A 228,731-nucleotide genomic window follows, 5' to 3' on the forward strand; every position below is an offset into this window, starting at 1 on the left:
CTACGTGGATTCAAACCGTTGAAAACAGAGCCAATCACACATCAAAAACACGACATCTGTATTTAGCCGGTGGTACGACATTTCAATTTTGCTTTGACAATTGATGCCGAGGCTCAATTGAAATGTCGTACTTGGAATTGCGACAGCTAGCGAATCGTCTATCCGTACGTGCCGCGGGGCGCCCGGTCGAACCCGACCGTGCGCGCTTCGGACGGCATTGGCAACGGCCGCGTTCAATGTTCGCTCTTGGCCGACTCCTTGCTGCGTTCCGCCGACTTTGCCCCGTTCTTCTTGCTCGCTGGACCGGACTTGTTTTGTTTCGGCTTCGCTTCGCCCTCGACCTTGGCGAACGTGATCGCGTCCTTGTCCTTGTCGTAGCTCACGTCTACCGTGTCGCCCGGAGCGAGCTTGCCGCCGAGAATCTCCTTCGCGAGCCGGGTCTCCAGTTGCTGGCGGATCTGGCGTTTCAGTTCGCGTGCGCCGAATTCGGGCCGATAACCCACATCGGCAAGATGATCGATGACCGAGTCCTGCACCCTGAGCGTGATGTCCTGAGCCGCCGCCGTGCGCGCGACGCGGTCCAGCTGTATCTGCACGATCGAGCGGATGTTCTCGCGCGAAAGCCCGTGGAACACGATGATTTCGTCGATGCGATTCAGGAACTCGGGGCGAAAGTGGCCTTTCAGCACGTCCATGAGCTTCTCGCGCATGGCTGCCTCGGTGTCGCGGTCCTTCTCGGTTCTCTCGAGGTTGTCCATGATGATGGACGCGCCAAGATTGCTGGTCGAGATGATGACGGTGTTGCTGAAGTCGACGACGCGGCCCTTGCCATCGGTGAGGCGGCCATCGTCGAATACTTGCAGCAGCACATTGTTCACATCGGGATGCGCCTTCTCGATTTCGTCGAGCAAGATCACGCAGTAGGGACGGCGGCGCACGCGTTCGGTCAGCTGTCCCCCTTCGTCATAGCCGACGTATCCCGGCGGCGCGCCGATCAGCCGCGCGACTGCGTGGCGCTCCATGTACTCGGACATGTCGATGCGGATCACCGCCTGCTCGTCACCGAACACGGTCTCCGCTAGCGCCTTCGCAAGCTCGGTCTTGCCGACGCCCGTCGGTCCGAGGAACAGGAACGTCGCGATGGGCCGGTGCGCTTGCCCCATGCCCGCGCGTGACAGCCGCACCGCATCGCTCACCGCGACCACGGCTTCGTCCTGACCGATCACGCGTTCGCGCAGCTTGCTCTCCATCTCGAGCAGTCTTTCGCGTTCTTCCTGCGTGAGTTCGGTGACGGGAATGCCGGTGAGACGCGAGACCACTTCCGCGACCGCTGCAACCGTCACTTCGAGCGTCTCCGATCCGGTCTTGCGCTGCCATGCCTCGGTCAGGTCGTCGAGCTTCGTCTGCTTCTCGTTGATGCGTTCCTCGAAGTTCTTCGCTTCATCGAAACGCTTGCGCGACGAGGCATAGGCCTGCTCGCGCTTCGACTGGGCGATTTCCGCTTCCAGCTCCTGCATTTCGGGCGGGCGCGACTTCGAGCCGATTCGCACGCGCGCCGCAGCCTGATCGATGAGATCGATAGCCTTGTCGGGCAAATAACGCGATGTGATGTAGCGGTCCGACAACTCCGCTGCCGCGACGAACGCTTCATCGGCGAAAGTGACCTGATGGTGCGCTTCGAGTTTGTCGCGCAAGCCGCGCAAAATGACGATGGTTTGCTCGACCGTCGGCTCCGGCACGAGTACCGGCTGAAAGCGCCGCTCGAGCGCCGCATCCTTCTCGATGTGCTTCTGGTATTCGTTGAGTGTCGTCGCGCCGATCAAACTCAGCTCGCCGCGCGCGAGCGCCGGCTTCAGCACGTTCGCGATGTCGAGTCCGCCCTCGCCGCCGCCCTGACCCGCGCCGACTATCGTGTGCAACTCGTCGATGAACACGATGAGTTCATCCTGCTTCGAAGTGATCTCGTCGATCACCTGCTTTGCGCGCTCTTCGAATTCGCCGCGATACTTCGCGCCCGCGACCATCGAATTGATGTTGATCTCGATGAGCCGCTTGTTGCGCAAGTCTTCGGGCACGTCGTCGTTCACGATGCGCTGTGCCAGCCCTTCGACGATCGCAGTCTTGCCCACACCCGGCTCGCCGATCAACACAGGATTATTCTTCTTGCGCCTCGCGAGCACCTCGATGGTACTTTCGATTTCCTGTGCGCGTCCGAGCACCGGGTCGAGTTTGCCTGCGCGCGCCATCGCGGTGAGATCGCGGCCGAACTTGTCGAGCGTCGGCGTGCCGGTCGGCGTATCGACGCGGCCGTCTTCCGCACCCTTGCCCACGACCTTCACCACTTTCTGGCGAAGCGCCTCGGGCGTGACGCCGTACTTTCTGAGGAGCCCCCCGGCGATGCTGTCGGTCACGGACGCAAGCCCTATCAGCACATGCTCGGGACCGACATAGGAATGGCCGAGTTCTCGCGAGGCCTGGAACGCGTACTGAAAAGCCTTCTTCAAGCGCGGCGAGATCGTCATCTTTTCGACCGGCGTATCGGGCGCGGCTTTGCCCTTTTGCGCGTGCTCGTCGATATAGCGGCGGATGTCGTCGGCAGAAAGCTTCAACTCCTTGAAGAGCGCCTGCACGACGTCCATGTCGGCCAGCACGTAAAGCACCTGCTCGGTGTCGAGTTCCGTCTTCTGCAATTCGTGCGCCTTTTCGGCGGCGCGTTGCAGAAGTTCCATCGTCTGCTCGCTGAAGGCATCGGTCACGTCGACGGACTCGCGCGGCACCGAAGCGACGATATCGTCCTCGTCTTCCTCGCCAGTGCCGTCCGTGTCACCCATCAGACGCGACAGCCCTCCGCCGCCCAGTAAGGAATCGAAAGGATTCAGCATGGTTTGATGCCGCATCAACTGGCGATAGTCGTACTCGCAAATCGACATCGATTTGCGGCGGCCGTTCTGCACGACGGTTACCTGCGCAACCGCCGGACGGGCATGACAAATCTCGCAAAGGGCTGGCATATCAATCGTCTCCGGTTGGGGCGATTCGATACCTATGGCGCACAGCGCTGAGTTCTTTCGAACCGCCGGGTGTCGAGGGGCATCTCCTGACAAGTCTCTTTCGAACGTGTTCCTCCGTGCGGCGTGTCGGCTAATTCGCCGGCCGCGATGAAACGGATGCCTGACTCATCGCTAACGTTCATCGTGAGTGAGCGGTGGTATCGGACAGCATTCGACGTTCCGTTAAATGCCTGCTCTCTTGCACCGATCTTCTTTTCGCGTTGAATCATCGCGGCCACGGGCAACGGGTGGCCGGTGGCTCTGCATCGGTGTCCACGCCAGGGGAAGCATCTCCGTGTGCTACGCGATGTGAGCGGTTCGCGAAACGGCCCGTCTCTGTGTCTGATCCGCGGCCCGTCACCAGATCGGTGCGCTTCGTCGTCCTGGACACGTGCTCATGACAAGGCATCACCGATGCAGACTATGCGTGCGCGTCAACTGACCGAATGGCGACCCTTCCGGTTCGCGAGCCGAGCCGCTGTTGCAACATCTGCAGCCAAGTGCAAGTTCTCCGCGATTACGCGATTACACGTCGCGCGCCACGCATCGATTAGATAGCCATACCAATCGCACCGAATCTCGATGCTCATCCGCGAGCCGACTCTGTCGACATGAATCGGGCACGCCGATAGCTGCCGGTTTCATCGCGCACCGTCACGAATAATGCGCGGCGTTGTCACTCACTTTTAGGATGGCGATAGATTGTCCGGATTCAACCAGCAATGGCAGAAGCTGTCTGCAAGGTGCCGGTCTGCATGAGAGGGGACGTCCCGCAGGGATGGGTGCGAGCGTCGCGAGCATGTCTGAGCACTCGCATTGCACGAAACCGCAGGCGGGCCGCACTGGAGAACCAACCTATGCGAATCGCACAAATCGCACCGTTGCACGAAGCGGTTCCCCCGAAGTTATACGGCGGCACTGAGCGCGTGGTGTCGTATCTGACAGATGCACTCGTCGACCTCGGCCACGATGTGACCTTGTTCGCAAGCGGCGATTCGCAGACCCGCGCGAGGCTCGAACCAGCCTGGCCGCGCGCGCTGCGGCTCGATCCGGGCATCCGCGATTCGCTTGCCCCGCACATGCTGCTGCTCGAAACCGTTCGCCGCCGCGCGCATGAGTTCGACGTCTTGCACTTCCATCTCGAGTACCTGCCGTTCCCGCTGTTCTCTCAAAGCGATACGCCGTTCGTCACGACGCTGCACGGCCGTCTCGATCTGCCCGAGCTGCGCGCGATCTTCGCGACGTTCACGCACGCGAACATCATCTCGATCTCGGACGACCAGCGTAGCCCCTTGCCGCGCGCAAACTGGCTGAAGACGGTGTATCACGGCTTGCCGGACGGCCTGCTCACGCCGCAGCCGCACAAGAAGCCGGAATATCTGGCGTTCCTCGGCCGCATCAGCCCGCAAAAGCGTGCCGATCTCGCCATCGAAATCGCGGCGCGAAGCGGCTTGCCGCTGAAGATTGCGGCGAAGGTCGACAAGGCTGATGAGAAGTATTTCGCGTCGACGATTGAGCCGCTGCTTTCGCAGGCGCACGTCGAATTCATCGGTGAAATCAGCGAAACGCGGAAGCCGGATTTTCTGTCGGGTGCGAAGGCGCTACTGTTTCCGATCGACTGGAACGAGCCGTTCGGCCTGGTGATGATCGAATCGATGGCGTGCGGGACGCCGGTGATTGCGTTCAAGCGCGGAGCGGTGCCCGAGGTGATCGATCATGGCGTGACCGGTTTCATCTGCGAAGACGTGCAAGACGCGGTCGGCGCACTGCATCGGATCGACGAGCTGTCGCGCCCCCGCGTCCGCGCGCAATTCGAGCGCCGCTTCAGCGCCAGCAGGATGGCGCAGAATTATGTCGATGCCTATACGTCGATGCTGCACGCCGCCAAGCGCCCCGTGCCGCGTTGGGAATCGCCGAGGTGCGCGATGGACGGAAGACGGAACCATTGGAATGCCGACCGTAAGCGAAGCGACGCACTGACTTGCGAAACCATCGACGACAACGAACCTGTGCCGCAACGAAAGTTTCAACGCGCTCGCTTCGGCGGTCCGAACATCGGCAGCGACAATCCCTGGACCTTCGCCCTTGCCATTCTGCGAGGCCTAGGCAGCCTGGCCACCCTAGGCTGGGCTTTGGGCACGGTTGTAGCCGTGGCCGTCACGAAGCTGCGCACGCGCGGTGATCACGCGCTTCGTCTGGAGTCGTCAGCGCTCCGATGACTGATTGCCGGCGTGTTCCCTGCAGTTCAGCCAACGTGGACTGCCGCGTTGAAGATCAGCGCCATCACCAGGCCAACCACAGCCACGATGGATTGAACCACCGAGATCGTTTTGGTGGCTTCGCCCATCGTCATGCCGAACGATTCCTTCACCATCCAGAAGCCGGCGTGGTTCGCATAGTTGAAGAACAGCGAACCGCAGCCGATGGACAAGGCCAGCAAAGGCAGGTTAAGGCTCGGATCGGCGCCGGCCAGCGGAGCGAGCAGACCCGCCGCGCCGACGATTCCCACCGTCGCCGATCCGGTGGACACGGACAGCAACATCGCGATCAGCCATCCGAGGATCAGCGGGGGAAAAGCGAAGTGCTGCGTCAGATGCACGATCGCCTCACCCACCTTCGCACTGGTCAGCATTTCCTGAAACGCGCCGCCGCCGGCGATGATCATGATGATGGAAGCAATCGGCTTGAGGCTGTTGCCGAGCGCGTGACGCAGCTTTTCGGCATCGCCGCCCCGGGCGAGGACCAGCGCCGCAACTGCGAAAAGTACGCCCAGCAGCATGGCTATCAGCGGATTGCCGAGGAAGCTGGCAACGTGCAGCATCGGTGCGTTCTTCGGCAACACCATCTCCGCCACCGCATGAACCAGCATCAGGATGGCGGGCAACAGGGCCGCCAGCACGCCGAGACCGACCCCGGCGCGGTGGCCATTGTCGGACTGTTCGACGACGGTGAACTGGTCCAGCAAGGCCTGATCGGGCCTGGTGCTCATGCGCGGCGAGATGAACGCGCCATAGAGCGGGCCGCCCAGAATCATCGCGGGAATGGCCGCCAGAAAGCCGTACAGCATGGTCGGCCCCACCGAAGTCTTGAGCGTGGCGATAGCCGTCAAAGGACCCGGATGGGGCGGCACCATGCCGTGCATCGCGGCAAGAGCCGAAATCACGGGCACGCCGACGTACACATAGGCCGAGCCCTTGAACCGGGCATGGCTTTCCAGCTTGCGCGCCACGCTGAAAATCAAGGGAAGCATGACGACCAGCCCCACTTCGAAGAACATCGGAATGCCGACCACGAAAGCCACGAGGGTCATCGCCCAGGGAATCATACGGTCGGAGGCGCGCCTCAGAATGGCCTCGGCAATCTGCTCGGTAATGCCCGCATCCGCGAGGATTTTGCCGAGCATCGCACCCAGCGCGATGACGACGCCCACCGCGCCCAACGTCTTGCCCGCGCCGTTGGTCAGATGCTTGACGATGCTTCCCGGCTCCATGCCGGTTGCGAACCCTACGCCGATTGAAACGACGAGCAAAGCGAGAAGCGGATGCATCTTGACGCGCGACACGATGAGCGCGACAAGCAGCACCACGCTGATCAGCGCGGTCAGCAACAAATCGATATCTAGACTGGTCATGGAATGAATCTTAGGTTTGGAATGGTTTGCCGAGCGTGCTCGTCAATCGATCGTGCTCGGAAAGGGAAGCATGGTCGCGTCGGCTTCAGGCGAACGGCCCTGAACCGGTTGCGCATGCCGTCTCCCAATCGCGGTTCTTTGGCTAGCGGATCTCCGCCTGATAGATGAATTCGCTGGCGGGTCCGCGCGAACGGCGCCACTCGAGCGGCTGCCGATCGTAGCCGAAGGCGAGACGCTCGATGACCACGGCAGGCGTCCCCGGCTCGATGTTCAAAAGCTTCGCGTGTCGCGAGCCGATGGCTTCGACGGTAAGGGTTTCCGTGGCGGATGCCACGATCTGATTGCACTGCGTCTCGTACACCGGGTAAAGGAGGTCGCCGATCTCGCCCACGTCCATCTTCGCAAACGCCGCAAAACGTGCGTAGGGCAACCAGATCTCTTCAGCGAGCATCGGAACGCCGTCGATCAGCCGCACGCGCGACATCTGGATCACGCGCGCCGTGCTCGATATCTGCAGTCTCGCGGCTACCGCCGATGGCGCATCGACCACGTCCCGGCGCAGTATGCGACTCTCCGGAATGCGCCGTTCGCCTTGCCGTGTTTGAAAGCGGAAGAAGCGAAACAGGGAGCCGTCGAAGTTCGCGCGCCGTACGAAGGTCCCTCTTCCCTGAAAGCGCTCGAGCATGCCTTCCGCGACGAGCAGATCGACGGCCTTTCGCACTGTGCCGACAGCAAGGCCGTAGCTTTGAGAAAGCGCCTGCTCGGTCGGGATCGCTTCGCCCGGGCGCCATTCACGAGCCGCGATCAGGGCAACCATTTCATCCCGCAGGCGCTGATAACGGGGTAAGCGGCCATCGGCCTGCATGATCGTCTCCATCGAATTCATATATATGATTACATGTTTTCTCTCCGAATGGATCGGGGATAACCCTGCCGCATCATGACGCGACCGTCGCCCGTCGGCTTGAAAGACGCGAGGTTTGGCGTAGTGATGCTCGCGGTCAAGGTGTGGGCGGCGTGCCCTCGCCCGCCTGATTCGCCAGTCCCGCGCGCTTCACATCGAACGCGAGCCGCTTGTTCTCCGCGTCGTAGTGGCACTTCACTTGTGCGCCCTCGGTAACGTCGCCCTTGAGCATTTCCTTCGCCAACTGGTTTTCGATCGACTGCCTGATCTGCCGACGCAGTTCGCGCGCACCGAACTCGGGACGGTAGCCGACGTCCGCGAGATGATCGACGACGGATTCGTCGAACTCCAGCACGACGTCCTGGCTGTGCGCGAGGCGCTGCACCTGATCGAGCATCAGCCGAACGATCTGGCGCACCTCATCGCGGCCGAGCGAGGAAAACAGAATGATGTCGTCGATCCGGTTCAGGAACTCGGGCCTGAAATGCTGGCGCAGCACGCTCATCACGCCATTCTGAACCGATGCGTCCGCATCGCTCGCGTTGGTCGTGAATCCGAGCGTCGCGCGCTTCTGACCGGCGATCACCTCAGAGCCGAGATTGCTCGTCGCGATGATCAGCGTGTTGCTGAAATCGACCACGCGGCCCTTGCCGTCGGTCAGGCGCCCGTCGTCGAAGACTTGCAGAAGCACGTTGTACACATCGGGATGCGCCTTTTCGATCTCGTCGAGCAGGATCACGCTATAAGGCCTACGCCGCACGCGCTCCGTCAATTGCCCGCCTTCGTCATAGCCGACATAACCCGGCGGCGAGCCGATGAGCCGCGACACCGCGTGACGCTCCATGTATTCGCTCATGTCGACGCGCAGCATGGCGTCTTCATCGCCGAAGACGACTTCCGCCAGCGCTTTCGCAAGCTCCGTCTTGCCCACACCCGTCGGCCCGAGGAACAGGAACACGGCGATCGGCCGGTTGCGGCCCTGCAAGCCGGTACGTGCGCGCCGCACCGCGTCCGACACCGCAACGACCGCTTCTTGCTGCCCGATCACCCGCTTGTGCAGGCGCTCTTCCATCTGCAGCAGACGGGCACGCTCCTCCTCGGTCAGTTGAGTCACGGGAATGCCGGTGATCGTCGCGACGATCTCGGCGACGTGCGCGACCGTCACCGTCGACGTGTTCGTGCCGACGCGCTGCTTCCAGCTATCCGTGGCATCGCCGAGTTGCTTTTCCTTCTGCGCGATCTCGCTGTCCAAAGCATGCGCGCGGTCGAACTGCTTGCGCGATGCCGCATAGTCCTGTTCGCGTCGCAATTGCGCGAGCTCGGACTCCAGTTCGAGGATATCGGCGGGGCGCGATGTGGCCGACAGATTCACGCGCGCCGCGGCCTGATCGACGAGATCGATCGCCTTGTCAGGCAGAAAGCGCCCCGTGATATAGCGATCCGACAGTTCCGCCGCGCCGACGATCGCATCGTCCTGGATCGTGACCTTGTGGTGCGCTTCGAGCCGGTCGCGCAGTCCACGCAGGATATTGATGGTCTGCGCGACGGTCGGCTCCGCGACCAGCACCGGCTGAAAGCGCCGCTCGAGCGCCGCGTCCTTTTCGATGTGCTTCTGATACTCGGCAAGCGTGGTCGCCCCGATCATGTTCAGCTCGCCGCGCGCCATCGCCGGCTTGAACACGTTGGCGATATCCAGTCCGCCTTCGCCGCCGCCCTGCCCCGCGCCGACGATGGTATGCACTTCATCCACGAACAGCAGCAGCTTCTCGCGATTCGCGGTGATTTCATCGACGACCTGCTTCACGCGCTCCTCGAACTCGCCGCGATACTTCGCGCCCGCAACCAGCGAGTTGATGTTCAGCTCGACGAGGCGCTTGTCGCGGAGCGACTCGGGCACATCGCCGTTGACCATGCGCTGCGCGAGCCCTTCGACGACCGCGGTCTTGCCCACACCCGGCTCGCCGATCAGCACCGGATTGTTCTTGCGCCGGCGCGCGAGCACTTCGACCATGGTTTCGATTTCGCGCGCGCGTCCGATCACGGGGTCGAGATGCCCTTCACGTGCGAGCGCGGTGAGATCGCGGCTGAACTTGTCGAGATGCGGCGTGCGTGACGGCGGCCCGTCGCCGCGCGGCGGTCCGCCCGCGCCGACCGTCTGCGCGGTCTGCTGCCTGAGCGCCTGCTGATCGACACCGAGCTTGCCGAGCAATTGGCCCGCGAAGCTGTCGGGTACATCGGCAAGGCCGATCAGCAAATGCTCCGGCGCGACGTAGCTATGCCGCAGCTGACGCGATGCGAGAAAAGCGCGGTCGAGCGCGCTCTTCAGACGAGGCGACACGGCGATCATGCCGTCCGGCGGCGGGCTCGCGCGCTCGCGGCGTTGCGCGTTGGCGTCGATGAAGCCGCGGACTTCGGCCGCATCGATGCCGATGCTCTTGAGAATCGACTCGATGACGGCGTTGTTTGCAAGCTCGTAGAGCAGATGTTCCGTGTCGACCTGCGAGCAGCCGGATTGCACGGCGCGCTCGGCGGCGCGCATCAGCATCTCTTTCGCGCCGTCGCTGAAGTATCGGTCGATGTTCGCGCCTTCGTTTTCGTTGCGCCGCACACCGGCATCGCGCGGTTCTTGCTGTGCGGCACTTTCGGGCGCGGACGCCTCGCCGGGCGCGCCGCCCATGAACAGCGATTCGAGCGGCGAGAGCGCGCGCTGGTGCCGCGTGAGCTGCGCATAGTGAAAATCGCACACGTCGATGACGTGACGGCGGCCGTTGCGCAGCACCGCGAGGCGCACGGTCGCGGGCCGTGCGCCGCATACGTCGCACAAGTGAGCCATATTCGTCTCCTAGGTCGTGGCAGGGCACGCCGCCCCGGAGAGGAATTTGCTGCAACCGTTGTTCCTGCGCCCGGCGGAACGACGATTGCTATTCGCCCGTCTAGTTTTTCGCGAGGAACAGCTCAGCGACGACAGATCGAAGCCAGCGGTTTCCCGCTTCGTCGTGGTACTTCGCATGCCAATGCTGCCGCACCGCGAACTTCTCTACCGGGAACGGGCAAGAGTGAACCGCAAGGCCATTCACTTTTGCCAAGGTTTCTCCAATGTTTCGCGGCAGCGTCGCGATCAGGTCGGTTGATTTGACAATCGATCCAAGCCCAAGCATTCCCGGAAGCTCCAGCACGACATCACGTTCGATTCCATCGCGCAATAATGCCTGTTCGAGTAACTGCGCACCCGTGCCTGCGGCGATGATGACGTGCCCTTCGCTGCGGTATTGCTTCAGTGTCAGCTTCGCGCGGACGCGCGGATGGTCCGGGTTGGCGAGACACACCCAATCCTGCATATAGAGCTGTTGCTGATACATTCCGCCGCCGAGCCACGGAACATGACCGATCGCCAGATCGGCCTCGCCAGATTCGAGCGCGCGCTCGGTGTTGCCGTCGATCCGCGCCGCCTCCAGACGGATGCCCGGTGCCTTGGCGCGCACATAGGCCAGCATCCGCGGAAGCAAGGTGATATGACTCGCGTCGGTCATGCAGATGCGAAACCGTCGCTTCGCCGTGACCGGATCGAAAGAAATCTCCCACGACGAGAATCTGCGAAGCGACTCGAGGATTTCCCTGCACGGACCGATCAGCGCATCCGCCTGAGGCGTGGGCGTCATGCCGCCTGGCGTGCGAATGAAAAGGGGATCCTGCAGATGTTCGCGCAAGCGCGCGAGCCAGATGCTAACGGTCGGTTGGGCCTGTCCAAGCTGCTCCGCTGCACGCGTGACGCTGCGAACGTCATAGAGCAGATCGAAGAGCTGAAGCAGCTTGAGGTCGGGCAGATCGGGCGTGGTCATGCATCCATTGTAGAACGCAATGTCGCTCTCGCGACCATTGCATCAGAGATGACGCACACCGGACCTGACTTGGTTTGTCACGCTGCCGCGGACACCGCCGCGCGCAGACCAAGGGAATAGCTTTCGATACCGAACCCGCATATCTGCCCCTTGACGATTTCCGCGAACACCGAATGATGACGGAAAGCCTCGCGTGCATGGATGTTCGACATATGAATCTCCACGACGGGCACGGTCAGAATGGCGAGTGCATCGCGGATGCCGTAACTGTAATGCGTCCATGCGCCCGCATTGATGAGCACGCCATCGACCTTGTCGGCAAACGCCTGATGGATGCGTTCGCACATGTCGCCCTCGCTGTTGCTCTGATAGCTTTCGACCGTTACGCCGAGTTGATTCGCGAGCGCCTGCAATTTCTCATCGATGTCGGCGAGCGTGGCCGTGCCGTACTGAACGGGATCTCGCTTGCCGAACATGTTGTGGTTGACACCATGCAGCATAAGAAACGTTTTCATTCTTTCGTCCGAGTCTAATTGCAGACCGTTAATGTTCATTCCACCGATGTCTTCTCGACCGCTGCGCCTCTTTTCGCCGGATCAATCGAGCGGAACGGTCAGCCGCTCGATGAGCGCGCGCGTTTCTGGACGCACGCCCCGCCACCACGCGAACGCCTCCGCAGCCTGCTCGACCAGCATGCCCACGCCGTCAGCGATACTTTCCACCCCTGCATCGCGCGCCAGCCGCAAGAAAGGCGTGAGCCCCTTCCCGTAAGCGAGTTCATAGGCGCTTCCGCCGGCGCTGAAGACACTCGCTGGCACCGGCGGCAGTTGCCCGGTCAGGCTCGCGGATGTAGCGTTGATGACGAGGTCGAAGCGCCCCAGTGCCCCCAGGTCCGCATACCCGCACGCGGTGAGCGATCCGCCAGCAGTGTTCGATCGGGCGACCTGTTCGACAAGCGCACGCGCCTTGTCCACATGCCGGTTGGCGACGACGAGCTCGGCAGGCCGTGCCGCGACGAACGGCAGCAACGCGCCGCGCGCAGCGCCGCCCGCGCCGAGGATCAGGACGCGCTTGCCGACCATCGGCTGATGCAGGTTGACTTCGATGTCGCGCACGAGTCCGACGCCATCGAAGTTTTCGGCGATGATTCGGCCGCCCTCGAACTTCATCGCGTTGACCGCGCCCGAGAGCTCCGCTCGTTCGCTGCGCTCATCGGACATGGCGAATGCAGCGAGTTTGAACGGCGCGGTCACGTTCATGCCGCGGCCGCCCGCTGCAATGAAGCGCTTGACGCTATCGGAGAAGCCGCTGGCAGGTTCCACAGGCCCTTCGATGGCCTCATAGCTCATGTCCTGGCCGGTCTCTTGCGCGAAGAAGCCGTGGATCAACGGCGACTTCGTGTGCCCGATCGGATTGCCGATGACCGCGTATCGATCGCTCATCATGCCCCCGGCTTCGAGAACAGCACGCCGTCGGTCTGCATCGCATCGATCTCGGCCGCGCTGAAGCCCAGCGACCGCGCGACTTCCTCGTTGTGCTGCCCGAGATCGGGGCCGACCTCGCGAATCGACGTATCGCAGTCCGAGAAGCGAAACGGCAGGTTCGGCAGACGCAGCGTGCCCAGACGCGGATGCTCCTGTTCGATCACCATGCCGCGCGCGACGATCTGCGGATCGGCCACGACCTCGTCGATGCGTTGCACCTTCGCGCAGGGCACATCGACGCTGTCCAGCAGCGCGAGCACATCGGCGACGTTGCGTGCAGCGACCCACGGCTTCACGACCGCGAGAATGGCCTCGCGGTTCGCATTGCGCCCATTCAGGCTGTGCAGCCGCGCATCGGTCGCGAAGCCCGCGGGGCCGCCATTTTGCTCGACGGCCGCGGCGAAGCGCTTCCACGACTCGTCGACCTGCGCGGCGATGACCAGGTCGCCATCGTTTGCGCGGAACACGCCGTATAAAGTCGATGTCGGCATGTCATGACCCGTCTGCTCGGGGACCACGCCCTGCATCGTGTAGCACTGGACGGCATATTCGTGCATCGAGAACAGCGTGTCGTACAGCGCCATGTCGATATGCTGGCCGCGTCCGCTCTTCACGCGGCCGAGCAAGGCAGCGTTGATCGCGGCCACCGCATGAATGCCGGTGTACATGTCGCCGAGCGAAATCCGCATGAGCGGCGGCGGCTCGCCCGGGTTGCCGATCATCTGCATGATGCCGCTCTTCGCTTCCGCGATCAGCCCAAAGCCTGCGCGATGCGCGTCGGGACCCGTGTGACCATACGCCGAGATCGAGCAATAGACGAGACCCGGATTGCGCTCGGAGAGCGCGGCATAGCCGAGGCCGAGCTTATCCAGCGCACCGGGGCGATAGTTCTCGATGAACACATCCGCCGAATCGCACAGGCGCTGCATGAACGCCTTGCCCCGCGGATCTTTCATGTCGACGCTCACGCCGCGCTTGCCCATGTTCAACTGGAGGAAGTAGGCGCTTTGCTGGTCGTCGAGGATCGTCGCGTGCTGGCGGCCTGCATCGCCGCTGCCGGGACGCTCGACTTTGATGACTTCGGCGCCGAGCGCGGCGAGACAGCGTCCGACATAGGGACCGGCGAGAAAGTGGCTGTAGTCGACGACGCGAAAGCCTTCGAGGGGACGGGCTTGCATCAGTAGGCTCCCGGACGGCGCGGGACCATCAGACGATGCTCGCCGCGTTGAACGACTTCGCCGTTCTGGTTGATCAGTTCGGACGGCAACACGACGATGCCCCAGCCCGGACGGCTCTTGCTCGCGCGCATGGACGTCACGCGAAACTTCACATGCAGCACGTCGTTGACCTTGATCGGCAGCACGAAGTCCCACGTCCAGCCGAGCGACATGCCCGGCAGGAAGCGATAGTCGCTCTGTGTCTTGAGGCCATCGGCGATCGACAGCCCGAACAGGCCATGCGCGACGATCGACCCGAAGTGGCTCGCGTTGGCATAGTCCTCGTCGACATGCACCGGCGTATGGTCGCCCGTGAGATCGGCGTAAGCGAGAATGCGTTCCTTCGTGACGGTGTAGGTCGGGCTGACGCACGCGTCGCCTTCCTGCGCATCGTCCCAGTATTTCTCGGTGATGTTGATGGTGCTCATGCTCACGCCTCCGCGCGTGGATTGATCGACAGCGCCTGCGCGACGCATGTGGCGGGTCTTGCCTGAATGAGTTCGACGGCGAGCCCGTCGGGCAGACGCAGCCAGTTGCGGCCCTGCGTCATCTCCGTGACGCCGAACGGCTGCGCGGCGGCGAGCGCGGCTTCGAGGTCCTCGCACATCACGCCCAGATGCGCGAGCCGGCCTTCGGGACCGTCGTAAGTCGGATCGCTGATGAACTGGAGTCCGCCGAGTGTCCAGTACTGACGCGGCTCGTCGCGCGGGCCGTCCACTTCGCGCATGGTCATGCCGAGCACTTCTTCGAAGAAGCGAATGTGCCAGTGGATATCCTTCACCCAGATCGCGACGTGTTCGAGATAGGCTTTGGTTGCGCTCATGCCGCGCGCTCCTCATTCTGGCGGTCGGTCATGCCACGCTCGATGCCTTTTATGCACGCCACGAGCGTCGAATTCACCGGCGTCGGCACGCCGAGCCGTTCGCCCCATCGCACGACCGCGCCGTTGATGAAGTCGATTTCGGTGACGGACGACTTCTCCAGGCTTTGCAGCATGGAGGTCTTGAACGCGGCCGGCAGTCCTTCGGCGGCCATGTTCCAGGCGTCTTCCGCACGCGTGATGGAAAGTTCGATGCCGGCCGCCTTCGCCGCGGCCATCGCTTCCTCGATGGCGGCAAGCGAGGTCGCCTTCAGCACCGGTTCGCTGTAAAGCTGCCCATACGTCAAACGCGTGATGCCTGTGATGGCACCGGTCGCGACGTTGATCAGCAGCTTGTCCCACATCGTGCCGAGGATGTTGTCGCTGACCGTGGTCGTGAGCCCCGCGCTGTCGAACGCTTCCGCCACGGCTTGGGCGCGAGGCGTCACGCGGCCGTCGAGTTCGCCGATGATGGTGATCTTTCCGGTCACGCCGGACTGGATGTGTCCCGGTGCGCGCAACACGCCACCGACGTAGGTCTTGCCCGCAAGCACGCGCTCGCGTCCGACGATATCGCTCAGCACGTCTTCGTGACCGAGGCCGTTCTGAAGGGACAGCACGAGGGTCTCGGGGCCGATGAGGTCGAGCGCGCCGCGCATCGCCGAATCGGTGTGGAAGGATTTGACCAGTACGATCACGACGTCCACCGGCCCGACGTCGGCGGGGTTCATCGTCGCGCGCACCTTGACGCGGCGCGTGCCGCGTTCGTCGTCGACTTGCAGGCCGTCGCGGGACATGGCCTCTACGTGCGCCGCGAACTTGTCGACGAGCCACGTCTCGTGACCCCCTTCGGTCAACGCGGCGCCGATGGCGCAGCCCAGCGCGCCCGCGCCCAGAAATGCGATCTTCATACATGTCTCCTCGAATGGAGACGAAGATACGATTCCGCGCACACTCTGGCAATGCAATGAATGCAATAGCGATATTGCCTATCGCAATTCAGATGTGGACTGAGCTATTCGGTAAGGGAAAGTTCCAGGACGCTCGGTGCGGTTTTGTACCGGACGACGAGACGTCCGGCATATCGGAGGCTTCAGCTCGGAATGATGCGAAGCGTCTTCAAACGATCGAATAGCGCAATGAAAGAGTCGGGCGTGCTTTGATAGTCGAGAAAGCCTGCCTTACGGCTCTTGCTCATATCGGTGAGCACCTCCATGGGCCGCCCCAGATCGGCGTCCGTGTGCCACCAGGACGCGAGCTTGACGATATCGGCTTCGGCAAGATCGTGGCGCGCGGCGATTTCACGCCACGCCTCGCCCGCATCCCGCATGCGATCTTCGAGCGGACGCATCGTGCCGTCGAATTCCACCGGCTCGATTCCGAAGTAATTCGCGACGAGCGACCACATCCACTTCCAGCGGAACACGTCGCCGTTGACCACGTTGAATGCTTCGTCGCGGGCGTTCGGTGACGTCGCCGCCCATTCCAGATGACGCGCCAGCAGGCGGGCATCCGTCATGTCGGTAAGGCCGTTCCATTGGGCTGCGGACCCGGGAAATATGAACGGCGCGCCGCTCGCCTTGCAGAGCGTCGCGTACACCGCGAGTGTCACGCCCATGTTCATCGCATTACCGACCGCGAAGCCGATGACCGTATGCGGACGATGAACGCTCCAGCCGAAACCGAACTGCCTGGCGGCGTCGAACAGTCGATCCTCCTGCTCGTAGTAGAAGTTATCGACGTCCTGCCGCCCCTGCTCCTCGCGAAACGGCGTCAGCGGCACGCTGCCCTTCGCATAGGCTTCGAACGGCCCCAGATAGTGCTTGAGCCCTGTGACGAGCGCAGCGTGCTTCAGCGTGCCGGAAGGTCCGAGCGCCTCGAGTACATGACGAACCATCGCGCCGTTGACGCGGATATTTTCCTGCTCCGTCGCCTGTCGCGACCATGCCGTGAAAAACACATGCGTGAATTGCTTCCCGCTCAACGCGCGCTGCACCGATTCGGCCGATGTGAGATCCGCCGTAATCGATTCGACACCGTCACGCAAGGCGGAACGTCCGCGCGAGAGTCCGGTGATGTGCCAGTCGCCGGATGCGAGCAGATGGTCGGCCAGATTGCCGCCGACGATGCCGGTGGCTCCGATGATGAGTGCTCTTTTGTCCATGATGTGAATGGTTCGCCTTTCCAGGTACGTGCGCAGTGACGCGCGTTATCGATCGACATAGGGTCGACCGAAAAGCCCTGCATTGGTTTCATGCCGATGCGAACGAGCGGCAAGGCTCGTCGGCCGTTTCGGGCGACGCGCATCATTCATCGATGACCCAGGCGGCGCGATACGTCGATGTCGGCGGCGCTCCGCGATTCGCGTCGTGTTCAGCGCAACTGCGCCGCACTGCCCGTTGCGGCTTCGAACATGTGATGCCTCAGAAGCGCCATGGTATCCGCCTGTTGGCTGCTGAACTCGGCGCCTATCAGGACGCCGCCGTCGACGCGCCTGACATTGCGCGCGATGCAGTTGAACACGACCGCGTGAGACTTACCTCCGGCGCGCAGGCGCAGTCCTAACCGGAAGTGTTCGGCGACGTTGACGAGGGCGTCGGAGGCACGGAAGGCGACTCCGCCCAGACTCACGTTCGTGACCGAAATGTCGAACCCGGCGGCGATACAGTCGTTTCTAATGAGTCGTCCCGGCATCTCCGTCGAAACGCGCACATGGTTGCGCACGACCTGAGTCTTCACGGACTCGGGCCATGCGAGATAGATGACGCGTACCGGCGTCTCGCTTCGTCCGATCACGGTGCTGCGAAACTGATGGATGTGACGCCCTCTGAGCGCACTGCAAGCGACCTCGGCGCCGGTTTCGAACAACTCGTGTCCGTCCGTAGCGGTCACGAGCAGCGCGCGGCCGGTAATGGAACCAACGAAGTCGGTCTGACAACGCAGCGTTCCGCTTCCGTCGACCGTCACCTGGATGCTGTCCAGCGTCTTCGGCAGCATTCCAGTGTTCGCTATGGGCTCGTCGAGGATGGCCTCGCCCGATTCCTCTTCATGTCTGGCAGTCGAGATGAGTATTCCGGCTGGCCGGGGTGCGCTTTCGCTCGATGCACTCGTCACCGCATCCTCGCTGCGCAAGCCCCCGGCCGCCAGAATCCGGTCGCGCTGGCTCTCCGACTGAACCCGATATCCGCGCGCCAGAAGGAGCTTGCCGGCTGCGGAATACACGGCGAACGGAAGCGGCGTACCAATTTGCAGTTCGCGGGCGGTGATCTTGACGAGGGCCATGTCCGTTGCCCCGAAGACATCGCGGACCACCGCGGCGCTGGGACGCATCAGTTTTGGAAGCGCTAACTTAACGCTCGGCGCACCGGCCTGACGTGCGCCGTCGCACAATTGTCTGCAGAAAGCGGCTTCGCGGCGGTTTCTGCCATGCGAGGATCGCCGGCCTGCCAATCATGCGAAGACTGTCTCCAGCGTGATCGGCAAATCCCGTACGCGTTTGCCCGTCGCATGCCAGATCGCGTTGGCGACCGCCGCCGCGACGCCGACCACGCCGATCTCCCCCACGCCCTTCGCGCCGAGCGGATTCACGATGTCGTCATGCTCGTCGACGAAGAGCACATCTATGTCGTGGATGTCCGCGTTCACCGGTACGTGGTATTCGGACAGGTTGTGGTTCATCTGCCGGCCGAGCTCGTGGTCGAACTGCCCGTGCTCGTGCAACGCCATGCTGATGCCCCAAACCACGCCGCCCGATATCTGACTCGCCGCCGTCTTCGGATTGACGATGCGTCCTGCCGCCACCGCGCTGACCACGCGCGTCACGCGCACCGTGCCGAGCGCGGCATCGACGCGCGCTTCGACGAATACCGCCGAGTGCGTGGCAATGGAATACGACTGCTGCCTGTCGTGCGGCGTGACCGTTACCTGCGCGTCGAGCGTGTCGAGGCCGGCGCGCGTCATCAGTTCCCGCAGCGACACGCGTTGCGCCTTGCCCTCGCCGCAAACGACGTATTCGCCGTCGAGTTGCATCGTGTCGGGCTGCGCGCGAGCGAACGCATCGCCGCCGTGTTCGGCCGCGAGCGCCGTCAGCTTCCCGCGCAAACGCGTACAGGCCGCGTGCACCGCGCTGCCGACCGATGACACTGTCCACGATCCGCCTTCGAGCGGCGCCTTCGGCAGACGGCTGTCGCCCAAACGAAAATCGACGTGCTCGAGCGGCACGCCGAGCGCATCGGCGGCGAGTTGCGTCATCACCGTGTAGGTGCCGGTGCCGATGTCCGCCGTGGCGCTCGCCACGACGACACGTCCGTCCGCCCCGATTTGCGCGAGCGCGGAAGCCTCGTTCTGCATCGCGTCCCAGATGCCCGTCGCCATGCCCCAGCCGACGAGCTCGTTACCCTCGCGCATCGAACGCGGCGCGAGCGGGCGCCTGTCCCAGCCGAAGCGCGCGGCGCCTTCTTCGAAGCACTGACGCAGCGCCTTGCTGGAGAACGGCAGGTTCTTGTTCCCGTCGCGCTCCGCGTAGTTGATGAGGCGCAACTTCAGCGGGTCCATGTCGAGCGCCTCGGCGAGCTCGTCCATCGCCATTTCGAGCGGAAAGAGCCCCTGCGCTGCGCCCGGCGCGCGCATGTCGGCGGGCGTCGGCACGTCGAGCTTGCTCACCTTGTAGTCCATCCGCACGTTGTCGCAGGCGTAGAGCTGTCCGGCCCAGTTCACCATGACATCGCAATAGTCCTCGTATTGCGAGGTTTCCGACACCGCCTCGTGGATGACCGCCTGCAGTTTGCCGTCGCGATTCGCGGCGAGCGCGACGCGTTGCAGGCTCATCGGCCGATGCGCGAAGGTGAACATCTGCTGCCGCGTCAGCACGAGGCGCACGGGCCGCTTCAGATCGCGCGCGGCCATGACGGCAAGCGGCAGATGATATTGCGGACGCAGCGCCGAGCCGAACGCGCCGCCGACGAACGGCGAGACGACTTCGAGCGCGTCGTCGTCGAAGCCGAAGAGCTTCGTCAGATACTGCTTCGTGTTGAGCACGCCCTGCGTCTTCTCGTACACGACGAACTTGCCGGAGGCTTCGGGAATCACCGTGCAGCCGTGCAATTCGATCGGGTTGTGATACTCGGCCGGCGTCGAATAGCGGCTGTCGATTTTCACGGCGGCTGCGGCAAGCGCGCCGTCGGCATCGCCGCGAGGCGGCGGCGGAGGCTCGAAGCCGCCCTTTTCGGTCGATGGCGGATAGCTCTCGGCTTCCACCTCGCGCAGATCCGTGCAGTGGCTGCTTCGCTCGTAGGTGACTTCGATCAGCGAAGCGGCATGACGCGCCAGTTCATGGCTTTCCGCGACGACGAGCGCGACCGGCTGGCCGCTGTACCAGATGCGGTCGTCCCAGAGCGGCCGAAACGGCATGCCGCCCGGCGCGGACTGGTCCTGCCACGCCGCGTCGCGCAGCGGCAGTTCGGGCCGGTTCTCGTGCGTGAGCACCATCAGCACGCCCGGCAATTCCAGCGCGCGCCGCGACTCGATCGACACGATGCGCCCGCTCGCGATGCGGCTCGGGAGCACGAAGCCGTAGGTCATTGCATCGGAAAAAAATTCGGCTGCGTAGCGGGCCTCGCCCGTCACCTTCTTCCTGCCGTCGACCCGGCTGACGGGCTTGCCGCTGACATGCGCGCCCCGTTCGGCGATGCGTTCCAGTTCGTTTGGAAAGTTCATGATGCGTCGTCCTCTCTGGCGGCGAGGCTGATCCCCGATGCCTGCTCGAAAGCGCGCTCGATGGCGCGCGCGGTCAGTTCGATCTTGAATGCGTTGCCGGGCAGGCCGCGCGCGTCGCGCATCATCGCGCTCGCGAAATCGCGCACCGTCGTAGCGTCGAGCGTCTTGCCCCGCAACGCGGCTTCGGCATCGCGATCGCGCCACGGCTTGTGCGCCACGCCGCCGAGCGCGCAGCGGACCGCTTCGATGCGCGTGCCGTCGAGCTTGAGCGCGAGCGCGACCGACACCAGCGCGAACGCGAACGACGCGCGGTCGCGTACCTTGACGTAGGCGTAGCGATCGGCGAAGCCCTCGGCGGGCAACGTGACAGCGACGATGATCTCGTCGTCGCGCAGGTTCGTATCGATATGCGGCGCATCGCCGGGAAGCCGGTGAAACGCGTCGAACGGCACGACGCGCTCGCCTTCGCCGCCTGTCACGCGCACGGAGGCGTCGAGCGCGGCGAGCGCCACGCACATATCGGACGGATGAACGGCGATGCAATGCTCGCTCGCGCCGAGAATGGCATGAATGCGGTTGACGCCATTCATCGCGCCGCAGCCGCTGCCGGGCCGGCGCTTGTTGCATGGCGTGGCGGTGTCGTAGAAATAGTGACAACGCGTGCGCTGCAGGAGATTGCCGCCGACCGTCGCGACATTGCGGATCTGCGCCGAAGCGCCGGACAGAATCGCCTTCGACAGCAGCGGGTAGCGCGACTGGATGCGTTCGTCGTAGGCCACGGCGCTGTTCGTGGCGAGCGCGCCGATTTCGATGCCACCGTCCGCGCTTGGCTGAATCGCCGCTATCGGCAGGCGGCGGATATCGACGAGCCGCTCGGGACGCGCGACGCCTTCCTTGATGAGATCGACGAGATTGGTGCCGCCCGCGAGAAACGGCGCCGACGGTGCGCGGTGCGCTTCGAGCGCCGCGGACACATCGTTCGCGCGCGTGTAGGAGAACCGGTTCATGAGTGCGTCTCCCCGTTCTCGACGGCGGTCTCATCGACGCCGTTCGCGCTCGATACTTGCAGAATCGCCTGCACGATGTTCGGATACGCGCCGCATCGACAGACGTTTCCGCTCATCGCCTCGCGCACTTCCGCGGCGTCGTGTGCATGTCCTTCCGCGAGCATGCCGACCGCCGAGCAGATCTGGCCCGGCGTACAGTAGCCGCACTGGAACGCGTCACAGTCGAAGAACGCCTGCTGCATCGGATGCAGCGTGTCGCCGCTCGCGAGCCCTTCGATTGTCGTGATTTCCGCGCCGTCGTATGAAACGGCGAGCGCGAGACACGTATTGATGCGCTGGCCATCGACGAGCGCGGTGCAAGCGCCACACTGCCCGTGGTCGCAGCCCTTTTTCGTGCCGGTGAGCTGGCACCGCTCGCGCAGAAGATCGAGCAGCGTCGTCCACGGCTCGATGTCGAAGGTCTGCGTCCCGCCGTTGATCGAGAGCGTACAGGCGACGCGCTGCGCATGCGGCGCGCCCACGTCCAGGGCCGTCGCAGTCGGTGTGGTGTTCATGGAATCTCCTTTCTGGAATGCTGATTGCCAGCATGCCGCGTGCCGCGGAGCCAAACGCCGTCACGGCGTGGCCGGACAGTGCAAGACCCCGTATCGAGATTCTTGCGAAAGGCGACCGCGTACTTCGTGAAAGGATTGCGGTGAATACGCCGAGCCGATGAGCACCGTTCGACGGCTAGACGATCCCATCGAGCAGTTCGTCGTGCAGCTCGCGCAGGACCTCCACGAACGCGGATGCAAGCCGCTCACGCGGCCGATGCGGCGGAAACAGCAGATACGTCGGAAAGCGCGTGACCGGCTGAAACGGCCGGATGACGATGTCGGGTCCGACGAAGTCTCGCGCCACGATCGGATGCGCGAGCGTCACGCCCATGCCGTGCCGAACCATCTCGCAGCACATGGCCGTGTATTGCGCCTCGATGGCCAGCACGCGCTGCACTCCCGCGCGCTGAAAGACTTCATCCATCACGGCGCGCGTGCCATCGCCGTGACAGAGCGAGATGAACGATTCGCCTTCGAGATCCTTCGGCCGAATGTTGCGCTTCGCCGCGAGCCGATGATTCGCCGGCATCACACACACGGCGGCCACGTTCGATAACTGCTCGACCTCGCAATCGGACGCTTCGCTCACATACACCGCGACCCCGAGATCGCAAAAGCGCGATGCCGTCCAGTGATTCACCGTCCCCGACGTATTGACATGCAGCGAGACCGTCACGTCGGGAAACAGCGCATGAAATCGCTTGATCGCATGGGGCACGAGCGTCATGCCGGCCGATGGCATCGCCGCGATGCGCAACCGCCCGCTGCCGAGATTGCGGATCTGCGCCGCCGCATTCGCAAGACCCTGCAAGCCGACGAACGCGCGCTCCACTTCACGAAAGAACGCGGTGCCTTCGCTGGTCGGAATCAGACGCACGCCGCTGCGCTGGAAAAGCTGCAAACCGGTGTCGCGTTCGAGTTGCGAAATGAGCCGGCTGACGTTCGGCTGCGATGTGAAGAGCGCCTTGGCCGCGGCCGTCATCGACCCGGAAACCATGACCGCGCGAAACGCCTCGATGTGCTTCAGGTTCATGCGCGCTTTCCCTTAAGTAGTCACCATGACACGATGAAATGTATATCAACCATGTATAGGTAGGTATTTTATTTGTATTGGACGATATGAATTGACAGCGCGACACTCGATCCGTCGATGGGCCAGATGTCTTCCAAATCCCACCCGCCCACGCCCCCGCAATGGAGATCCTCGTCATGAAAAAAGCGTTGCATCGCCGTCCGTCCGCTCTTCCCGCACGTCGCGTCATCGCCGCTCTCGCGTTCTCGGCGGCCGTTGCCGCGCCGATGCTCGCGCAGGCCGACACGACGCTGTACGTCGCCAATGTCGGCGGTTCGAACGAACAGTTGTATCGGCAGAAAATCATTCCGGCGTTCGAGAAGGCGCACAACGTGAAGGTCGTCTATGTGGCGGGCAATTCGAGCGACACGCTCGCGAAGTTGCAGGCGCAAAAGGGCCATCAGCAGATCAATGTCGCGGTGATGGACGACGGCCCGATGTATCAGGCCATGCAGATGAACCTGTGCGCGAAGCTCGACGACGCGCCCATCATGAACGACGTGTATCCGCTCGCGAAACTCGGCCCGACGGCGATCGGCGTCGGCATGGTGGCGACGGGCATCGGCTATAACGAGGAAGCGTTCAAGAAGGCCGGCCTGCCGCCGCCGGACTCGTGGAAAGTGCTCACCGATGCGCGCATCAAGGGCAAGCTCGGCGTTCCGCCGATCACCAACACTTACGGCCTGCATACCCTCGTGATGCTCGCGCGTCTCTCGGGCGGCGGCGAGAAGAACATCGATCCCGGCTTCACGGCGATGACCAAGCAAGTCGCGCCCAATGTGCTCTCGTGGGCCCCGACGCCCGGCGAAATGGATGGCCAGATGCAATCCGGCGACGTGATTCTCGCGCCCTACGGCAGCGGTCGCGCGGTCGCGTTGCAGAACACCGGGTTTCCGCTCAAGTTCGTCTATCCGAAGGAAGGCGCGGTCGCGCTGCAAGTGGCGGCGTGCGTGCTCGCGGAAAACGCGCAGCCCAAGCTGTCGCAGGAATTCGTTCAATACTTGCTGACGCCCGAAGTGCAACTGCTGCAAGCGCAGAACATCGGTCTCGGGCCGGTCAACAAGACCGTGAAGCTCGCGCCGGAAGTCGCCGCGCGCGTGCCTTACGGTCCCGAGCAGGTGTCGAAGCTCACCGCCGTCGACTGGGCGACGATCAACCAGCATCGCACGGAATGGACGGAACGCTGGAACCGTTCGGTCGAGCGCTAAAGCCGCGCATCCGCATCTGTCGAAGGAGTCACGCGCATGGCATTCCTGACGCTTCAGGGCATCTCCAAACGCTACGGCGATTTCACGGCGATCGAACATGTCGATCTGTCCGTCGAACGCGGCGAATTTCTCTCGCTGCTCGGTCCGTCCGGCTGCGGCAAGACCACGACACTGCAGATGGTCGCGGGCTTCGTCACGCCGACGAGCGGCCGCATCCTGCTCGATGGCCGCGACATCACCAACGAGCGCCCGGAGAAGCGCGGCATCGGCGTGGTGTTTCAAAGCTACGCGCTGTTTCCTCACATGACGGTGGCGGGCAACGTCGGCTTCGGGCTGGAGATGCGCAAGGTGAAGCGCCGCGAGCGCGAAGAGCGCATCGAGGAGGCGCTCGCTCTGGTGCGGCTCAAGGGCCTCGGGCATCGCTATCCGAAGGAACTGTCGGGCGGGCAGCGGCAGCGCGTGGCGATTGCGCGCGCCATCGCCATGCAGCCGGAACTGTTGCTGCTCGACGAACCGATGTCCAATCTGGACGCGAAGCTGCGCGAGGAAATGCACATCGAATTGCGCGCGATCCAGAAGCGTCTCGGCATCACGACGATCCTCGTCACGCACGATCAGGTCGAGGCGATGACCATGAGCGACCGCATCGCGGTGATGCATGGCGGCAAGATCGCGCAACTCTCCACGCCCTACGATGCGTACGAGCGTCCGGCGACGCCCTTCGCTTCGACCTTTCTCGGCCGCACGAATGCGTTCGCGGGCGAAGTGTTGCAGCGCAATCCGCGTTGCGCGGTCGTGAACGTCGCCGGGACGGAACTGCATGTGCCGCACGAAGGCCGTCACGTCGATGGCGCGGTGAATGTCTATATTCGCCCGGAGAAAGTGCATCTCGCCAACGGCGATGCGCGCATCAGAGGACGTATCGCGACGCGTGTGTTCATCGGCAATCAATGGCTGCTCGAAGTGGAGACGGCGCTCGGCAAGTTGCGCATCGCGCAGCCGAACCACGGCGCGCCGCCGCCGCAAGAAGGCGACGAAGTGGGTCTCGACTGGACCGACGACGACCTGCGCGTGCTCACGCAAGACGGCAAGGAGACGCTGCATGGCCACGCTTGACGACGCTCGCCCCGGCGCTGCGCCGTGGCTCTTGTCCGGCCCCGCGCTGCTGCTGTTCACCGGCCTGCTGCTGGTGCCCTTGATCCTCACGCTCGTCCTCTCCTTCCGCGTTTTCAGCGATACGGCCGGCATCACCAGCGCGTTCACGCTGTCGAACTATTGGGAAGTCGTGAGCGACCCGTACTACGGCACGATCTTTCTGCGCACGGCGGGCCTCGCAACGGGCGTGACGCTCCTGTCGATCGTGCTCGGCGTGCCGGAGACGATCATCCTCGCGCGCATGAAGAAGCCGTGGCAATCGCTGTGTCTGCTGATCGTGCTCGGGCCGCTGCTGATCTCGGTCGTCGTGCGCACGCTCGGCTGGCAGATTCTGCTCGGCAACAACGGCGTGCTCAATAACGTGCTGCAAGCCCTGCATATCACCGAGGAACCCATCCGCCTCGTCTTCACGATGACCGGCATGATCATCGCGCTGACGCACGTGCTGGTGCCGTTCATGGTGATGTCCGTCTGGGCCAACATGCAGAAGCTCGACCCGCAAGTGGAATGGGCGGGCCGCTCGCTCGGCGGATCGCCGCTCAAGGTGTTTCGCCGCGTGGTGCTGCCGCAGATCATGCCGGGCGTGCTGTCGGGATCGATCATCGTCTTCGCGCTGTCGGCGTCGGCGTTCGCCACGCCCGCGCTCATTGGCGGACGGCGGCTCAAGGTGGTCGCGACCGCCGCCTACGACGAGTTTCTCGGCACGCTGAACTGGCCGCTCGGCGCGAGCATCGCCGTGTTGCTGCTGATCGCGAACGTGGCCATCGTAATGGGATGCAGCCGTCTCGCCGAGCGCCGCTTCAAGCATATTTTCGACTGACCGCGAGGACACGCACATGAAGCAGAACGGCCCGCTCGCGCTCGTATTCAACGCGCTTTTCCTGACTTTCATTCTCGCGCCGCTCGTCGTGGTGATGCTCGTCTCGTTCACCGACAAGGGCTTCATTTCGATGCCCTTCGACGGCGCATCGTTGCGCTGGTTCCACGCGATCATCGAGAACGGCGACATCGTGTCGGCGTTCTGGCTGTCGATCAAGCTCGCGTTCGCGGCGGCGACCATCGGCGTACTGCTCGCCGTGCCGGCCGCGCTGGCGATCGCGCGTTACCGCTTTCCCGGCCGCGCCGCGCTCACGAGCTTCTTCCTCTCGCCGATGATGATTCCCGCCGTCGTGCTCGGCATCGCGTTCCTGCGCTTCCTGTCGATGCTGAACCTGTCGGGATCGTTCTGGTCGCTCGTGTGCGCGCATGTGGTGATCGTGCTGCCGTATGCGCTGCGGCTCGCGCTCTCGTCGGCGGTCGGCCTGGACCGCGATGCCGAACGCGCGGCGCTGTCCTGTGGCGCGAGCCGCTTCACCGCGTTTCGCCGCGTCGTGTTGCCGATGATCCGCACCGGCGTCGCGGGCGGCTGGGTGCTGTCCTTCATCCAGAGCTTCGACGAACTGACGATGACGATTTTCGTCGCCACGCCCGGCACCACGACGCTGCCGGTCGCCATGTACAACCAGATCGCGCAGACGATCGATCCGCTGGTCGCGAGCGTCTCGGCGGTGCTGATCGTCGGCACGGTGCTCCTGATGATTCTGCTCGACCGCATGGTCGGACTCGACCGTATTCTGATCGGAGAAGCCCGATGACTTCTGCTAGTCCCGACGTACTCGTTCTCGGCGGCGGCCTCGTCGGATCCGCCGTCGCCTACGGTCTCGCCCGCGAAGGCGCGCGCGTGACCGTGCTCGATGAAGACGACGGCGGCTTGCGTGCCTCGCGCGGCAACTTCGGCCTCGTGTGGATTCAGGGCAAGGGCTACGGCCTGTCGCCGTATGCGCGCTGGTCGCGTTCGTCGGCGGTGCGCTGGCCTGCGCTCGCGGAGTCGCTTCACGCCGAATCGGGCGTCGATGTGGCGCTGCGCCAGCCCGGCGGCTTCCACTTCTGCTTCAACGACGCCGAACTCGCCGACCGCGAAAAGCGCCTTTCGACGCTGCAAGCCGAACTCGGCGATTACCCGTATCAGATCCTCACCGGCGCCGAAGTGCGCGAGCGCATTCCGCAAGTCGGGCCGAAGGTGATCGGCGCGAGCTATACGCCGATGGACGGCCAGTGAATCCGCTGAAACTGCTGCGCGGCCTTCATACGTCGATGCAGACGCGCGGCGTGCGCCTCGTTTCCGGCGAGCGCGCCGAGCGCATCGTGCCCGAAGCGAACGGCTTCGTCGTGCAGGGCAAGCGCGGCACGTATCGCGCGGGACGCGTGGTGCTGGCGGCGGGTCTCGGCAATCGCACGCTCGCGCCGTTCGTCGGGCTGAATGCGCCGGTCGCGCCCAATCGCGGACAAGTGCTGGTAAGCGAGCGCGTCGCGCCGTTCCTGCACTATCCGACGCTCAACGTGCGTCAGACCGACGAAGGCAGCCTGCAATTCGGCGATTCGATGGAAGAAGTGGGCTTCGACGATTTCACGACCACGCCCGTCCTCGCCGATATCGCCCGGCGTGCGGTGCGCGCCTTCCCGCTGCTGGAGCATGTGCGCCTCGTCCGCATGTGGGCCGCGTTGCGCGTCTACAGCCCCGACGGCTTTCCCGTCTATGACCAGTCGGAGCGGCATCCCGGCGCGTTCGTCGTGACCTGCCACAGCGGCGTGACGCTCGCCGCCGCGCACGCCATGCGCATCGCCCCGTGGATTCTCGGCGCACCGGTTCCCGACGAACTGCCCACCTTCTCCGCGCGCCGCTTCGAGCACGCCAAAGAACTCATCTCCGCACATTGAGCACGCACGACATGACTTCATCGACACCTACGCTTTTCAAGCCGCTGCCGGGCGCGGACGGCGCGAGCATCGACATCTTCTTCAACGACCGGGCGCTGACCGTGCAAGGCGGACGCTCCGTCGCGGCGGCTTTGCTCGCGGCGGGCGTGTCGCGGTTTCGCGCGACGCCGGTTTCGGGCGCACCGCGCGCGCCTTACTGCATGATGGGCGCGTGCTTCGAATGCCTCGTCGAGATCGACGGCGTGCCGAGCCGCCAGAGCTGCATGGTCGAAGTGAAAGCCGGCATGCGCATCCGGTCGCAGGAAGGCGCGCGCGATCTGCCCCCTTCGATCGGAACCGATACCGCCGACGCATCGCTGGAGAACGCACATGGCCGCTGAACTCGTTTCGTCGCATGCCGAAGCTGTCGATGTCGTCGTGATCGGCGCCGGTCCCGCGGGCATGAGCGCCGCGACGCGTGCCGCGCGCGCGGGCCTCAAGACCGTGTTGATCGACGAACAGGACGCCGCCGGCGGACAGATCTATCGCGGCATCGGCCGGGCGGACGCGCGCCGCAAGGAGATTCTCGGTCCCGATTACGCGGCGGGCGGCGCGATCGCCCAGGCGTTCGCGGCATCGGGCGCGCGGCATCTGACGGGCGCGACCGTGTGGCAGGTCACGCGCGAGCGCGGCATCAACTATCTGAAGGACGGCAGGATCGGCAGCTTCGACGCCCAGCGAGTGATTCTCGCGAGCGGCGCGATGGAGCGGCCTTTCCCGATTCCCGGCTGGACGCTGCCCGGCGTGCTGACGGCGGGCGCCGCGCAAATCCTGCTCAAGAGCGCGGGCGAAGTGCCTGCCGCGCCGCCGATTCTCGCGGGATGCGGACCGCTTCTCTATCTGCTCGGCTGGCAGTACATCCGCGCGGGCGTGCCGATTCGCGCGCTCGTCGACACGACGCGCCACGAAGACCGCTGGCGCGCGAAGCGTCACATGCTGTCGGCCTTGCGCGCGTGGCCGTATCTCAGCAAAGGACTGCAGCTGATGCGCACGCTGCGCGAAGCGGGCGTGCCGATGTTCGAGGCCGCCGACGACCTGCGCGTCGAATCGCGCACCGGCGCCGACGGCGTGGAGCATGCGAGCGCGCTCGGCTTCACGACGCAGGGCGCGGCGCACCGCATCGAAGCGGACGTGATTCTGCTGCATCAGGGCGTCGTGCCGAATACGCAGTTCACGCAGGCGTTGCGCGCGACGCATCGCTGGGATAACGCGCAACTCTGCTTCACGCCGAAGACCGACGCATGGGGCGAGCTCGACGTGCCCGGCATCTTCGTCGCGGGTGACGGCGCGGGGATCGGCGGCGCGCAGGCGGCGGCCTTGCAGGGCGCGCTCGCGGGCGTCGCGGTGGCGGCGCAGCTCGGCGCGATCGATACCCGCAAGCGCGACCTCGAAGCGATGGCGCTCAGGCGCGATCTCGCGGGCGCCCTGCGCATCCGTCCGTTCCTCGATTCGCTGTATCGTCCGCGCGATGTGAACCGCATTCCGAAGAACGAAACCATCGTCTGCCGATGCGAGGAAGTCACCGCGGGCGAGTTGCGCAAGTTCGTCGAGCTGGGCTGCGTCGGGCCGAACCAGGCGAAGTCGTTCGGGCGCTGCGGCATGGGACCGTGCCAGGGCCGCATGTGCGGGCTGACGGTGACGGAAGTCATCGCGGATGCGCGGCGCGTGTCGCCTGCCGAGGTCGGCTATTACCGCATTCGGCCGCCGATCAAACCGCTCACGCTCGGAGAACTCGCCGGTGAATGAAATCAGCGAAGCCGATGTGATCGTCGTCGGCGGCGGTCTGCACGGCACCAGCAGCGCGTTGCATCTGGCGAAGCGCGGCGTGAAAGTCATCGTGCTCGAAGCGGATTACGTGGCGCGTCATTCGTCGGGCGTCAACGCGGGCGGCGTGCGCACGCTCGGGCGTCCGCTGCCCGAAATTCCGCTCGCGCTGATGTCGCGCGAAATATGGCACGGCATGACCGATCTGCTGGGCGAGGATGGCGGCTTCGTGCCGTCGGGGCAACTGAAGATCGCGGAAACGGAAGCCGAGCTCGAAACCTGCCGCGAACGCGTCGCGCTTTTGGCGTCGCATGGCTTCACGCACGAGAAGATCATCGATCGCGAAACCGTGCTCGAACTGGAACCGGCGCTCGCGAGGCACGTGACCGGCGGCATCTGGGTCGAGCGCGATGGCTACGCGTTGCCGTACCGCACGACGACTGCCTTCAGGCTCGCGGCGCAACGTCTGGGCGTGCGCTTTCTGGAAGGCACGCCGGTGAGACGCATCGAACAGCGCGGCGAGCGATGGTTCGCGCAGACGCCGCGCGGCACGTTCGGCGCGCAGAAGATGCTCATCGCGTCGGGCGCGTGGTCCGGCGAGTTGTCGAAGCAGGCGGGCGAGCCGGTGCCCGTGCATCCCGAAGGCCTGATGCTGATGGTCACGCACCGGGTCGCGCCCTTCTGCCGCGCGACGCTCGGCGCGACGGGCCGTCCGCTGTCCTTCAAGCAATTCGACAACGGCACGGTCGTGATCGGCGGCAAGCTGATCGGCATCGCGGAACTGGCGAACCGTCACGGCGAAGTCGATTTCATGCGCCTCGTGAGAAGCGCGCAGACGGTCACGGATCTTTTTCCGCATCTGCGTCATCTCGGCGTGAATCGCGCGTGGGCGGGCGTCGAAGCATTTACCGAAGACGAACTGCCGGTGATTTCGGCAAGCCGCACGGCGTCGAATTTGTACTACTCGTTCGGCTATTGCGGCAGCGGCTTTCAGCTCGGGCCGGGCTGCGGCAAGCTCGTCTCCGAACTCATGCTCGACGGCGAGCCGTCGCTGTCGCTCGATGCATTCGCCATCGACCGTTTCCATGCGCGCGCCACGTCGGCAGCCGCCGATGCGTTGCCGCTCGTCACGCACTGATCCGTATTCCCCAACCCTTTCGTAAGGAGAACAAGTAATGAGCGATATCGTTCGCATCGACACCAATCAGCGCATGAGCCGCGTCGTGAAGGCGGCGGGACTCGTGTTCATCGGCGGGCAGACGTCCGCGGATCAGACGCCCGATATCAAGCTGCAGACGGCAAAGGTGCTCGAAAAGATCGATGGCTTCCTGGACAAGGCGGGCATCGACAAGACCCGTCTCGTGTCGGCGCAAGTGTGGCTGTCGGACATCGCGCGTGATTTCGCGGGCATGAACGAAGTGTGGGATGCGTGGGTTCCCGAAGGCTGCGCGCCGACGCGTGCGACCGTGGAAGCGAAGCTCGCGTCGCCTGCGTTGCTGGTGGAGATCGCCGTCATCGCGATGAGCTGACGGCGGCCGGGGCGGTCTCGTTGCAGGCAACCGGCGACTCGATTCTCCGGTTGGCGACGCGACGCCGCCCCCCTGAAAGACGGCGCGCGGTACTATGTTCACGGACCGTCCCGCACACCCCGTCTCATGGAACTGAAGCAGATTCAGTACTTCATCGCGCTTTTCGAGGAAGGCACCGTCACGCGTGCCGCAAAGCGGCTGAACATTGCGCAGCCGGCGCTCAGCATGCAGGTCGCCAAACTCGAATCCGAGATCCGGCAGAAGCTCTTCGAGCGCGGGCCGCACGGCATGGCGCCCACCGAAGCCGCACGATTGATGTACCGCCTCTACACGCCGATCCTGCGCGACATCGACCACGCAAGGGAGCACCTGAGCCGTCGCGATGTCATCGTGACGGGCCGCGTGTCGCTTGGGATGGTCTCGTCGGAAGCGCAGAGCGTATTGCCTGAATCGCTCGCCCGCTTCGATGCGCTTTTCCCGCAAGTCGAAGTATCCGTCGCCGATGGCTTCAGCGCGCAACTGATCGACGCCGTCGAATCGGGCCGGCTCGATGCGGCCATCATCAACAAGCCGCGCGGACGCCTGATGCTGGACGTCAAGCCGTTGCTCGTCGAAGAAATGGTGCTGGTGACGAGCGCGCTGCACGGCCCCGAGCTTCCCGGCACGATCGATCTGACCGGGCAGCCGGACATCGAGCTCGTGTTGCCTACGCGGCGCAACGGTCTGCGCGGCGCGCTCGATGCCGCCCTGATGGCGGCCGATGTCGTCATCCAGCCGAAGTTCGAGATCGATCTGCTGAGTACCATCGTGCAGTTCGTCGAGCAGAGCAGCGTCGCGACGATCCTGCCGCGCGTCGTGGTGCAGGCGCAAGCGGACGAAGGCCGCTTGCGCATACGCACGATCTCGGCGCCGCCCATCGTGCGCCACATCATTCAGGTGACGCATCCGAAGCGGCCGATCGGGCCGGCCGCCGAGGCATTGATCGCGATCATCGCCGAGGAGATCGGACGCGTGACGACGCGCGCGCCGGAATGACGCGCGCCGTGAAGGTCACGAAGGACTGCCCGCGTTGCCGTTCTCGAGCTTGCCGAGCGTCTCCGGCACCACGAACGCGCCGACGAGAAAGATCACGCTGATCGCGCCGACGAAAATCGCGAGCGTCGACGGCAACTGGCTCGCATCCTTCGCGACGAGCGAGACGAAGGTCGGCATCATCCCGCCGATCGCGAAGCCGATGTTCCACGAGAGGCCCGTTCCGGTCGCGCGAATCGCGGTCGGAAAGCGCTCGTTCAGGAAGATCAGTATGGGCGCGTAACCGGCGCTGCCGAGCGCGGACAGCAACACCGCATAGACGCCGATCATCGTGATGCTTTCTGCCGTCGGCAACAGCAGAAAGAGGCCGGGCAAGGCGACGAGCCGGATGATGCCGATCCAGATGAACGCGCCCTTGCGCCCGATGAACGTGCTGAGATGCCCCGCCAAAACCGATGCGATCACCACCGCCACGCTGCAGATCATTAGGATCGCGGCGGCCGCCCCGTTCGGCGCGTGGCTCACGACCTTGAGGAACGTCGGCAGATAGCCCGACGTGAGGTAGTAGCCGCTGCCGCCGCCGATGGTCAGCAGGAGATTCACGAACAACACGCCGCGGTACTCGCGCGAGAACAGCGTGCGGATCGGCGAGCGCACCACTTCGGCCTTTGCGCGCTCGGTATTCGCCGCGGCCTTCGCGGCTTTTTCGGCGGCGAGCTTCTTCCACAGCGGCGACTCTTCGAGACTGTTGAAGACGAAGAGACCGAGCACCGAACTCACGATCCCGGTGAAGAACATGCAGCGCCAGCCCCACACGACGAAAGCATCGCCGGGAAAGAGCGCGGACATCGCGAGAAAGGTGAGCGATGCCAGAAGCGCGCCGAGTCCCGCGCCGCCGCCGCCGATCAGCCCCGACACCGCGCCGCGATATTTCGGCGCGACCGATTCGGTGCCGATCGTATGCGTCGACGCCACCACGCCGCCGACGAACACGCCCTGCACGAGACGCAGCAGCAGGAAGAGGATCGGTGCGACGATGCCGGCCTGCGCGACCGTCGGCAGCGCGCCGAAAGCCGCAGTGGACAACCCGACGCCGACGACCGCGAAGATCATGGCGCCCTTGCGGCCGCGACGATCCGCATACGAGCCGAAGAGCGCGGAGCCGAGCGGACGCATCAGCAGCGTCACCGCGAATGAAGCGTAGACCGCCGCGAGCGAGAGCATCGCGTGTTCGGACGGGAAGAACAGACGCCCGACAACCGGCGCCACATACAACAACACGAACAAGTCGAACAGATCGAGGGCCCAGCCGATGCACGACGCCATCACTGCACCCATGATCTGCCGCTGATTTGCCGGAAGCACGGCGGCTCCGTCTTGCGCTGCTACGGACATGTGTATCTCCTTTGGATTACCGCAGGCACGCTTTTATGGATGCGTGCTCTTGTTACGATTGAAAAACGAAATTGCTCGAGCAGTGTCAGTACGCGGCGGCGAGCGGCGGTGCCATGCTCGCGCTTCGCTGCGCGACCATCGCGTCGGCGATCTTCTCGGCGATCATGATGGTCGGTATGTTCGTATTGGCCGATGGCAGCCTCGGCATCAGCGATGCATCCACGACGCGCAAGCCGCGCGCGCCGTGCACGCGCCCTTCGGTATCCGTGACGGCATCGCGATCCTCCGCGCCGCCCATGCGGCATGTGCCGCTCGCGTGCCACACGCCGAACACGTTCGCGCGGATGAACGCGGCGAGCGCGCGGTCGTCGGCGAGCAGCGCGTCCATCTTCAGTCCGCGCGTGAAGAAGCGTTCGATGAGGAAACGGCGCACCGGCGCGGGCGCATCGAGCAGCACGCCGAGAACGGACGTGAGGCGCGCATTGCCCTCGCCGACCCGGCTCAGCGCCTTCACGCGCGCAGAAAACGCCGCCGGAAAGAAGTCGCGCGAACTGCGCCCGAGTCCCGATGCGTGGACCACGCTCGCCAAAATCCGCACGCCCGCGGCGAGGCGCTGCACATCGCGTTCGTCGTCGAGCAGATTGAGATCGACGCGCGGCGCGGCGGCCGCATCGGGCGATGCAAGCTGCACGCGGCCACGCGAATACGGCCGGTTGCACCACAGAAAGAAGAGTCCGAGCCGGTTGCCGAGCGCATGCCACGCCGCACGCGTCGCGCTCGACAGATACAGGTCCGAGGCATCGCAGCCCGCGACGCCGGAACTCAGACGCGCGGCCATCATGCTGGCGCGGCGTCGTGCGAGCGGCATGCGAAAGCGCGGCTCGAGAAAATGACAGAACGTCAGCGACGGATGATCCTGCAGATTGCGTCCGACGCCCGGCAAGTCCACTTCGCACGCGATGCCGAGCGCCGCGAGCTCGCGCGCATCGCCGATGCCCGCGCGCATCAGCATCGCCGGCGACTGCAGCGCGCCCGCGCTCAGCACGACTTCGTCCGCATCGAACTGAACGCGCTCGCCGTTCTCCGCAATCGCGACGACACCGCGCGCCGTCGCGCCGTCCATCACGATGCGTTCCACGCGCAGCTTCGCGTAGACCGCGAGATTCGGACGCCTGCGCGTGGCCTCGTCGAGATAGGCGATGGCCGTGGACACGCGCCGATCGTCGATATTGGAGAACGCGCCGGGAAAGAACCCGTCGCCGAACTCGCCATTCTGGTCCTGCAACTGCGCGACCCCGTTCTCGCGCAGACCCTTTGCGAACGCGTGGCAGAACGCCGGCCAGTCGTCGGGCATGATGCGGCGGATCGGCACCGGGCCGTCGCTGCCGTGCATCTCGCCGTCGGGAAAGTTGACGTCGCGTTCGAGCTTGCGAAAGTACGGCAGCACGTCGAGCCACGCCCAGCCATCGGCGCCGTTCGCGGCCCATTCGTCGTAATCGCGCGGCAGGCCGCGATTGGCCGACTGCACGTTGATGCTCGAGCCGCCGCCCATCACGCGGCCCTGCTCGTAGACGCGCGGCGCGGCATCCTTCGTGGCCTTCGCTTTCAGGTCGGGCCAGATGTAGGTATCGCCGCAGAAGACCGGCATCGGATAGCTGTCGAGAATGGCCTCGGGCACGGCGCCGGGCGGCGTATCCGCGCCCGCCTCGATCAGCGCGACGCGCAGCGACGGCACCGCCGACAGCCGATGCGCCAGCACGCATCCCGCCGAGCCGCCGCCCACGATCACGACATCGAAGCGCTCCATCGCCTGTCTCCTTTTATTGTGCAAAGCGCGGGATCAGGACCCGCGAAACACCGGCTTGCGCTTGCCGTGGAACGCTTCGACGCCTTCGCGGAAATCGTCCGACGAGCGCAGGCGGCTATAGCAATGGCCTTCGAGTTCGATCGCGATCGAAAGCGGCGCGTCTTCCGAGTCGTTCAGCAGCTTCTTCGCCGTGCGCTGTGCCAGCGGCGAGAACGCGCGCAGTTCGTCGACGAGCGCATCCGTCGCCGATTCGAGTTCCGCGTCGGCCACGCAGTCCACCGCGATGCCCCATTCGTACGCCTGCTTGCCGGGAATGCGGCGCGAGCGCATCACGATGTCCTTCGTGCGGCCGATGCCGACCATCGACTGCAAGCGCGCCGAGCCGCCCGAGCCGGGAATCTGCCCGAGCTTCTGCTCCGGCAGCGCATAGAACGTCGTATCGGTGACGATGCGGAAATCGCACGCGAGCGACAACTCGAAGCCCACGCCGAAGCAGAATCCGCGATTGGCCGCGATGACCGGCTTCGAGCAGCGCGCGGGCGCCGCGATATTCCACGCGAGCTTCGACACATGTTCCGGCGATGCCTCGAGAAAGCCCTTGATGTCGCCGCCGCTCGAGAAGTGCTCGCCCTTGGCGCGCACGACGATCACGCGCACGCGGTCGTCCTCGTCGAGCGCCTCGAATGCAGCGCGCAACTGGTCGCGGGCGTGCATCGAAATGACGTTGAACGGCGGGCGATGCAGGATGATGTCGGCGCGCTCGCGGGCGGCGTCGATCTCGACTGAAAAGCCGTCCAGGTCTTGCAGCAGCGTCTGGCCGCGATGGTTCAAATCGCTCATGTTCGGTTACTCCTTGGTGGTCTCTGTAGAGGTTGCGTGGGTCTCGCTCGCGTATTCGCCGGCCTGCAGCTTGCGGCGCAGGATCTTGCCGACCGGAGACTTCGGTATGTCGTCGACGAACACGTATTCGCGCGGCCGCTTGAAGTTGACGAGATCGGACTGACGGCACCAGCCGTCGAGCGCTTCTGCATCGACGAACTCGCGGCGCTTGATGAACGCGACGACGCGCTGGCCCCATCGCTCGTCCTTGACACCCGCGACCGCGACTTCGTCGACGGCCGGATGCAGCGACAGCACCGATTCGATATCCACGGGCGAGATGTTTTCTCCGCCGCTGATGATCATGTCGTCGACGCGGCCGGTGACGTACAGGTCGCCGTCGGCATCGAAGTAGCCGGTGTCGCCGGTGAAGTACCAGCCTTCGCGCAGCGACTTCGCATTCGCGTCCGGGCGATTCCAGTAGCCTTCGAAAGCCTCGTCGCCGAGCAGGTCCGCGATGATCTGGCCTTCCTCGCCGGCAGCGGCGATCTGATCGGGCGATACGGCATCCAGCTTCACGACGCGCAGCCGCGTGTTGATGCCCGCGCGCCCCGCGCTGCCGGGCTTCTTCGTCGCGTCCTGATCGATGCTGAACGTATAGACCTCGGACGAGCCATAGTGATTGACGAAGAGTTCCGGCTCGAAGGCGGCGGACAGGCGCTTGAGCAGGCCGTCGTTCATCGGCGCGCCCGCGAAACCGAGCTTCCTGACCGACGACGTGTCCGTGGCCGCGAACGTCTTGTCGGCGAGCAGGTCGTGATAGAGCGTCGGCACGAGGTAGAGGCACGTGAGCCCGTGCGCGGCGATGGATTCGAGCGCGAGCTTCGCGTTCCAGCGGCGCACGCAGACGAACAGGCCGTCGACGAGCGCCATCGCGAGCAGCGAGCGCACGCCCATCGTGTGATAGAGCGGCATCACGCCGAGCGTTCTCTCGCCCCGCCGATACAGGTTCTGCGCGACATGCGCGAGCGCGCCCGCGCGTTCGTGACGATGACGCCGCGGCACGCCCTTGGCCTTGCCGGTGGTGCCGGACGTGTAGAGGATCAGCGAGATGTCGTCGGCGGTGGCGCGTGTCGTCGCGTCGTGGCGCGCTTCGCTGCGGTCGGCAACGAGCGCATCGAAGCCCAGGTTGCGGCCGGGCGCATCGTCGAGGCCGATGCGCGGCACGTTCTGCGCAGCCGGACTCTGGATGACGGCATCGGCGCAAACGGGCTCGTAGACGATCGCCTTCACGCCGGCATCGGTCACGCAATAGTCGAGTTCCTCCGGCTTCGCGCGCCAGTTGAGCGGCACGATCACGATGCCGGCGAATTGTCCCGCCCAATGCAGCGTCGCCATTTCCCAGCGGTTCTGCAGCACGACGAGCAGCCGGTCGCCGCGTTCGAGACCGAGCGCGCGCAGGCCATCGGCGACATTCAGGATCACGCGATGCCACTGTGCATAGGTCAGTTGCAGTTCGCCATCGACGAGCGCGAGCGCGTTCGGACTGCGCTCGACGCTTTGCAGAAAGGTGCGGCCGAGATCAAGCATGTTCGACCTCGCTCGTGTCCGCTTGCGTCCGGCGGCGCGCCGCCACGTCGAGCACCGCCGCCACGATCGGCGTGTAGCCCGTACAGCGGCAGATATGCCCCGACAGCATTTCGCGCACTTGCTCCTCGGTCGGATTCGGCACGCGTTGCAGATAATCCGCGCACGACATGAGGATGCCCGCCGTGCAGAAGCCGCACTGCAAGGCGTGATGCCGCTGGAACGCCTGCTGCAGGTCGCCGAGCGTCTGCTCGGGCGCGAGACCTTCGACGGTATCGATACGCCGTCCGTCCGCCTGCACCGCGAGCATCAGGCACGCGCGCGCCGCAACGCCATCGACGTGCACGGTGCATGCGCCGCAGACGCCGTGTTCGCAGCCGACGTGCGTGCCGGTCGCGCCCAGTTCGTGCCGGATGAAATCCGACAGCAGTTCGCGCGGCTCGCAATGGCCGCTGCGCTCGCGGCCGTTGAGCGTCAGCGCGATGCGCTGCCGTTCGTCCCGCCGCATGATGTTTGCCGACATGTCGCTCACTTCGCCTCCTCGATCACACGCCATCCGAGTTGCCGGACCAGATTCCGGCGATATTTCGCGCTGATATGCGCGTCGTCCTGCGCGTTCAGTTTCCAGCTCAAATCGTTCAGTGCGCCGCCCAGGTCGTCGCCTGCGAGACGCGGCCAGCTTTCGACCACGGGCCTGTCGGCGACGCCGCCCACCGCGATGCGAATCGCATCGTCCGATACGACCGCCGCGCACGCGACGATCGCGAAATCGCCGTGACGCGCGGAGAATTCGCTGAACGCGTAGCGCTCGCCAGCTTTTCGCAGCGGAAAGCGCACCGCTTCGACGAGTTCGTCCGGCTCGCGCGCGGTCATCAACATGCCCTGAAAGAAATCCTGCGCGGCGAGCGTGCGCCGCTTCTTCTTCGAGCGCAGCATCACGTCGCCGCCGAGCGCCGAGAGCACGAGCGGCAGTTCCGCGCTCGGGTCCGCATGTGCGATCGATCCGCACACCGTTCCGCGATTGCGGATCTGAAAATGCGAGATATGCGGAAAGGCCATCGCGAGCAGCGGCACTTCTTCTGCGAGCGTCGCGCGCCATTCGACGCTGCCTTGCGTCGCGGCCGCACTCACGACGAGCCGCCCCGCTTTCTCGTCGATGCGCACGGCACTGAGTTCGGCGGTGCGGGATATATCGACGAGCATCTTCGGCTGCGCGAGCCGCATGTTGAGCACGGCCATCAGCGACTGTCCGCCCGCCAGCACGCGCGCGTCCTCGCCGTATTGCGCAAGGGCGTCGAGCGCGTCCTGCGTGGTCGGCGCGCGCAGATAATCGAACGCTACGGGCTTCATGCGCGCCTCCTGAAACGTGCGAGGAATCTCGCGAGCCACGATCCGCGCGTCTGCACCGGCTTGCCCGCCGCCTGCCGCCCGAGCGATTCGAACAATTGATTCAGCACGACCTTCGTCGCGCCTTCGAGCATGCGGCCGCCGACCGCGGCGACCTTGCCCGACACCTGCGCTTCGTAGTCGTACGTGAGCCGCGTGCCGCTGCCTTGCGGCTTCAGTTCGACGAGACCGCTGCCGCGCGCGCTGCCGAGCGGCGACGTGCCCGCGCCCGCCAGCCGCAGACGATGCGGCGCGTCGATCTCCGACAAGCCGATGCGCGCCTCGAAACGTGCCTTGATGAGGCCGACGCCCACGGTCACGTCCGCGCGATACTGGTTCGGCGCGGTTTCTTCGAGCGCATGACAGCCCGGAATCACGTTAGCGAGCGCCTTCGGATCGAGCAGCACGGCGAACACGGCTTCCGGCGTCGCGGGCAGATCGACGCTTCCCTGCGCCGTCAGTGCGCGTCCGCCGCCCGGCGTCGCGGGCTTCGCCGCCGGCGCTTCGCGATATTCGGGGCGCGACGGCTCCGGATCGTCGATGCCGATCATCGCCATGACCTTGGACGGCGTGAGCGGCAAGCGAATGTCTTCGACGCCGAGCGCATCGGCCACCGCGTTCGCGATGCACGGCGGCGTGCTCATGTTGTTGCCTTCGCCGAGCCCTTTCGCGCCGAGCGGCGTGAACGGCGACGGCGTCTCCAGATGCACGATCACCGGATCGGGCACTTCGCAGGTCGTCGGCATCAGATAGTCGGCGAGCGTGCCGGACTGGAAGCTGCCGTCCGCGCCGTAGCGGAACTCCTCCATCAGCGCCGCGCCGACGCCCTGCGCGAACGCGCCGCGAATCTGGCCATCGGCGAGCGCGGGATTGAGGATCGTGCCGGCATCGTGCACGGTGACATAACGGTCGATCCGCACGCGCCCGGTCGCACGGTCCACTTCGACCCCGCACATGTCGAACGCGAAGCCATACGCCGCCGACGTGTTGATGCGGTCGGCCTCGTCGGGCGCGTCCATGTGCGGCGGCGACCAGAACACGGTCTCGCGCAGGCCCGGCTCCTCGCCTTCGGGCAGAAGCGCGGGCGCCCAGTGCGGCGCATTGCTCGCGGCGCGCGCGAACGGCAGCGCGCGATCCTCGGCGTGCACAGGAAAGATGCGCGCGCCTTCGAAGCGGATCTCGTCGGGCGAGCAGCCGAACTGCTTCGCGAGCACGCGCGACAGCTTCTCGCGCACGCGCGTGGCGGCCAGATGCACCGTGCCCGCCACCGCGCCCGCGAAGCGGCTCGAATAGTTGCCCGCCGCGACGGACCACGCGTCCTTGTGCGTATCGAATTCGACGTTGACGACGATGTCCTTCGGGTCCAGCCCGAGCACATCGGCGACGACTTGCGCGCACACCGTCATGTGCCCCTGCCCCGCGGGCGTCGATGCGATCGTCACGACGACGCCGCCCAGCAGATCGACGCTGACTGTGGCGCTCGCGATCGCGCCGTTCTTCGGCCCGGCCTTGCGGCGCGCGTCGGCGGGCATGACGGTCGTGATGTAGCCCATGTTCGATACCGACGGCTCCACGATCGCCGCGAAGCCGATGCCGAAGAGCCGCCCTTCCCTGCGCGCGGCATCGCGGCGTGCGACGAGTTCGGCGTAGCCGCCTTCGTCGATCGAGCGGCGCAGCGCTTCCTGATAGTTGCCTGAATCGAGCAGCGCGCCGGCCGCCGCGCGATACGGAAACGCATCGGCGGGAACGAAGTTGCGGCGATACACGTCGAGCACGTCGAGCTTCAGTTCGATGGCAATGCGCTGAATCAGCCGCTCGAGCGCGAAGTACACCTGCGGTCCGCCGAAGCCGCGCACGAGGCCGGTCGGCGTCTTGTTCGTGAGCACGACCCGATTGCGCACGAGCAGATTCGGGATCGCATACGCGCCCGTCAGACAGCCGTGCATCCGGTAGAACGTCGCGGGCTCCGGCGCGCGCACGTAACCGCCGACGTCTTCGAGCTGGTCGTAGGACAGCGCGACGATGCGGCCATCGCTTTGCACCGCCGCCTCGATGGTCGAGAGGCGCGCCGTCGCGGAGGTCGCCGCGCTCAGGTGCTCCAGCCGGTCCTCGACCCATTTCACCGGCGCGCCCGCCTTGCGCGACGCGAGGCACATCAGCACGACATACGGAAACACGGCCTGCTTCACGCCGAAGCTGCCGCCCGAATCGCGCGGAGCCTTGTGACGCAGACGGTTCGCTGGCACGTTCAGCGCCATCGCCATGACGGCGTGCAGCGAGAACGGCCCCATGAAGTTCGACGTGACGTCGTAGCCTTCGTCGCCCGACAGATATTCGGCGATCACGACGCCGCACTCGATCGGCGCGCAGGTGTTGCGCGGATACTGCGCGACGAGCTTCACGCGATGCGGCGCGTTCTCGAACGCCGCTTCCGGCTCGCCGTAGCGGAAATGCCGGTCGCTGACGACGTTGCTGCCGACGCGCTCGTGCAGCAACGGCGCGTCGTCCCGCACCGACTGCTCGATCGACGTGACCGGATCGAGCGTCGCGTATTCGACCTTGATGAGATCGAGCGCGTCTTCCGCGAGGGCACGCGAATCCGCGATGGCGACCGCGACCGGCTCGCCCACATAGCGCACGCGGTCCATGGCGAGCGCCCACTGTTCCATCGGCGATTTCACGCCGACGACGAACGGACGCGACCACGCACGCAGATCGTCGCGCGTGAGCACCGCATGCACGCCGTGCAGCTTCAACGAGGCGTCCGTGTCGATAGAAACGATGTCGGCATGAGCGTGCGGCGAGCGCAGGATCGCGGCGTGCAGCGTGCCTGGTTTCACGGCGATGTCATCGCCGTAACGGCCGCGGCCCGTGAGAATCGCCGGATCTTCGAGGCGCTGCATGGCGCGGCCGACGTGGCGCTGCGGCGTGGCAACGGCGTCGTCGGCGACGCGTGCATTGATATCTGCGAAGGCGGTATCGCGCTGATTCATCGCATCATTCCTCATCTTGCGCGCGGCGGCCGAATGCATCGGCGAGGCCGCTCCAGCGTCGCGCGATCTCCTGATGCTCGATGCCGAAGAGATCGAGAATGCGCCCGACCGTGTGATCGACCACATCGTCGATGCTCTTCGGATGCGCGTAGAACGCGGGCACCGGCGGCATCACGATCGCGCCCATTTCGGTGGCGAGCGTCATGTTGCGCAGATGCGCGAGATTGAGCGGCGTTTCGCGCGCGACGAGCACGAGGCGGCGGCGTTCCTTGAGCATCACGTCGGCGGCGCGCGTGAGCAGGTTGTCGGCGAAGCCGTTGGCGACGGCCGCGAGCGTCTTCATCGAACACGGTGCAATCACCATGCCGTCGCTGACATACGATCCGCTCGCGACCGACGCGCCGATATCGCGCACGTTGTGGACGACGTCGGCGAGCTGGTCGATGTCGCCGCGCGTCAGCCCGAGTTCCTGCGCCGCCGTCACCGCGCCCGATGCCGACACGATCAGATGCGTCTCGTGCGTGCCGAGCCGCCGCAACGCAGCGAGCAGGCGCACGCCGATCACCGCGCCGCTCGCGCCGGAAATGCCGACGACGATGCGCTTCTTCTGCTCAGCCATGATTGCGCGCCAGGTAGGCGTCCAGTGCGCTGTTGTCGGCGGCGACGAGCGCGTCCAGATCGACTGCGTCCTGTCCGGGAATGCGCACGCGCGTAAAGACGTGCTCGGCATAGACGACGGGGCGCGTCGCATCGAGGCCCATCTTCGTGCTCATGCCTTGCAGATGCGCGGGCGCATCGGCGGGCTGGCCGACAGTCGTCGACGGATCGAGCGGCGAACCCTGCGCGCCCGCGATCACGACGAGATCGCGGTCCGCCTGAAAACGCGTCGCGATGGCCCATTCGATTTCGGCGGGATCGTGCACGTTCACATCGGGATCGACGACGACCACTTGCTTGATGTCGTAATGCGCGCCGAACGCGCAGAGGATCACGTTCTTCGCTTCGCCCTCGCGCTTCTTGTCGAACTGCACCCACAGGTGATAACGGCACACGCCGCCCACCGAAAGATGCACGTCCTTCACGTTGGGATGGCTGCGTTGAAGGTGCGCGAGCAGCGTCGCTTCGCGCGGAATCGCACCGAGCAGCAGATGCTCCATCTCGGCGGGCACGATCGTATGAAAGACCGGATCGAGCCGATGCGTCACCGCCGTCACTTCGATGACTTCGCGCGCTTCCTTTGCACTGTAGTACTTCGGGAATTCGCCGAACGGGCCTTCCGGCTCGCGCACGTCCGGCAGAATGCGCCCTTCGATCACGATCTCCGCGAACGCCGGCACATGCACGCCGTTCGTCACGCACGCGACGACGGGCAGCGGCGCGCCATGCAGCGCACCCGCGATCTCCAGCTCGTCGTGATCGATCGGCGTGATCGCTTGCGAAGCGAGCATCGTGAGCGGATCGACGCCGATGGCTACGGCGACATCCAGCGCATCGCCGGCTTCTTCCGCCGCGCGCTGAAAGGCATAGAGGTGGCGCGGCAGCAGCAGGATCGCCATGCGGTCGCGGCCATGCACCTGAATGCGGTTGATCGAAACGTTCTGCACGCCGGTCCGCGGATTGCGTGCAATCACGAGACCCGCGGTGATGTACGGGCCGTTGTCGTGTTCGCTATGCGTCGGAATCGGCAACAGCGCGTGCAGGTCGATGCCGTTCGTATGCACGACTTGCTGGCACGGCGCGTTTTCACGTTCGACGCGTTTCGATGGAAGCGGCGCAGCAGCAGCAGCCGAGAAGCGGGCGAGCAGTTCGGTTTCGTCGACGCCCATCGCTTCCGCGATCCATGCACGCTTCGCCATGAAGCCGCTGACGACAGGCACCGCGTGACCGCCCGGCTGCGTGAAGAACGCCGCCTGCGTGCCGTCGAGGCGCTTGGCGATGGCAGCGAGTTCATGTTCGAGCGCAACGGGCTTGTCGATCGTCGCGACGCGGCCGGTCCGCGCAAGATGCGCGAGCCAGTCGCGCAGCGAAAGGGAGCCGGTATCGGTGCGATCCGGGGCCCACGAGAATGCGGGATTGCCGTTCGTTGCGGCATCGCGTGTGTTCATCAGCGTCTCCATCTGGGCGCGCCTGCCAAAGCCAGCGCATTGGATGAAGCGTAGCGAGATCACCCCCATAACGGCTAATACTGTTTATTGATGCGCCGAATCATTCGTGCTTATATCGGTGCTAGCCCGGATGACACGGTTGTTACGGTCACGTATCAATGGAGCACGCGCGAATGGGCGCTTGAGCAGCAAGCCTGAACAAACGCCCGGCGCGGTCCATCGAAGCAGTCTGATAACGGTGCGGTCGCCTATTAGCATCGCTGATACCCCACGGAACATGGACCTCAAGCAAATCCAGTACTTCATCGCGCTGTTCGAGGACGGCTCGGTCACGCGCGCGGCCAAGCGTCTCAACATCGTGCAGCCCGCGCTCAGCATGCAGATCGCGAAGCTCGAGGACGAATTGCATCAGCAGCTTTTCGAGCGCGGCGCGCACGGCATGGCGCCGACCGCCGCGGGACGGCTGATGTACCGCCTGTTCTTGCCGATCATGCGGGACCTGGCCCACGCGCGGCAGCAACTCGTGCAGCGCGACGAAGTGGTCACGGGACATGTCGGCATAGGGTTGATCGCATCGGTGACGGAGAGCGTGCTCGCGGATTCGCTGTCGCGCTTTCACGCGCGTTACCCGGATGTCGAAGTCACCGTCGCCGATGGCTACAGCGCCACCTTCATCGACTGGGTCGCGGGCGGCCAGCTCGATGCCGCCATCATCAACAAGCCGCGCGCGCGTCTTTCGCTCGACTCGCGCCCGCTGCTCGACGAAGAGATGGTGCTCGCCACCAGTGCGACGCATGGACCGGATCTGCCGCACGCGATCGAACTCGCGCAACTGCCGGAACTGGAACTCGTGCTGCCGACCAAGCGCCACGGTCTGCGCGGCGTGCTCGACAGCGCCGCGCAGCACGAAGACATCCTGCTTGCGCCGCGCTTCGAGATCGACGTGCTGTCGACCATTCTCAAGCTCGTCGAAAATACGCGCTTCGCGACGATCCTGCCGCGCATCGTCGTCGAGCGGGCCGCGCGGCACGGCACGTTGCGCGCATGTCCGATTCTCGCGCCGCGAATCGTGCGACACATTCTCTGCGTGAGCCATCCGCGCCGCCCGTTGAGCGCGGCGGCCGAAGCGCTCATCGCGATCATCGGCGACGAGTTGCATCGGGCGTCGAACTTTTCGGGTGACGAACCCTCCCCCTTAATCAAGGAAAGCTCCGCATGAACGCACGACACTGGATCGCCGGCGAATGGACCGGCACGCCGACGCTCGACAGCATCGACCCCGCGACGGGGGAAGCCATCGGCCAATATGCCGACGGCGGCGCGCACGAAGCCGACGCAGCCATCGCCGCCGCGCGACATGTGTTCGATCGCACGACGTGGGCGCAGGACGCGCGTTTGCGTCAGGACGTGCTGCTGGCGTGGGCCGCGGCGCTGGACCACGAGCGCGAGTCGCTCGCGACGCTGCTCACGCGCGAGAACGGCAAGACGATCGCGCAGTCGCGTGGCGAGATCGCGGGCGCCATCTCGGAGGTGCGCTATTACGCGGGTCTTGCGCGCCATATCGCCGGGCATGTGCTGGAGCCTGAGCCCGGCACGATATCGACGATGCTGCGCGAAGCGGCCGGCGTCGTCGCGATCATCGTGCCGTGGAACGCGCCCGCCGTGTTGCTCGTGCGCTCGCTCGCGCCCGCGCTGGCGGCCGGTTGCACGGCGATCGTCAAGCCCGCCGCCCAGACTTCGCTCGTGACGGCCGCGATGATGCGCTGCTTCGAGCTCACCGCGTTGCCCAAGGGCGCCGTGAATCTCGTCAACGAGCGCGGATATGCGGCGAGCGAGCGGCTCGCGGATTCACACGGCGTCGATGTCCTCAGCTTTACGGGATCGACCGCGACGGGCAAGAAGATCATGGTCGCGGCGGCGGACAGCATCAAGAAGCTGTCGCTCGAACTCGGCGGCAAGTCGTGCTGCGTCGTGTTCGGCGATGCGGATATCGACGCCATCGCGCCGCGTCTCGCGCGGGCCGCGACGATCATCTCGGGTCAGCAATGCACCGCGGCGCGCCGCGTGCTGGTTCATGCGTCGCGGGCGGCGGACATGCGCGAGAAGCTCGCGTCGGCGCTCGCGTCGCTGAAGGTGGGGCCGGGCATCGATCCGGCGACGGATATCGGCGCGCTCATCGACGCCGCCACGCGCGATTCCGTCGAGCACACGATCGAACGTGCGTGCGCGACTGCCGATCGCGTGCTGCTGCGCGGTGCTCCATCGGGACATGCGTTTCTGTCGCCGACGCTCGTCGAGCATGCCGACCCCAAGGCGTTCTTCTGTCAGGACGAGATATTCGGTCCGTTCGTCACGCTGGAGGTGTTCGAGAACGAGCAGGAAGCGATTCTGAAAGCCAACGATACGGTTTTCGGCCTCTCCGCGAGCGTGTGGACGAACGATGGTCCGCGCGCGTTTCGCATGGCGCGGGCGCTGCGCAACGGGACGGTGTGGATCAACGATCACAACAAGCTATTCGCCGAGGCGGAAACCGGCGGCTATCGTCAAAGCGGGCTGGGACGGCTTCATGGCTATGATGCCCTTGCGGATTTCACCGAGCTCAAGCATATCTGCATGCCAGCCGGCGTCGCGGACGGGATCGCGCCGCTGCGGTGATGGCGGGTGGCGGGCCGGCTTCGTCGTGCCGAGCCAAGGCACCAAAAAGAAAGGCAAGAGTCATCCTGTGTAATCCCGATATAAGAAAGTTTTATCCGAGCCATCACGCGATGCTATTAGAACCGGTGGACCTTTCTGCCTAGAATTCAGGTCTCTCAGGTTCGTCGGAATCTCGCTTCTTTGACGGACTTTCAAGCGCCGCCCCCGTAATGGAGTCGGCGCTTTTTTGTTGGCGACTCGGACCCGACTCGCTGACCGAGCGAGGGGCACCGAGTTCCGCCGGCAGCGGATTCCAACGCTCTGCAAGTCGCGAGAAGATAGGAACAAAGACTGCACAGTGGACAGGATAACAACCAGCCCAATAGAGTCACGACCATGATCGTACGCATCGCCCAATATCCACCGAAACAGCGCCTGGTCTTCGGTATTGCAGCTACCGCCGTTATCGTGACAGCTCAGCAGGCGCTGACGATGGTTGCCCACGGACGGCTGACATTCCTCTTCTTCAGCGCGACGCTTCCGTTGATCACGGTGCTGTTCGGCGCGTGGTCGGGATCGCTGCTTCTCGTGAGCGGCATGGCCTTCGGCGCGCTCTGGATGCCGCCCGTCGGCAGTCTGGCCGTTCTGCAACACGACGACCGCATCGTGCTGGTGGCATACGCGTTGGTCGGGGCATTTCTGGTGGCGGCCGGGCAGCAACTCGCCAAGGTGGCGCGGCGTGCAGGAAGCGCCGAAGCCGCTACGCAGGAGGCCACGGATCGCCTTCTGCAGGTCGAGCGCCAGGCGCGACACCGGTTCGACGTGGCCCTGGACAGCGCAGGCGTGCCGTTCGTCATCCTGACCCCGGTCGTTCGCGAGGGCCGCATCGCCGAGTTTCGATGGGACTATCTGAACAAGGCGGCCGCCCAGCTTTTCAATCAGAACGCCGCAGTCGTGATCGGCAGTTCCACGGCATATGTGCGTCCGGCCGGGTGGGAGGCGAACATGCTGCTCGAGCGGCTCACACCGCTCGCCCAGCGCCCGGGAAGAGAGGCCTTCGACATACGCGTATCGGGTGAAAACGGCGAGCAGTGGTTTCACGTCGTCGCGGCGTCTCTGGACGGTTCGGTCGTGGCGTGGTTCGGAGACGTGACGCCACGCGTGCGGGCCGAACAGGCCCTTTCGGAGGCTGACCGCCGCAAGGACGAGTTTCTCGCGACGCTCGCACATGAATTGCGTAATCCGCTGGCGCCGATCCGACACGTCGCGGAGATACTCGAACAGCCGAACTTGACGGAAGAGCGCAGGATCTGGTGCATCAGCGTGCTGCGCCGGCAGTCGGCCGCGATGGCGCTTCTGCTCGACGACTTGCTGGACGTGTCGCGCATCACGCGCGGCGCGCTCAAGCTGCGCAAAGAGGCCGTGGCGATGCGCGAAGTCGTCGACGAAGCGGTCGAAATCGCGAGACCGATCCTCGCAGGCAAGGGGCACGAGCTCGTCATCAAGCCGCCCGTCAGACCATTGCATATCGAGGCGGACCGGCTCCGGCTCGCGCAAGTGCTGGCCAACCTGCTGATGAACGCGGCGAAGTACACGCCACCGGGCGGGCGCATCGAACTCGCGGCGACGGCTGACGACGCCGAGATCGTCCTGTCGGTCACGGACAACGGTATCGGCATCGAGCCGGACAAACTGTCGGCGATCTTCGCGATGTTTTCGCAGGTCAATCGCGATCAGCATCGGCAGGGCGGTCTTGGCATCGGACTCGCGCTGTCCAAATCGCTCATCGAGCTGCATGGAGGCCGACTCACCGCGTCGAGTGGCGGAAAGGATCGGGGGAGCTGCTTTGCCATTCATCTGCCCGCGACGTCGCGCGTGTTGCCTATGCCGGCGCCAACACGCGCTGCGCTTGCCGTTCACGCGTCGGCCCCGAAGCGCCGAATCCTGGTCGTCGACGACAACGTCGATGCAGCGGACGCAATGACGGCGTTTCTGGAGATGCAGGGACACGATGTACGAACAGTCTATTCCGGCGAAGAGGCGATCGAACTCCTCGGCGAATACAACCCGAACGTGATCTTGCTCGACCTCGGCTTGCCGGGCATGAGCGGGCTCGACGTCGCGCGCCGCATACGGGCAACGCCCTCGACGCACGACGTGACGCTCATTGCCGTCACCGGCTGGGGTCAGCAACAGGACCGGGCGCGCACAACAGACGCCGGATTCGATTTTCACTTCACGAAGCCGGTCGATATCGCGCAACTGACTCAAGCCGTCGACAGTGCGGTCGCCGCGCCATAGAAGAAGGCGGCTTGCGGCAGTGACATTCGCGGTGCTTCCGTCCATGATCGTGCGACCGTTTCAACGGTCACGGCGGAACCTCCGCACCAGCGGATTCAGGCAAGCCGCCGTCTTCCCGACTAAGGCTTCAGCACGACCTTGATGCAGCCATCTTCCTTGTCGCGGAATGTCTTGTACATCTCGGGTCCTTGATCGAGCGGCACCGTGTGCGTGATGACGAACGACGGATCAATCTGCCCTTCCTGAATGCGCCGCAACAGGTCGTCCGTCCAGCGGTTCACATGGGTTTGGCCCATGCGCCATGTCAGCCCCTTGTTCATGGAAGCGCCGAACGGAATCTTGTCGATGAGACCGCCGTACACGCCTGGAACCGACAGCGTGCCCGCCGGACGGCAGACGTAGATCATCTCCCGCAATACGTGCGGCCGGTCCGTTTCCAACATCACGGCCTGCTTGGCCCGGTCGTACAGGGAATCGAATGAGCGGGTCGCATGCGACTCCATGCCGACCGCGTCGATGCACTTCTCGGGGCCCTTGCCTTGTGTGAGATCGGCCAAGCGCTCGAGGACGCTCTCTTCTTCGAAGTTGATGACCGTGGCCCCGCCCGCACGCGCCATGGCGAGACGCTCGGGCACCCGGTCGATTGCAATCACCTGCTTCGCGCCGAGCAGAACGGCGCTGCGAATCGTCATTTGGCCGACGGGCCCTGCGCCCCAGATCGCAACGGTGTCTGTCGGCTCGATGTCGCACTGAGCCGCCGCCTGCCAGCCGGTCGGAAAGATGTCGCCGAGGAAGAGCACCTGCTCGTCGGTGAGGCCGTCGGGAATCTTCACGTGCGTTCTGTCCGCATACGGTACGCGCACGTATTCGGCCTGACCGCCCGGATAGCCGCCTGTGAGATGCGTATAGCCGAACAAGCCCGCAGTCGTGTGGCCGAACACCTTGTTCGCGACGTCCTGGTTCCGATTGCTCCGCTCACAGACGGAAAAGTTGCCGCGCTTGCACTGTTCGCATTCGCCGCAGATGATCGTGAAGGGAACGACGACCCGATCGCCGATCTTCAGCGTGCTATTCGCGTTGCCGACTTCCACCACCTCGCCCATGAATTCGTGGCCCATGATGTCGCCGGATTCCATGCCGGGCATGAACCCATCGAACAGATGCAAGTCCGAGCCGCAGATGGCACATGTCGTTACCTTAATGATCGCATCGCGGGGATGTTCTATGACCGGGTCCGGAACCGACTCGCACCGGATGTCCTTCTTGCCTTCCCAGATGAGCGCTCTCATCGCTAGCCTCCATTGTGAGTGAGCGGTTGTATCGCGCGGCATCCTCTTCGCTTCACAGCAACGCGGCAACCGCCACGCAAACAGCATTCGACGTTCCGTTCAACGCATGCTGTCTTGCCCGCATCGTTGGTTGTCCATCGGGCCATCGACGCCGGCCGGGAATCGGGAGTCGCTGGTCCTGCATCGGTGTCCATGTCAATGAGTGTCCTTATGCGCTGCCGTGTCCGATCTGCGGGCGCGCCGAGCTTTTTTGTCATGGACAATCGCTTCGATAAGCGCCCGGCGATGCAGGTTAAGCCCGCGAGTCAACTGACCGAATAGCGACCCTTCCGGTTCTCGAACCAGGCCGCTCTTGCAAGATCTGCAGCCCGGTGCAAGTTCTCCGCGACTACGCGATTACACGTCACCCCCACGCATCGATTAGATAGCCGTATCAATCGCACTGGATCTCGATGCTCATCCGCGAGTCGCCTCTGTCGACCCGAATCGGGCACGCGGATAGCTGCCCTTACATCGCGCACCGTCACCAAGAATCCGGAAGCGCATGGCACTCACTATTTAGGATGGCGATAGATTGTCCGGCTTCAACCAGCAATAGCAGACGCTGTCTGCAAAGTGCCGGTCTGCATGAGAGAGGGACGTACCGCAGGTGGGTCTGCGGGTTTGTCGACGCCGACAGCCGCCGAAGGTTTCGCGGCTCAGGCTCTTCGCAGTTGAACTCTCGGGAGAAACATATGAAAGCCGTTGTGTATCGCGGTCCTCGTGAAGTTACGGTCGAGAATGTTCCGGATCCCAGGATCGAGCGTCCGACCGACGCCATCGTCAGAATCACCAGTACCAACATCTGCGGTTCCGATCTGCATATGTACGAGGGCCGAACCGACTTCGAGCAAGGCCGCATCTTCGGTCATGAAAATCTGGGCGTCGTTCAGGAGGTCGGGCCTGCCGTGGAGCGGATCAAGCCCGGCGACTGGGTGTGCCTGCCATTCAATGTAAGTTGTGGCCACTGCATGAACTGCGAGCGCGGCCTCACGGCGTTTTGCCTGAGCGCGAACCAGCCGGGAATCGCCGGCGGCGCATTCGGCTTTGCGGACATGGGTCCGTGGCCGGGCGGACAGGCCGAATATCTCCGGGTGCCTTGGGCCGACTTCATGTCCTTGAAGCTGCCGCCTGACGCCCAGCAGAAGCAGACCGACTACGTGATGTGCGCCGACATCTTCCCGACCGGCTGGCACGCGACCGAACTCGCCGGCATGAGGCCCGGCGACGCCGTGGTGATCTACGGCTCCGGCCCCGTCGGTCTGATGGCCGCGCACTCGGCGATGATCAAGGGCGCCCGCAGCGTCATGGTGGTCGATTGCCATCCCGACCGGCTCAAGCTCGCGGAGTCCATCGGCGCGATCGCGATCGATTATTCGAAGGAAGATCCGGTGCAGCGGGTCATGGATCTCACCCAAGGCATGGGCGCGGACGTGGGATGCGAATGCGTTGGCTACCAGTGCCACGATCCGGCTCCGCAACGCCACGAGAACCCCAATCTCACGATGAACAACCTCGTGTCGTCGGTCAAGTTCACCGGCGGGATCGGCGTGGTGGGCGTGTTCATTCCCGAGGATCCGGGCGCGCAGGACGAACTGGCGAAGAAAGGTCAGATCGCGTTCGACTGGGGCAAGTGCTGGTTCAAGGGGCAGCACATCGCCACGGGCCAGTGCAACGTCAAGGCATACAACCGGCAGTTGCGCGATCTGATACACGCGGGCCGCGCGAAGCCATCGTTCATCGTGTCGCATGAGTTGAAACTCGACCAGGCGCCTGACGCCTATCAGCACTTCGACGTGCGCGACCACGGCTGGACCAAGGTGGTCTTGCATCCGGGAGGCTAGCGAAGCGACGCAGCGATCGTGGTTGCATGAGCGCTCGGGCTCATCGCTCAATCATTGCCACGCGTGCAATGGGCTCGAGCGTCGCCAACATGTCTCGTCGATCCCGCTGCACGGTACGAACCGCGTAGCGGGCACCACGGCGATCAGTAACCTTTGGAGCATTTGTTATGGCAAGCAACATTCTTGCTATCCGGCCGCGCGAATCACTGAGGCGCGGCGGCCATTCTTCGGGCGTGTCGGCCGGAGAAGCCATGCAAGGCATTGGCTGGATCCCCGTCGCGCTCAGCGCGGCCTTGATCGTGTCCGGACTCGCCGGACGAAAGAAAGGCGCCGTGGCTCTCGCGCTCACTGCCTGCGCGGGCATGGCAGCGGCGAGTGCCGGGTACGGTGTCCCGCTCCATCGCGGACGGACAGACAACAAGGGGCGAAGTGGGATCGCCGGCGCGACGCCGGAGGTGGAGCGCGCAATCACCATCGGCAAGACTGCGGACGAGCTTCGTCGGCTCTGGCTTGCGCCCGGGACGCTCCCGCAACTCGTGGCAGGCTTCGCGACGTTGCACCCGGCGGGCGACGGCCGCATGCGCTGGGAAATAAGGACGCCGCTCGGTCGCGCCTACCAATGGGAATCGGAGATCGTCGACGGCCCCGGCGGAGGCGTCGGCTGGCGCTCGCTGCCTGGCGCCGCCATTCCGAACGAGGGATCCGTCCGCTTCGACGCCGCCCCGAACGACCGCGGCACCGTGGCGACGCTGCACGTCCGGTTCGACCCGCCCGGCGGCGCGCTCGGTGAAGGCCTGCTGCAACTTCTCGGGACCACGCCGCTGAATCTGGTCGCGGACAACGCGCTGCGGCGCTTCAAGAGCCTCGTCGAGACCGGCGAGATTCCCACCACTGAGCGGCAGCCCGCTGCTCGCGCAACCACGCGTTAAGGAGAGTGAGCATGCGAGCACTGTACTGGAACGGGGTAAACGACCTGCGCGTCGGGACTGTGAAAGACCCGGAGATCATCAATCCCCGCGACGCGATCCTGCGCGTCAGTCTGTCGACGACTTGCGGCTCGGATCTTCACTTCATCGACGGCTACATCCCGACGATGAAGTCGGGCGATGTCATCGGCCACGAGTTCATGGGCGTGATCGAGGAGATCGGCCCCGAGGTGAAGCGCCTCGCAAAGGGCGACCGCGTCGTGGTTCCTTCATTCATCGTTTGCGGGCAATGCTGGTATTGCCAGCACTCCCTCTACTCGTTGTGCGACAACACGCATCCCAAGCCCGAGCTACAGGCACCGCTTCTGGGCGGACATACGACCGCAGGCATCTACGGCTACACGCACGCGTTCGGCGGCTATGCGGGCGCGCACGCGCAATACGTGCGCGTACCGTTTGCCGACAACGACTGCTTCAAAGTCCCTGACGGCGTCGCGGACGATACGGCGCTGTTCCTCTCCGATGCGGCGCCGACCGGCTACATGGGCGCCGACTTCTGCAACATCCAGCCGGGCGACACGGTCGCGGTCTGGGGCTGCGGCGGCGTAGGGCTGATGGCGCAGCAAAGCGCGCGTCTGATGGGCGCGGAGCGCGTCATCGCGATCGACCGCTTTCCCGAGCGCTTGCAGATGGCGCGCGAGCACGCCGGCTCCGAGACGATCGACTATACGGCGGTCGACAGCGTCCTCGAAACGCTCATGGAGATGACCGGCGGGCGGGGCCCCGACGCGTGCATCGACGCGGTAGGAATGGAAGCGCACGGCACCGGGCCGCAATACGCGTATGACCGCGTCAAACAGGCGCTGCGTCTGGAGACGGACCGCGGCCAGGCGCTGCGCGAGGCCGTGATGGCCTGCCGCAAAGGCGGCACGCTGTCGGTGCTCGGCGTCTACGGGCTGATCGACAAGTTCCCGATGGGCGCCATCATGAACAAGGGCATGACGGTGCGCAGCGCGCAGCAGCACGGGCAAGCCTATATGGATCGGCTGCTCTCGCACGCTCAGAAAGGCGAGCTGAACCCTGCTTACCTCGCCACTCACCGCTTCTCGCTGGAGGACGGGCCACGCGGCTACGACATGTTCAAGCACAAGACCGACGGCTGCGTCCGCGCCGTGTTCGCGCCTTGAATTCGCCGCGCATCCCGAGTGCCGCCATGCAAAGGAAACGACCATGATCCGAATCGCAGCCGCGTCCGCCATCGTGGCGATGACGCTTCTCGCCAATGCATCCATCGCACAGCAGCACGCGGGGCCTACATCCGATACGCCACAACTGCAACCGGTCGCAAAATTCGAGCACCAGGTTACGGGCGTGACCGTTTCGAAGGATGGGCGCATCTTCGTCAATTTTCCGCGCTGGACAGAAGATGCGCCGGTCTCGGTTGCAGAAGTGACGCGCGACGGCCAGATCAAACCCTACCCGGACGACGAGTGGAATGCATGGCGCAACGAGAAGAAGAACCAGATGTCCGCCGGAGATCATTTCGTGTGCGTCCAGAGCGTCGTGACCGATGCACACGGCAATCTTTGGGTCGTCGATCCGGCCGCGCCAGCCACGGCATCGCTCGTGCCGGGCGGACCCAAGCTCGTCAAGATCGACCTCAAGGCGAACCAGGTCGCGCAGGTGATCCGCTTCGACGAGAGCGTCGCGCCCCAGGGAAGCTATCTGAACGATGTGCGGTTTTCGCCGGATGGTCACTATGCCTATCTGACCGATGCCGGGGCCAAGGGAGCGCTCGTGGTCGTGGATCTGCAGACCGGCAAGGCCAGGCGCGTGCTCGGCGGCCATCCGAGCACGCAGCCGGAAAAGGAAGTGGTCGTCAGGATCGACGGGCAGCCGCTACGCCGACCCGACGGACGCGGAGTCGAATTCGCCGCCGACAGCCTCGCGCTTTCGCGCGATGGCCGCACGCTCTACTGGAAAGCACTGACCGGTCGCACGCTCTATCGCATCGCGACAAACGCATTGCAGAACCCGCGTCTGTCGGAGAAGGACCTCGAAGCGCGCGTGGAGCGTGTCGCCGAGACGGAGCCGACCGACGGTCTTTGGATCGATGAGCGCGGGCGGCTTTATCTGAGCGCGATCGAGCAGGACGCAGTCAGAGTCCGTGACGGGGATCGCATCACGACCCTCGTGCAGGACAAGCGGCTGCGCTGGCCCGATACGTTCTCCGAGGGCCCCGACGGGACCCTCTACGTTACGAGTTCCCACATCCAGGACATGAGCTGGTTCAAGCCCGAGACAGGCCCGCGCCTCGAGACGCAGTTGTGGCGCATCGAGGGGATCGGAGCGAAGCAGTGACGCGCAGGACGGGCCGCCCTTCTGGAAATACAAATCGCGATCGCGATAGCCGAGGATATTGACCGGGTTACGCTAGTGTTTTGATCACATCACGGTGAGCCGAACATGAACGTATCCGAACGCCTTGCACAAGCGGGGATCGAACTGCCGGCGCCCATCGCGCCGCTCGGCTCCTATCGAACGGTGTCGATTGCGGGCAGTCAGGTCTATGTTTCCGGTCTCGGGCCTTTCGAAAACGGCAAGCCAATCGTCGGAATGGTCGGCGGCGACATGTCTGTCGAAACGGCGCGCCACGCGGCGCATCTGACGATGCTGATGATCCTGGCTTGCGTCGATCAAGCCTGCGGTCTGGACAACATCGAGCGATGCAGCCGGCTGACGGTCTACGTGCGCGCCGAACAGTCGTTCACGCAACATCCGCAAGTGGCCAACGGCGCCAGCGACCTCTTGCTGACATTGTTCGGACAAGAAAGGCTTCCCGCTCGAAGCGCGCTCGGCGTGCATACGTTGCCGATGGGCATCCCGGTCGAGATCGACAGCATCTTCGAATTGAAGCGATAAATCGCGCGGCAGCTTCGCTGGCGAACGCGCCATTTATTCACAAAGCGATTTTTGCCGTCCGGCAATTCTGGCGACGCGCAGCCCTTTGATAAGCTTCCCGTCCATGCACGCTACCCCGCTCACCGTTATGGCCGACGCAAGCCTTGCCAACGCGCAAGACGCCGCGCTGTCGCGCGCGGATCACGTTTATTACACGCTGCGCGAGGAAATCTTCGACATGCGGATCCTGCCCGGCGACCGGCTGACGGAAGGCGCCATTGCGGAACGCTTCGGCGTATCGCGTACGCCTGCACGCGAAGCGCTGCAACGCCTGCAAAGCGATGGCCTGATGCAAGGCTATGTGCGCGGCGGCTGGGAAGTGGTGCCCATCGACAACAAGCGTTTCGACGACCTCTACGAGATGCGTCAGATGATCGAGGTCTTCGCCGTGCGCAAGCTCTGCAATGGCGAAACGCCGCAAGCCGATCTTCACTTGCTGCTCGATGCGCTCGATCGCATCTGGCGCGTTGGCCGTGCGCGCCGGGTCGTCGATGGACGAAAGCTCGTCGAACTGGACGAATCGCTGCATCATGCGCTGGTAGCGGCCGCGGGCAACGATGAACTCACCGCGACGATGCAGCGCGTCACCGACCGTATCCGCGTGGTGCGCCGGCTCGATCTCGTGAAGGGCGATGGCATCGCGGAGACGTATGAAGAGCATGCCGCCATTCTCGATGCCATTCGTCGCGGCGACAGCGCATCGAGCGTCGAACTGATGTCGCGTCATATCAGCGGCAGCCAGGCAAGCGTGAGCGGCCTCACGATGCAGCGCCTGCTCGGCGCCCGCACCGAAGCGGGGCGTTCGAGCGTCGCGCACGCACCGGCGCGACCGCGGCGCACCATCTGACGGCATCGCCGCACTTCCTTCAAACATGCGGCAAACCACGCTGCAAGGCATAGCCAGCAAGGCTCCATAGGGTTTTCACGGACGCCTGGCACGGAACTCGCATTGACGATTTCGTTGTATACAAGGAAACGTCGATGTCTCTGGAAGTCTCTGCTGCACTCAATCCCACACGCGGCTCGCGCGGCATGGCCGTGGCGCCGCATGCGCTTGCATCGCAAAGTGCGCTCGCCGTCCTTCGCGAAGGCGGCAACGCCGTCGAAGCGATGATCGCGGCCGCCGCCACCGTCGCGGTGGTTTATCCGCACATGAACAGCATCGGCGGAGACGGCTTCTGGCTGATCTCGCGTCCGGGTCACGCGCCGATCGGCATCGAGGCGTGCGGTGCGGCAGCGATGCGCGCCGACATCGGCACGTATCGCGCGCTGGGCCTCGACGCCATTCCTGCACGCGGCCCGCTCGCGGCCAACACCGTCGCGGGCACCGTCTCCGGTTGGGACTTCGCGCAGCGCTTCTCGAAGAACACGCTCGGCGGACGCCTACCCGTTGCGCGTCTGCTGGAAGACGCGATTCATTATGCGAAGGCGGGCATTCCCGTCACGCGCAGTCAGTCCGACTGCATGGCGGGCAAGTGCGGCGAACTCGGAAACGTGCCGGGCTTCGCGCAAACCTTCATGCCCGATGCCCGCGTGCCGCGCACCGGCGAGCGCTTCGTCAACGCGCGTCTCGCCGCAACGCTGCAACAGCTCGCCGATGCCGGTCTCGACGACTTCTATCGCGGAGATCTGGCGCGCAGCATCGCGCACGACCTGTCGTCGCTGGAAACGCTCATCACCCTCGCCGATCTCGAACGGCACACGGCTCGCGAACGTACGCCGCTCGCGCTCACGCATACGCTGGGCACCGTCTACAACATGCCGCCGCCGACGCAAGGTCTCGTGTCGCTGCTGATTCTCGGCGTGCTGGACCGCGTGCTGACCGACGACATGAACCCGCTCGGCCCCGAGTTCGTCCATGCATGCGTCGAAGCGACGAAGCTCGCCTTCAAGGTGCGCGACGAACACGTGACCGATCCGGACCACATGCGCATCGATGCCGTCACGCAACTCGATCCCGCCGCGCTCGATGCGATGGCCCGGCAAGTGTCGATGTCGCGCGCCGCGCCCTGGGGCCGTGGCCGCGGTCCCGGCGATACGGTCTGGATGGGCGTCATCGATGGCGATGGCGTTGCCGTCAGCTTCATCCAGAGCATTTATCACGAGTTCGGCAGCGGCATCGTCCTGCCGCAGTCGGGCATCAACTGGCAGAACCGGGGTTGCAGCTTTTCGCTCGATCCGTCGTCGCTCAATCCGCTGATGCCGGGCCGCCGTCCGTTCCACACGCTCAATCCCGCGCTCGCCCGTTTCGCCGATGGCCGCACGATGGTCTACGGCAACATGGGCGGCGACGGCCAGCCGCAATCGCAGAGTGCGGTGTTCTCGCGCATCGCGCGATTCGGCTGGAATCCGCAGGCCGCGATCGATGCGCCGCGCTGGCTGCTTGGCCGCACGTGGGGCCAGTCGACCGACTCGCTCAAGCTGGAAGCGCGCTTTCCCGACGAGACCATCGACGCATTGCGCGCGCTCGGTCACGACGTCGAAGTGCTCGCCGCCTACGACGAAGCGATGGGGCACGCCGGCGCAATCGTTCGGTATCCCGATGGATTATTCGAAGCCGGTCACGATCCACGCAGCGACGGCTCAGCCGCCGGCTGGTAACGCTCAACACGCTCTTGCTTCGAAGTGATCCGGTTCCGCGCTCGTCGAACCGGAGGGCACGACTCATCCTTTTTTATCCGCACATCAACCGGGGAACGCCTATGAACACACGCATCCAGACACTGCACGACGATGCGGCCGCGCCCGCGATCGCCGCTCACAACCGCTGGCTGCAACTCGGTCTCGGCCTGCTTTGCATGATGTCGATTTCGAGCCCGCAATACGTGTGGACGCTGCTGACCAAACCGCTGTCGGCGAAGCTCGGCGTGCCGCTGCCCGAGTTGCAGGTCACGTTCTCGCTGCTCATCATCCTGCAGACGTTCTTCTCGCCGTTTCAGGGCAAGCTGATCGACCGCTTCGGTCCGCGCCTGCTGATTTCGCTCGGCACCGTCATGTCGGGCCTGAGTTGGGTGCTCTCGTCGATGGCCGCGAGCACATCGATGCTGTATCTCACCTACGGTCTCGTGGGCGGGCTCGGCACGGGCATCGTGTATGTCGGCGTGGTCGGGCTGATGGTGCGCTGGTTCCCCGACCGGCGCGGCTTCGCGGCGGGCGCGGTGGCCGCGGGCTACGGCATGGGCGCAATCGTGACGACGTTCCCGATCTCGGCATCGCTGGCGGCGCGCGGTCTCGATGCGACGCTGTGGATCTACGGCATCGCGTTCGCGGTCGTGGGCTTCGTCGCATCGCAAGGCTTGCGCGTGCCGCGTGACGAAGCGCCGGCGAAGGCATCGGCGGTGGCGGTATCGAACGTGCCGAATCTGCGTCCTTCGCAAATGATGAAGTCGCCGCTCTTCTGGCTCATGTTCGCCATGATGACGATGATGTCCACCTCGGGCCTCATGGTCACATCGCAGATGGCGACCTTCGCGGCGGACTTCGGCATCACGAAGGTCGTCGTGTTCGGCATGGCCGCGCTGCCGCTCGCGCTGACCATCGACCGCTTCACCAACGGACTCACGCGCCCGCTGTTCGGCTGGGTCTCCGACAAATTCGGCCGTGAAAACACGATGTTCTTCGCCTTCGCGCTCGAAGGCGTGGCGATGGCGCTGTGGCTCCTGACGCGTGACAACGCCGTCTTGTTCGTGCTGCTCTCGGGCGTCGTCTTCTTCGGTTGGGGCGAAATCTTCTCGCTCTTCCCGTCCACCTTGACGGATACCTTCGGCACGCGCCACGCCACCGAAAACTATGGCTGGCTGTATATCTCGCAGGGCATCGGTTCGATCTTCGGCGGTCCGCTCGCGGCGCTCTTGCATCAGCACGCGGAAAGCTGGGTGCCGGTGTTCAGCGTCGGGATCACGCTCGACATCGTGACGGCCGTGCTCGCGATGTTCGTGCTGAAGCCGATGCGGGCGAAGTTTCTCCAAAGAGCCGGCGCTTGAATGCTCGAATCGTGCGCGGCGCTAAAGCCGGAACTGCTGCCGCAGCGCCGTTGCGAGCAGATCGATGGCCTCGGTTGCGCGTCCGGTGTCACCGCGCATCAACACCACCTCGTGATCGGCTACATGCGCAAGACCGTCGATCACGCGCATGTCCGCGGTGACTCTTGCCCGGTCGAGCAGCGTCACCGCGAGCCCTGATTCGACGCACGCCTTGATGACTTGCGTCGATGCGCTGTCGAGCACGACTCGCCACTTGCGCCCCGCGGCTTCCAGTGCGTCTGTCATCGCCAAACGATAGGGACACGGCTCGGCGTACAGCGCCAATGGAACCGGACGTGACTCGTCGAGCGCGAACGTCGGACTGCCGACCCAGACGGGCGTCGTCAGCGTCAATACGTTCGCCGATCTGCTTCGGTGCGCGGGCTGAACGAAGATCGCCAAGTCGAGCTTGCCGCGCGCGATCTGATCCCGCAGCTTGAAGCTCGGCGCGGTCTTCACTTCGAGCACCACGTCGGGCCAGCTCGTCGCGAAGTCCGGCAGGATGTCATGAATCACATGAGCAGCGTATTCGTCGGGGATGCCGAGCACGACGCGGCCCGCCAGCCGTTTGCCCTTGATCTCGTCGATTATCCGGTCGTGAGCCGCCAGCAACTCGCCCGTGCTCGCCAGCAACCGTTTGCCCAACACGGTCAGCGTGACCGACTGATTGTCCCGCTCCAGCAATCTGCCGCCCGCAGCGGCTTCCAGACGCTGAATGTGAAGGCTGACCGCCGCCGGACTTCGGTTGACGTGCTCGGCCGCCGCCCGGAAGCGCCTCAGCCGCGCTATCGCGTGAAAGGTCCGCAGCAGTTCGATGTCTAGCACTGTGCTCATCGCGTGATCCCGGGTGGTTTAGCGTTGTTGAACGACCGGATCAGTATATTTTGATTTTCGAATCCACGGCGGCGCGCTAGTGTGGATGCATGGCGAGAACATACACAGACCAGCCCGTGCCGGGACGGAGCCCCATGCCGCTGCCTTTTCTCGAAGCGGCAATGGTGCTCGCCTGGAGTTCGGGCTTCATCGGAATGCGGTTCTCGGCGGACTATGCGCCGGTCTACCTGGTGACGTTGTGGCGGTTCATCGCGCTGTCCATCGGCTTGTTTCCGTTTGTGGCGCGGGAGATGCGGCATGCGCCCAAGTCTGTTCTGATCCGGCAATCATGCATCGGCGCATTGGCGATGGCCGGCTATCTTGCAGGCGTCGCGGGTGGCGTGCAGCTTGGCGTGCCCGCCGGTCTCGCGGCCCTCATCGCGGACTTGTTGCCTGTCGGGGTGGTGCTGATTACCACGTGTCTCTTTCGCCAGCGCAGCCCGGCTGTCGTGTGGGCCGGATTAGGGCTCGGTCTTGCCGGGACGCTGATCGTCTGTCGCGATGCCCTTTCTCTCGGCAGCGCGCCCGCATGGGCCTATGGACTGCCGGTCGCGGGGATGCTATCGCTCGCGGCGGGCACCGTCTGGCAGCAACGTTCTTCGCACTGCGGCACCCTGACTCCGCTCGGCATGCTCTGGCTGCAGAGCTTGGTGTCGTGCCCGATCTTTCTCGCGTTGCAAGCATCTCAAGGCCGCATTGCACCGATGCTGTCCGCCGGTTTCGCGGCGAGCGTCGCGTGGAGCGTCATCTTCGCGACGCTCGGCGGATGCGGTCTTTACTGGGCGTGTCTGCGGCGGACATCGTCTGCTCGCGTGACGAGCGTTCTGTTCCTCAGCCCGCCCGTCACGCTGATCTGGGCATGGGCGATGTTTCGCGAGCCGCTATCGTGGCTGATGGCTCTCGGCACGGTGATTTCCGGCGCGGGAATACTTCTTGTCGTCAATCGCAGCAGCGGCGATGGCGGCTAGCGCGGGATTCGTGCGGCCCGCCCGCAAAGGCGAGCCATTCGACGCACGCGCGTGCAACCCGCGTCAGGCGAGCACAGGCGCCTTCCGCTTGCCCGCGCCTTGCTCATACGCATAGGCCAACGCGAGCAAGGCGCCTTCGTCCCACTGGCGGCCCACGAAGATGAGGCCGAACGGCGAGCCCGACGCGTAATAACCCGCCGGCACCGCGACGCCCGGCAGACCCGCGATATTGATCTCGCCCACGGTCGTTTCCTGAATGGTGTCCTTGCCGTGTAGCGGCGGAAGCTCGCAACGCATCTGCGGGAAGACAAGGGCATCGAGTCGTTGCTCGTCGAACACCTTGTCGAAGATGCGCAGATAACGCGCCTTCAGTGCGACGAATTCGGGCATCTCCGGCGGCAGCGACGGATTCGCCAGCGCGGCCTTGAAATCCGCCAGGTTATGCATGAAGTTCAACACGCCGTCCGGACCGAATGCGTCTTCGTCCTGCGTGGCCTGCGCGAACTCCGCGAAGGTCTTCAGCGCCGCGCCCTTGCCGAGCCGTTCGAGATACTTCTCGACATCGTAGGGAATGGATTCGAGACCGCGCGCATCGAAATTGGCCAGCGGCGCCGTCGTCTTGCGCAAATCGGCGAAGCCCGAGCCTTGAAACGGATCGTCGATCAGCGTCGCGCCGAGCGATACCAGTTCGCCCTTCGCACGCTCGTATAACGCGGCGGCTTCGTCGGAAAGCGGCTGATTGCGCCACCCGGGACCGTAGAGCCCGATGCGTTTGCCTCGCAGCGCGTTGCCGTCCAGCGCGGCCGCATAGCCGCCTTCCGGTTGCCGGCCCACGCTCGCGAGCGTCTTCGGGTCTTCGCTCGTGTAGCCGGCGAGCACGTCGAGACACAGCGCGGCGTCTCTCACGTTGCGCGCGATCGGCCCGACGACATCGCGGTTGCCCGACAACGGCACCACGCCCGCATTCGGCACCAGACCGATGGTCGGTTTGATGCCCACGAGATCCTGCGCCGATGCGGGATTCTGGATCGATCCGCCGGTTTCCTCGGCGAGCCCGAGCACCGCCATGCCCGATGCCACCGCCGACGCCGTGCCCGCGCTGCTGCCGCCCGGCACGCGGTCGCGCATTGGGACATTGATCGTGGGGCCCGCCCAGCTATCGTTGGCGTGCGAGCCGGTGTGGCTCAGGATCGGCACGTTCGTCTTGCCGAGCAGAATCGCGCCCGCACGACGCATGCGCGCGACGACCGGCGCATCGCGCTCGGGCATCAGATCGACGCCGTCCGTCTTGCTGTACAGCTTCGACCATCCCGCGGTGGTCGGGAAGCCGACCATGTCCATCGGGTCCTTGATGACGACCGGCACGCCCGCGAGCGGCCCCAATGCTTCACCGGCCGCGCGCCGTTCGTCGATGCTGCGGGCATCGTCGAGCGCCGCCGGATTCAGAAAGATCAGCGCGTTATAGGTGCCGTTATGGCGCTCGATCCAGTCGAAGCAGGCCCGCGCCAGTTGCTCGGCCGTGAACTTGCCGCGCTTGAATCCGTCCTGCACGCTCTCGACCGTGAGGTTGACGAGATCGATGTCGATCGCACTGCGTGTTTCCATTCGATGCCCCCGTTGAGTTGCCCGGTTTGTCAGAGTTGAACGCCGCGCGTGAGCGCACCATCGACGACGATGTTCGCGCCGCTCACGAAGCTCGCCGCCGGACTCGCAACGAACGCCACCGCATTCGCGATCTCCTGCGGCTTGCCCATGCGGCCGGTCGGATTGAGCGCCAGCGCGCGTTCGAACAGCGCCGGATCGTTGTGCTCGATCCAGTCCCACACGCCGCCTTCGAAGTACACGTTGCCCGGCGAAACCGTGTTCGCGCGAATTCCCTTCGATGCGAGTTGATTCGCGAGCCCCTGCATGTAATGCACGAGCGCGGCCTTGAAGACGCCATAAGGTCCCGCAGCGAAGTCGATCTCGCGTCCCGATACGCTCGAAATCGCGACGATCGAAGCGGCCTTGCTCGCGGTGAGATGCGGCATGGCGGCATCGACGAGATTGACCGTGCCGAGCAGATCGGTCTCGAACTCCTTGCGCCACGATTCGATGTCGTTGCCGATAGCAAGCGCGCTCACGTTGGCCACGACGATATCGAGTCCGCCCCACTCCGCACCCACGCGCTCGACCCACGCCTTGAGCGCCGCGCCATCCGACACATCGACGGCCGCGCCCGATGCCCGAGCGCCGCTCAGTTCGGACAGCGCGCTCGCAGTCGCCGCGACGCTGGCCGCGTCGCGTGCGCAAATGGCCACGTCGGCGCCCTCGGCAGCCAGCGTCCGCGCAATCGCGAGACCGATGCCCTTGGTTCCGCCGGTGACGATCGCCTTCAAGCCCTTCAGTTGCAGGTCCATGTTCGTCGCTCCTTTGTACGTCGATGAAAATGGCGGCACGACGCGCTCACTCCCGGTCGCGCCCGTCCTCCGTTGAAAGTCCGCGCGCGATCTGCAGGACTTCGCCCGCCTGAATGACGGAGTGGCAGATATCGTCGATGGTCACGCGCTTTTCCATCGCCTGCGCGCGCAGCATGTCGTACGCTTCGCGCTCGCTCACGCGATGCATGATCATCAAAATGTTCTTGGCTTCCTGCAGATGCCGGCTGTCGAGCAGCTTCTGTTCGAGCCTCGCGATGCGTTGCGTATGCTGACGCGCGCGCCTCGCGTGATAGAGCGCCATCACCACGGTGGACAAGAGACCGGAGGCGCGAATGGGCGTCGTGACGATGCCGTCCGATCCCAGCTTGATGGCCTGATCGATGAACGTCGGGTTCTCATACGCCACCACGCAGATGACGGGCGGCGCATCCGGACCGCTCCACTCGCCCTTCGGCGCACGCTCTTCGGGCAGCAACGCGCGAAACACCAGATCGGTCTTCTCGGGCAGCGTGTCCGTGGGCGGCCAGCATCGCTCCACCTGAAAGCCCATGCGCCTCAGATGATTCGTGAGCGTCAGTCCGTCATCGTCATCGGGATGAAACACGACGACGCGCGCATTGCGCTCGAGAATCGAACCCGTCAGGCTTCGCTGGCCTCTGTCTGTTCGCGCGCTCACGTCAGTACTCTCGCGTGCTCAGCTTCGTGACCCAGTCCCCGAGCGTCTGACGCGTCATGTAGGGATCGGGGCCGACGGCGAACTTGGACTCGCGCAGGATCGTGAACTGGCCGTCGGCATTCGCGCGGCCGATGCGCGGATAGAGCGCCATGTGATGATTGACCGGATCGATACGCACGCGGCCTTGCGGCGCAGCGTATTCCGAGCCGAGCAGATGCGGCATGATCGCGCCGATCTCGTCGGAGCCCGAGCGCGCGTAGGCTTCGGCGAACATGTGCATCTGATAGTACGCGGCCTCCCAGTTCATGTCGGTCGGGGTATCGGAGCCGTAGCGCGACTGATGATGCGCCACCGCGCGATGATTCTCTTCCGTGTCGATGCTCTGAAAATACGGCGCCGCCGTGATGTGCCCCGCCGCGATGCCACGCTGCATCGCGTGGATTTCCGTCTCCGATGTGTTCAGGCTGCCGATCGGCATGCGCGACGGATCGAAGTCCGCGTGCGCGTAGGCATCGTAGAGATACGGCACGGTCGCGCCGATGACCGTGCTGAAGATCCAGTCCGGCGACTTGCGCCGGATGTCCGCGACGACCTGTTCGAACTGCTCGCGCGTGGCGTCGAGCGAAAGATAGCGTTCGCCGAGGATCGCGCCTTCCGGATGCTGAAGCAGCAGCTCCTGCATGGTGCGGTTGCATTCGTACGGATAGACATAGCTCGAACCGACGAAATACACGCGCGCGCCGAACGTCTCCGTCATGAAGTCCGCGAGTTGCACGCCGTTCTGATTGGGCGACGCGCCGCTGTAGATGATGTTGTCCGAATACTCGAAGCCCTCGTACATCTGCGCGTAAATCAGCAGACGGTTGTGCTTTTCGACGACGGGCAGCATCGCCTTGCGGCTCGTCGATGTGTATCCGCCGAAAATCGTATTGACGCCGTCCTTCACGATCAGACGCTCCGCAAGCTCGCGGAACGCAGCCGGATCGGACGCGGGATCGTAGTGGACGGCGACGAGCTCGCGCCCGCCTATGCCGCCGCGCGCATTGATCTCTTCGACGGCGAGGCGCGCACCACGCCATTGAGACTGCTCGAGCAACGCGGTCGAGCCGCTCGTCGAGCACAACAGGCCCACTCGGATGGGATCGGACAAAGCCATTTCGTGACACGCTCCCGAATGCGCGCGGAACGGCGGCCCCGCGCGTGATACCAACTGCTCTGGATTCGTCTGACTGACGCGTTATTTGAGGTAGTGCTTGGCGACCATTGCGCCAACCGTATATTTTGGATCGACAAAATTGCCCAGTCGAACCTTGCCGACCTGACTCAGCATCATGTACGCGTCCCACTTGTCGAAGCCGTACTCCGCGGCCATCCACAGCACGAGTTCACGGTACGCGATGCGCGTCGCGTCTTCCAGCGGCCGCGCGCTGCCGATGCTCATCAGCGCATCTTCGTTTTCGAGGCGCGGCCAGTCGATCTGCCACTTCTTGATGAGATCGACGCGCACGGTCGTCGTGCTCTGATATTCGACGGCCGTGCCGCAGACTTCGCCGTCGCCCTGACAGGCGTGTGCATCGCCGATGAACAGCCGTCCGCCCGGCGAGCGCACCGGCAAGTACGTGATGCTGCCCGGCCCCATGTCGGGCACGTCCATGTTGCCGCCGTGATTGTCGGGGGTGAGCGAATTGATCGAATCGATTTCGGGTGAAAGACTCAGCGTGCCGATATGCGGCTTGTACGGCAGCGTGTTGCGTTTGCTCCAGTAGACGTTTTCTTCGTCGATCTTGATCTTGCGCACCACTTCGGGCAGCGGCTCGTTCAGGAGCGCGGTGTAGTCCGTGCCCGTCAATCCGCCGAAGTTCGGGATCATGCAGCAGAAGCCGTGCGGATCGTCGCCGCGCGGCGCCATCTTTTCGATGTAGACGGCGACCACATCGCCCTTCTCCGCGCCCTCGATCATGATCGGCCCGTTCTGCGGATTGAGGAACGGCACCTGCAGCACTTGCGACGGCTTGTCCGTCTCCTCCCTGATCTTGCCTTCGAACGCGTCGCGCGTTTCCACGACGACGCGATCGCCGGGCTTCACATGCAAGACCGGCTGCGAGTACGGGCCGATCGTGTAGTGATACGTCTTCTGCATTTCCTCGGTCAGATGGTGCTCCACCGGCTCGCGATCGGCGCCGACGCCACGCTTCATCATGATCGAGTCTTCAAGCCATTTCATGTTTCGTCTCCGTCACAGTGCCAGATACTGGCGAATCAGTTGTTCGTCCGCGAGCTGCGCGGGGCTCAGCGTCTCGACGATGCGGCCCTTGTCCATCACGCAGCAGCGCGTCGCGATGCGTTCGACCATCCCCATGTCCTGCTCGACCAGCACCACGCCGATGCCCGTTTCACGCGCGATCTGCTGAAGCGTCTCGCCGATCAGATCGACGATCGATGGCTGGATGCCTTCGGACGGCTCATCGAGCAATACCACTTTCGGCGAACTGATGAGCGCCCGCGCGATCGCGAGCTGCTGCTGTTCGCCGCCGCTCATGGTTCCGGCCTTCTGCTGGTAGCGCTTCTTCAGAATCGGAAAATAGCCGACCACCTTGTCCTTCATCTGCGCCGCCTGCGCGCGATTCGCCTGCGCGCCGACCTGCAGGTTTTCCGCGACCGTCAACGCGCCGAAAATCTCGCGGCCTTGCGGCACGTAGCCCATGCCCTTCTGCGCGCGAACATACGGCTTTTCGTGGCCGATGGATTCGCCATCGAGTTCGATGCTCCCCGCATCGAGATCGATCAGCCCGATCAACGCGCGCATCAGCGTCGTCTTGCCGACGCCGTTGCGCCCGATGAGCGCCAGCACTTCGCCCGCCCCGACGCTCAACGACACGCCGTTGAGCACGCGTCCGCCGCCGTATCCCGCTTCCACGCCCGACACTTGAAGCAACGCGCTCATTTCTTCTTCCCCAGATAGACTTCCGCGACATCGTCGCGTGCGAGGATCTCGTCGAGCGGGCCATCGGCGAGCAGGCTTCCTCCGTGCAACACGGTCACGCGCGACGCGATCTGCTTGACGAAGGTCATGTCGTGCTCGACCACCATCATCGTGAGACCCGCAGCCGACAGACGCTTGATGAGCTCGCCGGTGGCATGGGTTTCCTCGACGGACATGCCGGCGACGGGTTCATCGAGAAAGAGCAGCTTCGGACGCAGCGATACGGCCATCGCGATTTCGAGCCATTGCTTCTTGCCGTGCGACAGATTGCGCGCGAGCACATGTTCCTCGTTTTCCAGCATGAAGCGCTGCAAGAGTTCATCGAGGCTTTCGGGGCGATCGTCCTTCGCGCGATGCAGCGACAGTTGCAAGTGCTGACGCACGCTCAGGTCCGGGAACACGCCGGGAATCTGGAACTTGATGCTCATGCCCATGCGAATGCGTTCGTGCGGCAGCACATGACTCATGTCCTGGCCGAGAAACATCACGCTGCCTTCCGACGGCCGGTGCTCCCCCGTGATGAGCTTGAAGAACGTGCTCTTGCCCGCGCCGTTCGGCCCGATCACGCAGCGAATCTCGCCTGCATCGATGCGGAAGTCGATGCCGTTGATGACGTGCGCGCCGCCGAAGTGCTTCTTGAGTCCGCGCGTTTCCAGCAGCGTGGTCATGACTTGCCCTCCTCCCGTTTGAGACATGCGCCGCCGCGAGGCGCATCCTGACCCGCGCGGCCCTGCATACGCCGCAGATGCCGCGCGACGAACGGCAGCAGACCTTCCGGCGCCGCGAGCACGACGATCAACAGGATCGCGCCGAGCAGGATCAGCGCGTACTGGCTGCCGTACACCGCGAGATTCTGCGAAAGCCACACGAGGAGCGCCGTGCCGAGAATGGTCCCGCCGATGCTCTTTCTGCCCGACGTCGCCACCCAGATCACAGGCATGGCGGCGGACGTGAGGCCCATCGTCGAGGGCGTGATGTAGGAGCCCCAGATCGTGTACAGGGCGCCCGACAATCCGCCGAGCGCGCAGCCGAGCACGAACACGAGCAACTGATGCCGGCGGATATCGACGCCCAGCATCTCGGCGCGCTGCGGATTCTCGCGAATGGCGATGAGCGTGAGGCCGAACGTGCCGTCGAGCAGCTTGCGCATCGCGGCATAGACGACGATCAGCAGAATCAGCACGAGGTAGTAGAAGCTCGCGTTCTCCAGCGTGAGCGGTCCGCCCGGCCAGGGAACCGTGAGCGGCGGCATGCCGCCCATGCCGTTGTAGCCGTTCAGGCGCGCTTCGCCGATCGCCCATTGCGGACCGGCCGTCTGCGACATGAACGTTTCGAGCACGAGCGTCACCGACAACGTGACGATGCCGATGAACACGCCCTTGATGCGGCCATAGAAGATCATGTAGCCGATCAGCGCCGCCGCGACGATGCTCACCACCAGTCCCGCGCCGAGACCGAGCCACGAATCGAACCAGGCATCGCCGTAATTCAGCGTGAAGATGCCGTAGCTGTAGCCCGCCAATCCGAAGAAGGCGGTCTGCCCGAAGGACAGGATGCCGCCATAGCCCCACATTGCGGCGAGGCCGACCGCGCCGAACGCCCACAACAGGCAGTACGCGAGATTGCCGCTCGTGGTGGCATCCACGACGAGCGGCAGCGTGAGCGCCACGAGCCAGGGCACGTAGTGCGCCGCGCGAGTCGTGGCGCTCGCGGGAGATTGCCGCGAAGGCTCTTTCGTTTGCTTCACATTGCCTCCTAGCGCGCGCGGGAAAAGAGGTTGCCGAGACCTTGCGGCATCAGCCGGATCACGACGATGACCGTCACCAGCAAGCCGATCTGCCCGAACAACTGACCATACGAGGCCGTGAGCGCGGTCTGGATGACGGCGAGCACGGCCGCGGCGGGCGTCGTCCCCGCGATCACGTTCGCGCCGCCGACGACCACCGACACGAACGCCTGCACGATGAAGTTGCTGCCCATCGTCGGCACGGCGGTCATGGTCGGCGCATAGAGCGCGCCGGTCAGGCCCGCCAGTCCCGCGCCGAGCGCGAACGTCAGCGTATAGAGACGGTCCGTGCGCAGGCCGAGACATTGCGCGATGCTGGCGTTCTGGATCGTCGCGCGGGCGCAGACGCCGTAGTTCGTCTTGAAGAACAGCAGATAGAGCGCGAACAGGATGGCCAGCGCGATGCCGGGCAGCACGGCGCGGTACGTCGAAAACGAATAGTCGCCGAGCGAGAACGATCCGAACGGCGTGCCGATGCCTTCTATCGAAGGTCCGGCGACGAGCAGCATGGTCTGCTGCACGATGAGGCTGATTGCCCACGTCGCCACGACGGAATCGAACAAGCGGTCGTACAAGTGGCGAATCACGAGCCGCTCGATCACCACGCCCGCGAACGCCGCCGCGAGCGCCCCGAGCAGCATGGCGAGAGGAAGCGGCAAGCCGCGCTTGGCCGCGATGATCGTCACGTAGGCGCCGCACATGATGAACTCGCCATGCGCGAGATTGATGACGCCCATCATGCCGAAGATGACCGCGAGACCGAGCGCCGCGAGCACCAGATAGGCGAAGCTGTCGCCGAACTGATAGACGAGCGAATAGAGAACCGAAAAGGTGGCCATGCATGCTCCACGTTCAAGAGACCTGCGCGCGCCCGTCGTGTGCGGCGCGCGCGCCGGCCCGGATCAGGACGATCAGGACTTCTTGGGCAGGTTCGACGGCGTGTACTGGCGATGATCCGGCTTGTTGGGCAGATCGCAGCCCACCTTGCCGAGCCAGTACGGCTGGACGTCGTCCCAGACCTTCGGAATATCGACCGAGTGATCGTCCTTCACATGCACGAGGTAAATGGTGTGGCTCGCGTGATGGCTCTTCGGGTCCATGCACACCTTGCCCTGCGCGCCTTCCGTGCAGATGCCGCTTTCGAGCGCCTTGCGCACCGCGTCCTGATTCGTCGTCTTGGCTTTTTCGACGGCGGCCTTGTAGAGATAGATGGCGTCGTACGCGTTCGCTGCTTCCTGATTGATGTACGGCTCGTTCGGGAACTTCGCGTGGAAGCGCTTCTTGAAGTCGTTGCTGGCGGGCGTATCGACTTCTTCGACGTAGTTCGCCGTCACGTACATGTCCTTCAGCGCAGGCGGTTTGAAGCGCTTGTGCTCATACGCCTGACCGACGTTGACCGAACTCGCCATCGGCAGATTCAGATGTGCCGACGCCTGCTGCTCGTAGTACGACGCCTGATTGGCGCCGACCAGCAACGTCACCACGAAGTCGGGCTTCGCCTTCTGGATGTTCTGGATCGTCTGTCCGAACTGCGATACCGACAGCGGAATGAATTCCTCGCCGGCCATCGTGCCGCCGTTCTCCTTGACGATGTTGCGGACCCACTCGGCGGAAATCTGCCCGAAGTTGTAGTCGGCGGCGATGGTGTACACCTTCTTGCCGTACTTCTGCATCATCCACGGGATCAGCGTCGAGAATTGCTGTTCGGGCACGGCGCCCGTGACGAACGTGTTGGTATCGCACACGCCGCCTTCGTACTGATTGTCGTACCAGTAAAGCTGTTTCGCGCGGTCCATGATCGGCCGAATCGCTTCGCGAGATGCGCTCGAGAATGCGCCGAAGATCACATCGGGCTTGTCGGTCTGAACGAGACGCCGTGCCAGTTCCTGGAACTTGGTGTTGTCGGATTGCGTGTCGTAGGCGATCAGCGAGACCGGACGTCCGAGGATGCCGCCCTTCGCGTTGATCTCATCGACTGCGAGTTGCGTGGCGTGAATTTTCGGAATGGTCGCCAGTGCGAAGTTTCCCGAGGCATCTTCCAGCAGGCCGATCTTCACGGGATCGGCGGCACTCGATGCGAGCGAAGTCAGTGCAAGTCCTGCGGTAAGGGCGAGACGCATCCAGCCCGACGGCTTCAGCAACATGCGGATTCTCCAGAAATGAGCGCTAGAACAGGGGGAAAAACGCGGACAAAAAAAAGCCCCCTGACGAACCGCGGGTTCGTCAGGGGGCTTCTGTGCCGGATCCTCGGGCGGACATCTTTGTCAGGCCGCGAGGTATGGAGCCCAGTCTAATGCGTCAAATTTTTCCTTGTCAACGGTGGACAAAAATCGCCGGATGGCCGAAATCGCACGCGCGGCACAGGCGCCGGTGAAGCGGCGGGCCGGACGATATGCATAAATCCTATTCCGGATAGCCCCTGAATCCGCCGAAAGTCCGCTTCTATACTGGCATTCCATACCTTCACGAGGAGACGAAACGATGTTGATGGACGCCAAGGACTCGGTCTACAGTCCGACACAGGACGACCTGATTTTTCCGCAAGAACCGACGTTTTCGAGTTCCGCCGAGGAACGCCGCTATCGCAAGGAGCATCTCGCGGCCGCGTGCCGGATCTTCGCGCGTCATGGCTTCAGCTTCGGCTTCGGAGGCCATCTGACGGTGCGCGATCCCGAGCATCCGGAGCTTTTCTGGACCAATCCGATGTGCGTGCCGTGGTCGCGCACGAAGACATCGCAACTGGTGCTCGTCGATCATTCGGGCACGGTGATCGAAGGCAAGTACGCCGTGAATCGCGCGGGCTATGTGCTGCATTCGGCGATTCACGCGGAGAACCCCGACATCATCGGCTCGTGTCACGCGCATACCGTCAACGGCGACGCCTGGGCCGCGATGGGCAAGCCGCTCGACTACGTGACGCAGGACGCGTGCATGTTCTACGGCAGCCATACGGTGGTGCGCGATGGCGCGGGCAAGGTGCCGGTCGCGAATGAATCGGGCAATCCGATCGCGCGCGCCTTCAACGATCACAAGGCCATCATCCACCAGAATCACGGGCTGCTGACCGCGAGCCGTCACAGTATCGACGATGCCGTGTGGACGTTCATCGCGCTCGATCATTGCTGCAGGATGCAACTGCTGATGGACGCGGCCGAGTCGCGCCCGATCGAGATCGATCCGGAGTTCGCGGAGTATTCGCATCGCCATCTGGGCAATTCGTTCATCAGTTGGCTGCATTTCCAGACCATGCTCTACGAAATCAACGAGCAGGAGCCGGATTACCTCGACTGACCCATCGGTGTGCGAGGTACGGCGGCGGCATGCGCCATGTCGCAACTTGCCCGCGCATGCCGCCCGAGAGCGGTCAAGAAAATCTATATTGGAGACACGCATGGACGCGCTATATGGCGAAGAAGCCGTCAGACAGACGGACATGAGCCGCACTTACTACCGAGCCTACTGGCGGCTGTTGCCGCTATTGCTGATCTGTTATCTCGTTGCCTATCTCGACCGCGTCAACGTTGGCTTTGCGAAACTGCAGATGCTCGACGCACTGCGTTTCGACGACGCGATCTACGGCCTCGGCTCGGGCATCTTCTTCGCGGGCTACTTCTTCTTCGAGGTGCCGAGCAACCTCATCATGCGCCGTGTCGGCGCGCGTAAGTGGATCGCCCGCATCATGCTGACGTGGGGCGTCATCTCGGCGGCGATGATCTTCGTGCAGACGCCGATGCAGTTCTACATCGCGCGCTTTCTGCTCGGCGCCGCCGAAGCCGGTTTCGCGCCCGCGATCATGTATCTGCTCACGCTGTGGTTTCCGGCCCGCTATCGCGGCCGCGCGATGTCCATCTACGTGATGGGCGCGCCGCTCGCGTTCGTCGTCGGGGGTCCGATCTCCGGCTACATCCTGCATGCGTTCTCCGGCAACGCGCATATGGCTGCGTGGCAATGGCTTTTTCTGATCGAAGCGATTCCGGCCGTCGTGCTCGCGTTCGTCGTGCTTGCCTTTCTCGATGACGATCCCGCGCGCTCGCGATGGATCAGCGAGGACGAGCGCTCGAACGTGCTGGCCGAAATTCGCGCGGAGAACGCCGGCAAGATCGATCATCCGAGCGTGCGCGCGTTTCTCGCCAACCGGAAGCTGTGGTGGTTCTGCGCTATCTTCTTCTGCCTCATCATGGGCCTCTACGCGCTCGGCTTCTGGATGCCCTCGCTCATCAAGCGCAGCGGCGTGACCGATCCGTTGTCCATCGGCCTGTATTCGGCGGTGCCGAACGTCGTGGCGGCGATCGCGCTGTTCGTGTCGAATCGCAGCGCCGACCGCACCGGCGGACGCCGCGCGCATTTCGCCCTCTTCATGCTGATCGGCGCGGTGGGACTGGCCACGAGCATGTGGCTTTCGGCAGGCCCGATCATGACGACGCTCTGTCTGTCGATCGCGGCGGCGGGCGTCTATTCGTGCGTCGCGCTCTTCTGGGCGCTGCCGACGAGCCTCTTCGTCGGCGCATCGGTCGCGGCGGCGCTCGCGTTCATCAATTCGGTCGGGAATATCGCGGGCTTCGTATCGCCTTATCTCGTCGGCATGCTCAATGTGATGGTCGGTCACGCGGAAATCGGCATGTACGTGATCTCCGCGTTTCTCGTGCTCGGCGCGGCGATGACCATGCGTCTGCCGAAGACGCTCGACGACAAGTGAAACGCCGGCTCAGGCGGCCCACGGCGGCCGCTTGAGCCTTTCCGTCACGTAGTCGATGAACGCCCGCACACGCGGATGCAGCGACGAGTCGCGCGGATACAGCGCATAGATCGCGGTTTCGTCCTTCGGCTGGAAGTCGGTCAAGAGCGGCACGAGCATGTTGCTGCGAATCGACGGAAGCACCATATGCTCGGCCATGCGCGTGATGCCGACGCCAGCGAGGCACATGTACACCGAGCTCACGCCGCTGCTCGTCTGAAAGTTGCCGTCGATGAGCATGGACGTGCGCTCGCCATCGACCATGAAGGGCCAATGGTTGAGATGATCCATCGGCGGCTCCCACATCAGGCAATTGTGGTTGACGAGATCCGCCGGCACCGAAGGCACGCCGTGCCGCGCGATATACGAAGGCGACGCGGTCACGACGCGCTGCAGATGACACAGCTTGCGGCTGACGAGATTCGAGTCCTGCAGGCTTCCCATGCGGATCGCGACATCGAATCCTTCGCCGATCACATCCGCGAGCGTATCCGACAGCGACAGGCGCACCCGCAGGCCGGGATAGCGCTCCAGAAAGCCCGGAATGAGCGGCACGATCTGATCCATGCCGAACGAAGTCGCCACCGTCACGCGGATACTGCCGGTCATGTGCTGACCCGCGCGCGCGAGTTGGGCTTCGCCGGTGTCGATGTCGTCGAGAATGCGCTTGCACAGCGCGAGATATTCGTTGCCTTCCTGCGTGACCTGCAGACTGCGCGTCGAGCGCCTGAGCAGCGCGACGCCGAGGCGCTTTTCGAGCGCCGAGACCGCGCGGCTGACATACGGCTGCTGAAGGTTGAGCATGAGCGCCGCAGCGGTGAATCCGCCGGTTTCCGCGACGGCCTTGAAAATCCTCATTTCGACGAGGCGTTCGTCCTTCATGTACTCGGTGCGGCCTAAGCGATGATCAACCAGCGATCTTAGCCAGCGGCTGCTTACTTCTATATCGGGAGTTGCACGGGTATGGATTCCCGGCCGATTCGAGCGGCTCGAGCACGGGCTCGCGACCTCAGAAACCGTCTCGCCAACCGTCTTCAGACGGTGCTCGCCGCGCGCTTCACGCCGTTTCCGACCAAAAGACCCAAGTCGTAAGCGCGTTCGAGCGCGCGCCCGATTTCGTCGACGCGACACATGCGGATGTCCGCGCTCGGCTTGCCGATCGGATCGAACGATTGAATGCCTAGCTCGTCGCGCGCGATTGTCAACAGCGGCTCCCAATAAGCTTCAGTCTTGTTGCGGTAGGTCATGGTTTGCGCTCCTTTCTCTTGCATTTGTTACTTAACAAGCTTAGTAGCGCGAGCCCCCGTTACCTGCGACGGATCGCCGCGATTCGAATGTCGTCTCTAGAAATCGTCATTGCGCCGCGAAACAATAGCGCGCTTTTTGCCGCCACTGCTCTTGAAAGCAGAACGCGGCGTTTCAGAATCCGAATCGATGTGGGCATTCCGGCACGTACTGCGTGCTTTTGCGAACGCACATCCATTCGGTCAGCGAATCATGGAGCCGTTGCCTATGATTGATCTCAGGCCGGTTCCAGCTCATCGTCAAAGGACAAGGAGTCGTTCACATGAAAGCTCCTCAACGTTTGGCACGAATCGAGTTGATAGCGCCGTTGTCAGGCGTGATGGTCCAACTCGACACCGTGCCCGATCCAGTTTTCGCGCAGAAGATGGTCGGCGACGGCGTATCGATCGATCCCACTTCGGACGAATTGCTCGCCCCGCTCTCGGGGACAGTCACGCAGCTGCATCGAGCGGCGCACGCGGCGACGATCACCGGCGAAAGCGGTCTCCAGGTGCTGATCCACATCGGCCTCGACACCGTGATGCTGCGCGGGGAAGGCTTCACGCCGCTCGTCAAGGAAGGCGACACCGTCACGACCGGCCAGCCGCTGATCCGCTTCGATCCGGTCGTCGTCGGCGCGCGGGCCGTGAGCCTGCTCACGCAGATGGTCATCGCCAACGGTGAGCTCGTGACCCGCTACGTGCCCGCCACGGGCCTCGTCACGGCGGGCAAGGACGTCGCGTTGACGGTCGAATTCGTCGGCGCCGCCGCGGACGACGCGAGCGGCGGCCCAGCAGGCGCCATCCGGTCAGACGAAATCACGCTGCCGAATCCGCAAGGCCTGCACGCGCGGCCCGCTGCGGTATTCGCCGCCGAAGCCAAGAAATACAAATCCGACATTCGCGTCCTGCGCGGCGATGACAGCGCGAACGCGAAATCCGTCGTCGCGCTGATGGCGCTCGCGACGAGCTTCGGCGACAAATTGCGCGTCGAGGCCGCCGGCCCCGATGCCGGTGAAGCCGCCGCCGCGCTCGCGCGCCTGCTCGCGTCGGGCTCGGGCGAAAAGCCCGGCGACGCGCCCGCGCCCGCCGTTGCCGCGGCCGAACCGGTCGCACCGGCGCGCGCCCCGTCCACGAACGCCAACGAATTCACGGGCGTATCCGCGTCGCCGGGACTCGCGGTCGGCAAGATCGTGCAGTTCCGCCGCGAAGTCATCGACGTGGCCGAGGCGGGCGAATCGCCGCAACGCGAACGCGCACGGCTCGACGCCGCGCATCACGAAGCGCGTCAGCAAATCGAGGCGCTGAAGGCGAATCTGACCGATCCGTCCAAGGCGCAGATCCTCGACGCGCACCTCGAACTGCTCGACGATCCCGATCTCACGGACGCGGCCATCGCCGGCATCAGCGACGGCAAGAGCGCGGGTTTTGCGTGGCGCGCCGCGTTCGAGACGCAGGCGAGCAATCTGGAGAGGGTCGACAACGCGCTTCTGCGCGAGCGTGCGGGCGATATCCGCGATGTCGGCCGCCGCGTGCTGGCGCTGCTCGCGGGCGTAAAGCAGGCGCATATCGACGTGGCGGACGAATCGATCCTCATCGCCGAGGAGCTTTCGCCCTCGGACACGGCCTCGCTCGATCGCAGCAAGGTGCTCGGTTTCTGCACGACGACCGGCGGCGCGACGAGTCACGTCGCGATTCTGGCGCGCTCGCTCGGCATTCCGGCGATCTGCGGCATCGACGAAGATGCGCTGCAATTGCCCGATGGCACGCTCGTCGTGCTCGACGGTTCGCACGGCAGCCTGCGGCGCAATCCCAGTGCGGACGATCTGGCCAAGGCGCGCGAGCGCATCGACCGTCAGACGAAAAAGCGCGAGGAAGAGAAAGTCGCCGCGAGCAAGCAGGCCGTCACGGCGGACGGGCATCGCGTCGAAGTCGTTGCAAATATCCGGAATGCGCAGGAAGCGCGCGATGCGGTCGCGGCGGGCGCGGAAGGCGTCGGACTGCTGCGTTCCGAATTTTTGTTCGATAACCGCGACACCGCGCCGTCGGAAGACGAACAGGCCGCCGAATATTGCGCCGTGGCCGAAGCGCTCGGCCGCGAGCGTCCGCTCGTCGTGCGAACGCTCGACGTCGGCGGCGACAAACCGCTGTCGTACCTGCCGCTGCCGAAAGAGGACAACCCGTTCCTCGGGCTGCGCGGCGTGCGCGTGAGCCTCGATCGTCCCGATATGTTCCGCACGCAATTGCGCGCGATTTTGCGGGCCGCGCCGATCGGCAATCTGCACATCATGTTCCCGATGGTCGCGTCCATCGAGGAAGTGCGCGCGGCCAAGCGGCTTCTTCAGGAAGAAGCCGGCGATCGCATCGACAGCGTCAAGGTCGGCGTGATGATCGAAGTGCCGTCCGCCGCGCTCATCGCCGAGCCGCTCGCGCGCGAAGTCGATTTCTTTTCCATCGGCACCAACGATCTGACGCAGTACACGGTCGCGATGGATCGCGGACATCCGAAGCTCGCGAAACAGGCGGACGCGCTGCATCCGGCGGTGCTGCGTCTGATCGGCATGACCGTCGATGGCGCGCACAAGCATGGCAAGTGGGTCGGCGTGTGCGGCGGCATCGCGTCCGATGCGATGGCGGTGCCGGTGCTCGTCGGCCTCGGCATCGACGAGCTGTCGGTCAGCGTGCCTGCCGTCGGCTCGATCAAGGCGCAACTCGCGCGCCTCACGATGGGCGAAGCCCGCCAGCTCGCGGCAAAGGTAATCACGTTGGGCACGGCCGCCGAAGTGCGCGCCCTGCTCGCCCCGTACGCGGAATAAGCGGAACAAGCGGAGACAAAAAAATGTTCAAAAACGCATTCGGCGTGGTGCAGAAGGTCGGCAAGTCGCTGATGCTGCCGGTCGCGGTGCTGCCCGTCGCCGGCCTCTTGCTCGGTCTCGGCGCGACCGATTTTCATGGCTACGTGCCCGCCATCATCCTCGAACTGATGAAGAACGCCGGCGACGTGATCTTCGGCAATCTGCCGTTGATCTTCGCGATCGGCGTGGCGCTCGGCTTCACGGAAAACGATGGCGTATCGGGAATCGCGGCGACCATCGGCTATCTCGTGATGACGGCGACGCTCGGCGTCATCGCGAAGCTCGAAGGCGTCGAGCCGACGATGATCATGGGCATTCCGTCGATTCAGACCGGCGTGTTCGGCGGCATTCTCGCGGGCGGTCTCGCGGCGTGGATGTTCAACCGCTATTACCGCATCACGCTGCCAGCCTATCTCGGTTTCTTCGCCGGCAAGCGCTTCGTGCCGATCGTCACGGCCATCGGTGCGATCGTGCTCGGCGCGGTGCTGTCGGTCGTGTGGCCGCCGATCGGCGGTGTCATCAAGGCGTTCTCGCAATGGGCGGCGGTCTCCGATCCCCGCACCGCGGCCACCGTGTACGGTTTTGTCGAACGTCTGCTGATTCCGTTCGGTTTGCATCACATCTGGAACGTTCCGTTTTTTTTCGAGGCGGGCAGCTTCCTCGATCCGACGACAGGCAAGATCGTTCATGGCGACATCAACCGTTTCTTCGCCGGCGATCCGACCGCGGGCATTCTGTCGGGCGCCTTCCTGTTCAAGATGTTCGGCCTGCCCGCCGCAGCGATCGCGATCTGGCATTGCGCCAAACCCGAAAAGAAGGTTGCGGTCGGCGGCATGATGGTGTCGGCAGCGCTGACTTCCTTCCTCACCGGCATCACGGAGCCGATCGAGTTCGCGTTCCTGTTCGTCGCGCCCGTGCTGTACTTCATTCACGCGTGTCTCGCGGCGTCGGCGCAATTCGTCGCCAATACGCTGAACATGCACATGGGCTTCACGTTCTCGCAAGGCGCGATCGACTTTTTGATGTTCAACCTGATCGGCAACAAGGCGACGCACGCGTGGTACGTGTTCATCCTCGGGCCGATCTATGCGGCGATCTATTACGTCGTGTTCCGTTTCGTGATTACGCGCTTCAATCTCAAGACGCCGGGACGTGAGGACGATACGGTGGCCACTGCCGCGGTAAGTTCCAGTGGCGTCGGCGGACGCTCGCGCGATCTCGTGCTCGCGTTCGGCGGCCGCTCGAACATCAAGAGCCTCGATGCGTGCATCACGCGCCTGCGCATCACGGTGAACGATCCGTCGCTCGTCGATGATGCAAGGTTGAAGGCGCTCGGCGCTGCGGGCGTCGTGCGCGTCGGCAACGGCGTGCAGGCGATTTTCGGGCCGCTGTCGGAGAACATGAAGACCGACATGCAGGACTATCTGAAGACCGCGGGAAGCGACGCCGATCTGCCAGTGGCGGGCGCAGCATCCACCGCCACAGCTTCCGACGCGATGAGCGCCCCGGGTGCGGCGCCCGCGCAGGATGCAGCGCAGCAGAAGGCGCGCGCGGAAAAGATTCGCGCGGCGCTGGGCGGTGCGGCCAATATCCTCAAGCTCGAACCGCTCGCGGCCACGCGCTTGCGCGTCGCGCTCGGCGATGCGTCGCGGCTCGACGGCGCCGCGCTGAAAGCAGCGGGCGTGCCGGCGACGCAACCGCTTGCCAACGGCGAAGTCGATCTGATCGTTGGACTCGAAGCGGAGAACCTTGCGGGCGCGATGCGTTGATTCACGCGGGCACGTCGCCCGAGCGCGGCTTTTCCACGGCGTAGTAAGCGAGGCACCCCGCCACGACGCCCCAGAAAGCCGCGCCGATACCAAGCAAGGTCACGTCGCTGAGCGTAACGACGAACACGATCATCGCGCTCAGCGGCAACGCCGAACGAAACGCGCTGACGAAAGACTTTTCGAGCACGCCCATCATCGCGAGCCCGGCGAGAATCGCGATATACGCGCCGGGCAGATTCGCCAGCAGAAACACATATGCCGTGGCGAACACGCCGATCGCCACGCATATGACGCCCGCGATCAACGCGCCGATGTAATGCCGGCCATGCGTGCCGCCCGACACGAGAATCGCATTGCTCGGCCCCGCAAGCACCGAAGGACAGCCGCCGAACGGCGCGGTGATCGCGCTCAGCACGCCGCTATAGATCGTCACGAGCCGCAACGACGTGCGATATCCCGATGCCCGCGTCACCGCGATTCCCTGCGCGTTCTGCACGAAAATCACGGTGACGAGCATCGGCAACAAGAGTTGCGAGATCGCGTGAATATCGAAGCGCGGCGCGACCAGCCCAGGCGTCGCCGTCCATGCACCGCCGCTGTGACTCGGCAAACGGAAGCCCGTTGCGAAGAGAATCGCCGCGCCTGCCAGCATCGCGCCGATGAGCGGCGGCATGGGCGCTGCGTTGCGTCGCTCGAGCCACATCAGCCCGAAGAACGCGATCGACATGCTGGCGCCTATGAGCGGCGCGGCTATCGTCGAATGCACGACGGCCAGCACGTACTTGATGAAGAGTCCGGCGATCATCGCCATGACGATCGCCATGGGCACCCATCGGTCGAGCAGCGCGACGAGGTTCGTCACGCCGAGCACGAGCAGCACCGCGGCGCACACGAGATACGTGCCCACGGCTGCGCCGAATCCGTATTGCGCGATCACCGGCGCGGCGAGAATCGCGCCGGGAATCGTCCACAGAAAGAGCAAAGGCTGACGCGTCTTCCAGCTGATGACGATGCTCGCCAGCCCGTTCATGCCGATCGACGCGAACAGCCACGACGATGTCTGCGCGAAGCTCAAGCCGCCCTCGCGCGACGCGGCGATGATGATCGCGACCGGTCCCGTCGCGGAAAAGGTCATGCTCGCGAACGCAAGCGAAAAGTACAAAAGCCATGACCGGCCGATGCCGCTATCGGAAGCGCCGCCAACAGACATGTGTCTCGCTCGAACGGAAGCGTTTTCTCGCGTCGGCATCGACGCAGAAAAACGCTGCGGATTGAAGGGCCGGCCTCAATGCGCCGTCGATTCGGCATGTACGGGCGCACGCCATGCGAGACCGATGATCACGCCGAGCACGCAAAGCGCGCCAATGTACCAGGCGGGGGCCATCGTGATGCCCTGCCGCCCTACCAGAAACGAGGCGATTGCGGGCGCGGTGCCGCCGAAGATCGCATACGCCGTGTTGTACGAGAGCGCGAAACCGGTGAAGCGCACTTCCGGCGGAAAGCTCTTCACGATGATGTAAGGCCCGAGCGTGATCGTCCCGATCAGGAAGCCGCCGAGGATATACAGCGCCCACACGGACTGACTGCCCGCGTTCAGGTTCATGTAGAACGCGCCGGTGACGAGCAGCATCGCGACACTGCCGATCGCATACGCGCGCCCGCCGCCGATCTTGTCGGCTGCCCATCCAGCGAAGGTGCTGCCGACGATCAGCCCGAAGATCGACCACGAGTTGTTCGTGAAGACATCCTTCGGCGCGAAGTGGAACTGCGATTGCAGGAACGTCGGCGTGTAGAGGAAGTACAGCACGAAGATGCCGGAGAACACCCACGTCGCCAGCAGCGAGACGATTACCGCGCCGCGATGCTCTTTCAGCACGACCGCGAGCGGCAGACGCGCATCCGCTTCACGCTTCGCACGCAGCGCTTCGAACACCGGCGTTTCCTGCAGATAGCGGCGCAAATAAACGGAGATCAGACCGAACGCGCCGCCCGCGATGAACGGCAGACGCCAGCCCCAGCTCTTCAGATCCGCCGGCTCCATGTTGCCGATGAGGAACTTCGCCGACAGCGCGCCGAGCAGAATGCCGGTGCAAAGACCCGACATCAGAAGACCGCATGCGAGACCGATACGATCGCGCCTCACATGCTCGGAGCAGAAGATCCACGCACCCGGCACTTCCCCGCCGACCGAAAGACCCTGCAAAACGCGGCACAAGAGAAAGAGCAACGGCGCGACGATGCCGAGCGTCGCATAGCTCGGCAACAAGCCGATGAGCAACGTCGGCGCGGCCATGAGAAAAAGGCTCAGCGCGAACATCTTCTTGCGGCCGATGCGATCGCCAAAGTGCGCGAAGAAGATGCCGCCGATCGGACGCACGAGATAACCCGCTGCGAAGATGCAGAACACTTCGAGCTGCGCGAGCCATTCGGGCGTCTGCGGCGGAAAGAACACGGTGGCGAGCAGCTTCGTGAAGAACACCGCGACGATGAAGTCGTAGTACTCCAGCGCGCCGCCTAGCGACGCCAGCATCAGCGTCTTGATATCGTTGCGTGACATCGACCGCCCATGAATGGCGACGTCGTCCGTCTGTACCGGGGTAGAACTCATCTTTGGCTCCAAACTCTGAGTGAGGTGACGTTCAACGCATTCGCCATTTAATCAGCATGCTGATTATTCATGCGCGCCTTCTTCACCTGCGCATGACCGTGCGACGCATCGTTCTATTGACTTCGCGTATTGACTTCAATCATTGACATCCGGCGCTCCAGCCATCAGCATTTCGTCAGTACGCTGACGGACAGATTTGTATCCGGAAAAAATTGGGAGCGCAACTGTGATTGCACCTACAATCTTTAGATTCCTGCGTGGCAAAACTTCTTCGATAAAGGGTTAAGGATGAGTACCGTTGCCGATAAAAAAGCTGCTGTTTCCGATGGCGGCATCGAGACCGGACACTTGTGGCAGCGGCCGGGGTTTCTGATCCGGCGGCTCAATCAGATCCATATCGCGCTCTTCTTCGAGTGCTGCAAGGACTTCGCCATCACGCCCGTGCAGTACGGCTTGCTGACCACATTGAGCGAGCGGCCCGGTCTCGACCAGACATCGCTGTGTGCGGAAGTGGGCGTCGATCGCACGACGATGGCCGACGTGCTGCGCCGTCTGGAGGAACGCGGACTCGTCAAGCGCGAGCCGAGTCCGCACGACGGGCGCCTCAAGATCGCGAACATCACGGCGAAAGGACGCCGCACGATGAAGGACATGTACGGCAGCATGCGTGAAGCTCAAGTCAGATTCCTTGGCCCGCTGAGCCCCGAAGATCGCGCTCATTTCGTGCGAATGATGATGCAGCTCGTCGAAGGCAATAATCAGTACGGCCGCACTTCCCTCAAGCATTTCGACTGACTATCGCGTGATATCGCGGCGGTACGTTTCGGGCACGAATAGCGCGCCGACCGCGAACGACACTACCGCGATCACGATCGGATACCAGAGCCCGAAGTAGACGTTGCCGCGCGCCACAGCCATCGCCGACACCACGAACGGCAGCATTCCCCCGAACCAGCCCGAACCCAGATGGAACGGCAACGATAGCGACGTATATCGAATGCGCGCCGGAAACAGCTCGACCATGAATGCGGCCATCGGGCCGTAGACCATCGCGAGATAAAGCAGCAGAAGCCACATCAGAAATACGACCATTGGCGCGTTGATTTTCGATGCATCCGCATGCGCCGACCAGCCCGAGGCGATCAACGCGTTTTCCAGTTCGCGTTTGTCGCTTCCATGAACGACGATCGAGCCGATTTGCGTCGATGCCGCTTCTCCCGCTTGCAACGGAGCGCGGTCATACGAAACACCCGATGCGCTGAGAAACGAGCGTATGCGATCGCATTCCGTCACTGGCGCGGAGAACAGCGTAAAGCGGCAATCGTCCGCGTGGACCGTGACAGGTGCGCTCTTCTGAAACGCTTCCAACCGAGGATTCGCGTAGTGCGTGAGCGCATGAAAGATCGGTTGCGTCGTCGCGGCGAGCAACAGGCACGCGAGCATCATGATCCACTTTCGTCCAATGCGATCCGATAGCCAGCCGAACACGAGGTAGAACGGAAATACCGCGATCAATGCAATCGCGAGGAACAGGTTCACCGTATTGGGCGCGACTTTCAGCGTGTTCTGCAGAAAGTACATGGAGTAGAAATGTCCAGTGCCGAAGACGACACCCACGCCCGATGCCGTGCTGAACAGCATGATCAACACGTATTTGAGGTTCGCCCATTCGCCGAAGCTCTCGCCTATCGGCGAAGTCGATAACCTGTTCGCGCGCTTCATCTCACGAAAGGTCGGCGATTCGGCGAGCTTCGTGCGCAGATACACCGAGATCGCGAGCAACACGATCGACACGAGGAACGGCACGCGCCAGCCCCAACTCTGGAATGCGGCTTCGTCCATCGATGCACGGCTGATGCTGACCGCCGCGATCGATGCGAGCAGGCCCAGCGTCGCTGTCGTTTGCAGCGAGCTCGTATAAAAGCCGCGCCGATCCACAGGCGAATGTTCCGCGAGATAGGTCGCCGCGCCGCCCGTTTCGCCGCCGAGCGCGAAGCCTTGCAAGAGCCGCAACGCAACGAGCAAGCCAGGCGCCGGCATGCCGATCTTGTCGAACGACGGCAGCAAGCCCACGCCGATGGTCGCGACGCCCATCAACACGATGGTCGCCATGAACGTGTACTTTCGCCCGATGCGATCGCCGAGCCTGCCAAAGAAGAGCGCGCCGAGCGGACGTACGAGGAAGCCCGCACCGAACGTCGCGAGACTCGCGAGAAAGGCCACCGTATCGTTGCCGCTCGGAAAGAACAACGTGCTGAACGTGCCCGCTAGCGCAGCGTAGATATAGAAGTCATACCATTCGAGCAACGCACCGAACGAAGACGCGACGATCAGCGTGAATTCATGACGCGTGACTGCGCGGTGCGACCGCTCCGAAAGAGACGTGGCCATGTCGATCCCATGCGCCCTGGCATCAGGCGAGCCGTGCTACGAGATGATCAAAGATCTTTGAGCAATTCGAGCGCTTCATCACGCTTCATCACGGCAGCGTATTTCTGCGCCATGTCGAAGAGATTCGCCTCGTGCGGCGCAATCGCGCGATCACCGACGCAATCCGACAACACGAATGGACGAAATCCGTATTGCATCGCATCGACGACGGACGACCGCACGCAACCGCTCGTCACTGCACCCGCGACGACGAGCGTTCGCACGCCATGCTGCGTGAGCCATGCCGCGAGCGACGTCCCGAAGAACGCCGATGGCGCTGTTTTGCGCACGACGAGTTCGCCTGCGCGCGGCGTGAGCTGCGGCACGATCGCGCTGTCGTGCGAATCTTCCTTCAGCGCGAGCAGGCCCGGCACTTTCATCGTGAAGACGTTGTGATCGGAGTCATCGTCGGCGAAGACGATACGGCTATGCGCAACCGGCCAGCCCTTCTCGCGCGCATGCGCAAGCAAGGGCACGGTGTTCTCGATGGCTTGCGGAATATTGCCGCCGCCGAACACTTCGGGATTCGCGAAGCCGTTCACCAGATCGACGATCAAAAGGCCGACCGGCGCTTTCGGTTCGAGCGTCGAGCCGAAGCTCTGACGCTTGTAGGTTTCGATATCGTGGGACATGTGCGTGGTTTTCCTGGGTCAGCGGTCGAGGACCACGCCATCGCGCACGACGGCTTCGCCATCGAGGAATACATCGCAATGACGCAGCGGAATGTCGATATGACAGGTCGTCGAGCGGCTGCCGCCGGCTTCGTTATTCGGTCCGAGCGAAAACAGGAAGTTGCCTTCGAACGCGCGCGCATCCATGCCGATGGTCGCCTCGCGATCGTAGAGCCCGAGCGTCGACCAGTGAGCGCGCGGCTGCAGGCCCCAGCCAATGTGCGAAATCGCGTAGGCCTCTGGATCGTTGAACGTCGCCATGTATTCGCTTAGCAATTGCGCGTCGATGCCGCCTCCGATGCGCTTTGCATAACCGCCTTCGACGGTCAGTTCGATGCGTTCCTGCACATAGCTTTTCTGCGGCAACAAAATATCGCCGCGATCGATCACGATGCGGCCATGCGCCTTGCCATCGTTAGGAAACGTCAGCGCGAATCCGCTTGGCCAGTGATCCCAGCGCCCCGGTTCATCGACGAAACCGTATTCGGCGATCGGTTCGAACTCGCCGAGCGGACAGCGAAAATCCGTCCCCGCGGCGGAGACGATATGCATCTCCTTAGCGCGCGCGATGCGCGCCCGTGCGGCGAGCACGCGTTCGCGATCGGCGGGTGTCGGCACGAGGCGCGTAAGCACTTCGGGTGGCTCGACCGCGAGCAGGATCTTCGTGCCGGCCTTGAGTATGTCGAGTTGCTCGGGCGAGAACAGCAAGGTCATCAGATCGAGCACGAGATCGCTTTCCTTCAACGCGGCAATCGCGGCGCGGTTGCCGGTCAACGGCGTCGTGCCGAGATACGCGAGGGAATCGCGGCTCAACGCCTTCTCGCCGTTCACCGGCGGCAAGTCGAGGCGATTGACGATTGCGCCCATCGCTTGCGTCGCGATCAGTGCGGTCGATAGCGTTTGCGGATGCGTCGACGCGCTCGTGAGAATGGTGACGGTCTGCCCTGCTTCGAGACGCGAGAGCTCGAGCACCTTCGTCCACGCATCGACCATCTGATAGTCACTGACTGGCATGATTGCCTCCTTCAACGAGCGTCGGAATGGATGCGCCGAGGAAATCGCCGAGCGCGGCGTGAAAGCCGGCTTCGTCGTCCCACGGAATCATGTGACCAGCGTCACGCACGCGCGTGTGCTGAAGATGCGGCACGAGTGCGCGAATCTCTTCGACGTCTTCGTCGCGCACAACGTCGCCTCTGCCCGCGGTGACGAGCAGCGCGGCAATCCGCAGATGCGCGAGATCGGCGTGAATGTCGTCGGTATGGAAGCCTTCAAAGCTCGCGCGTATCGCGCGTTCGTCACATGTATGAAGCCATTCCGCGCGCAACGCGAGTTGTTCATGGGTCCATGTGGGGCAGAAGGCGCGCATTGCGTCGGCGGTCATGCCTTCGCGCGACTGCCGGATCGAATCGATGTACCACGGCAATTGCGACGGATAGCCACGACGTCCCGGTCCCGAAACGGGCGGATCGATCATCGCGAGACGCGTCATGCCTGCGGGCTCCGAACGCGCAGCGCGTATGCCGATGCGCGCGCCCATCGAGTGACCGACGACGCTGTAGCGCTCGAATCCCAAGGTAGTTGCGAACGCAACCAGATCGGCGGCTTGTGCGTCGAGGCTGTAGTCGAGCGAATCCGATGCCGACGACAAGCCTCGTCCGCGCACATCGAGCACATAGGTATCGAACACTTGGCCAATATGCTCCGCGACGAAGCCCCACGTCACCGCAGGACTCGTAATGCCCGGCACGATGATCACCGGATCGAGTCCCGTGCGTGCGCCACCGTAACGCAGATAGTGCTGACGGATGCCATTCGCCTGAACGTTCGCGCCGTACAGATAAGTCGACATGTCGCCCTCGCTCAATATGCGCCGGACAGCAACGCGCCCGCGCCCGGCACGACGGCTTCGAGACCGAGTTGCTTGAGCATCGCATAGGTCGTCGCGACGGCCGCGGTGACGACCGGCTTGCCCGTCATTGCCTCGACCTTCGCGATCACCGGCAACGAAGGCATCTGCACGCATGCCGACAGCACGATGGCATCGGCTTCCTCATATCGCATCGACATGACGATCTCGGGAAGGCGGCTCGGATCATGACGCGCGACTTCGAGATTGTCGGGAATCTCGAGCGCGCGATAGTCGATCACGTCGTAATCCTCATTGCGGATATAGTCGACCACGAGTTCGGTCAACGGCTTCATATAAGGCGTGACGACGACCACGCGCTTCGCGCCGATCACCTTCAATGCATCGACCAGCGCGCCCGCGCTCGTGATGACGGGCGCATCGCCGCCGTTGTCGACGGTGCGCTCGTGCAAGCGCTTTTGCGATACGCGATGATAGCCATGACCCATCGCCATGATCGCGACGAGACACGCATAGCCGAGCACATCGACGCGCGCATCGGAGAGTTCAACTGCGCAGCGGTCCGACTCAGCATCCATCGCGGCGAGTTCTTCCTTCACGACCTTTTTCAGCCGCATGCGGCTCGAATGAAACGTGAAGCGCTCGGGGCGAATCGTCTGGCGCGCGAGCAACATCGCGGGAATCTCGGTCTCCATCGTCGTGTTCGAACTCGGCACGATCTGGCCGATGCGGTAGTGCTTGGTCATGTGCTGCTCCATGTGCTTGTGTTCTTCGGGGTGGTCAAAGGCGGAAGAGGCGTTCCGCATTGCCGTGACAGACGAGCGCTCGCGTGGCGTCGTCGAGCGGCGCGTGTTCTATGAAGTCCGCTGCGATCTCCGTCGATTCATACGGATAGTCAACCGAGAACATCACCGCTTGCGCGCCCATTTCGCCGATCGCGCCGATGAGCGCCGGGGCCGAGCACACGCCCGAGGTCGTGATCAGGATGTTGGTGCCGATGTAATCCGAAGGCGCCCGTTCAAGACTCAGGCCATGCGAATAAACCGCGAAACGGCTGTCGAAGCGCCAGCGCAAGAACGGCAGACCTTCGCCCATGTGCCCGAGAATGATCTTCAGATTGGGGAAGCGATCGAACACGCCGCTGAACAGCAGGCGCAATGCGTGGCTGCCGGTTTCGATGCCCCAGCCCCAAGTCGCGCCGGTGAGTTCGGGATGACCGTCGAGCACGCGCGGGGTCACGAATGCATCCGTCGGATGCAGATATAAAGGTACGTCGAGTTCCTGCATCGTCGCCCAGAAGGGATCGTAAGCGCGGTCGTCGTAGTAGGTGCCGAGTGTGTGACCATTGACGAGCGCGCCCTTGAAGCCGAGTTCGCGCACGGCGCGCGTCAGTTCATCGGATGCGGCCTTCGCGGTATGCATCGGCAACGTCGCAAAGCCGCCGAAGCGCAACGGATGACGCGCGATCTGCTGCGCGAGAAAGTCGTTGCTCGCCTTCGCGCGGCTGATCGCGAGCGCCGCATCCGGCTCGCCCTGCACGCTCGGGCCCGTTTGCGAAAGTATCGTGTAGTCGATGCCCGCGCGATCCATTTCGACGATGCGCTGTTCGTCGAAATCGGTCAGGCGCGCGGCGAGATCGCGCAGGACTTCAGGCGCGATGTGCTGCGTGAAGCTCTTCGAATAGCTCTGGAAACCGGGCGTGCTGAAATGCTCTTCCAGGGCGATCTTGCGAATCCGCTTGTTCATTTGAACTCCATTTGATCAGTAGGCTGACGATATGATCGTGCGACGAGCCGGGACCGGCTCATCTCGCGTGCTCAATCGCCCTTTCCGAAAAGCTGTTTGATGCGCGCCCAGATGACGCTCCACACGAGGCTGCCCGCATTGAACTTCGCGGACGATGACGACAGCGCCGCCTCGGGCGCCGCGTTACCGCCGAGCTGCGCCGTGATGCGCGCGCCGAAATCCGCGATCATCCTGCGCACGAAATCCTTCACGAGGCCCGAACGCGAGAACTGCGCGAGCGGTCCTTGCAACATGTATTCGAGCGTGACCGCGACCCGCGTTTGCGCGCCCCCGCCTTCGCTCGTCAATGCATATGTCACATCGCCATTCGCTCGCGAACGGCTGATGTTGTCCTGCCCCGCTCCACGCATGACCGCGCGATGCGCGGCATCGTCGCGTTCCAGGCGCGCCGCGCCAGCGAAGTTCGCCGACATCGGTCCGAACTTGATCGCGATCTTGCCCTTCACGCTTTCGCCGTCGTGCTCCACGAGTTCCGCGCCCGGAAGACACGACGTGACCGAAGGCAGATCGCCCATGAACGCCCACACCTTGTCGAGCGCGAAGGGAACGACGAAGCTGTCGTCTATTGCGGTCCACCCTTTGCGTTGCGCGGCGGGTTGATCCGTCGATGCAGTGCTCGCGGCCACGGGTGCCTGCGGCGCGGCAACCGGTGTAGCGGCGAACGTCTGAAACGCTGGCGCCGAAATAGTTGCATCGCTAACTATTGCGCGTGCGATAGGCGCATCCGCAATCGGTTCCGCTTTCAGATCGGCGAGAACCGCCTTGATCGCAGCGACGATGCCCATATAGCCTGTGCAGCGGCACAGATTGCCCGACAGTTCGAGCCGGATGCGTGCTTCGTCCGCATCGGGAAAGCGGCGCACGATATCCCGCGCGGTGATCAGCATGCCGGGCGTGCAATAACCGCATTGCAGGCCGTGATGGATCGAGAACGCACGACGCAGACGCTTCATCAGTTCGTCGTCCTCGAAGCCTTCGATGGTGCGTATTTTCTGCTGATCGCAAGCGACGGCGAATGTGATGCACGAGCGCACCGGCTCGCCATCGACGAGCACGGTGCAGGCGCCGCACACGCCGTGCTCGCAACCGAGGTGCGTGCCGGTCAGGTTGTGTGCATCGCGAAGAAAGTCGCCGAGATGCACGCGCGATTCGACATCCTCGCGCACGGATCGATCGTTGATAGTAAGTTCGATGACGGACATGGCAGTCTCTTTAAACCGTATTCGCGTTCGACACGCCGAACGCCTGCAGAAGACAACGTTCGAGCGCTGCGGTATGAATCTGCCGATCGATGCCATCCGCGTTCGGCATCGCACTCGTCACGGCTTGCGCGAGCGCTTCGCCGTTGGCGGCAGACGGGCCGCGTTGCGCGATCTGCCGTGCGAGATCATCGAGTGCGGCCGGCGGGCCATCGAGCGCGCCGAGCACGATGCGCGCGAGTCCCGTGCGTGCATCGAATGCAGCCGCTGCGCTTGCATGTGCGAATTCGCCGGTCTTGCGGCACAGCTTGTAATAACCCCAGCGAAGCGTCGGACCGAACTTCGGCAGCAACACGGCGGTAATGATCTCGCCGTCAACGAGCAACGTCGTGAACGCACCCAGCATGAATTCGCTCACGCGGACTTGCCGCGCGCCGCCTGCTTTCGATAGCTCCAGACGGGCATCGACAGCGGACAATGCAAGCGGCCAGTCGGCGGCGGGATCGGCATGAGCAAGACTGCCGCCGATGGTCCCGCGATTGCGAATCGCACGATACGCGATGCCGCCCGCCACATGCTGCATGTACGGATGACGCAGCAGTGCGTGCTTGCCGTCTTCGATCTCCGCATGCGTGACCGCCGCGCCGATACGCACGTGATCGCCCGCGTCGGAGACACTGCGCAGGTCCGCGATGCGCGATACATCCACTACGCGGCCAGGCCGTGCAAGCCGCAAGTTAAGCATCGGGCCCATCGACTGACTGCCCGATATCGGCTTTGCGCGAGTCAACTCCTTGAGCGCGTCGGGCAATGACATCGCCCTTACATACTCGAACGCAGCGGCTTTCATCCCGCCACCTCCTGACTGAGTTCTTCCTTGCGCGCCGCCTTGCGAGCCTTCGCGGCCTCGATCGCGGCCAGCAAACGGCGCGGCGTCAACGGCGTTTCCGACACGAGCGCGCCGATGGGCGTGAGCGCATCGTTCACTGCATTGAAGAGTGCAGCCGGCGGCGCGATGGCTCCGCCCTCGCCCACGCCCTTCGCGCCGAATTCCGTATAAGGCGACGGCGTTTCCATATGGATGATCGTCAGCGACGGCAACTCGGTCGGTCCCGGCAACATGTAGTCGGCGAGTGTCGACGTGAGCGGTTGCGCGTTGTCGTCGTAGAGCGTTTCCTCATAGAACGCGGTGCCGATGCCTTGCGCCGTGCCACCGATTGTCTGCCCTTCGACGACCATCGGATTGATCATGCGACCGCAATCTTCGACGATCACATAGTCGAGAATCTCGACGTCGCCTGTCCTCGGATCGACGGCGACTGCCGCCGCGTGCGTCGCATAGCTGAACGCGCCGGTATCGACCTTCGGCTTGAAGCCTTGCGTCGCTTCGAGACCCGCGAGATTCACGCCCGCAGGCAAGCGCTCGGGACGGAGATACCATGCAGCCGCGATCTCCTGAATCGTCACGCGGCCCGTTACGCCGATCACTTCACCGTTCTCGAAGCGCACCACCTCCTGTTCTTCCCCAAGCAGATGAGCACCGATGAAGAGCAGGCGCGGCACGAGTTCGCGGCACGTCGCGGCCACTGCGCCGCCAGCCATGACGATGCTGCGCGATGCGTACGTGCCTGTCGAATACGGCGTAAGCGCGGTATCGCCATGCACGACCTTGATCTTTTGCAGCGGCACGCCGAGCACTTCGTTCGCGATCTGCGCGAGCGTCGTCTCCATGCCTTGTCCGTGCGAGTGGATGCCCGCGCGCAGTTCGAGTCCTCCATCGGCCGTGATACGCACGGTCGCGAGATCGTATCCCGGCACGACCGGCAAGCCCCATGATGCGAACACGGCCGTGCCATGCGCCGATTGCTCGGTGAACGTCGCGAATCCGATGCCGACGAGACGCCCATCCTTCTCGCCCTCTTTCTGCCGTGCGCGCCACTTCGGCACATCGAGTTGCGCCACTGCGCGTCGCAGGCTCTCCTGGAAGTCGCCGCTGTCGTAGTGTTTCTTCACGACATTGGTATAAGGCATGTCCGCGCCACGCACGAGATTGTCATGGCGCACTTCCCACGCTTCGCGTCCGACCGCGCGCGCGATCGCATCCATCGTGAGTTCGATTGCGAAGCACACGCCCGTGCGCGCTACGCCGCGATACGGCAGAAAGCCCGGCTTGTTGGTCGCGGCGCATTGCGTACGGCAGCGATAGCCGCTGAAATCGTAAGGCCCCGGAAGGTTGCCGAGCGCCTGCCCTGTTTCAAGACCGATCGTAAAGGGCCATGCGGAGTACGCCCCGCCGTCGATCAAAAGCTCCGCATCGAGCGCGAGCAGACGGCCGTTTGTATCGGCATACGCAGTGAGTTCGTAGTGATGCTGACGCGAGTTCGCGCCCGCGATCAAATGCTCGCGCCGATCCTCGATGAAACGAAAAGGCTTCTTGTACGTCAGCGCGAGCCACGCAATGCACAGCTCTTCCTGCTGCAACACGCACTTGTAGCCGAACGCGCCGCCGACATCGGGCGAAATGACGCGCACCTGCGCATGATCGATGCCGAGACATTGCGACAGCACCGTGCGAATCATATGCGGCACTTGCGTCGAGGTGATGACCACGAGTTGCGAATGCGTATGGTCCCAATACGCGAGCACGGCCTTGCCTTCCATCGGCACCATGCATTGACGCGCGAGATCGACCTTCTGCTTGACGACAACGGGCGCGTCCTTCGAACGCTCGTCGAAGTCGATGTCTGCCTTGAGGTCCAGAAAGAGATTGTCCGTCCAGTGATCGTGCACGCGCACGTCGGTGCGTTCGCGAGCGGTGAACGCGCTGGCGAAGGCTGGCAGCTCGTCGAGATCGAGCTCGATTTCCTCGGCGATATCTTCGGCTTGCGCGCGGGTCTTCGCGAAGCACATCGCGACCGGCTCGCCGACGAAGCGCACCTTGCCCGATGCGAGCGGCGGATGCGACGAAGGCTTGTACGTCGGCAGGCTCGAATCGGCGACGATATCCGTGGCGTCGTGCATGTCGTCGCGCACGATCACCTGTGCCGCATGACTCGCCGGCTTGCCGATACGCACGATACGCGCATGCGCAACCGGACTGCGCAAGAACGCGACCTCCTGCAGATCGGGAAACGTGTAGTCGGCGACGAACTTGCCCTTGCCATGAAGATGCCGCTCGTCTTCGCGCCGCCTCACGCGCACGCCGACGCCACCGCTTTCGGCTGGCGCTTCCATGTGTTCCGTGTCACTCATGCGCTCTCTCCCAACGATGTTCAGACAGGGTAGGCGAGATCGTTCGCGATCATCGCGGTGTCGTAGACAGCCTGTCTTTCCTTCAGCAGAAGAACGTTACCATTGCGCGCGAAGCGGTCAAAAAGCCTGCCCGCCTGATGCAGCGTAGTCGCGCCTTCGACGAGCGTTTGCAGCAGCATGTAGTTGCTCTGCGCGACGATTTCCTCGTCGGTCGCGTTCAAGATACGCACGTTGGAAACGAAGTGCAGCATTTGACGCGGCGCGAACATCTGCGTGCGTGCAATCGCGACCGCACGATCGCGCAGCATGTCGCGTCCTTCGGCGTAGACGAGCCCGACGGGAAATCCATTGGCCGCGTTCTCGTATTCGGTCACGCGATAAAGACAGTTCTCGGTAAAGAATTCAGGCCAGCGCTCGATGTCCCCGCCATCGAGCGCCGCGCAATACTCCGCATGAAAGTCTTCGACCGCCGCGCGTGCGATCAGCGCCTTGTCGTGCGCGATGTTTTGTTTTTCGAATCCTGGCAGCATCTAGAACCCCATCACTTGACGATAGTGCTTGTACATGGCGCGAATGGCGGCTTCGGAGATCAGGTTGTCGGCCGTTCCGATCTTGTCGCCATCTAGCTTGATGATGCTGCGGTCGCTCACCGAGCGGCGCACGCCTTCCTGAACGAACTTCATCGCTTCGTTGTCTTCGAGGCCGAGAAAGCCCGACGGTCCCATCAGATTGCCCTGACGCAAACGATGACGCACCATGTCTTCCGTGTCGTCTTCATAACCGAACATCGTCCAGAGCATGATCATGCTGTTCGGTCCGTTCGGCACGATATGCCTAATGCCGAGCGTATTCATCTCGCGCTGCACGATGAGGTTCGGCCAGATGGTCTGCATCGTCACCGACCATTCGGAATCGAACTCCTTGATGAATTCGAGGAAGCGCTCGTCACGCAAGATCATGCCGTCGTGGAAGGAACGCATCTCCTTCTTCTTGTCTTCATCGATGGTGGCGTAGAGCGAATCGCTTTTTGCGGAGGCCATCGTGCCGTGAATGCCGTATTTGCTGTCCGCGACCATCGCCGAACGATTGCCCGCCACGAGCAGGCCGAACACGACGAGGAACGAGTGCAGCAACGTCGCGTGATACGGGTCCTTCAAGTTCTCGTGATACATCTTCCAGTTGCACGGCAGCTCGTTCTTGTAGAAGCCGAGCACGCGCAGGCGCTTGCCGTTGAACACTGCGTCGAAGTCCTCGAGTATCTCGGGCGTGAGATAGTCTTCAAGCGATTCCATGTCCTGCGCGAACGATGCGAACACGACCCCATTGCGCGTCGCAACCGCAAGTTTGCGCAGACCGTGATCATCGTTGCGGAAATCCTTCGGCATGCCGCCCAGCTTGTTCACCCCACGCCGGAACGGCACGCCTTGCAGATTGCCCTTGAGGTCATACGACCATTGGTGATACGGGCACACGAACTCCTTGTTGTTGCCGCGGCTATGCCGGCAGAACTCCGCCCCGCGATGCGCGCAACGGTTTTCGAACACGTTGATCGAGCCGTCTTCCGCGCGCGATACGACGACCGGCGTCGGGCCGACATAAGAGCGCTTGAAATCGCCGGAATTGGGCACTTCCGCTTCGAGCGCGACGAAGTTCCAGGTGCGCCCGTGGAAGATCCGTTCGACTTCGCGCGTATAGACCGCCTCGCTCGTGTACACCCAGTCCGGGATGCATTGCAGCCCTTCTTCGGGCCAAACGAGCCCTTCTATCGGCGGGTTTTTCGATTGATGCGTATGAATGCCGATGATCGTTTCAGACGAGTACACCTTGATCTCCCGAGTGTGTTGAGCGAACCAGCTTGTCGAGCTGGCGCAGCTTGATCGTGGGGTCGGCGAGCATGCGGGGATCGACCGCAACGCCTTCTTCGACGAGCCTTCTGATGGCGCGCAACTCGCCGCCTTGATTGATCGCGAGCACATGCGCGATGACGCCGCCGCGCAGACCCATCAGCACGGTCTTGTCATCGACGCCCGCGCGTTCGATCCACTGATCGATCTCGCCATCGGGCAGGCCGAGCATCTGGATGTTCCAGTCGTATTGGTCGGTCCAGAACCACGGCGTCGGTGCATAAGCAATCTCTTCTCCGGCGATGTTGCGCGCCGCCACGATCGCCTGTTCCTGCGCGTTCTGCCACGATTCGAGACGCGTCGCGCGACCGTTTGCGCCGTATGGGAAGTTGGCGCAATCGCCTGCCGCATAGACATTCTCGGCGGACGTGCGGCAATGCCGATCGACGACGATGCCGTTGTTCGTCGCCATGCCCGCAGCTTTGGCGAGTTCGTCGTTCGGCTCCTGGCCGATAGCGATCACGCCCAAGTCGAACGGCGTTGCATCGACTTGCACGCCGTCCGCGTGCTCCGTGACTTGCAGATGCTTCACGTCGAATATGAAGCGCACGCCGTGAGTTTCGTGCTTCATGCGCAGACGTTCGGCGAACATGGGCGGCAGCGCGCGGCTCAGCAAGCCCGATGCCGTTTCGAACACGCTCACGTCGAGGCCGCGCGTTCTTGCGCTCGCCGCGAATTCCAACCCTAGAAATCCAGCGCCGATCACAGCCACCGATTGCGCCGTTGCGAGCCGCGCACGCAAGCGCATCGCATCGTCGAGCGTGCGCAGATAGAACGTATGCGGACCTTCCGGCGCGCCCGGCAACTGCCGCGCACGACCACCCGTCGTCAGGATGCAATGGTCGTAGCGCAGTTCGCCATTACGTTCGAGCGTTGCGACGCACGATTGCGTATCGAGCCGCAGCACTCGATCGTTGAGCCATTCGATGCGCGCATCGCCGTATCGCTCGACGGCATGCACCCAGCCGTTGAAGCAATCGTCATCGTCCTTCGCGATGAGGACATCCTTTGACAGCGGCGGCCTTTCATACGGCGCATGACGCTCATCGCCGACCAGCACGATGCGCCCTTCATAACCATGCGTGCGCAACGCTTCTGCCGCGCGCGCGCCAGCCTGCCCCGCTCCGATGATCAATGCAGTCCGAGTCATGATTTGCGCGTGCATCAAAGATCGACGTAGATCTCGCCGCCTTCCACCTGCACGCCGTATACGCGAATCGGTTGCGTGACCGGCGCGCAAAGCGCGGCGCCCGTGCGGATATCGAAACGCCCCTGATGCAGCGGACATTCGATGCAGCCGTCTTCCATATAGCCGTCGCTCAAGAGCGCGAACTGGTGCGTGCAAACGTTGTGCGTGGCATGCACTTCTCCGTCGAGCAAATAGAGCGCGATGCGCTCTTCGCCGATCGTCACGCCGAGCGGTTCGTCTTCCACTAGATCGGCGAGCTTCGCCGCGAACTTGAGTGCCATTCGTCGCCCCTTCGAAAATCGATCAGTATGCTGATGAATCTGTTGTTCGTATGCTAGCAGGACTTTTCGCCGAGTCAACCGATCAAAAATAATGGCTTTCCCGTAGAGAATCCGGCAAGAACGCGTTCGTGCGATGATTCGAAGATTCGTCCCATCGATCAGCGTCATGCCTTCCACCGCCGTCACGCGCACGAACCCGCGGCCGCTCGCGAGCATTGGCTTCATCCTTGCATCGATGCTGTGCCTCGCAATTGTCGATCCGCTCGCGAAAGCCATCGCGCTGCGCTATCCCACCAACGAGCTCACGTTCTTTTGCATGTTGTTCGGCCTGATTCCGCCCGTGGCGATGTGCGCTGTCGGCCAGCGCTCGATGATCGATCGCGTGAAGCGGCTCGGCTTCAGGGGACAGACCTGGCGCTGCCACGCAACGGCGATAGCGCTGCCGACGGGACCGATCGCCTGATCATCGCTCGACCAAGGACATCATGAATCTCGAAGCACTCGACACGCCCGCCGCGATCATCGATATCGCGCGAATGCAGCACAACATCGACCGGATGCAGACGCGCATGAACGCGCTCGGCGTGAAGTTCCGGCCGCATGTGAAGACGACGAAATGCGCCGGCGTCGTGCGCGCGCAGATTGCAGCAGGCGCGCAAGGCATCACCGTATCCACGCTGAAAGAAGCGGAAGCATTCTTCGCGGCGGGCATCGACGACATTGTCTACGCGGTGGGTATCGTGCCCGCGAAGTTGCCGCGCGCGATGGCCCTCAAGCAAAAAGGCTGCGATCTGAAGATCATCGCCGACAACGCGGCGGCGGCATCGGCGATCGTCGCGTATTGCAAGCACGCGAACGACATATTCGAAGTGTGGCTCGAAATCGATACGGATGGTCATCGCTCAGGCCTCGCGCCCGATGACGACGCGCTCATCGAGATCGGCCGCGTGCTTCATGAAGGCGGCATCGAAGTCGGCGGCGTGATGACGCACGCTGGCTCCAGCTACGAATTGAACGATCAAGAAGCGCTCGCCGCGCTCGCGGAACAGGAGCGCGCGGGATGCGTGCGCGCGGCCGAACGGCTTCGCGCTGCGGGCATCGCATGCAGGACCGTGAGCGTCGGCTCGACGCCGACCGCGCTCGCCGCGAAGCATCTCGAAGGCGTCACCGAAGTGCGCGCCGGCGTTTATGTGTTCTTCGATCTCGTGATGGCGAACGTCGGTGTTTGCGATGCAAACGATATCGCGTTGAGCGTGCTCACGAGCGTCATCGGTCATCAACCCGACAAGGGCTGGGTCATCGTCGATGCGGGATGGATGGCGATGAGCCGCGACCGCGGCACGTCGAAGCAGACGCACGATTACGGTTATGGACTTGCATGCGCGCTCGACGGTACGCCTCTCGAAGGCTGCGAACTCGTCGGTGCGAATCAAGAGCACGGCATTCTCGCCGTCGAATGTCGCGATGAGATCACGAAGCGGTTTCCCATCGGCATGAAGCTGCGCGTCCTGCCGAATCATGCATGCGCGACGGGCGCGCAATACCCCGAGTACCAGGCGTTAGCCGCCGACGGCAGCACCATCGCATGGCCGCGCTTTCACGGCTGGTGAGATCGACGAGCGGAAAGCCGCTCATAAACGATGAGACCGCCAAACACGATTCCCGCCGAAACACTCGTGCAGCCGCTATAGCTGACGAGGCCGAGCGCCCATCCTTGATAGTCGACGATGAAGCGCAGCGCGAGCACGAGACCGCACCATCCTGCTATTCGAAAGCCGCGCGTTTGCCCTGCGCGAAGCGCGCGGCCGAATAGCATCATCTGATGACGATCCATCGAGACCGCGAGGCAAGCGAAGGCCATCAGGCAGAAAACGATGCTCAAGAGATGCGTCATGCGCTTTCCTTTTCGCGCTCGGGCATGACGGCACGCGCCGCGATGCGCTTGCCAACGGGCTTCGTGCGCGGACGATGGCGTGTCACGTGTATCGCCAATGCCGCATGCAGCAGGGCGAATGCCCACATCATCAGATCGAAGCCGGCGAACACCCAATCGCCTTGCGCGATGCTGCGCCACAAGGGCCGGTTCGTGGTCAGCGCATTGAGCGCCGGCACGAGCGCGAGCATCGCCGTGGCGAGCCAAAGCAGTTCGATCCACGCGCGCCTTGCGGGACGCACGAACGCATATAGCAGCGTCGCGCCCCACATCGCGAAGAAAACATTGACCTCGGCATCGTCACGCGCGGCGATGCCGAGCGGCAGCAGCCGATTGCCCCACAGAAAGCTCGTCATCGCGATGGAAAGTCCCGCGATGCTCGCGATATTCAAACGTTCGACGAGCCAGAAGCCGACGTACGGCCGCGCCGGGTCGGCCAGCTTCTGACGGCGCTTGACCGTCCACATGACGAGCCCCGTGCCGACCATCGCCGTGCCCGCGAGACTGACGATGAAGTACAGCCAGCGCAGTTGCATATCGCTGAAGCGTCCGAGATGCAGCGCATACAGCACGCCGCGCGTTTCGGCCGCGCCGCCGACGCTGTCCTTCACTTCGATGAGCTTGCCCGTCACGCCATCGAAGAGCATGTACTGCGGACTCATCGACACGCGCGACGCCTCACCTCGCGAAACAGCCACGCGCGCGGTGCTGTCGCCGGGATTGGTGATCGTCACGCGACCGACCTTGTCGCGGCCCCAGCGCGCTTGCGCTTCGCGCACCATCGCATCGACGGGTGCAAGCGGCGCGATCTGTCCGAAAGACTCGCGAGGCTGAATGAACGCGCTGAGTTGCGAAATCATTGCGGCGCGTTCGGCGGGTGTCCTGAAGGCGGTCTGCGCGCCCCACGGCATGTACATCGCCATCAACGTGACGAGGCCGGTGTAGGTGATCATCGCGTGAAATGGCAGACCGAATACCGACAGCGCGTTATGCGCGTCGAGCCATGAACGCTGACCCTTGCCCCATCGAAAAGTGAAAAAGTCGACGAAAATTTTCTTGTGCGTAATGACGCCGCTCACGATCGCGACGAGCATGAACATGGCGCACAGGCCCGCGAGCCAGCGCCCCCATAACACCGGCATGTAATAAAACTGGAAATGAAAGCGATAGAAAAATTCACCGCCGAGGGTCTCGCGCGCGGTCGTGCGCTCGCCCGTGACCGGATCGAAACGGGCTGATTCGAATGCGCGCTTGCCCTTGGATGCGCCCGGCGCACGCCAGAACGAATCGATGACGCTCGTGCGTTCGTCCGGCAATGCGAAGCTCCACTGCGTACTGCCCGCCGCGATCTTGCCGAGCGTCTCGACGACGCGTTGCGCGACGAGCGCCGCATCCGGCATGTCGCGCTGCTGCGCTTGCTCGGGCCGCATCCATTGCGACGTTTCGTCCTTGAAGTAGCTGACGGTCCCGGTAAGGAACATCGCGTAGAGAATCCAGCCTGCGAGCAGGCCCGCCCACGTATGCAGATCGGACATGCTCTGGCGAATGCCGCGGCCTTTCGCTTTGGAATCGCGCGCGCTTTTCACGAGACGTGTCCTCCCGGCCATACCGTCCATGCGGCCATCAACAGCGGCACGGCGATGAACGCGAGCCCGCTCCATGCCCGACGCGCGCTGCGAACCGCGAACACCCAGATCACCGCGCACACGTAGACGACGAAGCTCACGAGCATGCCGGTGAGCACGGCTTGCGGCTTGCTCATCGGCAGGGCCAGTGCCGCGACGCTCGCGAGCGCGGCGAGCGCGTATCCGCCGAATATCGCGGCCACGATGCGAGAGACGAGCGGGCCGTGCCGGACGAGCGCGCTCATTGGTCGTGTACGCGTCGGCGCGTCATAGGCTTTCAAGGCGTTCTTATGCGAAAGATTGGCCGGATGCACGTCTGCAACGACGAGACGGAATCAGGCGCGTTGAGGTCCGCGTTGCGCGGCGTAAATGATAATAATTATCAATAACGCTCCGCAAGCTTGTCAAGCAACGCTTAAAAGTGGAACGCTGTGGTGCGATCGCGCGAACACAATGCGATGCGCGTGTGGCGCATCGGCGAGCACAAAATGGACGAACTGGCGGCGTTTATTCTTTGCCCGTGACCCACTTTTTCGTCGCGTGATAGCCGCGCTTCGACGTATCGGCGATGGCATGTCCGGCCGATTTCGCGCCGTCGCCGATGGCGTGCGCCGCATCGCGCGCCGCATGTCCGGTCTGGCGCCCGGCCGATTTCACGTCTTCCTTGAACTGATGGGCGCCCGATTCGACGCTCGCATGTGCCAACGGGCCGAGCGCGATCAGCAAGGCCGGAACGATGAGCAAGGTAGTCTTTTTCATGCCGGCGATTTTCGCATATCGCGCGGACCGCTCCGTTCCGCAAAAAAACGGAACGAACGTGTCACGCGCGGTGTGACTCTCAGCAAGCCGTCGGCCGCACGCGCTCGACTTCGAGTCCGAAAAACGGACGCAGTCGCGTGCCGACTACATTGCCGAAGAAGGCCGCGACGAGCCACAGCCAGCCATGCAGGCTGCCCGATACGATGCCGCTGAAATACGCACCGATGTTGCAGCCGTACGCGAGCCGCGCGCCATAACCGAGCAGCAAGCCGCCGACGATCGCCGCGATCAGCGAGCGCATCGGCACGCGCCAGACGGGCGCATAGCGGCCCGCGAGCGCGGCGGCGAGCATCGCGCCGAGCACGATGCCGATATCCATCACGGATGTAACGTCGTGAGAAATCGGCGCGGCGAGCGCGGCCGCGTTGGCCTTGCTCATCCAGTATGGCCAGCTCGCGGTATCGACGCCGAACAGGGCCGCCGCTTTCGCGCCCCACAACGCGAACGCGGACGTGATGCCCCACGGACGCCCGGACAGTGCGAGCGTCGCGAAGTTGAGCACGGCGAGGGCGATGCCGCCTGCCACGAGCGGCCACGGTCCATGCAGCCATGGCGATGTATGCGCCGGCTGCACGTGCGCGGCGACGAGCTTGCCATGACGGCGCTTCTCGATGACGACCGTGACCGCCGCGATCAGCGCGAACACGATCCAGTTGACGGCGAGCGCGGGCCCCGCGCCGAGCGTCTTCACGAGCGATACCGGTTGCATTTGCGGCAATGCGGTCCAGAACGGCATGTGCGCGGTCGCGATGACGGAACCCGCGATGAACGCAGCGAGCGTCACGATCATTCGCGTGCTGCCGCCGCCGACGGTGTACAACGTGCCCGACGCACAGCCGCCGCCCAGTTGCATGCCGATACCGAAGATGAACGCGCCCACGACCACCGACGTCCCTACCGGCGACACGAGCCCGGTCACCGGCGTGCCGAAAAGCGACCCTGCCGCGAGCGCGGGAAAGAACAGCGCGACGCCGACCGCGAGCATCAGCATTTGCGCGCGCAGCCCGGCGCCGCGGCCATCGGAGATGAACACGCGCCACGCCGACGTGAAACCGAACGCCGCGTGATAAAGCGAGACGCCGAGCAGCGCGCCGACCACGTAAAGCGCAGCCTGGCGCGCGCCGACGGTTTGCCCGAGATACACCGCGCCGAGCACGATCAACAACGCGGCGATGCCGAGCGGCTTCGGATCGATATCCGCGCGGCGTGCAAGAGGAGTAGCGAGATCTGACATGACGATAAGCGTTTCGAAAAAATGCGGAAGAGCTACTTATTTTCTCGCGTTTGGCTGATCTTCGCAGGCGGCACAGCGCTTGCATCGGCCGATGCATCGAAGCCCTTTCCTGCACGGAGAAGAAGATGCATATCGTCTGTCACATGATGTCGTCGATCGACGGCCGCAGTCTCACCGATAACTGGAACCTCGATTTCGCGTCGCCCACCTACGAAGACACCGCCGCGCGCTTCAACGCCGATGCGTGGGTATGCGGCCGCGTCACGATGCAGGAAATCTCGCATGGCAAGGACCGCGACTATCCGCGCGGGCTCGCGAAGGGTCCGATTCCACGCACCGATCATTTCGCGAAACGCGACGCGAGCCAGTACGCGATTTCCATCGATCCGAAGGGACGTGTCGCCTGGAAGAGCAATACGGCGCTCGAATCGCATATCGTCGAAGTGCTGAGCGAGAGCGTCGATGACGATTACCTCGCGTATCTGCAATCGATCGACGCATCGTATGTGTTCGGCGGCAAGGACGATATCGAACTGAAGCGCGTCGTCGAAACGCTCGAACGCGAGTTGAAGATCAAGAAGCTGATCGTCGAAGGCGGCGGACATGTGTCGGGCGCGTTCGTCAATGCGCAGCTTGCCGATGAAGTCAGCGTGCTGATCATGCCGCTCGTCGATGGACGCGAAGCGCATACGTCGTCGTTCGAAGTCGCGATGGACAAGTGGAAAACGCCCGCCTACCTCAAGCTGGATTCCATCGAAAAACTGGAACACGACGTCGTGTGGCTGCGCTATACGCGCAAGTCCTGAACCTCGGGATTTACCCGCGCCACGCATGCAAGCCGTTAAAAATGCGGCTTGCATTGTTATAATTCTTTCATCCCGCGAATAAAAGCTAACATCATTCCTCGCGCCGCTCCGATGGCCAAGAACGACCGCCTGCGTGCCCTTTCCGGCGCGCTCGAAAAACAGAACGTGATGCGTCTGCGCGATGCGGCCGCGCTGCTCGGCGTTTCGGAGATGACGGTGCGCCGCGATATCGCCGCGCATCCCGGCCAGTTCACGTATCTCGGCGGCTATATCGTCAGCGCCGCCGATGTCCCCAACGCGGGCTACACGATCGAGGAAGAGAAAGACCATTTCGCGCAAGCGAAGGCGGTCGCTTCGAATCACGCGGCGCGTCTGCTCGCGGATAGCGAAACCATCTTCATCGATTGCGGCACGACGCTGACCACGCTCGCGCGGCAGATTCCCACGGAGATGCATCTCACTGTCGTGTGCTATTCGCTCAATGTCGCGGAAATTCTGCGGCGCAAGCCCAACGTGCGGATGATCCTGCTCGGCGGCGTCTATGTGCCGTCATCGGAATCGTTCGCCAGCGACGAGAGCGTCGAAACCTTGCGGCGCATGGGCATCAACAAGGCGTTCATGTCGGCGGGCGGCGTCGATGAAGCGCGCGGCGTGACGTGCTGGAACTTTCATGAAGTCGCCATCAAGCAAGCCGCGATGGCGAGTTCGGTGGAACGTCATCTCGTCGTCGATGCGAGCAAGTTCGGCAAGGTCAAGGCCGTGCGCTTCTCGCAGCTTTCCGAGTTCGATTCGGTGATTACCGAGGAAGGTCAGAAGCTCCGCAAACGCGTCTGAATCGTTCCGATAAAAATCGGAAAGGCTCGTTCAGGTTTCGAACGAGCCTTTTTTGTTCCGCTTTTCGAAGGGCGTTACTGTCTGCGTCCCAGCGCGAACAACGTCCCCGCAACGAGAATGAACGCGCCGATGATGACCTTCTGCCAGGTGCTCGGCACGCCGATGAGAATCAGCACGCTATTGATGAGCGTCACCAGCACGACGCCCAAAAGCGTACCCACCACCGTTCCCGTACCGCCCGTGATGCGGGCACCGCCGAGAATCACCGCCGCGATCACATCGAGTTCCGTGCCGACGAGATCGAACGGGTTCGCAAGCCGGTTCGTCGACACGTGCAGGATGCCCGCCACGCCCGCCAGCAAGCCGGTATAGCCGAACACGAAAAGATGAATGGCGCGCAAGTTATAACCGAGACGTTCTGCAATGGCGAGCGAGCCGCCCATCGCATAGACGCCGCGGCCCATCATCGTGCGATTGAGCAGCCACCAGGTCACGATCGCCGCGATCACGAGCGCGAGCACGGACACCGGCAAAACCGCGCGCAAGCCATCCGGCGTGTGATAGAAAAACAGCGGCAGGCGCCCGAACGTATCCATGCTGTGCGGAATGTTCATGAAGAACTGCGTGCCGACGAACGTCAGCAACAATCCGCGATACAAATATTGCGTGCCGATGGTGACGATCAGCGAGGGCGCTTTCAATCGATGCACGAGCATGCCGTTGATGACGCCGAGAATCACGCCGCCGATTGCGCCCGCAAGCAGAATCAGCACGAACGGGCACTCCGGCCACCAAGCGAAGACAGCCTTCGTGATCGAATACATCGTCAACGCGGCGATTGCCGTGAACGACACGTCGATGCCGCCCGACGCCAGCACGACGAGCGTGCCGAGCGCGAAGAGCGAGACCGTCGTCGCGGAATGGAGCATGTCGAACAGTGTCGCGAACTGGAAGAAGCGCGGATTGATGCTGCCCACGACGAGACACGTCACCACGATCAGCCCGACCGTGAACCACTCCGGATTGCGCATCAGTTGCGCATACAGATTGCCCTTGCGCACGCGCGGCGCGACCTGGGCCGCGTGTTGCGGCATCGTCTCGCTTCCCGTGCGGCGGATGGATTCGCTCATGCTCATGCTGCCTCTGAAAGTAGCGCGTGATAAAGATCGGCCTCGTTCAAGCGATCCGCGCGATATTCGTTCGCGACGCGGCCTTTCTTCATCATCAGAATACGGTCGCAGTTCTGCAGCAGTTCGGGCAGGTCGTCGCTGATCAATATGATGCCGATGCCCTCCTTCGACAGCCGCTGCATGATGCGATAAATGATGTCCTTCGATCCCACATCGACGCCCACGGTCGGACCATGCAGGATCAGCACGCGCGGATCGATCGCGAGCCAGCGGCCGATCAGCACGCGCTGCTGGTTGCCGCCCGAAAGCGATTGCACCGGCTTGTCGACATCGGGCGTCGCGATCTGCAGATCCTTCACGGTGCGCTCGGCAAGCTCTTGCGCACGCTTGCGATCGATCTGACCGAAGCGGTCGCGCAGGCTCGCGATCATCGCGGTGACGACGTTGTCGCGAATCGGCTTGTCGAGAAAAAGCCCTTCGTTCAGGCGGTCTTCGGGCACATAGCCGATACGTTGCGCCTTCGCATCCGCGGGCGAATGCAGACGCACGCGCATGCCGTCGAGCGTCACCGTGCCCGTGTCCGCAGGCGCGACGCCCGCAAGCGCACGCGCAAGTTCGTTGCGGCCCGAATCGAGCAGACCTGTCACGCCGAGAATCTCGCCCTTGTGCAGCTTGAACGACACATCGGCGAACTGGCCCTTGCGGCCGAGACCTTGCACGTCGAGCACGATCTGCGACGCGCCTCCGTCACCTTCCGCGCGATAGCGTTCCGTCGACAGATGCTTGCCCGTCATGAGCTCGCTGATCTGCGCCTTCGTATAGTTTTCGATCGGACCTTGCGCCATCTTCTGGCCGTCGCGCAGCACGATCACTTCGCCGCCGATCGCATAGCACTCGTCGAGCTTGTGACTCACGAACAGCACGGCGACGCCATCCGCGCGCAAACGCGCAAGCACGGCGATGAGGTTATCGACTTCTTTCTGCGTGAGCGATGTCGTCGGCTCGTCCATGATGACGAACTTCGCTTCGCTCGCAATGGCGCGCGCGATCGCAACGAGCTGGCGCGTCGCGAGCGGCAGTTGCTCGATGAGCGTCTTCTGGAAATCCGCGTCGCCCGGCAGTCCGACGGCTTCTAGCGCACGCGCGGCGGTTTGTGCGAGCGCTTTGCGATCGAACGTGCGCGCGAGCTTGCCCGCATGTTCCGCGAGTTCGGATGTCAGCGCGACGTTCTCCGCGACGCTCATGTTCGGCAGCAGCGACAAGTCCTGATAAACGGTTTCGATGCCCGCCGAAAGCGATTCGAGCGGCGAAAGCTTCTTGTGACGCGCGCCTTCGATCACGAGCTCGCCTTCATCGGGCGGTTGCGCGCCCGAGATGATCTTGATGAGCGTGCTCTTGCCGCAACCGTTCTCGCCGAGCAAGTGATAGATCTGGCCGCGCTCGAACGAGAGGCTTACGCCACGCAGCGCATAGACGCCGGTGAAACGTTTATGGATATCGACGACTTCGAGGAGCGGTGTCATATCGTGTAGTCGAGCGAGGCACACCGCAGTGCGCCTCGCGAATGGCATCAGAAGTTGTATTGCTTGTAGTTCGACTTGTCGACATCGACCCAGCCGGTGCCGCGCACGATCACGCCCTTGCCCGGGCCCTTCGTGACCGTCACCTTGTTATAGCCGGTGATGCCGAGGTCTGCGCCGTTCTGCACTTCCTTGCCGTCGACGAGCATCTGCGCGACCTTGTTCATCGCGAGACCGGCGAGCTTCGGATCCCAGAACGCGATGCCGTTGATCGCGCCGCTTTCGAGGAACTTGGCCGCTTCCGTCGGCAAGCCGGTGCCGTACACGCAGATCTTCCCGACCTTGCCGGCCTCTTCGACCGCGCGGCCGATACCGATGACGTCGAGCGACGACGAACCCTGGAAGCCCGTCAGATCCGGATGCTTGCGCAGCACTTCCTTCGCGACCTGATACGCGCGCTCGCCATCGTTATTCGTTTCGAGCTTCGGTTCGACCAGATCCATCTTCGGATACTTGGCCTTCGCATTGCCGATGCCGCCATCGGCCCATTGCACCTGCGAGCGCGAGCCGAGGGAGCCGACCAGCACCGCCCACTTGCCCTGATTGTTCATGCACTTCGCGAGACGCTCGTTCAGGCCCGCGCCGTATGCGGTGTTGTCGAAGGCTTCGATGTCGACCATCGTGTTCTTCGCGTTGTCCGCTTCATGCGTGACAACCTTGATGCCCCGATCCATTGCTTTCTTGAGCGCGGGTTCGAGCGTCGGCGGATCGTAGGGCACTACCGCAATCGCCGTGACCTTCTTCGCGATCAGATCCTCGATGATCTTGAGTTGCTGCGCGGCGTCGGCGCGGCCCGGACCCGTCTGATATGCATTGATGTTCGGATTCTCCTTGCCGAACTCCTTCACGCCTTCGTCCATGCGATTGAACCAGTTGATGCCGGTCACTTTCACGACCGTCACGATGGTTTCGTTGGTTGCGGCCTGCGCCGCTGCGATCGCGCCCGCCGCGAGTGCGATCGCGGTGAGTGCGGTGCCCAGTTTGCTCAGTTTCATTGCGTTGTCTCCTTTATCTATCCATTGGTCTCTTTGAACATCACACGCAACACTAACGTCCGGTCGATGCGGGCGGCGGTGGAACATTGCTCTTGGGCGCGGCTCCGCCGATGCCGAAGATCGCGCGCACGCGGTCGCCGCCCGCGAATGCAAGCGATGCGAGCAGCAGGAAGCCCCACGCGCAATCGCCGAAAAACTGCGATACGCCGAGCAGATTGAAGAGGCTCGACAGAAATTGCAACACGGTCGCGGCGAGAAACACGCAGACGATGCGTCCATAACCGCCCGCCGGATTCACGCCGCCCATCACCGCGATCAGGATCGCGATCAGCAGATACGAATTGCCGTAGTCCCACTTCGCGCTCGACGTATGCGTCGCGCTGATGAGACCCGCGAGCGAGGCGAGCACGCCGCACATCCCATACGTGAGAATCAGCATGCGCGCGCGCGGAATGCCCGCGTAGAACGCGGCCTTCGGGTTCGTGCCCATCAGATAGAGACGCAGGCCGAACGGCGTACGCTTCAGAATCCAGCCGAGCAGCAGAACCGCGGCGATGAAGATCCACAGTGAAATGGGCACTTGCAGGAAGGTGCCGTTGCCGATGTTCGACAGCGGATCGACGTATTCCACGCGCACGGATGCGCCGTTGCTCAACACCACCGCGATGCCGGTGAAGAGCAACTGCGTGCCGAGCGTGCAGAGAATCGGCGTGAGCTTCAGCTTCGCGATGACGACGCCATTGAGCAAGCCGCCGAGCGCACCCATCACCATGACGATGCATACGAATACCGCGGTATAGAGCGCGGGCGAATCGTCGGCGGAGACCATATGCGGCAGCATCATCGCGGCGACCATGCCGGAGAGATTCGCAAGGCCCACGCCCGACAGATCGATGCCGCCGTTGCCCGACACCATCGACAGCATGATGCCGAGCGCAAGCAGGCCGAGCTCCGGCAACTGGCCGCCCATCGACTGAAGATTGTCGATGTCGAGGAACTGGCCGTGCGACATCCACGTTGCGACGATCACCACGAGCACGTTCACGCCGATCAGAAAGTTGAACTGGCGATCCGCGAGCCACTTCGACGCTTTCATTGCGTGACGCTCCTTTCCGCTAGCAGCGCGTTGATTTCGTCGAGACGCGGCATCGACGGCGCGGTGCCCGGACGCGTCACCGAAATGCTCGCGAGCGCGCAGCCGAAGCGCACTGCATCCACAGGGCTTTCGCCGCGTGCGAGGGCCGCCGCGAAGCCGCCGGTGAAGCCATCGCCCGCGCCCGCCGTCTCGACGACGCGGCCGCATTCGAAAGCAGGCACGAGCGTCGATTCGTTCGACGTATGCAAGAGCGCGCCCGCTTCGCCGAGCGTGACGATCACGGCGCGTGCGCCTTTTTGGAGCAGTACGTTCGCGGCGCGGCGTGCGTCGTCCGCCGAAGCGATCTCGATGCCGGTGAGCGCCTGCGCTTCGGTTTCGTTCGGCGTGATGTAGTCGCAAAGCGGATAGATATCGTCCGTCAGCGGCAAGGCGGGCGCGGGATTGAACACCGTCGTCACGCCATGTTTGCGCGCGAGTTCGAGTCCACGGCGCGCGGCCGGAATCGGTTGTTCGAGCTGCGTGACGAAGACGCCGGCACGCGCGATATCGTCTTCGATCGCATCGACGTCTTCGGGCGCGAGCGTGCCCGCAGCGCCCGCCGCGACGATGATCGCATTGCCGCCCGTGTTCTCATCGACATAGATATGCGCGGCGCCCGTCGCGACATCGTTCATTACCGTTGCGCGCGATGTGATGCCTTCGGCGCTCCATGTCGCCTGCGCGATATCGCCGAACGCATCCGCGCCGATGCGGGTGCAGAAGATCACGTCCGCGCCCGCGCGTGCGGCGGCCACCGCCTGATTCGAGCCCTTGCCGCCCGGTCCCATCTGGAACGCGGAACCCGCGACCGTTTCGCCGAGCAGCGGCATGCGTTGCGCGCGAAACGCGAGGTCCGTCACATAGATGCCGAGAATGACGACGCTTTTCATCGCGTGCCTCCGTGCGCGGCTTCGGGCGCATCCGGCGCGAGTTGCACGCCCTTCTTGAAGATGAAGCAGCCATAGCCGCGCGCTTCGCCCGTCGCGATCACGCAATATGCGTTCTTCGCGCGCTCGTAGAACGCGAAGCGTTCGACCGGCGCGAAGGGCAGCGCGCGGCCTTCGGCATCGTCCACTTCGCGTTGCGCTTCGCGTTGCACGGCGGGCAAGGTAGTTGCATCGCCAACTATCTCCATGCGGCCCGCGGGATCGTCGACGAACGTATCGAGCGGCAGCACCGACAACACGGCGCGCACCGCACGCGGCGCGCTCACGCCGTCCATGCGCAGCACGCGGCCGAGCACCGTTTTGCGCGCGACAGAGTCAGCGGGGAAATGGGCATCGCAGATCACCACTTCGTCGCCGTGGCCCATCGCGGCAAGCGCGTACAGGATATCGGCGTTCAAGAGCGGATCGATGTTCTTCAGCACAGCGTCTCCTCCATGCATGAGCGCGTTCCGTATCGGAATCGCGCCGAGTCAATTCCTTGATCAGTCTCCGTACGGCACCCAGATGTTCTTCACTTGCACCGCCTGTCGAAGGAAAGGCAGCCCTTCGCTTGCGGCATCGTGCCAGTCGAACACGCGGCCCTGATCGACGAACGTGCGCTTCAGATTGCCGATCGACTCGCGCTCCACCATCGCCGATAGCGCCGCGCCGTGGAAGCACCAGAGCGCATCGACGTCATCGTGTTGCGCGAGCGTTTGCGCCAGCGAACGCGCATCGCCGGTGACGATGTTCAGCGCGCCGCCCGGCACATCCGATGTCTCGACGACCTGATAGAAGTCCGTCGCCATCAGCGGACACGTCTCGCTCGGCACGACGACCACGCGATTGCCCAGCGCGAGCGCGGGCGCGACGAGCGACACGAACCCGAGCAACGGCGCTTCATCGGGACACACGATGCCGATCACGCCCAGCGCTTCGTGCATCGCCAGCGCGACGCCATGCAGCGGGGGCGCATGCACGGCGCCGTCGTACTTGTCGGCCCAAGCGGCATACGTGAAGAACCGCGCGATCGATGCATCGACTTCGCGCTTCGCATCGCGCTCGCTCGAACCGGCGCGCGTGACGAGCTGCTTCGCGAATTCATCGGCGCGTGCGCTCAGGTTTTCCGCGAGGTAGTACAGCACTTGCGCGCGGTTGTGCGCGCTCGCCGACGACCATTTCGTCATGCCGCGCGCGGCCGCGACCGCATTGCGTATGTCCTTGCGATTGCCTTCGCCCACTTCGCCGACGATCTCACCGGCGGGCGAATGCACGAGCCGCGAATAACCGCTGTCGGGCCGCGCCTGCTTGCCGGCGATGAAGAGCTTCGCCGTGCGATCGAGCGCACTCACATTGCCCGCATCGACGAGCGAATCCGGTTGCGCCTGCAACGATTTCGTTTCGCCGCGAACCGGAAGCTTGGCCCATGCGCGCGGCTTCAGGTATTCGTAGATGCCCTCGCGTCCGCCTTCGCGTCCGAAGCCCGACTCGCGATATCCGCCGAAGCCGACCGCCGCATCGAAGAGATTGGTCGCGTTGATCCACACGACGCCGCATTGCAGGCGCGGCGCGACGTCGAGCGCGCGGCTGATGTTCTCGCTCCACACGCTCGCGGCAAGGCCGTAGCGCGTGTTATTTGCGAGCGCAACGGCTTCTTCCGGCGTGCGGAAGCTCATCGTCACGAGCACGGGCCCGAAGATCTCTTCCTGCGCGAGCGTCGATGCCGGCGCGACGTTGGTGACGAGCGTCGGCGGAAAGAATGCACCGCTCTCGGGCAACGTGGCACGCGGCGATCGATAGACTTCGCAGCCTTCGCGCTCGCCCTTGTCGACGAGCGCGCGAATGCGTTCGAGCTGAATGTCGTCGACGACCGCGCTCATGTCGATGCCCTTATCCAGCGACGTGCCGACGCGCAGCGTATCCATGCGGCGCTTCAGCTTCTCGACGAAGCGCGCTTCGATGCCTTCCTGCACGAGCAGACGCGAGCCCGCGCAACACACTTGTCCCTGATTGAACCAGATCGCATCGACGACACCTTCGACGGCGCTGTCGATATCGGCATCGTCGAACACGATGAACGGCGACTTGCCGCCGAGTTCGAGCGTGAGCGACTTGCCCGAACCCGCCGTGCTCGCGCGAATCTGACGGCCCACTTCGGTCGATCCCGTGAATGCGATCTTCGCGACGCGTTGATGTTCGACGAGCGCCGCGCCCGTGCTGCCATCGCCGGTGACGATGTTGAGCACGCCCTTCGGCAAGCCCGCGCGATGCGCCAATTCAGCGAACAGCAACGCCGTCAACGACGTGAATTCCGCGGGCTTCAGCACGACGGTATTGCCGAGCGCGAGCGCCGGCGCGATCTTCCACGCGAGCATCAGCAGCGGGAAATTCCACGGCACGATCTGGCCGATCACGCCGAGCGGCGCCCAGTCCGCGAACTCCTTGTCGTGCAGTTGCGCCCATCCCGCGTGATGCAGAAAATGCCTTGCTACAAGGGGTATATCGATATCGCGCGACTCGCGGATCGGCTTGCCGTTGTCGAGCGATTCGAGCACGGCGAAGAGACGGCTGTGCCGCTGCACCATGCGCGAAAGCGCATAGAGATGACGCGCGCGCCCCGCTCCGCCGATGGCTTGCCAGCCTTCGAGCGCATCGTGCGCGGCTTGCACAGCGGCATCGACATCCGCTCCCGTGCCTTGCGCGATCGATGCGAGCACGCGGCCGGTCGCGGGTTCTCGTGAGTCGAAGCGCGCGGCGTCGTCGCTGTCGCGCCATGCGCCGTTGATGAAGTGACCGAAGCGCCCGTCATGCTGATCGAGCCATGCGCGCGCGGCGCGATCGTCTTCCGGTGCGGGTCCATATTCCATCGAAGAGAAGTATTCGGCAACGCTCATGAGGCTGTTTAGTGAAGTCTGTTGGATCAGGCGACGGGATGGCGATTGAACGACGAATAACGTCCGCTCACATGGTGTTCGAGCTGGCGTTCGATATCCGCGAGCAGGCTCGATGCGCCGATGCGAAACAGATCCGCTTCTAGCCATTCGCGCCCGAGCTCTTCCTTCATGAGGATCTGATACTCGAGCACCGACTTCGCAGTCGACACGCCGCCCGCCGGCTTGAAGCCGATCATGACGCCCGTGCGCGCGAGATAGTCGCGGATCATCCGCACCATCACGAGCGACACGTCGAGCGTCGCGTTGACGCTTTCCTTGCCCGTCGATGTCTTGATGAAATCGGCGCCGGCCATCATGCAGATCATCGATGCCTTCGCGACATTCGACAGCGTGCGGATATCGCCGGTCGCGAGAATCGCCTTGACGTGCGCGTCGCCGCATGCCGCGCGGAAATCGCGCATCTCGTCGTAGAGCGCTTTCCAGTTACCCGTCAGCACATGCTCGCGCGTGACGACGATATCGATCTCGGACGCGCCATCTCTCACCGATGCCTCGATCTCGCGCAACTTCAGTTCGTGCGGATTGAGGCCAGCGGGAAAGCCCGTCGATACGGCCGCGACCGGAATGCCGCTGCCCTCGAGCGCGTTCACTGCCGTCCTGACGTAACGGTGATAGACGCACACCGCGCCGGTTTTGATCGACAGAGGCGGCATGCCGAGCGCGTCGAGCAGATCGTCGCGCAATGGACGGCGCGCCTTCGCACAGAGACGTTCGACGCGGCCATGCGTGTCGTCGCCGGAAAGCGTCGTGAGATCGATGCAGGTGATGGCCTTGAGCAGCCACGCCGCCTGCGCGTCTTTCTTGACCGCGCGGCGCGTGCCGAGCGTCGACGCGCGGCGCGTCACCGCCGACTGATTCACGCGCAGGCCGTCGAGCCAGGCGAGATCGAACGGCACGCCGGGATTGCGCGCGCTGGCGTGAACCTGGGCCTTGCCGGGCCACGCGACGATGGACTTCGATGCAGTTTCCAGCATGAGATCGGTATGCCGGCGTCTTGTGCGACGCACAACAGTTTTTGATAGATTGATCTCAGTTTATAGCATTCTTGTTAGGATCGTGACATAGGGAAAGTTCGGAGACGACCGCGCCGAGTCTCACTCTTCCGTGCAAACCCTCGGTTGACGTCTTTGCGTTCATCGACGCAAACTTGAAGCGCTTCAAATCCAATCGATCAACCCAAACAGAGCAAATTCGGCAACGCGACCGAACTTTCTTGCTTTCGATTTGAAGCGCTTCAATTTCGAACGATACAAGGAGACACCGCATGTCCTCGCACTTTCCCCGCACTGTCCTGCGCGCGCTCGCCGCCGCGTGCGTCGCAGCATCGAGTCTCACTGCCGCGCACGCCGCTGACATCAAGATCGGCGCGCTCTTCCCCTTCAGCGGCGGACTCGCGCTGCTCGGCGACGAAAGCTATCGCGGCGTGCAGCTCGCCGTCGACGAGCGCAACGCGGCGGGTGGCATCAACGGCGAGAAAGTGGTGCTCGTCAAGGCCGATGCCGTCGATGCCAATCAGGCCGTCGGCGAAGCGCGGCGCCTGACGTCGGTGGAAAACGTGTCGGCGGTGTTCGGAAGTTATTCGTCGGCGGTGTCGTCGGCGGCGACGCAAGTGACCGAGCTCGCGGGCGTGCCGTTCTTCGAACTCGGCGCGACGGCGGACACCATCACGAGCCGCGGCTTCAAGTATCTGTATCGCAGCAACTCGACCACGAAGACCTTCGCGGACGGCACGCTCGAAGCGCTGACCAAGGTCGTCGCGCCGCAACTCAAGGTGGATCCGAAGACGCTGAAGATCGCGATCATCGCGGAAGACGGGCCGTACGGCACGCTCGTCTCCGGCTTTCAGAAGGAAGGCGCGAAGAAGCTCGGTCTGAACGTCGTGCAGGTGTTGCCGTATTCGGCGAAGAGCGTCGATCTGTCGTCGCTGATTCTGCGTCTGAAGGGCGCGGACGTCGATATCGTGTTGCAGACCTCGTATCAGAACGACTCGATCCTGTTCTTCCGCCAGGCCGCGCAGGCCGGCTTCAAGCCGAAGGCGGTCATCGGCGCGGGCGGCGGCTACTCGCTCTCGGATACGGCCAAGGCCGTCGGCGCGCAAATGAACGGCGTATATGACATCGACTTCCCGCAAGTCGCGATGAACGAGAAAGGCGCACCCGGCCTCGAAACATTCACCGCCGAATATCAGAAGCACTTCGGCATGGCACCGCGATCGGGCCATAGCCTCGTGAACTATGTCGGCGCGAAAGCGTTCCTCGATGTGCTCGCCAACGCGAAATCCACCGACAAGGACAAGATCCGCGCCGCCGTGCTCGCCTACAAGAAGCCGACGGGCACGACCGCCGCTGGCTGGGGCTTCCAGTTCGCCGACAACGGCCAGAACCAGCTCGCGACCACCAACGTGATGCAGTGGCAAGGCGGCAAGCTCGTCACCGTCTATCCGGAAGCGGTCGCGATCGCGAAGCCCGTCGCGGCGCAGTAAAACCGCCGCTGTCGACCCGCATTTCTCTTTCACTCGAACCGCGGGGCGCGTGACACGCGCTGCGCGGTGTCCAGGAAACGAGCATGTCCATTCTTCTGCAACTTCTGGTCAACGGCCTGTTGCTGGGCGGCGCGTACGCGATCATCAGCATCGGCCTCACGCTGATCTTCGGCGTCGTGCGCGTGGTCAACTTCGCGCACGGCGAGCTGCTGATGGTCGGCATGTACGCCGTCTGGCTGCTCGCCGCGAAGCTCGGCTGGCATCCGTATGTGTCGGCGGTGCCGGTCGCGCTGCTGCTCTTCGCATTCGGCGTGCTGATCCAGCGCTTCATCATCCAGCCGCTGCTTTCCGCCGACGCGCACATTCAGATTTTCGCGACCGTCGGCGTGTCGACCGCGCTCGTGAATCTCGCGCTGATGATCTTCGGCGCGGACGTGCATCCCGTCGATGTGAGCTTCGGCACCGAGCATCTGCAGTTCGGCGACATCAACATCGTGAGCGGGCAACTGATCACGTTTGCCGCCGCGCTCGCGGTCGCGGGCGGGCTGCATCTGTTCCTGCAACGCACCTACACAGGTCGCGCGTTTCGCGCGGTGGCGCAGCATCGCTACGCGGCCTCGCTGATGGGCGTCAACGTGAAGACGACGTACGTGCTCGCGTTCGGCATCGGCGCGGCGCTGGTCGGGCTCGCGTCGGGCTTGCTGGTCGCGCAGTATCCGGTGTTCCCGACCGTCGGCCAGTACTTCGTGCTGACCGCGTTCGTCATCGTCGTGCTGGGCGGTCTCGGCAGCTTGCCGGGCGCGCTCGTCGGCTCGATCGTGATCGGGCTCATCGACAGTCTCGCGGGCTACTACATCTCGCCCGACATGAAGGAAGTCGTCTACTTCGCGATCTTCCTCGTGATTCTCGTGGTGCGCCCGACCGGTCTCTTCGGTCTCGGACGCGGCTCCGAATAACGTTCAGCGAGGCATTCGATGTTTCCCAATCTCCTGCATCCGCGCGGCTACATGGGCGCGCTGGCGCTCGTCGCGCTGCTCGCCGTGCCGTTCGCGCTGCAATCGCCGTTCGCGTTTCACCTGGCCGTGCTCGTGTGCATCTTCGGCGCGCTCGCGACGGCGTGGAATATCGTCGGCGGATTCGCCGGACAATTGTCGCTCGGACACGCGGTGTTCTACGGCATCGGCTCGTACGCGGCGACGCTGCTCGTCATCAACTTCGGCATCACGCCGTGGCTCGGCATGTTCGCGGGCGCGGTGATCTCGGCGATGGCGGCGATCGTCATCGCGTATCCGACGCTGCGTCTGCGCGGACCGTTCTTCGCGCTCGCCACGATCGCGTTCCTCGAAGTGTGCCGCCTGCTCACGGTGCACGAGGAAAGCTGGACGGGCGGCTCGGCGGGCCTGAACGTGCCGCTCAACATCGGCCTGCAATGGATGGTGTTCCGCGAAAAGTGGGCGTATCTGCTGATCGCGTTCGGCTTTCTTCTGGTGACGTTGTGGGCCGCGTGGCTCATCCGCCGCTCGCGCTTCGGCTTCTATCTGATCGCCGTGCGCGAACGTGAAGATGCGGCGCGCGCGGTCGGCGTGAACGCGGTGAAGGTGAAGATCGGCGCGGCGGTGATCTCGGCGGTGCTGACGAGTCTCATCGGCTCTTTCCACGCGATGTATCTCACCTTCATCGATCCGTCCGCGGCGTTCTCGCTGGAACTGTCGGTGCAGATCGCGATGTTCGCGCTGATCGGCGGACTCGGCAGCGTCGCCGGGCCGCTCGCGGGCACCGTCCTCGTGCTGCCGATCGCCGAGCTTGCGCGCGGCTGGCTCAGCTCGTTCGGCAGCGGCACGCACGGCTTCGTCTACGGTGTCGTGTTGGTGCTCGTCGTGCTGTTCATTCCGCGCGGACTCGTCGGGCATCTGGGCGGCTTCGTGCTGCGCTTCATCGACCGTCTGCCCGGCGCGCGCACGCCGCCGCCCGCACGGGCGAAGTCGATCGCGCCCGCCGATGCGTTGCCGCTCGGCACGCCGCTGCTCGTCGCGGAGCATCTGAAGAAGCGCTTCGGCGGACTCGTCGCGACCGACGATGTTTCCCTCACGCTGCACGCCGGCGAGATTCTCGGTGTGATCGGCCCGAACGGCGCGGGCAAGACGACGGTCTTCAATCAGCTTTCGGGCTTCATCCGGCCGAACGAAGGCATCGTGAAGATTCGCCTCGCCGATGGCACCTGGGCCGAACCGCGCACGCCCGATGCGTTCGCGAAGGACGGCGTCGGCCGTACTTTCCAGATCGCGCAGCCGTTCGCGGGTCTCTCGGTGCTGGAGAACATCATGCTCGGCGCGTTCATGCATACGCGGGTCCGCGTCGAAGCGGAATCGATCGCACGCGAAGTCGCGGAGATCACCGATCTCACGTCCTTGCTCGATGCCGAAGCGCGCAGCCTCACGGTCGGCGGCATGAAGCGTCTCGAAGTGGCGCGCGCGCTCGCCACGCGCCCGCGCGCGCTTCTGCTCGACGAAGTGATGGCCGGTCTCAATCCCGCCGACATCGCGCGCGCGATCAACATGGTGCGGCGCATCCGCGATTCAGGAATCGCCGTGCTGATGATCGAGCACATGATGCAGGCGACGATGGCGCTGTCGGACCGCATCATCGTCATCAATGCCGGGCGCATGCTGAAGGAAGGCAAGCCGTCCGATGTCGTCAACGATCCTGAGGTGATTCAGGCCTATCTCGGCAAGGGGTATCTCGATGCTCAAGCTGCATAACGTCTCGGCCGGCTACGGCAAGAGCGAAGTTCTGCGCGGCGTCTCGCTCGATGTGCAGGAAGGCGAGATCGTCACGCTCGTCGGCGCGAACGGCGCGGGCAAGACCACGACGCTGAAGACGCTATGCGGAATCGTCGCGGCGCGCGGCGGCAGCATCACGTTTCAGGGACAGGAACTCGTCGGCAAGTCCTCGCACGACATCGTCGCGATGGGCGTCACGATGATTCCCGAAGGCCGTCAGCTCTTCCCGTTCCTGAGCGTCGAAGAGAACCTGCTGATGGGCGCGTTTCGTCACGCCGCACGAAGCGCGCGGCGCGAACGCATGGACGAAGTGCTCGAACTCTTTCCGCGCGTGCGCGAGCGTCTCACGCAACTTGCCGGATCGCTATCGGGCGGCGAGCAGCAGATGGTCGCCATTGCGCGCGGCATGATGTCCGCGCCGAAGCTCCTGATCTTCGACGAACCGTCGCTCGGTCTTTCGCCCTTGCTCGTCGAGCAGATGTTCGAAGTCGTCGGCACGGTCGCGGCGCGCGGCGTGACGGTGCTGCTCGTCGAACAGAACGTGTTCCATACGCTCAAGCTCGCGAACCGCGGATACGTGCTCGAAAACGGCGCCATCGCGCTTTCCGGAACGGGCGCAGAATTGCTCGATAGTCCCCACGTGCGGCGCGCCTATCTCGGTCATTGATTCAGCGAACCGGCGCATCGCATCCAGAAACCACGGAGATAAAAACTCATGCAAACCGAAGTGAAACCCGACGAACAAGTCATCGCCTATCAGTTGCCGCAAGTGCCGTACATGTCGAAGGATCTCGTGCACGGCGGCGTCATGACCGACTGGCTCGAAGACGACAACCTGTGGGTGCCCGCGACCGAAACCGTGTCGTTCAAGCCGCTCATTCTCAACGCGAGCCAGGGCTATTACGTGAATCTGCTGCGCGTGCGCCGCAGCGGCGTGATCTCGCGGCATCGTCATAGCGGCGCCGTTCATGCGATGGTGCTCAAGGGCCGCTGGTACTACCTCGAACACGACTGGGTCGCGGAGCAAGGCGGCTATGCGTTCGAGCCCGCGGGCGAAACGCACACGCTCTTCGTGCCCGAAGACGTGCCCGAGATGATTACCTGGTTCCATGTCACGGGCGGCTATACCTATGTCGATCCGCAAGGCGTCGCGCAGGGTTACGAAGACGTCTTCACGAAGATCGAGGCGGCGCGCCGGCACTATGCGTCGATCGGTCTGCCCGCCGATTACATCGAATCCATCATCCGATGAACGCCATGACATCCACTCTTCCCGCATCGATGCAATACGTCGACCACGGCGCGGGCGGCGCGCCCGACTGCATGCGGCTCGCGCAGGGACCGCTGCCCTCGCCCGGCCCGAACGACGTGTTGATCGAAGTCGCCTACGCAGGCGTGAACCGACCCGACGTGCTGCAACGCTCGGGTTCGTATCCGCCGCCGCCGGGCGCATCGCCGCATCTGGGACTCGAGGTGTCGGGGCGCATCGTCGCGACGGGCGCGGAGGTCACGCAATGGCGCGCCGGCGATGAAGTCTGCGCGCTCGTGCCCGGCGGCGGCTACGCGCAATACTGCATCACGGATGCATCGCATTGTCTGCCGCTGCCGAAAGGTTTCACGCTGCTGCAGGCCGCGGCCTTGCCCGAAACGTACTTCACCGTCTGGACCAACGTGTTCGAGCGCGGCCGCCTGCAGGCGGGCGAAACGTTTCTCGTGCACGGCGGATCGAGCGGCATCGGACTGACGGCGATCCAGCTCGCGCACGCATTCGGCGCGCGCGTCATCACGACCGTCGGCAATGCGGAAAAAGCGCAGGCCTGTCGCGAAGCGGGCGCGGATCATACGATCAACTACCGCGACGAAGATTTCGTCGATGCCATCGCGACTCTCACCGATGGAAAAGGCGTCGACATCATCCTCGACATGGTCGGCGGCGACTACATCGCGCGCGATATCCGCGCGCTCGCGCTCGAAGGCCGGCTCGTGCAGATCGCGTTTCTCGAAGGCAGCCGCATCGAACTGGATGCCATGCCGATCATGCTGCGCCGTCTCACCTTTACCGGATCGACTCTGCGCGCGCGCAGCATCGAACAGAAAGCGGCGATCGCGAAAGCGCTGCACGCGCACGTCTGGCCGCTGCTCGAAGCGGGCCGCGCGCTGCCCGTGATTCATCGCGTGCTGCCGCTCGCCGACGTCGCGGCCGCGCACGCGCTGATGGAATCGAGCAGGCATATCGGCAAAATCATGCTAAAAGTGGGAGACCAATAACGTGCGGCACGACAAGCGTGTGGTCCTGGTGACGGGTGGCAGCGGCGGCATCGGCGAGGCGCTCGTCGAGCGCTATGCGCGCGATGGCGCGGCGGTCGGCATCGTCGATGTCAACGAAGAAACAGGCGCGGCGCTCGCAAGACGTCTCGCCGATGCGGGCCTGGGCGTGCATTTCGCCCATGCCGACGTCGGCGATTTCGCCGCCTGCGAAGCCGCGTGCCGTGCGATCGAGGCCGCGCTCGGTCCGGTCGATACGCTCGTCAACAACGCGGGCATTTCGCCGAAACACGCGGGCAAGCCGATGCCCGTCTGGCAGATGTCGCCCGACGAATGGCGCCGCGTGATGGACGTGAACGTGAACAGCGTCTTCAACTTCTGCCGCATTCTTGCGCCGGGCATGGTGGAGCGGCGCTTCGGACGCATCGTGTCGATGTCGTCGGTGGCGGGCAAGGCGTACCTCGACATCGTCGCCGCGCATTACAGCACGACGAAAGCCGCGCTGATCGGCATGACGCGGCATCTCGCGGGGGAGCTCGGGCCGCACGGCATCACGGTGAACGCGATCGCGCCGGGGCGCATCGATACGCCGCTCGTTCGCGGCGTCGCGCGGGAGGCCAACGAAAAGGTCGCGCAAGAAACGCCGTTGCGGCGGCTCGGCGCGCCCGACGAAGTGGCATCGACGTGCCTGTTCCTCACATCCGATGAAGCCGCGTTCGTCACCGGCCAGGTGATCGACGTGGCCGGCGGATGGCTGATGACATGACGACGCACGCGCCGTTGAGAACCATCGGCTTTCCGGGGCGATACACGCAAGGTCCGGGCGCGTTGTCCGCGCTCGGATCGACGCTCGCGGAACTCGGCGCGCGACGCGCGTTCGTGCTCGTCGATGGCGCGGTCATCGATCGCGTGTCGGCGCAAGTCACGCGATCGATCGAAGACGCGCACATCGTCACGTTTCCCGGCGAATGCACGGCCGCGGTCATCGCGAAGCTGAGCGACGATGCGCGCGAACTCAACGCGGATGCCGTCGTGGCCATCGGCGGCGGCAAGACGATCGACTCGGCGAAAGGCGTCGCCCGGGCGCTGAACGTGCCGATCGTGATCGCGCCGTCCGCCGCTTCGAGCGATGCGCCGACGAGCCGCCTCATCATCCTGTACGACGACGCGCATCGCGTCGCGGGCATCGCCATGTTGCCGCGCAATCCGGACGCGGTGATCGTCGATACCGCGTTGATCGCCGCCGCGCCCGCGCGTCTCTTCGCGGCCGGCATCGGCGATGCGCTCAGCAAGAAGTACGAAGCCGCGCAATGCCAACGCGCCGATGGCCTGAACTCGTACGGCACGCCGCCGCTGCCGGGCGCGCTGCTGCTCACGCGCGCGACGCTCGCGATCCTGCTCGAAGACGGCGCGCGCGCCTACGCCGACATCCGGCGCGGCGAACTCACCGATGCCGTCGAACGCGTGATCGAAGCGACCGTGCTGTTGAGCGGCGTCGGCTTCGAGAGCGGCGGCCTGTCGCTCGCGCATGCGCTGATCCGCGGACTCACGGCGATTCCCGCGATGGCCTCCATGATGCACGGCGAACTGGTCGCCTTCGGCACGCTTGTACAATTGTTCGTCGAAGATACATCGCCCGAAGAGATCGAACCGTTGGCCACGCTCATGACCGCAACCGGATTGCCGCTCACGCTCGCAGAACTGGGGCAGCACGCCCCACTTACATCGGCACAGCAAACGCTCATCGCAAACGCCACGCTCGCCACGCGCTATAGCCGGCACATGTCGCCGCCGCTGACGGCTGCGCGGCTGATCGAAGGCATCGCCCGCGCCGATGCCTATGGACGCGCGCGCAGCCCATCATGAAACCCACGCGCGCTACGCTCGCGGATGTCGCGCGGCTGGCGGGCGTCTCGCTCGGCAGCGCGTCGCGCGCCTTGTCCGTGCCGGATCAGGTCAAGCCGCGAACGCTCGCCAATGTGCAGCGCGCGGTCGAACAGCTCGGCTACGTGCGCAACGGCGCGGCGCAGGCGCTTGCCTCGCGCAAGACGCGCACGGTCGCGGCCATCTATCCCACGCTCAACAATCCCATTTACGCCGATTCGATTCAGGCGCTTCAGCAGACGTTATGGGGTTATGGGTATCAGTTGCTGATCGCGAGTCACGAATACAAACCGGCGCGCGAACTAGAATTGCTCCGTGCGATTCTGGAACGCGGCGTCGACGGGCTCGTGCTCGTCGGCACCGATCATCCGCCTGAAGTTTTCGAACTCACGCGCCTGTACGCGTTGCCTTATGTTCTGACGTGGTCGGTGGATGAAACGCAGTATCCGCATTGCGTGGGTTTTTCCAATTTCGACGCGGCTTACCGGCTGGCGAAACGCATCGTCGGATTCGGGCATCGGCATGTCGCGATGTGCGGCGGCTCGACCTTCGGCAACGAACGCGTGCGCGCACGGCAGGCCGGCACGCGCGCCGCGCTCAGGGAAGCGGGATTCGATCTGAGACCCGAATGGATCGTCGAAGCGCCGTTCACCTTTGAAGGCGGCAGGCAGGCGCTGCGCGAACTGTGGGACGGCGAAGCGCGGCCCAGCGTGGTCATCTGCGGCACCGATCTACAGGCAATCGGTCTGCTGGACGAATGCCGCGCGAAGGGCATTCGGGTTCCCGACGATCTTTCGGTAACGGGCTTCGACGATATCGAACAGGCGCGGCTCACCCAGCCGCCGCTCACGACGGTACGCGTTCCGTCGCTGGAGATCGGCACGCGCGCCGCGCGGCATCTCACGGCGCTGATCGACGGCAAGGACGGCGATAACGAGCTCGTGCTCGATGCGCCCGTCGTGGAACGCGGCACGCTGGCCAAACCCGCGGCCTGAACGCATCGTTCCGATTTTTGGTTTCATCGCCCGCGATGCGTCGTAGGCCCGCTCTTTGCTCGTTATCGTGACACCCCACATTCCGAAAAGGAGTTCACGATGCCGCGCCAACCCTCCACCCAGCCGACGACCACCGCCCCGTCCGGCACCGCCCGCAGCCAGGACGCGATTCAGGTGCTGACCGACGATCATCGCGCCGTGCAAAAGCTGTTCGACGCGTTCGAGAAAGCGGAGAAAGACGATCTCGACGCGAAAGCCACGCTCGTGCGCCGCGCCTGCGAAGAACTGACGGTTCACGCGATGATCGAAGAAGAGTTGTTGTACCCGGCCGCGCAGGAAGCGCTGGACGAAGACGACCGGCCCGATGTCGAAGAGGCTTACGTCGAGCACTATCTCGTCAAGGTGCTGATCGAGAAGTTCACGCAGCTGAAGCCGTCCGACAAGGGTTTCGACGCCACGTTCAAGGTGCTGTCCGAAATGGTGAATCACCATATCGAAGAAGAAGAATCGGAACTGTTTCCGAAATTGCGCAAGTCCGGAGCCGATCTGGACGCGCTCGGCAGCAAGCTGATGCAGCGCAAGGAACAGCTCGAAGCGAAAATCCCGAAGGACGCAGGCGATAACACGATGCGCCTGCATTGACGCTCTTGAGCGCGCACCGGAGCCGAATCATGAAAAACCCCTGGGCGAAGAAGAACCCTTTCCTCAGCATGTGGCTTTCCGGTGCGAACGCGGTCATCGGGGCGACGCGCGGCCGCGCGACTGCGCAAGCGAAACGGCAAGCGTCGACTCTCTTGACGGCCGCGCTCACGCCGCCGCGCAAGCCGAAGAAGCGGCGCGCGCGGCGTTGAACACCATTCATCCGCGAACGATCATTCGCGCAGCGCGTTGAGCAGATCGCCGAACGCCCGGTGAGTCGACGCGCTCAATCCCGCGCCGACCGCCGTCTGCACCGTGCGACGCAAGCCAAGAATCGCGACACCCACCAGCGCGAGCGCGATGAGTTCCGCATTGGGCGTGCGCAGAAACCATGGCGCGGGACGGGCACTCGCCGGCAGTGCGCGGCGCGGCGCACGCGCGATTCGCATCGGTTCGTCGGCCATATGCGCGGCGATCAGCTCCGCGCGCGATTCCGCCATGCGCGCGAGCACGACGCTCTGAGCTTCGGCGTGCTTCATTGCGTCGCCTCCTTGATGGCATCGACGTCGCGGCGCAACTCGCTGCGCAGCAACTGGAACGGCTCGGCCGGCTTGCGCGACATCATCACGATGACCGCGATCACCGCGACCGCGAGCCACGCAGCCGCGACGCACCACGCCGTCAGCACGAGATGCGGCGTGCCGACAGCCGTCACGATCACCGCGATCGATACGAACGACAGCGTGAACAGCGCGCCGATCGCGAGCGCGACGAGTGCGACGACTTCATGCAGCACGCGCTTCTTGGTTTCAGCAAGTTCGATCGGAATCAACTCGCCGTAGTCGACGAGGCGTCTCGTGCAGAAATGGCCGACCCTGCGCCAGTTGGCGATTTTTCTCTGAATTGTCATCGTTACTTCTCCGGCGAGTTTTTGTCGAAACGGAGTGTTACGGATGACCAACAGCAGTGTGCATGCCAGCGCAACGCGACTTCATCGTGTCCGCTTGGCCGCGGTCTTGGCGTGAGCGCGCGCGAGACGCCGCGCGATGTCGGCGGCCGCGCCGTCGTCGGTCCGCGCCGGAGCTTCGCCGCCCTGCTTTTCCGATGCGAGTTGCAAATAAGCGGCGGCCAGCTTGCGCAGTTCTTCCTCCGTTGCATCTTCGATACCGATCAGCTGATTGCTCGCCGTGCGATGCGACGCGAGCAACTCGTTGAGCTTCAGATGCATCGCCACGCTGTCCTTGTTCGCGCTCTGCTGAATCAGGAACACCATCAGAAAAGTGATGATGGTCGTGCCCGTGTTGATGACGAGTTGCCACCCGTCCGAAAACTTGAATAGCGGTCCGGATATCAGCCAGACCACGATGCAAATGACCGCCAGCCCGAACGCGACCGGCGAGCCGGCCCATCTCGTGACTGCGCTTGCGAAAGCATCGAACGCGCGAGTGACGGGATGTGCGTTCGCATAGGCCGGGCTGGACGTGTTGGGCACCGTGTCCAGCGGCGCCGCGTCGGAAATCTGGTCTCTGTCGTTCATGTTTCTCCCCTGCATACTGCAAAAGAAAGGTTCGAGCTACCGTGCCTTTCGATGGACGCGTCGTGCCTTCCCGGAAATGCGTCGTCCGTATCGTTTTTTTCTTGTTGTTTCGACCGTCTGGCGGACGACGCACGCTTCGACCTGCCATCGCGCGCGTCTTCCGTCTGATGAAAAGCGTTGCTTACTTGAGTTCGTCGGGCACCTTGCCGCCGTTTTCCGCGAGCTTCTGCATGACCTGCTTATGAAGCCAGATATTCATTGCAGCGGAATCTTCCGTGTTGCCCGAGTAGTGCAGTTCCGCAGCCAGTTCCTTCCGCGCGGACAGGCTGCTGTCCAGCCCGAGCAGCTTCATCAGATCGACGATCGACGTGCGCCAGTTGAGCTGCTCGCCGTGATTCGCCTGCATCTTCGTCAGCACGGCCTCGACGTCCACTTCCTGCATCGGCGCGGCGGCTTGTGCGGCCGGTTGTGCGGGCGTGGACGCGGCGGTGGACGTCGTCGGCGCGGCGGCAGCGCCTCCGGCCGGCGCTGCGGCCTGACCCGCAGCCGTGCCCGTGCCGGTGCTCGCCGGTGCGCTGTCGTGGTGGAAGATCTTGTTCAGGATATTGGAAAAAATACTCATGGCCCCTCCTTCAGAAGTGAGTTCACGAACGATGCAAGTCCCGTGCCGCTACCGCCGCGCATGCGATGCGGAATAACGCTTGCTGATCGCATGTCGTGCCGGAGCGAGCACGATAACGCGTCTTTCCCCACCACCACAGCAGAGCTGCAAAGCCGCCAAGGAGTCACCGTGGATATGCCTTCCTGTTCCCCTTCCATCACGACGATGATCCGCATGGATCACACGCATGTCATGGCGGCGTTTCATCGCTATCACGCGGAGACATCGTGGTGGAGAAAGCGCGCGATCGTCGAGCTTGCGTGTACTGCACTTGAAATTCACGCGCAACTGGAGGAAGAAATCTTTTATCCCGCGTTGAGCGAGGCAATGGCAGGCGACGAGCGTCTCGCCAAAAGCAAGCCCGAGCACGACCAGATGGGCGAAGACATCGCGAAGCTGCGCGCGATGGGTCCGCAGGACGCCGCCTACGACGCGCGTTTCATGCAGCTCATGCGTGAAGTGATGCATCACGTCGCCGATGAGGAAACCGTCTTGCTGCCCACTGCCGAACGCGCGCTCGCTTCGCAGTTGTCGGAACTTGGTGCGCGCATGACAAAGCGCCGCATGCAACTCGTCGCACAGAGTCGTCCGTCTGCGATTGCGGCGAATACGTTCGGAACGTTTCCGCTCGCATCGCTCGCCGTGATGTCCCTTGGCGCGCTTGCGATCGCGCATTGCTTGCGGCCCGCTTCCGCGCGCCGCATCCGTCGATCTGCATGATTCAGTGTTCGCGCGGCGCGCCGTTGACTTCGACGATGAACACCGGAATCGACTTCGCGCCCGGCACCTTGCTTTCCTTCGCGCAATGCCATAGCGGGAGCAACGGATTGCACTCGGGGTAATAACCCGCGATGCATCCTTCCGGTATGTCATACGGATGTATGCGCAGGCCCGCCACACGCCGATCGAAACCATCGTCGGCAATGGTGCGCAGCGTGATGCGGTCATCTTTCTTGAGGCCGTGTCGCGCCATGTCGGCTTCGCACATGAAGATCACCATGCGATCGCCCTTGACGCCGCGAAAGCGATCGTCGTGGCTATAGATCGTCGTGTTGAACTGACTGTCGCTGCGCAGCGTCATGAGGCGCAGCGAATCGGGTTCGCGTTCGGGCATGTCCGGGTCTTCGCCGAGCGTTTCCGGCACGAAGAATTCCGCCCTGCCGCTCTTCGTCTGCCACTTGCGTTCGCGCGCGGGCAGAGCGCGAGGAAAACCGCCGGGTGTCCACATTCTTTCGTTGAAGTCGTGAAAGCTCTCGGGATACGTCTTCGCGATTTCATCGCGTACCAGCGCATAGTCGTTGCGCCAGCGATCCCAGTCGATGGTCGATCGCTCGCCGAGCGTATGCTTCGCCAGTTCCGCGACGATATACGGCTCCGAGCGCGCATCCGGCGACGCGGGCTCCGCGACGCCGCGCGAACCGTGAATGCAGCCGGTGCTGTCTTCCATCGTGACAGCCTGCGCGCCGCTCGCTTGCGTATCGATCTCGATGCGGCTCAGACACGGCAGAATGTACGACTTCTCGCCATGCACGAGATGACTGCGATTGAGCTTTGTCGCGACATTGACGGTGAGCTTCAGACCGCGCCACGCCGGTTCGATGCGCATGCGGTCGGGCACCGAACGCACGAGGTTGCCGCCAAGATTGATGACCGCGCTGACCTTGCCATCGAGCATGGCTTCGAACGCTTCGACGATATTCATGCCCTTCTCGCGCGGCGGCTCGAAACCGAACTGGCTCGCGAGCTTGTCGAGCGGCGCGAGCTCCGGCTTCTCGGTGATGCCGACAGTGCGCTGCCCCTGCACGTTCGAATGCCCGCGCACCGGCGACGGTCCCGCGCCCGGCTTGCCCACATTGCCGCGCAGAAAGAGCAGATTGCACAGCATGCGTACGTTCTGCACGCCCTGCCTGTGCTGCGTGATGCCCATGCCGTAGTGGGCCATCACTGCGTTCGCGCGCATGTATTCGTCGGCGGCGGCTTCCATGTCAGCGCGCGGCAGTCCCGCCACGCGCTCGATATCGTCCCACGATGCAGCGCGCACGTAATTCGCGAAGGCTTCGAAGCCCACGGTATGCGTTTCGATGAAATCGACATCGAGCACGCGCGGTTCGTTCGCTTCCTTCGCGCGGTCGTCGGCGTGAATGACGGCCTTGCAGATGCCGAGCAACGCAGCGGTATCGCCGCCCGTTTTCAGCTGATGATATTGCGTGCTGATGAGCGTATGCGCGGGCGTCATCATCTCGACGGGCGACTGCGGGTTGGCGAACTTCAGCAGTCCCGGCTCGCGCAGCGGATTGAACGTGATGATCGGCACGCCGCGCTTTCTTGCTTCCTGCAGCTGATGCAGCATGCGCGGGCTGTTGGTCCCGACGTTCTGTCCGAGGAAGAACATGAGGTCGGTCTTCTCGAAGTCCTCGAGCCTGACGGTGCCGACGCCCACGCCGATCGCTTCCTTCAGTCCGACGCTCGTGCTTTCATGGCACATGTTCGAACTGTCGGGCAGATTGTTGGTGCCGTACATGCGCGCGAAAAGCTGATACATGTACGACGTTTCCAGCGATGCTCTGCCCGATGCATAGAACACGACGCTTTTCGGATCGAGCGCGCGCAGTTCGCGGCCGATGTCCTCGAAGGCTTCCTGCCACGAGACGCTCACGTACTTGTCGGTGGCCGCGTCGTAACGCAGCGGCGCGGTGAGACGTCCCGCGTCCTCGAGATCGTGGTCATGCCACGCGCATAGCTGCGTCACCGTATGAAGCTCGAAGAACTGCGGCGTCATGCGCTTCGCCGTCAGATCCCATGCGGTTGCTTTCGCGCCGCTTTCACAGAACTCGAAGGTGTGCGGATCGGCGGGCTTGGCCCACGAACAGCTCACGCACGCGAAGCCTTCGGGCTTGTTCTGCTTCATGAGCACGGTGCTCGCCTTGAGCGGCACCTTCTCGTGAACGAGCGCGCCGGTGACGGCTTTGAGCGAACCCCAACCGCCCGACGAATAGGGATAAGCGTCGTTCTTGCGAACGGCATTGTCTGATTCGGCCATGTCTTTGCCTCGCGCGTTGTGCGTTTATCTGCATGTATTTGCCTGATGCGCGAGCAATTGCCGTTCCTTTCTAATTGCTTAAGCCAACGCAGTTCCTTGGCCGCAATTCAGCGCGCCGTGCAAAGATGCGCGTTGACCTGCACGGGCGGCGCATCGTCATCGAATGGCTTCTGGCGCTCGAAGCTTTCGATCACGCCCGGCCTGAAGACGAGGCAATACGTGGAACCTCCGTATTGGAAGTAGCCGAGCTCTTCGCCCTTGCGCACGCGTTGGCCCGGCAACGCCTCGATCATGCATGACGACACTTCCGCCATGCCGACGAACACGCACGCAACCTCGCCGATGTCCGGATCGTCGCAATCGATGACGATGACCGCGCGCGCCGCGACCGCAGTGATATAGCCTTGCGAATCGTTGAGGCTGCCGGGATCTTCGCCTTCCGAGTCGGCATCCGAGAAGTAGGTGCCGTCGACGAGATATGCCTTCACGATCGTGCCGCTCATCGGCGCATGCCAGCGATGATAGAAAAACGCGCTTAGAAAGGCCTGATACACCGTGCCACCGACGAATCGCTTCGCGAGTTCCGCTTCTTTCGCCGTGAACATGTCCATCAGCGAATAAGGCTGCGACTTGATCCAGAACGAGTCTTCCAGTTGCACATCGTCCTGGACGTTATAGGGCGAAGCCTCGCACGCACTGACGATGATCTTGGCGTTATCCGGCTCTGCAACAGGCCGCGCGCCAGGCTTGAATTCGCGCGTGAAGAAATGATTCCACGACGCGAAGCCCCAATACGGCTTATGCGGATCGCAGAGAAACTGGTGCAGTCCGATCTTGCTATCGGCCTCTTTGCTGAACCAGCCATCGGGCGCGTCGGTGTTCAGATGCGTGCGCGAATACGGTCCGCTGAGAAAGCCGGACCACACGTTCAGCACGCGCTTCAGATGCGCGTTGAATGCGGGATCGCGAAAGAGCGCATAGCCCGACGGCATGACCATCGGCCAGTCTAGCAATGCGTTGATGGGGCAATGGATCAGGCTCGATTCGCTGAACGGCGGCGCGTACGTCAGCATCGCATCGAGCAATACGATGAATTCGTCGATGCTCGCATAACCGAGCTTGAATCCGGCTTCATGCGCCTGACGGATCGCGCGCGTGAAGTCCATGCGCACGACCGGATCGTCGTGGATGAAAGCCGCCATCTCTTCGATGACGCTGTTGCGTTTCGTTCTGCCCGCGCGCTGCCGGGCGTACTCGGCGAATGTCTCGCGAAAGCGCGCGATCGCCTGCTCTTCGCGCGGGAGCCATTCGCCCAGTCTGTGGCGCTGATTCGTCGCCATTGTCGTCTCCGATCGATGTACCGATCGAAGACGGCCAGCAGTTTGTATGCCTCCCTTACTTCTGCACGCCCGGCCGCAGCGCCGCGACGTCGCGCCCTTCGCGAGGCGTCATGCGAGCGAGGAACACGACGCCCGCAGCGAGAATCGACATCACGGCGAGGCCTGTCAGGCCGCCCTGAATCGAACCCGTCTTTTGCTCGAGAAATCCGAAGGTGGCCGGCGCGACGAAGCCGCCCAGATTGCCGATCGAATTGATCAGCGCAAGCACGGGCGCGGCGATGCGCGCATCGAGATAGCCTTGCGGAATCGGCCAGAACAGCGACGATGCAGCCTTGAACCCGATAGCGGCAAAGCAGATTGCAACGAACGAGAACACCGGACTGCCCTGGCCCGCTGCGTACATGCCGGCGGCCGCGATGAGCAACACGCACGCGACCCATGCCTGCTGAAACTTGAAGCGCGCCGCGAGCGCCGCGAACAGATACATCGCGACGATGGAAATGAGCCACGGAATCGAGTTGAACAATCCGACCTGGAAATCGTTCAGGTGCCCCATCTTGCGGATGATGCTCGGCAGCCAGAACGTCGCGCCATAGATCGTCAGCGACACCGAGAAATAGATCAGGCAGAAGATCAGGATCTGCGGATCGCGCATCAGGCTCCACGACGACGGCGTCTTCACATGCGCGGCGTCGCGGCGGCGCTGCTCGTCTTCGATCTCCGTGACGATCGCGTCCTGCTCGGCGCGCGTGAGCCACTTTGCATCGCGCGGCTTCGAATCGAGCCAGAACCAGACGAAGCCGGCGAGCACGACCGACGCCATGCCTTCGATGATGAACATCCACTGCCAGCCGCGCAGGCCCGCGCCTTCGATCAGCATCAGCCCGCCCGAGATCGGGCCGGAGAACACGGAAGCGAGCGCGGAACCGCTCAGGAAGACGGCCATCGCCTTGCCGCGTTCATCGCGCGGCAGCCATTGCGTGAAATAGAACACGACGCCCGGAAAGAAGCCCGCTTCGGCCGCGCCGAGCAAGAGACGCATCGCATAGAACGAGGTCTCGCCCTGCACGAAGGCCATGCCCACGGCCGCGAGTCCCCACGTAATCATGATGCGCGTGAGCCACGCTTTCGCGCCGAAGCGCTGCATCAGCATGTTCGACGGCACTTCGAACACGGCATAGCTCACGAAGAACAGACCCGCGCCGAGGCCATAAGCGGCCGCGCCGATGCCGAGGTCCGCGCTCAAATGCTGACGCACGAATCCGATGTTCACCCGGTCGATGTAATTGACGATGAACATCACGACGAAAAGCGGCAGCACATGCCACTTGATCTTGCGAACGGCGCTCGACAGCGCGCTGGAACTGCTCATGAGGGTGTCTCCTTGAATGCCTTGTGTTGTTGTTCTATGGCTCAGAAGCGCGGATTCTTGCCTGAGAATTCCGGCTGATATCTGCGCATCTGCGAAAGGTCGTCGCGATTGCGCACGCCGCACGTCTTGTACTGCTCGTGCAATTCGGCGAGCTTCTCGCGATCGAGCTCGACACCGAGACCGGGCGTCGTCGGCACGCGCACCGCGCCGTTATCGAACTTCACGCGGCCGCCCTTGATGACTTCCTCTTCCTGCCACGGGTAATGCGTGTCGCATGCGTAGGTGAGGTTCGGCACACTCGCGGCGACATGCGTCATCGCCATGAGGCTGATGCCGAGGTGCGAGTTCGAATGCATCGACATGCCGAAGCCCCAGAGCTTCGCCATGCGCGCGAGTGTCTGCGTGGCGCGCAGGCCGCCCCAGTAGTGATGATCCGAAAGCAGCACCTTGATCGAGCCCATGTTGCAGCCGCGGCGGAAGTCGTCCATCGTCGTGATGACCATGTTGGTCGCGAGCGGCAGTTTCGTGTGCTTCTGCAGTTCGGCCATGCCTTCGAGGCCGGGGCACGGATCCTCGTAGTATTCGAGAATTTCATCGAGCTGCGGCGCGGCCTCGATGCTGGTTTCGAGCGTCCAGTTCGCGTTCGGATCGAGACGCAGCGGCATGCCCGGGAACGCCTTCGCGAGCGCCTGCATGCACGCAATTTCATGCGCCGGCTCGAACACGCCGCCCTTCAGCTTGATGCTCTGGAAACCGTAGAGGTCGATCATGCGCTGCGCCTGCGCGACGATCTGCTCCGGGCTGATGCCCTCGCCCCACGCATCGGGCGCATACGGCTTGTCGATGTGCTCGGCGTACTTGAAAAACAGATACGCGCTGTAGGGCACGGCGTCGCGCACCTTGCCGCCGAGCAAGTCCACGACCGGCGCGCCGACGATCTGGCCTTGCAGATCGAGCATCGCCACTTCGAGCGTGCTGATGACCTTGGGCGCGTTTTTCGCGGCGTGCGAGCCGGGCGCGAGTTCGAATTCGACCGCGCCGGGCGTCGCGGTGATCGTCGCGCGCACGCGTTCTTCCATCACATTCAGATCGAAAGGAGACAGGCCGATGACGAGCTCCTTCGCCTGATCGAGCACCCGCAGCATCGGCTCGTCGCCGTAAGTCTCCGAGATGCCGACGCGTCCGTCGCTCGTCTCCAGTTCGACGATCGCGCGCAACGCCCACGGTTCGTGGATGCCCGCGGCGTTGAGCAACGGACCATCGCGGAATGCGATCGGCGTGATTCGAATCTGGGTGATGGCGATATCGCGGGTCATGTCGGGCGTTCCGAAAATTAATGGAATGGCCGAATGGTAAAGCACTAATATATTAATGTGTCAGTCGGGTAAACGCCGACCCGCCAACGGCTTACTCATCGGGCATGGGCGCGGCTATAGTACTAATGTTTCAGTCGCCTTCCTTTCAATCCGAAATGAATAATTCCGCTTCCGTGCATCGCCTGGACCGTTCTCGTCATGCCGCGCCGCAGGTGTTCGAGCGGCTGCGCGACATGATCCTGTCGCTCGAACTGGAACCGGGCACGGTGCTGTCGCGCACCGAACTCGCGACGCGCTACGGCCTGAGCCAGACGCCGGTGCGCGACGCGCTGATGAAGCTCGGCGAAGAAGGACTGGTCGATATTTTTCCGCAGCACGCGACGGTCGTAAGCCAGATCAGCGTGGCATCGGCGATGCAGGCGCACTTTCTGCGTCGCTCGATCGAACTGGAAATCGTGCGCACGCTCGCGCGGGAGCATAAGGCGTCGCTGATCGCGCGGCTGCGCGCGACGATCGCGGAACAGATGGAATGGATGGAGCCGCAGGACGTCGAGCAGTTCTCAGCGCTCGATCAGGCGTTTCATCGGCAGATGTATGAAGCCGCGGGCGTGCCGCAGTTGTGGGATCTCGTGCGCAGACTCAGCGGGCATATCGACCGGTTGCGGCGGCTGCATCTGCCGGTCGAAGGCAAGACGATGGCCGTGGTGCGCGACCACACGGAAATCGTCGATGCCATCGAAAAAGGCGATGCCGATGCCGCCGATGCCGCGTTGCGCAAGCATCTTTCCGGCACGCTCAGTCAGGTGGACGAGATCCGCACGCGCCACCCGACCTTCGTCACGGATCACTGATGTTCAAACGCCGTGCGCGCTCAGGCGCGCCGAATACCAGCGCGAAAACTGCTCCACGTAGCTTTCCGTGAACGGCGAGAACACCGCTGGCCGATACGCCGGATCCTGCGTGCCTTCGTGCGTGATTTCGACGAGATGCTTGTCCTGCGCGTTCGTCGCGACCCACACTTCCGTCAGATCCTGAAGCTGATAATCGACGCCTTCGACGGCATCCGCGTGCACGAGCCATTTCGAACGCACGAGCGTTTTATCCGGCGCGAGCGGGATGATGTACGAAATCACCGCATGGTCGCTCATGACGTGCGTCCATGAGTTGTGCGTCCAGAGATGCGTGTCGCCGAGATCGCGGCGCTGCAGATTGCCGAGCAGCTTCTGGCTCGCGACCTTCGTGCTGATCGTCTGCGACTCGCCGTAGCCCGCGATCACGAGTTGTTGCGTCCGGAATTGCGTGACCGCATCTTCGTCCAGCCATTCGACGGTCGCGCTCGTGAAGCCGTCGTTCTCCCAACTCGCCTGACACGCCGCGTTCCGTTTTTTATAGGCTTCGATTTCGAGCAGCGATTCTTCGCTGAGATTCTCCGGACAGAAACCGAAATCTTCCGGCAAAAACGAGGCAGTGAGTTCCGGATGCGTCGCGGCGCAGTGATAGCACTCGCGATTGTTCTCGATCACGAGCTTCCAGTTGCCGTTCTCGATGATCTCCGATTCGAACGCGATCTTCGTGTTCGTGAGGTCGTAGGGCGCGAAGCGCGGCGCCATCGTGTCTTCGAGCTTCGCGATGTCCGCCGGCGGCTCGTCGGCGAGGCACACGAAAATATGTGTCCCGACGATCCGCGTATGCACCGGCAACAAACTGCGGCACTTCGCGTCGAAATCCTTGCCCATGTGCGCGGCGTGGCGCAGGCTGCCGTCGAGATCGTAAGTCCATTGGTGATACGGGCAGACCAGCATGCCGACGGTCGATTTCCCCGGTTCCTTCAGGCGCGCGCCGCGATGCCGGCAGACGTTCCGATAAGTGCGGATGTTCTCGTCGTCATCCCGAACGATGATGATCGAAGCACGGCCGATATCGACGGTCGACACATCGCCCGGCTCGGGCACGTCGGCCGTCACGCCGACCAGAATCCAGTGCTTCTGGAAGAAGACCTCGACGTCCGTCTCGAACACGTCCTGCCGTCCGAACAGCTCGCCGGGCAAGCCATGCCCGGGCTCGCGGCTGCGGATCAGTTCGCCATGCGTCTTCATTTGCACTTCGGACATCGTCGCTCTCCAACGTTCAGGGTATCGGGACTTCGAATGGTCCCGCCATATTCCAAGTATTGGATCGCTGAAAAATAGCGTCAATGCGCTTTATTTTCGGTGTCGCATGACTTTGGTTTATGCGAGCGCGCCGTCGCGCAGCCATTCGATCAGACCGCCGATGGCAGGCGTGAAAGCGCGGCCATGCGGCACCACGGCGAAGTACGAATCGGTCGGCCTGAACGATGCCACTTCCAGCCTGACGAGATCCCCGCTCTCGATAAAATCCTGAACGAGCCGGCCCCATCCGAGCGCGACGCCCTGGCCGTAGCGCGCGGCCTGAATCGCATCGCTATAGAGGCTGCAACGCAGCGCGAAGTTCAGGCGCATCGGCCGGCATCCGAGCGCGTGGAACCACTCTTCCCAGCCCATCCAGCCTTCGGTCGTCGAATCCGACTCGACGAGCACCGCGCCAGCCAGTTCGTCGAGCGTCGCGGGCGCGGGCTGCTTTCCGAGCCATGAAGGCGCGCAGACCGGAAACACCTCCTCGTCGAACAGCAAAGTCGCCGTGCCGTCCGGCCACAGCCCGTTGCCGAAGCGCACGGCGACGTCGATTTCCTTGTGCCGCAAGTCGGCCGTGAACATCTGCGTCGACAGCCGCAGCTGCAGGTCGGGCTGCAACGCCTTGAGCGACGCAAGCCGCGGCAGCAGTCGAAAATGCGAAAACGCGGATGTCGCCGCGAGCACGAGTTCCTGCTGAACGGGCCCGCGCGCGAGGCGATCGAACACGCTCGCGATCTTCTGCATCGATTCCGCGACGACGCGATACAGCGCCTCGCCTTCGTCGGTCAGTTCGATCGCGCGATGCAGACGGCGAAATAGCCGCGTGCCGAGCGTCTCTTCGAGAAAGCGCACCTGCCGGCTCACGGCGGCCTGCGTAACGCCCAGTTCATGCGCCGCGAGCGTGAAGCTGCCGAGCCGCGCGACGGCCTCGAACTCCACCAGCGCCGTCACCGACGGAATGAGCCGCCGATAACCCTTCGTTTTTTCGGTTGCCGGTTTCATGCGGCGCTCATAGAACGGCCTTCGATTCGGCGGCGGGCCATCCCTGCATCATCGTGCCGATTTCCTCGTCGAGCCATTGGCGAAACTGAATGTATTCCGGGCGTGCTTTCGCGTTGCGATGCGTGATGATGTAGTGATGACGATCGTGGAACACGAGCGCATCGTCGACGGGACGCACCAGCTTTTTCTGCTCCACCTGACGATGCACGAGGTGATGCCAGCCGAGCAAGGTGCCCTCGCCCGCTTCGGCCTGAGCCACAAGCAGGCGATAGTCGTTGCTTTCGAAATCGTCGTGCTGATCGAGCCGCTCGGAACCGTCGCCTTGCTGATACCAGTTTTTCCACACGCGCCAGTCGACGTGCTCGCACACCTGGGCGCGCCCGAGCAGCGACAGGCTCAGCGTCGGATGCGCGAGCAGATCGAGCGGCTTCAGCGCACGGCCATGAAAATAGCGCTCGAAAAACGGAACGCTACATACCGGATAAACGATGTCGTGAAAAAGCGGCTCGACTTCGTACTCCGCTTCGCGCGGCGGATTCTTCGTGATGATGACATCCGGCTCCATCAGATCGTCGAGCTCCATGAAGTGCTCGGTCACCATCACATGCAGGCGGATGTTCGGAAAACGCTGGCGAAACGCGGGTAATCGGAACGAGAGCCAGAGCGCCGAAAACGTATGAGAAATGCAGAGCGTGAGCGCATGCCGGTCGACGCGCCGCACCGCCTGCGCCGCCTCCGCGATGTTCATGATCGACAGATACGACGCGTTGTAGAGAATGCGGCCGGCGTCGGTCAGCGCGATGTGCCTGCCGGTGCGCTCGAAGAGCGCGACCTCCAGCGTGTCCTCCAGCTCCTTGATCTGCCGGCTGACGGCCGCCTGCGTGACGCACAGCACTTCGGCGGCTTGCGTGAAGCTCTCGTAACGCGCCGCGGTGACGAAGCACCGAAGCGCGCGCAGCGACGGCATCTTGGCGAGAAGCCTGTCCGCGAACTGCTGTTTCTTCTGCATGTGACTCACCTTCGAGGGCTCGCGATCAGCGCTTGTTCTTCGTGTTCACTCGCGCCCTTGCACGCGGCGCATGATCGCGTCGAGCGCCTTCGAGTAGTGCGCGTAGGTGCCCCGCTCCGACAGTTCGCGATTGAGCTGCTCGTTGAGGCCGCCTGGCGTGCTGACACGCCCGATCATCGACGAGAAGGGTTGCGTATCGAGCGTCGTTTCATGAGCGAGGCCCACATGATAGCCCGACAAAAACGAACGCGCGGACGCATACGGCACGCCTTGCCGCGCGAGCCACGACGCCTGCTCTTCGAGCAACGCGAAAAACGCCGCCATCGTCGCGGTGGCGGCCGATAACGCATTGAACTGGTGTTCGTCGTCCACTTCGACCGCTTCGCCGAGCGGCGCGAAGAGCGCGCGTGCGATGTCATCGCGCGGACAGAGCGCCGTGCTGCCCTTGCCCGACGCAACAGCGGGTAGCGGAATCGCGCGCACGACCTTGGCCGCGCGGCGCACGAGGGCGCGCATCTCATCGAGCGACTTGGCCGCGATGAAGCTGATGACGTGATGCCGCGCATCGAACGTGAGTTCGCCCAGCACGTCTGCCGCGATTTGCGGCAAGACCGCGAGACACACGACATCCGATGCATCGAGCACGCCCTGATTGCTGACGCAAACCTCGATGCGCGCGTCGAGTTTCGCAAGACGCGCGGCGGTCTGCGCGTTGCGCGGAGACAGCGCGACCCGCTCGAAGGGAACATCGAAACGAATCATGCCGGTCACGACCGCCTCCGTGATCGTGCCCGTGCCGATAAAGCCAATACGCATGTTGCCTCGTCCGATAATCAGTCGAGCTTCAGCCAGGTCGTCTTCAGCTCGCAATATTGGTCGTGCGCGTAGACCGACTTGTCGCGTCCGCCGAAACCGGACTGCTTGAAGCCGCCGAACGGCGTCGACAGATCGCCCTCGCCGAAGCAGTTGACGGTCACGGTGCCCGCGCGGATGCGCGCCGCCACTTTGTGCGCCTGGTTCACGTTGTCGGTCCACAGCGAAGCCGCGAGTCCGTAGCACGTATCGTTTGCGATCCGCACGGCCTCGTCGACGTCAGCATATTCGATAAAGCACACGACCGGGCCGAAGACCTCGTCGCGCGCGATGCTCATGTCCGGCGTGACGTTATCGAAGATGGTCGGCTCGACGAACCAGCCGCCCGTTTCCGCGAGCGTCGCGTTGCCGCCGCAAGCGACGCGCGCGCCTTCTGCCTTCGCCTTCTCGATGTGGCCGAGCACCTTGCGGTAATGCGCTTCCTCGATGAGCGAGCCGAGCTTGACATCGGGATCGAGCGGATCGCCCGTCTTCCAGCCTTCGAGCACGGCCTGCATCTTTTGCAGCAGTTCGGCCTTGTGGCTCGAATGCACCAGAATGCGCGATCCCGCGCTGCAGTTCTCGCCCATGTTCCAGAACGCGGCGGCGACGGCCTGCTCCGCGACGGCATCGAGATTGGCGACATCGGGCAACACGACTTGCGGATTCTTGCCGCCGCATTCGAGCACGACGCGCTTCATGTTCGTTTCGGCGGAATAGCGCAGGAAGCGCTTGCCCGTTTCAGTGGAACCCGTGAACGCGATGAGATCGACATCGGCGTGCGTGCCGAGCGCCTGCCCCGCGCTTTCGCCGAAGCCCGTCACCACGCTGAACACGCCGGGCGGGACGCCGGCTTCGAGCGCGAGATCGGCAATACGCAGCGTCGATAGCGACGTCTGCTCCGCGGGCTTCACGATGACGCTATTGCCCACGGACAGCGCCGGCCCGATCTTCCACGCGAGCATCAGCGCGGGGAAATTCCACGGCAGCACCGCACCGACGACGCCAATCGGCTCGCGCGTGATCATGCTCACGACGCTCGCCCCCGATGGCGACAGCGCGTCGTAACGCTTGTCCGTGACCTCGGCATGCCAGCGAATGCACGCCGCCGATTCCGGAATGTCGAGACCCATGCATTCGCTGATCGGCTTGCCTGCTTCGAGCGCTTCGAGCAGCGCGAGTTCTTCGGCGTTGTCGTCGATGAGTTGCGCGAGACGCTGCAAGACGGCCTTTCTCTGCGATGGCCCGGCCTTCGACCACACGCCCGATTCGAACGCCTCGCGCGCCGCGACGACCGCGCGATCGACGTCCTTCGCTTCGCACCTGGCGATCTGCGCGAGCACCTTGCCCGTCGACGGATTCAACGTATCGAACGTTTCATTCGATGCCGCGTTGCAGCGTGCGCCCGCGATGAACGCGCGGCCATCGAGCGACAGATGTTCGGCCTGACGTTTCCATTCCTGATGCGTCGTCATGTCATGTCCTCAAAGATTCAAAGCTCGGCGCCCGCCGAGAATTCCTTCATCCAGATTGCCGCCGATACCGCCACGTCCGCGATGGGCCGCATCGGCAGAGAACGCGGATGCGGTTGTTTCAGCAGTTGATCGATCAGCTCGTTCGAGCGCCCGAGCACATGTTCGGCGATGAGCTTGCCCGCCGCCGATCCGCGGCTCAAACCAAGTCCGTTGCAGCCGACTGCTTCGTACACGCCGTCGTCGCGCTGGCCGAAGAGCGCGCCATTGTTCGCCGAGAGGCACAACGCGCCGCCCCACGTGTATTGCAGCTCGACATCCTCGAGCATCGGAAAACGTCGATCGAACGAACGTCGATGCAGATGCTTCGCCTTCGTCAGATCATGTTCCGAGACCGACAGATTCGGCCGGAACGCGAAATGGTTGCGTACGCAAATACGGTTGGTCGCGAGACGTCGCACGGTCGTACCCATCGGGTCCGCGGGAATGAGCGCCCATGAATCCGTTCCGCCGAGCCGCGCGATTTCATCGTCGGTCATCACGCGCGACATCGACGCGAACGTGTAGACCGGCAGCAAGCCATTCGGATGGCCGCCGAACGTCGCCGCATACGCGTTGGTGCAGAGCACGACGCGCTTCGCTTCGATGCTGCCGTTCGCGAACGTCAGCAGCTTCGTCTGGCCGCGCGCTTCCATGTTCTTCACCGCGCTCAGTTCCAAGACCGTCACGTTCGACGGCTGCGTGGCCGCGAGACCGCGCATGAGTGCCGCCGGCTGAACCGTGCTGCATCCCGGCGTGAAGAGCGCGCTTTGATAGAAGCGCGTGCCCGTCACCTTCGCGATCGCGGCTTGGTCCAGCCATTCGCACGGCTCGTCGATACGCGCGAGTCCGTCCGCGAAATGCGTCAGCGCCGTGTGGCCTTTCTTGTTGACCGACGCGTGATACTTGCCGTCGTCGCGCCAGTCGCAATCGATGCCGTGCCGCTTCACCGTATCGCGCACATAGCCGATGCCGTGCCGTTGCAAGCGCACGTCCGCCTTGTCTGCCTCGACACTGCGCGAATAGCTTTCGCTGCTGATGTCGTGCGGCAGATCGACGAAGAAGCCGGAATTGCGGCCCGCCGTCGAGCGCCCGATGCGATCGGCCTCGACGAGCGCGATCGATGCATCCGGCGCAAGCTCGGCGAGCCGCCGCGCCGCGCACAAACCGGTGATGCCGCCGCCCACCACTACGTAGTCGAAGCGTAGCTCGCCCGTCACGCGGTTCGCGGGCGCGGCGGGCGGCAGGCTTTCCCACCATCCGTTGACGCCATCAGGTGCGGGAAGCCGCATGAAATCCAGTTTCGAGGCCATTCACGTATCGCGTTACTGAGCGTGGCGCAGCAAGGGTTGAACGAGCCTCGCGAAGGCGCTGCGTTCTTTGTCGTTCAACGTGCCGAGCGGCGCACGCGCGATGCCGACTTTCGTGCCCGCGAGCTCGCAGCCATAGCGCACGTACTGGATGAACTTGCCGCTGCGCTCCAGCAATTCGAGCACCGGAAGCAACTGCGTCATCAGCTTGCGGCCGGTGCTGAAATCCCCGCGTTTAACGCATGCTTCGAGCAAATCCGTATGCGCTTCCGGCAGAAAGTTCGACGCGCCCGCGACCCAGCTACGCGCGCCCCATGCGAAGAATTCGAGCGCCTGATCGTCCATGCCGCAACTGAGAACGAAGCGCTCCGGCAGTTGCGTGGCCAGATGATGCAGATGCGCGATGTCGCCCGTGCTCTCTTTCATCGCGGCGAAGTTCGGGCGTTGCAGCAGCTTGTCGAGCACTTCGTCGCCAATGGCCGTGCCGGTGCGCGCCGGAAAGTTGTAGAGCATGATCGGCATGTCGAGCGCGTCGTCGACCTTCAGCAAGTGATCGAGCAGCTCGTCTTGCGTCGGCTGCACGTAGTAAGGCGCCGCGACCAGCAATGCGTCGTAGCCCGCGCGCTTCGCTTCGTTACCGAGACGCACGACTTCCTTCGTCGTCGTCGCGTTGATGCCGGCGGTGAGATAGGTCTTGCCGCCGACGGCCGACGCTACCGTCTCGAGCGTCTTCACACGCTCTTCGAAACTGAGCGCATAGTATTCGCCGGTCGTGCCGCCGACGCCCATGCCCGTAACGCGGCCAACGAGACTCTGAGCATGCTTGCCGAGCATGTCGTGATCGATTTCGCCGTCGGCCTTGAACGGGGTGACGAGCGGTGTATGTACGCCTTCGAAGCTCATGTTTGTCTCTCTGATGGATGGATCGTGCGAAGTCATGCGCGGCGCACGTCGAACGTGCGCTTTGCAAGCGTCCTGCAGTACGCCTTCACTGTGTCAGCCACGCCTTGACCTTGTCCGGATGCGCGTCGACGAATTTCTTCGCGGCCGTCGCGTAGTCGTTGGTCGAATTGCCTTCGAATTCGATCGATTCCACGTCCGCGAGCGTCAGCTTGAAATGCTTGAAGAACACGTCTGCGCGGGGGAACTTGCCCGCGAACTGCTTCGAGGCGAATGCATGGACCTGCTCTTCGCCGCCGAGCGTGCCCTTCGGGTCCTTCAGATAGCGCATCTGCCACTTCTGGAACAACCAGTGCGGGCTCCAAACGGTCGCGACGATCCATTGCTTCGATCCGTATGCGCGCTGGATTGCCGCGAGCATGCCGGCCTCGCTCGCCGATTGCAGCTTGTAGCCCGACAGGTCATACGCCTTGATGGTTTTCTCCGACGCCTGCATGAGACCGCCACCCGGCTCGATGCCCTGGATCACGCCGTTGAGCTGCTTCTGCACTTCAGGCTTCTTCAGATCCTCGATCGAAGAAACCTGCGACTCGGGCACATACGCGGGCACCGCCCAGCCGTTCTTGCCGCCCGTATAGATGATGCCGACGTCGTCGAGCGTGTCCTTGTAGCGCGCGACATACTGACCGTGCGTCACCGGCAGCCAGCCGCCGACCATGATGTCGAGATCGCCGCGCGATACGCCCTGATACTGGATGCCGATATCCGCCTGAACGAATTGCACCGGCTGCTGAAGCTTCGTCTCCAGCACGTACTTCGCGACATTGGCGACCGCGAGCACGTCGGCCCAGTTCGTGACCGCCACTTTGATCGGCTCGGCGGACATCACCGGGCTCGCGCCGACCCCGAACGCCACAATGGCCGGCGTCACTATCTTGACGATCAAGGATTTGATCAGGTTGTTTTTCATTACGGACTCCGTATCTTTCATAGCATTGTGGTTGAGTAATCGATGCTCGTATCGCTCAGGTCTGCGCGTTCGCTTGCGCCGCGGCGGGCTTCGCCGGCGTGGAGATGACCTTCTTCTTTTTCTTCGCTTTCACGCCGAAGCTTTCCGTCAGGCGATCGAGAATGATCGCGAGCAGCACCACGCCGAGACCGCCCTCGAAACCGATGCCGATATCGAGCCGCTGAATGCCGCTCAGCACGTACTCGCCAAGGCCGCCCGCGCCGATCATCGAAGCGACCACCACCATCGACAGCGCCATCATGATGGTCTGGTTCACGCCCGCCATGATCGAAGGCAGCGCGTTGGGCAACTGAATTTTCCAGAGCAGTTGCGCATCGGTGCTGCCGAACGAGCGGCCGGCTTCGAGCAATTCCTCGCGCACCTGGCGGATGCCGAGCGTCGTCAATCGAACGACGGGCGGCATCGCGAACACGATCGTGGCGATCACCGCGGGCACGCGGCCGAGGCCGAAGAGAATGACCGCGGGAATGAGATACACGAACGCGGGCATCGTCTGCATGAAGTCGAGCAGCGAACGCAGCACGACTTCGACACGCCTGTTGCGCGCGCCCCAGATGCCGAGCGGCACGCCGATCACGAGACTGAAGAACGTCGCCGCGACAACGAGCGCGAGCGTCGATACCGTCTGCGCCCACAGGCCCATGTAGTTGATGACATAGAGCGCCGCGCCGACGAACACCGCGAACACGACGCCCTTTCTCCACAGCGCGAGCGCCATGAGGATCGCGAGCATCGCGATGAACGGCACCGCGCCGAGACCGTCTTCGAGGAGCTTGATGACCGCGCCAAGAGCAGCCGAGAAGGCATCGAAGCCGCCGCGAAAGTGCGAGAAAAGGAAGTTGACCGCGTCTTCGGCGAATCGTCCAAAAATCGAGGAATTCATGCTGCTCTCCGCTCCATGACCTGCTTGAGAATCGTGCGGCAGGACACCACGCCCGCGAGCCTGCCTTGTTCATCCGTGACCGGCACGTCGTGCTCCTGCCCCAGTGCAATGGATGCGAGCTGATGCAGATCGGCTGTCAGCGGAACCGCCGCGACATCGCGAAGCAATGCATCGCTGATCGGCCGGTTGCCGCTCTTGTGCAGCGATGCAGGCGTCACGCAACCCTGATAGCGCCCTGCTTCATCGCAGACGTATCCGCACTCCGCGCCGCTGTCGATGAGGCTGTTCAGATAGCGCTCGGAAGGCGCGCTGGTATTGCACGCGATGAGACCGCGCTCGACCTTCGTCATCAGGCTCGATGCTTCGAGGAAGCGCGACACGTCGACGTTGCGGAAGAAATCGCGCACGTAGGCGTCGGCGGGTGACTGGATGAGTTCTGCCGGCGTGCCCACCTGGATCAGACGGCCGTCCTTCATGATGCCGATGCGCCCGCCGATCTTCACCGCTTCCTCGATGTCGTGCGAAATGAAGACGATCGTGCGCCGCTCTTCCTTCTGCAAACGCAACAACTCGTTCTGCATTTCGAAGCGGATGAGCGGATCGAGCGCGGAAAACGCTTCGTCCATCAAGAGCACCGAGGGATTCACCGCCAGCGCGCGCGCGAGACCCACGCGCTGCTGCATGCCGCCCGACAACTCGCTCGGCAGCAGCTTCTCGTAAGAAGCGAGACCGACGCGCGTCAATGCGGCGCGTGCGATGTCATAACGTTCCGATTTTTTCTTGCCCGCGACTTCGAGCCCGTAAGCAATGTTGTCGATGACCGAGCGGTTCGGCAGCAGCGCGAAAGACTGGAACACCATCGCCATTTTTTCGCGGCGCACGGCGCGCAGTTCGGGCGTGCTCATCGGCGCGATGTCGCGGCCTTCGAGAATCACTTGCCCCGAAGTCGGCTCGATCAGGCGATTGAGCAGACGCACGAGCGTCGATTTTCCGGAACCGGAGAGGCCCATGATGACGAAGATCTCGCCCGCGTTGACGGCAAGGCTGACATCGTCGACGGCGACCATATTGCCTGTCTGCGCGAAGATTTCGTTTCGGCCGAGGCCTTGTTTCAAGAGCTCCTGGGCGCGCTCGGGCTTCGCGCCGAAAATCTTCGAAAGGTTCTTGACCGTGAGAATCTCGGTCGTGGATGCCGCGACAGGACGCGCCGGCGATACGGTGCCGGACTGCGCGGAAGCCGTGCTCGTGACTTCGTTCGGTGCGAGCGTCAGGTTGGGAATCATCGGGTCATTCCACCTAGCAGGTTCAAAAAGGAGTTTGTCGCTGCCGGAAACAACCCGGCGTTCTTTGCGTTGAATGAAGCGTACATGGCCAATTTCGATCATCCACCGACATTTTCTGAGCCCTTTTCGATACTTCTGGTAATGCATGTGCCCGTCGCATTCGATGCCTGAAAAAAACGGAACGCAGCGTGAATGCCGTAGAGCCAGCACGGGCGCGGCTTTGCAGGCGACGGGCGCGCGCGTGGCCGCCGTTTGCCGCGAGACCGCTCGAAAGCGACGCTAGGGAATGCCCCTAAGCGACGCCCTTCGCATGACTTTTTCGGATGGTAGGGGCGGAGATTTACGCGAATGCCGTCACTGCACTTCGAGTATGAAGTGGGCGATCACCGCCGCCGCGGTCGCTATCGTGGCGAGCCAACTCAGCGCGCGAAGCGCCCAATGCGCGGCGAGGTCGCCCACGGCTTCGCGCTTCGAACTGAGCAGCACGAGCAGCACGAGGACCGGCGTCACGGTCATGCCGTTGACCACCGCGCTCCAGTAGAGCGCGCGCACCGGGTCGACGTGATAGTGCGTGAGGACCACTGCTGCGATCGTGCCGAGCGCGATCGTGGCGACGAGCACATACGCGATCCGCCGGTCTCGCCGTTCGCCGCGTTTCCAGCGGAACGAACTGGCTACGGCCTGAGCCGCCGAGCCCGCGAGCGGCGGCAGCGCCAGCAAGGCCGATCCGAGAAGCGCAAGTGCGAGAACCTGGCGCGCGTAACCGTGCGCGAGCGGCTCGAGTACACGCGACATCGAGACCGTATCGCCGGCGGATGCATGGTCGAGCAGATGGAGCGTCGCGGCCGCGGCGATCATCACGCAGATCGCAACCGCGTTCGAGCACGCCGTTCGCCAGAGCGTGTCGCGACGCACGCCGCGCATCGTCCGCTCCAACGCTTCTCCACGATCGCCGCTCTCTCGTGCGTCGCGGACCTCCTGCTCCGCTTGCGCAAACATCAAGTAAGGGCTGACGGTCGTGCCGAGCACCGCGATCAGCATCGACATGTAGCCCTCCGTCCACTCGACGCGTGGAATCACCGAGCGGATGGCAACCAGTCGCCACGGCACGTCGACGAGCAGGATCACGCCGACGTACGCGAACATCGCGAGCGTCAGCCACTTGAGGACGCGCGCGTATCGCGCATAAGCGACGCACCATTGCAACACGAGCGAAGCGCATCCCGAAGCAAGCGTGAGCCACAAGAGCGAACCGCCGACGAGCGAACTGAGCGCGATGCCCATGGCGAGAACATCGACCGCGATATTGAACGTGTTGGCGATCACGAAACGCGCGACCGCAAAGTAGAAGAACAGCCGCGAATAGTGTTCGCGCATGTTCGTCGTCAGGCCTCGTCGCGTGATGGCGGCGACGCGAGCGGCGATCAATTGAAGCGCGACGGTCGACGGGTACGAGAGCACGCACACCCACAATAGGTCGAATCCGTACCACGCGCCGGCGAGCGTATAGGTGGCGAGGCCGCTCGGATCGTTATCCGATGCAATCGTGACGAGGCCCGGTCCGACGTCCGCCGCCCATGAGTGCGCGGGCCGCGCGGCGCCGGACATGCGGCCGTCGAGCGCCGTCTTCTTCTGACGAAAACGCATGTGCCAACCCGATGACGAGATGCACACGCGATGCACGAATCGTTCCGCTCACCTTCGCTTCGAAACGAATAGTTGACCATTTCTCTTGGAATTGGCATAATGGTCGTTGAAGTACAAGAAGTCGATTGCTGCTCATCAATAGTCCGATTTTCCCCGGTATTCGTTGTCCATTCCCCTCCTTGCCGCTTCATCCCGCTCGATCGAGCAACTTATCTATTCATTTCAGGATTTTTATGGACACCGGTACGGTTAAATGGTTTAACGACACCAAGGGTTTTGGCTTCATCAGCCCGGATAATGGCGGCGACGATCTTTTCGCGCACTTCTCGGAAATTCGTTCGGACGGTTTCAAGACGCTGGCCGAAGGTCAGAAGGTCAGCTTCGAAACGAAGCGCGGCCCGAAGGGCATGCAGGCTTCGAACATCAAGCCGCTGTAAATCTGCCGCTGTAGCGCTGTAGATCCGCATCACGCCGGGAACCGCAACGCCGGTTCCCGCGCTCTTGTTGTCCGCCTCCGTTTCCCGCCTTTTCTCTCCCAGGCTCTGACAGCCTTTCGACGATCGCGTTATCAGCGCGCATCGCTCCTGCGCTTTCGGCATCTGGCCGCAAAGCATTTACATCTAAAACTAAAATGACATCACTCAATCACTACCGTGGTTATACGGTGCACGCGTCCGCGCATCGGCTCCGCGACAAGACGTTTTCAGCCAATCTGATGCTCGAGCGTTCGAGCGAACATCCGACGGATGCGCAGTATCGCTTCTACTCGCTCGACTATTTCGCGAAGGAAAGCGAGGCGGTCGAATTCTCGCGCCGATGGGCGCGCGAATGGATCGACACGCGAGGCTGACAGCCGCAACGATTCGGCCCGTGTCGGCCCAGTGCTTTCGATTGATCGATCAAGCACCGGTCGACCGGGCCGCATCGCGTGGATGAACGCGTCAGACCACCGTGATCGTCACATCGATATTGCTCTTCAGCGCCTTCGAGTACGGACACGTTTGATGCGCCATCTGCGCGATCTCTTGCGCCACCGCGCGCTCGATTCCCGGCAGGCTCACGTTCAGGCGCGCACGCAGCAGATACGCATCGCCGTTCATGCCGAGGTCCACTTCCGCATCGACGGCGGTGTCGGCCGGCAGGCGCGTCTTCAGCTTCGCCGCGGCCTTGCCCATCGCGCCGATGAAACACGCCGACCAGCCCGCCGCGAGCATCTGCTCGGGATTGGTGCCCGCGCCGGCCGATCCGGGCGGCGAGAGTTTGACGTCGAGACGGCCGTCGGTGCTCTTCGCATGGCCTTCGCGGCCTCCGACGACGCGCGTTTTGCCCGTGTACAGGACGGTGTCGATCTGGGTCATGATGCGTTCCTCTTTGGATTCGAAAAGTTGACTGACTTAGTGATGCGCGAAGAGCCGGGCGACGTCGTTCGTGGCCACGCCGCGCGCGCCCGATTGCGAAACCGTGTCGCTCATGCCGCCGTATGCCTGCATCGGCGCGGCGGCGCTTTCGCTGGCGATGGTCTGCGCGCTCACGCCGCGCTGCGACGAAGGCGCGCCGGCAAGCGGATCGTAGTGCGGCGCGGGGCCGTAGCCGCTGCTGGCGAAGGCGGAACCGGCGGCGACGGCGCTGACGGCGATGACTGCGGCGGTGACGAATTGCCTGATCATGATTCGAACCTCGTTTGCGTGATTCAGGAAATGGATTAGCTGCCTTGATAGAGACTGCGCAACGCCGCGATCTCGCCATCGCGTTGTGCCTGTGCCAGCTCGGCCTTCACTTCGGCGCGCGTCTTGCCGGCATACGCGTGGTTCGCGACGGCCTGTTGGGTCTGCACGTTCAGCGGCACGTTCTTCACGGCGGCGTGAGCAACACCGGTCATGGCGCCGGCGACGAGAGCGAAAGCAACGATCGTGGATTTCATGGTGTTTCTCCTTGAATGCTGATGATTCGGTCGGTTGAGTAAGTTACGGCGATCGGGCATCGCGGGTGTCGGTCTTGGGTGTCACTCGTGAGCCGTCGTTGTGTGTATTTGAAGGCCCGCACGTATCTGGCTTGTGTCGGCGATGCGGGTCTTGTGCAATGTTTTGTATCGCGCACGTTGCAGATACATTGCGATACAGAACCCCGCCTAGCGCTCGGCCAGCAGCTTGCCAATCGCGGCTTCGGTCTGCGCGTAATCGCCTTCGCCGAAATGCGTGTAGGCCACGCGCCCGTGCTTGTCGATCAGATAGAACGCCGGCCAGTACTGATTGCCGTACGCGGCCCACGTCGCGTAGCGGTTATCCAGCGCGACGGGATACGTAATCCCGTTGCGTTCGATCGCGCGCTTGACGTTGTTCGTATCGCGCTCGAACGGAAACTCGGGCGTATGCACGCCGACGACCACGAGTCCTTTGTCCTTGTACTTCTGATTCCACGATTTCACGGCCGGCAGCGTGTTGAGGCAATTGCCGCACGCGAAGGTCCAGAAATCGACGAGCACGACCTTGCCGCGCAATTGCGCGAGCGAGAGCGGCTCGCTGTTGATCCACTTGTCGATGCCGGCGAATTCCGGCGCGACGTTGTCGCTCGTGTGAGCGCTTGCGGGTGCGGCGGCCTGCGCGGGCGCGATGGCCGCACACGCGGCGATTCCGGCGCACACGGCGGCGTTTCTGATGGCGTCGAGCATGACGAAGTCCTCTTGAATGCGGTGAATATCGGAGCGGCGTGAGATGGCTGGTGAGATCGCCACATCGCTCCGGCAGGCCGACGTTCGCATCGGCATGACCGCATTGGACTGCGCGCGCGTATCCCGCTTGTGTCGGATAAAGGCGCGCTGCGCAATGTTATGTATCGCGCGACATGCGGGATACACTGCGATACAAAACGTCCGCCGAAGCGCGCTATAACGCAGTCATCGCAATCGGCGGGAGCTTCGGATGAAACGCATGCTGGCGGTCTTCGCCTTTCTCATCGGCGGGATCGCGACGGAAATGGCCCATCCGGTTCAGTGTCTGCTGGTCAGCCCGAGCCGGATGCAACTCAAGCGTCAACGACAACGATCCATCGATGGAAACCACTGATCACGTTTTGATCGTCGACGACGATCGCGGCATCCGCGAACTGCTCGCCGAATACCTCGAAAAAAACGGAATGCGTGTATCGCTCGCCGCGAACGGCCGGCAGATGCGCGCCGTGCTGGAGCAGCAAGGCGCGCCGGATCTGATCGTGCTCGATCTGATGCTGCCCGGCGAGGATGGCCTCGTGCTGTGCCGCGAGCTGCGCGCGGGCAAGTTCCGCCATGTGCCGGTGCTGATGCTCACCGCGCGCAACGAGGAAGCCGACCGCATTCTCGGCCTCGAAATGGGCGCCGACGATTACCTTCCCAAGCCCTTCGCCGTGCGCGAGTTGCTCGCGCGCATCAAATCCGTATTGCGCCGCACGCGCATGCTGCCGCCGGGCATGGAAGTCACCGAAACCTCGCAGATGCTGGGATTCGGCGACTGGCGTCTCGACACGACCGCGCGCCATCTCCTCGACGCGGAAGGCACGATGGTCGCGCTCTCGGGCGCGGAATACCGTCTGCTGCGCGTGTTTCTCGACAATGCCCAGCGCGTGCTCACGCGCGATCAATTGCTGAACCTGACGCAAGGCCGCCAGGCCGATGCATTCGATCGCTCCATCGATCTGCTCGTCTCGCGCTTGCGTCAACGGCTGCGCGACACCGCGCGCGAGCCGCGTTACATCAAGACCTTGCGCAGCGAAGGCTACGTCTTCTCCGCCGAAGTCAAACCGGTCGAGTCTTCTCAATGAGCACCGTTTCCTCCAGTTCACCGCTGCACTGGCCGCGCACGCTGTTCGCGCGCCTCGCGCTGATACTCGTCGTCGGGCTCGCGCTCGCCCAGACATTCTCGTTTCTTCTGACCATGCGCGAGCGCGACGAATCGATGACCAACATGATGGTCGGTTACGTCGAGCGCGAGGTCGCGAGCTCGGTCGCGCTGCTCGATCATCTGCCGCCGGAGGAGCGTGCGCAGTGGCTGCCGCGTCTCGCGCGTCGCAGCTACGAGTTCATCCTCGGACCGGGTGATCAGACCGGCGCGAAGCCGGATGCAGAGTTGTCGGAACGCTTCGCGAACTCGATCGGCGCGGGCATCGCCAATCGTTATCCGATGACGGTCAACGCCGTTCCCGGTCCCAGGGAGCGTTTTCAGGTGCATCTGAAGCTGTCGGATGGCTCGCCGCTCACCATCGACATGCGTCCGGTCGCCGGCATGCCGATGTCCGGCTGGCTCCCGCTCGTGCTCACGTTGCAGTTGATCGTGCTCGGCGCGTGCTGCTGGCTCGCGGTGCGCCTCGCAACCGGCCCGCTCAAGCGCCTCGCCAAAGCCGCCGATACGCTCGGCCCGGATCTCAAGGCCGAGCGTCTGCCGGAATCGGGACCGGAGGAAGTCGCGCGCGCCGCCAAAGCGTTCAACGCGATGCAGGACCGCGTTTCGATGTACATGGCCCAACGCATGCAGATCCTCGCGGCGATCACGCACGATTTGCAGACGCCGATCACGCGTATGCGGCTGCGCGTCGACGTGATGGACGACGAATCGACCGGCGCGAAGCTGCAGCAGGATCTGAAGGAGATGGAATCGCTCGTGAAGGAAGGCGTGACCTACGCGCGCACGCTGCACGGCACGAACGAAGCGCCGCGCCGCATCGATGCCGACGCGCTCATCGAAACCATGGTCGACGATTATCTCGATGCAGGACAATCGGTGAGGTTGTCGGGCAACATCGGCGGTGCACTGATGGCGCCGCCGCAGGCCTTGAAGCGCGTTATCGGCAATCTCGTCGATAACGCGATCAAGTATGCCGGCGAGGCGGAAATCGAAGTCTCGACGCGCGACGACGGACGCGCCGTCATCTCCGTGCTCGATCGCGGGCCGGGCATTCCGGAAGAATCGCTGGACGCGGTGTTCGAGCCCTTCGTGCGGCTCGAAGATTCGCGCAACCGGCAAACGGGCGGCACCGGACTGGGGCTCGCGATCGCGCGCCAGCTCACGCTCGCGATGGATGCGTCGCTCACGCTGCATCATCGGGAAGGCGGCGGGCTCGAAGCGCGGCTCGCGCTCAAGAAGACCGATTGAGACATTTTTTCCGATCCATCACATACGACGTCTTATATTTCCTTACGCGTTTGCACCGAGTTGACGCGTCTCCTGCGTCTTGGATAACGTTTGCCTTGTACGCAAACTGATACGACATCCGATAAATAAACGATCAGGAGACGATCGATGAAGCACCCACAAAACCGCGCGCGCCGCGCGTTCGTGAAGTTCGCGGGGCTGTCGGCGGGCGCCCCGCTGCTCGGCGCGATGAGCACATTCGGCGCGCTCGCCGGTTGCGGCGGCCACGACGACTCCGATTCCGCCTCCGGCTCGCCGACGCCGCCCGCCGCGCAAGACCCGATCTGGGGCCCGTCCGGCTCCGCGACGCAGATCGTCAACGCGCTGCAGAGCGTCTCGACGTCGATGTTTCCGAGCCGCCAGTTCCTCGTCACCGATTACGGCGCGAAAACGTGCGCGGTCGTCGCGGCGGCGAATCCATACACCGATCCGGCGAAGTCGCCATTGAGCACCGGCGCGGACCAGACCCACGCGCCCGGCTCCTTCGATTCGCGCCCCGCGTTTCTCGCGGCCATCGCGGCCTGCAACGCGGCGGGCGGCGGACACGTCGTCGTGCCGTCGGGAACGTGGTATTGCGCGGGACCGATCGTGCTGCTGTCGAACGTCGACTTTCATCTGTCCGCGAACTGCACGATCTACTTCAGCCCGAATCCCGCCGACTACGCGAAGGATGGCCCGGTCGATTGCGGCGCGAACGGCAAGCTCTACTACAGCCGCTGGCAGGCGAACGACTGCCTCAACTACGGCCCGCCGGTCTACGCGCGCAATCAGACGAACATCGCGGTGACGGGCGAAGGCGACAGCTCCGTGCTCAACGGCCAGGCGATGACGCCATTCGCCGGCAGCGGCAACACCGCGACGTGCTGGTGGACGTGGAAGGGCAATAGCGGCGTCTACGGCTGCGTGAATTCGTCGACGCCATCGCAGGCATCGGTCAATGCGAACAACGTCGACCTGAAGACCGCCGTGCCCGGCATCGCCGATGCGCTCTACACCAAGCTCACCGATCCGGCCACGCCGTGGCAGCAGGACCAGAACTATCTGCCGGCGCTATCGGAAGCGGGCGTCGCCATCGAAAAGCGCATCTTCGGCATCGGCCATTATCTGCGGCCGTGCATGGTGGAATTCATCGGCTGCACGAACGTGCTGATGGAAAGCTATCGCACGAACAACACGCCGTTCTGGCAGCATCATCCGACCGATTGCCGCAACGTCGTGATGCGCAGCGTGACGGTGGACAGCATCGGCCCGAACAATGACGGCTTCGATCCCGACGCCTGCGACACGGTCCTCTGCGAGAACGTGACGTTCAACACCGGCGACGACTGCATCGCGATCAAGTCGGGCAAGGATCTCGACACGCAGTACGGCCCGGCGCAGAACCACGTCATCCAGAACTGCACGATGAACAGCGGCCACGGCGGCATCACGCTCGGCAGCGAAATGGGCGGTGGCGTGCAGACAATTTACGCGCGCAACCTGCAGATGCTCAACAAGTTCTGGGCGACGAATTCGCTGAACATCGCGATCCGCATCAAGACGAACATGAATCGCGGCGGCTTCGTGAAGGACTTTTACGTCGACAACGTGACGCTGCCCAACGGCGTGAGCCTCACGCCTTCCGGTTACGGCAGCAGTCTGCTCGCGGGCAGCCCGATCAACGCGACGGTGCCGCTCGGCGTGGCGACGGCGACGGCGGCGAATCCATCGGCGGCGCAGGGCGGCATCATCACGTTCGATTGCGACTATCAGCCGTCGAAAGATGCGATCCGCACGCGGCCCGCGCTCGTGCAGAACGTGAACATCTCGAACCTGAAGGCGAGCAACGTGTCGCTGAACGGCGTGAGCGGATCGTGTTTTCAGGCAATCGTCGCGCAAGGCCCGGTCGCGTTCGATTACAACGGCCCCGCGCCGACGCCCGCGATTCCGGCGATCACCGGCGTCACGATCACGGATTGCGATTTCGGCACGCCGGTCGCGGCCGGACCCGCAACGGCGACGACGCCCGGCCCGATCTACGCGTACAACGTTCACGACATCGTGCTTGCGAACACGCTGATCGCGGGCGTCGCGATGAACTCGACGGTCAGCGACGCGCGCTGAAACGACGCCACGCAAGCCAGGGCAGGCGCGCGAGGAAGCCGAGGAAAAGCCGCATGTGCATCCACGTCAGCAGCGCGTTGTCGCGGCCGTAGTGGAAGTGCGAGACGCCGCCTTCCTCGGCCGTGAAGTAGCGCACGGGCGCGTCGACGTTGATCGGGCGCACGCCGCGCCAGCACAGGCGCACGACCGCTTCCGGATCGAAGTCGAAGCGGCGCATGAAAGTCTGCGCATGCATCAGCGCGGCGAGCGGCGCGATCGGATAGACGCGAAAGCCGTAGAGCGAATCGCCGATGCCCATCCACAGCGTTTCGAGATTCGCCCAGCCGTTCGAGATGCGCCGTCCCTGCACGCGCAGTTGCGGCGCGCTCGCATCGAATTTCGGGCGGCCGAGGATCATCGCATCGGGCGCCTTCATCGACGTTTCCATGAACGTGCGGATCAGCGCGGCGGGATGTTGTCCGTCGGAGTCCATCGTGAGGACGTGCGTGAAGCCGAGCTTCGCCGCTTCGTCGATGCCCGCGAGAATTGCCGCGCCCTTGCCGCGATTTTCTGGCAGCACGATCACGCGCAGCCCGTCGTCGGCTTCGGCCATTTTGACGAGGCGTTCGGCGCTGCCGTCGGTACTGCCGTCGACGACCACCCACACCGGATTCCACTGCTCGCGCGCCCCGCGCACGGTTTCATCGACTTTCTCGCCGGGGTTGTAGCTCGGAATGAGGACGAAGTGCGTGGACGATGCGCGTGTGGAAGGCATTGCAAAAAAAAAGCGGAATGAGTTGCGACGAATTTTAAAGTCTGCCGACGCCGATGCTTTCAGTCGCGGATGCGATGCGCGTCGAGTTCGCCCGCATAAAAGCGCTGCAATTCGGCGATGAACGCCTGCAGCGCAGCGTGATCGCGTCCCGGCGGCGCGAAGCGGCGGCCGAGCGTCACGCGATAGGTGATCGGCAGCGCGGGCTTCCTGAAGATCTGCCAGCCCTTGCCGAGAAAACCGGAATCCGTTTCGATAATCAACGTCTGGACCGGCGCCTGCGCGCGCGCCGCGATCAGCGCGATGCCGCCCTTCAGCGGATTCACCGCCGCGCTTTCGGTGCGCGTGCCTTCGGGAAAGAGCAACAGCGGACTGCCACGCTGCAGTTCGGCGACGGCGGCGCGAATCAGCCCGACGGACGTATCGTTGACGATATAACCCGCGAGCAGCGCGCCCGGCCCGAGAAACACGTTGCCGGCGACATCGCCCTTCATGACGCAGCAGGTGTCGGGCACGCGCGACGCGATCAGCAGCGCATCGAGCAGGCACGGATGATTCGGCGCGAGGATCATCGCGGGCTGGCCCGCGAGCGCGTCGAGTCCGGAGAGATCGAAGCGGCATACGCCGAGCGTGCGCAGCAGCACGAAATAGCCGTGCCACACGCGCTGCACGACGGCTCGTCCGACGCGCCGGCCCGCATCGACGCTCAATACGCGGCGCAGAATCCACGCGAACGGAAACCACGCGAGACAGACGAGCGCGAGCACGACGAGCGCGAAATAGAACGCCACGCATTGCCATGCGGATTCGAGCGCGCCGGCAAGCGAACCCTTGCCGTCCGCCGCGCCGAATTTCCGATGAGCGTCACTCATCGCGGCACCGATCGAGCATCATCAATTGGCCGATAGCTCCGCGCGTTGCGCATCGCGCAGATTGCGGCGGCGCTGACGATACGCGCGCAGCGAATTGCGCCAGTCGAGCGCGGCCGAGATGTAATAGATGCCCTTGAATGCACGCAGCGAATGCCAGATCGGCGTCGAGCCGAAGATATCGCCCGCGAGCAGCGACAGCAGCGCTTCCTTCATGCGCAGCGGATTTCTCGGGCCCATGAAGAGATTGCGCATCGTCGGCGAGGTCATGCGATAGATGAACCACGAGAACTCGCGCGGACCGTGACGCACGTCGCGGTCGAACTTCGCGAGCGCGGCTTGCGCGTTCGCGGGATTCGTCAGCGCGGCGTCGATCGCATCCGCGCCCGCGAACGCGCTCTGCATCGCAAGCATCACGCCGGACGAGAACACCGGATCGATGAACGCGAACGCATCGCCGAGCAAGAGGAAGTTGCGTCCGTGCGTCATGTCGCCGGTGTACGAGTAGTTGCCGGTCGCGTGGACTTCGCTGATCAGTTCGGCATCCTTCAGGCGCGCGGCGAGCGGCTGGCACATCGCGATGGTCTCGCGAAAGAACGTCTCGACCGACGTGCCCTTCGGACGCTGCTTCAGATACGCAGGCCACACGACCGCGCCGACGCTCGTCGCGCCGTCCGCGAGCGGAATGAACCAGAACCAGCCGTGCTCGAACCAGAACACGGTGATGTTGCCTTCGTTTTCGCCTTCGTTGCGGCGCGCGTTGCGGAAATGGCCGTACAGCGCCGACGAGTTGTGCCGTTCGTTGCGGCGCTTCGTCTTGAAGTGATTCGCGAGCAGCGTGTCGCGCCCCGAAGCATCGACGACGAAACGCGCCCGCACGTGCTCGATGCGGCCATCGTCGTGTTCGGCGTCGATCGTCGCGCTCGAACCATCCGGCGCGAACGCGACATCGCGCGCGCGGCAGCCTTCGCTCACCTGCGCGCCGTGCTTCGCGGCGTTGCGCAAGAGGATGTCGTCGAGCTCGGAGCGGCGCACCTGATACGCGCTCGGCATCGACTTGTCCCACGCATCGGCGAAAAGGAAACGCTGCATGCGATTGTCGTGCTGCGGCGATACGAACTCGGCCGCGAGCTTGACCATGCCGATGGCGCGCACTTCATCCGCGATGCCGAGCTTTTCGAACAGCCGCAAGTTCGCCGGCAACAGCGATTCGCCGATATGAAAACGCGGATGCCGCGCCTTCTCCAGCACGCGCACGCGATAGCCGCCGTCCGCGAGCAGGGTCGCGGCGGTCGATCCGGCCGGTCCGCCGCCGATCACGACGACATCCCAGGTTTGCGTCGTTTCACTCATCTGCGTCCCTCGGTGTGCTGTTCAGGCGATCCCGCCGTTGATCGACAGGACCTGCCCGGTGACATAAGCCGCCGCATCCGACACCAGATACGCGACCATGCCCGCGATTTCTTCCGCCGTGCCCGCGCGCTGGGCCGGCACCAGTTGCTTGATGCGCTCGGGCGGAAAGGCGCTGCCGAGCATCGGCGAATCGATGACGCCGGGCGCCACCGCGTTCACGGTGATGCCGCGCGACGCGAGCTCCTGCGCCAGCGCACGCGTCGCGCCGATCAGCCCGGCCTTCGCGGCGGCATAGTTCACCTGCCCGCGATTGCCCATTAAACCCGACAGCGACGACATGTTGACGATGCGTCCCCAGCGCGTGCGGATCATCGGCATCAGAAGCGGCTGCGTGACGTTGAAAAAACCGTCGAGCGTGACGTCGAGCACGCGTTTCCATTGCTCACGCGTCATGCCGGCCATCGGCGCGTCGTCGTGGATGCCCGCGTTGTTCACGAGAATCTGCACCGGGCCGTCCGCGAGGATGCGCGCGAGCGCGGCGTCGGTGGCGTCGGGATCGGTCACGTCGAAACCGATGGCATGCGCCGTGCCGCCCGCCGCGCGAATGGCTTGCACGCAGCTTTCAGCACGCTCGATGCCGCCGTTCGCGTGAATCCAGACTTCGTGTCCGGCCGCGCCGAGCGACCGGCCGATGGCTTGTCCGATCGCGCCGCTGCCGCCTGTCACGAGCGCGCGCATGGCCTTATCGCGTGCGATGCGCGGCGACGTGCGCCGCGAGCGCGCCGAGGCTCGCGAAAATCTTCTGATTGTCCGGATTGTCCGAGCGCAGTTCGAAGCCGTACTTCTTCGAGATCAGGAGCGCGATCTCCAGAATATCGATGGAATCGAGCCCGAAACCTTCTTCATACAACCGCGTATCGGCCGAGACGGCCTTGGGATCGACGTCCTCGAGATTCAGTTCGGCGACGATCAGCTCGGCGAGCTCTCTTTCCAGTTCATTCATCGTGTGTACAGGCCAGCGCAGGGAGGCGCCAAGGGCGGCTCGGAAAACGTGCGCCCCGCTTATCCGCACGTCGTCGGCTGCCTGTTATCGAGATAATTGCAGTGGCGAAATTCTAGACGATGCCCCTTGGGACGCCTAGTAGGAAAGGTAACTGGCCGCATGGCATCCTGCACCGGTGTAATTTTGAGAAAAATCAGGGAGTTCGCCGCGTGACGGGACCCCTGCGTCGGTAGGGTAAAATTCGCGCGTCTGACGAATGTAAGATCATCGAACAATCGGTTACAGACCGCCCGCGCACCGGCGCGGGAAAATGATCGTCAGGCGGGCGACTGCCGAGTTTTCTTCAACAACCGAGCGTTCACTAAAGAGCGCCGCAGCCGCATCCCATGTTGCGTACCTTTTTTCATCGACCAGCGGTTTTCGAGCGCCCGTCGCCTCCCGCGGGAGCGCGCCGATGAACGCCACCCGCTTTCTGCGCGCGGCGGGCGTCGTTGCCGCGATCGTCGCGTATCAGCTTGGCGCGCACCATGCCGCGTCCGCGCCCGGCGCGCACGGACTCGGCCTCGCGCTCGTGCTCGCACCCCTTTTGTTGATCGCGCTGAACGCCGCCGTGCGCTCGAACGCGCGCGCGTGGCTCTTGCCGCTCTGGGCGCTCGGCTGCATGGCGCTTTGGCTCGCGCGTGCGCCGCTCACCGCGCATTTCGGCTGGGGGCTGTGGATCGAACACACGAGCTTCAATCTCGCGCTCGCGTGGATGTTCGGCCGCACGCTCGGACCGGGCCGCGAGCCGCTCTGCACGCAGTTCGCGACGATGGTCCACGGCAAGCTGGAGTCGCGCGTCGCGCGCTACACGCGGCGTGTCACCTTGGCATGGACGCTCTTCTTCGTCGCGACCGCGTTCGTATCGACGATGCTGTTCGCGTTCGCATCGATCGTCACGTGGTCCACGTTCGCCAACTATCTCGCGCTGCCGCTCGTCGGGCTCATGTTCGTCGCCGAATACGCGTGCCGGCGCATCGCGCTGCCGGACATGGAGCCGTCGAGCATCATGGACGCCGTTCGCGCCTACGCGCATTCGATGCAGATGCGTCGCAGCGGAGCGCAGTGATGCCGTCGAATTCATCGCACATGCAGACTTTTCCGCTGGTTTTCCACACATCGCCGGATCAGACCATCGCCTGGCGCGACGGCGCGAGCGTCTCCGTGCGCGACTTTCTCGCCGATGTCCGCGCGCTCGCCGATGCGCTTCCCGAAGGCGGGCATGTGTTCAACGTGTGTACGGACCGGTATCGCTTCACGGTGAGCCTGTGCGCGACGCTCGTCGCGGGCAAGACGAGCCTGCTGCCTTCGACACACACGCCGGAAATGGTGCGCGCCCTCGCCTCGTTCGCGCCCGACGCGTTTTGCCTGCACGACAGCGACGATTGCGCGATCGATCTGCCGCGCTTTCGCTATCCGGAGGTTGCGCACGTGGACGTTTCCGGCGAAGCGCAGGTTCCGCATATCGACGGGGCGCGCGTCGTCGCGTACGTGTTCACGTCCGGCTCGACCGGTGTGCCGGTGCCGCATCGCAAGACGTGGGGCTTTCTCGTGAAGAACGTGCGCGCCGCCGCCGACCGGCTCGGCCTGCTCGGGCAAGCCCGCGCGACGCTCATCGGCACGGTGCCGCCGCAGCACATGTACGGCTTCGAATCGACGGTGCTGCTCGCGCTCATCGGCGGCCTCGCGTTCAGCAACCGTCAGCCGTTCTATCCCGTCGATATCCGCGCGGAACTCGACGCCGTGCCGGAACCGCGCGTGCTCGTCAGCTCGCCGATCCATCTGCGCGCGCTCTTTGCCAACGACGAAGCGTTGCCGCGCGCATCGCTCGTGCTGTCGGCGACCGCGCCGCTTTCGGAAAAACTCGCGCTCGACGCCGAAGCGCGCCTCGACGCGCCGCTGATGGAAATCTACGGCAGCACCGAAACGGGCCAGATCGCGACGCGCCGCACTGCGCGCACCGCCGCGTGGGAATTGTTTCCCGACATCGCGCTGACGCCACGCGCCGACGATGCCGACGATCCCGGCGAACCGACGATGTGGGCGTCGGGCGGACACGTCGAAACGCCGGTGCCGATGGGCGACGCGCTCGAACTCATCGACGAGACGCATTTTCTGCTGCACGGGCGCAAGGCGGATCTCATCAACATCGCGGGCAAGCGCACGTCGCTCGCGTATTTGAATCATCAGCTGAACGCGGTGCCGGGCGTGGTCGACGGCGTGTTCTACATGCCTGACGAAACGGAAGCCGACAGCGAACCCGTGCGCCGTCTGATGGCGCTCGTCGTCGCGCCGAGGCTTGCCGTGGCGGACTTGCAGCGCGCGTTGCGCGAGCGCATCGACGCCGCGTTCATGCCGCGTCCGCTGCTGTTCGTCGAAACGCTGCCGCGCAACGCGACCGGCAAGCTGCCGCGCGACGTGCTCACGCAACTGATCGAGCAGGAACGCAAGCGGCGCGCGGCGTTGAGCTTCACCGTGCCGCCGGATCATCCCGCGCTCGCCGGACATTTCCCCGGCCATCCGATCGTGCCGGGCGTCGTCCTGCTCGATCACGCGCTCGACGCGATCGGCGCCGCGCTCGGCACGAGCGCTGACGCGTGCAGGATCGAATCGGCGAAATTCCTGAGTCCGGCGAAACCGGGCGAGGCGCTCGATATCGCCTACGAAACGGCGGCGAGCGGCGCGATCCGCTTCACGATTCGCGCGGGGGCACGCGCGGTGGCGAGCGGCGCGCTCGCGGCGCCGTCCGCCGGGGACGCTCGAGCATCGTGAACAAGCCACGCAACCGCGACGACTGGGCCGACCGCCAGGAACGCAGCAACCTCGCGTTGCTGCGCTTCATGACGTGGATATCGCTGCGCTTCGGACGGCGCATCGGGCGCGTGCTGCTGCGGATCATCACCGCGTATTTCGTCGTGTTCGCGCCGCGCGCGCGGCGTGCGTCGCGCGGCTATCTGAATCGCGCGCTCGGGCGGCATGCGGGCTGGCGCGACGGGTATCGGCATGTGTTTTCGTTCGCATCGACGATTCACGACCGCATCTATCTGCTCAACGAGCGCTTCGATCTGTTCGATATCCGCACGCACGGCGTCGAGGATGTCGAAGCGGCGCTCGCCGGCGGACACGGCGCGTTCTTGATGGGCGCGCATCTCGGCAGCTTCGAAGTGGTGCGCGCGATCGGGCGGGCGCAGCCGCATATCCGCATCGCGATCACGATGTATGAAGAGAACGCGCGCAAGATCAACGCGATTCTCGCCGCCGTGAATCCGGCCGCGCATCACGATGTGATCGGTCTCGGCAAAGTCGATGCGATGCTCAAGGTGCGCGAGCGGCTCGATGCGGGCAGCCTCGTCGGCATTCTCGCGGACCGCACGCTGCCCCAGGCCGGCGACGCGCTCAGGGAACGCGACTTTCTCGGCGCGCCCGCCGCGTTTCCGCTCGGGCCGCTGCATATGGCGGCGGTGCTGCGCCGTCCGGTCGTCTTCATGACGGGGCTGTATCTCGGCGGCAATCGCTACGACATCCATTTCGAAACGCTCGCCGATTTCTCGAAGATCGAGCGCGGCGAGCGCGCCGCCGCCGTCGATGCCGCGCTCACGCGCTATGTCGCGCTGCTCGACAAGTATTGCCGCGCCGCGCCGTACAACTGGTTCAACTATTTCGATTTCTGGCAGACGAGCGCCGCGCAGGACAACGCGCCCGCGAGCGCGGCGCCGCTGCGGGAAGCGACGAGGGATTCCTGAACTCATGCGAATTTTCGCCGCCGTTCTGACGGCCGCCTTGCTGTCGGCTGCATCGACGATCAGTGCCGCCGCCGACGCCCCTTGGACGCTCGATCGCCTGATGAACACGCTCGGCGCGAAGAAATCGGGCCGCGCGCATTTCACCGAGACGCGTTATCTGAAGATCGCGCAGGCGCCGCTCGAATCGTCGGGCGAGCTCGTGTTCGTCGCGCCCGATCATCTGGAAAAGCACACGACGAGTCCGAAGCCGGAGAATCTTGTCGTCGATGGCGACATGCTCACCGTCGACCGCAACGGCCGCAAAATCACGATCCCGCTGCGCAACTATCCGGAACTGGGCGCGTTCATCGAAAGCATTCGCGCGACGCTCGCGGGCAACCGCTTCGCGCTCGAAAACGCGTACAAGGTTTCGATCGACGGCAAAGGCAACGACTGGACGATGACGCTCGTGCCGATCGATTCCCGCATGCAGCAGAAAGTCAGCTCGATCACGCTCGCAGGCACGGGCGCGGCGCTCGCGCGCGTCGAGATTCGCCAGGCCGACGGCGACCGCTCGCTGATGCGCCTGCAAGACGCGTCGGCGCACTGACCGCGGCATGCGCGCGGTCTCGCGGTCCTTGCGTCAGCCGGCGGTCATCGTCTGGCTGTGCTTTCTCGCGGCGTGCGCGGCGATCATCGCGCGCGCGAGCTTTTCCGCCGATCTCTCCGCTTTCCTTCCGCGCACGCCGAGCGAGCAGCAGCGCGTGCTCGTCGAGCAGTTGCGCGACGGGCTCGTGTCGCGGCTGATTCTCGTGGGCATCGAGGGCGGCGATGCCAACGCGCGCGCCGGCCTGTCGCGCAAAATCGCGGCGACGCTGCGCGAGGACAAGCGCTTTTCGGCGATCAACAACGGCGAGCCGGTCGGACAGGCGCGCGACGAGCGCTTCGTGTTCGAGCATCGCTATCGACTGAGTCCATCGGTTACGCCCGAGCGCTTCAGCGAATCCGGCCTGAAGGACGCGCTCGCCGACAGTCTCGACCTGCTCGCCTCGTCCGCGGGCATGATGACGAAGGACTTGCTGCCGCACGATCCGACCGGCGAAGTCACCGCGCTCGTCAGCCGTCTCGACAGCGGCGCGCAGCCCGCGATGCACGGCGGCGTGTGGGCATCGCGCGACGGCCAGCGCGCCGTGTTGCTGGCGCAGACCGCGGGCCCCGGTTCCGACACCGACGCGCAAGCGAGCGCGATGGCCGCGATCCGCGCCGCGTTCGACAAGGCCGCGCCGGGCGCGACGCCTTTTCGCCTGCTGCTGACGGGGCCGGGCGTCATCGCCGTCGAATCGCGCGACACGATCATGCGCGACGTGCGCTGGCTGTCGGCGGCGAGCATCGTGCTGATCGTCGTGCTGCTGCTCGCGGTGTATCGGTCGGTGCCGACGCTCTTGCTCGGCCTGATGCCGGTGCTTTCCGGCGTCGCGGCGGGCGTGGCCGCCGTGAGCCTCGCGTTCGGCACGGTCCACGGTCTGACGCTCGGTTTCGGCACGACGCTCATCGGCGAGGCGGTCGACTATTCGATCTATCTCTTCGTGCAATCGGCGGGCGTTCAACGGCGCGAATCGCTGAAGGACTGGGTCGCGGGCTTCTGGCCGACGATCCGTCTCGGCGTGCTGACGTCGATCTGCGGCTTCGCCTCGATGCTCTTCTCCGGCTTTCCGGGCCTCGTGCAGCTTGGGCTGTATTCGATCGTCGGTTTGTCGACGGCGGGCATCGTCACGCGCTTCGTGCTGCCGCATCTGCTGCCGCAAGGCTTCGCGATTCGCGATGTCTCGCGCCTCGGCAATGTGCTCGCGCGTTTCGCCGCGCGCGCGTCGCACTTGCGCGTGGCGCTCGCGGTGCTGCTTTTCGCCGCGCTCGCGACGCTGCTCATGCAGCGGCACGGCTTGTGGAGCCAGGAGTTGTCGTCGCTCAGCCCGGTTCCGAAGGCGAGCCAGGATCTCGACGAACGCCTGCGCGCGGATGTCGGCGCGCCGGACGTGCGCTATCTCGTCGTGGTGTCGGCGGCGAGCGAGCAGGCCGCGCTCGAGCGCGCGGAAGCCGTCGCGCGGCAATTGCAGCCGCTCGTCGATGCCCGCGTGATCGCCGGTTTCGAAAGCCCGGCGACGTATCTGCCGAGCGACGCCGCGCAGCGCGCGCGCATCGCGAGCCTGCCGGATGCCGATACCTTGCGCGCGCGTCTCGCGCCCGCCCTGCGCGATCAGACGATCCAGGTGAAGCCCGAGGTTTTCGAGCCTTTCATCGCCGATGTCGAAGCCGCGCGCGCGCAACCGCTCTTGCGACGCGCCGATCTGCGCGGCACGTCGATGGCGCTCGCCGTCGATTCGCTCCTCACCGAACGCGACGGCCGCTGGACCGCGATGCTGCCCTTGCGCGCGGCCGAAGGCTCGGACGTGCGGGTGCACCAAATTCGCGCGGCGGTCGCGGCGGCGCGCGTGCCGGACGCGCTGTTCGTCGACATGAAAGCGGAAGCCGATCGCCTCTACCGGAACTACGTGCACGAGGACATTCGCCTGTCGCTCGGCGGATTCGCCGCGATCGTCGTGCTGCTGGTGCTCGCGCTGCGCTCACCGGTGCGCGCGGCGCGCACGCTGGCGCCGCTCGTCGCGGCGGTGATCGTCGTGATCGCGAGCCTCGCGCTCGCGGGCAAGTCGCTGACGATCCTGCATCTGATCGGCATGCTGCTGATTGTCGCGGTCGGCTCGAATTACGCGCTCTTCTTCAACTATCGCGCGCACGCCGAAAACGACGCGGTTTCGCCGCAAACGCTCGTCTCGCTCGTGATCGCGAATCTCGCGACCGTGCTCGGCTTCGGGCTGCTCGCGCTGTCGAACGTGCCGATGCTCAAGACCTTCGGGTTGACGGTCGGTCCCGGCGCGATTCTGGCGCTGCTGTTCTCGGCGATTCTCGCGCCGCGCTCGGGATTGTCGCGATGAACGCGCCCGGCGAGCCGCGCCGCTGGACGCCGACGCCCTTGATCGGCGGCGCGGCGGCCGTGCACGCGGGCGCGCTGGCATCGCTGATCGTCGCGCCCGCGACGTGGCCGTGGGCGGCGGGCGGCGTGATCGCGTCGCATCTCGCGCTGACGGCGGCGGGACTCTGGCCGCGAAGCGCCCTGCTCGGCCACAACTGGACGACGCTCCCCGAATCGGCGGGCGCGTGCATCGCCATCACCATCGACGATGGCCCCGATCCCGACGTGACGCCGCGCGTGCTCGATCTGCTCGACGCGCATCGCGTACGGGCGACGTTCTTCTGCATCGGCGAGCGGGCGCGCGTCTATCCGAACATCGTTCGGGAAATCGTCGCGCGTGGACATGCCGTCGAGAATCACAGCCAGCGGCATCGGCATAATTTTTCGCTGATGGGACCGGGCGCGTTGCGGCGCGAGATCGACGCTGCGCAAGCCACGTTCGAGGAAATCGTAGGCACGCGGCCCCTTTTCTTTCGCGCGCCAGCGGGCTTGCGCAATCCGTTTCTCGAACCGGTGCTGTGCGCGCTCGGCCTGCAGCTCGCCAGCTGGACGCGGCGCGGTTTCGATACGCGCACCGGCGACGCATCGCTCGTTTCGCGACGTTTGCTGAACGGATTCGCTGCGCGCGACATTCTGCTCGTCCACGATGGCCACGCCGCAAGGGACGCGAACGGCGCGCCCGTCGTGCTCGCCGCGCTCGACACCGTGTTGCGCGCGGCGGCGGATCGCGGGCTTGTCACCGTCACATTGCGCGAGGCGATCGTCGGATAGACGGCGCGGCCCCTCCGCTCGATTCTGGTGAGCACCCCATTCACTCCGCGCACACTATTGTTTCGGATTGCAAATAAGAATCTTCCGGAAGAGAAAAGCCACAGTCGCAAAGTATGCTTGGATCCGAAGCGATGTGTCTTTTTCCGTAAACAATATGTCGGATGACGAAGATAAGGGGTGACTGTGAGAGGGCTTGAACGAATTGCTTTTGATGCACCGAAGTCACTGGCGGAGATCACCGAGGAGCGGCTACGACAGTTGATCGTCAATGGAGAACTGGAGTTTGGGGAACAAGTCACGGAATCCAGGCTGTCCGACCTTTTTGGCTTAAGCAAAACGCCCGTCCGTGAAGCGCTCCTTCGATTGAGCATTGCCGGCCTCGTCGAGATAAAAGCGCGGTCGGGAACGTATGTGTTCTCGCTGACGGACAAGAACATCTGCGACATCAGTACGCTACGCATTACGCTCGAACAGGCCGCCATTCGCTCCGCCATGCGCGAGAACGCTGCCCGCCTCATGGAAGAACTGAACCGGAACCTCGACGCTGCACGCGCCTTGCACGCAACGTTCGAGTTGGCAACGTATCGCGCGCTCGATCATGAGTTTCATCAGATTCTCGTCAGGCATTCGGACAACCCTTATCTGATCGATTGCTACTCGACGATAAGCACGAAGGTATTGGCGATGCGCAATCGCCTGACGTTCTCGCGCGAGTACATCAATAAATCGATTGACGAGCATCGTGCAGTCACCCGCGCGCTGGTCGAAAACGATGTCGACGGAGCCTGCATCATTCTTGCAGAACACATCAACTGTGGCTTCACGGAGCGCACGCGACGTCTGTTGACAGACATCGCGCGAATGCAGTAACGCTGGGCGCGTGGTGTGCTTATTCGATCGTGAAGGCGTGATACCGCTTCACGACGTCATCGTTCAGTTCTTGCCCAAGCCCCGGCAAATCCGGGACTGAGAAGTCGCCGCGCTCGGGTTGATAGTCGTGAATGCACAACTCGCGCACGCAATCCTTCAGGCTGTGCGTGTGATGCTCGTGAATGATGAAGTTCGGTACCGCGGCTTCGAGGTGGAGCGCTGCCGCAGTCGAGACCGGCCCGCCGCAAATATGTGCCTGCATCGTCGCGTCGTACAGGTTTGCATAGTCACAGATTTTCTTCGCCTCCGTCAGTCCGCCGCAAAGGCAAATATCCGGCTGTATCACGGCCACGGCCTGTTTTTCGAACAGATCGCGATAACCCCAACGCGTATAGCAGCGTTCGCCGGTCGCGATCGGGATAGACGTATTGCGCGCGACCATCGCCATGTTGTCCATGTTGAGCGGATGAACCGGCTCTTCATAGAACAGGATGTTGTACGGCTCGACAGCCCGCGCGAACTGGATTGCTGCGTTGACCCCAAGCAGCGCGTGGGCTTCGATGATGATGTCGACGTCCGGCCCGACAGCTTCGCGCATGGCCGCGATCCGTTCCTCACCCATGCGCAACTGGTCCGCTCGTAACAGCCCGAAGTAGTTCTGGTTGACTTCCCAATCGAGCGGCGGGCCGCCGTTGCGGTCGACTTGCAACGGGTCGACCTTGATCGCCGTATAACCCTGCGAGACGGCTTTGCGTGCTGCGTCGGCGTACTGCTCGGGGCGTGTAAGCATTTGATGCGTGTCGCTCCAACCGAACTGAAGTTGACTGGCATAGGCGCGCAACCGCTCGTTTGTCTTGCCGCCGAGCAACTGATAGACCGGCGCGCGCAGGGCTTTGCCGCGAATGTCCCACAGAGCGATATCGATCGCGCTCATGCCCGCGTAGAAGACGTTTCCGCCGCCCATGCCCCAAAACGTTGCGCGGAACAGGTTTTCCCAGATCGCTTCGACCTTCATCGGATCTTTGCCGATGATGCGCGGGGCCAGGTCGCGCACGATGCCGACGCCCGCCTTTGCGCCCGCGCCATAGGCCAGGCCGACTTCGCCGATGCCGCTGATTCCCTCATCGGTATTGATACGGATAAGGACCGGATTGAAGCGCGCCATGCGCGGATCGGTTCGGCTGACTTCACAATCGAATATTTCGACGTTCGTTATTTTCATTTATCAATATTCCAGAGAGACTTCGATGGAGCCCGATGCGACGATGTCAAGCGTTCGCGGTTTGCGCCGACGGACCGACCTTCGGTGTCTGGCGAGGAATGCTCATCGTGACCAGCACACAGAACGCGGCGACGCACAAAGCCGCCTCGACCATGAACACGCCATATGATCCGTAAGCCTGAGAGACATGTCCGAGCGCCTGGTTCGCGAGAAAGCCGCCGAGACTGGAGCACGAGTTGATAAAAGCGATGCTCAACGCGAGACCGGCCGGGGACAGCATTGCAGGGGGAATGGCCCAATACGGGCCGTAGAAGCTCAGAATGCCAACGCCAAACAACGCCATGCCAGCCATGCGAAGCGACATGGACGGAACGCTCGCGATGACGAAGAAGCCGACACCCGCAAGCAGCATCGGTAGCGCGGCGTGCCATTTGCGTTCGCCCGTGCGGTCGGAGTGCGCGCCCCAAAGCGGCATCGATATCATCGCGCAGACATACGGCAGCGCCATGATGAGCCCGGTTTGCGTATCGGTCAGGGACGCCGCGAATCCCTTCACCTGCCCCGGAAGCCAGTAATTCGATGCTTGCGAGGCCGCTTGAATCAGCATGTATGAGAGCGCCAGTTTCCAGATCGTCGAATTGCCCAACACCATCTTCAGCGTCGGCTGTTCGTCGGCGCCCTGCGCGCTTCTTTCCCGCTGCAACTCCGCTACGAGCCACGCTCTTTGATCCTTGTTCAGCCATTTGGCATCCGCAGGCGCGTCGACCAGAATGAAGAAAGCCAGACCGCCCAGCAGAATGGTCGGCACGCCTTCGATCGCGAATAGCCAGCGCCAGCCGCCATACCCGGCCATGTGGACGTGCTCGACGATCCAGCCGGACATCGGCCCCGCGACGACCGAGGAAAAGGCAATCGCCATCATGAAAAACGACGTGACCTTGGCTCGCTCGCGAGCAGGGAACCAGCAGGCGAGATAGAAGATCATGCCGGGGAAGAAACCCGCTTCGAACACGCCGAGCAGCAGGCGCGCGATCGCGACGTGGGTCGCAGTCTGGGCAAAGAATGTCAGTGCTGTAACCGCGCCCCACACTATGACGATGAAGCTGATCCAGCGGCGCGCGCCCAAGCGCTGAAGCGCGAAGTTGGCCGGAATCTGGCACAGCAGATACGACGCAAAAAACATCGATGCGATCGTGCCGAACTGGGTCGGGGAAATGTCCAACTCCCGATTCATTTGCAGGGCCGCGAAACCGACATTCACCCGGTCGAGATAGTTGAAGAAGTAAAGAATGAACGCGAACGGCACGATCTTCCACATCACCGTTCGAATGACCTGCGGCCCAAATTCCTGACGCTCCAAAAATGCCTCCCGAATATCGAATGGTCAACATACCTATTTAATATTGACAACACGGTATCCAGCAGCGTTTTCTCCGTCAACCCGAAGTATCTGATGTATGAGATACCAATTTGTGTGCCGTAGCGTGTCACGCTTCGCTTTGTTAAATCTTCGCAATTCTAAACATCCAAGAACGATCGATAGACAACGTCCTATTTGAGCGAAGACTTCAGTCAGCGAATTTTTCGAAGCCAAAACCGAAACAGGAGAATGAAAGGTGCCAGCGCAAGAAGCATCACGATTTCCAGTGCCCCTTCGCACTCGAGGCAACGTGGTTCAGAATCCGGATGCCGTCGCCGAAGCGAGGCTGTGGTCTTTGCTCGACGCAAAAGCCGTCGCCATACTTGAAGCGACGCCTGAGCTCGACAGCATCATTGAACGCTTGCATCAAAGTCACGGATATCTCGCAAGAGCCGAGGCGGATCTCTTGCATCTGCGGAGCTCGCTCAGGATGCTGGCCACGCAAAAACGGGCCGCGCAAGCGGATATAGACGCGGCAGTCGAGCAAGCAACGACCGCCGTTAGCAGGACCGTCGAAAACCGCGTGCAACTTGCACTTGACGCGTCGCGAAACGGAATAAACGTCAGGTTCTTTTGCGTCGATCACTTCGAGAATCCCGCGAGCGCAGACGGTCTGTGAGGGCCGAAATCTTCGCGCAACGATCGATCCGCGCGCGGATGTGCTTCGTCGCGATGCGGAAAAAACAACGTGTTCAGACTCGAACATGTTCAACGATCTCCGGCGCTTTCGAAAGATTGAATCTATAGTCGAGGGCTGACCCGTCAGGGGCCGTTGCATACGTGAACTCACCCCTCGCCCGAATGCTGCCCGCCGCGCTCATCGAAACCGCCAGCCGCCCCTACCGCGCGGCGGGCCGGTTCGCGTGGCACTTCGCATCGGCCAAGCTGCGTCGCGATCCGTTCTTCGCCCATATCCTCGCGCACGGCCTGATTCCGGATGGCGCGCGCATCCTGGATCTCGGCAGCGGCCAGGGCTTGCTCGCCGCGTGCCTCGTCGGTGCGCACGCGTGGCATGGCGAACACGCCCAGCGTGCGTGGCCCGCGCGCTGGCCCGCGCCGCCCGTGCCGCGCTCGATTCACGGCATCGATCTGACGCCGCGCGACGTCGCCTGCGCGCGCATCGCGTTGCAGGCGCACGAGGCGCGCATCCGATTCGTGTGCGACGACATTCGCGCCGCGCCGTTTCCCGATGCCGATGTCGTCGTCGCCTGCGATGTGCTCCATTACGTCGATGCCGACGCGCAGGTGTCGATCCTCCGCCGCGCGCGCGCCAGCCTCGCGGCGAACGGCGTGCTCCTGCTGCGCGTCAGCGATGCCGCCGCGGGCTGGCACGCGCGCCTCGATCGCGCCATCGATTTCGGCATGCAGATCGCGCGTTCGGGGCGCGCGAACGGTCTGACGGTCCGCAGCGAGGCGCAATGGCTCGCGCTGCTCGGCGATCTGCGATTCGCGGTCTCCATCCGTCAGATGGGCCACGGCGCGCACGACGCCAATCGTCTGTTGATTGCGCGTCCCGTCGGCTGATTGGCGGCATCGTCCGAAAGGCCTCGTTTGTTACAATTCATCGTTTTCGAACGCTCCCGACTCAAGGGAAACGAGCCCGTAGTGAATCCTCTTCTGCTTACGCATTTCACCGCGACGAGTTGCGCGGGCCGCGGGCTCGACGCGACGCTCGCCGCGCTCTCGGACGCACGCAGCGGACTCGCGCCGTGCGACTTCGAGGGCGCCGCGCTCGCCACTTATACGGGCCGCGTCGCGGGCATCGAGGATGCGCCGGTGCCCGCGGATCTCGCCGCGTTCGACTGCCGCAACAACCGGCTCGCGCAACTCGCGATGACGCAGGACGGCTTCGACGACCGCGTCCGCGAAGCGATCGCGCGTTACGGCTTGGAGCGCGTCGGCGTGTTCATGGGCACGAGCACGGCCGGCATCCTCGAAACCGAACTCGCCTACCGGCGTCGCGACACCCGGACGGGCGCGCTGCCCGCCGATTTCAATTACGCCAACACGCACAACCCCTATTCGCTCGCCGCTTTCGTGCGCGCCTATTTCGGGCTGCGCGGGCCGGCGGCGTCGGTGTCGTCGGCGTGTTCGTCGGGCGCGAAGGTGTTTGGGTCGGCGCGGCGCATGCTCGAAAGCGGCGTGATCGATGTGGCCATCGTCGGCGGCGTCGATACGCTCTGTCTCACGACGCTCTACGGGTTCAATTCGCTGGAACTGCTCGCGCCGGGTCCGTGCAAGCCGTTCGACGTGAAGCGCGACGGCATTTCGATCGGGGAGGCGGCGGCGTTCGCGCTGCTCGAACGCGATTTGGCCGATCCCGCCGATGACGACGCGATCCGCCTGCTCGGCATCGGCGAATCGAGCGATGCGTATCACATGTCGTCGCCGCATCCGGAGGGACTCGGCGCGCGTATCGCGATGGAACAGGCGCTCGCCAGCGCCGGTCTCGATGCGAGCGACATCGGCTACGTGAATCTGCACGGCACGGCGACGCCCAGCAACGACGCCGCCGAAAGCCGCGCTCTTACGAGCCTGTTCGCGCGCGTGCCGTGCAGCTCGACCAAGGGCGCGACGGGGCATACGCTCGGCGCGGCCGGCGCGCTCGAAGCGGTGATCGCCGCGCTGACGCTGCAGCACCAGATGATTCCCGCAGGCGCCAATACCACCGAGCCGGACCCGGCGCTCGGCCCCGACTACGTGCTGACGACGCGCGCCGCGCCGTTGCGGGCTGTGCTGTCGAACTCGTTCGGCTTCGGCGGGACGAACTGCAGTCTCGTGTTCGGACGCAAGGGAGCGGCATCGGCATGACTCCATTGCGTGCATTTATCGAAGGCATCGGCGTGATTGGTCCGGGCCTGGCCGGCTGGCCCCATGCCGCCGACGTGCTGACGCAGCGCGCCGTTCGCGACGCCGCTCAAACCGTGCTGCCCGCGCCCGCCGGTCTGCCGCCGGCCGAACGCCGGCGCACCGGGCCGGTCGTGCGCGCGGCGCTCGCTGCCGCGCACGAAGCGGTCGCGCAGAGCGGCCGCGACGCCGCGACGCTCGCCGCCGTGTTCGCGGCATCCGGCGGCGATGGCGGGAATTTCCACGCGATCTGCGAAACCCTCGCGAGCGCCGAACCGCAGCTCTCGCCGACGCGCTTCCACAACTCGGTCCACAACGCGCCCGCGGGCTACTGGAGCATCGCGACACGCGCGATGGCCGCATCGAACGTGCTGTGCGCGTACGACGGCAGCTTCGCGGCCGGCTTGCTGGAAAGCCTCGCGCAAGTGAGCGTCGATGGCGCCGCGACGCTGCTCGTCGCCTACGACACGGACTATCCCGAGCCGTTGCGCCAAGTGCGTCCCATCGTCGATGCGTTCGGCGTCGCGCTGGTGCTCGCGCCGCATGAGAGCGAGCGGACGCTCGGGCGCATCGAAGCGCATCTGTCGGACGAGGACGCTTCCGCTTTCGCCGATGCCGATCTCGAAGCGCTGCGCCTGTCGAATCCCGCCGCGCGCGCGCTGCCGTTGCTCGACGCGCTGGCGCATCGGCGGGCGGCGAACGTCGTGCTGGATTATCTCGACGGCACGCAGCTCGCCGTGAGCGTCGAGCCGTCATGATGTTCGGCCGCGACTGGATCGCCGCGCGCATTCCGCATAGCGGCTCCATGTGTCTGCTGGATGGCGTCGTCGCGTGGGATGCAAAGCGCATCCGCTGCACCGCGACGAGTCATGTTTCGCCGGATAATCCTTTGCGCTCGAAGGGACGTCTCGCGTCGGTATGCGGCATCGAATACGCGGCGCAGGCGATGGCGGCGCATGGCGCGCTCGTCGCATCGAACGAAGCGAGACCGCGCGTCGGGATGCTGACCAGCGTGCGTGGCGTGGAAACGCACATCGACCGGCTCGACACGCTCGACGCCCCGCTCGATATCGAAGCCCAACGCATGGGCGGCGACGACAACACCGTGCTCTACCGCTTCACCGTTCACTGCGCAGGCCGGCTGCTGCTGAGCGGCCGCGCTGCGGTGATTCTCGACGCCGCTCAGCGCGCCGGTTTCGTCGCGCAATAAGCGGAAAAGATGCCGAGCTCGACGTCGCGGCGCACGTCGATGAAACCGGCGCGCTCGATCGCGGCGATCACATCGGCGGGCGGCACGCAGGCCTCGATCGTGTCCCAGTAATAGCGCATCAACTCGACGCTTTCCCCTTTCTTGCCGACGATGCGCGCGATCGTCGGCACGACGCCGCGCATATAAAACTTCAGTGCAGCGATGCCGATACCATGCCCGGGCCGCGTGATTTCCAGCACGCAGAGCCGTCCGCCAGGCGCGAGCACGCGGAAGTATTCGTCGAAGGCCTTCGAAAGATCGCTTACATGACGCAGCGCGAAGCCCATGCTCAGAAATTCGTAGGCGGCGTTCTCGCACGGCAGATCTTCCGCCGTGCCGATGCGCGTTTGCACGCCGATCGGCAGATGCGCCTCGCCGACCATGCCCGGACTCGGATCGACGCCGGTCACGAGCGCCGGATCGCCGGTGATCGCGACCGCTTCCCTCGTGACGAGCCCCGTTCCCATGCCGACATCGAGCACGCGCATGCCGCGCGCGAGTCCCGCCGATCGCAGCGCGCGATTTCGATACCACGAACCGGAACCGAGCGCCATCACGCGTTCGATCGCGTCGTAGTCGGATGCGGTGCGGTCGAAGATGCCGCGCAGCCAGACGCGCCTTTTCGATTCGTCGGCGTAGTAGGAGGTGAGCGGCTCGTGCGGGGCTTTCTTGTCGAGGGGATCGCGCCGATGAGAGGTCATTCAGTCTCCAGATTTCGCTGTTCGTTTTATCGCTTCAGTGGAGCGTCGTCCACGCAAGCGCGATGGAGAACGTGGCCAGCACGATCGATGCCCCGCGCTGAACGCGATCGGGACTCAGCCACGCGAGACGCCCGGTGCCGAGCGCCGCGCCGAAGGTGATCCACAGAAAGCCGATCGGAATCAGCGCGGCGGCGAAGATCGACATCGTCTGAAGATAAACGACGGCATTGCCGAAGGCGCTGGCCGGAAAGATCGCGCTCGCGAAGAGCATCGCCTTTGGATTGAGCAATGTGGTGACGAAGAGGGTGCGCATGCCGACCGTCTTTTGCGCGGACGTCGGCAGGGAGACGGCAGTGCGCCACATCAGGACGGCGAGATAGGCAATGTAGACGCTGCACGCGACGCGCAGAAATGTCGGGAGCCAGGTGAGAAAGCCGGCCGCGTGCGTGACGAGATAGCCCCAGACGGAAATTGCGATGAGGTAGCCGGCGAGCTCGGCGGCCATGAGCGGCGTGGCGCGCCTGACGCCGCGACGCAAGCCCGCGGTCGCGAGCAGTGTGTTGGTCGGTCCGGGCGTGATCAGGATGATGACGATGCCGAGCAAAAGGAGCGCGGCCTGCGAGCTCGAATGCATGGAACGGTTTTGAATATTGGATGCAACGTGCTTAATACCATAATTCGATGCCGTTCCTGCCGCGCGGCAAGGTTTGCTAGCCGTGTCCAGGGGCGCATCGACGGCGTCAGCGCGCAAGCGGCTTCGCCTGCTCCATCGACGACGCGCGCACGAACTTCCCCGCGCCGAGATGGTGAATCGTGTGTAGCGGCTGATTCGATTCGTCGATGATCCAGTGGCCGTCGACGAACACGCGCGAATCGGCAGCGGCTGCGACGACTTCGGCAAAACAGGTGTCGTAGGCGTCTTCCGTGTGCTTCTCGTCGATCAGCCTGCATTCGAGCCAAGCCGCGCAATTCGTTTCGATGAGCGGCAGACCGAGCACCGGCCCTTCCACGATGTCGATTCCGAAGGCCTCGAACTTGTCGATCTCGCGCCCGCTCGTCGAGCCGACGGCGTACGTGAGATCGATCATCGCCGCACCCGGCACGACGATGCCGAAGGTGCCGCTCGCGGCGGCGAGCTCGCGCGTGTAGGTGCGCTTGTCGATCACGACGGCGATGCGCGGCGGCGTGAACTCCACCGGCATCGACCAGGCGGCGGCCATCACGTTGCGGCGCGCGCCGTGCGCGCTGGTGACGAGAACGGTCGGACCGTGGTTGATGAGGCGGCTGGCGTGCTCCAGCTTGACGGGACGGAAATGGCTCATGGATTTATGTGTGCAAAAGACAATGCGGGCCATTGTATGCGGCGTTCAAAATGCGCGCGTCCGCCGATCGATCCTAAGAAGATCTTCTTGACAGACACTCTTACGATATATATCTTTAGATATGTTTTACGACATATCTGGAGTGTTACCTATGAAATCCCGCTGCTTTCAACGTGCGCGTGACGGCGGTTTCCGCGCATTCGGCTTTGATGGTTCTGCGTTCGACGCCCCAGAGTGGCACGAACGATTCGCTTTCGAACGTTGGGGAATGATCGGCCGTCATCGCCATGGCGGCGGCGGTCGCTTCGGCGGCGGCCCCGGCGGCATGGGCGGCATGGGCGGGCTCGGCGGCGAAGACGGCATGCCGCGCGGCCGCAAGTTCTCGTCGGACGACTTGCAACTGTTGCTGCTCGCAATGCTCGCCGAAGCACCGCGTCATGGTTATGAACTCATCAAGGCGCTCGAAGACCGCTCCAACGGCTTCTACGCGCCGAGTCCCGGCATGGTCTATCCGGCGCTCACCTATCTCGAAGAGCTCGGTTATACGACCGTCGAGCTGGAAGGCAACCGCAAGCGCTATGCCCTTTCCGACGCGGGCCGCGAATACCTCGCATCCAATCGCGAACGCGTGGACATCATGCTCGCGAAGCTCACGCATTTCGCCCGCAAGATGGATCTCGTGCGCCGCGCGTACATGGGCGAAGAAGTCGACGACGCCGCCGCCGACAACGGCTGGGCGCCCGAGCTGATCGCCGCTCGCCGCGCGCTGAAGAAGGCGCTGCTCTTGCGCACCGACGCATCGCAGGAAGAACAACGCCGCATCGCCGCGATCCTCGCGCGCGCGACGGCCGAAATCGAACAAAACCCGGCGCCGAAGCAGGCGTAAGGAGCCAAAGACGATGACCGATTCCATCCTGCAAGACCGGCCCGATCTCGAAGTCACGCGTGTGCGCCACGCGCTCAAGTTTCGGCTGCTGAAAGTCACGCGCGTCCAGGCGCTCAATCCGCACTTCGTGCGCGTGACCTTCACGGGTGACTCGCTCGACGATTTCGTCAGCGCATCGTTCGACGATCACGTCAAGCTGTTTTTCCCCGCGCCGGGCGAGACCCTGCCCGCGCTGCCGCAAGCGGGTCCGAACGGTCCCGAGTTCGATCCGGCCAAACCGCGTCCGATTGCGCGCGATTTCACGCCGCGTCGTTTCGACCGTGATGCGCGCGAGCTCGATATCGAATTTGCACTCCACGAAGCCGGTCCCGCAACGGCCTGGGCCGCGCAGGCCGCGCCCGGTCAGCATCTCGGTATCGGTGGACCGCGCGGTTCGTTCGTCATCCCAACTAACTTCGACTGGCATCTGATGATCGGCGATGAAACCGCGCTGCCCGCCATCGCGCGTCGTCTCGAAGAACTGCCCGAAGGCACGCGCGTCGCGACGCTCATCGAAGTGGCCGATCCTTCCGCGCGCATCGAATTCGACACGCGCGCCGATCTGTACGCGCAATGGCGTTATCGCAACGAAAGCTCACATCCCGGCGGCGCGTTGCTGCTCGCCCTTCGCGAAACCTATGTGCCCGATGGCGAAGGCTATGTGTGGGCGGCGGGCGAAGCCACGCTCATGCGCGAAGTGCGCAAGCTGCTATGCGACGAACGCGGCATCGACAAGAAACGCATTCGCGCTTCGGCTTACTGGAAACGCGGCGAACAAGGCGTGCACGAAACGATCGACGGTTGATTCGTGATCGCCCGACGATAAACCGGTGATAATCGAGGCACGGAGACGTTCAACGCTTATCACACGGCAGGGCGACCATGACCGACACGTTCAAGAAAAAGTCCGATGACGAACCCGCGCAACCGAGCGGCCTGCGCAAATCGCTGACGAGCTATGGCGACAATGGCTTCTCGCTTTTCCTGCGCAAGGCGTTTATCAAGGGCGCGGGTTATACCGATAGTGCGCTCGATCGGCCCGTCATCGGCATCGTCGATACGGGCAGCGCGTACAACCCGTGTCATGGCAATGCGCCGCAACTCATCGAAGCCGTCAAACGCGGCGTGATGCTCGCGGGCGGCTTGCCGATGGATTTCCCGACCATATCGATCGCCGAATCGTTCTCGCAACCGACGAGCATGTATCTGCGCAATCTGATGTCGATCGACACCGAAGAGATGATCCGCGCGCAACCGATGGACGCGGTCGTGCTGATCGGCGGATGCGACAAGACCGTGCCCGCGCAGTTGATGGGCGCGGCATCGGCGGGCATTCCCGCGATTCAACTCATCACCGGCTCGATGCTTACAGGAGCCCATCGCGGCGAGCGCGTCGGCGCATGCACCGATTGCCGGCGCTATTGGGGCCGCTTTCGCGCGGAGGAGATCGACGAAGCGGAAATCGCAGCGGTGAACAATCAACTCGTCGCGAGCGTGGGGACATGTTCCGTGATGGGCACGGCGAGCACGATGGCGTGCATCGCCGAAGCGCTCGGCATGACCGTGCCGGGCGGCGCCTCGCCGCCTGCGGTGACGTCGGATCGTATGCGCGTCGCCGAGCTCACTGGCACGCAGGCCGTGCAGATGGCGCGCGAGAATCTCACCATCGACAGGATCCTCACGGCTGAAGCATTCGAGAACGCAATGCGCGTGCTGCTCGCGATAGGCGGTTCGACCAACGGCATCGTGCATCTCACGGCGATCGCGGGACGCATGGGTTATGACATCGATCTGCAAGCGCTCGATCGCATGGGACGCGAGACTCCCGTGCTCGTCGATCTGAAGCCGTCCGGATCGCATTACATGGAGGACTTTCACAAGGCCGGCGGCATGGCTACGCTGTTGCGCGAATTGAAGCCGCTATTGAACCTGAACGCGCTGACGGTGACGGGCCGCACGCTCGGCGAAGAGATCGATGCTGCGGGCCCCGCTTTCGCGCAGAATGTCGTGCGCCCCTTCGACAGGCCGATCTATCCGCAAGGCGGTATCGCGGTGCTGGAGGGCAATCTCGCGCCGGGCGGCGCGATCATCAAGCAATCGGCGGCAAATGCGAAGTTGATGGAACACGAAGGGCGCGCGGTCGTGTTCGAGAACGGCGCCGATCTCGCGGCCCGCATCGATTCGGATGATCTCGATGTCACGCCCGACGATATCCTCGTGCTTAAGAACATCGGGCCGAAGGGTGCGCCGGGCATGCCCGAAGCGGGTTATATCCCGATCCCGCGCAAGCTAGCGGTAAAGGGCGTCAAGGATATCGTCCGCATCTCGGATGGACGCATGAGCGGTACTGCGTTCGGCACCATCGTGTTGCACGTGACGCCTGAAGCGGCGGTGGGCGGTCCGCTCGCGCATGTTCGAACGGGCGACCGCATTCGCCTGAGCGTATCGAAACGCGAGATCAGTCTGCTCATCAGCGATGAAGAACTCGCAGCGCGCGCTAAAGGATCGCCGGTCACGATTCCCACTGCGGATCGCGGTTATCGCAAGCTGTTCTATGACACCGTCACCCAGGCGGACAAAGGCGTCGACTTCGACTTTCTTCGAGCTACGCAGACCCGCGGGGTGATACCGCGCCGATAGGCTCGAAAGGCCACTTGAGCGTGGCCTTTTTTTCAACCGGGACTCGATCCGTCAGCCACGGCTTCCGAAGGATCTTTGGAACTGCGATAGACATACACTTGCGTGCCCACAGGACTTGTCTCCCACAGTCGCTGCATGACTGCCTCTGATCCTACTCCCATGCAGCCATGGCTGGCGCCCTCATATCCTTGGTTCTGAAAATCGTATGAGAGGTGGAAGGCCTGACCGGAGTGCTTGTCTTGATCCTTGTCCCATGCAATGAACATCGCATAGGGCATGGGCGTTCCATAGGCCTTTGAAACGTGATGGCGGCTCTTGAAAGCTATGCGTCCGCGACCTTCGCCTGTGGCATATCGCGCACCGCGGGCATCGCCGGGACGCACATAATACGACCACTGCGCTATGCCATTTTTATAAACCGTTGCAGTGAAAGTCGTCTTATCGACACAAATGATGTGCTTGGCTTTGGAGCAAATGGAAGGCACCGTCGTGGATGCGGGTGTCGGTGCCCTATCGAAGCTGAAACCATCCGGGACGACGGGGCCGGCCGTCTTTCCATCGTGAGGTTCAATGGCTGGATTCGCAGCATACGATGCACTGGCCTGAGCCTGAATCACCTCGATTGCATCGACTACAGACAGCCCTTTCAAGGGATCCGAAGCGAGCACCGGGCTCGACGCGACCGCTTCCATCGATACATTTGCCGCCGCGTCAGAAGGCATGACATTGACGCTTGCGGCTAGCGCGCCTAACGCCAGCACAGCCACGACACCTACAGCCAGCCATTTCCAACGGCGCTGGCCCAAACAGAAACTACGCACTCCCTATCCCTCTTAGAACGAAGTCGTCGCAAAAATTGAAGCGATGCGATTATCAACGCTCTCCGAGGGGTTGTCGATCAGCCACTTCTGGTTGTACCGCGACATATCGCAGCACGCGTTTCTCTACGCGTGGGTGAAACGGTTTCCGATACCGTCGCATAAACGCATCAGGCGTGATGCGTTTGCAACGCCGCGCCGCGAATTTCCATCACGTCCGCCGAATCAGCGACGCATGCGGTTGCGATCAGCACTTCCCGATTCGTATGGCGGCACACCACGTTACGAACACGGTCCATGCCGAAGCTGAAGACGCCGCGCTTCCTTGCACCGAGCACGACGAGATCCGCATCGAGGCGATTGGCTTCATCGGCGATGATGCGGCCGACGCTGCGCCCGTCTCGCGGCAACGTGCGCGTTTGCCAGTCCGCATCGATGCCCGCACGCCGAAGCATCTTCTCGCTGCTGCCGCGAATCAAGAGCGCGAGCTGATTCACGAGCGCGGGCAGGTCCGATAGACATTCCATCTGCCATCCCGCCCACCACGGCGACGATTCGATCACATGCAGCACGGTCAGACGCGCGTTGTTTTCGCGCGCCCGCGCAATCGCGGTCGACAGAGCGGCTTCGCTGAAACTCGGGCCCACTGCGACGAGGATATGTTGATACATGGCGCAACCCTCCGATCAATCGATGACATCCATCGCTCTATGCATGACATCATGATCGGCGACGACAATTAGGGGAAAATGAGCGCGAAGCGCACGAGCCTGTACGATGCGATAAATCAAACTGATGGCATCGGGCACCTTCATATGGACAATCGGGAACTGCTCAATCTCGCGTATCTGCGCGCATTTCGGCTCGTCGCGCAAACGGGCAGCGCCACGCGCGCCGCCGCGGCACTGTTCCGCGCGCAATCGGCGGTCACACGCTCGCTGCAGGAACTCGAAGCGGCGGTCGGGGAAACTTTATTGGAGCGTCGTCCGTCGGGCATGTTGCCCACGCCTGCGGGACGCGCTGTGCTGTTGCGCTGCCAGCGCATCTTCGCCGAACTCGAAGAACTGGCGCAGTGGTGCGCCACGCGCCAGTCACGGCGTCGGACCGCGACAGGCGGCACGCTCCCGGCCTTTCTGCTCAATACACGGCGGCTTCAGTTGTTCTCGGCACTCGCGCGCCATCGGCATATGCCGAGCGCAGCGCAGACGTTGGGGCTCAGTCAACCGGCCGTCAGCAGCGCGATCCGCATCATGGAGACCGGCGCTGGCATGCAACTGTTTTATCGCAGTCCGCGCGGGTTGCTGCTCACCAGCGAAGGCGAAACTTTCGTGCTGCATGTGCGGCGCGCGCTGAACGAACTGCGCCACATTCCTGATGATCTCGCGGCGCTGCGCGGCACGATTCAAGGTTATGTCACGGTCGGCGCGCTGCCGCTCGGCAGAACGTTGATCCTGCCTGGCGCGATCGCGCGCGTTGCCGCGCAATATCCGGGCGTGCGCGTCGTGACGGATGAGAGCTCGTATGAAACGCTGGTCGCGGGACTGCGTGCCGGCGATATCGATTTCGTGCTCGGCGCGTTGCGTCAGAACGATGCGTCGAGCGGACTCGTCAATGAGCGCCTCATGTCGGAAGATATCGTCGTGATCGCGCGTCGCGGGCATCCGCTTGCAGCGCGAAGTGGCCTGACGCTCAAGGAGCTGATCGCTGCGCAATGGATTCTGCCGCGTAGCCAGGCACCCGCGCGCGGAATGTTCGAAGCGCAGTTCAAGCGATGGAAACTGAAACCGCCGATGCCGACCGTCGAGACCGCCGATCTCGCGGTCATTCGCGGGCTCCTGATGCATACCGACATGCTCGCTGCCGTATCCGCACAACAACTGCACTACGAATGCGAGTCGGGTCAGCTAACCGTAATGGACATTCCGCTGCAAGCCACGCGCCGCGAGATCGGGCTTACGATGCGCGCAGGCGGCACGCCCTCGCCGGCCGCGCGTGCATTGATCGACGCAATCCGCTTGACCGTCGATCAGCTCGGGCATGAGTTGCGGCGCGAGTCGCGCAGTATCGTCAAGACGGTCGGCGCGAATGTGTCACCTTGATTGCGAACTGCTTTCAAGGTCATCTGAATTGTTTATCGCGCAGACGCGTTTTGTACGGGGCTCCATTCGTGTTGTATCGTTCGAGAGAACGCGATAACCGCAACGGCAAGGAGATGCCATGAACGAACAGCAATGGCTGGCGATGGACGAATACCTGTGCGATCGAACGCAAACGCCGGACGCCGCACTCGAAGCCGCATTGAAATCCAGCGCGGACGAAGGGCTGCCTGCGATCAACGTCGCGCCAAACCAGGGCAAGCTGCTGCAGATGCTCGCGCAGTTGCGCGGCGCGCGACGCATTCTCGAACTCGGCACGCTCGGCGGCTACAGCACGATCTGGCTCGCGCGTGCCCTGCCTGCGGACGGTACGCTCATCACGCTCGAAGCCGTCGAGCACCATGCTTCCGTCGCGCGCAAGAACATTGAACGCGCCGGATTGTCGGGCGTTGCGTCGGTGATTGTCGGCGACGCTGTGGATACGCTCGAATCATTCGTGCGCGACGGCATTCCGCCTTTCGATTTCATCTTTTTCGACGCCGACAAGAAAAGTTATCCCGCCTATTTGCGCCTCGTGTTGCGCCTGAGCCGGCCCGGCACGGTGATCGTCGCGGACAACGTGATCCGCAGTGGCCGCGTGGCGGACGTCGGCAGCGCCGACCCGGACGTCATCGGCGTGCGCAAGTTCTTCGACATGCTCGCAGCCGATACCCACGTGACGTCCACGGCGATTCAAACGGTCGGCAGCAAAGGGTGGGACGGATTCTCGATCTCGATCGTCTCCTGAACGGCGCCCGCAACGGTTGGTGCATCGAGACGCCTCGTTCGACTTCTTCTTACTCCGACGACATCTCCTGCCTGCGCAAGCCGAGCCATCTGCCTCGCAATGCGGGCGCACCACTTTGCGAGCGAGGCTGCGGCAGCTTTCTGCATTCGACATGCATGTCGCGCGAAGCCGCCGCGGCCACGAACCTGTCGATCTCCTCGCGCACGTCGGGGTCGATATAGTCCGCGCGTGAAGCGTCGAAGATCACCGTCGCGCCGTCGGGTATCGTGCGCAGATGATGTTTCAGCGTGACCTTGCCAAGAAATGAAACGTCCTTTCTGAACGACACCAGATAATGATCGTCGTGCTGCGCAATCGTAATGGGACGGCTGAGGTTCGCGCGCATGGCAAGCAGAAGACTGCATGCAATGCCGAGCAAAATGCCCATCAGCAGATCGGTCAACAGCACGCCGGCAATCGTCGCGATGAACGGCACGAAGCGCTCGATGCCCTGTTTCGCGACCGCTGCGAACAACGAAGGCTTGGCGAGCTTGAGACCCGTGAAGATCAGGATCGCCGCGAGGCAGGCGAGCGGAATCAGGTTGATGACGCTCGTCAGCGCGAACACGCTCACGAGTAGCAATGCGCCATGCATGAACGACGACCATCGGCTCTGCGCGCCCGCATGCACGTTCGCCGAACTGCGCACGATGACCGAAGTGATCGGCAGCGCGCCAATCGCACCTGCCATCATATTGCCGATGCCCTGCGCTTTCAGCTCGCGATCCGGATGCGCCGCGCGCTTCTTGGGATCGAGTTGCTCGACAGCTTCGAGGCTCAGCAGCGTTTCGAGGCTTGCGACGATAGCAAGCGTGAATGCGAGCCGCCACACATCGGGGTTCGCGAACTGCGAGAAGTTCGGCAATTCGAGCGCATTCGTGAACGCGGTGAACGACTCCAGCGACGGCAGCGCGACGCGATGTTGCGCGGGCGGTGCGAAGCCAGGCGCGAACAGATCGAGCAGCAGAGTCGCACCGATGCCGAAGGCGACCACTGCGAGCGGCGCGGGCACGGCGCGCACGAGCGCAAAGCGACGCATCGAGCGTGTTTCCCAGCCTGCGAGCATCGCAAGCGAGACTACGGCGACAATGCACGCCGCTGCGGATATCGGACCGAAGGGCGTGTCGAGCATGCCCGGACCGTTCGCTGCAGGCGCGCCTGCATTCGCGAATCCCGCAGCAAGCGGAATCTGCTTGATGACGAGCAATAGGCCAATAGCCGCGAGCATGCCTTTGATAACCGACGAAGGCACATAGGCCGCGAAGCGCCCCGCTTTCAACATGCCGAAGCCGAATTGAATCGCGCCTGAAAGCAGCACCGCTAGCAGAAACGCGGAGAAGCTGCCAAGCCCGGCGATGCCATCGACGACGATGACGATCAAGCCCGCGGCAGGGCCGCTCACGCTCAATTGCGAGCCACTCAGCAACGCGACGACGAGGCCGCCGATAATGCCCGACAGCAGACCGGCGAACGGCTCCACGCCGGATGCATTGGCGATGCCGAGACACAAGGGCATCGCGACGAGAAACACGACAGTGCCCGCGAACATGTCTCGCGGAAAAGTGGCTAGACGGTTATTCGAGTTCATGATTTTTTTCGAACGAGTTGGGTCCTGCGAATGTCGCGAAAGCGACCTCGCATCGATAAGCGATCGTTAGAAATGAGCGGGCTTAGGCGGCCCGAAGCGATGTGACCTGCGCGCTCGCAATGTCGCGACTTTCGCTCTCTTCGGCATAGCCCGAAGCGAGCACTTTGATGAGCCCGTCGTGCAGGCCGAAGATCCAGCCATGAACGCGTGGCGGCACGTCGTGCTCTCGCACGATGGCGTGTTCTCGCAAAAGCCGCACTTGTTCGAGCACGTTCAGTTCGGCGAGTCGATTTGCGCGCGCGTCGAGCTCGCCGAATGAATCGAGTTCGTGCCGATGCCGTTCGCCCAGCGCGCACAGCGGCGCGATCCGGCGATTCACATGCGGCAGGTCGCTCGATTTCGGCAGGAGCGAGGCGCGCACGCCACCGCATCCGTAATGGCCGCAAACGATTACGTGATCGACCTTCAAAACGCGCACCGCGTATTCGAGCACGCTCAACGTGTTGTCATCGGATGGAGAAAAAAGGTTAGCGATGTTGCGATGTACGAAGAGGTCGCCAGGATTGGCGTTCGTCACAGTCTCGGCGGGCACGCGGCTATCCGCGCAGCCTATCCACAGCACTTTAGGGCTCTGTCCTTGGGCGAGACGCGGAAAAAATTGCGCGTCGGCGTGCGCGGTCTCGCGTGCCCAGGCAATGTTTTCCAGAAGCATTCGTTTCGGTCGATTCATGCAGATCTCTCCAGAACGGGCGCGCCATAGTTGCACACGCAAGTATTCGAATAAGGGCCGCATCTGCGTTGCAGTGCAGCGAGATTCTTACGAATAACTTTCGCAGAAAAAGTTCAGCGCTGTCCAGAGAAAAAAACAGACAAATAAATTTATTTTTTGAAAGATCGCGCAGGACCAATGATGTATTAGTCGGGTTCAAAGCTGCAGGCGCGCCGTCTGATAATCTTTGTACTTCACGCTCAGCATTCGCAAACAGATGACCGACCCTGCAGCAAGCATCGACACGACGCGCTTCGTCGAACTGAATGGCGCCGCTTCCTCGGTGCGCATCGAATATCAGTGGCTGAATCCGGAGCGCGCCGATGCGCCTATCGCAGTGTTCCTGCATGAAGGACTGGGCTCGATCGCGCTATGGAAAGGCTGGCCGCAAATGCTTTGCGATCGCCTGAACTGCAGGGGACTCGTCTATTCGCGGCCAGGTTATGGCCGATCCACGCCACGGCGCGCCGAAGAAAAGTGGCCGGTCGAGTTTCTGCATCTGCAAGCGCAAAAAGTATTGCCCGCATTGCTCGATGCGCTCCACATCGACGCACGGGAACGTGCGCGCATGTGGCTCGTCGGGCATAGCGATGGCGGCACGATCGCCCTGCTCTACGCCCGAGCATTTCCCGAATCGCTTGCCGGTCTCGCCGTCCTCGCTCCGCATTTGTTCGTGGAACCGATGACCGTGGAAGGCATCACAAAGGCGCGTGAAATGTATGAAACGACGTCGTTCCGAGAAAAGCTCGAGGCTTATCACGACGATGTGGATTCAGCCTTTTACGGATGGAACGATGCGTGGCTGAATCCCGCGTTCTTGCATTGGGACATCACGGAACAAATATCGTCGATCAAACGGCCATTGCTCGCCATTCAAGGCCAGGACGACGAATATGCGTCGATGCTGCAACTCGACAAGATCGCGGCGGCTGTCGGGCACGCGCAGTTCGTCAAGCTCCCGCAGTGCCGCCACTCGCCGCATCGCGATGCGACCGATGCAGTGAACGATGCGATCGCCGCTTTCGTGCGAACGCCTCAGCAGTGAATCAGCGTTTGATCTTCAGATAAGCTCGGCTTATCGCGGGCCGCGTATGCACCCATAAACGCGATGCCAGCCACGAAGCCGGCCGGTCGCGCACTTCGAGCCGCTTGATCGTGCGTTCGGCATCGTCGGATGCAGCGCGATCCAGCGGATTCGCGCCGACGTTCGTTCCAGTGTGGCATGTGTAGAAGTGCCTGAATCCCGCATTCAACGCGACTTCCCGATAGTCGTCGTCGTAATAACCTTGCGGCCAACACAGATGATCGGATACTTCGCCGAGACGCGTGCGCAGTGCCCCACGCGCGGCGCTCAGATCGTTCTGCAACGCCTTGCGTTTCTCGTCGCGCGAACTCGCAACCTGATCCCAGCGCACATGAGAATGCGTATGGCTATGAAATTCGAACGTGCCGGCTTCACGCATCGCTTCGATTTCGGACCAGCGCAGGATCACATCATCGGCGTATCCATTTTCGATTGCGCGCTCCCCCGCACGATGATCGAGCAATCTCGGCATCGTTGCCAAGTTGTCCGATGCATTCGGACGAACGCCGCCTTCGCCGGGCCAACTGCTGACAAGAAAGCACAGCGCCGTAAAATCATGGCGCTTCAATACCGGATGCGCGTGCACCCAGTTGTCGAGATAACCATCGTCGAAAGTGATGACAAACGATTTCGCGGGCACGTCCTCGCCGCTCAGAAAACCTGCGAGTTGCGCCGCGCCGATGGTGCGATAACCCGCGCGCGCAAGGTAGTCCATTTGCGCGGCGAAGTTATCGGGCGTCACTGTGATCATGCCGGGCGATGTGCTGACGTGGTGGTACATCAGCACGGGAACGGCGCGTGCATACTTCGCGCTCATCTGCGATGACCTCGTTCGTGCAATGCGCGCTGATAGAAACTGGCCGTTTCGTCCGCCATATCGCTTATGGTGAAGCCACGTTCGGTGATGCGAAGGCTCTCGTCGCGCAGACGCTGGCGCAACGCCGGATCGTCGATCATGCGGACAATCGCCGCACGCAATGCAACGGGATCGTGCGGCGGCACGAGCAGTCCATTCACGTTGTCTTCGATCAGTTCCGGCACGCCATCGACATGCGTGCCGATGACGGGCAAGCCCGCCGCCATTGCTTCGATGAAAGCCTGGCCCAGCGCTTCTTGATGCGTGGGAAGAACGAATAGATCGGAACCGCGAAAGATATTGGGGATATCGGTGCGAAAGCCCAGCAGGCGAATGCGATCGGCGAGGCCGAAGCTATCGACGATTCCCTTGATGCGTTCGAACAAAGGACCATCGCCCGCCATCACAACATGCAGGTTGGGATGCGTGTCGACGAGCGGGCGCACTGCCGCAATAAGATCTTCATGTCCCTTCTTGTCGCGCATGATCGCAACCATGCACGCAACGAATGCGTCCTCACCGAGACCGAGTTCCGCGCGCAAAGTCGAATGCGAGACATGCTGAGGTTTCGGAATGCCATCGTAAATAGTCTGCACGCGCTTCTCCGCAACACCCGCCGAAATCAGATAGCGGCGCACGTAATGACTCACGGCGATCACGCGATGCGGAAGCCATGTATAAGTTGCGAGCGACGAGATGGGCAATGCCAGATGCCGCGTACGCACGATGAGCGGCGTGCGCGCCAGCCGCCCCGCCGCGCCGGCAACGAGACTGTCGTGGCCACTATGCGTGTTGAGCACGTCGAACGCGCGGCGACGCAGAAGCGCTTTGATGGCCAGAATGGATCGCATGTCGCCGCCACTGCGCATGCGCGCGTGGTGAACGGCGAACCCAAGTTCGGCGCAACGTTGCCCGAGCCGCGCATCGCTCGGGCAAATCAGCTCGACGGTATGGCCGCTTTCGCGCAACGCGACCATCTCCTTCAACGTCCGTATTTCTTGACCGCCCCATCCCTTCGAGGACTCGCTATGTAGGATCTTCAAACGCCTGGTCTCCACGTCCGACACATTCCTGTCGGAAATATTTCGTAATATTCACATTACCTTACTGGCCTTGGCGATTCGTAAAAAAACGCAAGGAATTTGATATGGCCTCGAACGAGGCTTATCGAAAGAAAGAATGCAAGCAGATGAACGCGCGCCGAAGTGGCGATCCGTCGATAACGATTCTTCGACGAAGTGAACCGAGTGCGTGAAAGGCTAACGGCTCACTTACGCGTTCGGTTGACTCGTAGCTGGCAATTTCGTCAGCTTAGCTATTCGGATCCTAGCGTGGAATTGGGGGATTCCGAACTAACCCGTCGGACATGCGGGTGCTTAAGCATGCGATAAGAATTGGGCCGATTGCGCAAACGTTTGATGCGCACGCGCTCAAGCAAGCCTTTTGGACGATAGCTCGACAACCCATCGCAACAGTAATTAGGCGCGTTTAGAACGAACCGCAACGCCGTCTTTCGGTCGATTTTTCTCGGCCGGCAAGCATCATTCGAGCGTGATAACTTCAACCGATATCCGGAGGAAAAAATCATGCTGCTCTCAGACAATGAACTGGCCCGCTTGCAATCCGTCGCGCCGTTTTTACGAAACGAAGCGCACGCGGCACTCGAGCTGGAAGCGAACTATGAAGTGACGATGGAGCTCGAATCGCATTTGCAACCGGGCCTGCGCATACGCGCGCCGGATTCGTCGCGGACGACGGCCGCTTCGGATGCGCCGCCTTACGCGCTCGATCTGTTCGTTGGCTTGCCGCTGAATGAGTTGCGCGCGCTCTCACATGCCGATGACGCTACACGCGAAGCCGAGATCGCGCGTTTCGGCGCGCGCTTCTCGCCGCGTCTTCTGCGCGCGATTGCCAGGATGGCGCCGCACGAGATCGATCTCGATGCCGGCGTGCAAAGCGAAGCCGGCACGCTTTCGGTCATGCTCGAAGAAGATTAAACGACGCCACTGCGATCAGTCATTCTTCGATGCCGCCTCATGCGCGCGCCGCAGCCGCTCCCGGCTGTTCGACAAATGCATCCGCATGGCCGCGCGTGCTGCTTCGGGATCGCGGCGTTCGATCGCATCGAAAATATCTTCATGCTCGCGATTCACGCGATCGAGATAGCCAGAAGGATCGTTATGCGCAAGCGCCGCCGAATTGACGCGCGTGCGCGGAATGATCGTGTTGCCGAGCTGGCTCAGGATGCTATGGAAGTAACGATTACCGGTAGCCTTCGCAAGCTCGAGATGAAAGGCCACATCGGCCGCGACCGCGCTGCCTTCGCCCGCTTCGATGAGCCGCTCGAATTCGTCGAGCGCCCGGCGCATCTGCGCGAGGTTTTCATCGGTGCGGCGCATGGCCGCGAGACCGGCCGCCTCGGCTTCGAGGCTGATGCGCAATTCGAGAATCGCCATCACGTCGCGCACGGTGAGATCGCCCGCGGCCTCGATCTGGAACCGCTCCTGATCGCCCGCTTCGAGCACGAATGTACCGATGCCGTGCCGCGTCTGAACGAGGCGCGCAGCCTGCAATCGCGAAATGGATTCGCGCACGACAGTCCGGCTCACGCCGAGTTGCGCCATGATTTCCGATTCGGTCGGCAGCTTGTCGCCGGGCTGAAGCGCGCCGCTGCGAATCCGCTCCGATAACTCGGCGACGACTTCCTCGGTGAGATTTCGGGAGCGGCGAAGCGCGCCGGACGCGAGTGCTTGGGACATTGAAAGGCCGATCTTTGTATGCTCGATGAGCAATTATAGGGCGCGGGACAGCTTGTACGATGACTATCGTTTTCAGCGCGAAACTCGACGATCCATCGAGGCAATTTCTAGAACCAACAATCGCTTCATTGAGCGAGCCGCATAACGCGGCGAGCTCTGTTCGACGCTGTGCCGGTCATGATGGAAATCCCTATCGAAAACGTCCGAATAGGGACAAAGCAAAGCGTTGATAAACCGTTCGTTGCGGCGTAAAGTTCATGTACCGCATGAAGTGAAACGCGCCCGCCAGACGGCATCAGCCGCACGTCGGCAAATATCCTTTTTGTCCGCGCATTGGCGGTTCGCTTCATCGTCCGGCTCGCGAGTCCATGCCGCATCCGTTGGATTCGCCATCAACTCGCGCAGTCGCGAGCCCGATCACAGCGGTTCACCGGTTAATCGCCACGCATGTCTCTGCGTTGCACCACACGTCTTTCGCCTCTCGCGCAAGTCACTCATCGGACAGGCGCTCAACCGGTGGACATCCGTATTCACATTCGCAATTTTCACAGCGATACTGAGACGCGGCATCGAGGTTGGCAGGCAAGGAGACGAGCAAATGATGCGTGAAGTAAGCGGAGCGTTCTACGGCTCCCGTAAGCTGGATGAAGCACTCGAAGACCTGCGCGCGGAAGGAATCGCGGCCGACCGCGTGCGCGTGGCGAGCATGAGCGGCTTCGCGGATTTCCATACTTCGCAAACGCAGAGCAACAATGCGCAGACACAATGGATCGCGGCGGAATACGCGGGGCACGGGGAACATCTGGGCGTGGTAGACACGCACGACTATCCCTACGGACTCGACATGTCGAGCGACGACATCCTCCCCTCGTTCGGCGCGGACGGCGGCGACGCTGACGTGGCATGCAGCATTACACGCGTCATCGTGAGCATTCGCGACGAAGCGGAGATGCGGGCCGTTTGCGACATCTTCTCGCGCCTCGGCACCGACGATATCGACATCGAAAGCGTCGCGGTCTGATCGGCAACGCCCGCCGCTACGATCGGCCCGTCACTGGGTCGTCGTCGCGGGCTTCGCTTTCTTTTTGTGCTTGGAGTGGAAGCTGCCCTGGCGCGTACTGCCGGGCGTGGACGTGTTGTCGCCGCCGACGGTCGGCCCGGCCGTTGCCGCGCCGTGAGCGTTGCCCCTGCCCGATCCGCCATTGCCGTTGCCGCCCGACTGCGCCATCGCAACGCCCGACCCGCCTATCGTCACACCTGCCGTCAGCGCGACCGGAACCCGCACCGGCATTGTCCTCATTTTTTCCCTCGTCGATCAGGTTCACCACCGGTCTGAATGCGATCGCATGCATGATGCGTAATTCAAAATGCCATCTGGTATATGGCATGCTGCATGCGAATTCCTTACTTCCGCCGCCGCGCCCGGCCAGACAACCCGCCCGACTCATGGATGCCCGCAAAACCCAACGCGAATCCGCCTATCGCGACGATGCCGCGCCTGCATCGAGAGCAGGTTTCGTGCGCGTGCGCGGCGCGCGCGAGCACAACCTGAAAAACGTCGATGTCAACGTGCCACGCGACGCCCTCGTCGTCTTCACCGGCGTATCCGGTTCCGGGAAGTCCTCGCTCGCATTCGGCACGCTCTACGCCGAGGCGCAGCGCCGCTATTTCGAATCGGTCGCGCCGTATGCGCGGCGGCTCATCGAACAAGTCGGCGTGCCGCAGGTCGATTCGATCGAAGGCTTGCCGCCCGCCGTCGCGCTTCAGCAGCAGCGTGGCGCACCGAATGCACGCTCGTCGGTGGGCAGCGTGACGACGCTCTCCAGCCTCGTGCGTATGCTCTATTCGCGCACCGGCAGTTATCCGCCGAAGCAGCCCATGCTGTACGCGGAAGATTTTTCGCCGAACACGGTTCAGGGCGCGTGTCCCGTGTGCCATGGCCTCGGCCGCGTCTACGAAGTCACGGAAAAGTCGATGGTGCCCGACGACTCGCTCACGATCCGCGAGCGCGCCGTCGCGGCCTGGCCGCCCGCGTGGCACGGACAAAATCTGCGCGACATACTCGTGACGCTCGGCTACGACGTCGACACGCCGTGGCGCGACTTGCCGAAGAAGGATCGCGACTGGATTCTGTTCACCGAAGAGCAGCCGACGGTGCCGGTGTACGCCGGTCTCACGCCGAAAGAGACGCAAGCCGCGCTGAAACGCGGCGCCGAACCGAGCTATCAGGGCACATTCACCGGCGCGCGCCGCTACGTGCTGCATACCTTCGCGCACACGCAAAGCGCGCTCATGAAAAAGCGCGTGTCGCGCTTCATGGTCGGCAGCGATTGTCCCGCATGTCACGGCAAGCGGCTCAAGAAGGAAGCGCTATCGGTGACGTTCGCAGGGCTCGACATCGCCGAATTCGCGCGTCTGCCGCTCATCCGACTCGCCGATCTACTTGCGCCCATCGCACGCGGAGAATGGCCCGCCAGTGATGAAGCGCCGGCTCCCGCGCTCGCGAGGAAAGACCGCATCGCGGCGACGGCCAAGCGCGTCGCGGCAGGCGGCTCGGCGCACAAGGCCGCGCCGGACGTGCGCCGCACGGCCAATCTTTCCGACGAGAAACGCGCCGCCGCCGAGCGCATCGCGGCGGATTTGCTGGAGCGGCTCGGCACGCTCATCGATCTGGGTCTGGGCTATCTCTCGCTCGATCGCGCGACGCCGACGCTCTCATCCGGCGAACTGCAACGATTGCGGCTCGCGACGCAACTCGCGTCGCAGCTCTTCGGCGTCGTCTATGTGCTCGACGAGCCATCCGCGGGCTTGCATCCGGCCGACAGCGAAGCGCTCTTCGCCGCGTTGCAGCGATTGAAGGCAGCAGGCAATTCGCTGTTCGTCATCGAGCACGATCTGAACACCATGCGGCGCGCGGACTGGCTGATCGATGTCGGTCCGGCCGCCGGTGAACGAGGCGGACATGTGCTGTATAGCGGGCCGCCGGAAGGCCTCGCATCGGTGGAGGAATCGCAGACGCGCAGGCATCTGTTCGCGCCGAAGCAAACGATCGAACGCGTCGCACGCGAACCGCGCGGATGGTTGCGGCTCGAAGGCATCACGCGCAATAACCTGCATGGCATCGATGCCGCGTTTCCGCTCGGCGCCTTCACGACCGTCACCGGCATTTCGGGCTCGGGCAAGTCGAGCCTCGTGAGTCAGGCGTTGCCGGAACTCGTCGCGGAGCGGCTCGGACGCGCGCTCGACGATGCAGAAGAAGACGAGCAGGACCCGCTCTTCGCTCGAGCCGACGCTTCGGCGGGCGGACGCATCGTCGAAGGCATGGAGACGATCCGGCGTCTCGTGCGCGTCGACCAGAAGCCGATCGGCCGCACGCCGCGTTCGAATCTCGCGACCTACACCGGCCTCTTCGATCACGTTCGCAAGCTCTTCGCCGACACGCCGGCCGCGCGAAAGCGCCGCTATGGCGCAGGACGCTTCTCGTTCAACGTCGCGCAAGGACGCTGCCCGACATGCGAAGGCGAAGGCTTCGTCAGCGTCGAGTTGCTGTTCCTGCCGAGCGTCTACACGTCGTGCGCGACATGCCACGGATCGCGCTATAACCCGCAGACGCTGGAAATCGAATGGCATGGGAAGAACATTGCGGATGTGCTCGGCATGACCGTCGATACGGCATGCGACTTCTTCGCCGATGAAGCCAGCGTCATGCGCGCGCTCGCCGTGTTGCGCGACATCGGCCTCGGCTATCTGCGGCTCGGGCAGCCCGCGACGGAGCTATCAGGCGGAGAAGCGCAGCGCATCAAGCTCGCAACCGAACTGCAGCGCGCGCATCGCGGCGACACGCTCTACATTCTCGACGAGCCGACGACGGGGCTTCATCCCGCCGACGTCGATCGCCTGATGGCGCAACTGCAAGGGCTCGTCGATGCGGGCAATACGGTCGTCGTCGTGGAGCACGACATGCGCGTCGCATCGCTTTCCGATTGGGTCATCGACATCGGCCCGGGCGCCGGTGAAGATGGCGGCCGGATCGTGGCGACGGGCACGCCGCAACGTATCGCCGAACATGCTGCAAGCCGCACGGCGCGTTATTTGAGCGACGCGCTGGCCTCAGGCGACCACGTGTCCTGAAGGGATGCCTTTGCGATAGACCTCATCGAACACGGCTTCGAGTTCCCGGTGCGTGCCGCGCAATTCATCGACGACACGCCTCGCCCAATCGAAGTATTCGCGCTTTCTCTCATCGCTCCAGCCGGACGGCGGCGCGGCGAGAATATCGCGCAAATTGCAAATCTTATCGGCGAGTTTCACGAGCTTCGCGCCGTGACTGATATGCGCCGCGTGTTCGACCTGAAAACGCTTCCTTTCGGCCTTCGACAAGGACTTGTCGTCCGTCACTTCGTCGACGATGCGCCCGATCTCCGCGCTGAACCGCCGCACGAGTTCATCGCGCGATGTGTCCGTGTCTTCGATCGTGTCGTGCAATATGGCGGCGATCAGCACGCGCTCGTCTTCGACCCCGCCTTCGTTCGCGAGCACATGAGCGAGCGCGATCGGATGATTGATGTACGGCGACGCGTCCGCATCCTTGCGGCGCTGCTTGCGATGTTTGTCGGCCGCGAACGCGACGGCGTGGATGAGTTGATTCACTGGATGGCCTTCCGTGTCGTCTTTACCGGAAGTATAGGTCTTGCGCCGACGCGCCAGTCTCAATACAACCCGACCCACCTCCATACATAAAACCGCACGATACCAACCAGCTCATGCAACGCGCTGTTCGAATCGAACCATCCTCTTCGATGCGGACGCCACCACATGAACTGCGGACGAACATAAGCGACGGTCGGCTGTGGATGCAAACCGAAGGCTTCGAACGCGAGCATCGCGCGACGCATGTGAAGCGACGACGTTATCAAAACCGACGTATCGTAGGGCCGCGACCGCAGTATCTTCTCCGTATTGCGCGCGTTCTCATAAGTGTCGAGACTCTGATTTTCGAGGATGAGATCTTGGCGCTTCACGCCTGCGTCGAGAAGCAGGCTTCCATATAAGTCTGCTTCGCTTTGCTCGTGATGCTGCGGGTTGCCTCCGCTCATGATGACAAAACACGCCTTCTCCATCTCGACGCAACGCTTATAGAGCGACGCCGCAAGATCGATGCGCGTCATCGCGTCACCCTTGGGCACGAGACGCCGATTATGGTCGTACCAGGTCCCCCCGCCCAGCACGATGATCGCCGTGCGCGGGCCGAACGTCGGATCCTTCATCGACGCGTAGTGATCGTTCGCGAGCCGCACGAGCGGCCCCGGAAACCAGCTTCCGAGCCCCCAGAAGACGATAGCCGTCATCACCAGAATCAATCCGCGCCGTTTTCTCCAAACGAGGAACAGCGCAATGAATAGAAGCAGCAGCGATATCAGAACCAATCAATTCACTCCGGAAAGTTATCGTTTCAAAATGCTTTCAGTGTACGCATCGTTTTTGCTTATCACTCATTCGACCATGCGAAGGAGTTACCTATTTATCGAATATGAAGCGCTGACGTGAGTGTGAATCATCGCATCCGATCGCGACGTGCTTGATATCGCACAAAACGATGCTTTCTCGACGAAGCCCTCCGTGCGCCATCGCACGGACGCATAGGCCCGCAAATTCGTTAAATACGATCAAACAATAGCTATAAGAAAACAGTGCGTGCGAGGGCTCTCGTGGAACCGTCTTCGCGAGACAACAACAACACCACTGCCGATTCGCACCGGGGTTAGCGACATTCGATAAGAACTCATCGTCGCGACCCGGGTTAGTTGCACCAATGGCCGGGTACAAGGGAAAACATAGACAATGAAAACTGAATTGCGCCGCATCCTCGCCGAGTCCGCTCGTCTCGACGTGCCCATCGATACGCTCGCCGACGGCGACGATCTCTACGCCGCCGGTCTCTCTTCGCTTGCCACGGTCCATGTGATGCTGGCGATCGAAGACGAGTTCGGCATCGAAATTCCCGATCACATGCTCACTCGCCGTCTCTTTTCGAGCGTCGATTCGCTCGCATCGGCGGTCGACGAACTGCGTCGTTCGCAGGCGGCAGCATGAACGCGCCCGCTCAGGAGCTTGAAGTCGCCGAGCTCGCGCAGAGCGCAATCTTGCGTAGCGAAAGCGAACTGATCGAAGCCGCGAAGCGCGTCGCGGCCGTTGCGGCCCAGTACGCCGACGCGGTCGATCGCGAAGCGCGCTTTCCCGCCGAAGCGGTTGCGGCGATGCGCAAGGAGCGTCTCTTCTCCGCGATGATCCCGACGGAATACGGCGGCGACGGTCTGTCGCTCACCGGCGTCGCGCGCTTGTGCGAGGCACTGGCGCAAGGCTGCGCATCGTCCGCGATGATCTATGCGATGCATCAGAGCCAGGTCGTTTGCATCGTCGATCATGGCGTGAACGTGCCGTGGCAGCGCGCTTTCCTTGCTCGCATGGTCAACGAACAGTTGCTGCTCGCATCGGCGACGTCGGAAGAGAACATCGGCGGCAACATGCGTACGAGCGCGTGCGCGGTCGATCTCGTCGACAACGCGTTTCGCATCGAGAAGCTCGCACCGACCATTTCGTACGGCAAGTATTCCGACGCCATTCTCGTGACGGCGCGCCGTCATCCGGACGCGCCGCCCTCCGATCAGGTGCTGATCGTCGCGCCGCGCGAAACGTTCACGCTCGAGCAGCGTGGGACGTGGGACACGCTCGGTATGCGCGGGACATGCAGCGAAGGACATCGACTGGTCGCGAGCGGCATCGCGGAACAGATTCTGCCGACGCCGTTCTCGAAGATCGCCGACGAAAGCATGCTGCCCGTATCCCATACCTTGTGGTCGTCGGTATGGTGCGGCATCGCGAGCGACGCGGCGAATCGCGGGCATCAGTTCTTCCGCAATCAGGCGCGCGGCAAGCCCGCGTTGCCGCCTTCGGCCGCGCGCCTTTCGCAAGTGCTCACGCTCATCAAGATGATGCAGGCGCGGCTGCGCGAATCGCTCGCCAATGTCGAAGCGGCGCAGGCCGAACGCGCGGCGCGCAAGGCGAACCAGAGCAATGACGACGACGCACCGCTCGCGGCGTCGATCGGCATCAACGCCGATCTGAACATGCTCAAGCTGGCGATCTCGCAGTCGGCTTTGCATGTCGTGCAAGAGACGCTGATGATCTGCGGCATGGCGGGCTACAAGAACGACACGCCGTTCAGCGTGGGGCGCCATCTGCGCGATCTGCATTCGGCGCCGCTCATGATCAGCAACGATCGCATCGAATTGAACACGGCGAACCTGCTGCTTGCGCAGCGCGCCGCAACGGGGACCATTTGACGATGAACATGCCGACGGAACAGGCCGCCATGATGCAGGCCGAAGCACAAGCACAATCACAAGAGACACAGGCACCGTACGACAAATCGGACTTGACCTTGCGCGATCGCCTGATCGAAGCGGGCATTCTGCTCGATACCGGCGAAGACGGTCTCTATGGCCGCAGCGAAGTATTCGAGGATGTCGTCGAACGGCTCAATCAGGCCATCACGATGCTCGGCGCGGATCAACACGCGGAAGTGCTGCGCTTTCCGCCCGCGATGCGCCGCCGCGATTTCGAGGACAGCGAGTATCTGAAGAGCTTCCCGAATCTGGCGGGCACGATCCACTCGTTCCAGGGCAACGATCGCGGGCATCATCGCCTGCTCGAAGCGCTCGACAAGATCGTGCATATCGGTGAAGAGGAAGAGCGCTCCGACGAATGGATGGATCAGCAAAAGCCGACGCGCCTCGTGCTCACGCCGGCCGCGTGCTATCCGATCTATCCGCTCGTCGCGAAGCGCGGCAATCTCGCGGCTGACGGCGCGATCTTCGATGCGTTCTCGTACTGCTTCCGCCACGAGCCGTCGATCGATCCGGGCCGCATGCAGATGTTCCGGATGCGCGAATACATCCGCGTCGGCAGCCCCGAGCAAGTGATGGCGTTCCGTCAGAAGTGGATCGACCGCGGTTCGCTGCTCGTCAATCTGCTGCAACTGCCTTTCGAAATCGATCTCGCGAACGATCCGTTCTTCGGTCGCGGCGGCATGATCGTCGCCGATAGCCAGCGCGCGCAGCAACTGAAGTTCGAGCTGCTCGTGCCCGTCGCGACGCCCGACCGTCCGACCGCGTGCCTGTCGTTCAACTATCACCAGGACCACTTCGGCGAGCTGTGGCACATCCGTCAGGCCGACGATCAGGTCGCGCATACCGCGTGTGTCGGCTTCGGCATGGAGCGCACGACGCTCGCGCTCTTCCGTCACCACGGTCTCGATGTCAAGGCGTGGCCGGAGAAAGTGCGTCAGTTGCTTTGGGGCGACAAGGCGCCGCTCATCGAGGAAGGCCTCGCGAACCTGGGAAACAAGGCATGAACGCACGCTCGCCGGCAGAAGCCGTGACCGACACGTCCATGCCTGCGGACACCGCCTACATCCAGCACGCGCTGCATCGCGAAGAGCGCGTCTGGCTGGAGACGAACTGCTATGTCGACTTGTGGATCGAGTTGCTGCATCACTACGGCTGCGATCCGCATGCGGCGCTCGGTTTCACGGTGACGCAGGCATTCGAGGGCGATCAGTTCACGTTCCCGAAGTTTTCGCTCGACGATATCGCGCGGCTCTATGGCCTGCAGGCGCAAGAGCTCGCGATCTACGACACGCTGGAAGCGCACGTGCGCGAGCAGACGCGCCGCGGGCAGATCGTGGTGGTCGAGATGGACTCGTACTATCTGCCCGACACACGCGCGACCGCGTATCGGCAGACGCATACGAAGACGACCATCGCGATCGACGCCATCGACACGGAAGCGAAGCGCATCACGTACTTCCATAATGCGGGTTACTTCGCGTTGGCGGGCGAGGACTACGATGGCGTGTTCCGTCTGATGCCGGGCCTCGCAAGCGATGTGCACGCGCTCTTCCCGTACGTCGAGTTCGTGAAGCGCGCGCGTGCGCCGCTCGAAGGCGATGCGATGGTGCAACGCTCGGTCGAGTTGCTCAAGCTGCGTCTCGCGGAACGTCCCGCGGTGAATCCCGTTGCGCAATGGCGCGCGGAATTTCCCGAGCATCTGCGTGCGTTGCTCGAACGCGATCCCGCGTACTATCACCTCTACACGTTCAACGTGATGCGTCAGCTCGGCTCGAACTTCGAGTTGCTGTCGAAGTATCTCGGCTGGCTGAACCGGCACGGCGTGGAAGTATCGAGCGATATTCAGACGAGCGCTCAAGCGATCGCGAGCGAAGCGATGGTCATGCAGTTTCGACTCGCGCGCGCCCGCATGCGCTCGCGCTCGGACCTGTGCGAAGACTGCCTCGATTCGATGCAGGCTTCGTACGACAAGGTTATCGAGCCGCTCGCCGCGCGCTTTCTGTGAACGCCGAAGCCGCGCACATGCCGCGCGGCTTTGGCGTCGTTCTTCGCATTCCATCGACGAGGTAGGTTCATGCACGACCAGTGCGCGCACGCGGCGCGGCGTCTTTCAGAAGGCTGGCAATGCGTGAGCACGCCCGCCGGCTCATGCGCGATGCCCGCATCGCTCGACACCGTCACGCAGTGGATCGACGCGCCCGTGCCGGGCACGATCGCATCCGCATTGCGCGCGCAAGGCGTCAGCGATGAAGCGCTCGCGCAGCCGTTCGCGCATTGCGATCATTGGTATCGCGTGAAGCTCGCGGGCGACGGCATGCGGCGCTTGCGCTTCAATGGGCTCGCGACCATCGCCGAAATATGGCTCGACGATCGCAAGCTGCTCGAATCGGATTCGATGTTCGTCGCGCACGATCTCGACGTCGAACTCAACGGCGAGCATACGCTTCATCTGTGCTTCCGTTCGATCGCGCCCGCGCTTGCCGCCAAACGCGGACGTGCGCGCTGGCGTCCGAAGCTCGCGCAACCCGCCACGTTGCGCAACGTTCGCACGACGCTGCTCGGGCATATGTCCGGATGGTGTCCGACGATTCAACCGGCGGGTCCGTGGCGCCCCATCGAATTGATCGGCGAAACGCGCGCGTGCATCGACAACGTGGATCTGCGCACGAGCATCGACGGCAACGATGGCATGCTCGATGTCACCGTGCGCTACTTTCATGCACAGGAACAGGCGCCGGTTCGCATCGAATGTGGCGACGCGCACGCCACGCTGGAATGGCACGACGCGCGCACGCTCAAAGGCCGCGTGCGCGTGCCCGATGTGCGCTTGTGGTATCCGCACACGCATGGCGAGCCATCGCGCTATGCCGTGAAGCTCGGCGATATCGATCTCGGCGAAGTCGGCTTTCGCACGATAGAAGTCGATCGTGGTGTGGACGGCCGAGGCTTTCAGCTCGTCGTGAACGGCGTGCCTGTATTCGCGCGCGGCGCGTGCTGGACATCGGCCGATATCGTCGCGCTCGATGCGCCGCGCGAGAAACTCGAGAACGTCTTCCGCCTGATTCGCGATGCGGGCCTGAACATCATTCGCGTGAGCGGCATCACGCTCTATGAATCCGACACGTTCTACCAACTCGCCGACGAATACGGCGTGCTCGTGTGGCAGGACTTCGCGTTCGCGAATTTCGATTATCCGGACGACGAAGCATTTCGTGAGAGCGCGCAACGCGAAGCCGAGCAGTTCCTTTCACGCACGCGACGCTTCGCATCGCTCGCGGTGCTGTGTGGCGGAAGCGAAGTGCATCAGCAGGCGGCGATGCTCGGCCTGCCCTTCGACGCGTATCAGCAGCGCCTCTTCACCGAACTCTTGCCGAATGCGATTGCAGCGCAGCGGCCCGACGTCGCGTATGTCGTGAACTCGCCGAGCGCGGCGCCCGGCGACAAGGAGTCGATGCCTTTCGGCACGCGCGGCGGCATTACGCATTACTACGGCGTGCCGGCGTATCAGCGCCCGTTCGACGATGTGCGTCGCGCGCACGTGCGCTTCGCCTCCGAATGTCTCGCGTTCGCCAACGTTCCCGACGATGTCGCCCTGCGCGCGATACCGAATGCGCGCGCGCACGAACCGCGCTGGAAAGCAGGCGTGCCGCGCGATCCCGGCTCGGCGTGGGATTTCGACGATGTACGCGAGCATTACATGCGATCGCTCTATCGCATGGACGTGCCGCGTTTGCGCTATGAAAATCCCGAGCGCTATCTGGAACTGTCGCGCGCGGTCGTCGCGGATGTGATCGGCGCGGTGTTCTCGGAATGGCGTCGCGAAGGATCGAGTTGTGCGGGGGGCATCGTATGGAATCTGCTCGATGTGCGTCCGGGCGCGGGCTGGGGCATCATCGACGTTCTCGGCGCACCGAAGAGCGCGCTGCATGGACTCGCGCGCGTGCTTCAACCCGTGCAGGCGTTGATCCTCGATGAAGGTCTCGACGGACTCGACGTTCATCTCGTCAACGATACCGCGCGCGAGATTCGCGCGCGCGTCGAACTGGCGTGCCTGCGTGAAGGCGCGATCAAGGTGGCGAGCGGTTCGCGCGATGTCGTATTGCAACCGCGCAGCGTACAACGTGTGTCGTCGAATGCGCTGATCGGCGCATTCTTCGATATCGCATATGCGTATCGCTTCGGCCCGCGCGCGCACGATGCGACGCATGTCGTTCTGCGCGACGCGGACACGAACGAAGTGCTGTCGGAAGCGTTCCACTTCCCCGATCCGTCGATCGGCGAGCGGCGCGATATCGGCTTGAGCGTCACCGTCGAGAAGGACGACGAGGGCTTCAGTCTCATTGTCGAAACGGCGCAGCTCGCGCGCTGGGTGCATATCGCCGATCCGAACTACTTCGCACGCATCGACTGGTTTCATCTCGCGCCGGGAAGCACGCGTCGCATTCCGCTCGTCGCGCGGCACGGGAACGTGAGCGCCGCGCCCGAGGGCGATGTATTCGCGATCAATGCGATTCGAAGCGCGACGTATCGCGCTTCGTGATGCGCGCGCGTCAGCGGCCGAATGCTTCCGTTTCGATGCGCCGTCCGGTGAGGAATGCATCGGCGACGAGTCGCAGCGGTCGCACATCGACATCGCTCGTTTTCGTTTCGATGAGCGTGTGAAAGTGCTCGTACAGCGCGGGATATTCGCGCTCGGCTTCGACATCGATCTCCTTGCCCGCGATCGACAGACGCTTGCCGCCTTCGCGCATCGAGAGGCGGCCCGCGTCCGTTTCGATGTCGATGTCCCATTCCTCGACGGGACCGTGACGCCAATCGAACACCGCGCGCACCGGCGCGCCGTTCGTCGCGACGCAATCGAGTTCGGCGGCGATCGGCGTGGATGTATCGGCCGGCATCGTGAGCGTGGCGGCGCGCAGCGCGACTTCATGCGGCAGGATGCGCGTGACGATCGATAGCGCGTTGATGCCCGGATCGAATACGCCGAGACCGCCCGGCTCCCAGATCCATTGCTGCCCCGGATGCCAGCGCCGCACGTCTTCCTTCCATCGCACTTCTACCGAGCGAATCGCGCCCGGTTCCTTCGACGCGAGCCAGGCGCGCGCCGGTTCGACTGCGCTCGCCGCGCGCGAATGCCACGAGGCGAAGAGCGTGCAGCCGTTCGCGCGTGCAACGTCGCGCAATGCTTCGACTTCGCTCACGCTCGCGCCTGGCGGCTTTTCGAGCATGACGTGCTTGCCTGCGTCGAGTGCGGCGAGCGCTTGCGCATAACGCACTTGAGGCGGCGCGCAGAGCGACACTGCATCGACCGACGGCTCGGCGGCGAGCAGCGCGCCGATATCCGGATAGTTGCGCACGCCTTCGACGCTTGCATTGCGGCTCGCGCACGCGACGAGTTCGAACCCCGGCTGCGCGGCGATCGCGGGCAAGTGCTGATCCCGCGCGATCTTGCCGATGCCGACGACGGCGAGCTTGTGTACGGCTTTCATGCGAATGTCTCCTCTTTTCCGTGGAACCGCATCACGTTCCCGCGTGACCGCGGCCGAACAGCGTGGCCCAAAGCGTTTCATGCTTCGGCTTCGTTATTTTCAGAAATAAACCCTCTACGCAAATCTGCGCCAGATTCTCATCGACCCCGATGCCCGTTCCCGTGACCGTTTGCATCGAACGACGTCTCGATATGCGGCGTTTCCTGAACCGCGCCGCGCAAAGGCAGCGAGCATGCAACCCACTTTTCGGGATTTGTGTAGAGGTCGAACCCCTTGAGACGCTTATCCGAATCTAACACCATCGATAGCGTTCCCGCAGTAATGACATAGATCGGCGGATGGATATCGCAGCGCCGGTCGATCTCTTCGCTTAGGTTGACCGTCTTTCGACGGAAGTGGACGAAGCCGCATACTCGATTGCGCAGCGCACAGTGAAGCAATCGCTGTCCCATTGCACTGTCGCGCTGGAATCAATATGCGCCGTGGTATGAACGGTGGGCTGCTTCATAGGATGTGTCTGTAAGCGAAGTGAAGAATGGTGTAGTCGCGCTCTCGAACGACGGTAAGCGGCGACTCTATACGCCTCTCGCTTATCGTGATACGCCCGTCGAGCGCATAGATGCGCGATACGCCCGCGTTTTCCTCGCGATAGCCAATGACGGCATCCAGCTCCGCGTCATGGATTGGCTTCGCATTGAACGGCACGGACGGTGGACGGATGTCGAGCGACCCACCTCAATCGGCTTCTTTGTAGGCTTCCAATCGAACGACGGCTCGTCTCTGCTATACGGCAACGACGATTGCATATTCTGACTCTCGAACATAGCGAGCCAACAGAATACTTTGCCATCCGAATTGATTCGTCACTTGAAGTTACGGTGACGAATCCGCGATACAGCTTCCGATTCGTCACCTCGCGATACCCTATCGCCCGCTCACGCAGTCGCCGCCACCTCCACCGGCGCGCGATAACTTTCGATCAACCGTTCGCGCTTCTTCGCGACGGCCGCGATGTTGCGCTCCTTCACATGCCCGAAGCCGCGGATTTCATCAGGCAGTTGCGCAAGCTTCAACGCGGCATCGCATCGTTGCGCATCGAGCGTCGCAACGAATTCATCGACGAGCGCAATGTAATCCGCGATCATCCGGCGTTCCGTGCGGCGCTCTTCCGTCTTGCCGAACACATCGAACGATGTGCCGCGCAAACCCTTCATCTTCGCGAGCACGCGAAACGCCGGCAGCATCCACGCACCAAAACGCTGCTTCAGGAGATGGCCATGCTCGTCGCGTTTAGCGAAAAGCGGCGGCGCGAGATGGAACATCAGCTTGTAATCGCGGCCCGGTTCGCCCTCGAACTGCTCACGCAGCTTGTCGAGATACGCGGGATCGGCATACAGACGCGCAACTTCGTACTCATCCTTATAAGCCATCAGCTTCGCGAGATTCACCGCGACGGCGCGCGTAAGGGGTAACTTCGCGTTCAGCAGCTTTTCCTTCTCGCGAATGCGCTCGACGACATCGCGATACGAACGCGCATACGCTTCGCTCTGATACGCCGCGAGCAACGCTTCGCGCGTCGCGATCACGTTCTCCAGCGACTCCGGCATCTTCACGATGACCGCGTGCTGCGTGGACTTGAGCAGATCGCCGGCGCCGTTCTGCGCAACGAAGCGGCCCCAGCTGAACGCGAGCACGTTCTTCTCGACGGCCACGCCGTTCAGTTCGATCGCGCGCGTGAGGCTCGCGAGTTCGAGCGGCAACCAGCCCTTCTGCCACGCGAAACCAAGCAGCAGCGGATTCGAATAGATCGTGTCGCCGAGCAGTTTCAACGCGAGCGCATTGGCATCGACGAACTCGCATCCCGCGCCGATGCTCTCCGACAACGCCTGCTCCGTCTGCGCAGCGGGAAAGGTCCATTGCGCATTCGTGACGAACTCGGCGGTCGGCGTCGCGCCGCTGTTGATCGCCGCGTGCGTGATGCCGTGACGCGTGCGCGACAGCACATCGTTCGATGCTGACACGATCGCATCGCAACCGATGACGAGCCGCGCTTCGCCCGTTGCGATGCGTGTCGCATGCAGCGCTTGCGGCTTCGGCGCGATCTGCACGTGACTCAGCACCGCGCCGCCCTTCTGCGCGAGACCCGCCATATCGAGCACGGTCACGCCCTTGCGTTCGATATGCGCGGCCATGCCGATCAATCCGCCGATCGTCACCACGCCCGTGCCGCCGACGCCCGTCACGAGAATGCCGTAAGGCTTCGACAAGGCAGGCAACGAAGGGATCGGCAGATCATCGAAGTCCGGCTTCACGCCTGCGGCCGCCTTGGGCTTGCGAACCTGCGCGCCTTCAGCGGTGACGAAACTCGGGCAAAAGCCCTTCACGCACGAGAAATCCTTGTTGCACGAAGACTGGTTGATCTTGCGCTTCGTGCCGAGCGGCGTGTCCATCGGCTCGACCGACAGGCAGTTCGATTGCACCGAGCAATCGCCGCAGCCTTCGCAAACCGCATCGTTGATGAACGCGCGACGCGCCGGATCGGGATACGTGCCACGCTTGCGGCGACGGCGCTTCTCCGTCGCGCAAGTCTGGTCGTAGATGAGGATGGTCGTGCCTTGCGTATCGCGCAACTCGCGCTGAATGTGATCGAGCTCATCGCGATGATGCACGTTCACGCCCTGGGGCAACGCAACGTTCGCATCGTATTTCTGCGGCTCGTCGGTCACGATGACGATGCGCTTCGCTCCTTCCGCATAGACCTGATGCGCGATCTGCGGCACCGTCAATATGCCGTCGACGGGCTGGCCGCCGGTCATAGCAACCGCATCGTTATAGAGAATCTTGTACGTGATGTTCGCGTTCGCCCCAATCGCCGCGCGCACCGCGAGCAGGCCCGAATGGAAGTATGTGCCGTCGCCGAGATTGACGAAGACGTGTTTATCGCCGGAGAAATGCATCTGGCCGATCCACGCGACGCCCTCGCCGCCCATCTGGCTGAACGTCTCGGTCTTGCGGTCCATCCACATCGACATGTAATGGCAGCCGATGCCCGCGAGCGCGCGCGATCCTTCGGGCACGCGCGTCGATGTGTTATGCGGACATCCCGAGCAGAACCATGGCTTGCGCTCGACATCGACGCGCGGCTTGGTTGCCTCGCGCTCTTTCGCTTCGATCGTTTCGACGCGCGACAACATGCGCGCACGCACGTCTTCGGGAAGATCCGCGCGCGCGAGACGACGCGCGATAGCCTTCGCGATCAACGCGGGCGATAGCTCGTAATGCGCCGGCAGCAACCAGTCGCCGCGCGGCACAGACCATTCGCCGCCTTCGTTGTCGCGTTCGTCGAACTTGCCGTAGATGCGCGGGCGCACGTCTTCACGCCAGTTATAAAGCTCTTCTTTCAGCGCGTATTCGAGAATCTGCCGCTTCTCTTCCACGACGAGAATCTCTTCGAGACCGGTCGCGAACGCGCGTGCGTCCTGCGCATCGAGTGGCCACACGCAGCCCACTTTCAGCACGCGCAGGCCGATCTGCGCGCAGGTGTCATCATCGAGACCGAGATCGACGAGCGCCTGACGCACATCGAGATACGCCTTGCCCGCCGTGATGATGCCGAAGCGCGGCTTGTCCGAATCGATGACGACGCGATTGAGCTTGTTCGCACGCACGTAGGCCAGCGCCGCGTACCACTTCTCGTCGAGCAGACGCGCTTCCTGCGCGAGCGGCGAATCTGGCCAGCGAATGTTGAGGCCGCCTTCGGGCATCGCGTAGTCGTCCGGCGTGACGATCTCCACGCGATCCGGATCGAGATCGATCGATGCCGTCGATTCGACCACATCGGTCACGCATTTCATCGCGACCCACAGGCCCGAATAGCGGCTCATCGCCCATCCGTGCAGGCCGTAGTCGAGATACTCCTGCACGTTCGACGGATACAGCACCGGAATGCCCGCCGCGATGAACGCATGATCCGACTGATGCGCGACCGAGGACGACTTCGCCGCGTGATCGTCGCCAGCGAGGACAAGCACGCCGCCATGCTTGTCGGTGCCTGCGGAATTCGCGTGCTTGAAAACATCGCCGGTGCGATCGACGCCCGGTCCCTTGCCGTACCACATGCCGAACACGCCATCGCGTGTCGCGCCCGGCCACAGATTGATCTGCTGCGTTCCCCAGATCGACGTCGCCGCGAGATCCTCGTTCACGCCCGGCTGAAACACGATGTCGTTATTCTTCAGATGCGCCTTCGCCTTCCATAGCGACTGATCGAGCGCACCGAGCGGCGATCCGCGATAGCCCGAAACGAAGCCCGCCGTGTTCAGCCCCGCCTTGCGGTCGCGCGCTTTCTGCAACATCGGCAGACGCACGAGCGCCTGCGTGCCGCTGATATAGACGCGGCCTTTCTCCAGCGTGTATTTATCGTCGAGCGTTACGGTTGCAGCGGCTAGTGCGGCGCGATCGGGTGCGTTCATGAGGGCATGTCTCCGGAATTCGGGAATTAGTTTTTTTGCCGAGTATAGGAAGCCGATTTGCGATCGTAAAATCACGAATACACAACTCCGGTATCTGAAAATCAGATGGCGTTCGATCTCACGCTCAGGCAGTTGCGCTACTTCGTCGCCGCCGCGCAAACGGGCCAGTTCTCGATGGCGGCGGCCAACGAACACGTATCGCAGTCGGCGATCACGAATGCGGTGCTCGCGCTCGAAAGCGCGCTCGGCACGAAGCTGTTCGAGCGCCTGCCGCAAGGCGTCGCGCTGACGCCCGACGGTCAGGATTTTCATAACCATGCGCGCCGCGTGCTCGACGCCGCGCGCGATGCGATGCACATGCCGCCGTTTCGCGCGCACGACATGCGCGGCGTCGCGCGAATCGCGGCGTCCTATACGGTGCTCGGGTATTTTTTGCCGGAACTGCTCGCGCGCTTTCGTGCGACGTATCCGTTCATCGATTTCGATCTGCGTGATATGGAGCGGCCGCAAATCGAAGAAGCAGTCGCGAATGGCGATGTCGATATCGGCGTGGTGCTGCTATCGAATCTGCAGCGTCCGAATCGTTTCGACAGCCAGGTCTTGATGCGTTCGCGCCGGCAACTGTGGGTCGCGCCGATGCATCCGCTCGCGCAGCAGCACGCGGTATCGTTGAAGGATATCGCCGTGCATCCCTACATTCTGATTACCGTCGATGAAGGCGAGCAATCGACGATGCGCTACTGGCACAAGAAGCGCATCGAACCGAACATCGCGTTTCGCACGAGTTCGATGGAAGCGCTGCGCGGACTCGTGGCGCATGGTTTCGGCGTCACGGTGCTATCGGATATGGTGTTTCGGCCGTGGTCGCTCGAAGGCAAGCGCATCGAGGCGCGGCCCGTCAACGACGCGATTCCTCATATGGAAGCAGGCATGATCTGGCGCAAGGGCGCGACGTTGAGCGCCCCGTCGACCGCCGTGCAGCAGTTCCTGATTCATGCCTGTGGTGCTTAGTTCGAACTCAATGCGAAATGCTTTCGAGCGATCGGCCGAGCGTGCGCGGTCCCATCGATCCGATGCAGATCATCACGATCAGCATCGCGCCCGCGATGAAGCCGAACACGCCGGTCACGCCCGCTTCCTTCAGCACGAACGCGATCACGAACGAACTGAACACCGCCGATAGCCGGCTCCACGAATACACGAAGCCGACAGCGCGTGCGCGGATCGTCGTCGGATAAAGCTCTTGCTGATACGTGTGATACGTGAACGAAATGATGTTGCCCGCGAGCGTCAGCAACACGCCGAGCGTGACGATCGTCACCGCCGCCGACGCCTGGCTGAACAGCAGGCCCGCGACAATATTCACGGCCGCCATGAACACGATCACATGCTTGCGTTCGAAACGATCGGCGATCCAGTAGCCGAGCAAGGGACCGATGGGCGCGGCAAGCCCGATCACCGTCGTATAGAGCAGGCTCGACGTGACTGTCACGCCCTGCTTGACGAGCAGGGTCGGCACCCAGTTCGCGAAGCCGTAGAAACCGACCGTCTGACAGATATGAAAGACGATCAGCATGAGCGTGCGCTTGCGATACGGCGGCTTCCACATATCGGCGAACCCGGCCTTTCTTGCAATGGGATCGGAAGGACCCGGCGCGGGCAACGGCTTGCCGTACTGAAGCGCGACCGTGTCTTCGAGACGGCGCAGCACTTCGTCGGCTTCGTCGATGCGGCCTTTGCTCGCGAGCCAGCGCGGGCTTTCCGGCAGATTGCGCCGGAAGTACCAAACGAACAGCGCACTCACGCCCCCCGCCAATGCGACCCAGCGCCAGCCATCGAAGCCGAACGGCGCGCGCGGCACGAGCAGATACGAAAGGAACGCGACCACCGGCACGGCGGAAAAGCCGATCGCCTGACACACGGCGAACGCCCTTCCACGCAGATGTTTCGGCGCAAGCTCGGACATATAAGTACCGATGGTCACGAGTTCCACACCGATGCCGAGCCCCGACACGAAGCGCCAGAAGTTGAGCCACAGTGCCGTGTCCTGAAACGCCATCACGGTATTCGCCGCGACGTACCAGAGCAGCGAATACGTGAAGATCGCGCGACGTCCGTAGCGATCGGCGAGAAAGCCGCACGCGATCGTGCCGATGAACAAGCCGCAGAACAGCGCGGCGATGAAGCTCGCGACGCCCGTCGTGCCGAAGAGACCCGCGGTCGTCGATGTGAGAATGCCGCTCTTCACGAGACCCGGCGCGATATAGCCGGTGAAGAGCAGATCATATAGCTCGAAGAAGAAGCCGAGGCTCAGCAGAAAGACGAGTTTCCACACCGCGCGCGTGGCGGGAAGCCGGTCGAGGCGTGCCGAGATGCCCGCCGTGTCCGCGATGGCGGGCGCGTCCGTGAACGCGCTGTCGGCGGCGTCGTGCAGACGCGAAGTGCCCTGCATGATGACCATTGCTTGTCTCCTGAATGTATTCTGAAGCCGCATCGATGGCGGCTCTGTCATGCTGCGTGCTTACTGCGTGAAGCGTTCTTGCAACTCCGCGAACGATGCGATGCGGCCGATAATTGCACTTGCAACTACCGTCGGCGGGCTTGCGAGCCATACTTTTCCCGGACCCGAGCGGCCCGGAAAATTGCGATTGATCGCGCTGATGGTGACTTGTTCGGCCTGTGTCGACGAACCTGGTCCGCAGTTCGCGCACGCACCGCACGACGGTTGCAGCAGAATCGCGCCGACGCGCTCGAACGCATCGACATAGCCTTGCGCGATGCAATAGTCGCGCACGTCCTGCGTGCCGAATTGCAAATAGAGCGTCACATTGCCGGGCACGCGCAAGCCGCGCTTCGCCGCCCACGAAAGCACTTCGTGATAGTGATCGAAGTCCTCGCGCTTGCCTGCCGTGCACGAACCGCCATACGCGATATCGATGACCGGCCTTTCATCGAGCGCTTCAAGCGCGATGCCGTTGCCCGGATCGCCGGGCGCGGCGAGCATCGGCGTGAGACGCGAGCAATCGATCGCGATGACATCGGCGTAGCGCGCGCCTTCATCGCTCCGCATCCATGGCTCGATCTTGAAGTCGATGCCGCGCCGCGCCTTCAGAAAGCGCACGGTTTCATCGTCGGGAGCGACGATGCCCGTGAAGCCGCCCAACTCGGCCGTCATGTTGGTGAGCGTCGTGCGCTCATCGGTCGAGAGGCTCGCGATGGCCGTGCCCGCGAACTCGAACACCTTGCCGACGCCCGCGCCCGCGCGTATGCGCGAATCGGCAAGCAAGTGAAGCACGATGTCCTTCGCGGTGACGCCCGCGGGAATCGGTCCCGATAGTTCGATGCGCAACGATTGCGGCACCGTCATGCGAACCGCGCCGGTGACGAATGCGTTCGCCATGTCCGTCGTGCCGACGCCGAACGCGACACATCCGAGCGCGCCGCTATGCGGCGTATGCGAATCGGTTCCGACGATCACGTGGCCGGGCAACGCGTAGCGCTCGGCCATCATCGCGTGCGAGATGCCTTCGGAGCCTTCGTCGAGCTCGCTGTTCGCTTCGCTCAGATAGCCGTGATTGCGCACATCGTAGTCATGCGCGAACGTGCGATGCGCGTCCGATAACTCGCGCACGTTCGGCAGCAGCCCGTTCCCGATATGCAGTTCGCTGCGATGCGAATACGACAGATGATCCTCGAACGCGAGCATGCTGCGCGGTTCGTGCAGCGTCAGCGGGCGGCCGAATGCCGCGTGCAGCATATGCGCGGCCATGCCCGTGTAGTACTCGTGGATGAAGCGCCAGTCCGCGCGCACGAAGATGCCGTTGCCCGCTTCGAGCGATGCGTTGGTCACATCGGTCGTCAATGTGTGACGCGCGAGAATTTTCTCTACGAGCGTGCGCGGCGCTTCATCGTGCGATGCTTCGCCGATGCTGACTCGTTGCATATGCAACTTTCCATAGCGCAACAGTCCGCCGCTCGTAAGGATCGCCGCCGCCAACGGATCGCGATCCGCAACGAGTTCATCGATATCGATAGCCTCGCCGCGCCGGATGCGTTCGATCAGGCCGAAATCCGTCGACGTGAAAAGCCCGAGATTGTCCGCGTTCTGCCGATAGATGCGTTCGAAGCTCCGCGCGATCACGAGCCGTATGCCCGCGTGATATTCGGCGAGCGGGCTATGTTCGCGCGACGAGCCTTTGCCATAGCGATTGCCCGCGACCGTCACCTCAAAGCGGCCCGCGCGCACGGCATCGTGGCTGATCGGATTGCGCCCGCCCGCATGAAACCCGACATACGGGCATTGACCGAGCCGCTCGTCGAAACGCGTGAGCACGCTGATCGGCGTGATTTCGTCGGTGGACACATCGTCGCGCAGTGCGCCCGCTTCATCGAGCGTGAGATCCTCGCCGGCGAGTTGCTGCTCGACCTTCGCGGCGTCCGCGCTCAGAAACAGGATTCTTCCGCTTACATTCAGACTGGCCATCGCATTCTCCTTCGACGCCAATCTAGACGCACCCGCGCGCGTGCATGAAGTGTTCGTTCGGCACTGGGGCCATCGCGAGACGCGATGTCCGTGTTAACCCTCGCCGATGAGCGTATCGATCAGCGCCTGCACCGCCTTCAGCCGCGAAGACTTGCGCGGCGCATGAACGCGCAGGCATCGGCCGCTGCCCCACGTTTCGCGCAACGGCACGCGCACGAAATTGCGCGAACCCGCGAACGCCGACGCCGCGCTCGTCGGCACGATGCCGATGCCGAGTCCCGCTTCGACCATGCGGCATTGCGCATCGAAGCTGTTGACGGTGACGGTCACGTTGAGCGGCACGCGCGCGGCATCGGCGTGTTCCTTCAAGGTCTGATCGAGCGAACCGCCCGCCTGCAACGCGACGAGCGGAAAGCGCGTCACTTCGGCGAAGCTCAGCGCGTCTGCTTGCGCGAGTTCGTGACCGGGCGGCAGGACGACCATCAGCGGATCGTCGACGAAGCGCCATGTATCGAGACCCGCATGCGCCTTCGTGCTCGCCGATATCCCGACATCCGCGCGATCGTCGAGACACGCGCGAATCACTTCATCGCTGATCTGTTCCGTCAACGCGATCTCGACGAGCGGATAGCGCGCCTTGAACGACGTGAGACGTTCAGGCAGAAAGCCGACGATCGCCGACGCATTGGCATAGAGACGCACGACGCCCGCGATCTGGCCGCTCATCGACTGAACTTCGCGCGCCATGCTCTCGAGCTGTCCATGAATGGAACGCGCGCTCGCATAAGCATGCTGCCCCGCTTCGGTCAGTTGCACGCCCGAGGACGAGCGAATGAGCAGCGCGACGCCGATGGCCGCTTCGAGATCGGCGATGCGCCTGCTCAACGCCGACGGCGCGATGTGACTGCGGCTCGCGGCGCGCGCAATCGATCCCTCCTCGACGACCGCGATGAAGAGTTCGAGACTGTAGGGATCAATTCGCATGGCTCTCGTGTTTATCGTCCGCCGGATAACGACGTGATGATTGCATACGCCGCCTTCACACGCTCTTCGTTCGGGATGTTCCTGTTCGCGAGCATCACGATGCCCACGCGCGCTTTCGGCACGAACGCGATATAGGCGCCGAAGCCGTTGGTCGAGCCGGTCTTGTTGATCCACACGTCGTCGCGCGGCGCTTGCGGCGGATCGATGCGCGTGACGGGCGTCGCGTTCAGGATCATCGACGACGAGTTTCCATCGAGCAAAGGCTGTAACGCGACCGGATACGGATACTGTTCCCAGATGAGATCCTGCGTCATCGGGCCGGCCTGGAAATAGCCCGTGTGCGTGGCATCGACGGCGCGCTGAAACGCCGGATCGATACGCACCAGGTTCATGTTGATCTGCAGGAAGCGCGTCATGTCCGCAGCCGTCGATCTCACGCCATAAGCCTCCGGCGAAAGCACGCCACCTTTCATGCGTATCGGCGCGTCGTCTTTCGTATAGCCTTGCGCGTAATCGCGCTGCTTCGAAGCGGGCACGTTGATGTAACTCTGCTTCAGTCCCAGCGCGGGAAAGAGACGCGTCACCATCAGCGCTGCGAAGTCCTGCTTCATGCTCTTCGCCGTGATGAGACCGAGCGTGCCGATGCCGGGATTCGCATACGTGCGGATCGTGCCGGGCGGCCGGGCCGGACGCCATGTTTTGAAGTACTGCATCAGTTGCTCGTTGTCGTGAATCTCGTCGGGCACTTGCAGCGGCAAGCCGCCCGGCGTGTGCGTGCCGAGATTCAGCAACGTCACCTTGCCGAACTCCGTCCCATCGAGCGATGGAAGATACTTGCTCACCGGATCGTTCAAGGAAAGATCGCCTTCGATCTGCGCATACGATGCGAGCGTCGCGGTGAACGTCTTGCTGATCGAGCCGAGTTCGAAGAGCGTATCGCGCGTGACGGGCTGCTTCGTCGCCTTAGACGCCACGCCGTACTCGAACACATAAGGCTTGCCGTCGACGACGACGCCCACGGCCATGCCATGAATGCCGTGCAGCGCCATCAACGGCTCGATGGTCTGATCGACGGTCGACTTGATGCTCGCTGCATCGTCGGCATAGGCGGCGCCGGACATCGCGCCAAAAGAAAAAATGGCTGCTGCCAAAAGACTCAGCGCGCGAAACTTCATTGTCTTGATCCTTCGTTCTGGTTTGCATGATTGGAACGAAGCGAAATATCCGCTCTTTTTCGCGCTTCGACAATCGAGGATAATTTGCCGCTGGCAATAGAAAAACTTATGCGAGCCATGCGACCTCATCTTCCCCTGAATGCGTTGCGCGCGTTCGAAGCGTCGGCGCGGCATCTGAGTTTCACGCGCGCCGCACAGGAATTGAACGTCACGCAGGCGGCCGTCAGCCAGCAAGTGCGCGCGCTGGAGGAACGGCTCGGCACGCCGCTTTTCAGACGCCTCCCGCGCGGCCTCAGCGTCACCGACGAAGGGCGCGCGTTACTGCCCGTGTTGAGCGATGCGTTCGGCCGCATCGAAGCCGTGCTCAAGCAGTTCGAAGGGGGCCACTTTCACGAAGTGCTGACGGTGGGCGTGGTCGGCACGTTCGCGGTCGGCTGGCTGATGCCGCGCATGAAGGCGTTTCGCGAGACGCATCCGTTCGTCGAGTTGCGGCTCTTCACGCATAACAATCTCGTCGATCCCGCGTCCGAAGGGCTCGACTTCGCCATCCGCTTCGGCGCGGGCGTCTGGCCGGCGACGCATAACGCGCTGCTGCTCGATGCGCCGCTCGCCGCGCTGTGCGCGCCCGACATCGCGCGGCGTCTTTACACGCCATCCGATCTCGTCAATGAAGTGCTGCTGCGCTCCTATCGCGCGGACGACTGGAGCGACTGGTTCGACGCCGCGGGCCTCGACGCATGGACGATGAACGGTCCCGTCTTCGATTCGTCGCGCCTGATGGTGGAAGCCGCCGTGCAAGGCGCGGGCGTCGCGCTCGCGCCGCCGCGCATGTTCGTGCGCGAGTTGCAGGCCGGGCTGCTCGTGCGTCCGTTCGATGTCGAAGTGAGAACCGGCAGCTACTGGCTCACGTGGCTCAAGTCACGGCGTCTTTCGCACGGCATGAAGCTCTTTCGCGACTGGATCGTCCGGGAAGCGGCCGAGGCCGTTTAGCGGCGCAGGCGGCGTCTGCCTGCCGCGAGATCGTCCGCGAGCGGCACGGACGAGAACAGCAGCAGCAACGCGGCGAGCGGCACGGTCGTCGCGAAGCCGAGATGCGCGAAGCCGATCGCGCCCGCGAAACCGCCGAGCATGAACATCGCGAAGAGCGAACTCAGCAGCGCGAGACGCGCGTGATTCGCGCGCACATAAGAGGCATCGTCGCGCGCGACGCCGCGGTTCCAGTAAAGGCTCTTGCCGATCTCGATGCCGATGTCCGTCACGAGACCCGTCACATGCGTCGTGCGGATCTCCGCCTTCGATATCTTCGTGATCATCGCGTTTTGCAGGCCCATCACGAAGCAAAGCAGCGCGACGGTCAACGGCACATCCCACACGCGATGCGTCTCCAGATTGGCGCCGAGCATGCCGAACACGAGCAGAAGCGCCGCTTCGAGCAAAAGCGGCGTTGCGAACACGCTATGCGCGCGCCGCTGCCGTCCCCAGTTGATGAGCACCGCGGAAGTCGCCGCGCCGCCGAGGAACGCGCCGACCGCGCCGATCGCGGAAAAGACCAAGGCGATCTGGCCGAGCACGAGGTTATCGGCGATCGATGAAACGAGCCCCGACATATGCGACGTGTATTGCCCGACCGCGAGAAAGCCGCCCGCGTTCGCGGCGCCCGCGACGAAGGCGAGCGCGCAGCCCAGACGCCGGTTGGCGGAATCGGTGCGGCTGGGCGAAGTCAAGCCACGGATATAGGCAATCGGCATGGCGGCTCGGGCAGGATGATCGAGCCGAAAAGATAGCACGCCAATTTGCCTCTCCGGGCATGCCTACCGTACGCAATCTGAAAGAAAAAACATAAGTCGATAGCATGCTAACGAATAGAGTTCTCGCTATAATCCCGCCGCATGACTCATCTCGACTTTCTGCGCCGCTCCGTGAGCAGCACGCTCGTGCTTGCCGCGCGACGCTGGCGCCGCACGAGCCACGGCGTGCTCGCCTCGTACGGCGTGTCGGAAGCATGCGCCGTGCCGCTGCTCACGGCCAACAGGCTCGGCGAGGCGGTGCGTCAGGTGACGCTCGCGGAGCATGTCGGCATCGAAGGGCCATCGCTCGTGCGGCTGCTCGATCAGCTTTGCGCGGCCGGACTCGTGCGCCGTGACGAAGATCCCGAAGACAAGCGCGCCAAGACCATCACGCTTACCGACGAAGGCCGCGCCGTCACCGCGCGCATGGAAGAGCGTCTCGTCACGCTGCGCGCGCGGTTATTGAAGGGCGTGAGCCGCGAAGACCTGGAAACGACGTTGCGCGTGCTGAACGTGTTCAGCGCGTCGCCGGATGCGAAGCTGCTCGCGGCACTCGAAGCCGGCGATCAAACCGCAAAGCCGGCGCGGTCCGCCGCAAAGCGCGGAGCATAGCGCCATGTCCTTTCCATCCGCGCGCGAGTGGCTCTTTTCCGCCAAGACCTTCGCCGCCGCGATGATCGCGCTCTACATCGGCCTCAGACTCGAATTGCCGCGTCCTTATTGGGCGATGGCGACCGTCTATATCGTGTCGAATCCGTTCGTCGGCGCGACGCGCTCGAAGGCGCTGTATCGCGCGCTCGGCACGATGATCGGCGCGGCGGGCGCGGTGTTGATCGTGCCGCCGTTCGTCGAATCGCCGTATCTCTTCAGCGTGATCGTCGCGTTGTGGACGGGCTCGCTGCTCTTTCTCTCGATGTTCGACCGCAGCGCGCGCAGCTATGTGTTTCTGCTCGCGGGCTACACGCTGCCGCTGATCGCGCTGCCCGCCGTCACGAATCCGACGGCCGTCTTCGATCTCGCGATCACGCGCACCGAAGAGATCCTGCTCGGCATCGTGGTGGCGAGCGTCGTCGGCCGCGTGGTGTTTCCGAGCCGCCTCGCGCCGACGCTCATCGAACGAACGGACGCATGGTTCCGCGACGCCGCCTTCTACGCGAGCGAAACGCTCTCGGGGCATATCGCGGGCGCCTCCATATCGGCGGCGCGGCAGCGGCTCGCGGCGACCGTCAACGGACTCGAATTCCTGCTGAGTCAATTGACCTACGATCACACGCGGCCCGACATCATCCGGCGTGCGCGCGCGTTGCAGGGACGCATGCAGATCTTTCTGCCGCTCATTTCATCGATGGCCGATCCGCTCATCGAACTGATCGGGAAGCACGGCAAGCATCCTGAAGGGCTCGAAGCGCTGTTGAAGGACGTCGCCGCGTGGGTCGGCTCGCCCACGCCGCGCGCCAAAGAGGATGTCGAAAACGACCGCGCGCCCGATGCCTTCCGCGAGCGCATCAATGCGATGCGTCCGCCCGTCGAAGCGCTCGCGAGCGCGGACGGCGCGCTGCTCTCGAATGCGCTGTGGCGTCTCGGTCAGGTCATCGACGTATGGCAGGACATTCGCGCGTTGCGTGCGGCCATTCTCAACGAGACGAGCGAATGGCGTCCGCACTTCCGTCACTGGCGTTTGGGCGGCACCGCGCGCTTTTTCGATCGCGGCATGATGCTCTTTTCGACCGGCGTCGCGGTGAGCGCGATCATCGTTGCATGCGGGTTGTGGATCGAATCGGGATGGAACGACGGCGCGGCCGCCGTGACGCTCGCCGCCGTCGCGTGCTGCTTCTTCGCCGCGCTCGACGAGCCCGCGCCGCAAGTGTTCACGTTCTTTCTCGCGACGTGTCTGAGCGTCGTGCTCGCCGGACTCTACGTGTTCGCCGTCTTGCCGCACGTACACGATTTCCCGATGCTCGTCGTGATTTTCGCGGTGCCGTTCCTTATCATCGGCACGCTGATTCCGCGCCCGCGCTTCACGCTCGTCACGATGCTCACGGCCGTGAACACCGCAACCTTCATCAGCATCCAGAGCGCCTACGAAGCGGACTTCTTCGTGTTCGCCAACAGCAATCTCGCGGGCGTCGCGGGCCTGCTCTTCGCATTCATCTGGACGCGCATGACGCGTCCGTTCGGCGCCGAACTCGCGGCCGCGCGTCTCACGCGCTCGGCGTGGGCCGATATCGTGCTGAGCGCGTCGCCTTCGGTGCTGATCGCGGATCAGCGCAATCTCTACGCACGCATGCTCGACCGTCTGATGCAGCTCTTGCCGCGTCATGCCGCGACGGACTCGCATCGTCATCCGTCGATCGAAAGCTTTCGCGATTTTCGTGTCGCGCTCAACGCACTCGATCTGCGCCGCACGCGCCGCAAGCTGCCGCTGGACATACAGACATCCGTCGACGATACGCTCGACGCACTGCGCCGTTACTTCGAATCCTGCATCGCGCGGCGCGCACGACAGCCGGTGCCGCCCGAGCTGATTCGCAGCATCGATGCGACGAGCGCTCAGGTCACGTCGCGCGCGCTCGAGCAGTCGCAGAATGCGGCCGCGGAAAGATGGCTGCGCGACACGCTGCACGCGCTCGTCGGCATGCGGCTCTCATTGCATCCGCCCGCGACGCAGGAAGAGCCGGCATGATCTTCGTCACTCATTCTTCATCGGAACGCCATACATGATCGGCGAAATCGACATTCTCGGCGTCTTCGTGCCCGCCGTGCTCGTGCTGATGTTCATCGCCTATCTGTTGAATCAGGCGATTCGCAACGTGCTCGCGCGCGTCGGCTTTTATCGTTTCGTGTGGCACCGTTCCATCTTCGATCTCGGCATCTATGTTCTGGTGCTGGGCGTTGTCGTCATCGTTTCGCAGCGGCTCATCTCGTGAAAAAAACCTGGTTCTCTCTCGGACAGATTCTGCTTACGCTCATCGTCGTCGCGATTGCGTGCGTCGTGTTGTGGAAGCTCGTCGATTACTACATGTTCGCGCCGTGGACGCGCGACGGCCACGTGCGCGCCGATGTCATTCAAGTCGCGCCCGACGTGTCCGGCCTCATCACCGACGTGAAGGTCGCCGACAATCAGCAGGTGAAGAAAGGCGACGTGCTCTTCGTGATCGATCAGGCGCGCTACACGCTCGCGCTGCGCAATGCGCAGGCGACCGCGCAGCAACGCCGCGCCACGCTCGATCAGGCGCGTCGCGAAGATGCGCGCAATCGCGCGCTCGGCAATCTCGTCGCGCGCGAAGTCGTCGAGGAAACGCATTCGCGCGTCGAGCAGGCGACAGCCGCCCTCGCCGATGCCGAAGTCGCCATCGATACCGCGCGCCTGAATCTGCAGCGCACGGAGATCGTGAGTCCCGTCGACGGTTATCTCAACGATCGCGCGCCGCGCACCGGCGAATTCGTGTCGGCGGGACGCGCGGTGCTGTCGGTGGTGGACATGCAATCGTTCCGCGTCGAGGGTTACTTCGAAGAAACGAAGCTCGGCGGCATCGATATCGGCCAGCCCGTCGATATCAAGGTCATGGGCGAAGCCAACATTTTGCGCGGTCATGTGCAGAGCATCGTCGCGGCGATCGAAGACCGCGACCGTCAGCAAAGCCCGAGTCTCCTGCCGAACGTGAACCCCGCGTTCAGTTGGGTACGTCTCGCGCAGCGCATTCCGGTACGCGTCACGCTCGATGAGATCCCCGCCGACTTCCGCATGATCGCGGGACGCACGGCGACGGTTTCGGTGCGGGGCATCGGGCCGAAGATCGGCAAGCGCGCGGCGTCGGAGACGTCGCCCGCATCGGCGCCCGCGCCGACTTCGAGCACGTCGGGCACATCGCGATGAACGGCACGCGCATCATGAAAGCGATCGCCATCGCGGCTTCGTCGGCCTTCGCGCTCTTCGGCTGCACGACCCTCGGACCGAACTACACGCTGCCCGATAACGCCGCGATCAAGGCGCCCTACGCGAACGCGGCCATCGACGGCGCGGATCGCGCGCCCGTCACGCAAGGCGAAGTGCCCGCGAAATGGTGGCGTCTCTATGACGATCCCGTCGTCGATCAGCTCGTCACGCAGGCGCTCGCATCGAATACGGATTTGCGCGTCGCCGCCGCGAATCTCGCGCGTTCGCGCGCCGAAGTCGAGTTCGCGAACAAGCAAGGCGGATTCTCCGGCAAGACCTCGGCCGCGTTTCAGCGCGCGCAGGAATCGGCCGAGCAATATCTGTTGTCGGAGAAGCTTCCGGTCGTCAACGAAGGCGCGCTCGATCTGTCCATTTCCTACGAGATCGATCTCTTCGGCAAGCTGAAGCGCGGTGTCGAAGCAGCGAACGCGGACGACGAAGCCGTCGAGGCCGCGCAGGATCTCGCGCGCATCACGGTGGTCGCGGATGTCGTGCGCGCGTATGTCGAATCGTGCTCGGCGGGCGAAGAGCTGGAGATCGCGCAGAAGTCGTTCAACCTGCAGAAAGAGCGCGTGAAGCTCACGCAGCGTTTGCGCGACGCGGGCCGCGGCAATCAGTCGGAAGTCACGCGCGGACAGACTCAGGCCGATACGCTCGCCGCCGACATTCCGCGCTTCGTCGCGCGCCGCCGCGTCGCGCAGTATCGGCTCGCGATGCTGCTCGCGCGCGCGCCGTCCGATTTGCCCAAAGCCGCGCTCGCCTGCAAGAAGCTGCCGAAGCTGCGCGCGCCGATTCCCGTCGGCGATGGCGCTGCGCTGCTGAAGCGCCGTCCCGATGTGCGTCAGGCCGAACGGCAGCTCGCGTCGTCGACGGCGCGCATCGGCGTCGCGACGGCGGCGCTGTATCCGTCGGTGAGTCTCGGCGCATCGGTGGGTTCCGTCGGCATCGCGGAAGACTTGTTCGGCGCGAACACGAACCGCTGGGCGTTCGGGCCGCTCATCAGTTGGAGCTTTCCGATCAACGGTCAGCGCGCGCGCGTGACGCAGGCGGAAGCATCGGCGCGCGGCGCGCTCGCGCATTTCGACGGCGTCGTGCTGAAGGCGCTGCAGGAAACGCAAAGCAGCCTCGCGACCTACGCATCCGACACCACGCGCGCCGATGCATTGCGCACCGCGTATAAATCGGCGATCGAATCCGCCGATGAGACGAATCGCCTGTATCGCGCGGGACGCGAGTCCTTCCTCAACGATCTCGATGCGACGCGCACGCTCACCGGCGTCGCGGCGCAGGTCGCGGCCGCCGAAGGTCAGGTCGCGATCGATCAGGTCAACCTCTTTCGCGCGCTCGGCGGCGGCTGGGAAACCGACGAAGCCATCGCGCAGAATTCAAAGGGCAAATAGCGCGCGCGAGCCACGGCTAAGGGTCGCATAAGTTTCGCCGGATACGATCGGCCGGATCATCGTAACCAGCGAAACTGCCGCATGAATGCACTCGAAGCGCTCAACCGCGCGTGGTTCCTTGCGATCAACGCGCGAGCCGCCACGCCGCTATGGCAAATCGACGTTGCCATCGCCATCGCCGAAGATCTCGTTTATCTCATTCCCGTGCTGCTCGCGTTCATGTGGCTCTTCGGCGGCCGCCTTCAACGCGGCGCGGCCGTGCGCGCGTGCTGCGTCACGTTCCTCGCGCTCGGGCTCAATCAGCTGATCGGCATGCTGTGGATGCATCCGCGGCCGTTCATGATCGGCCTCGGCCATACGTTCATCGAGCATGTGCCCGATTCGTCGTTTCCGAGCGATCACGGGACGCTCTTCGCCAGCGTCGCGCTGACATTGCTGCTTGCGCGTCTCTGGCATGACGGCCTGCTTGCCGCGCTCGCGGGCGTCGCGGTCGCGTGGGCGCGGGTCCGCATCGGCGTGCATTTTCCGCTCGATATGGCGGGCGCAATCGGTGTCGCGTGCATCGCGTATGCGCTCGTCGCGCCGCTCTGGGCGCGTGCCGGAGAAGCGCTGATGCGCTTGCTGATTGCGCTCTATCGCAAGGCCGCGTCGTGGCCGATTCGCCGTGGCTGGCTCGCGCCTTGAGTTTCAAAAGTGCGGACGCGCGTTCGTCTTGATCGCGTAGCCCGCGCGGAAGGCCCGCGCATCGCTCATCGACGTTCGCCAACCATGACAAGCCTTCAAGGTAGCCCCATGCGATTCGATCTCGCCAGCTTCACCGATCCGGGCGGTCGCAACAGCAACGAAGACCGGCTCGTGCTGGTCGCGCATCGCCGGCTGATCGCGGGCATCGTCGCCGATGGCGCGGGCGGTCTCGGCGGCGGCGACGTCGCGGCGCAACTCGTCGTCGACACCATGCGCGACGTGCTGCGCGATTGCGCGACGCGCGGCGAGAGCGTCGAAACGGGACAACTCGCCGATGCGATGCTCGCCGCGAACCGCGCGATCGTCGATGCGCAATCGGCCGGCGGCACGCGCGAACGCATGCGCTCGACCGCCGCGATCCTCACGATCGACCTGCAAGGCGCACACGCGAACTGGGCGCATTGCGGCGACACGCACATCTACTGTTTCAGGAACGGACGCATCGTCCTGCAGACGCTCGATCAGGGCAGCGCGCAGCCATACCGGCTGCGCAGCGTGATGCACACGGCGCTCGGCACCGACGACGAACTGAAGATCGAAGCCGCGCGCGTGCCCTTTCCGATCGAGGATGGCGACGCGTTTCTCGTCTGCAGCGACGGCTTCTGGGAACATCTCGACGAAGCGTCGATGATCGATTCGATCGACGATGCCGGCGACGCCGCAAGCTGGCTCGCCGCGCTCGCGGCTCGTGCGCGCCGCAACGCGCCCGCCGGCGCGGACAATCTGAGCGCGATCGCGTTGTGGGCGGGCGCGCCGCGCGTCAGCCGATAGGCGCGGCGCAGGCGCGGCCGGACGCGACGATCCGTCCCGCCATGCTGCTCAAGAAGCCCGGAAGTTCCGCCGCGGGCATCGGCCGGCTCAGCAGAAAACCCTGCATCTGATCGCATTCGAGTTCGCCGAGCGTGCGGAATTGCGACTGCGTTTCGACGCCTTCCGCGACGACCTCGATCTGCAACGCGCGCGCGAGCGTCACGACCGCCGACAGCAACGCGCTGCCGCGCTGCCCGGACGAATCGAGATCGCGCACGAAGGAGCCGTCGATCTTGATCTGATCGAAACGAAAGCGCTGCAGATAACAGAGGCTCGAATACCCGGTGCCGAAATCGTCGATGGCCACGGCGTAGCCGCGCGCTTGCAGCGCCTCGATCGTGCGGCTCGTCCGTTCGATGTTCTGCATCGCCGTCGATTCGGTGATCTCGAACATGAGGCGCGACGGATCGACGCCGGACGCGGCGATCAGCGCATCGACGCGCGCGACGAGATCGGGCACGTTGAACTGGATCGGCGACAGATTCACCGAGACCGAGATCGCCGGCAGGCCGTCCGCGTCCCATCGCGCGATGTTGCGGCACACTTCGCGCAACACCCAGTCGCCGATTTCGACGATGAGGCCGGAGCGCTCGGCGATCGGAATGAATTCGAGCGGCGCGATTTCGCCGAGTTCCGGATGACGCCAGCGAATCAGCGCCTCGACGCCCGTCACCGATTGCGACGCGACGCTGAACTTCGGCTGAAACGACAGGCTCAACTGGTCGTCGCTCAACGCGCGATGCAGGTCACGTTGAAGGATCAGCGACCTGAGCGCCGTGTGATTCATCTGCGGCTCGAACACGCGGACCGTATTGCGCCCGCTCTGCTTCGCGGCGTACATGGCGGCGTCGGCGCTGTGGAGCAGTTCGTCGGCGTTCGCGCCGTCGCGCGGATGAAACGCAATGCCGATGCTCGCGCTCACGCGCAGCGGCAAGCCGTTGACGACGATCTCCTGCGAGAGACGCCCCAGCACGCCATTGGCGACCGTCATTGCCGCCGAGGTGTCCGCCGCGTTCCCGACCACGATCACGAATTCGTCGCCGCCGAGCCGCGCGACCATGTCGGTATGGCGCAAATCCTCGCGCAGACGCTCGGCGCATACCTGCAGCAGATCGTCGCCGACGCCATGACCGAGCGAATCGTTGATCGACTTGAAGCCGTCGAGATCGATGAAGAGCACCGCGAACGGCGACGCGCGGCGCGCGCCGTCTTCGATCGCCTGCGCGATGCGCAGCGTGAGTTGCTGGCGGTTCGGCAACCTCGTGAGCGCGTCGTGCGTGCCGAGATAGCGCAGTTGCCGGTTCGCGCGCTTCAGCGAGATCGACAGGCTGCTCGTGTGGAGCGCGAACAGCGCGAGCGTGCCGACGAGCACGGTGAACGACATCGCCGTGACGACGAGCGCGAGCCAGTTCGCGTCGAGTTTGGCATCGGCGAGGCAGAGGCTGCCCGGCGCGAAATTGGCCGCGTCCATGCCCAGATAGTGCATGCCGGTGATGGCGACCGCCATGATGATCGCCGCGCCGAGCCGCTTGACGACGCGGTTCTCCACGTTCGACGCGCGCAGCGTGAACGCGAGCCAGAGCGCGGCCATCGACGCGAAGATCGCGACCGCGACCGACAGCGCCACTTTCCAGACCGTGTAGTCGATTCCCGGCGACATCTCCATCGCGCGCATGCCGGTGAAGTGCATCGCCGCGACGCCGACGCCCATGATCGTGCCGCCGACGACGAGGCGCGGCCACGATAGCGCGCCCCGGCTCGCGGTGGCGAGCGCGATGAACGACACGCCGATCGCGAGCACGAGCGACGCCGCCGTGATGGACACGTCGTAGCCGACGGAAATCGGCAGCGAGAACGCGAGCATGCCGATGAAGTGCATCGACCAGATGCCGACGCCCATCGACACCGCGCCGCCGGCAAGCCAGGCGGGGCGGCGTTTCGCGCTCGCAAGCGCATTCAGGCCGCCGGACAGCTCCATCGCCGTGTAGGACGCGAGGAACGCGACCACCAGCGACAGGCAGACCAGCAGCGGATTGTAGACACCAGTCATCGGCCCTCTCTCGTTTCTTGTCAGTCTTTTGCGACTGCTTTTTCTTGCGGTTCGACCGCCTCAGGCCCACGCCGAGATGACGCCCGGCGCTCGATTCCTCATGCGCTATCGGCCGGTCAGCCGAAAACTTTATGGCCATCCCCTTTCTACGACTTTCGATGTAGGCCATCCAGCCGATTTTGCGCGCGCCCCGCCGTGACTAATTTGAAAGCGCCGGCTCGCAGGAACGGCTGAAAAGCCGACACGCCTCGGGCCACGCGCCGGGCGGCGCAGCAAACGCAGGAGGGGCCATGTTCACGCACAGAGGATTCAGGGGAACGGGAGCGTCATCATGGACGCGCTGACTCATCGCGACGCAAGCGCCTTCGCGCTCGAAACGTCGACGCTCGCCGAACTGTGGCATCGCCGGACGAGTCTCTCCGACAGCGAAATCGGCCAGATCTACAAGCTGGTGTTGGCGGCGCTGCGCGGCTATTACCCGTCGGAGTTGCGCGGACTGCCCGAGGACAAGGAGGAGCTGATCTCGCAATTCTTCTTCTCGCGCGTGTTGCGGCTCGACTTCGAGCAGCGCCCGTCGCACGCGTCGCCGGAGAGCGCGCCGTCCACGGCGCATGCGCTGTGCGCGTACTTTCGCCGCTTCCTGATCGACTGTCTGCGCAGCGCGAGCCTGCAGCGCAATCTGTCGATCGAGATCGACGGCGTGCAGGCCGAAGTCGATTCGCGCGCGCACGCTCCCGACGATCCGGTGGCAGCCGCGCTCGCCGAATTCGGTCTGAGCGAGGCGGACGTGCGCGGTCTCGCGCGCGCGTTCGTCGCGGCGCTCGATGCGCCGGACCGGATCGTCCTCGCGGGGAGTCTCGGCGCGTGCGGCGAACGCAAGGGCGGGCTCAAGGCCGTCGCGGACCGGTACGAGGTGCCGTCGTATCACTATCGCGCCCGCAAGCTCGGCGTGACGATGAAGAAGAAAGCGACGCCGAAATCCTTCGCCGCGACGAAAATCGGCCGCTGGATGGAGGACACGCTCGGCATCGCGATCGCGCCGGAGAACCGCGACGCGATCCTGATCGTGCTGAATCTGCTCGCGCTAGAAGCGCACGAATGAGCGGGCGTCAGCGGTCTTCGATGTCCGTCGGCGGCGTTTTCACGATGCCCGCGCCGACGTTGCCCTGCGACACGCGCCGGCCCCGCTCGTCCGCGTCGAGCTTGCGGCCTTGCTCGGTGACGCCGGCGGACGTGATCGTCTGCAACGTCGCCTTGTTGCGCGTGTCTTGACGGGGCGTCGTCGAAAAGGTGGCGCCCTGGGGCGGCGACACGGCGATCTTGCGCAGGATTTGCGGCGCGGCGGCGCTCGTGCCCTCGAACGCAAGCGCCGAGCCGCTGCGCGTGCCCGCCGCCATCACGCCTTTGCGGATGATCGAGCGATCCGATACGGCGGCCACGTCGGGCCCGGCGCGATCGGGCGGCTTGCCCGCGCGGTCGAAGCCCGACGAGGAGTAAGGCGCGGTGGCCAGGTCCTGCTTGCGATAGCCGCCGACGACGCACGTCTGAAAGCCCGTCGCGATCGAACTGAGCGTGCCCTCGCGACGGATCCAGCTCGGCGGATTGGGGCCGTCGTAGTCCTGCGGCGCGGTGTATTTGTCGAAGCGCACGTAAGCATCGTCGTCGAAGCGGGACTGGCGTCCGCGTACGGGGAAGCCGAAGGGCGTCTCGTTGCGCTGCACCCAGGCTTGGACTTCGATGTCACTGTTCTGGTTGGCATTCTTCAGCTCGATCATCCAGTCGCCGCTCGGCGCAGGGCGCCGGTTCGGGTCGCGCGTCATCGTCGGCGCGAGCGCGACGAGAATCATCGGCGGTTTGCCGCGCGCGCCGCGGCCGAGATGCACGACCGTGCACAGGCGCTCGCTGCCGAGCGTCCAGGCGGCGACGCTGCCGGGCTGGATTCCCGCGCTCGCGCCGCCGCCGGGCGGCCGCACCGCGACTTCGATGTTCGAATCTCCTATATCGGGCAGCCAGATTTCGACGAAACTCGGCGTCAGACACTCGGGCAACACGCGCCAGCGCAGTTCTTTTGTCGCGTCCTTTGCGATGGACAGCGTGCCGTGACAGCGGTCGAGATTGCTGTTGCCCGCCGGGAGCGTGATCGAGCAGGCTTGCGTTTGCGAGAGCTCGTCCATCGCGCATTCGAGCATCGACGTGCCGTCGTGCGGACCGGCGAAATAGCCATAGCTCATATTGATGAACGCGCGGCTCACATCGCCGGCAATGTCCCGCGTGCGCGCGATGATGTAGCGCAACGCATCGAGCGCCTGCGCGTCGAGCCAGAGGCCGGACGTGTCGCGCACGGTCCGGCCCGGCTGACGGAATTGCACGGCGACCAGTTCGGGCGGCGGATCCGGCGCTCGATTCGGATTCGGCGCCGAAAGATCGGGCCGCCGCAAATCGACGCCCGCGGCGAGGTCCAGCGTCGCGGTGCCGTGCGTCCATCCGCGGGCGAGCGCCGTCGCGCCCGCATCGCGATAGAGCGCCTCTTCGTCGATTACGCCGTCGCGCCGCGCGTCGTTCATCCGCTTGTGAATGTCCGCCGAGAGGAACTCGCGCCCGTATCCGAGCCCTTGCGCGTCGTTGGCCGGATCGTCCTGATTCCAGAAACAGCGCACGCGCGAGTCCGTGCCGGCTGCATCGGCGTAAAAATGCGCGTGCGCGAACGCGATGGCGTCGTCGCATGCGCCGACCACGACGACCTTGGGCGCGCCATGGCGACGCGGCGCGTGAGCGAGCTTGTCCTGATTCGTGACCGGCACGGGATCGCTGCGCGGCG

207 protein-coding genes and 2 pseudogenes (1 of these 209 only partly in view) are annotated in these 228,731 nt (G+C 63.5%); 87 read left to right on the plus strand and 122 right to left on the minus strand.

The window, feature by feature from the left end:
- Positions 1-233: 233 nt before the first annotated feature.
- A complete protein-coding gene (locus QCE49_RS21825) occupies positions 234-3,011 on the minus strand; it encodes an ATP-dependent Clp protease ATP-binding subunit (protein WP_250457427.1) in 2,778 nt (925 codons plus the stop codon).
- Positions 3,012-3,907: 896 nt separating this feature from the next.
- On the opposite strand from QCE49_RS21825, the pseudogene QCE49_RS21830 reads away from it, so the two are divergent.
- Positions 3,908-4,954, plus strand: a pseudogene (locus QCE49_RS21830) (glycosyltransferase family 4 protein); the annotation flags it as partial.
- 341 nt (positions 4,955-5,295) lie between these two features.
- Here the strand turns inward: QCE49_RS21830 and QCE49_RS21835 are convergent.
- From QCE49_RS21835 to QCE49_RS21910, 16 genes are all read right to left on the minus strand, one after another.
- Positions 5,296-6,681 carry a GntP family permease gene (locus QCE49_RS21835; protein WP_250440960.1) on the minus strand — a complete coding sequence of 462 codons (1,386 nt, stop codon included), beginning with the start codon at positions 6,679-6,681 and terminating at the stop codon, positions 5,296-5,298.
- Between the two features lie 142 nt (positions 6,682-6,823).
- Positions 6,824-7,546, minus strand: coding sequence for a GntR family transcriptional regulator (locus QCE49_RS21840; protein WP_175980857.1), 723 nt, complete (start codon positions 7,544-7,546; stop codon positions 6,824-6,826).
- A gap of 136 nt (positions 7,547-7,682) precedes the next feature.
- Positions 7,683-10,418: an ATP-dependent Clp protease ATP-binding subunit gene (locus tag QCE49_RS21845; RefSeq protein ID WP_250457426.1), complete on the minus strand. Its 2,736-nt coding sequence runs from the start codon at positions 10,416-10,418 to the stop codon at positions 7,683-7,685.
- Positions 10,419-10,518: 100 nt separating this feature from the next.
- On the minus strand, positions 10,519-11,424 hold the full coding sequence (locus QCE49_RS21850) for a LysR family transcriptional regulator (RefSeq protein WP_008348049.1): 906 nt from the start codon (positions 11,422-11,424) through the stop codon (positions 10,519-10,521).
- A gap of 77 nt (positions 11,425-11,501) precedes the next feature.
- Complete coding sequence (aroQ, locus tag QCE49_RS21855) at positions 11,502-11,939, minus strand: type II 3-dehydroquinate dehydratase (protein WP_033536205.1); 438 nt, start codon at positions 11,937-11,939, stop codon at positions 11,502-11,504.
- Positions 11,940-12,020: 81 nt separating this feature from the next.
- On the minus strand, positions 12,021-12,866 hold the full coding sequence (gene aroE / locus QCE49_RS21860; protein ID WP_250457431.1) for a shikimate dehydrogenase: 846 nt from the start codon (positions 12,864-12,866) through the stop codon (positions 12,021-12,023).
- Positions 12,866-14,086, minus strand: a complete 1,221-nt coding sequence (locus QCE49_RS21865) for a CaiB/BaiF CoA-transferase family protein (RefSeq protein ID WP_008348055.1) — start codon at positions 14,084-14,086, stop codon at positions 12,866-12,868. Before QCE49_RS21865 ends, aroE begins: the two co-directional genes overlap by 1 nt.
- The gene (locus QCE49_RS21870) at positions 14,086-14,553 is read right to left on the minus strand and encodes a MaoC family dehydratase (RefSeq protein WP_033536206.1); all 468 of its coding nucleotides are present in this window, start codon (positions 14,551-14,553) and stop codon (positions 14,086-14,088) included. The genes QCE49_RS21865 and QCE49_RS21870 overlap by 1 nt, the downstream gene beginning before the upstream one ends.
- 2 nt (positions 14,554-14,555) lie before the next feature.
- Complete coding sequence (locus QCE49_RS21875; protein WP_175980860.1) at positions 14,556-14,948, minus strand: VOC family protein; 393 nt, start codon at positions 14,946-14,948, stop codon at positions 14,556-14,558.
- Positions 14,945-15,895 (minus strand): ketopantoate reductase family protein, encoded by a 951-nt coding sequence (locus tag QCE49_RS21880; protein ID WP_008348060.1) that lies wholly within the window; start codon positions 15,893-15,895, stop codon positions 14,945-14,947. Before QCE49_RS21880 ends, QCE49_RS21875 begins: the two co-directional genes overlap by 4 nt.
- Before the next feature lie 182 nt (positions 15,896-16,077).
- Positions 16,078-17,148 carry an SDR family oxidoreductase gene (locus tag QCE49_RS21885; protein ID WP_250457425.1) on the minus strand — a complete coding sequence of 357 codons (1,071 nt, stop codon included), beginning with the start codon at positions 17,146-17,148 and terminating at the stop codon, positions 16,078-16,080.
- Positions 17,149-17,357: 209 nt separating this feature from the next.
- Entirely contained in the window at positions 17,358-18,266 is a 909-nt protein-coding gene (locus QCE49_RS21890; protein ID WP_250457424.1) for a PilZ domain-containing protein, read from the minus strand.
- Between the two features lie 168 nt (positions 18,267-18,434).
- Positions 18,435-20,699, minus strand: coding sequence for a xanthine dehydrogenase family protein molybdopterin-binding subunit (locus tag QCE49_RS21895; RefSeq protein ID WP_250457423.1), 2,265 nt, complete (start codon positions 20,697-20,699; stop codon positions 18,435-18,437).
- Positions 20,696-21,706 (minus strand): xanthine dehydrogenase family protein subunit M, encoded by a 1,011-nt coding sequence (locus QCE49_RS21900; RefSeq protein WP_008348067.1) that lies wholly within the window; start codon positions 21,704-21,706, stop codon positions 20,696-20,698. Before QCE49_RS21900 ends, QCE49_RS21895 begins: the two co-directional genes overlap by 4 nt.
- Positions 21,703-22,260, minus strand: a complete 558-nt coding sequence (locus tag QCE49_RS21905) for a (2Fe-2S)-binding protein (RefSeq protein ID WP_250457422.1) — start codon at positions 22,258-22,260, stop codon at positions 21,703-21,705. The genes QCE49_RS21900 and QCE49_RS21905 overlap by 4 nt, the downstream gene beginning before the upstream one ends.
- A 175-nt stretch (positions 22,261-22,435) precedes the next feature.
- Complete coding sequence (locus tag QCE49_RS21910) at positions 22,436-23,335, minus strand: LysR substrate-binding domain-containing protein (RefSeq protein ID WP_008348071.1); 900 nt, start codon at positions 23,333-23,335, stop codon at positions 22,436-22,438.
- A gap of 176 nt (positions 23,336-23,511) precedes the next feature.
- Between QCE49_RS21910 and QCE49_RS21915 the strand changes: the two genes are divergently transcribed.
- The 10 genes and pseudogenes from QCE49_RS21915 (at position 23,512) to QCE49_RS21960 (ending at position 32,861) form a co-directional block, all read left to right on the plus strand.
- On the plus strand, positions 23,512-24,582 hold the full coding sequence (locus tag QCE49_RS21915; protein ID WP_008348073.1) for an ABC transporter substrate-binding protein: 1,071 nt from the start codon (positions 23,512-23,514) through the stop codon (positions 24,580-24,582).
- 36 nt (positions 24,583-24,618) lie between these two features.
- Complete coding sequence (locus QCE49_RS21920; RefSeq protein ID WP_175980874.1) at positions 24,619-25,698, plus strand: ABC transporter ATP-binding protein; 1,080 nt, start codon at positions 24,619-24,621, stop codon at positions 25,696-25,698.
- On the plus strand, positions 25,685-26,557 hold the full coding sequence (locus QCE49_RS21925; protein ID WP_008348076.1) for an ABC transporter permease: 873 nt from the start codon (positions 25,685-25,687) through the stop codon (positions 26,555-26,557). The genes QCE49_RS21920 and QCE49_RS21925 overlap by 14 nt, the downstream gene beginning before the upstream one ends.
- 16 nt (positions 26,558-26,573) lie before the next feature.
- Positions 26,574-27,371 carry an ABC transporter permease gene (locus QCE49_RS21930; RefSeq protein ID WP_250436532.1) on the plus strand — a complete coding sequence of 266 codons (798 nt, stop codon included), beginning with the start codon at positions 26,574-26,576 and terminating at the stop codon, positions 27,369-27,371.
- Positions 27,368-28,494, plus strand: a pseudogene (locus tag QCE49_RS21935) (NAD(P)/FAD-dependent oxidoreductase). Before QCE49_RS21930 ends, QCE49_RS21935 begins: the two are co-directional and overlap by 4 nt.
- Positions 28,495-28,505: 11 nt before the next feature.
- Positions 28,506-28,874 (plus strand): (2Fe-2S)-binding protein, encoded by a 369-nt coding sequence (locus tag QCE49_RS21940; protein WP_033536269.1) that lies wholly within the window; start codon positions 28,506-28,508, stop codon positions 28,872-28,874.
- Positions 28,864-30,279 (plus strand): NAD(P)/FAD-dependent oxidoreductase, encoded by a 1,416-nt coding sequence (locus tag QCE49_RS21945; protein ID WP_008348083.1) that lies wholly within the window; start codon positions 28,864-28,866, stop codon positions 30,277-30,279. Before QCE49_RS21940 ends, QCE49_RS21945 begins: the two co-directional genes overlap by 11 nt.
- Positions 30,272-31,435 carry an FAD-binding oxidoreductase gene (locus tag QCE49_RS21950; RefSeq protein WP_250457421.1) on the plus strand — a complete coding sequence of 388 codons (1,164 nt, stop codon included), beginning with the start codon at positions 30,272-30,274 and terminating at the stop codon, positions 31,433-31,435. The genes QCE49_RS21945 and QCE49_RS21950 overlap by 8 nt, the downstream gene beginning before the upstream one ends.
- 37 nt (positions 31,436-31,472) lie before the next feature.
- Positions 31,473-31,826, plus strand: coding sequence for a RidA family protein (locus tag QCE49_RS21955; RefSeq protein WP_008348087.1), 354 nt, complete (start codon positions 31,473-31,475; stop codon positions 31,824-31,826).
- 126 nt (positions 31,827-31,952) lie between these two features.
- Positions 31,953-32,861 (plus strand): LysR family transcriptional regulator, encoded by a 909-nt coding sequence (locus QCE49_RS21960; protein ID WP_008348089.1) that lies wholly within the window; start codon positions 31,953-31,955, stop codon positions 32,859-32,861.
- Positions 32,862-32,876: 15 nt separating this feature from the next.
- On the opposite strand, the gene QCE49_RS21965 is transcribed toward QCE49_RS21960, so the two are convergent.
- The 9 genes from QCE49_RS21965 to QCE49_RS22005 all read right to left on the minus strand — a co-directional run bounded on the left by QCE49_RS21965 (position 32,877) and on the right by QCE49_RS22005 (position 44,950).
- Positions 32,877-34,253 carry an MFS transporter gene (locus QCE49_RS21965; protein WP_250457420.1) on the minus strand — a complete coding sequence of 459 codons (1,377 nt, stop codon included), beginning with the start codon at positions 34,251-34,253 and terminating at the stop codon, positions 32,877-32,879.
- Between the two features lie 85 nt (positions 34,254-34,338).
- A complete protein-coding gene (locus tag QCE49_RS21970; protein WP_250457419.1) occupies positions 34,339-36,060 on the minus strand; it encodes a GMC family oxidoreductase in 1,722 nt (573 codons plus the stop codon).
- Positions 36,061-36,093: 33 nt separating this feature from the next.
- Entirely contained in the window at positions 36,094-36,900 is an 807-nt protein-coding gene (locus QCE49_RS21975; protein ID WP_250436534.1) for an enoyl-CoA hydratase/isomerase family protein, read from the minus strand.
- A 6-nt stretch (positions 36,901-36,906) separates the two neighbouring features.
- Complete coding sequence (locus QCE49_RS21980; RefSeq protein ID WP_250436536.1) at positions 36,907-38,469, minus strand: AMP-binding protein; 1,563 nt, start codon at positions 38,467-38,469, stop codon at positions 36,907-36,909.
- Positions 38,462-38,989, minus strand: a complete 528-nt coding sequence (locus tag QCE49_RS21985) for a (2Fe-2S)-binding protein (RefSeq protein ID WP_085955302.1) — start codon at positions 38,987-38,989, stop codon at positions 38,462-38,464. Before QCE49_RS21985 ends, QCE49_RS21980 begins: the two co-directional genes overlap by 8 nt.
- 5 nt (positions 38,990-38,994) lie before the next feature.
- Complete coding sequence (locus QCE49_RS21990; protein ID WP_250457418.1) at positions 38,995-39,816, minus strand: xanthine dehydrogenase family protein subunit M; 822 nt, start codon at positions 39,814-39,816, stop codon at positions 38,995-38,997.
- Positions 39,813-42,845 carry a molybdopterin cofactor-binding domain-containing protein gene (locus QCE49_RS21995; protein WP_250457417.1) on the minus strand — a complete coding sequence of 1,011 codons (3,033 nt, stop codon included), beginning with the start codon at positions 42,843-42,845 and terminating at the stop codon, positions 39,813-39,815. The genes QCE49_RS21990 and QCE49_RS21995 overlap by 4 nt, the downstream gene beginning before the upstream one ends.
- A 4-nt stretch (positions 42,846-42,849) precedes the next feature.
- Positions 42,850-43,464: a UbiX family flavin prenyltransferase gene (locus QCE49_RS22000; protein ID WP_175980894.1), complete on the minus strand. Its 615-nt coding sequence runs from the start codon at positions 43,462-43,464 to the stop codon at positions 42,850-42,852.
- Positions 43,457-44,950: a UbiD family decarboxylase gene (locus QCE49_RS22005; protein ID WP_034471030.1), complete on the minus strand. Its 1,494-nt coding sequence runs from the start codon at positions 44,948-44,950 to the stop codon at positions 43,457-43,459. Before QCE49_RS22005 ends, QCE49_RS22000 begins: the two co-directional genes overlap by 8 nt.
- A gap of 277 nt (positions 44,951-45,227) precedes the next feature.
- On the opposite strand from QCE49_RS22005, the gene QCE49_RS22010 reads away from it, so the two are divergent.
- The 3 genes from QCE49_RS22010 to QCE49_RS22020 all read left to right on the plus strand — a co-directional run bounded on the left by QCE49_RS22010 (position 45,228) and on the right by QCE49_RS22020 (position 49,885).
- Complete coding sequence (locus QCE49_RS22010) at positions 45,228-46,169, plus strand: LysR family transcriptional regulator (RefSeq protein WP_008348104.1); 942 nt, start codon at positions 45,228-45,230, stop codon at positions 46,167-46,169.
- Positions 46,166-47,605 carry an aldehyde dehydrogenase family protein gene (locus QCE49_RS22015; protein ID WP_175980896.1) on the plus strand — a complete coding sequence of 480 codons (1,440 nt, stop codon included), beginning with the start codon at positions 46,166-46,168 and terminating at the stop codon, positions 47,603-47,605. The genes QCE49_RS22010 and QCE49_RS22015 overlap by 4 nt, the downstream gene beginning before the upstream one ends.
- 447 nt (positions 47,606-48,052) lie before the next feature.
- Positions 48,053-49,885, plus strand: coding sequence for an ATP-binding protein (locus QCE49_RS22020; RefSeq protein WP_250440972.1), 1,833 nt, complete (start codon positions 48,053-48,055; stop codon positions 49,883-49,885).
- Between the two features lie 119 nt (positions 49,886-50,004).
- Here the strand turns inward: QCE49_RS22020 and QCE49_RS22025 are convergent, their stop codons facing one another.
- Positions 50,005-51,174, minus strand: a complete 1,170-nt coding sequence (locus QCE49_RS22025; RefSeq protein ID WP_175980901.1) for a zinc-dependent alcohol dehydrogenase — start codon at positions 51,172-51,174, stop codon at positions 50,005-50,007.
- Positions 51,175-51,908: 734 nt separating this feature from the next.
- Between QCE49_RS22025 and QCE49_RS22030 the strand changes: the two genes are divergently transcribed.
- The 8 genes from QCE49_RS22030 to oxlT all read left to right on the plus strand — a co-directional run bounded on the left by QCE49_RS22030 (position 51,909) and on the right by oxlT (position 60,927).
- Complete coding sequence (locus tag QCE49_RS22030) at positions 51,909-53,057, plus strand: glutathione-independent formaldehyde dehydrogenase (RefSeq protein ID WP_250457416.1); 1,149 nt, start codon at positions 51,909-51,911, stop codon at positions 53,055-53,057.
- Between the two features lie 167 nt (positions 53,058-53,224).
- Positions 53,225-53,986, plus strand: a complete 762-nt coding sequence (locus QCE49_RS22035) for a hypothetical protein (protein WP_250457415.1) — start codon at positions 53,225-53,227, stop codon at positions 53,984-53,986.
- An 11-nt stretch (positions 53,987-53,997) separates the two neighbouring features.
- Positions 53,998-55,170, plus strand: coding sequence for a zinc-dependent alcohol dehydrogenase (locus QCE49_RS22040; RefSeq protein ID WP_034470938.1), 1,173 nt, complete (start codon positions 53,998-54,000; stop codon positions 55,168-55,170).
- Between the two features lie 43 nt (positions 55,171-55,213).
- The gene (locus tag QCE49_RS22045; protein WP_250457414.1) at positions 55,214-56,344 is read left to right on the plus strand and encodes an SMP-30/gluconolactonase/LRE family protein; all 1,131 of its coding nucleotides are present in this window, start codon (positions 55,214-55,216) and stop codon (positions 56,342-56,344) included.
- 105 nt (positions 56,345-56,449) lie between these two features.
- Positions 56,450-56,905: a RidA family protein gene (locus QCE49_RS22050; protein WP_250457413.1), complete on the plus strand. Its 456-nt coding sequence runs from the start codon at positions 56,450-56,452 to the stop codon at positions 56,903-56,905.
- Positions 56,906-57,032: 127 nt separating this feature from the next.
- Complete coding sequence (locus tag QCE49_RS22055) at positions 57,033-57,791, plus strand: GntR family transcriptional regulator (RefSeq protein ID WP_250457430.1); 759 nt, start codon at positions 57,033-57,035, stop codon at positions 57,789-57,791.
- Positions 57,792-57,925: 134 nt separating this feature from the next.
- Positions 57,926-59,545: a gamma-glutamyltransferase family protein gene (locus tag QCE49_RS22060; protein ID WP_250436545.1), complete on the plus strand. Its 1,620-nt coding sequence runs from the start codon at positions 57,926-57,928 to the stop codon at positions 59,543-59,545.
- A gap of 101 nt (positions 59,546-59,646) precedes the next feature.
- Entirely contained in the window at positions 59,647-60,927 is a 1,281-nt protein-coding gene (gene oxlT / locus QCE49_RS22065) for an oxalate/formate MFS antiporter (RefSeq protein ID WP_250457412.1), read from the plus strand.
- 21 nt (positions 60,928-60,948) lie between these two features.
- On the opposite strand, the gene QCE49_RS22070 is transcribed toward oxlT, so the two are convergent.
- Positions 60,949-61,800 carry a LysR substrate-binding domain-containing protein gene (locus tag QCE49_RS22070; protein WP_250436547.1) on the minus strand — a complete coding sequence of 284 codons (852 nt, stop codon included), beginning with the start codon at positions 61,798-61,800 and terminating at the stop codon, positions 60,949-60,951.
- 134 nt (positions 61,801-61,934) lie between these two features.
- Here QCE49_RS22070 and QCE49_RS22075 point away from each other — a divergent pair, with 134 nt between their 5' ends.
- Positions 61,935-62,807, plus strand: coding sequence for a DMT family transporter (locus QCE49_RS22075; RefSeq protein WP_175980916.1), 873 nt, complete (start codon positions 61,935-61,937; stop codon positions 62,805-62,807).
- A gap of 63 nt (positions 62,808-62,870) precedes the next feature.
- Here QCE49_RS22075 and QCE49_RS22080 read toward each other — a convergent pair whose 3' ends face one another.
- From QCE49_RS22080 to QCE49_RS22125, 10 genes are all read right to left on the minus strand, one after another.
- Positions 62,871-64,412 carry an amidase gene (locus QCE49_RS22080; protein WP_250457411.1) on the minus strand — a complete coding sequence of 514 codons (1,542 nt, stop codon included), beginning with the start codon at positions 64,410-64,412 and terminating at the stop codon, positions 62,871-62,873.
- Between the two features lie 29 nt (positions 64,413-64,441).
- Complete coding sequence (locus tag QCE49_RS22085) at positions 64,442-65,206, minus strand: SDR family NAD(P)-dependent oxidoreductase (RefSeq protein ID WP_250457410.1); 765 nt, start codon at positions 65,204-65,206, stop codon at positions 64,442-64,444.
- A gap of 46 nt (positions 65,207-65,252) precedes the next feature.
- The gene (locus QCE49_RS22090; RefSeq protein WP_008348127.1) at positions 65,253-65,903 is read right to left on the minus strand and encodes an ANTAR domain-containing response regulator; all 651 of its coding nucleotides are present in this window, start codon (positions 65,901-65,903) and stop codon (positions 65,253-65,255) included.
- A gap of 1 nt (position 65,904) precedes the next feature.
- Positions 65,905-67,059, minus strand: coding sequence for a transporter substrate-binding domain-containing protein (locus tag QCE49_RS22095; RefSeq protein WP_008348129.1), 1,155 nt, complete (start codon positions 67,057-67,059; stop codon positions 65,905-65,907).
- Between the two features lie 81 nt (positions 67,060-67,140).
- A complete protein-coding gene (locus QCE49_RS22100) occupies positions 67,141-68,127 on the minus strand; it encodes an acetamidase/formamidase family protein (RefSeq protein ID WP_008348131.1) in 987 nt (328 codons plus the stop codon).
- A gap of 12 nt (positions 68,128-68,139) precedes the next feature.
- Complete coding sequence (locus tag QCE49_RS22105; protein WP_008348132.1) at positions 68,140-68,847, minus strand: ABC transporter ATP-binding protein; 708 nt, start codon at positions 68,845-68,847, stop codon at positions 68,140-68,142.
- Positions 68,844-69,554 (minus strand): ABC transporter ATP-binding protein, encoded by a 711-nt coding sequence (locus tag QCE49_RS22110; protein ID WP_008348134.1) that lies wholly within the window; start codon positions 69,552-69,554, stop codon positions 68,844-68,846. The genes QCE49_RS22105 and QCE49_RS22110 overlap by 4 nt, the downstream gene beginning before the upstream one ends.
- On the minus strand, positions 69,551-70,633 hold the full coding sequence (locus tag QCE49_RS22115) for an ABC transporter permease subunit (protein ID WP_250457409.1): 1,083 nt from the start codon (positions 70,631-70,633) through the stop codon (positions 69,551-69,553). Before QCE49_RS22115 ends, QCE49_RS22110 begins: the two co-directional genes overlap by 4 nt.
- Before the next feature lie 8 nt (positions 70,634-70,641).
- Positions 70,642-71,511 carry an ABC transporter permease subunit gene (locus QCE49_RS22120; RefSeq protein WP_008348139.1) on the minus strand — a complete coding sequence of 290 codons (870 nt, stop codon included), beginning with the start codon at positions 71,509-71,511 and terminating at the stop codon, positions 70,642-70,644.
- Positions 71,512-71,583: 72 nt separating this feature from the next.
- Positions 71,584-72,816 carry an urea ABC transporter substrate-binding protein gene (locus QCE49_RS22125; protein ID WP_008348141.1) on the minus strand — a complete coding sequence of 411 codons (1,233 nt, stop codon included), beginning with the start codon at positions 72,814-72,816 and terminating at the stop codon, positions 71,584-71,586.
- Between the two features lie 337 nt (positions 72,817-73,153).
- On the opposite strand from QCE49_RS22125, the gene QCE49_RS22130 reads away from it, so the two are divergent.
- Together QCE49_RS22130 and QCE49_RS22135 are read left to right on the plus strand one after the other, a co-directional pair.
- A complete protein-coding gene (locus QCE49_RS22130; protein WP_008348142.1) occupies positions 73,154-73,963 on the plus strand; it encodes a class II aldolase/adducin family protein in 810 nt (269 codons plus the stop codon).
- A gap of 100 nt (positions 73,964-74,063) precedes the next feature.
- Entirely contained in the window at positions 74,064-75,368 is a 1,305-nt protein-coding gene (locus QCE49_RS22135; RefSeq protein WP_175980928.1) for an MFS transporter, read from the plus strand.
- 9 nt (positions 75,369-75,377) lie between these two features.
- Here QCE49_RS22135 and QCE49_RS22140 read toward each other — a convergent pair whose 3' ends face one another.
- The gene (locus tag QCE49_RS22140; RefSeq protein WP_008348147.1) at positions 75,378-76,289 is read right to left on the minus strand and encodes a LysR family transcriptional regulator; all 912 of its coding nucleotides are present in this window, start codon (positions 76,287-76,289) and stop codon (positions 75,378-75,380) included.
- Positions 76,290-76,441: 152 nt separating this feature from the next.
- A complete protein-coding gene (locus tag QCE49_RS22145) occupies positions 76,442-76,654 on the minus strand; it encodes a DUF6900 domain-containing protein (protein WP_250436561.1) in 213 nt (70 codons plus the stop codon).
- A gap of 320 nt (positions 76,655-76,974) precedes the next feature.
- Between QCE49_RS22145 and ptsP the strand changes: the two genes are divergently transcribed.
- Together ptsP and ptsG are read left to right on the plus strand one after the other, a co-directional pair.
- Entirely contained in the window at positions 76,975-79,506 is a 2,532-nt protein-coding gene (gene ptsP, locus QCE49_RS22150) for a phosphoenolpyruvate--protein phosphotransferase (protein WP_033536207.1), read from the plus strand.
- Between the two features lie 23 nt (positions 79,507-79,529).
- The gene (gene ptsG, locus QCE49_RS22155; protein ID WP_250457408.1) at positions 79,530-81,314 is read left to right on the plus strand and encodes a PTS glucose transporter subunit IIBC; all 1,785 of its coding nucleotides are present in this window, start codon (positions 79,530-79,532) and stop codon (positions 81,312-81,314) included.
- Position 81,315: 1 nt separating this feature from the next.
- On the opposite strand, the gene QCE49_RS22160 is transcribed toward ptsG, so the two are convergent.
- Positions 81,316-82,524: a benzoate/H(+) symporter BenE family transporter gene (locus QCE49_RS22160; RefSeq protein ID WP_250457407.1), complete on the minus strand. Its 1,209-nt coding sequence runs from the start codon at positions 82,522-82,524 to the stop codon at positions 81,316-81,318.
- Between the two features lie 75 nt (positions 82,525-82,599).
- Positions 82,600-83,922, minus strand: a complete 1,323-nt coding sequence (locus tag QCE49_RS22165; protein ID WP_239294831.1) for an MFS transporter — start codon at positions 83,920-83,922, stop codon at positions 82,600-82,602.
- 288 nt (positions 83,923-84,210) lie between these two features.
- On the opposite strand from QCE49_RS22165, the gene QCE49_RS22170 reads away from it, so the two are divergent.
- On the plus strand, positions 84,211-84,717 hold the full coding sequence (locus tag QCE49_RS22170; RefSeq protein WP_200889168.1) for a MarR family winged helix-turn-helix transcriptional regulator: 507 nt from the start codon (positions 84,211-84,213) through the stop codon (positions 84,715-84,717).
- On the opposite strand, the gene QCE49_RS22175 is transcribed toward QCE49_RS22170, so the two are convergent.
- The 13 genes from QCE49_RS22175 to QCE49_RS22235 form a co-directional block, all read right to left on the minus strand.
- Positions 84,718-86,313 (minus strand): MFS transporter, encoded by a 1,596-nt coding sequence (locus QCE49_RS22175; RefSeq protein WP_250457406.1) that lies wholly within the window; start codon positions 86,311-86,313, stop codon positions 84,718-84,720.
- Positions 86,314-86,360: 47 nt separating this feature from the next.
- A complete protein-coding gene (locus QCE49_RS22180) occupies positions 86,361-86,984 on the minus strand; it encodes an N-carbamoylsarcosine amidohydrolase (protein ID WP_008348163.1) in 624 nt (207 codons plus the stop codon).
- Positions 86,985-87,002: 18 nt separating this feature from the next.
- Complete coding sequence (locus tag QCE49_RS22185) at positions 87,003-88,037, minus strand: 2,5-dihydroxypyridine 5,6-dioxygenase (RefSeq protein WP_250457405.1); 1,035 nt, start codon at positions 88,035-88,037, stop codon at positions 87,003-87,005.
- Positions 88,024-88,872 carry an alpha/beta fold hydrolase gene (locus tag QCE49_RS22190; RefSeq protein WP_250457404.1) on the minus strand — a complete coding sequence of 283 codons (849 nt, stop codon included), beginning with the start codon at positions 88,870-88,872 and terminating at the stop codon, positions 88,024-88,026. Before QCE49_RS22190 ends, QCE49_RS22185 begins: the two co-directional genes overlap by 14 nt.
- Before the next feature lie 11 nt (positions 88,873-88,883).
- On the minus strand, positions 88,884-89,636 hold the full coding sequence (locus tag QCE49_RS22195; protein WP_250457403.1) for an Asp/Glu racemase: 753 nt from the start codon (positions 89,634-89,636) through the stop codon (positions 88,884-88,886).
- A 34-nt stretch (positions 89,637-89,670) separates the two neighbouring features.
- Complete coding sequence (locus QCE49_RS22200) at positions 89,671-90,636, minus strand: amidohydrolase family protein (RefSeq protein ID WP_250457402.1); 966 nt, start codon at positions 90,634-90,636, stop codon at positions 89,671-89,673.
- A 71-nt stretch (positions 90,637-90,707) separates the two neighbouring features.
- Positions 90,708-91,898 carry a 2Fe-2S iron-sulfur cluster-binding protein gene (locus tag QCE49_RS22205; RefSeq protein WP_250457401.1) on the minus strand — a complete coding sequence of 397 codons (1,191 nt, stop codon included), beginning with the start codon at positions 91,896-91,898 and terminating at the stop codon, positions 90,708-90,710.
- 10 nt (positions 91,899-91,908) lie between these two features.
- Positions 91,909-92,745 (minus strand): xanthine dehydrogenase family protein subunit M, encoded by an 837-nt coding sequence (locus QCE49_RS22210; RefSeq protein ID WP_250457400.1) that lies wholly within the window; start codon positions 92,743-92,745, stop codon positions 91,909-91,911.
- Entirely contained in the window at positions 92,742-95,147 is a 2,406-nt protein-coding gene (locus QCE49_RS22215) for a xanthine dehydrogenase family protein molybdopterin-binding subunit (RefSeq protein ID WP_250440992.1), read from the minus strand. Before QCE49_RS22215 ends, QCE49_RS22210 begins: the two co-directional genes overlap by 4 nt.
- 20 nt (positions 95,148-95,167) lie before the next feature.
- Positions 95,168-95,677, minus strand: a complete 510-nt coding sequence (locus tag QCE49_RS22220; protein WP_034470910.1) for an aromatic-ring-hydroxylating dioxygenase subunit beta — start codon at positions 95,675-95,677, stop codon at positions 95,168-95,170.
- A complete protein-coding gene (locus QCE49_RS22225; protein WP_250457399.1) occupies positions 95,678-96,970 on the minus strand; it encodes an aromatic ring-hydroxylating dioxygenase subunit alpha in 1,293 nt (430 codons plus the stop codon).
- Positions 96,957-98,201: an NAD(P)/FAD-dependent oxidoreductase gene (locus QCE49_RS22230; protein ID WP_034471019.1), complete on the minus strand. Its 1,245-nt coding sequence runs from the start codon at positions 98,199-98,201 to the stop codon at positions 96,957-96,959. The genes QCE49_RS22225 and QCE49_RS22230 overlap by 14 nt, the downstream gene beginning before the upstream one ends.
- 14 nt (positions 98,202-98,215) lie before the next feature.
- The gene (locus tag QCE49_RS22235) at positions 98,216-98,521 is read right to left on the minus strand and encodes a non-heme iron oxygenase ferredoxin subunit (RefSeq protein WP_175980970.1); all 306 of its coding nucleotides are present in this window, start codon (positions 98,519-98,521) and stop codon (positions 98,216-98,218) included.
- A gap of 166 nt (positions 98,522-98,687) precedes the next feature.
- On the opposite strand from QCE49_RS22235, the gene QCE49_RS22240 reads away from it, so the two are divergent.
- Together QCE49_RS22240 and QCE49_RS22245 are read left to right on the plus strand one after the other, a co-directional pair.
- A complete protein-coding gene (locus QCE49_RS22240; protein ID WP_250457398.1) occupies positions 98,688-98,984 on the plus strand; it encodes a hypothetical protein in 297 nt (98 codons plus the stop codon).
- Between the two features lie 22 nt (positions 98,985-99,006).
- On the plus strand, positions 99,007-100,131 hold the full coding sequence (locus tag QCE49_RS22245; RefSeq protein WP_250457397.1) for a DSD1 family PLP-dependent enzyme: 1,125 nt from the start codon (positions 99,007-99,009) through the stop codon (positions 100,129-100,131).
- On the opposite strand, the gene QCE49_RS22250 is transcribed toward QCE49_RS22245, so the two are convergent.
- The 5 genes from QCE49_RS22250 to QCE49_RS22270 all read right to left on the minus strand — a co-directional run bounded on the left by QCE49_RS22250 (position 100,119) and on the right by QCE49_RS22270 (position 104,132).
- Positions 100,119-100,415 (minus strand): DUF3325 domain-containing protein, encoded by a 297-nt coding sequence (locus QCE49_RS22250; RefSeq protein WP_034470898.1) that lies wholly within the window; start codon positions 100,413-100,415, stop codon positions 100,119-100,121. The genes QCE49_RS22245 and QCE49_RS22250 overlap by 13 nt on opposite strands.
- On the minus strand, positions 100,412-102,070 hold the full coding sequence (locus tag QCE49_RS22255; RefSeq protein ID WP_409017407.1) for a PepSY-associated TM helix domain-containing protein: 1,659 nt from the start codon (positions 102,068-102,070) through the stop codon (positions 100,412-100,414). Before QCE49_RS22255 ends, QCE49_RS22250 begins: the two co-directional genes overlap by 4 nt.
- Positions 102,037-102,324, minus strand: coding sequence for a DUF3649 domain-containing protein (locus QCE49_RS22260; RefSeq protein WP_034470895.1), 288 nt, complete (start codon positions 102,322-102,324; stop codon positions 102,037-102,039). Before QCE49_RS22260 ends, QCE49_RS22255 begins: the two co-directional genes overlap by 34 nt.
- Positions 102,325-102,586: 262 nt before the next feature.
- Positions 102,587-102,838 carry a hypothetical protein gene (locus QCE49_RS22265; protein ID WP_033536209.1) on the minus strand — a complete coding sequence of 84 codons (252 nt, stop codon included), beginning with the start codon at positions 102,836-102,838 and terminating at the stop codon, positions 102,587-102,589.
- A 79-nt stretch (positions 102,839-102,917) separates the two neighbouring features.
- Positions 102,918-104,132, minus strand: coding sequence for a YeeE/YedE family protein (locus tag QCE49_RS22270; RefSeq protein ID WP_008348170.1), 1,215 nt, complete (start codon positions 104,130-104,132; stop codon positions 102,918-102,920).
- Positions 104,133-104,257: 125 nt separating this feature from the next.
- Here QCE49_RS22270 and QCE49_RS22275 point away from each other — a divergent pair, with 125 nt between their 5' ends.
- Positions 104,258-104,938: a dihydrofolate reductase family protein gene (locus tag QCE49_RS22275; RefSeq protein WP_250457395.1), complete on the plus strand. Its 681-nt coding sequence runs from the start codon at positions 104,258-104,260 to the stop codon at positions 104,936-104,938.
- Positions 104,939-105,049: 111 nt separating this feature from the next.
- On the plus strand, positions 105,050-105,772 hold the full coding sequence (locus QCE49_RS22280; protein WP_008348173.1) for a DeoR/GlpR family DNA-binding transcription regulator: 723 nt from the start codon (positions 105,050-105,052) through the stop codon (positions 105,770-105,772).
- Between the two features lie 74 nt (positions 105,773-105,846).
- On the opposite strand, the gene QCE49_RS22285 is transcribed toward QCE49_RS22280, so the two are convergent.
- From QCE49_RS22285 to deoC, 8 genes are read right to left on the minus strand one after another with little or no spacing between them, the layout of a single operon-like run.
- The gene (locus QCE49_RS22285) at positions 105,847-106,866 is read right to left on the minus strand and encodes an ABC transporter permease (protein ID WP_235366231.1); all 1,020 of its coding nucleotides are present in this window, start codon (positions 106,864-106,866) and stop codon (positions 105,847-105,849) included.
- Positions 106,867-106,904: 38 nt separating this feature from the next.
- Positions 106,905-108,425 (minus strand): sugar ABC transporter ATP-binding protein, encoded by a 1,521-nt coding sequence (locus QCE49_RS22290; RefSeq protein ID WP_250436581.1) that lies wholly within the window; start codon positions 108,423-108,425, stop codon positions 106,905-106,907.
- A 47-nt stretch (positions 108,426-108,472) separates the two neighbouring features.
- Positions 108,473-109,477, minus strand: a complete 1,005-nt coding sequence (locus QCE49_RS22295; protein ID WP_250436582.1) for a substrate-binding domain-containing protein — start codon at positions 109,475-109,477, stop codon at positions 108,473-108,475.
- Between the two features lie 52 nt (positions 109,478-109,529).
- The gene (locus QCE49_RS22300) at positions 109,530-110,573 is read right to left on the minus strand and encodes an ABC transporter permease (protein WP_008348180.1); all 1,044 of its coding nucleotides are present in this window, start codon (positions 110,571-110,573) and stop codon (positions 109,530-109,532) included.
- Complete coding sequence (gene rbsK / locus QCE49_RS22305) at positions 110,570-111,502, minus strand: ribokinase (protein WP_008348182.1); 933 nt, start codon at positions 111,500-111,502, stop codon at positions 110,570-110,572. Before rbsK ends, QCE49_RS22300 begins: the two co-directional genes overlap by 4 nt.
- Complete coding sequence (locus QCE49_RS22310; RefSeq protein ID WP_008348185.1) at positions 111,499-111,981, minus strand: RbsD/FucU family protein; 483 nt, start codon at positions 111,979-111,981, stop codon at positions 111,499-111,501. Before QCE49_RS22310 ends, rbsK begins: the two co-directional genes overlap by 4 nt.
- Positions 111,982-112,041: 60 nt before the next feature.
- Entirely contained in the window at positions 112,042-114,432 is a 2,391-nt protein-coding gene (locus QCE49_RS22315) for an aldehyde dehydrogenase family protein (protein WP_250457393.1), read from the minus strand.
- Positions 114,433-114,458: 26 nt separating this feature from the next.
- Positions 114,459-115,466, minus strand: coding sequence for a deoxyribose-phosphate aldolase (deoC, locus tag QCE49_RS22320; RefSeq protein ID WP_250436587.1), 1,008 nt, complete (start codon positions 115,464-115,466; stop codon positions 114,459-114,461).
- A 290-nt stretch (positions 115,467-115,756) separates the two neighbouring features.
- Between deoC and QCE49_RS22325 the strand changes: the two genes are divergently transcribed.
- The 11 genes from QCE49_RS22325 (at position 115,757) to QCE49_RS22375 (ending at position 125,749) form a co-directional block, all read left to right on the plus strand.
- The gene (locus tag QCE49_RS22325) at positions 115,757-116,974 is read left to right on the plus strand and encodes an ABC transporter substrate-binding protein (protein ID WP_051996429.1); all 1,218 of its coding nucleotides are present in this window, start codon (positions 115,757-115,759) and stop codon (positions 116,972-116,974) included.
- 83 nt (positions 116,975-117,057) lie between these two features.
- On the plus strand, positions 117,058-117,930 hold the full coding sequence (locus tag QCE49_RS22330; protein WP_034470891.1) for a branched-chain amino acid ABC transporter permease: 873 nt from the start codon (positions 117,058-117,060) through the stop codon (positions 117,928-117,930).
- Positions 117,931-117,948: 18 nt separating this feature from the next.
- Entirely contained in the window at positions 117,949-119,733 is a 1,785-nt protein-coding gene (locus tag QCE49_RS22335) for a branched-chain amino acid ABC transporter ATP-binding protein/permease (protein ID WP_250436590.1), read from the plus strand.
- Positions 119,717-120,421, plus strand: a complete 705-nt coding sequence (locus QCE49_RS22340) for an ABC transporter ATP-binding protein (protein WP_008348196.1) — start codon at positions 119,717-119,719, stop codon at positions 120,419-120,421. The genes QCE49_RS22335 and QCE49_RS22340 overlap by 17 nt, the downstream gene beginning before the upstream one ends.
- Before the next feature lie 48 nt (positions 120,422-120,469).
- Complete coding sequence (locus tag QCE49_RS22345; RefSeq protein ID WP_008348198.1) at positions 120,470-121,006, plus strand: 2,4'-dihydroxyacetophenone dioxygenase family protein; 537 nt, start codon at positions 120,470-120,472, stop codon at positions 121,004-121,006.
- Positions 121,003-122,022, plus strand: coding sequence for an NAD(P)H-quinone oxidoreductase (locus tag QCE49_RS22350; RefSeq protein WP_250457391.1), 1,020 nt, complete (start codon positions 121,003-121,005; stop codon positions 122,020-122,022). The genes QCE49_RS22345 and QCE49_RS22350 overlap by 4 nt, the downstream gene beginning before the upstream one ends.
- A gap of 1 nt (position 122,023) precedes the next feature.
- The gene (locus tag QCE49_RS22355; RefSeq protein WP_033536210.1) at positions 122,024-122,785 is read left to right on the plus strand and encodes an SDR family NAD(P)-dependent oxidoreductase; all 762 of its coding nucleotides are present in this window, start codon (positions 122,024-122,026) and stop codon (positions 122,783-122,785) included.
- On the plus strand, positions 122,782-123,885 hold the full coding sequence (locus QCE49_RS22360) for a glycerol dehydrogenase (RefSeq protein ID WP_250457390.1): 1,104 nt from the start codon (positions 122,782-122,784) through the stop codon (positions 123,883-123,885). Before QCE49_RS22355 ends, QCE49_RS22360 begins: the two co-directional genes overlap by 4 nt.
- Positions 123,882-124,898 (plus strand): LacI family DNA-binding transcriptional regulator, encoded by a 1,017-nt coding sequence (locus tag QCE49_RS22365; RefSeq protein ID WP_250457389.1) that lies wholly within the window; start codon positions 123,882-123,884, stop codon positions 124,896-124,898. The genes QCE49_RS22360 and QCE49_RS22365 overlap by 4 nt, the downstream gene beginning before the upstream one ends.
- Positions 124,899-124,997: 99 nt before the next feature.
- Entirely contained in the window at positions 124,998-125,540 is a 543-nt protein-coding gene (locus QCE49_RS22370; protein WP_250457388.1) for a hemerythrin domain-containing protein, read from the plus strand.
- Positions 125,541-125,569: 29 nt separating this feature from the next.
- The gene (locus QCE49_RS22375) at positions 125,570-125,749 is read left to right on the plus strand and encodes a hypothetical protein (protein WP_250457387.1); all 180 of its coding nucleotides are present in this window, start codon (positions 125,570-125,572) and stop codon (positions 125,747-125,749) included.
- Between the two features lie 21 nt (positions 125,750-125,770).
- Here QCE49_RS22375 and QCE49_RS22380 read toward each other — a convergent pair whose 3' ends face one another.
- The 4 genes from QCE49_RS22380 to QCE49_RS22395 form a co-directional block, all read right to left on the minus strand.
- On the minus strand, positions 125,771-126,076 hold the full coding sequence (locus QCE49_RS22380; protein ID WP_008348212.1) for a hypothetical protein: 306 nt from the start codon (positions 126,074-126,076) through the stop codon (positions 125,771-125,773).
- A complete protein-coding gene (locus tag QCE49_RS22385; RefSeq protein ID WP_008348214.1) occupies positions 126,073-126,447 on the minus strand; it encodes a phage holin family protein in 375 nt (124 codons plus the stop codon). The genes QCE49_RS22380 and QCE49_RS22385 overlap by 4 nt, the downstream gene beginning before the upstream one ends.
- A gap of 81 nt (positions 126,448-126,528) precedes the next feature.
- Positions 126,529-127,074, minus strand: coding sequence for a low affinity iron permease family protein (locus QCE49_RS22390; protein ID WP_008348216.1), 546 nt, complete (start codon positions 127,072-127,074; stop codon positions 126,529-126,531).
- A 181-nt stretch (positions 127,075-127,255) separates the two neighbouring features.
- A complete protein-coding gene (locus QCE49_RS22395; protein ID WP_034470889.1) occupies positions 127,256-127,696 on the minus strand; it encodes a DUF3597 domain-containing protein in 441 nt (146 codons plus the stop codon).
- Positions 127,697-127,870: 174 nt separating this feature from the next.
- Between QCE49_RS22395 and QCE49_RS22400 the strand changes: the two genes are divergently transcribed.
- A complete protein-coding gene (locus QCE49_RS22400; protein ID WP_250457386.1) occupies positions 127,871-128,455 on the plus strand; it encodes a hemerythrin domain-containing protein in 585 nt (194 codons plus the stop codon).
- Position 128,456: 1 nt separating this feature from the next.
- On the opposite strand, the gene QCE49_RS22405 is transcribed toward QCE49_RS22400, so the two are convergent.
- From QCE49_RS22405 to QCE49_RS22420, 4 genes are all read right to left on the minus strand, one after another.
- A complete protein-coding gene (locus QCE49_RS22405) occupies positions 128,457-130,775 on the minus strand; it encodes an FdhF/YdeP family oxidoreductase (protein ID WP_250457385.1) in 2,319 nt (772 codons plus the stop codon).
- 107 nt (positions 130,776-130,882) lie between these two features.
- Positions 130,883-132,115: a phosphatidylserine decarboxylase family protein gene (locus tag QCE49_RS22410; RefSeq protein ID WP_250457384.1), complete on the minus strand. Its 1,233-nt coding sequence runs from the start codon at positions 132,113-132,115 to the stop codon at positions 130,883-130,885.
- A 55-nt stretch (positions 132,116-132,170) separates the two neighbouring features.
- Positions 132,171-133,487 carry an MFS transporter gene (locus tag QCE49_RS22415; protein ID WP_250436614.1) on the minus strand — a complete coding sequence of 439 codons (1,317 nt, stop codon included), beginning with the start codon at positions 133,485-133,487 and terminating at the stop codon, positions 132,171-132,173.
- Between the two features lie 41 nt (positions 133,488-133,528).
- Positions 133,529-134,803, minus strand: coding sequence for a glucarate dehydratase family protein (locus QCE49_RS22420; RefSeq protein WP_250436617.1), 1,275 nt, complete (start codon positions 134,801-134,803; stop codon positions 133,529-133,531).
- A gap of 155 nt (positions 134,804-134,958) precedes the next feature.
- Between QCE49_RS22420 and QCE49_RS22425 the strand changes: the two genes are divergently transcribed.
- Positions 134,959-135,654: a GntR family transcriptional regulator gene (locus QCE49_RS22425; RefSeq protein ID WP_033536277.1), complete on the plus strand. Its 696-nt coding sequence runs from the start codon at positions 134,959-134,961 to the stop codon at positions 135,652-135,654.
- 3 nt (positions 135,655-135,657) lie between these two features.
- Here the strand turns inward: QCE49_RS22425 and QCE49_RS22430 are convergent, their stop codons facing one another.
- The 11 genes from QCE49_RS22430 to QCE49_RS22480 all read right to left on the minus strand — a co-directional run bounded on the left by QCE49_RS22430 (position 135,658) and on the right by QCE49_RS22480 (position 148,383).
- Entirely contained in the window at positions 135,658-136,914 is a 1,257-nt protein-coding gene (locus QCE49_RS22430; RefSeq protein ID WP_008348234.1) for an SRPBCC family protein, read from the minus strand.
- A 117-nt stretch (positions 136,915-137,031) separates the two neighbouring features.
- Positions 137,032-137,958 carry a LysR substrate-binding domain-containing protein gene (locus tag QCE49_RS22435; protein ID WP_250457377.1) on the minus strand — a complete coding sequence of 309 codons (927 nt, stop codon included), beginning with the start codon at positions 137,956-137,958 and terminating at the stop codon, positions 137,032-137,034.
- A 7-nt stretch (positions 137,959-137,965) separates the two neighbouring features.
- Positions 137,966-138,967 (minus strand): LysR family transcriptional regulator, encoded by a 1,002-nt coding sequence (locus QCE49_RS22440; RefSeq protein ID WP_250457375.1) that lies wholly within the window; start codon positions 138,965-138,967, stop codon positions 137,966-137,968.
- Positions 138,968-139,012: 45 nt separating this feature from the next.
- A complete protein-coding gene (locus QCE49_RS22445; protein WP_008348239.1) occupies positions 139,013-139,783 on the minus strand; it encodes a pyrroline-5-carboxylate reductase in 771 nt (256 codons plus the stop codon).
- A 17-nt stretch (positions 139,784-139,800) separates the two neighbouring features.
- Positions 139,801-141,294, minus strand: coding sequence for an aldehyde dehydrogenase (locus QCE49_RS22450; RefSeq protein WP_250457374.1), 1,494 nt, complete (start codon positions 141,292-141,294; stop codon positions 139,801-139,803).
- 17 nt (positions 141,295-141,311) lie between these two features.
- Positions 141,312-142,643: an FAD-binding oxidoreductase gene (locus QCE49_RS22455; RefSeq protein WP_250457373.1), complete on the minus strand. Its 1,332-nt coding sequence runs from the start codon at positions 142,641-142,643 to the stop codon at positions 141,312-141,314.
- A gap of 12 nt (positions 142,644-142,655) precedes the next feature.
- Complete coding sequence (locus QCE49_RS22460) at positions 142,656-143,543, minus strand: dihydrodipicolinate synthase family protein (RefSeq protein WP_250457372.1); 888 nt, start codon at positions 143,541-143,543, stop codon at positions 142,656-142,658.
- 85 nt (positions 143,544-143,628) lie between these two features.
- Complete coding sequence (locus tag QCE49_RS22465) at positions 143,629-144,510, minus strand: glycine betaine ABC transporter substrate-binding protein (RefSeq protein ID WP_250457371.1); 882 nt, start codon at positions 144,508-144,510, stop codon at positions 143,629-143,631.
- Positions 144,511-144,565: 55 nt separating this feature from the next.
- Complete coding sequence (locus tag QCE49_RS22470; protein ID WP_250457370.1) at positions 144,566-145,453, minus strand: proline/glycine betaine ABC transporter permease; 888 nt, start codon at positions 145,451-145,453, stop codon at positions 144,566-144,568.
- The gene (locus tag QCE49_RS22475; RefSeq protein ID WP_008348251.1) at positions 145,450-146,736 is read right to left on the minus strand and encodes a glycine betaine/L-proline ABC transporter ATP-binding protein; all 1,287 of its coding nucleotides are present in this window, start codon (positions 146,734-146,736) and stop codon (positions 145,450-145,452) included. Before QCE49_RS22475 ends, QCE49_RS22470 begins: the two co-directional genes overlap by 4 nt.
- A 354-nt stretch (positions 146,737-147,090) precedes the next feature.
- Complete coding sequence (locus QCE49_RS22480) at positions 147,091-148,383, minus strand: NRAMP family divalent metal transporter (RefSeq protein WP_250457368.1); 1,293 nt, start codon at positions 148,381-148,383, stop codon at positions 147,091-147,093.
- 233 nt (positions 148,384-148,616) lie between these two features.
- Here QCE49_RS22480 and QCE49_RS22485 point away from each other — a divergent pair, with 233 nt between their 5' ends.
- Complete coding sequence (locus QCE49_RS22485; protein WP_008348254.1) at positions 148,617-148,820, plus strand: cold-shock protein; 204 nt, start codon at positions 148,617-148,619, stop codon at positions 148,818-148,820.
- Between the two features lie 194 nt (positions 148,821-149,014).
- Positions 149,015-149,233: a hypothetical protein gene (locus QCE49_RS22490; protein ID WP_008348256.1), complete on the plus strand. Its 219-nt coding sequence runs from the start codon at positions 149,015-149,017 to the stop codon at positions 149,231-149,233.
- 91 nt (positions 149,234-149,324) lie between these two features.
- On the opposite strand, the gene QCE49_RS22495 is transcribed toward QCE49_RS22490, so the two are convergent.
- The 4 genes from QCE49_RS22495 to QCE49_RS22510 all read right to left on the minus strand — a co-directional run bounded on the left by QCE49_RS22495 (position 149,325) and on the right by QCE49_RS22510 (position 151,051).
- Complete coding sequence (locus tag QCE49_RS22495; RefSeq protein WP_008348258.1) at positions 149,325-149,741, minus strand: organic hydroperoxide resistance protein; 417 nt, start codon at positions 149,739-149,741, stop codon at positions 149,325-149,327.
- 36 nt (positions 149,742-149,777) lie between these two features.
- On the minus strand, positions 149,778-150,050 hold the full coding sequence (locus QCE49_RS22500; RefSeq protein ID WP_250457366.1) for a hypothetical protein: 273 nt from the start codon (positions 150,048-150,050) through the stop codon (positions 149,778-149,780).
- A 35-nt stretch (positions 150,051-150,085) separates the two neighbouring features.
- Entirely contained in the window at positions 150,086-150,304 is a 219-nt protein-coding gene (locus QCE49_RS22505; protein WP_250436639.1) for a DUF4148 domain-containing protein, read from the minus strand.
- A 207-nt stretch (positions 150,305-150,511) separates the two neighbouring features.
- A complete protein-coding gene (locus tag QCE49_RS22510; protein WP_008348264.1) occupies positions 150,512-151,051 on the minus strand; it encodes a thioredoxin family protein in 540 nt (179 codons plus the stop codon).
- A 250-nt stretch (positions 151,052-151,301) separates the two neighbouring features.
- Between QCE49_RS22510 and QCE49_RS22515 the strand changes: the two genes are divergently transcribed.
- The 4 genes from QCE49_RS22515 to QCE49_RS22530 all read left to right on the plus strand — a co-directional run bounded on the left by QCE49_RS22515 (position 151,302) and on the right by QCE49_RS22530 (position 155,645).
- Positions 151,302-151,445, plus strand: a complete 144-nt coding sequence (locus QCE49_RS22515; RefSeq protein WP_167561844.1) for a hypothetical protein — start codon at positions 151,302-151,304, stop codon at positions 151,443-151,445.
- Positions 151,432-152,175 carry a response regulator gene (locus QCE49_RS22520; protein ID WP_008348266.1) on the plus strand — a complete coding sequence of 248 codons (744 nt, stop codon included), beginning with the start codon at positions 151,432-151,434 and terminating at the stop codon, positions 152,173-152,175. The genes QCE49_RS22515 and QCE49_RS22520 overlap by 14 nt, the downstream gene beginning before the upstream one ends.
- Positions 152,172-153,503, plus strand: a complete 1,332-nt coding sequence (locus tag QCE49_RS22525; RefSeq protein WP_250457365.1) for an ATP-binding protein — start codon at positions 152,172-152,174, stop codon at positions 153,501-153,503. The genes QCE49_RS22520 and QCE49_RS22525 overlap by 4 nt, the downstream gene beginning before the upstream one ends.
- 147 nt (positions 153,504-153,650) lie before the next feature.
- On the plus strand, positions 153,651-155,645 hold the full coding sequence (locus QCE49_RS22530; protein ID WP_250457364.1) for a glycoside hydrolase family 28 protein: 1,995 nt from the start codon (positions 153,651-153,653) through the stop codon (positions 155,643-155,645).
- Here QCE49_RS22530 and QCE49_RS22535 read toward each other — a convergent pair.
- From QCE49_RS22535 to QCE49_RS22555, 5 genes are read right to left on the minus strand one after another with little or no spacing between them, the layout of a single operon-like run.
- The gene (locus QCE49_RS22535) at positions 155,629-156,399 is read right to left on the minus strand and encodes a glycosyltransferase family 2 protein (protein WP_250457363.1); all 771 of its coding nucleotides are present in this window, start codon (positions 156,397-156,399) and stop codon (positions 155,629-155,631) included. The two genes, QCE49_RS22530 and QCE49_RS22535, sit on opposite strands and share 17 nt — an antisense overlap.
- 59 nt (positions 156,400-156,458) lie before the next feature.
- Positions 156,459-157,268 carry a 1-acyl-sn-glycerol-3-phosphate acyltransferase gene (locus QCE49_RS22540; RefSeq protein ID WP_008348272.1) on the minus strand — a complete coding sequence of 270 codons (810 nt, stop codon included), beginning with the start codon at positions 157,266-157,268 and terminating at the stop codon, positions 156,459-156,461.
- A gap of 21 nt (positions 157,269-157,289) precedes the next feature.
- A complete protein-coding gene (locus QCE49_RS22545) occupies positions 157,290-158,618 on the minus strand; it encodes an NAD(P)/FAD-dependent oxidoreductase (protein ID WP_250457362.1) in 1,329 nt (442 codons plus the stop codon).
- Between the two features lie 21 nt (positions 158,619-158,639).
- Positions 158,640-159,356, minus strand: a complete 717-nt coding sequence (gene fabG / locus QCE49_RS22550) for a 3-oxoacyl-ACP reductase FabG (RefSeq protein ID WP_175981033.1) — start codon at positions 159,354-159,356, stop codon at positions 158,640-158,642.
- A gap of 4 nt (positions 159,357-159,360) precedes the next feature.
- Positions 159,361-159,621 carry a phosphopantetheine-binding protein gene (locus QCE49_RS22555; RefSeq protein ID WP_008348277.1) on the minus strand — a complete coding sequence of 87 codons (261 nt, stop codon included), beginning with the start codon at positions 159,619-159,621 and terminating at the stop codon, positions 159,361-159,363.
- Positions 159,622-160,075: 454 nt separating this feature from the next.
- Between QCE49_RS22555 and QCE49_RS22560 the strand changes: the two genes are divergently transcribed.
- The 7 genes from QCE49_RS22560 (at position 160,076) to QCE49_RS22590 (ending at position 168,051) form a co-directional block, all read left to right on the plus strand.
- Complete coding sequence (locus QCE49_RS22560; protein ID WP_250457360.1) at positions 160,076-160,729, plus strand: hypothetical protein; 654 nt, start codon at positions 160,076-160,078, stop codon at positions 160,727-160,729.
- Between the two features lie 20 nt (positions 160,730-160,749).
- The gene (locus QCE49_RS22565) at positions 160,750-162,432 is read left to right on the plus strand and encodes an AMP-binding protein (RefSeq protein WP_250457429.1); all 1,683 of its coding nucleotides are present in this window, start codon (positions 160,750-160,752) and stop codon (positions 162,430-162,432) included.
- 68 nt (positions 162,433-162,500) lie between these two features.
- Positions 162,501-163,403 (plus strand): acyl-CoA synthetase, encoded by a 903-nt coding sequence (locus QCE49_RS22570; RefSeq protein ID WP_250457428.1) that lies wholly within the window; start codon positions 162,501-162,503, stop codon positions 163,401-163,403.
- Positions 163,404-163,407: 4 nt separating this feature from the next.
- Positions 163,408-163,992, plus strand: a complete 585-nt coding sequence (locus QCE49_RS22575) for an outer membrane lipoprotein carrier protein LolA (RefSeq protein WP_008348284.1) — start codon at positions 163,408-163,410, stop codon at positions 163,990-163,992.
- A gap of 7 nt (positions 163,993-163,999) precedes the next feature.
- Positions 164,000-166,372: an MMPL family transporter gene (locus QCE49_RS22580; RefSeq protein WP_250457359.1), complete on the plus strand. Its 2,373-nt coding sequence runs from the start codon at positions 164,000-164,002 to the stop codon at positions 166,370-166,372.
- Entirely contained in the window at positions 166,369-167,181 is an 813-nt protein-coding gene (locus QCE49_RS22585; protein ID WP_250457357.1) for a polysaccharide deacetylase family protein, read from the plus strand. Before QCE49_RS22580 ends, QCE49_RS22585 begins: the two co-directional genes overlap by 4 nt.
- 183 nt (positions 167,182-167,364) lie before the next feature.
- On the plus strand, positions 167,365-168,051 hold the full coding sequence (locus QCE49_RS22590; protein ID WP_175981043.1) for a GntR family transcriptional regulator: 687 nt from the start codon (positions 167,365-167,367) through the stop codon (positions 168,049-168,051).
- Between the two features lie 19 nt (positions 168,052-168,070).
- Here the strand turns inward: QCE49_RS22590 and QCE49_RS22595 are convergent, their stop codons facing one another.
- Positions 168,071-169,273: a mandelate racemase/muconate lactonizing enzyme family protein gene (locus QCE49_RS22595; RefSeq protein ID WP_250457356.1), complete on the minus strand. Its 1,203-nt coding sequence runs from the start codon at positions 169,271-169,273 to the stop codon at positions 168,071-168,073.
- Positions 169,274-169,319: 46 nt separating this feature from the next.
- Entirely contained in the window at positions 169,320-170,591 is a 1,272-nt protein-coding gene (locus tag QCE49_RS22600; RefSeq protein WP_008348295.1) for an MFS transporter, read from the minus strand.
- Between the two features lie 352 nt (positions 170,592-170,943).
- Here QCE49_RS22600 and QCE49_RS22605 point away from each other — a divergent pair, with 352 nt between their 5' ends.
- The 5 genes from QCE49_RS22605 to QCE49_RS22625 all read left to right on the plus strand — a co-directional run bounded on the left by QCE49_RS22605 (position 170,944) and on the right by QCE49_RS22625 (position 174,750).
- Positions 170,944-171,312: a hypothetical protein gene (locus QCE49_RS22605; protein WP_175981049.1), complete on the plus strand. Its 369-nt coding sequence runs from the start codon at positions 170,944-170,946 to the stop codon at positions 171,310-171,312.
- Between the two features lie 161 nt (positions 171,313-171,473).
- Positions 171,474-172,217 carry a class I SAM-dependent methyltransferase gene (locus QCE49_RS22610; protein WP_250457354.1) on the plus strand — a complete coding sequence of 248 codons (744 nt, stop codon included), beginning with the start codon at positions 171,474-171,476 and terminating at the stop codon, positions 172,215-172,217.
- 81 nt (positions 172,218-172,298) lie between these two features.
- Positions 172,299-173,504 carry a beta-ketoacyl-[acyl-carrier-protein] synthase family protein gene (locus tag QCE49_RS22615; RefSeq protein ID WP_250457353.1) on the plus strand — a complete coding sequence of 402 codons (1,206 nt, stop codon included), beginning with the start codon at positions 172,299-172,301 and terminating at the stop codon, positions 173,502-173,504.
- Positions 173,501-174,298, plus strand: a complete 798-nt coding sequence (locus tag QCE49_RS22620) for a beta-ketoacyl synthase chain length factor (protein ID WP_175981052.1) — start codon at positions 173,501-173,503, stop codon at positions 174,296-174,298. Before QCE49_RS22615 ends, QCE49_RS22620 begins: the two co-directional genes overlap by 4 nt.
- On the plus strand, positions 174,298-174,750 hold the full coding sequence (locus QCE49_RS22625) for a hypothetical protein (RefSeq protein WP_008348304.1): 453 nt from the start codon (positions 174,298-174,300) through the stop codon (positions 174,748-174,750). Before QCE49_RS22620 ends, QCE49_RS22625 begins: the two co-directional genes overlap by 1 nt.
- Here the strand turns inward: QCE49_RS22625 and QCE49_RS22630 are convergent.
- The 3 genes from QCE49_RS22630 to QCE49_RS22640 form a co-directional block, all read right to left on the minus strand.
- Entirely contained in the window at positions 174,723-175,490 is a 768-nt protein-coding gene (locus QCE49_RS22630; RefSeq protein WP_250457351.1) for a class I SAM-dependent methyltransferase, read from the minus strand. The two genes, QCE49_RS22625 and QCE49_RS22630, sit on opposite strands and share 28 nt — an antisense overlap.
- A 34-nt stretch (positions 175,491-175,524) precedes the next feature.
- The gene (locus tag QCE49_RS22635) at positions 175,525-176,124 is read right to left on the minus strand and encodes a LysE family translocator (RefSeq protein ID WP_250441025.1); all 600 of its coding nucleotides are present in this window, start codon (positions 176,122-176,124) and stop codon (positions 175,525-175,527) included.
- Positions 176,125-176,230: 106 nt separating this feature from the next.
- A complete protein-coding gene (locus tag QCE49_RS22640; protein ID WP_008348308.1) occupies positions 176,231-176,812 on the minus strand; it encodes a flavin reductase family protein in 582 nt (193 codons plus the stop codon).
- A gap of 121 nt (positions 176,813-176,933) precedes the next feature.
- Here QCE49_RS22640 and QCE49_RS22645 point away from each other — a divergent pair, with 121 nt between their 5' ends.
- The 3 genes from QCE49_RS22645 (at position 176,934) to QCE49_RS22655 (ending at position 180,377) form a co-directional block, all read left to right on the plus strand.
- A complete protein-coding gene (locus QCE49_RS22645; protein ID WP_409017422.1) occupies positions 176,934-177,698 on the plus strand; it encodes a PadR family transcriptional regulator in 765 nt (254 codons plus the stop codon).
- Between the two features lie 13 nt (positions 177,699-177,711).
- Positions 177,712-178,542: a siderophore-interacting protein gene (locus QCE49_RS22650; protein ID WP_008348310.1), complete on the plus strand. Its 831-nt coding sequence runs from the start codon at positions 177,712-177,714 to the stop codon at positions 178,540-178,542.
- 77 nt (positions 178,543-178,619) lie between these two features.
- Positions 178,620-180,377, plus strand: a complete 1,758-nt coding sequence (locus QCE49_RS22655) for an IlvD/Edd family dehydratase (protein ID WP_250457350.1) — start codon at positions 178,620-178,622, stop codon at positions 180,375-180,377.
- A 32-nt stretch (positions 180,378-180,409) separates the two neighbouring features.
- Here QCE49_RS22655 and QCE49_RS22660 read toward each other — a convergent pair whose 3' ends face one another.
- The 3 genes from QCE49_RS22660 to QCE49_RS22670 all read right to left on the minus strand — a co-directional run bounded on the left by QCE49_RS22660 (position 180,410) and on the right by QCE49_RS22670 (position 182,010).
- Positions 180,410-181,183 (minus strand): L,D-transpeptidase, encoded by a 774-nt coding sequence (locus QCE49_RS22660; protein ID WP_208456992.1) that lies wholly within the window; start codon positions 181,181-181,183, stop codon positions 180,410-180,412.
- Between the two features lie 182 nt (positions 181,184-181,365).
- Entirely contained in the window at positions 181,366-181,866 is a 501-nt protein-coding gene (locus QCE49_RS22665; RefSeq protein WP_250457349.1) for a universal stress protein, read from the minus strand.
- 15 nt (positions 181,867-181,881) lie between these two features.
- On the minus strand, positions 181,882-182,010 hold the full coding sequence (locus tag QCE49_RS22670) for a hypothetical protein (RefSeq protein WP_268811658.1): 129 nt from the start codon (positions 182,008-182,010) through the stop codon (positions 181,882-181,884).
- On the opposite strand from QCE49_RS22670, the gene QCE49_RS22675 reads away from it, so the two are divergent.
- Together QCE49_RS22675 and QCE49_RS22680 are read left to right on the plus strand one after the other, a co-directional pair.
- Positions 182,011-183,294: a LysR family transcriptional regulator gene (locus QCE49_RS22675; RefSeq protein WP_008348314.1), complete on the plus strand. Its 1,284-nt coding sequence runs from the start codon at positions 182,011-182,013 to the stop codon at positions 183,292-183,294. It begins immediately after the preceding gene.
- 118 nt (positions 183,295-183,412) lie between these two features.
- Positions 183,413-184,078, plus strand: coding sequence for an O-methyltransferase (locus QCE49_RS22680; protein ID WP_250457348.1), 666 nt, complete (start codon positions 183,413-183,415; stop codon positions 184,076-184,078).
- A 49-nt stretch (positions 184,079-184,127) separates the two neighbouring features.
- Here QCE49_RS22680 and QCE49_RS22685 read toward each other — a convergent pair whose 3' ends face one another.
- Entirely contained in the window at positions 184,128-185,705 is a 1,578-nt protein-coding gene (locus tag QCE49_RS22685) for a SulP family inorganic anion transporter (RefSeq protein WP_250457347.1), read from the minus strand.
- An 82-nt stretch (positions 185,706-185,787) separates the two neighbouring features.
- Positions 185,788-186,435, minus strand: a complete 648-nt coding sequence (locus QCE49_RS22690; RefSeq protein ID WP_033536219.1) for a carbonic anhydrase — start codon at positions 186,433-186,435, stop codon at positions 185,788-185,790.
- 256 nt (positions 186,436-186,691) lie between these two features.
- On the opposite strand from QCE49_RS22690, the gene QCE49_RS22695 reads away from it, so the two are divergent.
- On the plus strand, positions 186,692-187,519 hold the full coding sequence (locus tag QCE49_RS22695) for an alpha/beta hydrolase (protein WP_309806461.1): 828 nt from the start codon (positions 186,692-186,694) through the stop codon (positions 187,517-187,519).
- Between the two features lies 1 nt (position 187,520).
- Here the strand turns inward: QCE49_RS22695 and QCE49_RS22700 are convergent, their stop codons facing one another.
- Positions 187,521-188,375: a polysaccharide deacetylase family protein gene (locus tag QCE49_RS22700; RefSeq protein WP_250457345.1), complete on the minus strand. Its 855-nt coding sequence runs from the start codon at positions 188,373-188,375 to the stop codon at positions 187,521-187,523.
- Positions 188,372-189,457 carry a glycosyltransferase gene (locus QCE49_RS22705; protein ID WP_250457344.1) on the minus strand — a complete coding sequence of 362 codons (1,086 nt, stop codon included), beginning with the start codon at positions 189,455-189,457 and terminating at the stop codon, positions 188,372-188,374. The genes QCE49_RS22700 and QCE49_RS22705 overlap by 4 nt, the downstream gene beginning before the upstream one ends.
- A 543-nt stretch (positions 189,458-190,000) precedes the next feature.
- Here QCE49_RS22705 and QCE49_RS22710 point away from each other — a divergent pair.
- Positions 190,001-190,411, plus strand: a complete 411-nt coding sequence (locus tag QCE49_RS22710) for a hypothetical protein (protein WP_250457341.1) — start codon at positions 190,001-190,003, stop codon at positions 190,409-190,411.
- Between the two features lie 15 nt (positions 190,412-190,426).
- Here QCE49_RS22710 and QCE49_RS22715 read toward each other — a convergent pair whose 3' ends face one another.
- On the minus strand, positions 190,427-191,173 hold the full coding sequence (locus QCE49_RS22715) for a FadR/GntR family transcriptional regulator (protein WP_008348324.1): 747 nt from the start codon (positions 191,171-191,173) through the stop codon (positions 190,427-190,429).
- Between the two features lie 598 nt (positions 191,174-191,771).
- Between QCE49_RS22715 and QCE49_RS22720 the strand changes: the two genes are divergently transcribed.
- Positions 191,772-192,194, plus strand: a complete 423-nt coding sequence (locus QCE49_RS22720; RefSeq protein WP_008348325.1) for a hypothetical protein — start codon at positions 191,772-191,774, stop codon at positions 192,192-192,194.
- A gap of 30 nt (positions 192,195-192,224) precedes the next feature.
- Here QCE49_RS22720 and QCE49_RS22725 read toward each other — a convergent pair whose 3' ends face one another.
- A complete protein-coding gene (locus QCE49_RS22725) occupies positions 192,225-192,473 on the minus strand; it encodes a hypothetical protein (RefSeq protein ID WP_409017423.1) in 249 nt (82 codons plus the stop codon).
- A gap of 146 nt (positions 192,474-192,619) precedes the next feature.
- Between QCE49_RS22725 and QCE49_RS22730 the strand changes: the two genes are divergently transcribed.
- Entirely contained in the window at positions 192,620-195,304 is a 2,685-nt protein-coding gene (locus QCE49_RS22730; protein ID WP_250457340.1) for an excinuclease ABC subunit UvrA, read from the plus strand.
- Here the strand turns inward: QCE49_RS22730 and QCE49_RS22735 are convergent.
- On the minus strand, positions 195,284-195,823 hold the full coding sequence (locus QCE49_RS22735) for an HD domain-containing protein (protein WP_250457338.1): 540 nt from the start codon (positions 195,821-195,823) through the stop codon (positions 195,284-195,286). The genes QCE49_RS22730 and QCE49_RS22735 overlap by 21 nt on opposite strands.
- A gap of 59 nt (positions 195,824-195,882) precedes the next feature.
- Complete coding sequence (locus QCE49_RS22740; protein WP_250481963.1) at positions 195,883-196,599, minus strand: YdcF family protein; 717 nt, start codon at positions 196,597-196,599, stop codon at positions 195,883-195,885.
- Positions 196,600-197,014: 415 nt separating this feature from the next.
- On the opposite strand from QCE49_RS22740, the gene QCE49_RS22745 reads away from it, so the two are divergent.
- The 5 genes from QCE49_RS22745 (at position 197,015) to QCE49_RS22765 (ending at position 203,122) form a co-directional block, all read left to right on the plus strand.
- On the plus strand, positions 197,015-197,266 hold the full coding sequence (locus QCE49_RS22745; RefSeq protein WP_008348335.1) for an acyl carrier protein: 252 nt from the start codon (positions 197,015-197,017) through the stop codon (positions 197,264-197,266).
- Positions 197,263-198,516 (plus strand): acyl-CoA dehydrogenase family protein, encoded by a 1,254-nt coding sequence (locus tag QCE49_RS22750; RefSeq protein WP_175981087.1) that lies wholly within the window; start codon positions 197,263-197,265, stop codon positions 198,514-198,516. Before QCE49_RS22745 ends, QCE49_RS22750 begins: the two co-directional genes overlap by 4 nt.
- Positions 198,517-198,518: 2 nt before the next feature.
- Positions 198,519-199,586, plus strand: coding sequence for an amino acid--[acyl-carrier-protein] ligase (locus QCE49_RS22755; RefSeq protein WP_033536223.1), 1,068 nt, complete (start codon positions 198,519-198,521; stop codon positions 199,584-199,586).
- A complete protein-coding gene (locus QCE49_RS22760; protein WP_008348339.1) occupies positions 199,583-200,587 on the plus strand; it encodes a DUF1839 family protein in 1,005 nt (334 codons plus the stop codon). The genes QCE49_RS22755 and QCE49_RS22760 overlap by 4 nt, the downstream gene beginning before the upstream one ends.
- Before the next feature lie 69 nt (positions 200,588-200,656).
- Positions 200,657-203,122: a glycosyl hydrolase 2 galactose-binding domain-containing protein gene (locus tag QCE49_RS22765; protein ID WP_250457337.1), complete on the plus strand. Its 2,466-nt coding sequence runs from the start codon at positions 200,657-200,659 to the stop codon at positions 203,120-203,122.
- Positions 203,123-203,132: 10 nt separating this feature from the next.
- Here the strand turns inward: QCE49_RS22765 and QCE49_RS22770 are convergent, their stop codons facing one another.
- The 3 genes from QCE49_RS22770 to QCE49_RS22780 all read right to left on the minus strand — a co-directional run bounded on the left by QCE49_RS22770 (position 203,133) and on the right by QCE49_RS22780 (position 208,543).
- Positions 203,133-204,071, minus strand: coding sequence for a Gfo/Idh/MocA family protein (locus tag QCE49_RS22770; RefSeq protein ID WP_175981093.1), 939 nt, complete (start codon positions 204,069-204,071; stop codon positions 203,133-203,135).
- Positions 204,072-204,208: 137 nt separating this feature from the next.
- Positions 204,209-204,523 (minus strand): hypothetical protein, encoded by a 315-nt coding sequence (locus QCE49_RS22775; protein WP_250457336.1) that lies wholly within the window; start codon positions 204,521-204,523, stop codon positions 204,209-204,211.
- A gap of 483 nt (positions 204,524-205,006) precedes the next feature.
- On the minus strand, positions 205,007-208,543 hold the full coding sequence (locus tag QCE49_RS22780; RefSeq protein WP_250457335.1) for an indolepyruvate ferredoxin oxidoreductase family protein: 3,537 nt from the start codon (positions 208,541-208,543) through the stop codon (positions 205,007-205,009).
- 105 nt (positions 208,544-208,648) lie between these two features.
- Here QCE49_RS22780 and QCE49_RS22785 point away from each other — a divergent pair, with 105 nt between their 5' ends.
- On the plus strand, positions 208,649-209,554 hold the full coding sequence (locus tag QCE49_RS22785) for a LysR family transcriptional regulator (protein ID WP_008348350.1): 906 nt from the start codon (positions 208,649-208,651) through the stop codon (positions 209,552-209,554).
- Between the two features lie 7 nt (positions 209,555-209,561).
- On the opposite strand, the gene QCE49_RS22790 is transcribed toward QCE49_RS22785, so the two are convergent.
- The 4 genes from QCE49_RS22790 to ampC form a co-directional block, all read right to left on the minus strand.
- The gene (locus tag QCE49_RS22790) at positions 209,562-211,004 is read right to left on the minus strand and encodes an MFS transporter (RefSeq protein WP_250457334.1); all 1,443 of its coding nucleotides are present in this window, start codon (positions 211,002-211,004) and stop codon (positions 209,562-209,564) included.
- A gap of 60 nt (positions 211,005-211,064) precedes the next feature.
- A complete protein-coding gene (locus QCE49_RS22795) occupies positions 211,065-213,026 on the minus strand; it encodes an aconitase family protein (protein WP_250457333.1) in 1,962 nt (653 codons plus the stop codon).
- A gap of 93 nt (positions 213,027-213,119) precedes the next feature.
- Positions 213,120-214,010, minus strand: coding sequence for a LysR family transcriptional regulator (locus QCE49_RS22800; RefSeq protein WP_250436694.1), 891 nt, complete (start codon positions 214,008-214,010; stop codon positions 213,120-213,122).
- An 11-nt stretch (positions 214,011-214,021) separates the two neighbouring features.
- Positions 214,022-215,185 carry a class C beta-lactamase gene (ampC, locus tag QCE49_RS22805; RefSeq protein WP_250457332.1) on the minus strand — a complete coding sequence of 388 codons (1,164 nt, stop codon included), beginning with the start codon at positions 215,183-215,185 and terminating at the stop codon, positions 214,022-214,024.
- Positions 215,186-215,293: 108 nt separating this feature from the next.
- Here ampC and QCE49_RS22810 point away from each other — a divergent pair, with 108 nt between their 5' ends.
- The gene (locus tag QCE49_RS22810) at positions 215,294-216,175 is read left to right on the plus strand and encodes a LysR family transcriptional regulator (protein WP_008348361.1); all 882 of its coding nucleotides are present in this window, start codon (positions 215,294-215,296) and stop codon (positions 216,173-216,175) included.
- Here the strand turns inward: QCE49_RS22810 and QCE49_RS22815 are convergent.
- Positions 216,172-216,933: a YoaK family protein gene (locus QCE49_RS22815; protein WP_008348363.1), complete on the minus strand. Its 762-nt coding sequence runs from the start codon at positions 216,931-216,933 to the stop codon at positions 216,172-216,174. The two genes, QCE49_RS22810 and QCE49_RS22815, sit on opposite strands and share 4 nt — an antisense overlap.
- Positions 216,934-217,074: 141 nt before the next feature.
- On the opposite strand from QCE49_RS22815, the gene QCE49_RS22820 reads away from it, so the two are divergent.
- The 7 genes from QCE49_RS22820 (at position 217,075) to QCE49_RS22850 (ending at position 223,824) form a co-directional block, all read left to right on the plus strand.
- The gene (locus QCE49_RS22820; RefSeq protein WP_175981107.1) at positions 217,075-217,584 is read left to right on the plus strand and encodes a MarR family winged helix-turn-helix transcriptional regulator; all 510 of its coding nucleotides are present in this window, start codon (positions 217,075-217,077) and stop codon (positions 217,582-217,584) included.
- 4 nt (positions 217,585-217,588) lie between these two features.
- Positions 217,589-219,655 carry an FUSC family protein gene (locus QCE49_RS22825; RefSeq protein WP_309806468.1) on the plus strand — a complete coding sequence of 689 codons (2,067 nt, stop codon included), beginning with the start codon at positions 217,589-217,591 and terminating at the stop codon, positions 219,653-219,655.
- Between the two features lie 34 nt (positions 219,656-219,689).
- Positions 219,690-219,899, plus strand: coding sequence for a DUF1656 domain-containing protein (locus tag QCE49_RS22830; RefSeq protein WP_250457329.1), 210 nt, complete (start codon positions 219,690-219,692; stop codon positions 219,897-219,899).
- On the plus strand, positions 219,896-220,849 hold the full coding sequence (locus tag QCE49_RS22835; protein ID WP_008348371.1) for an HlyD family secretion protein: 954 nt from the start codon (positions 219,896-219,898) through the stop codon (positions 220,847-220,849). Before QCE49_RS22830 ends, QCE49_RS22835 begins: the two co-directional genes overlap by 4 nt.
- A gap of 14 nt (positions 220,850-220,863) precedes the next feature.
- Complete coding sequence (locus tag QCE49_RS22840) at positions 220,864-222,309, plus strand: efflux transporter outer membrane subunit (protein WP_409017426.1); 1,446 nt, start codon at positions 220,864-220,866, stop codon at positions 222,307-222,309.
- A gap of 81 nt (positions 222,310-222,390) precedes the next feature.
- The gene (locus QCE49_RS22845) at positions 222,391-222,993 is read left to right on the plus strand and encodes a phosphatase PAP2 family protein (protein WP_250457326.1); all 603 of its coding nucleotides are present in this window, start codon (positions 222,391-222,393) and stop codon (positions 222,991-222,993) included.
- Positions 222,994-223,101: 108 nt separating this feature from the next.
- On the plus strand, positions 223,102-223,824 hold the full coding sequence (locus QCE49_RS22850; protein WP_250457324.1) for a PP2C family serine/threonine-protein phosphatase: 723 nt from the start codon (positions 223,102-223,104) through the stop codon (positions 223,822-223,824).
- Here the strand turns inward: QCE49_RS22850 and QCE49_RS22855 are convergent.
- Positions 223,814-225,913: a bifunctional diguanylate cyclase/phosphodiesterase gene (locus tag QCE49_RS22855; RefSeq protein ID WP_250457322.1), complete on the minus strand. Its 2,100-nt coding sequence runs from the start codon at positions 225,911-225,913 to the stop codon at positions 223,814-223,816. The two genes, QCE49_RS22850 and QCE49_RS22855, sit on opposite strands and share 11 nt — an antisense overlap.
- 331 nt (positions 225,914-226,244) lie before the next feature.
- Between QCE49_RS22855 and QCE49_RS22860 the strand changes: the two genes are divergently transcribed.
- On the plus strand, positions 226,245-227,015 hold the full coding sequence (locus QCE49_RS22860; protein ID WP_008348380.1) for a hypothetical protein: 771 nt from the start codon (positions 226,245-226,247) through the stop codon (positions 227,013-227,015).
- A gap of 7 nt (positions 227,016-227,022) precedes the next feature.
- Here QCE49_RS22860 and QCE49_RS22865 read toward each other — a convergent pair whose 3' ends face one another.
- On the minus strand, positions 227,023-228,731 hold the 3' portion of the coding sequence (locus QCE49_RS22865; RefSeq protein ID WP_250457321.1) for a hypothetical protein. 385 nt of this gene lie beyond the right edge of the window; only the last 1,709 of its 2,094 coding nucleotides appear in the window; the start codon falls outside the window, past its right edge — the gene reads right to left on this strand; its stop codon occupies positions 227,023-227,025.

The organism is Caballeronia sp. LZ008 (genome assembly GCF_031451435.1).
Lineage (GTDB): Bacteria > Pseudomonadota > Gammaproteobacteria > Burkholderiales > Burkholderiaceae > Caballeronia > Caballeronia zhejiangensis.

Excerpts from the sequence above, each read along its gene's own strand:
- QCE49_RS21825 (WP_250457427.1), bottom strand. The coding sequence starts at position 3,011 with ATGCCAGCCCTTTGCGAGATTTGTCATGCCCGTCCGGCGGTTGCGCAG.
- QCE49_RS21835 (WP_250440960.1), bottom strand. The coding sequence starts at position 6,681 with ATGACCAGTCTAGATATCGATTTGTTGCTGACCGCGCTGATCAGCGTG.
- QCE49_RS21840 (WP_175980857.1), bottom strand. The coding sequence starts at position 7,546 with ATGCAGGCCGATGGCCGCTTACCCCGTTATCAGCGCCTGCGGGATGAA.
- QCE49_RS21845 (WP_250457426.1), bottom strand. The coding sequence starts at position 10,418 with ATGGCTCACTTGTGCGACGTATGCGGCGCACGGCCCGCGACCGTGCGC.
- QCE49_RS21850 (WP_008348049.1), bottom strand. The coding sequence starts at position 11,424 with ATGACCACGCCCGATCTGCCCGACCTCAAGCTGCTTCAGCTCTTCGAT.
- aroQ (WP_033536205.1), bottom strand. The coding sequence starts at position 11,939 with ATGAAAACGTTTCTTATGCTGCATGGTGTCAACCACAACATGTTCGGC.
- aroE (WP_250457431.1), bottom strand. The coding sequence starts at position 12,866 with ATGAGCGATCGATACGCGGTCATCGGCAATCCGATCGGGCACACGAAG.
- QCE49_RS21865 (WP_008348055.1), bottom strand. The coding sequence starts at position 14,086 with ATGCAAGCCCGTCCCCTCGAAGGCTTTCGCGTCGTCGACTACAGCCAC.
- QCE49_RS21870 (WP_033536206.1), bottom strand. The coding sequence starts at position 14,553 with ATGAGCACCATCAACATCACCGAGAAATACTGGGACGATGCGCAGGAA.
- QCE49_RS21875 (WP_175980860.1), bottom strand. The coding sequence starts at position 14,948 with ATGAGCGCAACCAAAGCCTATCTCGAACACGTCGCGATCTGGGTGAAG.
- QCE49_RS21880 (WP_008348060.1), bottom strand. The coding sequence starts at position 15,895 with ATGAAGATCGCATTTCTGGGCGCGGGCGCGCTGGGCTGCGCCATCGGC.
- QCE49_RS21885 (WP_250457425.1), bottom strand. The coding sequence starts at position 17,148 with ATGGACAAAAGAGCACTCATCATCGGAGCCACCGGCATCGTCGGCGGC.
- QCE49_RS21890 (WP_250457424.1), bottom strand. The coding sequence starts at position 18,266 with ATGGCCCTCGTCAAGATCACCGCCCGCGAACTGCAAATTGGTACGCCG.
- QCE49_RS21895 (WP_250457423.1), bottom strand. The coding sequence starts at position 20,699 with ATGAACTTTCCAAACGAACTGGAACGCATCGCCGAACGGGGCGCGCAT.
- QCE49_RS21900 (WP_008348067.1), bottom strand. The coding sequence starts at position 21,706 with ATGAACCGGTTCTCCTACACGCGCGCGAACGATGTGTCCGCGGCGCTC.
- QCE49_RS21905 (WP_250457422.1), bottom strand. The coding sequence starts at position 22,260 with ATGAACACCACACCGACTGCGACGGCCCTGGACGTGGGCGCGCCGCAT.
- QCE49_RS21910 (WP_008348071.1), bottom strand. The coding sequence starts at position 23,335 with ATGAACCTGAAGCACATCGAGGCGTTTCGCGCGGTCATGGTTTCCGGG.
- QCE49_RS21915 (WP_008348073.1), top strand. The coding sequence starts at position 23,512 with ATGAAAAAAGCGTTGCATCGCCGTCCGTCCGCTCTTCCCGCACGTCGC.
- QCE49_RS21920 (WP_175980874.1), top strand. The coding sequence starts at position 24,619 with ATGGCATTCCTGACGCTTCAGGGCATCTCCAAACGCTACGGCGATTTC.
- QCE49_RS21925 (WP_008348076.1), top strand. The coding sequence starts at position 25,685 with ATGGCCACGCTTGACGACGCTCGCCCCGGCGCTGCGCCGTGGCTCTTG.
- QCE49_RS21930 (WP_250436532.1), top strand. The coding sequence starts at position 26,574 with ATGAAGCAGAACGGCCCGCTCGCGCTCGTATTCAACGCGCTTTTCCTG.
- QCE49_RS21940 (WP_033536269.1), top strand. The coding sequence starts at position 28,506 with ATGACTTCATCGACACCTACGCTTTTCAAGCCGCTGCCGGGCGCGGAC.
- QCE49_RS21945 (WP_008348083.1), top strand. The coding sequence starts at position 28,864 with ATGGCCGCTGAACTCGTTTCGTCGCATGCCGAAGCTGTCGATGTCGTC.
- QCE49_RS21955 (WP_008348087.1), top strand. The coding sequence starts at position 31,473 with ATGAGCGATATCGTTCGCATCGACACCAATCAGCGCATGAGCCGCGTC.
- QCE49_RS21960 (WP_008348089.1), top strand. The coding sequence starts at position 31,953 with ATGGAACTGAAGCAGATTCAGTACTTCATCGCGCTTTTCGAGGAAGGC.
- QCE49_RS21965 (WP_250457420.1), bottom strand. The coding sequence starts at position 34,253 with ATGTCCGTAGCAGCGCAAGACGGAGCCGCCGTGCTTCCGGCAAATCAG.
- QCE49_RS21970 (WP_250457419.1), bottom strand. The coding sequence starts at position 36,060 with ATGGAGCGCTTCGATGTCGTGATCGTGGGCGGCGGCTCGGCGGGATGC.
- QCE49_RS21975 (WP_250436534.1), bottom strand. The coding sequence starts at position 36,900 with ATGAGCGATTTGAACCATCGCGGCCAGACGCTGCTGCAAGACCTGGAC.
- QCE49_RS21980 (WP_250436536.1), bottom strand. The coding sequence starts at position 38,469 with ATGCTTGATCTCGGCCGCACCTTTCTGCAAAGCGTCGAGCGCAGTCCG.
- QCE49_RS21985 (WP_085955302.1), bottom strand. The coding sequence starts at position 38,989 with ATGTCGGCAAACATCATGCGGCGGGACGAACGGCAGCGCATCGCGCTG.
- QCE49_RS21990 (WP_250457418.1), bottom strand. The coding sequence starts at position 39,816 with ATGAAGCCCGTAGCGTTCGATTATCTGCGCGCGCCGACCACGCAGGAC.
- QCE49_RS21995 (WP_250457417.1), bottom strand. The coding sequence starts at position 42,845 with ATGAATCAGCGCGATACCGCCTTCGCAGATATCAATGCACGCGTCGCC.
- QCE49_RS22000 (WP_175980894.1), bottom strand. The coding sequence starts at position 43,464 with ATGGCTGAGCAGAAGAAGCGCATCGTCGTCGGCATTTCCGGCGCGAGC.
- QCE49_RS22005 (WP_034471030.1), bottom strand. The coding sequence starts at position 44,950 with ATGAACACACGCGATGCCGCAACGAACGGCAATCCCGCATTCTCGTGG.
- QCE49_RS22010 (WP_008348104.1), top strand. The coding sequence starts at position 45,228 with ATGGACCTCAAGCAAATCCAGTACTTCATCGCGCTGTTCGAGGACGGC.
- QCE49_RS22015 (WP_175980896.1), top strand. The coding sequence starts at position 46,166 with ATGAACGCACGACACTGGATCGCCGGCGAATGGACCGGCACGCCGACG.
- QCE49_RS22025 (WP_175980901.1), bottom strand. The coding sequence starts at position 51,174 with ATGAGAGCGCTCATCTGGGAAGGCAAGAAGGACATCCGGTGCGAGTCG.
- QCE49_RS22030 (WP_250457416.1), top strand. The coding sequence starts at position 51,909 with ATGAAAGCCGTTGTGTATCGCGGTCCTCGTGAAGTTACGGTCGAGAAT.
- QCE49_RS22035 (WP_250457415.1), top strand. The coding sequence starts at position 53,225 with ATGGCAAGCAACATTCTTGCTATCCGGCCGCGCGAATCACTGAGGCGC.
- QCE49_RS22040 (WP_034470938.1), top strand. The coding sequence starts at position 53,998 with ATGCGAGCACTGTACTGGAACGGGGTAAACGACCTGCGCGTCGGGACT.
- QCE49_RS22045 (WP_250457414.1), top strand. The coding sequence starts at position 55,214 with ATGATCCGAATCGCAGCCGCGTCCGCCATCGTGGCGATGACGCTTCTC.
- QCE49_RS22050 (WP_250457413.1), top strand. The coding sequence starts at position 56,450 with ATGAACGTATCCGAACGCCTTGCACAAGCGGGGATCGAACTGCCGGCG.
- QCE49_RS22055 (WP_250457430.1), top strand. The coding sequence starts at position 57,033 with ATGGCCGACGCAAGCCTTGCCAACGCGCAAGACGCCGCGCTGTCGCGC.
- QCE49_RS22060 (WP_250436545.1), top strand. The coding sequence starts at position 57,926 with ATGTCTCTGGAAGTCTCTGCTGCACTCAATCCCACACGCGGCTCGCGC.
- oxlT (WP_250457412.1), top strand. The coding sequence starts at position 59,647 with ATGAACACACGCATCCAGACACTGCACGACGATGCGGCCGCGCCCGCG.
- QCE49_RS22070 (WP_250436547.1), bottom strand. The coding sequence starts at position 61,800 with ATGAGCACAGTGCTAGACATCGAACTGCTGCGGACCTTTCACGCGATA.
- QCE49_RS22075 (WP_175980916.1), top strand. The coding sequence starts at position 61,935 with ATGCCGCTGCCTTTTCTCGAAGCGGCAATGGTGCTCGCCTGGAGTTCG.
- QCE49_RS22080 (WP_250457411.1), bottom strand. The coding sequence starts at position 64,412 with ATGGAAACACGCAGTGCGATCGACATCGATCTCGTCAACCTCACGGTC.
- QCE49_RS22085 (WP_250457410.1), bottom strand. The coding sequence starts at position 65,206 with ATGGACCTGCAACTGAAGGGCTTGAAGGCGATCGTCACCGGCGGAACC.
- QCE49_RS22095 (WP_008348129.1), bottom strand. The coding sequence starts at position 67,059 with ATGGCTTTGTCCGATCCCATCCGAGTGGGCCTGTTGTGCTCGACGAGC.
- QCE49_RS22100 (WP_008348131.1), bottom strand. The coding sequence starts at position 68,127 with ATGAAATGGCTTGAAGACTCGATCATGATGAAGCGTGGCGTCGGCGCC.
- QCE49_RS22105 (WP_008348132.1), bottom strand. The coding sequence starts at position 68,847 with ATGAGCGCGTTGCTTCAAGTGTCGGGCGTGGAAGCGGGATACGGCGGC.
- QCE49_RS22110 (WP_008348134.1), bottom strand. The coding sequence starts at position 69,554 with ATGACCACGCTGCTGGAAACGCGCGGACTCAAGAAGCACTTCGGCGGC.
- QCE49_RS22120 (WP_008348139.1), bottom strand. The coding sequence starts at position 71,511 with ATGGCCACCTTTTCGGTTCTCTATTCGCTCGTCTATCAGTTCGGCGAC.
- QCE49_RS22125 (WP_008348141.1), bottom strand. The coding sequence starts at position 72,816 with ATGTTGCTGAAGCCGTCGGGCTGGATGCGTCTCGCCCTTACCGCAGGA.
- QCE49_RS22130 (WP_008348142.1), top strand. The coding sequence starts at position 73,154 with ATGTTGATGGACGCCAAGGACTCGGTCTACAGTCCGACACAGGACGAC.
- QCE49_RS22135 (WP_175980928.1), top strand. The coding sequence starts at position 74,064 with ATGGACGCGCTATATGGCGAAGAAGCCGTCAGACAGACGGACATGAGC.
- QCE49_RS22140 (WP_008348147.1), bottom strand. The coding sequence starts at position 76,289 with ATGAAGGACGAACGCCTCGTCGAAATGAGGATTTTCAAGGCCGTCGCG.
- QCE49_RS22145 (WP_250436561.1), bottom strand. The coding sequence starts at position 76,654 with ATGACCTACCGCAACAAGACTGAAGCTTATTGGGAGCCGCTGTTGACA.
- ptsP (WP_033536207.1), top strand. The coding sequence starts at position 76,975 with ATGAAAGCTCCTCAACGTTTGGCACGAATCGAGTTGATAGCGCCGTTG.
- ptsG (WP_250457408.1), top strand. The coding sequence starts at position 79,530 with ATGTTCAAAAACGCATTCGGCGTGGTGCAGAAGGTCGGCAAGTCGCTG.
- QCE49_RS22160 (WP_250457407.1), bottom strand. The coding sequence starts at position 82,524 with ATGTCTGTTGGCGGCGCTTCCGATAGCGGCATCGGCCGGTCATGGCTT.
- QCE49_RS22165 (WP_239294831.1), bottom strand. The coding sequence starts at position 83,922 with ATGAGTTCTACCCCGGTACAGACGGACGACGTCGCCATTCATGGGCGG.
- QCE49_RS22170 (WP_200889168.1), top strand. The coding sequence starts at position 84,211 with ATGAGTACCGTTGCCGATAAAAAAGCTGCTGTTTCCGATGGCGGCATC.
- QCE49_RS22175 (WP_250457406.1), bottom strand. The coding sequence starts at position 86,313 with ATGGCCACGTCTCTTTCGGAGCGGTCGCACCGCGCAGTCACGCGTCAT.
- QCE49_RS22180 (WP_008348163.1), bottom strand. The coding sequence starts at position 86,984 with ATGTCCCACGATATCGAAACCTACAAGCGTCAGAGCTTCGGCTCGACG.
- QCE49_RS22185 (WP_250457405.1), bottom strand. The coding sequence starts at position 88,037 with ATGCCAGTCAGTGACTATCAGATGGTCGATGCGTGGACGAAGGTGCTC.
- QCE49_RS22190 (WP_250457404.1), bottom strand. The coding sequence starts at position 88,872 with ATGTCGACTTATCTGTACGGCGCGAACGTTCAGGCGAATGGCATCCGT.
- QCE49_RS22195 (WP_250457403.1), bottom strand. The coding sequence starts at position 89,636 with ATGACCAAGCACTACCGCATCGGCCAGATCGTGCCGAGTTCGAACACG.
- QCE49_RS22200 (WP_250457402.1), bottom strand. The coding sequence starts at position 90,636 with ATGAACAAGCGGATTCGCAAGATCGCCCTGGAAGAGCATTTCAGCACG.
- QCE49_RS22205 (WP_250457401.1), bottom strand. The coding sequence starts at position 91,898 with ATGTCCGTCATCGAACTTACTATCAACGATCGATCCGTGCGCGAGGAT.
- QCE49_RS22210 (WP_250457400.1), bottom strand. The coding sequence starts at position 92,745 with ATGAAAGCCGCTGCGTTCGAGTATGTAAGGGCGATGTCATTGCCCGAC.
- QCE49_RS22215 (WP_250440992.1), bottom strand. The coding sequence starts at position 95,147 with ATGAGTGACACGGAACACATGGAAGCGCCAGCCGAAAGCGGTGGCGTC.
- QCE49_RS22220 (WP_034470910.1), bottom strand. The coding sequence starts at position 95,677 with ATGCTGCCAGGATTCGAAAAACAAAACATCGCGCACGACAAGGCGCTG.
- QCE49_RS22230 (WP_034471019.1), bottom strand. The coding sequence starts at position 98,201 with ATGACTCGGACTGCATTGATCATCGGAGCGGGGCAGGCTGGCGCGCGC.
- QCE49_RS22235 (WP_175980970.1), bottom strand. The coding sequence starts at position 98,521 with ATGGCACTCAAGTTCGCGGCGAAGCTCGCCGATCTAGTGGAAGACGAA.
- QCE49_RS22240 (WP_250457398.1), top strand. The coding sequence starts at position 98,688 with ATGCCTTCCACCGCCGTCACGCGCACGAACCCGCGGCCGCTCGCGAGC.
- QCE49_RS22245 (WP_250457397.1), top strand. The coding sequence starts at position 99,007 with ATGAATCTCGAAGCACTCGACACGCCCGCCGCGATCATCGATATCGCG.
- QCE49_RS22250 (WP_034470898.1), bottom strand. The coding sequence starts at position 100,415 with ATGACGCATCTCTTGAGCATCGTTTTCTGCCTGATGGCCTTCGCTTGC.
- QCE49_RS22255 (WP_409017407.1), bottom strand. The coding sequence starts at position 102,070 with ATGGACGGTATGGCCGGGAGGACACGTCTCGTGAAAAGCGCGCGCGAT.
- QCE49_RS22260 (WP_034470895.1), bottom strand. The coding sequence starts at position 102,324 with ATGAGCGCGCTCGTCCGGCACGGCCCGCTCGTCTCTCGCATCGTGGCC.
- QCE49_RS22265 (WP_033536209.1), bottom strand. The coding sequence starts at position 102,838 with ATGAAAAAGACTACCTTGCTCATCGTTCCGGCCTTGCTGATCGCGCTC.
- QCE49_RS22270 (WP_008348170.1), bottom strand. The coding sequence starts at position 104,132 with ATGTCAGATCTCGCTACTCCTCTTGCACGCCGCGCGGATATCGATCCG.
- QCE49_RS22275 (WP_250457395.1), top strand. The coding sequence starts at position 104,258 with ATGCATATCGTCTGTCACATGATGTCGTCGATCGACGGCCGCAGTCTC.
- QCE49_RS22280 (WP_008348173.1), top strand. The coding sequence starts at position 105,050 with ATGGCCAAGAACGACCGCCTGCGTGCCCTTTCCGGCGCGCTCGAAAAA.
- QCE49_RS22285 (WP_235366231.1), bottom strand. The coding sequence starts at position 106,866 with ATGCCGCAACACGCGGCCCAGGTCGCGCCGCGCGTGCGCAAGGGCAAT.
- QCE49_RS22290 (WP_250436581.1), bottom strand. The coding sequence starts at position 108,425 with ATGACACCGCTCCTCGAAGTCGTCGATATCCATAAACGTTTCACCGGC.
- QCE49_RS22295 (WP_250436582.1), bottom strand. The coding sequence starts at position 109,477 with ATGAAACTGAGCAAACTGGGCACCGCACTCACCGCGATCGCACTCGCG.
- QCE49_RS22300 (WP_008348180.1), bottom strand. The coding sequence starts at position 110,573 with ATGAAAGCGTCGAAGTGGCTCGCGGATCGCCAGTTCAACTTTCTGATC.
- rbsK (WP_008348182.1), bottom strand. The coding sequence starts at position 111,502 with ATGAAAAGCGTCGTCATTCTCGGCATCTATGTGACGGACCTCGCGTTT.
- QCE49_RS22315 (WP_250457393.1), bottom strand. The coding sequence starts at position 114,432 with ATGAGCGTTGCCGAATACTTCTCTTCGATGGAATATGGACCCGCACCG.
- deoC (WP_250436587.1), bottom strand. The coding sequence starts at position 115,466 with ATGCTGGAAACTGCATCGAAGTCCATCGTCGCGTGGCCCGGCAAGGCC.
- QCE49_RS22325 (WP_051996429.1), top strand. The coding sequence starts at position 115,757 with ATGTCCTCGCACTTTCCCCGCACTGTCCTGCGCGCGCTCGCCGCCGCG.
- QCE49_RS22330 (WP_034470891.1), top strand. The coding sequence starts at position 117,058 with ATGTCCATTCTTCTGCAACTTCTGGTCAACGGCCTGTTGCTGGGCGGC.
- QCE49_RS22335 (WP_250436590.1), top strand. The coding sequence starts at position 117,949 with ATGTTTCCCAATCTCCTGCATCCGCGCGGCTACATGGGCGCGCTGGCG.
- QCE49_RS22340 (WP_008348196.1), top strand. The coding sequence starts at position 119,717 with ATGCTCAAGCTGCATAACGTCTCGGCCGGCTACGGCAAGAGCGAAGTT.
- QCE49_RS22345 (WP_008348198.1), top strand. The coding sequence starts at position 120,470 with ATGCAAACCGAAGTGAAACCCGACGAACAAGTCATCGCCTATCAGTTG.
- QCE49_RS22350 (WP_250457391.1), top strand. The coding sequence starts at position 121,003 with ATGAACGCCATGACATCCACTCTTCCCGCATCGATGCAATACGTCGAC.
- QCE49_RS22360 (WP_250457390.1), top strand. The coding sequence starts at position 122,782 with ATGACGACGCACGCGCCGTTGAGAACCATCGGCTTTCCGGGGCGATAC.
- QCE49_RS22365 (WP_250457389.1), top strand. The coding sequence starts at position 123,882 with ATGAAACCCACGCGCGCTACGCTCGCGGATGTCGCGCGGCTGGCGGGC.
- QCE49_RS22370 (WP_250457388.1), top strand. The coding sequence starts at position 124,998 with ATGCCGCGCCAACCCTCCACCCAGCCGACGACCACCGCCCCGTCCGGC.
- QCE49_RS22375 (WP_250457387.1), top strand. The coding sequence starts at position 125,570 with ATGAAAAACCCCTGGGCGAAGAAGAACCCTTTCCTCAGCATGTGGCTT.
- QCE49_RS22380 (WP_008348212.1), bottom strand. The coding sequence starts at position 126,076 with ATGAAGCACGCCGAAGCTCAGAGCGTCGTGCTCGCGCGCATGGCGGAA.
- QCE49_RS22385 (WP_008348214.1), bottom strand. The coding sequence starts at position 126,447 with ATGACAATTCAGAGAAAAATCGCCAACTGGCGCAGGGTCGGCCATTTC.
- QCE49_RS22390 (WP_008348216.1), bottom strand. The coding sequence starts at position 127,074 with ATGAACGACAGAGACCAGATTTCCGACGCGGCGCCGCTGGACACGGTG.
- QCE49_RS22395 (WP_034470889.1), bottom strand. The coding sequence starts at position 127,696 with ATGAGTATTTTTTCCAATATCCTGAACAAGATCTTCCACCACGACAGC.
- QCE49_RS22400 (WP_250457386.1), top strand. The coding sequence starts at position 127,871 with ATGCCTTCCTGTTCCCCTTCCATCACGACGATGATCCGCATGGATCAC.
- QCE49_RS22405 (WP_250457385.1), bottom strand. The coding sequence starts at position 130,775 with ATGGCCGAATCAGACAATGCCGTTCGCAAGAACGACGCTTATCCCTAT.
- QCE49_RS22410 (WP_250457384.1), bottom strand. The coding sequence starts at position 132,115 with ATGGCGACGAATCAGCGCCACAGACTGGGCGAATGGCTCCCGCGCGAA.
- QCE49_RS22415 (WP_250436614.1), bottom strand. The coding sequence starts at position 133,487 with ATGAGCAGTTCCAGCGCGCTGTCGAGCGCCGTTCGCAAGATCAAGTGG.
- QCE49_RS22420 (WP_250436617.1), bottom strand. The coding sequence starts at position 134,803 with ATGACCCGCGATATCGCCATCACCCAGATTCGAATCACGCCGATCGCA.
- QCE49_RS22425 (WP_033536277.1), top strand. The coding sequence starts at position 134,959 with ATGAATAATTCCGCTTCCGTGCATCGCCTGGACCGTTCTCGTCATGCC.
- QCE49_RS22430 (WP_008348234.1), bottom strand. The coding sequence starts at position 136,914 with ATGTCCGAAGTGCAAATGAAGACGCATGGCGAACTGATCCGCAGCCGC.
- QCE49_RS22435 (WP_250457377.1), bottom strand. The coding sequence starts at position 137,958 with ATGAAACCGGCAACCGAAAAAACGAAGGGTTATCGGCGGCTCATTCCG.
- QCE49_RS22440 (WP_250457375.1), bottom strand. The coding sequence starts at position 138,967 with ATGCAGAAGAAACAGCAGTTCGCGGACAGGCTTCTCGCCAAGATGCCG.
- QCE49_RS22445 (WP_008348239.1), bottom strand. The coding sequence starts at position 139,783 with ATGCGTATTGGCTTTATCGGCACGGGCACGATCACGGAGGCGGTCGTG.
- QCE49_RS22450 (WP_250457374.1), bottom strand. The coding sequence starts at position 141,294 with ATGACGACGCATCAGGAATGGAAACGTCAGGCCGAACATCTGTCGCTC.
- QCE49_RS22455 (WP_250457373.1), bottom strand. The coding sequence starts at position 142,643 with ATGGCCTCGAAACTGGATTTCATGCGGCTTCCCGCACCTGATGGCGTC.
- QCE49_RS22460 (WP_250457372.1), bottom strand. The coding sequence starts at position 143,543 with ATGAGCTTCGAAGGCGTACATACACCGCTCGTCACCCCGTTCAAGGCC.
- QCE49_RS22465 (WP_250457371.1), bottom strand. The coding sequence starts at position 144,510 with ATGAAAAACAACCTGATCAAATCCTTGATCGTCAAGATAGTGACGCCG.
- QCE49_RS22470 (WP_250457370.1), bottom strand. The coding sequence starts at position 145,453 with ATGAATTCCTCGATTTTTGGACGATTCGCCGAAGACGCGGTCAACTTC.
- QCE49_RS22475 (WP_008348251.1), bottom strand. The coding sequence starts at position 146,736 with ATGATTCCCAACCTGACGCTCGCACCGAACGAAGTCACGAGCACGGCT.
- QCE49_RS22480 (WP_250457368.1), bottom strand. The coding sequence starts at position 148,383 with ATGCGTTTTCGTCAGAAGAAGACGGCGCTCGACGGCCGCATGTCCGGC.
- QCE49_RS22485 (WP_008348254.1), top strand. The coding sequence starts at position 148,617 with ATGGACACCGGTACGGTTAAATGGTTTAACGACACCAAGGGTTTTGGC.
- QCE49_RS22490 (WP_008348256.1), top strand. The coding sequence starts at position 149,015 with ATGACATCACTCAATCACTACCGTGGTTATACGGTGCACGCGTCCGCG.
- QCE49_RS22495 (WP_008348258.1), bottom strand. The coding sequence starts at position 149,741 with ATGACCCAGATCGACACCGTCCTGTACACGGGCAAAACGCGCGTCGTC.
- QCE49_RS22500 (WP_250457366.1), bottom strand. The coding sequence starts at position 150,050 with ATGATCAGGCAATTCGTCACCGCCGCAGTCATCGCCGTCAGCGCCGTC.
- QCE49_RS22505 (WP_250436639.1), bottom strand. The coding sequence starts at position 150,304 with ATGAAATCCACGATCGTTGCTTTCGCTCTCGTCGCCGGCGCCATGACC.
- QCE49_RS22510 (WP_008348264.1), bottom strand. The coding sequence starts at position 151,051 with ATGCTCGACGCCATCAGAAACGCCGCCGTGTGCGCCGGAATCGCCGCG.
- QCE49_RS22515 (WP_167561844.1), top strand. The coding sequence starts at position 151,302 with ATGAAACGCATGCTGGCGGTCTTCGCCTTTCTCATCGGCGGGATCGCG.
- QCE49_RS22520 (WP_008348266.1), top strand. The coding sequence starts at position 151,432 with ATGGAAACCACTGATCACGTTTTGATCGTCGACGACGATCGCGGCATC.
- QCE49_RS22525 (WP_250457365.1), top strand. The coding sequence starts at position 152,172 with ATGAGCACCGTTTCCTCCAGTTCACCGCTGCACTGGCCGCGCACGCTG.
- QCE49_RS22530 (WP_250457364.1), top strand. The coding sequence starts at position 153,651 with ATGAAGCACCCACAAAACCGCGCGCGCCGCGCGTTCGTGAAGTTCGCG.
- QCE49_RS22535 (WP_250457363.1), bottom strand. The coding sequence starts at position 156,399 with ATGCCTTCCACACGCGCATCGTCCACGCACTTCGTCCTCATTCCGAGC.
- QCE49_RS22540 (WP_008348272.1), bottom strand. The coding sequence starts at position 157,268 with ATGAGTGACGCTCATCGGAAATTCGGCGCGGCGGACGGCAAGGGTTCG.
- QCE49_RS22545 (WP_250457362.1), bottom strand. The coding sequence starts at position 158,618 with ATGAGTGAAACGACGCAAACCTGGGATGTCGTCGTGATCGGCGGCGGA.
- fabG (WP_175981033.1), bottom strand. The coding sequence starts at position 159,356 with ATGCGCGCGCTCGTGACAGGCGGCAGCGGCGCGATCGGACAAGCCATC.
- QCE49_RS22555 (WP_008348277.1), bottom strand. The coding sequence starts at position 159,621 with ATGAATGAACTGGAAAGAGAGCTCGCCGAGCTGATCGTCGCCGAACTG.
- QCE49_RS22560 (WP_250457360.1), top strand. The coding sequence starts at position 160,076 with ATGAACGCCACCCGCTTTCTGCGCGCGGCGGGCGTCGTTGCCGCGATC.
- QCE49_RS22565 (WP_250457429.1), top strand. The coding sequence starts at position 160,750 with ATGCAGACTTTTCCGCTGGTTTTCCACACATCGCCGGATCAGACCATC.
- QCE49_RS22570 (WP_250457428.1), top strand. The coding sequence starts at position 162,501 with ATGACGTGGATATCGCTGCGCTTCGGACGGCGCATCGGGCGCGTGCTG.
- QCE49_RS22575 (WP_008348284.1), top strand. The coding sequence starts at position 163,408 with ATGCGAATTTTCGCCGCCGTTCTGACGGCCGCCTTGCTGTCGGCTGCA.
- QCE49_RS22580 (WP_250457359.1), top strand. The coding sequence starts at position 164,000 with ATGCGCGCGGTCTCGCGGTCCTTGCGTCAGCCGGCGGTCATCGTCTGG.
- QCE49_RS22585 (WP_250457357.1), top strand. The coding sequence starts at position 166,369 with ATGAACGCGCCCGGCGAGCCGCGCCGCTGGACGCCGACGCCCTTGATC.
- QCE49_RS22595 (WP_250457356.1), bottom strand. The coding sequence starts at position 169,273 with ATGAAAATAACGAACGTCGAAATATTCGATTGTGAAGTCAGCCGAACC.
- QCE49_RS22600 (WP_008348295.1), bottom strand. The coding sequence starts at position 170,591 with ATGTGGAAGATCGTGCCGTTCGCGTTCATTCTTTACTTCTTCAACTAT.
- QCE49_RS22620 (WP_175981052.1), top strand. The coding sequence starts at position 173,501 with ATGACTCCATTGCGTGCATTTATCGAAGGCATCGGCGTGATTGGTCCG.
- QCE49_RS22625 (WP_008348304.1), top strand. The coding sequence starts at position 174,298 with ATGTTCGGCCGCGACTGGATCGCCGCGCGCATTCCGCATAGCGGCTCC.
- QCE49_RS22630 (WP_250457351.1), bottom strand. The coding sequence starts at position 175,490 with ATGACCTCTCATCGGCGCGATCCCCTCGACAAGAAAGCCCCGCACGAG.
- QCE49_RS22635 (WP_250441025.1), bottom strand. The coding sequence starts at position 176,124 with ATGCATTCGAGCTCGCAGGCCGCGCTCCTTTTGCTCGGCATCGTCATC.
- QCE49_RS22640 (WP_008348308.1), bottom strand. The coding sequence starts at position 176,812 with ATGAGCCATTTCCGTCCCGTCAAGCTGGAGCACGCCAGCCGCCTCATC.
- QCE49_RS22645 (WP_409017422.1), top strand. The coding sequence starts at position 176,934 with ATGTTTTACGACATATCTGGAGTGTTACCTATGAAATCCCGCTGCTTT.
- QCE49_RS22650 (WP_008348310.1), top strand. The coding sequence starts at position 177,712 with ATGACCGATTCCATCCTGCAAGACCGGCCCGATCTCGAAGTCACGCGT.
- QCE49_RS22655 (WP_250457350.1), top strand. The coding sequence starts at position 178,620 with ATGACCGACACGTTCAAGAAAAAGTCCGATGACGAACCCGCGCAACCG.
- QCE49_RS22665 (WP_250457349.1), bottom strand. The coding sequence starts at position 181,866 with ATGTATCAACATATCCTCGTCGCAGTGGGCCCGAGTTTCAGCGAAGCC.
- QCE49_RS22670 (WP_268811658.1), bottom strand. The coding sequence starts at position 182,010 with ATGAAGGTGCCCGATGCCATCAGTTTGATTTATCGCATCGTACAGGCT.
- QCE49_RS22675 (WP_008348314.1), top strand. The coding sequence starts at position 182,011 with ATGGACAATCGGGAACTGCTCAATCTCGCGTATCTGCGCGCATTTCGG.
- QCE49_RS22680 (WP_250457348.1), top strand. The coding sequence starts at position 183,413 with ATGAACGAACAGCAATGGCTGGCGATGGACGAATACCTGTGCGATCGA.
- QCE49_RS22685 (WP_250457347.1), bottom strand. The coding sequence starts at position 185,705 with ATGAACTCGAATAACCGTCTAGCCACTTTTCCGCGAGACATGTTCGCG.
- QCE49_RS22690 (WP_033536219.1), bottom strand. The coding sequence starts at position 186,435 with ATGAATCGACCGAAACGAATGCTTCTGGAAAACATTGCCTGGGCACGC.
- QCE49_RS22695 (WP_309806461.1), top strand. The coding sequence starts at position 186,692 with ATGACCGACCCTGCAGCAAGCATCGACACGACGCGCTTCGTCGAACTG.
- QCE49_RS22700 (WP_250457345.1), bottom strand. The coding sequence starts at position 188,375 with ATGAGCGCGAAGTATGCACGCGCCGTTCCCGTGCTGATGTACCACCAC.
- QCE49_RS22710 (WP_250457341.1), top strand. The coding sequence starts at position 190,001 with ATGCTGCTCTCAGACAATGAACTGGCCCGCTTGCAATCCGTCGCGCCG.
- QCE49_RS22715 (WP_008348324.1), bottom strand. The coding sequence starts at position 191,173 with ATGTCCCAAGCACTCGCGTCCGGCGCGCTTCGCCGCTCCCGAAATCTC.
- QCE49_RS22720 (WP_008348325.1), top strand. The coding sequence starts at position 191,772 with ATGATGCGTGAAGTAAGCGGAGCGTTCTACGGCTCCCGTAAGCTGGAT.
- QCE49_RS22725 (WP_409017423.1), bottom strand. The coding sequence starts at position 192,473 with ATGAGGACAATGCCGGTGCGGGTTCCGGTCGCGCTGACGGCAGGTGTG.
- QCE49_RS22730 (WP_250457340.1), top strand. The coding sequence starts at position 192,620 with ATGGATGCCCGCAAAACCCAACGCGAATCCGCCTATCGCGACGATGCC.
- QCE49_RS22745 (WP_008348335.1), top strand. The coding sequence starts at position 197,015 with ATGAAAACTGAATTGCGCCGCATCCTCGCCGAGTCCGCTCGTCTCGAC.
- QCE49_RS22750 (WP_175981087.1), top strand. The coding sequence starts at position 197,263 with ATGAACGCGCCCGCTCAGGAGCTTGAAGTCGCCGAGCTCGCGCAGAGC.
- QCE49_RS22755 (WP_033536223.1), top strand. The coding sequence starts at position 198,519 with ATGAACATGCCGACGGAACAGGCCGCCATGATGCAGGCCGAAGCACAA.
- QCE49_RS22760 (WP_008348339.1), top strand. The coding sequence starts at position 199,583 with ATGAACGCACGCTCGCCGGCAGAAGCCGTGACCGACACGTCCATGCCT.
- QCE49_RS22765 (WP_250457337.1), top strand. The coding sequence starts at position 200,657 with ATGCACGACCAGTGCGCGCACGCGGCGCGGCGTCTTTCAGAAGGCTGG.
- QCE49_RS22770 (WP_175981093.1), bottom strand. The coding sequence starts at position 204,071 with ATGAAAGCCGTACACAAGCTCGCCGTCGTCGGCATCGGCAAGATCGCG.
- QCE49_RS22775 (WP_250457336.1), bottom strand. The coding sequence starts at position 204,523 with ATGGGACAGCGATTGCTTCACTGTGCGCTGCGCAATCGAGTATGCGGC.
- QCE49_RS22780 (WP_250457335.1), bottom strand. The coding sequence starts at position 208,543 with ATGAACGCACCCGATCGCGCCGCACTAGCCGCTGCAACCGTAACGCTC.
- QCE49_RS22785 (WP_008348350.1), top strand. The coding sequence starts at position 208,649 with ATGGCGTTCGATCTCACGCTCAGGCAGTTGCGCTACTTCGTCGCCGCC.
- QCE49_RS22790 (WP_250457334.1), bottom strand. The coding sequence starts at position 211,004 with ATGGTCATCATGCAGGGCACTTCGCGTCTGCACGACGCCGCCGACAGC.
- QCE49_RS22795 (WP_250457333.1), bottom strand. The coding sequence starts at position 213,026 with ATGGCCAGTCTGAATGTAAGCGGAAGAATCCTGTTTCTGAGCGCGGAC.
- QCE49_RS22800 (WP_250436694.1), bottom strand. The coding sequence starts at position 214,010 with ATGCGAATTGATCCCTACAGTCTCGAACTCTTCATCGCGGTCGTCGAG.
- ampC (WP_250457332.1), bottom strand. The coding sequence starts at position 215,185 with ATGAAGTTTCGCGCGCTGAGTCTTTTGGCAGCAGCCATTTTTTCTTTT.
- QCE49_RS22810 (WP_008348361.1), top strand. The coding sequence starts at position 215,294 with ATGCGAGCCATGCGACCTCATCTTCCCCTGAATGCGTTGCGCGCGTTC.
- QCE49_RS22815 (WP_008348363.1), bottom strand. The coding sequence starts at position 216,933 with ATGCCGATTGCCTATATCCGTGGCTTGACTTCGCCCAGCCGCACCGAT.
- QCE49_RS22820 (WP_175981107.1), top strand. The coding sequence starts at position 217,075 with ATGACTCATCTCGACTTTCTGCGCCGCTCCGTGAGCAGCACGCTCGTG.
- QCE49_RS22825 (WP_309806468.1), top strand. The coding sequence starts at position 217,589 with ATGTCCTTTCCATCCGCGCGCGAGTGGCTCTTTTCCGCCAAGACCTTC.
- QCE49_RS22830 (WP_250457329.1), top strand. The coding sequence starts at position 219,690 with ATGATCGGCGAAATCGACATTCTCGGCGTCTTCGTGCCCGCCGTGCTC.
- QCE49_RS22840 (WP_409017426.1), top strand. The coding sequence starts at position 220,864 with ATGAAAGCGATCGCCATCGCGGCTTCGTCGGCCTTCGCGCTCTTCGGC.
- QCE49_RS22845 (WP_250457326.1), top strand. The coding sequence starts at position 222,391 with ATGAATGCACTCGAAGCGCTCAACCGCGCGTGGTTCCTTGCGATCAAC.
- QCE49_RS22850 (WP_250457324.1), top strand. The coding sequence starts at position 223,102 with ATGCGATTCGATCTCGCCAGCTTCACCGATCCGGGCGGTCGCAACAGC.
- QCE49_RS22855 (WP_250457322.1), bottom strand. The coding sequence starts at position 225,913 with ATGACTGGTGTCTACAATCCGCTGCTGGTCTGCCTGTCGCTGGTGGTC.
- QCE49_RS22860 (WP_008348380.1), top strand. The coding sequence starts at position 226,245 with ATGGACGCGCTGACTCATCGCGACGCAAGCGCCTTCGCGCTCGAAACG.